General features: G+C 68.5%; 203 protein-coding genes and 1 pseudogene (2 of these 204 cut by a window edge). 99 read left to right on the top strand and 105 right to left on the bottom strand.

Going from position 1 to position 226,936, the window contains the following annotated elements; genetic code table 11:
- The 6 genes from WHX56_RS18425 to WHX56_RS18450 form a co-directional block, all read left to right on the top strand.
- On the top strand, positions 1-80 hold the 3' portion of the coding sequence (locus WHX56_RS18425; protein ID WP_338878587.1) for an ABC transporter ATP-binding protein. The gene continues 922 nt to the left of window position 1, outside the view; only the last 80 of its 1,002 coding nucleotides appear in the window; its start codon lies beyond the left edge, outside the window; the stop codon is at positions 78-80.
- Positions 77-1,099: an ABC transporter ATP-binding protein gene (locus WHX56_RS18430; RefSeq protein WP_129238959.1), complete on the top strand. Its 1,023-nt coding sequence runs from the start codon at positions 77-79 to the stop codon at positions 1,097-1,099. The genes WHX56_RS18425 and WHX56_RS18430 overlap by 4 nt, the downstream gene beginning before the upstream one ends.
- Positions 1,100-1,125: 26 nt before the next feature.
- The gene (locus tag WHX56_RS18435) at positions 1,126-2,775 is read left to right on the top strand and encodes an amidohydrolase (RefSeq protein WP_338878588.1); all 1,650 of its coding nucleotides are present in this window, start codon (positions 1,126-1,128) and stop codon (positions 2,773-2,775) included.
- A gap of 1 nt (position 2,776) precedes the next feature.
- On the top strand, positions 2,777-3,754 hold the full coding sequence (locus tag WHX56_RS18440; protein WP_338878589.1) for a CobW family GTP-binding protein: 978 nt from the start codon (positions 2,777-2,779) through the stop codon (positions 3,752-3,754).
- A gap of 123 nt (positions 3,755-3,877) precedes the next feature.
- Complete coding sequence (locus tag WHX56_RS18445; RefSeq protein WP_129238956.1) at positions 3,878-4,270, top strand: nuclear transport factor 2 family protein; 393 nt, start codon at positions 3,878-3,880, stop codon at positions 4,268-4,270.
- A 48-nt stretch (positions 4,271-4,318) separates the two neighbouring features.
- Positions 4,319-5,722: an NAD(P)/FAD-dependent oxidoreductase gene (locus WHX56_RS18450; protein ID WP_422393602.1), complete on the top strand. Its 1,404-nt coding sequence runs from the start codon at positions 4,319-4,321 to the stop codon at positions 5,720-5,722.
- Here the strand turns inward: WHX56_RS18450 and WHX56_RS18455 are convergent.
- The 7 genes from WHX56_RS18455 to WHX56_RS18485 all read right to left on the bottom strand — a co-directional run bounded on the left by WHX56_RS18455 (position 5,702) and on the right by WHX56_RS18485 (position 13,453).
- Positions 5,702-7,279: a PLP-dependent aminotransferase family protein gene (locus WHX56_RS18455; RefSeq protein ID WP_338878590.1), complete on the bottom strand. Its 1,578-nt coding sequence runs from the start codon at positions 7,277-7,279 to the stop codon at positions 5,702-5,704. The two genes, WHX56_RS18450 and WHX56_RS18455, sit on opposite strands and share 21 nt — an antisense overlap.
- Positions 7,280-7,402: 123 nt before the next feature.
- Entirely contained in the window at positions 7,403-8,230 is an 828-nt protein-coding gene (locus WHX56_RS18460) for an ABC transporter permease subunit (protein WP_129238953.1), read from the bottom strand.
- Entirely contained in the window at positions 8,223-9,062 is an 840-nt protein-coding gene (locus tag WHX56_RS18465) for a taurine ABC transporter ATP-binding protein (RefSeq protein ID WP_129238952.1), read from the bottom strand. Before WHX56_RS18465 ends, WHX56_RS18460 begins: the two co-directional genes overlap by 8 nt.
- A gap of 67 nt (positions 9,063-9,129) precedes the next feature.
- Positions 9,130-10,158: a taurine ABC transporter substrate-binding protein gene (tauA, locus tag WHX56_RS18470; RefSeq protein ID WP_338878591.1), complete on the bottom strand. Its 1,029-nt coding sequence runs from the start codon at positions 10,156-10,158 to the stop codon at positions 9,130-9,132.
- A gap of 502 nt (positions 10,159-10,660) precedes the next feature.
- A complete protein-coding gene (gene folE, locus WHX56_RS18475; protein WP_042793382.1) occupies positions 10,661-11,206 on the bottom strand; it encodes a GTP cyclohydrolase I FolE in 546 nt (181 codons plus the stop codon).
- A gap of 178 nt (positions 11,207-11,384) precedes the next feature.
- The gene (locus WHX56_RS18480; RefSeq protein WP_129238950.1) at positions 11,385-12,041 is read right to left on the bottom strand and encodes a response regulator; all 657 of its coding nucleotides are present in this window, start codon (positions 12,039-12,041) and stop codon (positions 11,385-11,387) included.
- Positions 12,038-13,453 (bottom strand): cache domain-containing protein, encoded by a 1,416-nt coding sequence (locus tag WHX56_RS18485; protein ID WP_129238949.1) that lies wholly within the window; start codon positions 13,451-13,453, stop codon positions 12,038-12,040. The genes WHX56_RS18480 and WHX56_RS18485 overlap by 4 nt, the downstream gene beginning before the upstream one ends.
- 334 nt (positions 13,454-13,787) lie before the next feature.
- Between WHX56_RS18485 and WHX56_RS18490 the strand changes: the two genes are divergently transcribed.
- Positions 13,788-15,875 (top strand): carbon starvation CstA family protein, encoded by a 2,088-nt coding sequence (locus tag WHX56_RS18490; RefSeq protein ID WP_129238948.1) that lies wholly within the window; start codon positions 13,788-13,790, stop codon positions 15,873-15,875.
- A gap of 20 nt (positions 15,876-15,895) precedes the next feature.
- Complete coding sequence (locus WHX56_RS18495) at positions 15,896-16,108, top strand: YbdD/YjiX family protein (RefSeq protein WP_129238947.1); 213 nt, start codon at positions 15,896-15,898, stop codon at positions 16,106-16,108.
- A 123-nt stretch (positions 16,109-16,231) separates the two neighbouring features.
- Here the strand turns inward: WHX56_RS18495 and WHX56_RS18500 are convergent, their stop codons facing one another.
- Positions 16,232-17,425, bottom strand: coding sequence for an MFS transporter (locus WHX56_RS18500; RefSeq protein WP_338878592.1), 1,194 nt, complete (start codon positions 17,423-17,425; stop codon positions 16,232-16,234).
- Between the two features lie 203 nt (positions 17,426-17,628).
- Here WHX56_RS18500 and WHX56_RS18505 point away from each other — a divergent pair, with 203 nt between their 5' ends.
- Positions 17,629-18,180, top strand: a complete 552-nt coding sequence (locus WHX56_RS18505) for a Dps family protein (protein WP_129238945.1) — start codon at positions 17,629-17,631, stop codon at positions 18,178-18,180.
- A gap of 133 nt (positions 18,181-18,313) precedes the next feature.
- On the opposite strand, the gene msrA is transcribed toward WHX56_RS18505, so the two are convergent.
- The 5 genes from msrA to WHX56_RS18530 are packed head-to-tail and all read right to left on the bottom strand — an operon-like array spanning position 18,314 to position 21,328.
- Entirely contained in the window at positions 18,314-19,012 is a 699-nt protein-coding gene (gene msrA / locus WHX56_RS18510) for a peptide-methionine (S)-S-oxide reductase MsrA (protein WP_422393603.1), read from the bottom strand.
- Positions 19,013-19,045: 33 nt separating this feature from the next.
- Complete coding sequence (gene msrB / locus WHX56_RS18515) at positions 19,046-19,546, bottom strand: peptide-methionine (R)-S-oxide reductase MsrB (protein WP_129238943.1); 501 nt, start codon at positions 19,544-19,546, stop codon at positions 19,046-19,048.
- Positions 19,547-19,580: 34 nt separating this feature from the next.
- The gene (locus tag WHX56_RS18520; RefSeq protein ID WP_129238942.1) at positions 19,581-19,862 is read right to left on the bottom strand and encodes a pentapeptide MXKDX repeat protein; all 282 of its coding nucleotides are present in this window, start codon (positions 19,860-19,862) and stop codon (positions 19,581-19,583) included.
- A gap of 31 nt (positions 19,863-19,893) precedes the next feature.
- The gene (locus tag WHX56_RS18525; protein ID WP_338878593.1) at positions 19,894-20,685 is read right to left on the bottom strand and encodes a molybdopterin-dependent oxidoreductase; all 792 of its coding nucleotides are present in this window, start codon (positions 20,683-20,685) and stop codon (positions 19,894-19,896) included.
- A 10-nt stretch (positions 20,686-20,695) separates the two neighbouring features.
- Positions 20,696-21,328, bottom strand: coding sequence for a cytochrome b/b6 domain-containing protein (locus WHX56_RS18530; RefSeq protein ID WP_338878594.1), 633 nt, complete (start codon positions 21,326-21,328; stop codon positions 20,696-20,698).
- Between the two features lie 148 nt (positions 21,329-21,476).
- Between WHX56_RS18530 and WHX56_RS18535 the strand changes: the two genes are divergently transcribed.
- Together WHX56_RS18535 and WHX56_RS18540 are read left to right on the top strand one after the other, a co-directional pair.
- The gene (locus WHX56_RS18535; protein WP_129238939.1) at positions 21,477-22,205 is read left to right on the top strand and encodes a response regulator transcription factor; all 729 of its coding nucleotides are present in this window, start codon (positions 21,477-21,479) and stop codon (positions 22,203-22,205) included.
- Complete coding sequence (locus WHX56_RS18540) at positions 22,202-23,680, top strand: HAMP domain-containing sensor histidine kinase (RefSeq protein ID WP_338878595.1); 1,479 nt, start codon at positions 22,202-22,204, stop codon at positions 23,678-23,680. Before WHX56_RS18535 ends, WHX56_RS18540 begins: the two co-directional genes overlap by 4 nt.
- Before the next feature lie 14 nt (positions 23,681-23,694).
- Here WHX56_RS18540 and WHX56_RS18545 read toward each other — a convergent pair whose 3' ends face one another.
- The 13 genes from WHX56_RS18545 to WHX56_RS18605 all read right to left on the bottom strand — a co-directional run bounded on the left by WHX56_RS18545 (position 23,695) and on the right by WHX56_RS18605 (position 39,511).
- Positions 23,695-26,265, bottom strand: a complete 2,571-nt coding sequence (locus tag WHX56_RS18545) for a PEP/pyruvate-binding domain-containing protein (protein ID WP_338878596.1) — start codon at positions 26,263-26,265, stop codon at positions 23,695-23,697.
- Positions 26,262-26,885, bottom strand: coding sequence for a helix-turn-helix domain-containing protein (locus tag WHX56_RS18550; RefSeq protein WP_338878597.1), 624 nt, complete (start codon positions 26,883-26,885; stop codon positions 26,262-26,264). Before WHX56_RS18550 ends, WHX56_RS18545 begins: the two co-directional genes overlap by 4 nt.
- Positions 26,886-26,990: 105 nt before the next feature.
- Entirely contained in the window at positions 26,991-28,148 is a 1,158-nt protein-coding gene (locus WHX56_RS18555) for a nitronate monooxygenase family protein (RefSeq protein ID WP_338878598.1), read from the bottom strand.
- A 33-nt stretch (positions 28,149-28,181) separates the two neighbouring features.
- Positions 28,182-28,763 carry a DUF2478 domain-containing protein gene (locus WHX56_RS18560; protein WP_338878599.1) on the bottom strand — a complete coding sequence of 194 codons (582 nt, stop codon included), beginning with the start codon at positions 28,761-28,763 and terminating at the stop codon, positions 28,182-28,184.
- Positions 28,764-28,777: 14 nt separating this feature from the next.
- Positions 28,778-29,665, bottom strand: coding sequence for a DUF364 domain-containing protein (locus WHX56_RS18565; RefSeq protein ID WP_338878600.1), 888 nt, complete (start codon positions 29,663-29,665; stop codon positions 28,778-28,780).
- Positions 29,666-29,668: 3 nt separating this feature from the next.
- Positions 29,669-30,805: a class I SAM-dependent methyltransferase gene (locus tag WHX56_RS18570; protein WP_338878601.1), complete on the bottom strand. Its 1,137-nt coding sequence runs from the start codon at positions 30,803-30,805 to the stop codon at positions 29,669-29,671.
- On the bottom strand, positions 30,802-31,866 hold the full coding sequence (locus WHX56_RS18575) for an ABC transporter substrate-binding protein (RefSeq protein ID WP_338878602.1): 1,065 nt from the start codon (positions 31,864-31,866) through the stop codon (positions 30,802-30,804). Before WHX56_RS18575 ends, WHX56_RS18570 begins: the two co-directional genes overlap by 4 nt.
- Entirely contained in the window at positions 31,866-34,022 is a 2,157-nt protein-coding gene (locus tag WHX56_RS18580; RefSeq protein ID WP_287753055.1) for a TonB-dependent receptor, read from the bottom strand. Before WHX56_RS18580 ends, WHX56_RS18575 begins: the two co-directional genes overlap by 1 nt.
- Positions 34,023-34,058: 36 nt before the next feature.
- A complete protein-coding gene (locus tag WHX56_RS18585) occupies positions 34,059-34,862 on the bottom strand; it encodes an ABC transporter ATP-binding protein (protein ID WP_338878603.1) in 804 nt (267 codons plus the stop codon).
- Entirely contained in the window at positions 34,859-35,914 is a 1,056-nt protein-coding gene (locus WHX56_RS18590; RefSeq protein WP_338878604.1) for an iron ABC transporter permease, read from the bottom strand. The genes WHX56_RS18585 and WHX56_RS18590 overlap by 4 nt, the downstream gene beginning before the upstream one ends.
- Before the next feature lie 357 nt (positions 35,915-36,271).
- Positions 36,272-37,660, bottom strand: coding sequence for a tripartite tricarboxylate transporter permease (locus WHX56_RS18595; protein WP_129238928.1), 1,389 nt, complete (start codon positions 37,658-37,660; stop codon positions 36,272-36,274).
- Positions 37,657-38,142 (bottom strand): hypothetical protein, encoded by a 486-nt coding sequence (locus WHX56_RS18600; RefSeq protein ID WP_129238927.1) that lies wholly within the window; start codon positions 38,140-38,142, stop codon positions 37,657-37,659. Before WHX56_RS18600 ends, WHX56_RS18595 begins: the two co-directional genes overlap by 4 nt.
- Before the next feature lie 79 nt (positions 38,143-38,221).
- Entirely contained in the window at positions 38,222-39,511 is a 1,290-nt protein-coding gene (locus tag WHX56_RS18605; protein WP_338881799.1) for a hydroxymethylglutaryl-CoA reductase, degradative, read from the bottom strand.
- Positions 39,512-39,639: 128 nt separating this feature from the next.
- On the opposite strand from WHX56_RS18605, the gene WHX56_RS18610 reads away from it, so the two are divergent.
- Positions 39,640-41,058, top strand: a complete 1,419-nt coding sequence (locus tag WHX56_RS18610) for a PLP-dependent aminotransferase family protein (RefSeq protein WP_287754823.1) — start codon at positions 39,640-39,642, stop codon at positions 41,056-41,058.
- On the opposite strand, the gene WHX56_RS18615 is transcribed toward WHX56_RS18610, so the two are convergent.
- The 5 genes from WHX56_RS18615 to WHX56_RS18635 all read right to left on the bottom strand — a co-directional run bounded on the left by WHX56_RS18615 (position 41,049) and on the right by WHX56_RS18635 (position 46,163).
- Complete coding sequence (locus tag WHX56_RS18615; protein ID WP_129238925.1) at positions 41,049-41,861, bottom strand: anaerobic ribonucleoside-triphosphate reductase activating protein; 813 nt, start codon at positions 41,859-41,861, stop codon at positions 41,049-41,051. The genes WHX56_RS18610 and WHX56_RS18615 overlap by 10 nt on opposite strands.
- The gene (gene nrdD, locus WHX56_RS18620; RefSeq protein ID WP_129238924.1) at positions 41,827-42,009 is read right to left on the bottom strand and encodes an anaerobic ribonucleoside-triphosphate reductase; all 183 of its coding nucleotides are present in this window, start codon (positions 42,007-42,009) and stop codon (positions 41,827-41,829) included. The genes WHX56_RS18615 and nrdD overlap by 35 nt, the downstream gene beginning before the upstream one ends.
- Positions 42,010-42,082: 73 nt before the next feature.
- A complete protein-coding gene (locus WHX56_RS18625) occupies positions 42,083-44,077 on the bottom strand; it encodes a ribonucleoside triphosphate reductase (RefSeq protein ID WP_129238923.1) in 1,995 nt (664 codons plus the stop codon).
- Positions 44,078-44,208: 131 nt separating this feature from the next.
- Complete coding sequence (locus WHX56_RS18630; protein WP_129238922.1) at positions 44,209-44,559, bottom strand: DUF3325 domain-containing protein; 351 nt, start codon at positions 44,557-44,559, stop codon at positions 44,209-44,211.
- On the bottom strand, positions 44,556-46,163 hold the full coding sequence (locus WHX56_RS18635) for a PepSY-associated TM helix domain-containing protein (protein WP_338878605.1): 1,608 nt from the start codon (positions 46,161-46,163) through the stop codon (positions 44,556-44,558). The genes WHX56_RS18630 and WHX56_RS18635 overlap by 4 nt, the downstream gene beginning before the upstream one ends.
- A 227-nt stretch (positions 46,164-46,390) precedes the next feature.
- Between WHX56_RS18635 and WHX56_RS18640 the strand changes: the two genes are divergently transcribed.
- On the top strand, positions 46,391-47,002 hold the full coding sequence (locus WHX56_RS18640) for a hypothetical protein (RefSeq protein ID WP_129238920.1): 612 nt from the start codon (positions 46,391-46,393) through the stop codon (positions 47,000-47,002).
- 10 nt (positions 47,003-47,012) lie between these two features.
- Entirely contained in the window at positions 47,013-49,403 is a 2,391-nt protein-coding gene (locus WHX56_RS18645) for a catalase (protein WP_338878606.1), read from the top strand.
- A 34-nt stretch (positions 49,404-49,437) separates the two neighbouring features.
- On the opposite strand, the gene WHX56_RS18650 is transcribed toward WHX56_RS18645, so the two are convergent.
- The 6 genes from WHX56_RS18650 to ykgO form a co-directional block, all read right to left on the bottom strand.
- Entirely contained in the window at positions 49,438-52,512 is a 3,075-nt protein-coding gene (locus WHX56_RS18650; protein WP_338878607.1) for an efflux RND transporter permease subunit, read from the bottom strand.
- The gene (locus WHX56_RS18655) at positions 52,509-55,586 is read right to left on the bottom strand and encodes a multidrug efflux RND transporter permease subunit (protein WP_338878608.1); all 3,078 of its coding nucleotides are present in this window, start codon (positions 55,584-55,586) and stop codon (positions 52,509-52,511) included. The genes WHX56_RS18650 and WHX56_RS18655 overlap by 4 nt, the downstream gene beginning before the upstream one ends.
- Positions 55,583-56,752: an efflux RND transporter periplasmic adaptor subunit gene (locus WHX56_RS18660; RefSeq protein ID WP_338878609.1), complete on the bottom strand. Its 1,170-nt coding sequence runs from the start codon at positions 56,750-56,752 to the stop codon at positions 55,583-55,585. The genes WHX56_RS18655 and WHX56_RS18660 overlap by 4 nt, the downstream gene beginning before the upstream one ends.
- Before the next feature lie 71 nt (positions 56,753-56,823).
- Positions 56,824-57,855, bottom strand: coding sequence for an arsenic resistance protein (locus WHX56_RS18665; protein WP_338878610.1), 1,032 nt, complete (start codon positions 57,853-57,855; stop codon positions 56,824-56,826).
- A complete protein-coding gene (locus WHX56_RS18670; RefSeq protein WP_338878611.1) occupies positions 57,849-58,970 on the bottom strand; it encodes an NAD(P)/FAD-dependent oxidoreductase in 1,122 nt (373 codons plus the stop codon). Before WHX56_RS18670 ends, WHX56_RS18665 begins: the two co-directional genes overlap by 7 nt.
- Positions 58,970-59,116: a type B 50S ribosomal protein L36 gene (gene ykgO / locus WHX56_RS18675; protein WP_043548342.1), complete on the bottom strand. Its 147-nt coding sequence runs from the start codon at positions 59,114-59,116 to the stop codon at positions 58,970-58,972. The genes WHX56_RS18670 and ykgO overlap by 1 nt, the downstream gene beginning before the upstream one ends.
- Positions 59,117-59,305: 189 nt before the next feature.
- Between ykgO and WHX56_RS18680 the strand changes: the two genes are divergently transcribed.
- Positions 59,306-60,142: a hypothetical protein gene (locus WHX56_RS18680; RefSeq protein WP_338878612.1), complete on the top strand. Its 837-nt coding sequence runs from the start codon at positions 59,306-59,308 to the stop codon at positions 60,140-60,142.
- 19 nt (positions 60,143-60,161) lie between these two features.
- Here WHX56_RS18680 and WHX56_RS18685 read toward each other — a convergent pair whose 3' ends face one another.
- Entirely contained in the window at positions 60,162-61,412 is a 1,251-nt protein-coding gene (locus tag WHX56_RS18685; protein WP_338878613.1) for an NnrS family protein, read from the bottom strand.
- Between the two features lie 220 nt (positions 61,413-61,632).
- Between WHX56_RS18685 and WHX56_RS18690 the strand changes: the two genes are divergently transcribed.
- From WHX56_RS18690 to ubiT, 15 genes are all read left to right on the top strand, one after another.
- Entirely contained in the window at positions 61,633-62,892 is a 1,260-nt protein-coding gene (locus tag WHX56_RS18690; protein ID WP_338878614.1) for a nitrate/nitrite transporter, read from the top strand.
- A gap of 27 nt (positions 62,893-62,919) precedes the next feature.
- Positions 62,920-64,305 carry a NarK family nitrate/nitrite MFS transporter gene (locus tag WHX56_RS18695; protein WP_338878615.1) on the top strand — a complete coding sequence of 462 codons (1,386 nt, stop codon included), beginning with the start codon at positions 62,920-62,922 and terminating at the stop codon, positions 64,303-64,305.
- Positions 64,306-64,730: 425 nt separating this feature from the next.
- Positions 64,731-68,474 carry a nitrate reductase subunit alpha gene (locus WHX56_RS18700; RefSeq protein ID WP_338878616.1) on the top strand — a complete coding sequence of 1,248 codons (3,744 nt, stop codon included), beginning with the start codon at positions 64,731-64,733 and terminating at the stop codon, positions 68,472-68,474.
- Positions 68,471-70,036: a nitrate reductase subunit beta gene (narH, locus tag WHX56_RS18705; protein ID WP_129238909.1), complete on the top strand. Its 1,566-nt coding sequence runs from the start codon at positions 68,471-68,473 to the stop codon at positions 70,034-70,036. Before WHX56_RS18700 ends, narH begins: the two co-directional genes overlap by 4 nt.
- Positions 70,037-70,050: 14 nt before the next feature.
- Complete coding sequence (narJ, locus tag WHX56_RS18710) at positions 70,051-70,692, top strand: nitrate reductase molybdenum cofactor assembly chaperone (protein ID WP_287754620.1); 642 nt, start codon at positions 70,051-70,053, stop codon at positions 70,690-70,692.
- Between the two features lie 18 nt (positions 70,693-70,710).
- Positions 70,711-71,394, top strand: coding sequence for a respiratory nitrate reductase subunit gamma (gene narI / locus WHX56_RS18715; RefSeq protein ID WP_129238907.1), 684 nt, complete (start codon positions 70,711-70,713; stop codon positions 71,392-71,394).
- Positions 71,395-71,416: 22 nt separating this feature from the next.
- Complete coding sequence (locus WHX56_RS18720; protein ID WP_338878617.1) at positions 71,417-72,178, top strand: peptidylprolyl isomerase; 762 nt, start codon at positions 71,417-71,419, stop codon at positions 72,176-72,178.
- Positions 72,175-73,173 (top strand): GTP 3',8-cyclase MoaA, encoded by a 999-nt coding sequence (gene moaA, locus WHX56_RS18725; RefSeq protein WP_338878618.1) that lies wholly within the window; start codon positions 72,175-72,177, stop codon positions 73,171-73,173. Before WHX56_RS18720 ends, moaA begins: the two co-directional genes overlap by 4 nt.
- A 1-nt stretch (position 73,174) precedes the next feature.
- Entirely contained in the window at positions 73,175-73,843 is a 669-nt protein-coding gene (locus WHX56_RS18730; protein WP_129238904.1) for a carbonic anhydrase, read from the top strand.
- The gene (mobB, locus tag WHX56_RS18735) at positions 73,840-74,337 is read left to right on the top strand and encodes a molybdopterin-guanine dinucleotide biosynthesis protein B (RefSeq protein WP_338878619.1); all 498 of its coding nucleotides are present in this window, start codon (positions 73,840-73,842) and stop codon (positions 74,335-74,337) included. Before WHX56_RS18730 ends, mobB begins: the two co-directional genes overlap by 4 nt.
- 92 nt (positions 74,338-74,429) lie before the next feature.
- Positions 74,430-76,367 (top strand): type IV pili methyl-accepting chemotaxis transducer N-terminal domain-containing protein, encoded by a 1,938-nt coding sequence (locus WHX56_RS18740; protein ID WP_129238902.1) that lies wholly within the window; start codon positions 74,430-74,432, stop codon positions 76,365-76,367.
- A gap of 13 nt (positions 76,368-76,380) precedes the next feature.
- Positions 76,381-77,043 carry a response regulator gene (locus WHX56_RS18745; protein ID WP_129238901.1) on the top strand — a complete coding sequence of 221 codons (663 nt, stop codon included), beginning with the start codon at positions 76,381-76,383 and terminating at the stop codon, positions 77,041-77,043.
- Positions 77,044-77,345: 302 nt separating this feature from the next.
- Positions 77,346-78,362: a ubiquinone anaerobic biosynthesis protein UbiU gene (gene ubiU, locus WHX56_RS18750; protein ID WP_129238900.1), complete on the top strand. Its 1,017-nt coding sequence runs from the start codon at positions 77,346-77,348 to the stop codon at positions 78,360-78,362.
- Complete coding sequence (locus WHX56_RS18755; RefSeq protein WP_129239044.1) at positions 78,359-79,252, top strand: U32 family peptidase; 894 nt, start codon at positions 78,359-78,361, stop codon at positions 79,250-79,252. The genes ubiU and WHX56_RS18755 overlap by 4 nt, the downstream gene beginning before the upstream one ends.
- A 2-nt stretch (positions 79,253-79,254) precedes the next feature.
- Complete coding sequence (ubiT, locus tag WHX56_RS18760; protein WP_422393664.1) at positions 79,255-79,680, top strand: ubiquinone anaerobic biosynthesis accessory factor UbiT; 426 nt, start codon at positions 79,255-79,257, stop codon at positions 79,678-79,680.
- 12 nt (positions 79,681-79,692) lie between these two features.
- On the opposite strand, the gene WHX56_RS18765 is transcribed toward ubiT, so the two are convergent.
- Together WHX56_RS18765 and WHX56_RS18770 are read right to left on the bottom strand one after the other, a co-directional pair.
- Complete coding sequence (locus WHX56_RS18765) at positions 79,693-81,849, bottom strand: ABC transporter permease subunit (RefSeq protein ID WP_338878621.1); 2,157 nt, start codon at positions 81,847-81,849, stop codon at positions 79,693-79,695.
- Between the two features lies 1 nt (position 81,850).
- A complete protein-coding gene (locus WHX56_RS18770) occupies positions 81,851-82,873 on the bottom strand; it encodes an amino acid ABC transporter substrate-binding protein (RefSeq protein WP_129238897.1) in 1,023 nt (340 codons plus the stop codon).
- Between the two features lie 176 nt (positions 82,874-83,049).
- Between WHX56_RS18770 and WHX56_RS18775 the strand changes: the two genes are divergently transcribed.
- On the top strand, positions 83,050-84,189 hold the full coding sequence (locus WHX56_RS18775) for an aminotransferase class V-fold PLP-dependent enzyme (RefSeq protein ID WP_338878622.1): 1,140 nt from the start codon (positions 83,050-83,052) through the stop codon (positions 84,187-84,189).
- A gap of 36 nt (positions 84,190-84,225) precedes the next feature.
- Positions 84,226-85,518: an O-acetylhomoserine aminocarboxypropyltransferase/cysteine synthase family protein gene (locus tag WHX56_RS18780; RefSeq protein ID WP_129238895.1), complete on the top strand. Its 1,293-nt coding sequence runs from the start codon at positions 84,226-84,228 to the stop codon at positions 85,516-85,518.
- An 8-nt stretch (positions 85,519-85,526) separates the two neighbouring features.
- Here the strand turns inward: WHX56_RS18780 and WHX56_RS18785 are convergent, their stop codons facing one another.
- Positions 85,527-86,498 carry an AraC family transcriptional regulator gene (locus WHX56_RS18785; RefSeq protein ID WP_338878623.1) on the bottom strand — a complete coding sequence of 324 codons (972 nt, stop codon included), beginning with the start codon at positions 86,496-86,498 and terminating at the stop codon, positions 85,527-85,529.
- Positions 86,499-86,623: 125 nt separating this feature from the next.
- On the opposite strand from WHX56_RS18785, the gene WHX56_RS18790 reads away from it, so the two are divergent.
- From WHX56_RS18790 to WHX56_RS18810, 5 genes are read left to right on the top strand one after another with little or no spacing between them, the layout of a single operon-like run.
- Positions 86,624-87,181 (top strand): carboxymuconolactone decarboxylase family protein, encoded by a 558-nt coding sequence (locus WHX56_RS18790; protein ID WP_129238894.1) that lies wholly within the window; start codon positions 86,624-86,626, stop codon positions 87,179-87,181.
- Positions 87,178-88,308 carry an acyl-CoA dehydrogenase family protein gene (locus WHX56_RS18795; protein WP_338878624.1) on the top strand — a complete coding sequence of 377 codons (1,131 nt, stop codon included), beginning with the start codon at positions 87,178-87,180 and terminating at the stop codon, positions 88,306-88,308. Before WHX56_RS18790 ends, WHX56_RS18795 begins: the two co-directional genes overlap by 4 nt.
- Positions 88,305-89,102, top strand: coding sequence for an ABC transporter ATP-binding protein (locus WHX56_RS18800; protein ID WP_287751419.1), 798 nt, complete (start codon positions 88,305-88,307; stop codon positions 89,100-89,102). Before WHX56_RS18795 ends, WHX56_RS18800 begins: the two co-directional genes overlap by 4 nt.
- A 44-nt stretch (positions 89,103-89,146) precedes the next feature.
- Positions 89,147-90,337, top strand: a complete 1,191-nt coding sequence (locus WHX56_RS18805) for an ABC transporter substrate-binding protein (RefSeq protein ID WP_338878625.1) — start codon at positions 89,147-89,149, stop codon at positions 90,335-90,337.
- Positions 90,334-91,167, top strand: coding sequence for an ABC transporter permease (locus WHX56_RS18810; protein WP_422393604.1), 834 nt, complete (start codon positions 90,334-90,336; stop codon positions 91,165-91,167). The genes WHX56_RS18805 and WHX56_RS18810 overlap by 4 nt, the downstream gene beginning before the upstream one ends.
- Positions 91,168-91,174: 7 nt before the next feature.
- On the opposite strand, the gene WHX56_RS18815 is transcribed toward WHX56_RS18810, so the two are convergent.
- Both WHX56_RS18815 and WHX56_RS18820 read right to left on the bottom strand, forming a co-directional pair.
- Positions 91,175-91,741, bottom strand: coding sequence for a surface-adhesin E family protein (locus WHX56_RS18815; RefSeq protein ID WP_338878626.1), 567 nt, complete (start codon positions 91,739-91,741; stop codon positions 91,175-91,177).
- 112 nt (positions 91,742-91,853) lie between these two features.
- A complete protein-coding gene (locus WHX56_RS18820) occupies positions 91,854-92,543 on the bottom strand; it encodes a GntR family transcriptional regulator (RefSeq protein WP_287751423.1) in 690 nt (229 codons plus the stop codon).
- Between the two features lie 128 nt (positions 92,544-92,671).
- Between WHX56_RS18820 and araD the strand changes: the two genes are divergently transcribed.
- From araD to WHX56_RS18850, 7 genes are all read left to right on the top strand, one after another.
- Entirely contained in the window at positions 92,672-94,402 is a 1,731-nt protein-coding gene (araD, locus tag WHX56_RS18825; RefSeq protein WP_338878627.1) for an L-arabinonate dehydratase, read from the top strand.
- A gap of 31 nt (positions 94,403-94,433) precedes the next feature.
- Positions 94,434-95,144 (top strand): ribonuclease activity regulator RraA, encoded by a 711-nt coding sequence (locus WHX56_RS18830; RefSeq protein WP_338881800.1) that lies wholly within the window; start codon positions 94,434-94,436, stop codon positions 95,142-95,144.
- Between the two features lie 57 nt (positions 95,145-95,201).
- Complete coding sequence (locus WHX56_RS18835) at positions 95,202-96,191, top strand: tripartite tricarboxylate transporter substrate binding protein (protein ID WP_338878628.1); 990 nt, start codon at positions 95,202-95,204, stop codon at positions 96,189-96,191.
- Between the two features lie 157 nt (positions 96,192-96,348).
- A complete protein-coding gene (locus WHX56_RS18840) occupies positions 96,349-97,224 on the top strand; it encodes an RNA polymerase sigma-70 factor (RefSeq protein ID WP_129238887.1) in 876 nt (291 codons plus the stop codon).
- 36 nt (positions 97,225-97,260) lie between these two features.
- A complete protein-coding gene (locus tag WHX56_RS30490) occupies positions 97,261-97,569 on the top strand; it encodes a hypothetical protein (protein ID WP_422393605.1) in 309 nt (102 codons plus the stop codon).
- Positions 97,475-97,780 (top strand): cupin domain-containing protein, encoded by a 306-nt coding sequence (locus WHX56_RS18845; protein WP_422393665.1) that lies wholly within the window; start codon positions 97,475-97,477, stop codon positions 97,778-97,780. The genes WHX56_RS30490 and WHX56_RS18845 overlap by 95 nt, the downstream gene beginning before the upstream one ends.
- A gap of 602 nt (positions 97,781-98,382) precedes the next feature.
- A complete protein-coding gene (locus WHX56_RS18850) occupies positions 98,383-99,402 on the top strand; it encodes a LysR family transcriptional regulator (protein ID WP_338878629.1) in 1,020 nt (339 codons plus the stop codon).
- On the opposite strand, the gene WHX56_RS18855 is transcribed toward WHX56_RS18850, so the two are convergent.
- The 7 genes from WHX56_RS18855 to WHX56_RS18885 form a co-directional block, all read right to left on the bottom strand.
- Positions 99,399-99,893, bottom strand: coding sequence for an Ohr family peroxiredoxin (locus WHX56_RS18855; protein WP_129238884.1), 495 nt, complete (start codon positions 99,891-99,893; stop codon positions 99,399-99,401). The genes WHX56_RS18850 and WHX56_RS18855 overlap by 4 nt on opposite strands.
- Positions 99,894-99,969: 76 nt before the next feature.
- Positions 99,970-100,725 carry an SDR family oxidoreductase gene (locus WHX56_RS18860; RefSeq protein ID WP_338878630.1) on the bottom strand — a complete coding sequence of 252 codons (756 nt, stop codon included), beginning with the start codon at positions 100,723-100,725 and terminating at the stop codon, positions 99,970-99,972.
- 10 nt (positions 100,726-100,735) lie between these two features.
- Positions 100,736-101,215, bottom strand: coding sequence for a carboxymuconolactone decarboxylase family protein (locus WHX56_RS18865; protein ID WP_129238882.1), 480 nt, complete (start codon positions 101,213-101,215; stop codon positions 100,736-100,738).
- A 184-nt stretch (positions 101,216-101,399) separates the two neighbouring features.
- Entirely contained in the window at positions 101,400-102,536 is a 1,137-nt protein-coding gene (locus tag WHX56_RS18870) for a PepSY-associated TM helix domain-containing protein (protein ID WP_338878631.1), read from the bottom strand.
- Between the two features lie 23 nt (positions 102,537-102,559).
- Complete coding sequence (locus WHX56_RS18875) at positions 102,560-105,028, bottom strand: TonB-dependent siderophore receptor (protein WP_338878632.1); 2,469 nt, start codon at positions 105,026-105,028, stop codon at positions 102,560-102,562.
- 144 nt (positions 105,029-105,172) lie between these two features.
- The gene (locus WHX56_RS18880) at positions 105,173-106,087 is read right to left on the bottom strand and encodes a FecR family protein (RefSeq protein WP_338878633.1); all 915 of its coding nucleotides are present in this window, start codon (positions 106,085-106,087) and stop codon (positions 105,173-105,175) included.
- Positions 106,088-106,091: 4 nt separating this feature from the next.
- On the bottom strand, positions 106,092-106,604 hold the full coding sequence (locus tag WHX56_RS18885; protein ID WP_338878634.1) for an RNA polymerase sigma factor: 513 nt from the start codon (positions 106,602-106,604) through the stop codon (positions 106,092-106,094).
- Positions 106,605-106,809: 205 nt separating this feature from the next.
- On the opposite strand from WHX56_RS18885, the gene WHX56_RS18890 reads away from it, so the two are divergent.
- From WHX56_RS18890 to WHX56_RS18945, 12 genes are all read left to right on the top strand, one after another.
- Complete coding sequence (locus WHX56_RS18890; protein WP_129238877.1) at positions 106,810-107,739, top strand: TauD/TfdA dioxygenase family protein; 930 nt, start codon at positions 106,810-106,812, stop codon at positions 107,737-107,739.
- A complete protein-coding gene (locus WHX56_RS18895) occupies positions 107,736-108,758 on the top strand; it encodes a Bug family tripartite tricarboxylate transporter substrate binding protein (protein WP_287753472.1) in 1,023 nt (340 codons plus the stop codon). Before WHX56_RS18890 ends, WHX56_RS18895 begins: the two co-directional genes overlap by 4 nt.
- A 100-nt stretch (positions 108,759-108,858) precedes the next feature.
- Positions 108,859-109,695, top strand: coding sequence for a transporter substrate-binding domain-containing protein (locus WHX56_RS18900; protein ID WP_129238875.1), 837 nt, complete (start codon positions 108,859-108,861; stop codon positions 109,693-109,695).
- 17 nt (positions 109,696-109,712) lie between these two features.
- Positions 109,713-110,450 carry an amino acid ABC transporter permease gene (locus WHX56_RS18905; RefSeq protein ID WP_338878635.1) on the top strand — a complete coding sequence of 246 codons (738 nt, stop codon included), beginning with the start codon at positions 109,713-109,715 and terminating at the stop codon, positions 110,448-110,450.
- Positions 110,440-111,258 (top strand): amino acid ABC transporter permease, encoded by an 819-nt coding sequence (locus tag WHX56_RS18910; protein ID WP_338878636.1) that lies wholly within the window; start codon positions 110,440-110,442, stop codon positions 111,256-111,258. Before WHX56_RS18905 ends, WHX56_RS18910 begins: the two co-directional genes overlap by 11 nt.
- Positions 111,245-112,087 (top strand): amino acid ABC transporter ATP-binding protein, encoded by an 843-nt coding sequence (locus WHX56_RS18915; protein WP_338878637.1) that lies wholly within the window; start codon positions 111,245-111,247, stop codon positions 112,085-112,087. Before WHX56_RS18910 ends, WHX56_RS18915 begins: the two co-directional genes overlap by 14 nt.
- A gap of 18 nt (positions 112,088-112,105) precedes the next feature.
- Positions 112,106-112,735, top strand: a complete 630-nt coding sequence (locus WHX56_RS18920; protein WP_129238871.1) for a cysteine dioxygenase family protein — start codon at positions 112,106-112,108, stop codon at positions 112,733-112,735.
- Positions 112,732-113,949, top strand: coding sequence for a cystathionine beta-lyase (gene metC / locus WHX56_RS18925; protein WP_129238870.1), 1,218 nt, complete (start codon positions 112,732-112,734; stop codon positions 113,947-113,949). Before WHX56_RS18920 ends, metC begins: the two co-directional genes overlap by 4 nt.
- A 121-nt stretch (positions 113,950-114,070) precedes the next feature.
- Positions 114,071-114,418, top strand: coding sequence for a VOC family protein (locus WHX56_RS18930; protein ID WP_129238869.1), 348 nt, complete (start codon positions 114,071-114,073; stop codon positions 114,416-114,418).
- 8 nt (positions 114,419-114,426) lie between these two features.
- Positions 114,427-115,356, top strand: coding sequence for a CysB family HTH-type transcriptional regulator (locus WHX56_RS18935; RefSeq protein ID WP_129238868.1), 930 nt, complete (start codon positions 114,427-114,429; stop codon positions 115,354-115,356).
- A gap of 103 nt (positions 115,357-115,459) precedes the next feature.
- Positions 115,460-117,667 carry a rhodanese-like domain-containing protein gene (locus WHX56_RS18940; protein WP_338878638.1) on the top strand — a complete coding sequence of 736 codons (2,208 nt, stop codon included), beginning with the start codon at positions 115,460-115,462 and terminating at the stop codon, positions 117,665-117,667.
- A gap of 112 nt (positions 117,668-117,779) precedes the next feature.
- Positions 117,780-118,655, top strand: coding sequence for an aldo/keto reductase family oxidoreductase (locus tag WHX56_RS18945; protein ID WP_338878639.1), 876 nt, complete (start codon positions 117,780-117,782; stop codon positions 118,653-118,655).
- A 32-nt stretch (positions 118,656-118,687) separates the two neighbouring features.
- Here the strand turns inward: WHX56_RS18945 and WHX56_RS18950 are convergent, their stop codons facing one another.
- Positions 118,688-120,076 (bottom strand): 3-deoxy-D-arabino-heptulosonate 7-phosphate synthase, encoded by a 1,389-nt coding sequence (locus WHX56_RS18950; protein ID WP_338878640.1) that lies wholly within the window; start codon positions 120,074-120,076, stop codon positions 118,688-118,690.
- 200 nt (positions 120,077-120,276) lie between these two features.
- Here WHX56_RS18950 and WHX56_RS18955 point away from each other — a divergent pair, with 200 nt between their 5' ends.
- The gene (locus tag WHX56_RS18955) at positions 120,277-121,203 is read left to right on the top strand and encodes a sulfurtransferase (protein ID WP_338878641.1); all 927 of its coding nucleotides are present in this window, start codon (positions 120,277-120,279) and stop codon (positions 121,201-121,203) included.
- Entirely contained in the window at positions 121,204-122,385 is a 1,182-nt protein-coding gene (locus WHX56_RS18960) for a YeeE/YedE family protein (RefSeq protein WP_338878642.1), read from the top strand.
- Here the strand turns inward: WHX56_RS18960 and WHX56_RS18965 are convergent.
- Positions 122,378-122,863: a heme-binding protein gene (locus tag WHX56_RS18965; protein WP_338878643.1), complete on the bottom strand. Its 486-nt coding sequence runs from the start codon at positions 122,861-122,863 to the stop codon at positions 122,378-122,380. The genes WHX56_RS18960 and WHX56_RS18965 overlap by 8 nt on opposite strands.
- A gap of 115 nt (positions 122,864-122,978) precedes the next feature.
- Entirely contained in the window at positions 122,979-123,872 is an 894-nt protein-coding gene (locus tag WHX56_RS18970; protein ID WP_129238861.1) for a LysR family transcriptional regulator, read from the bottom strand.
- A 102-nt stretch (positions 123,873-123,974) separates the two neighbouring features.
- Between WHX56_RS18970 and WHX56_RS18975 the strand changes: the two genes are divergently transcribed.
- Genes WHX56_RS18975 through WHX56_RS18990 form a run of 4 tightly spaced genes read left to right on the top strand, consistent with a single transcriptional unit; the run spans position 123,975 to position 130,349 of the window.
- Complete coding sequence (locus WHX56_RS18975) at positions 123,975-126,155, top strand: acetate--CoA ligase family protein (protein ID WP_338878644.1); 2,181 nt, start codon at positions 123,975-123,977, stop codon at positions 126,153-126,155.
- On the top strand, positions 126,152-127,117 hold the full coding sequence (locus WHX56_RS18980) for a Bug family tripartite tricarboxylate transporter substrate binding protein (RefSeq protein ID WP_129238859.1): 966 nt from the start codon (positions 126,152-126,154) through the stop codon (positions 127,115-127,117). Before WHX56_RS18975 ends, WHX56_RS18980 begins: the two co-directional genes overlap by 4 nt.
- A gap of 39 nt (positions 127,118-127,156) precedes the next feature.
- Positions 127,157-128,053, top strand: a complete 897-nt coding sequence (locus WHX56_RS18985; RefSeq protein ID WP_129238858.1) for a crotonase/enoyl-CoA hydratase family protein — start codon at positions 127,157-127,159, stop codon at positions 128,051-128,053.
- A gap of 7 nt (positions 128,054-128,060) precedes the next feature.
- The gene (locus tag WHX56_RS18990) at positions 128,061-130,349 is read left to right on the top strand and encodes an acyl-CoA dehydrogenase family protein (protein WP_338878645.1); all 2,289 of its coding nucleotides are present in this window, start codon (positions 128,061-128,063) and stop codon (positions 130,347-130,349) included.
- A gap of 11 nt (positions 130,350-130,360) precedes the next feature.
- Here WHX56_RS18990 and WHX56_RS18995 read toward each other — a convergent pair whose 3' ends face one another.
- The 4 genes from WHX56_RS18995 to WHX56_RS19010 form a co-directional block, all read right to left on the bottom strand.
- Positions 130,361-130,969 (bottom strand): response regulator transcription factor, encoded by a 609-nt coding sequence (locus WHX56_RS18995; RefSeq protein ID WP_287752756.1) that lies wholly within the window; start codon positions 130,967-130,969, stop codon positions 130,361-130,363.
- The gene (locus WHX56_RS19000; RefSeq protein WP_338878646.1) at positions 130,962-132,425 is read right to left on the bottom strand and encodes a sensor histidine kinase; all 1,464 of its coding nucleotides are present in this window, start codon (positions 132,423-132,425) and stop codon (positions 130,962-130,964) included. Before WHX56_RS19000 ends, WHX56_RS18995 begins: the two co-directional genes overlap by 8 nt.
- Before the next feature lie 63 nt (positions 132,426-132,488).
- On the bottom strand, positions 132,489-133,649 hold the full coding sequence (locus tag WHX56_RS19005) for an HPP family protein (protein ID WP_244234937.1): 1,161 nt from the start codon (positions 133,647-133,649) through the stop codon (positions 132,489-132,491).
- Between the two features lie 95 nt (positions 133,650-133,744).
- Entirely contained in the window at positions 133,745-134,209 is a 465-nt protein-coding gene (locus WHX56_RS19010; RefSeq protein ID WP_129238853.1) for a MarR family winged helix-turn-helix transcriptional regulator, read from the bottom strand.
- Between the two features lie 81 nt (positions 134,210-134,290).
- On the opposite strand from WHX56_RS19010, the gene WHX56_RS19015 reads away from it, so the two are divergent.
- Positions 134,291-136,078 carry a chloride channel protein gene (locus tag WHX56_RS19015; protein WP_338878647.1) on the top strand — a complete coding sequence of 596 codons (1,788 nt, stop codon included), beginning with the start codon at positions 134,291-134,293 and terminating at the stop codon, positions 136,076-136,078.
- On the opposite strand, the gene WHX56_RS19020 is transcribed toward WHX56_RS19015, so the two are convergent.
- The gene (locus WHX56_RS19020; RefSeq protein WP_338878648.1) at positions 136,045-136,983 is read right to left on the bottom strand and encodes a LysR family transcriptional regulator; all 939 of its coding nucleotides are present in this window, start codon (positions 136,981-136,983) and stop codon (positions 136,045-136,047) included. The two genes, WHX56_RS19015 and WHX56_RS19020, sit on opposite strands and share 34 nt — an antisense overlap.
- A gap of 128 nt (positions 136,984-137,111) precedes the next feature.
- Here WHX56_RS19020 and argC point away from each other — a divergent pair, with 128 nt between their 5' ends.
- The 6 genes from argC (at position 137,112) to WHX56_RS19050 (ending at position 141,998) form a co-directional block, all read left to right on the top strand.
- Positions 137,112-138,044 carry an N-acetyl-gamma-glutamyl-phosphate reductase gene (gene argC, locus WHX56_RS19025; protein WP_338878649.1) on the top strand — a complete coding sequence of 311 codons (933 nt, stop codon included), beginning with the start codon at positions 137,112-137,114 and terminating at the stop codon, positions 138,042-138,044.
- Between the two features lie 170 nt (positions 138,045-138,214).
- A complete protein-coding gene (locus tag WHX56_RS19030) occupies positions 138,215-139,006 on the top strand; it encodes an amino acid ABC transporter substrate-binding protein (RefSeq protein ID WP_287755273.1) in 792 nt (263 codons plus the stop codon).
- A 131-nt stretch (positions 139,007-139,137) separates the two neighbouring features.
- Positions 139,138-139,791, top strand: coding sequence for an amino acid ABC transporter permease (locus tag WHX56_RS19035; RefSeq protein ID WP_129238848.1), 654 nt, complete (start codon positions 139,138-139,140; stop codon positions 139,789-139,791).
- A gap of 25 nt (positions 139,792-139,816) precedes the next feature.
- Positions 139,817-140,569, top strand: a complete 753-nt coding sequence (locus WHX56_RS19040) for an amino acid ABC transporter ATP-binding protein (protein ID WP_129239039.1) — start codon at positions 139,817-139,819, stop codon at positions 140,567-140,569.
- A gap of 17 nt (positions 140,570-140,586) precedes the next feature.
- Complete coding sequence (locus WHX56_RS19045) at positions 140,587-141,213, top strand: ABC transporter ATP-binding protein (RefSeq protein ID WP_338878650.1); 627 nt, start codon at positions 140,587-140,589, stop codon at positions 141,211-141,213.
- Positions 141,204-141,998 carry an ABC transporter permease gene (locus WHX56_RS19050; protein ID WP_338878651.1) on the top strand — a complete coding sequence of 265 codons (795 nt, stop codon included), beginning with the start codon at positions 141,204-141,206 and terminating at the stop codon, positions 141,996-141,998. Before WHX56_RS19045 ends, WHX56_RS19050 begins: the two co-directional genes overlap by 10 nt.
- 259 nt (positions 141,999-142,257) lie before the next feature.
- On the opposite strand, the gene WHX56_RS19055 is transcribed toward WHX56_RS19050, so the two are convergent.
- On the bottom strand, positions 142,258-144,486 hold the full coding sequence (locus WHX56_RS19055) for an NADP-dependent isocitrate dehydrogenase (RefSeq protein ID WP_338878652.1): 2,229 nt from the start codon (positions 144,484-144,486) through the stop codon (positions 142,258-142,260).
- A gap of 527 nt (positions 144,487-145,013) precedes the next feature.
- On the opposite strand from WHX56_RS19055, the gene ilvA reads away from it, so the two are divergent.
- Positions 145,014-146,609: a threonine ammonia-lyase, biosynthetic gene (gene ilvA, locus WHX56_RS19060; protein ID WP_338878653.1), complete on the top strand. Its 1,596-nt coding sequence runs from the start codon at positions 145,014-145,016 to the stop codon at positions 146,607-146,609.
- 4 nt (positions 146,610-146,613) lie between these two features.
- On the opposite strand, the gene WHX56_RS19065 is transcribed toward ilvA, so the two are convergent.
- The 5 genes from WHX56_RS19065 to WHX56_RS19085 are packed head-to-tail and all read right to left on the bottom strand — an operon-like array spanning position 146,614 to position 150,409.
- Positions 146,614-146,883, bottom strand: a complete 270-nt coding sequence (locus WHX56_RS19065) for a hypothetical protein (RefSeq protein WP_338878654.1) — start codon at positions 146,881-146,883, stop codon at positions 146,614-146,616.
- A 45-nt stretch (positions 146,884-146,928) separates the two neighbouring features.
- Positions 146,929-147,711: an ABC transporter ATP-binding protein gene (locus WHX56_RS19070; RefSeq protein ID WP_338878655.1), complete on the bottom strand. Its 783-nt coding sequence runs from the start codon at positions 147,709-147,711 to the stop codon at positions 146,929-146,931.
- A 2-nt stretch (positions 147,712-147,713) separates the two neighbouring features.
- Entirely contained in the window at positions 147,714-148,163 is a 450-nt protein-coding gene (gene azu, locus WHX56_RS19075; protein ID WP_129238841.1) for an azurin, read from the bottom strand.
- 32 nt (positions 148,164-148,195) lie between these two features.
- Entirely contained in the window at positions 148,196-149,278 is a 1,083-nt protein-coding gene (locus WHX56_RS19080; protein WP_338878656.1) for an iron ABC transporter permease, read from the bottom strand.
- Positions 149,279-149,284: 6 nt separating this feature from the next.
- Positions 149,285-150,409, bottom strand: coding sequence for an ABC transporter substrate-binding protein (locus tag WHX56_RS19085; RefSeq protein ID WP_338878657.1), 1,125 nt, complete (start codon positions 150,407-150,409; stop codon positions 149,285-149,287).
- A gap of 196 nt (positions 150,410-150,605) precedes the next feature.
- Here WHX56_RS19085 and WHX56_RS19090 point away from each other — a divergent pair, with 196 nt between their 5' ends.
- Together WHX56_RS19090 and WHX56_RS19095 are read left to right on the top strand one after the other, a co-directional pair.
- Entirely contained in the window at positions 150,606-151,289 is a 684-nt protein-coding gene (locus WHX56_RS19090) for a response regulator transcription factor (RefSeq protein WP_338878658.1), read from the top strand.
- Positions 151,282-152,577 carry a HAMP domain-containing sensor histidine kinase gene (locus WHX56_RS19095; protein ID WP_338878659.1) on the top strand — a complete coding sequence of 432 codons (1,296 nt, stop codon included), beginning with the start codon at positions 151,282-151,284 and terminating at the stop codon, positions 152,575-152,577. The genes WHX56_RS19090 and WHX56_RS19095 overlap by 8 nt, the downstream gene beginning before the upstream one ends.
- Here the strand turns inward: WHX56_RS19095 and WHX56_RS19100 are convergent.
- The 6 genes from WHX56_RS19100 to kdgD all read right to left on the bottom strand — a co-directional run bounded on the left by WHX56_RS19100 (position 152,574) and on the right by kdgD (position 159,310).
- Positions 152,574-154,901, bottom strand: coding sequence for a TonB-dependent siderophore receptor (locus tag WHX56_RS19100; protein ID WP_338878660.1), 2,328 nt, complete (start codon positions 154,899-154,901; stop codon positions 152,574-152,576). The two genes, WHX56_RS19095 and WHX56_RS19100, sit on opposite strands and share 4 nt — an antisense overlap.
- Before the next feature lie 98 nt (positions 154,902-154,999).
- On the bottom strand, positions 155,000-155,968 hold the full coding sequence (locus tag WHX56_RS19105; protein ID WP_338878661.1) for an ABC transporter substrate-binding protein: 969 nt from the start codon (positions 155,966-155,968) through the stop codon (positions 155,000-155,002).
- Positions 155,969-155,994: 26 nt separating this feature from the next.
- Positions 155,995-156,843 (bottom strand): ABC transporter permease, encoded by an 849-nt coding sequence (locus tag WHX56_RS19110; RefSeq protein WP_129238834.1) that lies wholly within the window; start codon positions 156,841-156,843, stop codon positions 155,995-155,997.
- Positions 156,840-157,637, bottom strand: a complete 798-nt coding sequence (locus tag WHX56_RS19115) for an ABC transporter ATP-binding protein (RefSeq protein WP_129238833.1) — start codon at positions 157,635-157,637, stop codon at positions 156,840-156,842. The genes WHX56_RS19110 and WHX56_RS19115 overlap by 4 nt, the downstream gene beginning before the upstream one ends.
- Positions 157,638-157,656: 19 nt before the next feature.
- Complete coding sequence (locus tag WHX56_RS19120; RefSeq protein WP_338878662.1) at positions 157,657-158,214, bottom strand: carboxymuconolactone decarboxylase family protein; 558 nt, start codon at positions 158,212-158,214, stop codon at positions 157,657-157,659.
- A gap of 181 nt (positions 158,215-158,395) precedes the next feature.
- Positions 158,396-159,310 carry a 5-dehydro-4-deoxyglucarate dehydratase gene (kdgD, locus tag WHX56_RS19125; protein ID WP_338878663.1) on the bottom strand — a complete coding sequence of 305 codons (915 nt, stop codon included), beginning with the start codon at positions 159,308-159,310 and terminating at the stop codon, positions 158,396-158,398.
- Positions 159,311-159,532: 222 nt separating this feature from the next.
- Here kdgD and WHX56_RS19130 point away from each other — a divergent pair, with 222 nt between their 5' ends.
- The 3 genes from WHX56_RS19130 (at position 159,533) to WHX56_RS19140 (ending at position 162,286) form a co-directional block, all read left to right on the top strand.
- Complete coding sequence (locus tag WHX56_RS19130) at positions 159,533-160,510, top strand: Bug family tripartite tricarboxylate transporter substrate binding protein (RefSeq protein ID WP_129238830.1); 978 nt, start codon at positions 159,533-159,535, stop codon at positions 160,508-160,510.
- Positions 160,511-160,629: 119 nt separating this feature from the next.
- The gene (locus tag WHX56_RS19135) at positions 160,630-160,986 is read left to right on the top strand and encodes a hypothetical protein (protein WP_338878664.1); all 357 of its coding nucleotides are present in this window, start codon (positions 160,630-160,632) and stop codon (positions 160,984-160,986) included.
- A gap of 142 nt (positions 160,987-161,128) precedes the next feature.
- Complete coding sequence (locus WHX56_RS19140) at positions 161,129-162,286, top strand: Fic family protein (RefSeq protein WP_129238828.1); 1,158 nt, start codon at positions 161,129-161,131, stop codon at positions 162,284-162,286.
- Between the two features lie 19 nt (positions 162,287-162,305).
- On the opposite strand, the gene WHX56_RS19145 is transcribed toward WHX56_RS19140, so the two are convergent.
- A complete protein-coding gene (locus tag WHX56_RS19145) occupies positions 162,306-163,265 on the bottom strand; it encodes a LysR family transcriptional regulator (RefSeq protein WP_338878665.1) in 960 nt (319 codons plus the stop codon).
- A 167-nt stretch (positions 163,266-163,432) separates the two neighbouring features.
- Between WHX56_RS19145 and WHX56_RS19150 the strand changes: the two genes are divergently transcribed.
- Entirely contained in the window at positions 163,433-165,145 is a 1,713-nt protein-coding gene (locus WHX56_RS19150) for a thiamine pyrophosphate-dependent enzyme (RefSeq protein WP_338878666.1), read from the top strand.
- Here the strand turns inward: WHX56_RS19150 and WHX56_RS19155 are convergent.
- The 23 genes from WHX56_RS19155 to WHX56_RS19265 all read right to left on the bottom strand — a co-directional run bounded on the left by WHX56_RS19155 (position 165,133) and on the right by WHX56_RS19265 (position 193,088).
- Entirely contained in the window at positions 165,133-165,885 is a 753-nt protein-coding gene (locus tag WHX56_RS19155; protein ID WP_338878667.1) for a class II aldolase/adducin family protein, read from the bottom strand. The two genes, WHX56_RS19150 and WHX56_RS19155, sit on opposite strands and share 13 nt — an antisense overlap.
- A 16-nt stretch (positions 165,886-165,901) precedes the next feature.
- A complete protein-coding gene (locus WHX56_RS19160; RefSeq protein WP_338878668.1) occupies positions 165,902-166,945 on the bottom strand; it encodes a tripartite tricarboxylate transporter substrate binding protein in 1,044 nt (347 codons plus the stop codon).
- Positions 166,946-167,132: 187 nt separating this feature from the next.
- Positions 167,133-168,629: an aldehyde dehydrogenase gene (locus WHX56_RS19165; RefSeq protein ID WP_422393606.1), complete on the bottom strand. Its 1,497-nt coding sequence runs from the start codon at positions 168,627-168,629 to the stop codon at positions 167,133-167,135.
- Positions 168,630-168,631: 2 nt separating this feature from the next.
- Positions 168,632-169,876, bottom strand: a complete 1,245-nt coding sequence (locus WHX56_RS19170) for a Zn-dependent hydrolase (RefSeq protein ID WP_338878670.1) — start codon at positions 169,874-169,876, stop codon at positions 168,632-168,634.
- A gap of 18 nt (positions 169,877-169,894) precedes the next feature.
- The gene (locus tag WHX56_RS19175; RefSeq protein WP_338878671.1) at positions 169,895-171,598 is read right to left on the bottom strand and encodes a thiamine pyrophosphate-binding protein; all 1,704 of its coding nucleotides are present in this window, start codon (positions 171,596-171,598) and stop codon (positions 169,895-169,897) included.
- A complete protein-coding gene (locus tag WHX56_RS19180) occupies positions 171,595-172,524 on the bottom strand; it encodes an HpcH/HpaI aldolase/citrate lyase family protein (RefSeq protein ID WP_338878672.1) in 930 nt (309 codons plus the stop codon). Before WHX56_RS19180 ends, WHX56_RS19175 begins: the two co-directional genes overlap by 4 nt.
- On the bottom strand, positions 172,521-173,804 hold the full coding sequence (locus WHX56_RS19185; protein WP_338878673.1) for a TRAP transporter large permease: 1,284 nt from the start codon (positions 173,802-173,804) through the stop codon (positions 172,521-172,523). Before WHX56_RS19185 ends, WHX56_RS19180 begins: the two co-directional genes overlap by 4 nt.
- 4 nt (positions 173,805-173,808) lie before the next feature.
- On the bottom strand, positions 173,809-174,291 hold the full coding sequence (locus WHX56_RS19190) for a TRAP transporter small permease (RefSeq protein ID WP_338878674.1): 483 nt from the start codon (positions 174,289-174,291) through the stop codon (positions 173,809-173,811).
- Complete coding sequence (locus WHX56_RS19195) at positions 174,291-175,286, bottom strand: DctP family TRAP transporter solute-binding subunit (RefSeq protein WP_338878675.1); 996 nt, start codon at positions 175,284-175,286, stop codon at positions 174,291-174,293. Before WHX56_RS19195 ends, WHX56_RS19190 begins: the two co-directional genes overlap by 1 nt.
- A 53-nt stretch (positions 175,287-175,339) precedes the next feature.
- A complete protein-coding gene (locus WHX56_RS19200; protein WP_338878676.1) occupies positions 175,340-176,476 on the bottom strand; it encodes a YncE family protein in 1,137 nt (378 codons plus the stop codon).
- Positions 176,473-177,288 (bottom strand): ATP-binding cassette domain-containing protein, encoded by an 816-nt coding sequence (locus WHX56_RS19205; RefSeq protein ID WP_287755338.1) that lies wholly within the window; start codon positions 177,286-177,288, stop codon positions 176,473-176,475. Before WHX56_RS19205 ends, WHX56_RS19200 begins: the two co-directional genes overlap by 4 nt.
- On the bottom strand, positions 177,285-178,274 hold the full coding sequence (locus WHX56_RS19210) for an ABC transporter ATP-binding protein (protein WP_129238814.1): 990 nt from the start codon (positions 178,272-178,274) through the stop codon (positions 177,285-177,287). Before WHX56_RS19210 ends, WHX56_RS19205 begins: the two co-directional genes overlap by 4 nt.
- A gap of 4 nt (positions 178,275-178,278) precedes the next feature.
- Positions 178,279-179,145: an ABC transporter permease gene (locus WHX56_RS19215; RefSeq protein ID WP_129238813.1), complete on the bottom strand. Its 867-nt coding sequence runs from the start codon at positions 179,143-179,145 to the stop codon at positions 178,279-178,281.
- A complete protein-coding gene (locus WHX56_RS19220) occupies positions 179,142-180,059 on the bottom strand; it encodes an ABC transporter permease (RefSeq protein WP_338878677.1) in 918 nt (305 codons plus the stop codon). Before WHX56_RS19220 ends, WHX56_RS19215 begins: the two co-directional genes overlap by 4 nt.
- A gap of 92 nt (positions 180,060-180,151) precedes the next feature.
- Positions 180,152-181,657, bottom strand: coding sequence for an ABC transporter substrate-binding protein (locus WHX56_RS19225; protein WP_338878678.1), 1,506 nt, complete (start codon positions 181,655-181,657; stop codon positions 180,152-180,154).
- Between the two features lie 182 nt (positions 181,658-181,839).
- Positions 181,840-182,574 carry a FadR/GntR family transcriptional regulator gene (locus WHX56_RS19230; protein WP_129238810.1) on the bottom strand — a complete coding sequence of 245 codons (735 nt, stop codon included), beginning with the start codon at positions 182,572-182,574 and terminating at the stop codon, positions 181,840-181,842.
- Between the two features lie 271 nt (positions 182,575-182,845).
- Positions 182,846-183,865: a histone deacetylase family protein gene (locus WHX56_RS19235; RefSeq protein ID WP_338878679.1), complete on the bottom strand. Its 1,020-nt coding sequence runs from the start codon at positions 183,863-183,865 to the stop codon at positions 182,846-182,848.
- 174 nt (positions 183,866-184,039) lie between these two features.
- The gene (locus WHX56_RS19240; RefSeq protein ID WP_287753129.1) at positions 184,040-184,924 is read right to left on the bottom strand and encodes an ABC transporter permease; all 885 of its coding nucleotides are present in this window, start codon (positions 184,922-184,924) and stop codon (positions 184,040-184,042) included.
- Positions 184,925-184,948: 24 nt separating this feature from the next.
- A complete protein-coding gene (locus tag WHX56_RS19245; RefSeq protein WP_129238807.1) occupies positions 184,949-185,932 on the bottom strand; it encodes an ABC transporter permease in 984 nt (327 codons plus the stop codon).
- Between the two features lie 21 nt (positions 185,933-185,953).
- Positions 185,954-187,537 carry an ABC transporter substrate-binding protein gene (locus WHX56_RS19250; protein WP_129238806.1) on the bottom strand — a complete coding sequence of 528 codons (1,584 nt, stop codon included), beginning with the start codon at positions 187,535-187,537 and terminating at the stop codon, positions 185,954-185,956.
- A 72-nt stretch (positions 187,538-187,609) separates the two neighbouring features.
- Positions 187,610-189,316, bottom strand: a complete 1,707-nt coding sequence (locus WHX56_RS19255) for a hydantoinase B/oxoprolinase family protein (protein WP_287753133.1) — start codon at positions 189,314-189,316, stop codon at positions 187,610-187,612.
- A complete protein-coding gene (locus WHX56_RS19260; protein ID WP_338878680.1) occupies positions 189,313-191,460 on the bottom strand; it encodes a hydantoinase/oxoprolinase family protein in 2,148 nt (715 codons plus the stop codon). The genes WHX56_RS19255 and WHX56_RS19260 overlap by 4 nt, the downstream gene beginning before the upstream one ends.
- Before the next feature lie 146 nt (positions 191,461-191,606).
- Positions 191,607-193,088 carry a hypothetical protein gene (locus tag WHX56_RS19265; RefSeq protein WP_338878681.1) on the bottom strand — a complete coding sequence of 494 codons (1,482 nt, stop codon included), beginning with the start codon at positions 193,086-193,088 and terminating at the stop codon, positions 191,607-191,609.
- Between the two features lie 93 nt (positions 193,089-193,181).
- Between WHX56_RS19265 and WHX56_RS30495 the strand changes: the two are divergent.
- Positions 193,182-193,262 (top strand): annotated as a pseudogene (locus tag WHX56_RS30495) (CoA transferase); the annotation flags it as partial.
- An 8-nt stretch (positions 193,263-193,270) separates the two neighbouring features.
- Here the strand turns inward: WHX56_RS30495 and WHX56_RS19270 are convergent.
- Genes WHX56_RS19270 through leuC form a run of 3 tightly spaced genes read right to left on the bottom strand, consistent with a single transcriptional unit; the run spans position 193,271 to position 196,342 of the window.
- Positions 193,271-194,311 (bottom strand): LacI family DNA-binding transcriptional regulator, encoded by a 1,041-nt coding sequence (locus tag WHX56_RS19270; RefSeq protein WP_129238802.1) that lies wholly within the window; start codon positions 194,309-194,311, stop codon positions 193,271-193,273.
- A complete protein-coding gene (gene leuD, locus WHX56_RS19275) occupies positions 194,299-194,907 on the bottom strand; it encodes a 3-isopropylmalate dehydratase small subunit (RefSeq protein WP_338878682.1) in 609 nt (202 codons plus the stop codon). Before leuD ends, WHX56_RS19270 begins: the two co-directional genes overlap by 13 nt.
- A 1-nt stretch (position 194,908) precedes the next feature.
- A complete protein-coding gene (leuC, locus tag WHX56_RS19280; protein WP_338878683.1) occupies positions 194,909-196,342 on the bottom strand; it encodes a 3-isopropylmalate dehydratase large subunit in 1,434 nt (477 codons plus the stop codon).
- A 170-nt stretch (positions 196,343-196,512) separates the two neighbouring features.
- Here leuC and WHX56_RS19285 point away from each other — a divergent pair, with 170 nt between their 5' ends.
- The 5 genes from WHX56_RS19285 to WHX56_RS19305 all read left to right on the top strand — a co-directional run bounded on the left by WHX56_RS19285 (position 196,513) and on the right by WHX56_RS19305 (position 201,207).
- Positions 196,513-197,505, top strand: coding sequence for a tripartite tricarboxylate transporter substrate binding protein (locus WHX56_RS19285; RefSeq protein ID WP_338878684.1), 993 nt, complete (start codon positions 196,513-196,515; stop codon positions 197,503-197,505).
- 21 nt (positions 197,506-197,526) lie between these two features.
- A complete protein-coding gene (locus WHX56_RS19290) occupies positions 197,527-198,705 on the top strand; it encodes a mandelate racemase/muconate lactonizing enzyme family protein (protein WP_338878685.1) in 1,179 nt (392 codons plus the stop codon).
- 13 nt (positions 198,706-198,718) lie between these two features.
- Positions 198,719-199,648, top strand: coding sequence for a 2-dehydropantoate 2-reductase (locus WHX56_RS19295; protein ID WP_338878686.1), 930 nt, complete (start codon positions 198,719-198,721; stop codon positions 199,646-199,648).
- A 223-nt stretch (positions 199,649-199,871) separates the two neighbouring features.
- Positions 199,872-200,549 carry an isochorismatase family protein gene (locus WHX56_RS19300; protein WP_129238796.1) on the top strand — a complete coding sequence of 226 codons (678 nt, stop codon included), beginning with the start codon at positions 199,872-199,874 and terminating at the stop codon, positions 200,547-200,549.
- 67 nt (positions 200,550-200,616) lie between these two features.
- Positions 200,617-201,207 carry a YceI family protein gene (locus tag WHX56_RS19305; RefSeq protein WP_338878687.1) on the top strand — a complete coding sequence of 197 codons (591 nt, stop codon included), beginning with the start codon at positions 200,617-200,619 and terminating at the stop codon, positions 201,205-201,207.
- 35 nt (positions 201,208-201,242) lie between these two features.
- Here WHX56_RS19305 and WHX56_RS19310 read toward each other — a convergent pair whose 3' ends face one another.
- The 4 genes from WHX56_RS19310 to WHX56_RS19325 all read right to left on the bottom strand — a co-directional run bounded on the left by WHX56_RS19310 (position 201,243) and on the right by WHX56_RS19325 (position 203,569).
- Entirely contained in the window at positions 201,243-202,388 is a 1,146-nt protein-coding gene (locus WHX56_RS19310) for a nucleotidyl transferase AbiEii/AbiGii toxin family protein (protein ID WP_338878688.1), read from the bottom strand.
- A complete protein-coding gene (locus tag WHX56_RS19315; protein ID WP_338878689.1) occupies positions 202,351-202,779 on the bottom strand; it encodes a DUF6088 family protein in 429 nt (142 codons plus the stop codon). Before WHX56_RS19315 ends, WHX56_RS19310 begins: the two co-directional genes overlap by 38 nt.
- 178 nt (positions 202,780-202,957) lie before the next feature.
- Complete coding sequence (locus WHX56_RS19320) at positions 202,958-203,176, bottom strand: hypothetical protein (protein ID WP_129238794.1); 219 nt, start codon at positions 203,174-203,176, stop codon at positions 202,958-202,960.
- 9 nt (positions 203,177-203,185) lie between these two features.
- Positions 203,186-203,569, bottom strand: a complete 384-nt coding sequence (locus tag WHX56_RS19325) for a hypothetical protein (RefSeq protein WP_129238793.1) — start codon at positions 203,567-203,569, stop codon at positions 203,186-203,188.
- Positions 203,570-203,804: 235 nt separating this feature from the next.
- Between WHX56_RS19325 and WHX56_RS19330 the strand changes: the two genes are divergently transcribed.
- A complete protein-coding gene (locus WHX56_RS19330; RefSeq protein ID WP_338878690.1) occupies positions 203,805-205,184 on the top strand; it encodes an MmgE/PrpD family protein in 1,380 nt (459 codons plus the stop codon).
- 19 nt (positions 205,185-205,203) lie between these two features.
- On the opposite strand, the gene WHX56_RS19335 is transcribed toward WHX56_RS19330, so the two are convergent.
- Positions 205,204-205,932 carry an IclR family transcriptional regulator gene (locus tag WHX56_RS19335; RefSeq protein ID WP_244234936.1) on the bottom strand — a complete coding sequence of 243 codons (729 nt, stop codon included), beginning with the start codon at positions 205,930-205,932 and terminating at the stop codon, positions 205,204-205,206.
- A gap of 156 nt (positions 205,933-206,088) precedes the next feature.
- On the opposite strand from WHX56_RS19335, the gene WHX56_RS19340 reads away from it, so the two are divergent.
- The 16 genes from WHX56_RS19340 (at position 206,089) to WHX56_RS19415 (ending at position 223,949) form a co-directional block, all read left to right on the top strand.
- Positions 206,089-207,534 (top strand): FAD-binding oxidoreductase, encoded by a 1,446-nt coding sequence (locus WHX56_RS19340; protein ID WP_338878691.1) that lies wholly within the window; start codon positions 206,089-206,091, stop codon positions 207,532-207,534.
- A 19-nt stretch (positions 207,535-207,553) separates the two neighbouring features.
- The gene (purB, locus tag WHX56_RS19345) at positions 207,554-208,918 is read left to right on the top strand and encodes an adenylosuccinate lyase (RefSeq protein ID WP_287753513.1); all 1,365 of its coding nucleotides are present in this window, start codon (positions 207,554-207,556) and stop codon (positions 208,916-208,918) included.
- A gap of 43 nt (positions 208,919-208,961) precedes the next feature.
- Complete coding sequence (locus WHX56_RS19350) at positions 208,962-209,966, top strand: tripartite tricarboxylate transporter substrate binding protein (protein ID WP_338878692.1); 1,005 nt, start codon at positions 208,962-208,964, stop codon at positions 209,964-209,966.
- Between the two features lie 39 nt (positions 209,967-210,005).
- Positions 210,006-210,347, top strand: a complete 342-nt coding sequence (locus WHX56_RS19355) for a carboxymuconolactone decarboxylase family protein (RefSeq protein WP_062681878.1) — start codon at positions 210,006-210,008, stop codon at positions 210,345-210,347.
- 13 nt (positions 210,348-210,360) lie between these two features.
- Entirely contained in the window at positions 210,361-211,224 is an 864-nt protein-coding gene (locus WHX56_RS19360; protein WP_338878693.1) for a sulfurtransferase, read from the top strand.
- Between the two features lie 4 nt (positions 211,225-211,228).
- Complete coding sequence (locus WHX56_RS19365; RefSeq protein ID WP_338878694.1) at positions 211,229-213,559, top strand: molybdopterin guanine dinucleotide-containing S/N-oxide reductase; 2,331 nt, start codon at positions 211,229-211,231, stop codon at positions 213,557-213,559.
- Positions 213,560-213,818: 259 nt separating this feature from the next.
- The gene (locus WHX56_RS19370) at positions 213,819-216,233 is read left to right on the top strand and encodes a penicillin acylase family protein (protein WP_338881801.1); all 2,415 of its coding nucleotides are present in this window, start codon (positions 213,819-213,821) and stop codon (positions 216,231-216,233) included.
- A 310-nt stretch (positions 216,234-216,543) separates the two neighbouring features.
- Positions 216,544-217,116, top strand: coding sequence for a class I SAM-dependent methyltransferase (locus tag WHX56_RS19375; protein ID WP_338878695.1), 573 nt, complete (start codon positions 216,544-216,546; stop codon positions 217,114-217,116).
- A gap of 208 nt (positions 217,117-217,324) precedes the next feature.
- Positions 217,325-217,651, top strand: coding sequence for an ArsR/SmtB family transcription factor (locus WHX56_RS19380; RefSeq protein WP_129238784.1), 327 nt, complete (start codon positions 217,325-217,327; stop codon positions 217,649-217,651).
- Between the two features lie 13 nt (positions 217,652-217,664).
- Positions 217,665-218,156 carry an ArsI/CadI family heavy metal resistance metalloenzyme gene (locus WHX56_RS19385; protein ID WP_338878696.1) on the top strand — a complete coding sequence of 164 codons (492 nt, stop codon included), beginning with the start codon at positions 217,665-217,667 and terminating at the stop codon, positions 218,154-218,156.
- An 8-nt stretch (positions 218,157-218,164) separates the two neighbouring features.
- Complete coding sequence (locus WHX56_RS19390; protein WP_338878697.1) at positions 218,165-218,665, top strand: arsenate reductase ArsC; 501 nt, start codon at positions 218,165-218,167, stop codon at positions 218,663-218,665.
- A gap of 4 nt (positions 218,666-218,669) precedes the next feature.
- A complete protein-coding gene (arsB, locus tag WHX56_RS19395; RefSeq protein ID WP_338878698.1) occupies positions 218,670-219,752 on the top strand; it encodes an ACR3 family arsenite efflux transporter in 1,083 nt (360 codons plus the stop codon).
- Between the two features lie 3 nt (positions 219,753-219,755).
- A complete protein-coding gene (locus WHX56_RS19400) occupies positions 219,756-220,952 on the top strand; it encodes an MFS transporter (protein WP_338878699.1) in 1,197 nt (398 codons plus the stop codon).
- 282 nt (positions 220,953-221,234) lie between these two features.
- On the top strand, positions 221,235-221,513 hold the full coding sequence (locus WHX56_RS19405; RefSeq protein ID WP_338878700.1) for a metal-sensing transcriptional repressor: 279 nt from the start codon (positions 221,235-221,237) through the stop codon (positions 221,511-221,513).
- Positions 221,514-221,527: 14 nt separating this feature from the next.
- The gene (locus WHX56_RS19410) at positions 221,528-222,667 is read left to right on the top strand and encodes a nickel/cobalt efflux transporter (protein WP_338878701.1); all 1,140 of its coding nucleotides are present in this window, start codon (positions 221,528-221,530) and stop codon (positions 222,665-222,667) included.
- 301 nt (positions 222,668-222,968) lie between these two features.
- Entirely contained in the window at positions 222,969-223,949 is a 981-nt protein-coding gene (locus tag WHX56_RS19415) for a helix-turn-helix transcriptional regulator (protein ID WP_338878702.1), read from the top strand.
- Positions 223,950-223,951: 2 nt separating this feature from the next.
- Here the strand turns inward: WHX56_RS19415 and WHX56_RS19420 are convergent, their stop codons facing one another.
- From WHX56_RS19420 to WHX56_RS19430, 3 genes are all read right to left on the bottom strand, one after another.
- Entirely contained in the window at positions 223,952-224,878 is a 927-nt protein-coding gene (locus WHX56_RS19420; protein ID WP_338881802.1) for a hypothetical protein, read from the bottom strand.
- A gap of 66 nt (positions 224,879-224,944) precedes the next feature.
- Positions 224,945-225,727, bottom strand: a complete 783-nt coding sequence (locus WHX56_RS19425; RefSeq protein WP_338878703.1) for a hypothetical protein — start codon at positions 225,725-225,727, stop codon at positions 224,945-224,947.
- Positions 225,728-225,818: 91 nt separating this feature from the next.
- On the bottom strand, positions 225,819-226,936 hold the 3' portion of the coding sequence (locus WHX56_RS19430; protein WP_422393607.1) for a BamA/TamA family outer membrane protein. Its footprint extends 4 nt past the window's final position; only the last 1,118 of its 1,122 coding nucleotides appear in the window; its start codon lies off the right edge, out of view; the stop codon is at positions 225,819-225,821.

The raw sequence follows: 226,936 nt of genomic DNA on the forward strand, positions 1-226,936 counted from the left end.
GCGACGCCTTCCCGCCGCTGACCCGCGTGGGCGGCGCGCAGGAAGTGGCCTGTTGGCTCTACCCGGAGACGGCGCCATGACGCAGCCGCATGCCCCCGCCTTGCTGTCGGTGCGGGACCTGGCCGTGCATTTCCCCATCGGCGGCCGCGGACGCGACGGCAAGCCGGTCGTCGTCAAGGCCGTGGACGGCGTGTCGTTCGACCTGGAGCGCGGACGCACCCTGGCGATCGTGGGCGAGTCCGGTTCGGGCAAGACCACCACGGCGCTTTCCGTGCTGCGCCTGGCCGACCCGACCGCGGGCTCCATCCACTTCGACGGAACCGACCTGACCGCACTGCGCGGCGCGGACCTGCGCCGCATGCGGCGGCGCCTGCAACTGGTGTTCCAGGATCCGTATTCGTCCTTGAATCCGCGCCAGCGCGCCGGCGACATCGTGCGTTCGCCGCTGGACCTGATGGGCATCGATCCGCCTGGCGGGCGCGAGGCGCGCGTGGCCCGGATGTTCGAACTGGTCGGGCTGCGTCCAGAGCAGCGCCAACTGTTTCCGCACCAGTTTTCCGGAGGGCAGCGGCAGCGCCTGAACGTGGCCCGGGCGCTGGCCAGCGCGCCCGACCTGATCGTCTGCGATGAACCGGTATCGGCGCTGGACATCGCCATCCGGGCGCAGATCCTGAACCTGCTGCGCCGGATCCAGCGCGAGCAGGGGCAGTCCTTTCTGTTCATCTCCCACGACATGGCGGTGGTCGAGCACATCTGCGACGACATCGCCGTGATGTACCTGGGCAAGATCATCGAGCAGACCTCGCGGGAGGCTTTCTTCTCGCGTCCGCTGCACCCCTATAGCGTCGCGCTGATGTCGGCGGTGCCGACGGTCAAGGGCGGGCGCGAACTCGCGGCCAGGCGGGTGCGGTTGTCGGGCGACCCGCCCAGCCCGGTGGATCCGCCGCCGGGCTGTCGCTTCGCCGGCCGCTGTCCGGCCGCGCAGGAACTGTGCGCGGCGCGCGAGCCGGCGTTGCGCGAAGTCGTGCCGGGCCACCGCGTGGCCTGCCATTTCGTCGAATTCCGCGCAGGCGTCCTGGAGTCGCCGCTGCGGGGTTGAACCCAAGAGACTCCGAGGAGAGCCAGATGACCCAGCCTGCCACGACCATCTATGCCGCGCGCAGCATCCTGACCATGAATCCGGCCCAGCCGCGGGCCACGCACGTCGCCGTGCGCGACGGCTGCATCCTGGGAGTGGGCAGCAAGGAATCGCTGGCCGGCTGGGGCCCAGCCGAAATCGACGACCGCTATGCGGACAAGGTGCTGATGCCGGGCCTGGTGGAAGGGCATTGCCATCTGCCCGAAGGCGGCATGTGGAAGTTCGTCTATGTCGGCTTCTACGACCGGCGCGGGCCCGACGGCCGGCTCTGGGAGGGGCTGAAAAGTCTCGAGGCTGTCGCCGCCCGGCTGCGCGAGGCCGAAAGCGCCCTGGCGCCGGACGCGACGCTGATCGGCTGGGGCTTCGATCCGATCTTCTTCGAGGGGCGGCGGATGGACGTCCGGGACCTGGACGCGGTGTCCCCGCGGCGGCCGGTCGTGGTCATGCACGCCAGCATGCACCTGATGAACGTCAATACGCCGATGCTGGCGCGGGCGGGCATCGACCGCGATACCGATATCGAAGGCGTGACCCGGATGGAGAACGGCGAGCCCAGCGGCGAACTCTGCGAATTCGCGGCCATGTTCCCGGTCATGCGCCTGATCGGCAGCCCGTTCCGCACGGTCGGCGTGTCGGAAGACGGGCTGCGCATGTTCGGCAAGGTCGCGCAATGGGCGGGCGTCACCACTGCCACGGACCTGGTCAACGAACTGGGCGACGAGGGGCTGGCGACGCTGGCCCGCGTCACCGCCGAACCGGACTACCCCGTGCGCATCGTGCCGGCCGCGTCGGCCCTGACGTATGCCGGAGATCCGGCGCGCTGCCTGGCGAAGCTGGAGGAGGCGCGGCGGCTGAACCACGGCAAGCTGCATTTCGGGATGGTCAAGCTGGTGGTGGACGGGTCGATCCAGGGTTTTACGGCCAGGGTGCGCTGGCCGGGCTACTACAACGGCGCGCCCAACGGCATCTGGGTCATCGCGCCGTCGGAACTGGACACGCTGGTCCAGGCGTACCACGACGCGGGCGTGCAACTGCACATCCACACCAACGGCGACGAGGCCACGCAGTTGGCGATCGAGGCCGTGGACCGGGCCCTGCGCCGCAGCCCGCGGCGCGACCACCGCCACACATTGCAGCATTGCCAGATGGCCGACGCGGCCCAGTTCCGGCGCATGGCCAGCCTGGGCATGTGCGCCAATCTCTTCGCCAACCACATCTTCTACTGGGGCGATGCGCACTATGCGCTGACCATGGGGCCGGACCGCGCCAACCGCATGGACGCCTGCGCCACGGCCGCGCGCGCGGGGGTGCCGTTCTCGATCCACTCGGACGCGCCGATCACGCCGCTGGGGCCGCTGTTCACCGCGTGGTGCGCGGCGAACCGCCGGACCTCCTCGGGGCGGGTGCTGGGAGAATCGGAGCGGATCGGCGTGGACGCCGCGCTGCACGCCGTCACGCTGGGCGCGGCCTACACCCTGCATCTGGACCACCTGGTGGGTTCGATCGAAGTGGGCAAGTACGCGGACTTCTGCGTGCTGGAGGACGATCCCCTGGCCGTCCCGGCGGAAGGATTGAAGGACGTGCCGGTGGCGGGCACTGTCATCGGCGGAAGGCCCCTGGCCTTGCGGGAGGGCTGACATGGCGGCGCAAGGCGCGGCGCCCGCGCGCATCGCGCTGACGGTGGTGGGCGGTTTCCTGGGCGCCGGCAAGACGACCCTGCTCAACCACGTGCTGGCCGCCAGCCGCCGCCGCGCGGCGGTGCTGGTGAACGACTTCGGGCCGGTCGATATCGACGCGGGCCTGATCGCGCAGCGCGCCGACGAAGTGATCCGGCTGGCCAACGGCTGCGTCTGCTGCTCGATGGCGGGGGGACTGGACGACGCGCTGGCGCGCGTGCTGGCGCTGGACCCCCTGCCCGAATGGATCGTGATCGAGGCCAGCGGCGTTTCCGATCCGGCCCGCATCGCGCAGGTCGGCATGTCCGATCCGATGCTGCAACTGGAGGGCGTGGTGGTCGTGGCCGATGCCGCGAACGTGCGCGCGCTGGCCGCGGATCCGCTGCTGGCCGACACCATAGGGCGCCAACTGAAGGCCGCCGACTTGCTGGTGCTGAACAAGACCGACCTGGCGCCGCCGCGGGAGCGCGCGCCGTTGCGGGCCTGGCTGGACGAAGCGACGGGCGGCGCGCCCGTCATCGAGGCGAGGGAAGGGCGCGTGGACCTGCGCTATCTGCTCGGAGAACCCGCGGGGCATCCCGCGCATCACGATTGCGGCATGGAGGATTGCGGCCATCCCGCGCACGGGGCCGGCCCGCCGGCCGAGGACCCGGGCCATCCGTTCGAGAGCTGGCTGTGGCGGGCGCCGGCCATGCTCGACGCCGACAGGCTGGCCGAGCGGCTGAGGCAGTTGCCGCGGCCGCTGCTGCGCGCCAAGGGCTGGGTGCGCACGGACCGGCACGGTCTGGTGCTGGTGCAACTGGCGGGACGGCGGGTGCGCTACGACACTCGGGCCACGCCGCCGGCCGGCCTGGCGGAGCCGGCGCTGGTACTGATCGGCCTGCGCGGGGCCGTCGATCCGGACGCGGTGGCGGCATGGCTCGCGCCCGCGGCGGCCTGACGCCGGCGTCCGTTCTGGTGCAAGCGATTTCCCTTTTCTGGTTCTAGACCCTGCCTTGCGGCTCACTTACCTTGGATCGTGAACGCTGGCGCAATCCGCGCCGGTTTCTACCGGAGGTACGCAATGCACAAGACCGTCACCGCGGACATGCTGGCCGAATTCGCGGCGGCCTGGAACCGCCACGATATCGACGCGCTGATGTCCTTCATGAGCGACGATTGCGTATTCGAAACCGTGGGCGGACCCGAACAATGGGGCACGCGGCACGCGGGGCGCGACGCGGTGCGCGTGGCCTTCGCCGCGGCATGGGCCGCCTTTCCCGACGCGCAATGGCGCAACGGGCGGCACTGGGTCGCCGGAGACCGGGGCGTGTCCGAATCCACCTTCACCGGCACCGCGGCGGACGGGTCCAGGGTCGAAGCCGACATGGTCGACGTCTTCACGTTCCAGGACGGCAAGATCCGCGTCAAGAACGCATTCCGCAAGCAGCGGCCAGCCTTGCCGGCGCGGTCCTGAGGCCGGCGTTTCGCATTCAGCAACCGGAACCGCAGCATGGATACCCAAATGTCCTTCCAACCTGAAGGCCCGGCCCGTTCGGGCGGGGCAGCAATCAGCGCGTACAACCCGGCCTACGATCCGCTGGTGTCGCCGCCCGGCCGCGGGCAGGATTACGCGCCCACCTACTGGGTCGCGACCGCCGGCGCGCCGCCCGAGGACGACGGCCCGGTCGATGGCGACATCGACGCCGACGTGGTGATCGTCGGCTCCGGCTTCACCGGCCTGTCCGCGGCCCTGACCCTGGCGCGGGACTTCGGCGTGAAGGCGGTGGTGCTGGAGGCCAATCGAGTGGTCTGGGGCTGCACCAGCCGCAACGGCGGGCAGGGGCAGAACGCGTCGGGGCGGCTGTACCGTTCGCAGTGGATCGCGCGCTGGGGGCTGGACACCGCCAAGCGCCTGGACGCGGAGATCCGCGAAGGCTTCGAATACTGGAAGAGCCTGGTCGCGCAGGTGGATTGCGACGCGCAGCCGGGCGGGCACCTGTATACGGCGCATCGCCGGAAGAAGATGGCGTTCCTGGAGAACGAGGCGCGCGTCATGCGCGAGGTCTTCGGCTACGACACGAAGATGCTCAGCCGGGAAGCGCTGCGCGAGCGCTACGTGGACGACCGCGAGGCCGTGGGCGCGATGCACGAGCCCGACGGCGTGGGCGTGCATCCGCTGAAGCTGGCCTATGGCTATCTGAGGCAGGCGCGCGAGCTGGGGGTGCGCGTGCATCCCGGCAGCCCGGTGCTGCGCTGGCGCATGGAAAACGGCAAGGTGCTGCTCGAAACGCCGGGGGGCGTGGTGCGCGCGCGCCGCGTCGCGTTCGCCACCGGTGGCTATACCGCGCAGGGCGTCAACCGCCTGCTGGACAACCGCATCATGCCGGTGCTGTCGAATTCGCTGGTGACGCGCGTGCTGTCTCCGGCGGAGCGCGAGGCGGCCGGCTTGAAGAGCACGGTGTTCATCACCGATACGCGGACCCTGCGCTTCTATTACCGGCTGCTGCCCGACGGCAGCATGCAGATCGGCAGCCGCAGCGCCCTGCGGGGCGCCGACGCGGAGCATCCCCGCCATCTGGCGCTGCTGCGCGACGGGCTGGCGCGCAAATTCCCCGCCCTGAAGGGCGTGGAAGTGGCGTATTCCTGGTGGGGCTGGGTGGACGTCAGCCACGACATGATGCCGCGCGTGACCCAGCCCGATCCGGCGCAGCCGGTGTTTTACGCGTTCGGCTACGGCGGCAACGGCGTGGCGTTCTCGGCCCACGCGGGCAGGCGGCTGGCGCAGCGGATGATGGGCAAGGATGGCGTGGCCTGGAACCTGCCCATCTACGATTCGCCCTTGCCCGGGCATCCGTTCGCGCCGTTCCGCCGGCTGGGCCAGGGGCTGCTGTACCGCTGGTACTACCTACGAGACGAATTGCTCTAGGGCGTTGAGGTCCGGGCCCTCCGCGGCCCGCTTCCCTTCGGCGCGGGCGCGGTAGCGGGCGACGACCTTGGCCAGCCTGGCGATGCCCGGCTCGATGTGTTCCGGGCGGATCGAAGTAAAGCCCACCCGCAGGAAATTGCGGGGCGCGTGGGCGCCGTTCATGAAGAACACGTCGCCGGGTTCGACGACCACGCCTTCGGCCAGGGCCGCCTCGGACAGTTCGGCCGCGTCGAGCCAGGGCGGGCCTTGCAGCCAGCACGAGGACGACCCCGTGATGGGGATGGCCTTGAAGTCGGGCAGGTGCTGCGCCAGCGCGCGGGACAGTTCGTTGCCGCGCTTCTGGTAGGCCTGCGACTGCCTGCGCAGCAGCGCGTGGTGGTGGCCCAGCGAAATGAAGAGCGAGAACGCGCGCTGGATATAGGCGGACGGATGGCGCAGCATCAGGCGGCGCAGCGCGCGCAGTTCGCCGGTCAGTTCGCGCGGCGCCACGATGTAGCCGATGCGCAGCCCCGGCGCGAACGACTTGGCCAGGCTGCCCACGTAGATCACGCGGCCGTCGCGGTCCAGGCTCTTGAGCGCGGGGATGGCGCCTTCGCCCCAGCGGCTTTCGCTTTCGAAATCGTCCTCGATGATCATGCTGTCGGCCTGGCGGGCCAGCGCCAGCAGGCCCTGGCGGCGTTCCATCGAGAGGGTGACGGTGGTGGGGCACTGGTGCCCGGGGGTGACGAAAAGATAGTCGCAGCCCAGCAGGTGCGTGCCGGTGCACAGGCCCTGTTCGTCGACCGGCATCGGCAGCAGGTTGCGGGTGTGGCTGGCGAAGATGTTGCGGGCGTCCGGGTAGCCCGGGTCTTCCATGCCGACCACCGTGTCGTCGTTGACCAGCAGGTCGGCCAGCAGGTAGAGCGCGTGCTGCGCGCCCACGGTGATGACGATTTCCTCGGCGTCGGCCCACACGCCGCGGCGCGGCAGCACCTGGGTGCGGATCTGTTCGATCAGCGCGGGATCGTCGTGGGTGATGAGGTCGGGCGCCCAACTGCGGATGTCCAGCACGGACAGCGCCTTGATGCAGCATTCGCGCCATTCGGCGGTGGGGAACAGGTCCTGGTCGAACTGCGCGTAGACGAAGGGATAGGGCTGTTTCTGCCAGTCGCGCGGCTTGGTGATGTTGCGTTGCCGGGACGGCCGGAAGCGCAGCCGCTCTTCCCAGCGCACGGCGGGCGCGCCGCCGTCGGCCGGATGGGCGCCGTCGGCCGCCGGGCCGGAATGCCCCTGCATGACCGTGTCGCTGACGAAATGGCCGCTGCGTTCCCGCGACACCAGGTAGCCCTCGCTGACCAGTTGCTGGTACGCGAAGACGACCGTGTTGCGGGCGATGCGAAGCTGGTCGGCAAGATGGCGGCTGGACGGCACCGGCGTGCCGGGCGGCAGGTGGCCGCTCAGGATGGCGGACACCAGCATCTGGCGCACGCAGCCCTGCAGGCTGAGATTGGGCGCGCTTTCCCGTTCGAACAGGCGCTCCCACAACACAGGCTTGAGCATCGAGGCCTGGCTGGACATGAAGGCTCCCCTTGTGAAGGCCGCGCGGGCGGAAACGGCGCGCGGCGCGCCGCCTCCGTCCGGGGGCCGCCACTCAGGATAGAGGAGCCGGATGGGGGAAGGAATGAGGGATTGCCCGGGCGGTCAGACCCGTCCCTTCCAGGGAATCGCGAACTTTTCCACGTAGCGGACCAGCAGGTCGAACGCGAAGGCGAATACGCCGATCACGATGATGCCCATGATCACGGTGTCACTGGCCAGGAACTGGGCGGCATTGAGCACCATGAAGCCCAGGCCCCGGTCGGCGGCCACCATTTCCGCCGCGACCAGCGTGGTCCATCCCACGCCGATGCCGATGCGCATGCCGGTGAAGATCTCCGGCATGGCGGCCTTCAGGATGACGTGCCAGACGATCTGCCTGCGCGAACCGCCCATGGCGTAGGCCGCGTGGATCTGCTCGATGGACACCGAGCGCACGCCGGCGCGCGCGGCGATCGCCATGGGCGCGAAGATCGCCAGGTAGATCAGCAGGATCTTGGGGAATTCGCCGATGCCGAACCAGATGATGATCAGCGGCAGGTAGGCCAGCGGCGGCAGCGGGCGGTAGAACTCGATGGGCGGATCGAAGATGCCCCGCGCGTAGCGGTTCACGCCCATCAGGATGCCCACCGGTATGGCGGTCAGGCAGGCCAGGAAGAAGGCCCCGAAGACGCGGGACAGGCTGGCCAGCGCGTGCTCGGTCAGGGTGGAGTTGGCCACGCCCTCCGTCATCGCGAAGACGAACTTGTCGTAGACGGCGAAGGGGGACGGCAGGAACAGCGGCCGCACCCAGCCGGCGCCGGTCACGAGGAACCACAGCGCGATCAGCGCCAGGCTGGTGAGGAGGCTGATGTGCCCGCTGTAGCCCGCGCCCGGCGCGCCGTACACCGTGCCCGGCACCGCGGGCTTGTGCCCGGATCGGTTCCTAGACATGGACGCCCTGGGGGGAGGCGGAGGCGCGTTCGTCGCCATAGATGATGCCGAGGACTTGTTCGCGCATGTCGATGAAGTCGGGACTGGATTTGATGCTGCGGCCATCGCGGGTCTCCAGGTAGCGCCGGTTGAAGTCTGGCGTGAAGGTGTGCGTGATCCGGCCCGGGCGGGGCGACATGACGATCAGCCGCGATCCCAGGAACAGCGCTTCTTCCACGCTGTGCGTGATGAAGAAGAACATCTTGTCGGTCTGCCGCCAGATGTCCAGCAGCAACTCCTGGATGGTCTCGCGGGTCAGCGCGTCCAGCGCCGCCATGGGCTCGTCCATCAGCAGCATGGCGGGGTCGCAGGTCAGGGCGCGCGCGATGCCCACGCGCTGCTGCATGCCGCCCGACAACTGGTAGATCATGTGGCGGTGGAAGTCCTGCAGGCCCACCAGTTCCAGGTTGCGGCGCGCGCGGGCGCGGCGGGTCTCTTTGTCCACGCCTTGCAGCATCAGGCCGAATTCGGTGTTCTCCAGCACGTTCAGCCAGGGCAGCAGGGCATGCTTCTGGAACACCACGCCGCGGTCGGCGCCCGGGCCGACGATGGGCTTGCCGCCGAGCGTGATCTCGCCTTCGGTGGGGGACAGGAATCCGGCCAGCAGGCTGAGCAGGGTAGTCTTGCCGCAGCCGGAGGCGCCCAGCGCGACGACGAATTCGCCCGGCTGGATGGTCAGGTTGACGTTCTGCAAGGCGATCACCGGGCCGCTGTCGTGCATGCCGGGATAGGTGACGCTGACTTTCTCCGCGCACAGGCGCTGCGCGGTGCTTGTGGAATGCTGCATGGTCATGCCGGCTCCCCTGGATGGGGCGGCGCCGGCCCGGCGGCGCGGGACGGCCGCCGGGCCGGGGCGCCGCTTACTTCGCCGCCGCCTTGGCGTACTTGTCCGTGACGTGCGGGCTGTAGTCGCCCAGCGCGCGGTCGATCTGCTTCTGGTCCTTGAGGAAGTTGGCGCTGGCCGTGAACGCCCGCGCCGCGCCCGATTCCTTGCCGCCGCCCAGCCATTCATTGGACGCCTGTTCCTGGGCGGTCGGGAAGACCAGGAGCTTCAGCGCCTCGACCATGTCTTCGGGCTTGCCACCGATCAGCTTGACCATGCCCTTGACCTGCGGAGAATCGGCCGTCCACTTGGCGCCGTTGGCCCGGTAGTCGGCGTAGGACTTGGCCAGCACCCCGGTGAACGCGGCCATGAACTTCGGATTCTTGGTGGCCCAGGCGCGGTCGGCCACGATGCCGTCGAAGGTGGGCACGCTGGCCGCGCCGATCTGTTCGGAGTCGGCGATGATCTTGCCCGTCTTGGCGATTTCGGTCAGCGCGGGCGGCCAGACGTAGGCGGCGTCGATGTCGCCGCGCTGCCAGGCGGCGACGATCTGCGGCGGCTGCATGTTCAGGATGCGCACGTCGCGCGGGTTGATCTTCCAAACCTGCTCCAGCCCCACCAGCAGGTGGAAGTGGGACGTGGACACGAACGGGGTGGCGACGCGCTTGCCCTTCAAGTCCGCCGTTCCGTTGATGCCGGAGCCGTTGCGCGCCACCAGCGCTTCCGACTTGCCGATGTTGTCCAGGATCCAGAACAGCTCCATGTCCACGCCGCGCGTGGCCGCGGCCGTGATGCCGGTGGAACCCAGCACGCCGACCGGCACGTTGCCCGAGGCCAGCGCGGTGGAAATGTCGCCACCCGAGGTGAACTGGCGCCAGTCCACCTGGTAGCCGGCTTCCTTCAGGGCGGCGTCGAAACTGCCGTCCGCGATCGCGGACAGGAACGGCCCCACGATGAGCTGGTAGCCGACCACCAGCTTGGTCTGGGCGTAGGCGGGAGCGGCCAGCAGCGCGGCGGCCAGGCCGGCCAGGGTGCAGCGGCGGATGAGGCGGTATATCGCGTTCATGGTGATCTCCGGGAGGGAACGGCCGCGCTCCGGCGCGACCGGCATGCTGGTGATCAGTTTGCCCGTATGCGCCGAGAACGCTAGGTCCAGATGCCCGGATCAGTAGGAGCCAAGTGTGGACCCCCACGCTGCGCACGCGTTGCGTGCTTGCTGCCCCCCGAGGGGGCTGCCCCGCCTTGGAGCGGTCCGGCGGCGGGGCGGCCATTCTTGCGCAGGGTGTGCGCTGCGCGCCATCTCGGCCAGGTGTCAGACACCCTGGTGAGACGGAGGCCAGTATGCGAGGGTGCCGCAAGGGTGTCTGACACCCATCATGCAACGCCAGTGCCTTTCAACGACACGCCGCGCGGCCTAGATCGAAAGATCGGGCAGGTGTCAGACACCCTGGTGAGACGGAGGTTGGTATGCGCGGATGCCGCAAGGGTGTCTGACACCCATCATGCAACGCCAGCGCCTTTCAGCGACACGCCATGCGGCCTAGATCGAAAGATGAACCCGGATCCCGCTAGCGGATGAGGCTCAGGAATTCAGCCCGGGTCGAGGGGTTGTCGTGGAATTCGCCCAGCATGACCGAGGTGACCATGGACGAATTCTGCTTTTCGACGCCGCGCATCATCATGCACATGTGCTGCGCCTCGATGACGACGGCCACGCCGGCGGCGCCGGTGACGGACTGGACGGCCTCGGCCACCTGGCGGCTGAGGTTCTCCTGGATCTGCAGGCGGCGCGCGTACATTTCGACGATGCGGGCCACCTTGGACAGGCCCAGCACCTTGCCGTTGGGCAGGTAGGCCACGTGCGCCTTGCCGATGAACGGCAGCATGTGGTGCTCGCACAGCGAGTACAGCTCGATGTTCTTAACTAGGACGATTTCACGGGTGTCCGAGGTGAAGAGCGCCCCGTTGACGATTTCGTCCAGGTTCTGCCCATAACCGCGGCACAGGTGCCGCATGGCCTTGGCGGCGCGGGCCGGCGTGTCGGCCAGCCCTTCGCGGGACGGATCCTCCCCCAATTGTTCGAGAATGGCGGTGTAGTGCTTTTCCAATGACATCGGGGACTCCTGGGGGCTGCGCGCTCGGGGCGGTGATTTGCTGTCGCGTTGTGACCCAAGTCTACCGCAGGCGGCAAGGCGGGCGGCGTGGACGGCGTCCCACCGCCGGGCCGCCCCAAGGTGGGACAGCCCCTCGGGGGGCAGCAAGCGCGCGAAGCGTGCGCGGCGTGGGGGCCTTTCAGACCCCGCGGTTCTCCACCGCGTATTTAATCAGTTCCGCCTGCCCATCTATCCCCAGCTTGCGCTTGATATTGAGGCGGTGGGTCTCGACCGTGCGCACCGACAGGCCCAGCGTGTGCGCGATCTGCTTGTTGGCGTGGCCGCTGGCGATATGGCGCAGCACGTCGCGCTCGCGCTGCGTCAGCAGCGTGGCCGGGGCGCTGGCCTGCGACAGCCGCAAGGCCGCGGCCGCGCTGAAATAGCTGCGGCCGGCCATGACGGCGTCGATGGCAGTGACGATTTCCTGCGCCGGCTCGTCCTTCAGCAGGTAGCCGCGGGCGCCCGCCTTGACGGCCTGGACCATGTATTCCGGGTTGTCGTGCATGGACAGCACCAGCACGGCGATCTGCGGATAGCGTTCGTGCAGCAGGGCGGTCAGTTCCAGCCCGCCCACGCCGGGCATGTTCAGGTCCATCAGCGCCAGGTGGGGCAGGGTGCCGCCCGCCGGGTCCTCGGCCAGGCAGCCGGCCAGGAAGGCCTGGGCGCCGGCGGCGTTGCCGGCTTCGCCCACCACCCGCAACTGGGGCACGGTTTCCAGGCGCAGGCGCAAGCCGTCCCGCACCAGCGGGTGGTCGTCGATCAGCAGGAGTCGGATGGCGTCGGGCTTGTCGGTCATGCTTGGCTCGCGGGCGGCGCGGCTGCGGGCAGGGGCAGCCAGGCCTGCAGGATCGTGCCTTGGGCGGTGGAGTGGAAGGTCAGGTTACCCGATAGCGCGTTCATGCGTTCGCGCATGTTGCGCAGGCCGATGCCGCGCCGGGGATCCTGCTGCACCTCGTCGTAGTCGAAGCCGCGGCCGTCGTCGGCGATGGTCAGGCGGAGGTCGCGCGCGGAGTAGGCCAGGGTCATGTCGGCGCGGGTGGCGCCGGCATGGCGGATGACGTTGGTCAGGGCCTCCTGCGTGACGCGGAACAGCGCGGTGGCGTAGGCCTCGGGCAGCTTCACCGGCTGCCCGGTGGTGTGCAGGCGCACGGCCAGCGGCGGGGCGCCGTCCGCGCTGGGTATGGCGAACTCCCGGCCCAGGTGCTCCAGCGCCGCGGGCAGGCCCAGGTCGTCCAGCAGGGTGGGGCGCAGGTTGTGAGAAATGCGCCGGACCTCGCCCACGGCGGTGTTGAGCCGGTCCAGCGCGCCGCCCAGCGGGGTGTCGATATGGGCCAGCGCCCGCGGGTCGGCGGGCAGGGACTGCCGCAGCCGTTCGCGGGCGGCTTCCAGGGACAGTTTGCTGGAAACCAGCACCTGGCTGATGCCGTCGTGCAATTCGCGCGACAGGCGGGCGCGTTCGTCCTCCTGCGATCGCACCAGTTGCCGCGCCATCAGGCGCAGCTTGGCGTCGGACTGGCGGTGGTCGCTGATGTTCAGGGCCAGGCCGCAGGCGGCCACGCCCAGGATGGACACGACGGCGATGCCGGCGACCCAGGCGAACATGTTGCGGATATTGGACTGCGCGGCGGCGTCGATGCGTTCCAGCGCCTGCTCCACGTCGTCCAGGTAGATGCCGGTGCCCAGCATCCAGCCCCAGCGTTCCAGCACCACCACGTAGCCCAGCTTTTCCTCGGTCTGGTGGGTGGACGGCTTTTCCCACAGGTAGTGCACCGCCTCGCCTTGCTGGCCGCCGCGCCGGGCGGCCGTCAGCAGGTTCTGGATGACGGGCTGGCCCTCGGTGTCGCGCAGCTCCCAGAGCTGCTGGCCCACCAGCTCCGGCTGGCGGGGATGCATCAGATTCCTGCCTTGCAGGTCATAGACGAAAAAGTAGCCGTCGTGCCCGAATTCCATCTGCGCCAGCAGGTCCAGCGCGCGCTGGCGCGTGGCGTCGTCGTCGGCCGAGGCCTGCAGCGGCGCGATGGCGCTGTAGGCGAGGCTGACGTAATGGCGCAGTTCGCCTTCCTTGCTGGCCAGCCAGGCGTTTTCCACGACCTGCTTTTCGCGCTGGGCCAGTTGCAGGCCCTGCATGTAGACGGCCACGGTGATGGCGGCCAGCGCCACCAGCAGGGGCACCGCCGCCAGCAACAGGATTTTCAGGCGCAGCTTCATAGGGGATTTGTATCGGCGCGGGCGCGCTTGTTGCGATGCATCATTTCGCGGATCCCCGAGGAGACCGGTGCGGGAATGTACCGCGGATTTTACGGTTTCCGGAAATTTATGTTGCGGCGCATTGCGTAGTAACACGTAGCCCGCTTGCGTAGTTTCGCGCTTGTTGCCACCGGGGCAAAACGAAATACTAGCGTCCGCGTCGACAGGACGCAGCGTGGGCGCGCGCGCCCACCACCCCACAACAATGAGTCTGCCTTCCGCGGGACGATAAAAGCGTTTCACGTCAGCAAGATGGCGCACGCCAAAAGCATGGCGGGAGGCAAGAGGAGCACTTATGCAAACCAGCAGTAAGGGACTGGGTCAGCACCTGGTCTGGCTGGCGGTTGCGGTACTGGGCGCGTTCGCGCTGGGCACCGTGGCGCTGGCCAGAGGGGAGACCATCAACGCGCTATGGGTGGTGATCGCCGCCGTATGCGTTTACTTGATCGCCTATCGGTACTACAGCCGCTTCATCGCCAACAAGGTCTTCCAGTTGGACCCCACGCGCATGACGCCGGCCTGGAAGTACAACGACGGCCTGGACTACGTGCCCACCAACAAGCACGTGCTGTTCGGCCACCACTTCGCCGCCATCGCCGGCGCCGGCCCCCTGGTGGGCCCGGTGCTGGCCGCGCAGATGGGCTATCTGCCCGGCATGCTGTGGATCCTGGCCGGCGTGGTGTTCGCCGGCGCAGTGCAGGACTTCACGATCCTCTTCATCTCGACCCGCCGCGACGGCCGTTCGCTGGGCGACCTGGTCAAGTCCGAACTGGGCAAGATCCCGGGCGTGATCGCGCTGTTCGGCGCGTTCATGATCATGGTGATCATCCTGGCCGTGCTGGCGCTGATCGTGGTCAAGGCATTGACGCATTCGCCCTGGGGCACTTTCACGGTGGCCGCCACCATCCCCATCGCGCTGTTCATGGGCGTGTACCTGCGCTACATCCGCCCCGGCAAGATCGGCGAAGTGTCCATCATCGGCTTCGTGGGCCTGATGGCCGCCATCACCTTCGGCCAGGACGTGGCCGCGCATCCGGTGATCGGCCCCATGTTCGACTTCGACGGCAAGGGCCTGACCTGGATCCTGATCATCTACGGCTTCATCGCCTCGGTGCTGCCGGTGTGGCTGCTGCTGGCGCCGCGCGACTACCTGTCGACCTTCCTGAAGATCGGCACGATCGTGGGCCTGGCCATCGGCATCGTGGTGGTGGCGCCTGAACTGAAGATGCCCGCGCTGACGCAGTTCGTCGACGGCACCGGCCCGGTGTGGTCCGGCAACCTGTTCCCGTTCCTGTTCATCACCATCGCCTGCGGCGCGGTGTCGGGCTTCCACGCCCTGATCTCGTCGGGCACCACGCCCAAGCTGATCGAGAACGAAACCCAGGCCCGCTACATCGGCTACGGCGGCATGCTGATGGAATCGTTCGTGGCCATCATGGCCCTGGTGGCGGCTTGCGTGATCGAGCCGGGCATCTACTACGCCATGAACAGCCCGGCCGCCGTGATCGGCACGACGCCCGACCAGGTGGCCCAGGTGGTGTCGAGCTGGGGTTTCGTGGTGACGCCGGCCGACCTGGTCCAGACCGCCAAGGACGTGGGCGAAAGCACCATCATCTCCCGCGCGGGCGGCGCGCCCACGCTGGCCGTCGGCATGGCGCACATCCTGCACCAGGCCATCGGCGGCCCGGGCATGATGGCCTTCTGGTATCACTTCGCCATCCTGTTCGAAGCCCTGTTCATCCTGACGGCGGTGGACGCGGGCACGCGCGCCGGCCGCTTCATGCTGCAGGACCTGCTGGGCACGTTCGCCCCGTCGCTCAAGCGCACGGACTCGCTGCCCGCCAACCTGATCGCCACCGCGCTGTGCGTGGCGGCCTGGGGCTACTTCCTGTACCAGGGCGTGGTGGATCCGCTGGGCGGTATCAACACCTTGTGGCCGCTGTTCGGCATCGCCAACCAGATGCTGGCCGCGATTGCGCTGACGCTCGGCACCGTCGTGCTGTTCAAGATGAAGCGCGACCGCTACGCCTGGGTGACGGTGCTGCCGACGCTGTGGCTGCTGGCGTGCACGCTGACGGCCGGCTGGCAGAAGCTGTTCCATGCCGATCCCCGCGTGAGCTTCCTGGCGCACGCCGACAAGTACAACGCGGCGATCGCCGACGGCAAGGTCCTGGCTCCGGCCAAGTCGCTGGCCGAAATGTCGCGCGTGGTGTTGAACGACTACATCAACGCCGGCCTGTGCGGGATCTTCATCTTCGTCGTGGTGAGCATCGTGGTGTTCGGGTTGCGTTCGGTGCAGCGCGCGCGCAACGAGCACAAGCCCACGGCCCGCGAAACGCCGTACGAAACGCTGCCGGCGGCGGCCGCGGCCGGCGCGGACTGACCGTCCACAGGAGGCCTCGCATGTTGTTCAGTAATATGAGTTCCGCGGCCGGCGCGGCCGGCCGCTACCTGGGGCAGACGCTCCGGTTGATGGTGGGCGTGCCGGACTACGAGACGTATGTCGAGCATGTGCGGCGCACCCATCCCGACCAGGAGCCGATGAGCTACGAGGAATTCTTCCGCGAGCGCCAGGACGCGCGCTACGGCGGAAGGAAACGCATCGGCTGCTGCTGACGCAAGGGCCTCGCGCAAGCGAGGCCTTCTGCTTTTTGGGGCGAGCCGGACGACTTGCCCTTTTTCTGGTGTCTGACACCCGGGGGAGACGGGCTTCAGGCTTGCGCGGGCGTCCCGGGGGTGTCAGACACCGCCGCCGGATACCGTCCCGGTCGTGCGCCGCAGCTTGTCCGAATACACGATCAGCGGGATCGCGCAAAGCGCGCACAGCATCATGACCAGGAAGCCGCCGGGCGCATAGCTGCGGTACAGCGCGCCGCCCAACTGGATGCTGCCGAACATGAATACGCCGCCCGACAGCAGGGCGTAAAGCGCGATGGCCGAGGTTTTGCAGGCGGCGGGCACGTGGCGGGCGATGTACCACATGATGGCGGCGTTGTTGCCGGCCAGGGTGAAGCATTGCAGCAGTTGCAGCGCGCCCATGAGCGTGGGGTCGGTGGTGGCGGCCAGGCCGGCCCAGCGCAGGGCGGTCATGGCGGCGGATGCCAGGATGAGCCACTGGGCGCCGGTGCGCGCCAGGACCTTGGGCGCCAGGAAGAAGAACAGCACTTCGCTGGCCACGCCGACCGCCCAGAGCAGGGAAATCAGGGCCGTGGACAGGCCGGCGCCGGTCCAGTAGAGCGTGGAGTAGGAGTAGAGGAAGCCGTTGCTGGCCTGGACCAGCGATGCCCCGGCGATGCACAGCAGCAGGGGGCGGTCGCGCAGCACTTCGCGCATGGGCAGGCGCACGCGTTCCGCGGGCGCTTCCCCCGCCGCGGGGCGGGCGGCCCGGGGCAGCAGCCGGACGCAGGCCAGGCAGGCGACGATCAGCAGGACGGACAGCCAGATCACCCAATCGGCGTCGAAGGTCTTGATCAGGTAGCCGCCCGCCACGGTGACCGCCGCGAAGCCCAGCGACCCGCAGGCGCGCATGATGGTGTAGGAACTGCGCCCGCGGCCGCTGGCGATGGCCATGCGGTCCATCAGGGGCAGGACCGCCGGGAACACGGCGTTCAGCAGCAGGGTGACCGCGAGCAGCCAGGCGGGCGCCGCGCTGAACGGATAGCAGAGGAACAGCGCCAGCGAGGCGGCCAGGGCCGAGGCGATCAGGGCGTGCGCGCGGCCGGTCTGGTCGGCCACGTGCGCCACGACCGGCGTGGACAGGATCTTGGGCAGGAAGGACGTGGCGACGATCAGCCCGATGAGGGCGGGGTCCAGGCCGCGGCTGGCGAACCACAAGGGCAGGAAGGGGATGCTGACGCCTTGCAGGCCGTAATACAGGAAGTAAAACCCGTGCAACGCGATGGCGCCTTGTCTGGCGTCGGGATTGCCGCGCATAGCGATGATGGAATCTGGCTGATTGGACGCGGCGTAGCATACTCCTAGCCGAACCGGATTTCAGCTTGCGGATGTCTTGATTCGGACCATTGGCAAAGCGGGCAAGCGGATTTACCCTTGGGGATCGCAACGCGAAGCACCTCGCATCGCGAGTGCGTTTTCCGAGCGTGCGTTTTCCGGATCATTCCTAGGAGTTGCTAGTCATGGCCAAGAAACTGGATGAGAAGACCACCAAGACATTGAAAGAGCGGCGCAAGCGTCCGCTGGCGACGCCGACCGACCTGGCGGCGACGGCCACCCGCGACATTTCCGCCGCGCTGAACCAGATACTGGCCGACGTGTTCGCGCTGTATCTGAAGACCAAGAACTTCCATTGGCACGTCAGCGGGCCGCACTTCCGCGACTATCACCTGCTGCTGGACGAGCAGGGCGACCAGTTGTTCGCCATGACGGACCCCATCGCGGAGCGCATCCGCAAGATCGGCGGCATGACGCTGCGCTCGATCGGGCACATCGCGCGTTCGCAGCGCATATCGGACAACGACGCCGATTACGTGCAGCCGCTGGACATGCTGGCCGAGCTGCGCGAAGACAACAAGGTCCTGGCGGCGGCGCTGCGCGAGGCGCACAACATCACCGACGAGCATCGCGACATCGCGAGTTCCAGTTTGATCGAGAACTGGATCGACGAAACCGAACGCCGCACGTGGTTCCTGTTCGAGGCCAGCCGCCAGGGGGATTCGACGGGACACTGAATGGTGGGCCCCCCGGACGGGGCCCCCAACGCTGCACGTGCTTGCTGCCCCCCGAGGGAGGCTGTCCCGCCTTGAGGCGATTCGAGGGCGGGGCGGCCGGGCTGGTTCGCGCGCGCCGCTGACGGGCCGCGGTCTACGGTTTCACCAGCGCCGGCTTGTCCCGGTAGCGGCCGGGAAAGGTCTTGGCCAGGTTTTCGACCTTGGGCACGTCGTTCACCATGATGTACATGCTGTAGGGATGGCGCACCAGGTAGTCCTGGTGGTAGTCCTCGGCGGGGTAGAAGGCCGGCAGCGGTTCCACGGTGGTGGCCAGCGCCTTGGGGTAGGCGCCGCTCTTGTTCAACTGCGCGATGTAGGCCTCGGCCACTTTGCGCTGGCTGTCGTCGGCGGGAAAGACCGCGGACCGGTACTGCGGGCCCGTGTCCGGCCCCTGGCGGTCGAGCTGGGTGGGGTCGTGCGCCACCGAGAAATAGATCTGCAGCAGTTGGCCGTAACTGACCTGGCTGGGGTCGTAGGTGATCTCGACCGCTTCGGCGTGGCCGCTGCGGCCGCTGCTGACGGCGTCGTAGTTGGCGGTGCCGGCTTCGCCGCCGGCATAGCCGGAGACGGCGCCGGCCACGCCTTTGACGTGCTGGAACACGGCCTGCACGCCCCAGAAGCAGCCGCCGGCCAGGACCGCCTTCTGGGGCGTGGCGCCGCCGGCCGGCTGATCCAGGGCGGGAGGGGGAATGATGAAGGCGGATTCGGCGGCGGAGGCCGCGGCGGCGCCCAGCAGGGAGCAGGCGGCGGCGAGCATGGCGCAAAGCCGGCGGGGCAGGAGGGTCGGGGACATGGCGTCGGTTCCTGTGAGGGTTTGGGGCCGGCGTCAGCCCTGGGGAGTGAACGTCATCGCCACGCCGTTCATGCAATAGCGTAGCCCGGTCGGCCGCGGGCCGTCATCGAAGACGTGGCCCAGGTGGCCGCCGCAGTTGGCGCAGTGCACGGCGACGCGGGTCATGCCGAAGCTGCGGTCGCTGGTTTCGCCCACGGCGCCGGCCAGGGGCTGCCAGAAGCTGGGCCAGCCGGTGCCGCTGTCGAACTTGGCTGACGACGAGAACAACTGGCGGGCGCAGCCGGCGCAGGCATAGGTGCCGTTGCGGTGTTCGTCGTTGAGCGGGCTGGAATAGGGGCGTTCGGTCCCTTCGCGGCGCAGCACCCCGTATTGTTCGGGGCTCAGCCGTTCGCGCCACTGCGCGTCGCTCAGCGTGTAGGGGAAGGACGGGGCGGCGGCCGCCGGGCCGCCGCGCGCGGCCAGGACCGGGGCCAGGCCGGCGGCGATGGCCGCCGCGCCGCCCAGGCCCAGGAAATGCCTGCGGTCGAGTGTCATGGAATGCTCCGGAACAGGAAGGGGCGTGGGAGGGTCATTGCTTCGCGCCGTCCTTGGACATCGGGGCTTTGCCCATGGCGTCCCTGGACATGCCGTCCTTGGGCGTGGGAGCCTTGCCCATCGCGTCCTTGGACATGCTGTTCTTCGGCATGGCGTCCTTGGACATCCCGCCTTTCGACATGCCGTCCTTCGCCATTCCCTCCTTGGACATGGAGCTTTTGCCCATGGCGTCCTTGCCCATGGTGTCGGCGGCGTGGACGGCCGCGGCGCCGAAAGCCAGGCACAGGGACAGGGTAGCGGCAGTGAGTGTTTTCATGATGTGTTCCTTTCAGGAAGAGTGATTGCACCTAGCTTCCGCCGAACCAGTTGTAGCCCTGGTCCTCCCAGTAACCGCCCGGGTAGGTGTTGGTGACGAAAATCGCCTGTATGTGCTTGGGGTTCTTGTAGCCAAGCTTGGTAGGCATGCGCAGCTTCATGGGGAAGCCGTACTCCGGAGGCAGCGCCTGGCCGTCCCAGGTCAGCGCCAGGATGGTCTGGGGGTGCAGCGCCGTGGGCATGTCGATGCTGGTGTAGTAGTCGTCGGCGCACTTGAAGCCCACGTACTTGGCGCCCAGGTCCGCGCCCACGCGCTTGAGGAAGCTCGAAAACGGCACGCCGCCCCATTTGCCGATGGCGCTCCAGCCTTCCACGCAGATATGGCGCGTCACCTGCTCGATCTGCGCCATGGCGCGCAGTTCGTCGAGCCGCCAGCGGCGCTTGTCGGCGACCAGCCCGGTCACTTCCAGCCGGAACGATTCCTCGTCCACGCGGCGCACTTCGTCGATGCCGTAGTAGGCGTTGAACGGGAACGGCCGCGCGATCATGGATTCGGGATAGGTCGGCGCCAGTTTGGCGGGGTCGAAGATCCAGCCCTGCACCCGGTCGTTGAGGCGCGAGACGGCGGCCAGCGCCTGTTCCACGCTTTCATCGTCCGATAACGAGCAGCCCGACAGCATGGCCAGCCCGCCGAGGGTCAGGCTGCTGCGCAGGAACGCGCGGCGCGAGGGCTGTTCGACCCGTTTTTCCAGGATCTTTCCGGCTTCCTTGAGGATGGCCGGGCCGTCCAGGCCGGGAAGAGGGGGGCGCTTGTACTTGCTCACGAGTGGCTCCTTATTTGCCGCGGATCATGGCGATCAGGCTGCGGGGCACCAGGGCCACCATCACCAGATGGACCGCCACGAATGCCGTCAGCAAGGCCATGGCGATGAAATGCACCCGGCGCGCGGCCTCGTATCCGCCCATCAGTTCGCGCAGCAAATCGAACTGCACCGACTTCCACAGCACCAATCCGGACAGCACCAGCACGGCGATATCGACCATGACGAACAGGTAGGCCGCGCGCTGCGCCTGGTTGTAGCGGCGCGGATCGACGTGCGACAGCCTGCCGCGCAGCGCCGCGCCCAGGTCGGCGGCCAGGCCGCGGGCGCTCAGGGGGAAGAACTTGCGCCACAGGCGGCCGGTGGCGAGGTTCATCGCCAAATACAGGATGCCGTTGAAAAACAGCAGCCACATGCCGGCGAAGTGCCATTGCAAGGCCCCGCCCAGCCAGCCGCCCAGCGTGATCTCATTGGGAAAGACGAAGTCGAACAAGGGCGAGGCGTTATAGATGCGCCAGCCGCTCATGGCCATGACGACCACGGCCAGGGCATTGAGCCAGTGCAGGGCGCGCAGCCAGCCCGGGTGGATGGGGGCGTCCGCCGGCGGGACGGGCGGCGCGTCGCGGCTTGCGGGGGTGGCCAACATGGCGGGACTCCGGTGCTCGTTGTCGTTGGCGCCATTCTTCTCCCGCGCCGATACCGAAGTCCTCACGCAAACTTAAATTAAATGTGATAACTCGGCCGCCCGGATTGGCGACAATAGGCGTATCGGCCCTCTTTAGAGTTTCCTGCCCATGGACACGCCCCGGCGCGTATTGATAGTCGAAGACGACGCCCACATCGCGGAATTGCTGCGCCTGCATCTGCGGGACGAGGGCTATGCGGTCGAGCACGCCGCCGACGGCAACGTGGGCATGCGCCTGCTGGAGGAAGGCAATTGGGACGCCCTGGTGCTGGACCTGATGCTGCCGGGCATCGACGGCCTGGAGATCTGCAAGCGGGCCCGCGCCATGGCGCGCTACACCCCCATCATCATCACCAGCGCGCGTTCCAGCGAAGTGCATCGCATCCTGGGCCTGGAACTGGGCGCGGACGATTACCTGGCCAAGCCGTTCTCGATGCTGGAACTGGTGGCGAGGGTGCGGGCGCTGCTGCGCCGCAGCGAAGCCCTGGAGCGCAACGCGCGCCTGGACGCCGGCAGCCTGGTCCTGCATGGCCTGTCCATCGATCCGGTCGCGCGGACGGCCGAGGTCGACGGCCGCCGGCTGGAACTGACGCCCCGCGAGTTCGACCTGCTGCACTTCTTCGCGCGCCACCCGGACAAGGTGTTCTCCCGGCTGGACCTGCTGAACCAGGTGTGGGGCTACCGGCACGAAGGCTACGAACACACGGTCAATACCCATATCAACCGGCTGCGCGCCAAGATCGAGGCGGACTCGTCCAATCCGCGGCGCATCCTGACCGTCTGGGGCAGGGGCTACAAATTCGCCGCGGCGCCGGCTGCCGCGGGAGGCGCGCCATGAAACGGTTTACCCTGACCCAACGCCTTTCGGCCGTGTTCGCGCTGCTTCTGCTGGCATGCTGCGGGGCGTCGGCCTGGCTGCAGATCGCCGCCAATTCCCGCTACGAGCAGGAGGTGGTGCAGCGCCTGTCCAGCGGCCTGGCGCAGCACATCGCCGGCGCCAATGAACTGATGGACGCCGATGGCTGGCGGCCGCAGGCGGTACGCTCGCTGTTCGACATGCTGATGGCGGTGAATCCGGCCGTGGAGGTGTACCTGTTGTCCAACGACGGCCGCATCGTGGGCGACGCCGCGCCCGACGGCCAGATCAAGCGCGACCGTGTGGACCTGGCCCCGGTGAAGCGCCTGCTGGCCGGCGGGATGCTGCCCATCGCCGGCGACGATCCGCGCAGCAGGGATGGGCAGAAGGTGTTCAGCGCCGCGCCGGTGCGCGTGGGCGGACAAGAAAAGGGCTATGTCTACGTGGTGCTGCAGGGCCAGGCGCACGATGCGCTGGCGATGGCGGTGTCGCGCAGTTCGGTGCTGCGCACGACCTTGTGGTCGATCGCGCTGGTGGCGCTGCTGGGGCTGGCGGCGGGCCTGGCGGCATTCGCGCTGATCACGCGCCCCTTGCGCGGCCTGACCCGCGCGGTGCGCGCCTTCGGCGGCGACGATGGCATCGCCCTGGCCGCGCTGGAGCGTCCGGGCGATGCGCTGGACGACCGCGGCGACGAGATCGCGGTGCTGCGGCGCAGCTTCGTGCAGATGGGGGGGCGGATCTCCGACCAGTGGCGCGAACTGACGCGGCAGGACCAGCAGCGGCGCGACCTGGTCGCCAATATTTCGCACGATCTGCGCACGCCGCTGACTTCGCTGCACGGCTATCTGGAAACCCTGCGGCTGAAGGACGCGACGCTGGACCCGGCCGAGCGCCGCCGCTACCTGGATATCGCGCTGGCGCAAAGCCGCAAGGTGGGCCGCCTGGCGCAGGAACTGTTCGAGCTGGCGCGCCTGGAATCCGGGCTGGTGCGGCTGGAGCCCGAGACCTTTTCGCTGCCCGAACTGGTGCAGGACGTGATCCAGAAGTTCGAGCTGGCGGCCGAGGCGCGCCAGCAGCGGCTGACGACCGACATTCCGCGGGAACTGCCGCCGGTGCGCGCGGACCTGGGGCTGATCGAGCGTGTGCTGACGAACCTGCTGGACAACGCCATCCGCCACAGCCCGCCAGGCGGAAGCATCGAGCTGCGGCTGGGCATCGCGCAGGATCGGGTGCAGGTGCAGGTCAGCGATTCGGGCACCGGCATTCCCGAGGCGCTGCGCGCCGGCCTGTTCACCCGGGCCAGCGCGCTGAACCGGGGGCCGGGCGAGAGCGGCGGGCTGGGGCTGGTGATCGTGCAGCGCATTTTGCAACTGCATCACAGCGAGATCCGGCTGGTGGAGCGGGCCGGATCGGGCGCGGTGTTCCAGTTCGGCCTGGCGGCCGCCCGCCAGGCCTAGGGGCGCCCGCCCGCCTATCCGGCGGGCGGCTGGCGGCGGACCGTGCCGCGGGAGGCGTCCACGTCCAGCATGTCGCCGGTGGCGACGTGTTCCAGGATGCCCTGCACATTGACGACGGCGGGAATGCCGAACTCCCGCGCCACGATGGCGCCGTGGGACAGGTAGCCGCCGGCCTCCATCACCAGGGCGCCGGCGCGCAGGAACAGGGGCGTCCAGGCCGGGTCCGTGGAAGGCGCCACGAGAATGCCGCCGGCCGGCATGGCGAGGCCTTCGTCCGGCGTGCGGGCGACGAAGGCGGCGCCTTGCGCCCGGCCGCCCGCCGCGGGCGTGCCGCGCCAGGTGCCGGGCGCGTCTTCCCCGGCCATGCGCGCCGCGCGCGCGGCCGCCGGCGCGGGCCCGCCGTCCCGGGCATGTTCGACGATCACGTCCCGGTCCGGCGTCGCCGCCCATGCATCTAACTGCGCGCGGCGCAGGGCCGCGCGGCGGGCGGCGGCCGCGGGAGCGAGCCGGCCTTCGGCCAGGGCGAAGAGTTCCGCGGCGGTCAGGTGGAAGACGTCGTCGGCAGCGCCCAATCCTTCCGGGCCGGCGTAGCGTTCGCCCAGGGCCAGCGCGCTGCGGCGCGCCGCGGCCAGGTAGGCCACCAGCACGCTGCGGGCGGCTTCGCGCTGCCTGCCTTCGAGGCGGGACGCGGCCAGCAGCCTGGCGGCCAGCGGGCGTAGCCAGAACGGCAGCGCGGCGCGCACGCGCCGCCAGGCCCCGCGCGCGGCGGATTCCTGCCTGGCGCGCAGCGCGGCGGAGTCGGCGCCGATCAGGTTCAGCACGCTGTCCAGCAGGTAGGCGGGCGCCTCGCGCCAGCGCGGGTTGCGCAGATAGGTTTCGTAGACGGCGCGGTGGCCGTAGCGGGCCAGGAAGTCCGCGAACGCCCGCTTGAACGGGCTGCCGTCGGGCAGGGCGGCGTTCCAGGCGGCGCTGTCGCGCCGCGGGCCGCGCAGCCAGGTTTGCGCTTCGGCGTCGGTGGCGGCGAGCCCGGCCAGGGCCATCAGCGCATAGCCTTGTTCGGCGGTCACGCTGGGTTCGCCGCCCGCCATCAGCGCGGCCGTCAGCGCGTGGCCTTCGCCCGGGCAGGCCTTTTCGACCAGCTCCAGCAGCTTGGACAGCGCGCCGCCGCCCGAGCCCTGCAGGAAGAACAGGTCGTCCGCGGCCAGGACGGTCAGGAACTGTTCGCGCAAGCGGGCGCCCAGCCCCGCGCCCGAATCGGGCAGGGGCTCTTCCAGCCAGGCTTGCGCGCGTGCCAGCAGCCGCGGCAGGTCGGCGGCGGCCCGCCGGCGCAAGGGGGCGGCGCGGCGGAGGTAGCGCAGGATGCGCAGGCCGTGCCGCAAGCGCTGCGCGGGCGTGGCCGGCGGCACCGCGATGGCGGGCTGGGGGCCGCCCAATAGCGCGTTCATGGCCTGTGGCGGCACGCCCAGCGCGTCGTAGCCGACCCACTGGATGACCGAGGCGTCCAGGTACACGCGGCCCTGGAACAGCGCCGCCAGCCGCGCGCCCGGCAGCGTCGCATAGCCGCTGAGTTCGAAGCCGCGGGTCAGCATGCGCTGGGCCATGACCCGCCCGGTGTCCCATTCCAGCGCCGACATGGCCTGCGGCAGGACCTCGCGCGTGTTGCCGCGCGACCAGTACGAGGGCTGCGACCGCAGCGCGGGATAGGTATGGCGCGCCGTCGCGGTGACGGGCCGCGCCTGCAGGATCCAGAATTGCCGCCCGTCCCAGGCCCATTCGAGATCGTGGCCGCCTCCCGCGTAATCCAGCGCGCGGGCCGCGTCGCGCGCGATGTCACCCAGCTTTTCGGCCTGCGCGTCCGTCAGCACGGCCTGCGCGGCGCGTTCGGGGGGCGTACCGGTGAGGCAAGTGCCCTGGCCCGCGGCGGCGGGCAGGCTGGCCTGGCGCTTGGCGCCCACGCGCCGCTGCGCCAGCGGCCAGGCCTGGCGCAGGTAGTCTTCGCGCAGCCGGTATTCGTCGCCGTCCACTTGGCCGCCGACCAGCGATTCGCCCAGGCCCCAATTGGCATGGATCAGCATGTCGTCGTGGCGGCCGGAGACGGGATCGACGGTGAAGGCGATGCCGGACGAGACGGCGTCGATCAGCGGCATCACGACCACCGCCATGCCGGCGCCGGCGGCGTCCAGGCCCAGCCGCTGCCGGTAGGCCCGGGCCTGCGGCGTCCATTGCGAATCCCAGATCCGCCTGACCGCCTCCACCGCGGCTTGCGCGCCCAGCACGTTCAGGCAGGAAAGGTGGATGCCCGCGAACGACGCCGCCGCGGAATCCTCCTGCGGCGCGGAGGAGCGCAGGGCCAGCGGGCGCGCCAGCCAGCCGCGCTCGCGCAGCGCCTCCAGCAGGGCTTGCGCCACCGCTTGCGGCACTTCCTGGCCGGGCTGCCGGCCCAGGCTGGCCCGCGCCGACAGCACGACGCCGTCCGGCACCGGCACGCCCAGCCCCGCCATGCGGGCCAACTGCCAGCCCTTGCCGCCCGCGGCTTCGGGGCCGGCCAGCGCTGCGGCCGCCCAGTCCAGCACCAGGGCCGTCATGCCGCGTCTGCGGCGGCGGCGCCGCGCAGGAACAGGCTGATCGCGGCGTCGAATTCGGTCCTGAGCGCGGCGCCGGACCGATCCAGCCAGCGCAGCATCGCGCCCAGGTACAGGAACTGCAATTGGTGGGCCAGCAGCGCCGGGGGCAGGTCCGCGCGCAACTGGCCCGTTGCTTGCGCATCGGCGACCAGCGACGTGAACAGGTCCAGCAGGCCGCTGCGCGGATAGCGGCCGCCGTCGTCTTCGCCGGGCTGCAGCGTGGCCAGGCGGTAGCGCAGATAGGGGCCCAGATAGGCGCGATGGGATTCCGACCAGTGGGCCGAGGCGTGCAGGATGCGCGTCAGGCGCTGCGCGAACGACGGCAGTTTCCGCAGCGCGGGTCCGAGCGCCGCCAGGGTGGCGGCGAGTTCGCCATGGAAACGATGCGCCAGCAACGCTTCCTTGACCGGAAAGTGGTTATAGAGCGTGCCCTTGGAGACGTCCGCCTGGGCGGCGATCTGCTCCATCGTGACGGCGTCGTAGCCCAGCGTTTCGAAGAGGCGATAGGCAGTCTGGGCAAGATGGTCCAGCGTCTGCTGGCGCTTGCGTTCGCGGCGTCCGGCATCGGGGGCCGCGGGCATCGGAAGATCGGGGCGGGGCATGGTGGCCAAAAATTAGACGATGAACAAAATTGTACGTCGTCTAATAATTTCGGTCCAGCCCCGTTTCCGGCGCTTGGTGCCGGGTCAGGCCGTGGCGGGCATTTCCCCGTGGAGCAGGTAATCCAGCAGTTCGCGCACCGAGCGCATGGCGTTGCCGAACGGCAGCTTGGACGCGCCGCGGAAGAACAGGCCGCGGCTGACTTCGCCGCGCATGGCGGCCGCGAGCTTCAGGTCGATGCAGAATTGGCCGAAACGCGAAATGCCGTCGCGCAGCCCGCATTGCGTCAGGCAGTCCATGCGCTGGCTGCAGCGCCGCGCATCGCAGCGCGCATTGCCCTGTAGCGTCTTTTCCTGGCGCAGGTAGCGCGTCAGCCAGGGTGTCGGCACGGCGCGAGCGGGCAGGCCGGCCACGCTGGTGAATTCGGCCAGTTGGTCGGGGTCGGCGTCGATCAGGACGCGCTTGAAGTTTTCGTGCGCATCGCCTTCGATGGTGACGGCGAAGGCGGTGCCCACCTGCACGCCGTCGGCGCCGTGGCCCAGCCAGTGGCGCACTTGTTCGTGGCTGCCCACGCCGCCGGCCACGATGAGCCGGGGGCTGTCCTTGCCCAGTTGCAGTTCCGCGAACAGCTTGTGGCAATCGGCCAGCACGCGCTTGAAGTCGAAGCGTTCGTCGTGGAGGTCGTCCAGGCGCGCGGCGCCCAGGTGGCCGCCGGCATGGCCGGGGTGCTCGATCACGACGGCGTCGGCCAGCCGGCCCTTCTTCATCCATTTTTTAAGCACCGCGGCCACGCCGCGCGCTTCGGACAGGATGGGAACCAGCGCCACTTTGGGAAAGTCGGCGGTCATTTCGGGCAGGTCCAGCGGCAGGCCGGCGCCCATCACGATGGCCTGGGCGCCGCTTTCGCACGCCTGGCGCACTAGGGCGGGATGGTCGCGCACGGCTTTCATGACGTTCACGGCGACCAGGCCGCGGCCCTGGGCCGTCTCCAGGGCCGCGCGCACTTCGCGGTGCAGCGCTTCCAGGTTGGCGCTGTCTATCAGGTCGCGGTCATGGCACCGCTCGGTCTTTTCTAGCAGGTCGGGATGGTGATGGCGCAAATCGACGCTGGCAATGGTGCCCACGGCGTTCTGGCTGGCGACGGCGCCGGCCAGACGGTGGGCGGATACGCCGACGCCCATGCCGCCCTGGATAATGGGCAGCAATTCGCGTCCGGCGAGGGTGAGTGATTTGAACCACGTCATGTCAAGTCTTTCCTCTGGTCAAGTGGACAGAGGCTAGAGCAAGGGGGGTAGCGTCGCCTTGCGCAGGATCAAACCTGGCCTCAATGGCATATGGTTCCTGACCGTTTCGTCGAACCAGTTCGCCATGGCATCTATATCTGGGGACAGCTCTGTCGCCAGGCCGCCGGTGAATTTGCGCCAGGCGTCCAGGTGCGCAGGCGCGACTACAGTCAGCAGCGGATAGCCTTTGGCCATGAGTTCAAGCATTTCAGCGCTGAATCCGCCTCCCTCGGCCTCAAGCACGCCGAAACGGTTGACGATGACCAGATCGGCCCCGCTTTCCATTACACGCCGCAAAACGACGCCGGCAACGAGCAGGGCGCCCGGATCCAGGCAGCAGGCGTTTGGGTCTTTGCCCGGATCATGGTCGATCGGATAGAGGGTGCCTTGTTCCAGGTCGAGCAGGGTACGGGCGCCTCTGTCGTCGAGAGTGCCTGGCGGGCCGGGAACCAGCCCGCGCACGGTCAGGCCTTGCGATTGCAGGCGTTGCACGAATGCCAGCAGGGGGGCATCGGCGGCGGCTTTGTGGTTGTGGACGATGGCTGCGATCGTGACGGCGTTTTCGGTGCAATCCATGAGGATCTTCCTTCTTATCGGGGCAGGCAGAGAGTGACCCGCTGCACCGTTTTTCCAAAGATGTGATAACCCGACCCGCCTTCCGCCAGCATGTCCAGCAAGGCGTCCGGTTCTCGCACGCGGGTGCCGCCGACCACGGTTACCCCGCGTTCTGCGTAAGGCCCGGGAAGCAGTGTGGCCGTCGGCCCGATTACCGCCGCTTGCGCGCCGGGCGCGAGCAATGACAGGAGCCCATCGAGCGTGCCGTTGACCAGTGTCGTGCCGGTGGTGATGAAAACGTCGGCCTTGGGCACGATTTGCGGCGCATGATCGGCCTGAATATAGAACGGCAGTTCATCCGGCTTGAGGGTGCTTGGATCAAGTTCGAGAACATTGAACCGTTGATTGCGGCGGCGGAGTTCGCGCATGTACGGCGGGAATGCGCCGACCAGCGCCACGTAGTGTTCAGGTTGAATATTCAGCGCATCAAAAGCATCGCCCTCGCGAATTTCAGCGCCGGATGGCGCGCCGTCGCGCTGCCAAAGGGTTTCGGCAAGTGCATTCAACGTGGCGATGGCGAGCGACCGGCGTAGATCCTGCGGCCGATAGAGATCGTCGAGGATCTGGATTGCCTGCCTGCCGGCGATCTTGCCCGGTATCGGCATTGCTCGCGCCGAGCTGGGGCAGCACACCGCCTCGGGCACGCTCTTGATCGGCGTGGCGCACAGGCCGCCGGCACGGTTGCTCAGCTTGACGCCTGTGAAGAAAATGCCAAGCACAGCGCGTTCGACGACCAATGATTCCGCGTCGGCGCCGAGCTTGCGTATCACTTCGGCATGCAGTTCGGCCAGCAGGGTGGCCTGAGATGGATCGCCGGCGGGCGTTCCGAATTTCGGCGGCGGGACTTCAAGATGCGTTTCCATTTCTCAACTCTCCGTCGTATTGTCCGGGCGGACGGCGAAATGCAGCTTGGTAATGCCGTACTCGCCAACCAGATCATCGCGCTGCGCATCGATCAGGCCAATTTTTTCGAATCGCAGGCAGAACGTCTCGACGTGGCACATGGGATGACTGTCGGTCAGCACCGCCTTGTCGAGATCGCGCAGGCCGCCCGGTGCGGTTTCGCAAGATTCGAGGCAGAACCAATGCGCGCAGTGCAATTCGCCGCCTGGCGCAAGCCGGGCGGAGACGGCGGCCAGTGCGTCGTTGGTTGCCTGGCGCACAGGGTAGAGGGCATGAAACAGCACGGCCAGGTCGAATTGTTCCTGCGTCGGAGGATTCAGCGGCGTGCCTGATAGCAGTTGGCAGCGCTTCGGGAGCCCGCCTTGCGCAAGGATTTCTTGCGCCCGCGGCAGTGCCTCGGGCCGCACGATCGCGGTGATCCGCGCTTCGGGAAAGTAGCGGCCTGCGGTCGCGGCAAACAAGCCGTTTCCCCCATCGAAGCACAGTATGTTGCGAATCGGGCGATCTTTGAACCGATCAGCGAGATAAGCAGCTAGCCGGTTGGCTTCTCCAGAGAATGGATGCTGTGCTGGCGGAATCGGAGGTGGCGGTGCCGCGATCCAGTCGGTGGACAAAAAGCGATCCAGTGCCGACCATCCGTTGGCAGGTTCCAGGAGGCTATCGACCGCCTCCGCCTGGCACCACGGGCTGGACTTGCACAGCACGGCATCCAGCCCGGGGGCAATGCGGTATGCCGCCTCTTGCCGGGTGAGCAGGCCCAGGTCTTCGAGCGCCTGCAGGAAACCACCCAGGTGAGCGCCGCGCAGGTTCAGCGCCGCGGCGATTTCCGGCCGCGCAGCCGGGCCGTTGCTTTCCAACCAATCGAACAGGCCGCTGCGCAACCCTGCGCGTAGCGCCTGGAAGGCTTTGAATCCGTCGCACAATTGGCGTACCGCGGCAATTGCCGCGGGCATTTCGGGGAGGACGGGACGACCCCCGTGCTGTTCCATATCCATCTTTATTCTCCTGGTGTTTGAAGAAACCGAAGGCGTGCGGCGCGGCCTGCCTTCCAAAGCCGTGCATGCGCGACCGCTGCCAAGCGCCGCCGCGCGCGCCGTCATGGGAGCGCCTCCAGCATCATCCCGACTTCGTCGTTGGACAGTTCGTAGTTGAAAAAAAGACGATAGAAGTGCTGGATTTCTTCCTTGATGTCTATTTCGGCGAAATGCGCCGGGTGGAAAGTCTTGGCGGCCCACAGCACCGTGAGCGGCTGCTCGACCGTTCGTTGTCCCCACGAATGCACTCCCATCGGGGTTGCATAGACTCGCCTGTTCTTGACGGCGTTGACCTTCGAGAACCGTTCGTCCTGGTAGACCGCTTCCACCAGCCTGGGCGTATTGACGATGAGGATGTCGGGGTTCCATACCAGCACCCGCTCGTGTGAATAGTGGGTGTTGCCGCCGTCCCCGATATCGGCGGTCACGCTGTAGCCGCCCGCCTGCGTGATCCACCAGTTGGCGATCTGCAACGGTGTGCTCATGCTGTTTGGATTGAAATACAGAACCTTGGGCCGCGCGTCCGGAGAGAGGCCTTCCAATTTCCGCTGCACGCGCTCCATCGTGTTCTCGAAGTAGCGCAGATAGGCCTCGCCCTGCGACATGCGGCCTGTTAGACAAGCCAGGATTCGCATACTGGCGTGAATGTGGGGCGTGTTTTCCCATTGCAGGAATATCACTGGCGCTCGCGCTTTTTCCAAGGCCCGCACCTGTAGCGGGTTCATCGTGATGACGACGTCCGGAGCCAGCCGGGCGAGGTGCTCGATGCTGACCTCGCTGGTGCTCTGCCCCTGCAGCACCGGCCGTTCATCCAGATAGGGCGCGACGGCGCTGTGCAGCCGCCACGCACCGGTGGCGGTAAACCGTTGGGGCAATCCGTTGGCGATCCGATCTCCCGCGCCCAGCGCAAAGAGATACCCGTTGAGCACCGGCACGGCGCCGACGGTCGCGATACGGCGAGCTTCATGCGGCAATGTCACGATGCGCCCGGCCATGTCGATCACGCTTCGCGCCGGCGGATCACTCACCCCGCACGGCACGGATTCGCCAGCCAGCGCGACCGCCAGGCAGGCATGCCACAGGCATGCCGCCATTGCGAATTTTCGGAAATGGGCTTCGCCTTTCATCAGAACTGATAGATCAATGTGGCGAAGAGGTTCCGGCCCGGGTAGGCATAGGCGTCGTCAGGAACCCGTCCGAGGAAGGAGTACTGCTTGTCGAACAGATTGTTGACGTCGACCTTCAGGTCCAGGCTGCCGGCGCTTCCGGCGTCCCACAGCCGCTTTGTCATGCTGAGGTTGGCCACGGTGAATTTTCCAAATCCGACCAGCGGGCCATCGCCCACGTTGGACCGTCCACCGTACTGCTCTCCGTAGTAATTGAAGTTCAGGGTGCTGGAGAACCTCCAACCGGGGTGGTGGAAACGCACGCCGATGCTCGCGACGGTGTCTGGCACGCGGGCAATCGGCCACCATTTTCCCTGCAAGCCGGGGCCGCCCTGGGATACGACCTCTTCTTTTCGGAACATGTGTGTGAGGTTGATATACGGGCGCAGTTCGAAGCTGCTGTAGCCGAGCGCGGGCGCCACGTTCGCGTTGGCCTGCAGTTCAATGCCTTCCTGGATGCGCTTGTCGACATTCATTACCACGCGGCCCTGCGTTCCCGATCCATCCGGGCGGACTCCGGGATAGATGTAGACGTTGTCCTTCACTCTGTAATAGAAATAGGTGGCGGACAGCCGCCAGTCCTTGCGCGCCATATCGAAACCGATCTCGAAGGCATCGGTGAACTCGGGCTTGAGTCTGGGATCTCCCGGCGCGCCGTAATCTTCATAAAAACTGCTTGCGAATAGCTGACGTCCCGACGGCGCGCGCCAGCCCTGCGTATAGTTGGTTCGCAGCTTGAGCCAGTGGGCCGGCAGCCAGCTCACGCCGAAGGTCGGTGAAATGTGGTTGAAGCTGCGGCGGGTGGGCAACTGGTCGCGGGAAGTGATGCCGCGGCCCGAGAAGTAGGGCACCCGGTTGTAGTATTCGTCGCCGATCGACAGGTCCTTGGCCTTCACGTATTCGTAGCGAAGGCCGCCCGACAGGTTCAGCGAGCCATCCATGAGCTTGAGCGTACCCACCGTGTAGGCTCCCAGGATGGAGGTCTCGCTGGTTGGGTGCATGGGGTAGCCCAGCCCTGCCCACTTCGAATCGATCCCGCCTGCCTGCAGAAACGCGCCGCGCGCGGACGAGGAGTTCTCGACTTTGTACTTGATGTAGTCGAGGCCGCCGGTAAGGTCAAAGCGCTCGGAGGTGTAGGTCAGGCTGCCCTGTGCGCGATCGGTCCTGGCTTCTTGTCCCTTTGGATACCTGGACTCGGCGGAATAGGTTTCGTAGGTGTCTTTTCCCTGCCCGACATTGGCGTTCCATGAAAGGCGGCGGTCGGCGGTGGCGCCCTCGTAGTTGATGTACAGCAGTTGGGTTTCGCGATCGGTATAGCTGTTGTTGCGGATTTCGCCTTCTTCGTCCATATACGAAGGCCGGTGTGCTTTGTCGACGGTGTAGTGATAGCCGTCGACACCGATCCGGTGCCCGTTGTCGAAGGTGTAGCCCAGATTGAAGTTGAAGCGTTCGGTGCCGTCCGTCTTGGTGTTGTTTACTTTGTCGCCGTTGCCGTCCTTGTAGTCGCTGCGCACCGCGTTGTGTTCATAGCCGAACATGTAGTCGAAATTGTCAGCCGCGCCGTAGAGATCCGCGCCGATTCGCGAGGCGTTGTAGCTGCCATAGCCCATGCGCACTTGCCCGCCAAAGCGTTCCGGGCCGCCGCGCCGGGTGATGATATTGATGACGCCGCCCGGTGAACCCATCGAGTGTTTGAACATATCCGGTCCACGCAAGACTTCGACGCGCTCGACATTGCCCAGCATGATCTGGCGAACGTTGGCGACGCCGGATCGGCGGCCGTCGATGAGGACCAGCACCTTGCCGTTGGCTTCCGTCATCAGGTGTTCGGTGTGAAAGCCGCGGATCAGCAAGGTGTTTTCGCCATGATCCGTCGGCGTGGCTTCCACCGCGAAGCCTTGCTCGATAAGCAGTTCGCTCAAATTGTGAGCGGGGGAGTCCTCGATGGTCTGCCGATCGATAACAAAGGTGCTGGTCGCTGTTTTTCGCTCTTCTTCGGTGAAGGCTTCCGATGAGACCTCCACCCTGGGGAGGAGCGGCACTTCATTCACATTCGCAGCAGAAACAGCAGGCAGTACGAATAAGGATACTGGGAGCAGCTTTAAGCAGGCGTGCATTGACGTATTTCCTTTCTATCGCGATGAGGTCGTTCTTTAGAGTCGGTTTGAAAAATCCGGGCCCAATTCCGGGGTGAAGGGACGGAAGGCGATGCCGTGGCCATTTGCTGCACGCAGCAATTCGACGTGCACGCCGTACAACTGAAACATTGCTGCCGGCGTCAGTACCTTGTCGGGAGCGCCGTCGGCGGCAATGCGGCCGTTCATCAGCAGCGCGACTCGCTGGCATCCAGATAGCGGTTGGTTGGGATCGTGGGTCGTCATCAGCACGCCGTAGCCGTCTGCCGTAAGCCGTTCCAGGCGGGCCAGCAGACGTACTTGGTTGCCGTAGTCGAGACCGGCCAGCGGTTCGTCCATGATCAAGAGCCGCGCTTCCTGGGCGAGGGCGCGCGCAATAAGCGTCAATTGCCGTTCGCCGCCCGAAATCCGGGTGTAGACGCGGTCGGCGAGATGCAAGATGCCCAATTGCTCGAGGGCCATGTGCACACGCTCCAGATCGGCGGCGCCGGGCGCCGTGAACAGACCCGCCGCAGGGATGCGTCCCAGCAGCGTCACCTGACGGACCGTGTAGGGAAATGGCGCGGCATGGACCTGAGGCACGTAGGCGATCATCCGAGCCAAATGGCGCCGGCTCAAGGCCGCTAGCGGCTCTCCGTCGAACGTGACGCTGCCGCGATCGGGGCGCTGCAGTCCCAGCAGCATTTTCAACAGCGTGCTTTTTCCGGCTCCGTTGACGCCCAGCAGGCAGACCAGTTCGCCGGCTTCGAGCGCCAGGCTGGCGCCGGAAATTACTGGGTGGCGGCGATAGCCGAAATGAAGATCCTTTGCGGCGAGCCTCATGTCCAACTCCGCCGCACGCGATGGAGCACAAGCAGGAAGACGGGTATGCCCAGTAACTCGGTGACGATGCCGATGGGCAGTTCGCTTGCGAAAAGATTGCGCGCAAGACCGTCGGCAACGAGCAGAAAGGCCGCGCCCAGGCAGGCGGCGGTCGGCAGCAACCGGGCGTTGCCCGGACCCGTCAGCAGGCGTGCAATATGTGGCACGATCAGTCCGATCCAGCCGATCATGCCGGCAATCGAAACCGTCAATGCCGAGATCAGCGTGGCAGCAATGATTGTTGTCAGCCGCACGGCGGTTACCGGCACGCCAAGGGCGCGCGCTTCATCGTCTCCCATCGCCAATGCATCCAACGCGCGCCCCATCAGGCAAAGCAGAAGAATGCCCAGCAGGATCGGAATCGCCGCCCATGCGATGTCGCCGGCGTTGGCGTGTCCCAGGCTGCCCATCAGCCAATACACGATCGTGGGCAACTGGCTATAAGGGTCGGCCAAGTATTTCACTATGGTCAGCACAGAGCTGAATAGCGCGCCGCTGAGGATGCCGCCCAGAATCAGCATGATGATTGAACCGCCGCCGAACAGATGCGCGATGCCGACCCCGACCGAGACGGCGGCAAGCCCCATGACGAATGCGCCGGTTTGCACGAGCAGCCAGTTGCCTTCCAGCAGGATGCCGATTGCCGCGCCCGCCGACGCTCCCGCCAGCACGCCGAGCAGTCCGGGCGATACGAGCGGGTTGCGAAAGAGCGCTTGGTAGGCCGCACCCGACACCGAGAGCGAGGCGCCGACCAGGACCGCTGCCAGCACGCGCGGCAGCCGGATTTCAATGATCAGGTTGTATAGCTGGGCGTAGCGCGGCGGCTCCATGGAATCGAGTCCCGCAAGGGTGAAAAGGAAGCGGAGCATTTCCCACACGGAGACCGAGTACGGTCCGAAAGACAGGGCGGCCAGGATTGCCGCCATGGCCAGCAACGGAGCGATGAGCCGAAACCGATACCCCTGCGTTGCTGGCGCGACAGCGGCAAGGGAGGTGGGAGCGATTTCAGCCATGGATGCGCGCAGCCGCGAAAATCGTCGGCAAGTTCTTCCAGTTGAGACAAGGTCCGATAAATCGTATTCGAGTATCTCTTTCGTTATGTACCTACATACATAACGAAAAACGGATAGATTTGAGCCATGTCAACGGGAGGGACATTCCTCCGGGCTCAGCGGTAGCCGAATCTTTCGAACTATTGCCTCGTCGGGGCCTTCGCCCGCACGCTTAGGTTGCGCGCGGGCGACGCGTCGGGCGCGCCTTGCGCGGGACGGACATTTCGCAGTGGCGATTCGCCCCGGCGGCGGCTCCGTCGTGATGACGGAATCCGCGACCGGGGCGATCCTCGAAGCGCCGCTGCCGGCCTGAGCCGCTTACCCCAGCAGCTTGACGATCGCCGGCACGGAGAGCACGGCGGTGTAGTAGCCCATGAACTGGACGCCGGTATTGAAGCCGAACAGGCGCGACAGCAGCCCGCCGAACAGGCCCATGGTCAGGATCACGAGCAGGCCCAGGAACTGGCCTTCCCAGACGCTGATCACGATGATCAGGCCGACGAAGGTGGCGATGATGGCTTCATGGCTGACCTTGCGCGACACGAACAGCGCGGCGCGGCGCGCGAAGTTCATGGCGAACGGGTAGGACACCACCGCGGCCAGCAGCACGGCCAGCATGCCGTAGCCCAGGAACTCCCAGTGGCTGAGCAGGTTGTGCAGATTGTGCGTCTGGCCGCTGGCGGCGTCCACGGTGAACCGCGGCGGCGCATTGAACAGCGGCGCGGCGGGGCCGGCGGCCACGGGGCTCAGCGGCAGGCCGAAGGCGATCAGGGGAATCAGCGCCTCGGCGATGTAGGTGGCCTCGGTGACGCCGTTGCGCGCGCTCAGCACGGTCGTCAGGCGGTGGTAGGCATGCTTGATGCGCGAACCGACCAGCTCGCCCAGCACCACGGTCATGGCCACCGGGCTGAACACGAAGGTGGCGCTGGAGATCGCCGCGGTGGCCAGCGTCCAGCGCGTCTGCGTGCGGTCCATGACCTTCAGGGGATTGGGAAAATACCCGGACCAGCCCTTGACGTCGGGCGCCAGCGAGAACGTGCGCACCTTGTCGCGCATCATCCGCGAGCGCCCCTGAGGCGAAACCACCGTGAACAGGTCCGCGATCAGCGGTCCGATGGCGATGCCCAGGAAGTAGCTGATGCTCAGTTTCACTCCGTACTTGGCGGTCAGGCTTTGCAGCGCGACGATGACCACGACGAACGGCACCAGCAGCGCCACCGCGGCCCAGCGTCCGGCCGAGAAGTAGGCGATCAGCACCGCCGCGGCCAGGAAGATCCAGGGCGCGGACTTCGTGATGGCCGCGCCGAACGGCGCCAGCAGCACGGCGAACAGCACCGCCAGCGGCACCGCCACGAAGGCGGCGACGATGGCGCCCGACACCATCTTGCGCAGCGCGATGTGCGGCACGCCCAGCTTGCGCAGCATGTTCGCGTCCTGCAGGAGCGGCGTGGCCAGGGTGTCGCCGGGGATGCCCAGCAAGGCCGTGGGCACGGCGTGCGTCATGTGCTTGGCGACCGCGCCGGCCAGGAAAAAGGTGAAGACGCCCGCGGGCGGCACGCCCAGCAGGACCACCAGCAGGGTCAGCGGCGCGAGCGTGGTGGTTTCGTCGGTGCCGGACACCAGGCCGATGGCCGCGAACACCACCGCGCCCAGCAGGCCCATCGCGGCCGCCACCATGATCTGTTCGAGAAGGATGGGATCGCTCATGCCAGCGCCTCCTTGCCTGAACCCTGGGGCGCCGGGGCGCGGGCGGACGGCGGGGACGGCTGGGCGGCGGGCTCGGCGAACAGGTCGTACAGGTCCAGTTCCTTCAGTTCGCGCACCACCGGTTCCGGCAGATCGGCAAGCGTGCCCAGGCCGCCGGGCTGCTCGGCCAGTTCGGCCAGCACTTCGGCGCGCCAGGCGGGATCCTGCGTGGAGCCGTGCTCGATGACTTCGCGCTTGGGCGGGAACAGGCGGGCGCAGACGACGCCCGCCAGCACGCAGCCCGCCAGGCCGGCCAGCATGGCGTAGGCATGGGCCAGCTCGGCGGACGCCACGATGCCGCGCAGCCAGCGGCTGGCGGCGAAAAAGCCCGCCACGCTGATGGCGATGCCGATGCCGATGGCCCAGGCGAGGTGGCGCAGGTCCACCGTATCGCTCCAGACTTCCGCCAGGCGCGTGGAAGGCGCCGGGGTATTCGGATTCATGTCTCTCTCCTCTGTGGTCGGGCGGCGCCAGGGGAATCCGGGCGCCGCCTCTGTTCTTGTGGGGCCGGGGCGGCCAGGTCTATCGGGGGTTGCGCAGCTCCTCCAGCAAGGCCAGCGCGCGGTCGGTGCGGACGTCCCGCTCCGCCGCCATGCGCCGGGCGATCGTGTCGATTTCCGCGCCCGCCGCGCCCGCCACCAGCGCGATGTTGCGGGCGTGCAGCGCCATGTGGCCGCGCTGGATGCCTTCGGTGGCCAGCGCGCGCAGCGCGCCCAGGTTCTGGGCCAGGCCCACGGCCACGGCCACTTCGCCCAGTTCCTGCGCGGAACGCACGTCCATGATCTTCAGCGCCAGGCGGGCCAGCGGATGGGTCTTGGTGGCGCCGCCCACCAGGCCCACGGGCATGGGCATTTCGATGGAGCCCACCAGCGCGCCCGAGTTGTCTTTTTCCCAATGGGTGAGCGAGGTGTAGCGGCCCCCGCGGCAGGCATAGGCGTGGGCGCCGGCTTCCACCGCGCGCCAGTCGTTGCCGGTGGCGACGATGACGGGGTCGATGCCGTTCATGATGCCCTTGTTGTGGGTCGCGGCGCGGTAGGGGTCGATGGCGGCGAAGGCATAGGCGTCCAGCACGCCTTCGATGATGTCGGCGCCGCTGCGCTCCTTGGTGTCCAGCGCCTGCGGCGTCAGGCGCACCCGGGCGCGCGCCAGACGCAGGTCGGCCAGGTTGGACAGGATGCGCAGGCGCACCGATCCGCCCGCGATCTCCTCGACCAGCGGCGCCACGGCCTCGGCCATGGTGTTGACGGTGTTGGCGCCCATCGCGTCGCGCACGTCCACGATCAGGTGCAGCACGATCATGGGGCCGCGCGGCGTGTCGGGGAAGACGTGGACTTCGATGTCGCGGCAGCCGCCGCCCAGTTCGATCAGCACCTTGTCGCGGCTGTTGGCCAGCGCAAGAATGCGCTCGCGCTCGCGCAGCAGGGCCAGCCGCGCGCCGTGCGGATCGGCCAGCCCCAGCACCTGCACCTGCGCGCGCATCAGCGGCGCGGTGCTGGACGTTTCGAAGCCGCCGCATTCGCGCGCGAGCTTGGCCATATAGGACGCCGCGGCGACCACGGACGGTTCCTCGACCGCCATCGGCACCAGCACGTCGCGGCCGTTCACCTGGAAGTTGCCGGCGACGCCCAGCGGCAATTCGAACGACCCGATGACGTTCTCGATCATGCCGTCGGCGCGGGCCAGGCCGAGCGCGCCGGGCTGGGCCAGCGACTGGCGCTCCTCGGGCGTGAGCCCGGCGGCGTCCGCGATGGCGGACAGGCGTTCGGCGGGGGTCAGGGCGCGGAAATTGGGCAGGCGTGAATCGGCCACGATGGCGTGTCTCCATATCAGAATCAAGTGGCCTGATTCTAGGTAAACTGTACCGGCATTGAGAGGTACAGTTTGGGCAAACAGTACCATTGCACTGCACCAATTTCGACGATACCCAGCGGGAATCCAGCATGGACGAAGCAAGCCTTCCGGGCAGGCCGCAACGCGCCGCCCCGATAGCCGAAAGCCTGGCCAGGCTGATCGGCCAGCAGATCGCCGACGGTGTCTACCGCGCGGGCGACAAGCTGCCGTCCCTGCGCGAACTGGCGCAACTGCATCGCTACGCGAAGAACACGGTGGTGGTGGCGTTCGAAATGCTGGTCGCGCGGGGCCTGGTGGAACCGCGCCGGGGATCCGGCTTCTTCGTGCTGGAGACGGGCCGGGCGCGCAAGGCCGCCGACGAGGAGCCCGGCCAGTTGAGCCGCGCCATGGATATCGTGTGGCTGATGCGCGAGCAGCTCAAGACCCAGCCCGACGCGGTCGCCGTGGGCGACGGCTTTCCGCCCGTGGAGTGGCTGGCCGACATGCGGATGGACCGCTATCACCAGAAGGTGGTGCGCACCGGCCTGGGGGCCCTGTTCCGCTATGGCAGCCGCTTCGGCTATGCGCCGCTGCGCGAAAGCCTGGTGCGCAAGCTGGGCGACGTCGGGATCAATGCGGCGCCGCCGCAACTGGTGCTGACGCACGGCGCCAACGAGGCCATGGACCTGGCGATCCGCTATTTCGTGCCGCCGGGCGCGGCCGTGCTGGTCGACAACCCGGGCTATTACCCCTTGTTCGGCAAGCTGAAGCTGGCCGGGGCGCGCATGCTGGGCGTGCCGCGCCTGTCCGACGGCCCCGACACCGCTGTGCTGGAGGCGCTGCTGCAACGCGAAAAGCCGCGCCTGTTCTTCACGCAGTCGCTGGCGCACAATCCCACCGGCTCCGACATCTCGCCGGCCAAGGCCTACAAGGTCCTGCAACTGGCGGAGCGTTACAACCTGACGGTGGTCGAGAACGACCCGCTGGCCGACTTCAAGCCCACCTCGGCGGTGCGCCTGTCGTCGCTGGACCAGCTCGAACGCACGATCTATATCGGCAGCTTCTCCAAGTCATTTTCGGCGGCGCTGCGCGTGGGGTTCATCGCGTGCAACGCGGCGCTGGCCAGCGACCTGGCCGATCTCAAGGCGCTGGTGCACGTCAGCAGTTCGGAGTACTGCGAGCGCATGGTCGACGTGATGCTGCGGGAAGGCCATTACGAGCGCCATCTGGTCAGGCTGCGCCAGCGGCTGGAAGCCGCCACCGGCAACGCCTTGCAGGTGCTCGATTCGCTGGGCGCCGAAGTATTCGCCCGCCCGACCAGTTCCCTTTATCTGTGGTCGGCGTTTCCGGGCGTGGACGATTCCCTTGCCCTGGCCGCCGAACTGATGCCGGAGAAGGTCATCATGGCGCCGGGGCGCGTGTTCAACGTGGACCCGACGGCGGTGTCGCCCTGGTCCCGGTGCAATGTCGGCGCCATCGGATCGCCCCGGTTCCATGCGACGCTGAAGCAGCGCCTGGCTCAGCGGTAGTCGAATCCCTCGAACCATTGCTTCATCAGGGCCTCCGCCTGCAAGCTCAGGTTGCGCAAGGGCGGCGCGTCGGGCGAACGGCGCGCGCCCTGCACGGCGAAGCGGCGCACGCCGCGGCGGGCGAGTTCCCGGGCCAGGGCCAGCAGCCGGGTTTCGTTGAGCCAGTCGGGATGCCAAGTGATGCGGCATTCGAAGTCCCGGCCGGCCGACAGCAACTGGCTCAGGCAGGCCAGGGCGGGGCGCTCGGAATCGCGGCGGCCGGTGATGTCGTCGTAGCCCTGGGAATCGGCCTTGATGTCCAGGCCGACCCAGTCCAGATGGCGCAGCACGTCGGCCAGCCTCAGCGGATAGATGCCGGCGGTGTGCAGGCCGACCCGATAGCCCATGCGCCGGACGTCGCGGATCATCTGCGGCAGGCGCGGCTCGCTCAAAGGCTCGCCGCCCGAGAACACGACGGCGTCCAGGAGGCCCTTGCGGGTTTCCAGGAAGGCGCGCATTTCACGCCAGTCATAGCGCGCGGCGCGGGTCTGCAATTCGGTGTTGTGGCAGTAGTGGCAGCGCCAGGGGCAGCCCGAGATGAAGACGACGGCGGCCAGTTGGCCCGGCCAGTCCACGGTGGAAAAGGGCACCAGTCCGCCCACCGCCTGGGCGTGCCGCGGCAGGGGCTGGATGACGGGCTGCGGCGGGGCCGGGTAGGCCGGCCTGGCGGCCAGCCGGCGCGTGGCCGGACTGGCGCCCGGCCCGCAGGCCGGGCCGGATCGCGCCCCCTCAGGCGCGGCGTTCGACGAAGAAGCGGCGTTCATTGAATTCGCCTTGCTTGCCGGTGTTGAAGGACGCGACCGGACGGTGGTAGCCCATTACGCGGGTCCAGATCTCGCAGCGCACGCGCTGGCTGTCGTCCAGCTTCGGGGTGGAAGCGGCGGTGACTACAGGGGCGGTCAAGGTTTGCATAGAGGTTCCTTTTGAGAGGGTGCCGGGCGGATGCCCGGCGGATCGGTCCGGAGCCTGCCGGGAGCGGCGGGCCCTAGGCCGGGGCGCAGCATGCCGATTGTTTGGCGAGCAGCTCGGCATCGCATTTGGGGCAGAACTCGTGGTGCCCTGTCAGATAGCCGTGGTTGGGGCAGATGGAGAACGTGGGCGTGATCGTGATGTAGGGCAGCCGGAAGTTCGACAGCGCGCGGCGCACCAGTTGCTTGCACGCGCCGGCGGACGAGACCGCTTCGTTCATGTACAGGTGCAGCACGGTGCCGCCGGTGTACTTGCTTTGCAGCGCTTCCTGCAGTTCCAGCGCATGGAACGGATCGTCGGTGTGGCCCACCGGCAACTGGCTGGAATTGGTGTAGTAAGGCTGCGATTCGCTGCCGGCCTGCAGGATGCCGGGATAGCGCTTCCTGTCTTCGCGGGCGAAGCGGTAGGTGGTGCCTTCGGCGGGGGTGGCTTCGAGGTTGTACAGGTGGCCCGTCTGTTCCTGGAACTCGGTCATGCGCTCGCGCACGCGGTCCAGCAGCCGCAGCGCCATCGCGTGGCCGGCCGCGGTGGTGAGGTCTTCGGCGTCGTCCGTGAAGTTGCGGATCATTTCGTTGATGCCGTTCACGCCCAGGGTGCTGAAGTGATTGCGCAGCGTGCCCAGGTAGCGGCGGGTGTAGGGATAGAGTCCCTGGTCGATGTAGCGCTGCACCACCTTGCGCTTGGTCTCCAGCACGTCGCGGCCCAGTTCCAGCAGGTGGTCCAGGCGCGCCATCAGCCGGGCTTCGTCGCCCCGGCAGGTGTAGCCCAGGCGCGCGCAGTTCACGGTCACCACGCCCACCGACCCGGTCTGCTCGGCCGATCCGAACAGGCCGTTGCCGCGCTTGAGCAATTCGCGCAGGTCCAGTTGCAGGCGGCAGCACATGGAACGCACCATGTGCGGCTCCAGGTCCGAATTCAGGAAGTTCTGGAAGTATGGCAGTCCGTAGCGCGCCGTCATCTCGAACAGGCGTTCGGTATTGGGATGGTCCCAGTCGAAGTCGGGCGTGATGTTGTAGGTGGGAATGGGGAAGGTGAACACGCGGCCCTTCGCGTCGCCGGCCATCATGACTTCGATGTAGGCGCGGTTGATCATGTCCATTTCGGCTTGCAGGTCGCCGTAGGCGAACGGCATTTCCTCGCCGCCCACGTAGGGGATCTGTTCGCGCAGGTCGGCCGGGCAGGTCCAGTCGAAGGTCAGGTTGGTGAAAGGCGTCTGCGTGCCCCAGCGGCTGGGCACGTTCAGGTTGTAGATGAGTTCCTGCATCGCCTGCTTCACGTCGCCGTACGTCATGGCGTCGCGGCGGATGAAGGGCGCCATGTAGGTATCGAAGGAACTGAAGGCCTGCGCGCCGGCCCATTCGTTCTGCAGCGTGCCCAGGAAGTTGACGATCTGGCCGATGGCGGCCGACATGTGCCGCGGCGGCGTGGCCTCGACCTTGCCGGGGATGCCGTTGAACCCCTCGGTCAGCAATTGGCGCAGCGACCAGCCCGCGCAATAGCCGCTGAGCATGTCCAGGTCGTGGATGTGGATGTCGCCTTCGCGGTGGGCCTGCCCGGCCTCGGGCGCGAAGACGTTGGACAGCCAGTAGTTGGCGGTGACCTTGCCGGCCACGTTCAGGATCAGGCCGCCCAGGCTGTAGCCCTGGTTGGCGTTGGCGTTGACGCGCCAGTCGCGCTGCTCCAGGTATTCCTCCATGGCGCTTTCCACGTCCACCAGCGTGTGGCGCAGCGAGCGCAGGCGGGCGTGCTGTTCGCGGTAGACGATGTAGGCGCGCGCGGTGCGCCAGTGGCCCGCCTGGACCAGGGCTTCCTCGACGCGGTTCTGGATGGTTTCCACGCCGGGGCACGGGTTGTCGGCCAGGGCGGCGATGACGGCGTCGGTCAGCGCCTGCGCGCCAGCCAGGTCCAGTTCCCCGGTGCTCTGGCCCGCCGCCGCGATGGCCTGGACGATCTTGTCGCGGTCGAATGCCACGACCCGCCCGTCGCGCTTGAGAATGTGCTGGATATGCATGACTGACACCATATGTAGTAGGGTATGAAAACTCTACCACCACATATGGTGAGCGCGGCGCATCGCGAGCGCGGGATATCGGCCTGGCTTGATGCGCGTCAAACGCGCAATCGGGCCCTTGTTAACACGACCTAGAACCCGATGCCGACCCCGGCCAGCGATATCGCCACGGCCAGCGCCGCGGTGCGCGCCGCCGGGCGGGGCGCCCAGGACAGCATCCCGACCCACAGCAGGGCGCCCGCCGACAGCCAGCCCAGCCAGGCCACCATGCCCACCGTATTGCCCCACAGGCCGACGCAGGGCAGCAGGGCCAGCGCCAGCAGGAGCACGCCGGCTCCGCGCAACGCCCGGGTGTGGCCGGCGGACGGGTCGCGTCCCCAGACCTGGTCGTAGTGGCGCGGCATGGCCAGGCTCAGGCAGGCCATGCCGGAATAAGTCAGCAGCAAGGCCATGGAAACGGCGTACAGATCGTTGGTGTTCATGCCGCAGCCTCTTCGTTCGCGCGGGATTTGCGCCGCGAGGGCGCCGATGCGGGCCGCTTCCACACATGGAGGGCCGCCCAGCCCGATAGTACGCCGAAAGCCAGGGCGCCCAGTTCGACGCCGGCGCTTTCCCAGTCGCCGCGCGCGATCTGCGCGTAGGGATGGTCGCCCAGGGTGGCGAAGGACAGCAGCGGCAGCAGCAGGCACAGCGCCGACAACAGGCCCAGTTGCGCGATCCAGGCGCGGCGGGGACTGCACAGCCAGGCATGGACCAGGGTCAGCGCCCAGATCAGGAAGAAGCCGCGCAGTTCCCACGCCGCGCGGTTTTCCAGGGCGGCGGGCAGCAGGCGGTTGGCCCAGAAATAGCCGATGCAGGCGATGGCCAGCCCGGCCAGCGCGGCCACGTTCAGCCCTTCGATCAGGCGGTAGACCCGCGCCGTGGCGCCGCCGAATTCGTCGCCGTGCCTGGCGCGGCGCTTGACCATGAACAGCACCGCCCCGGTGCCCATCATGGCGGCGCCGGCCAGGCCGCAGACGAAATACAGCCACTTGATGGCCAGGCCGCCGAATTTCGCCATGTGCAGGTCGCTCATCACCTGGCGCGCCAGCGAGGGCGCGCCGCCCAGCACGCCGCCCGGCGGCCGCAGGCGCAGCAGTTCGCCGCTTGCGGAAAACTCCGCCATGCCGGTGGTGGCGCTGATGCTGCGGAAGGTGTCCGCGTCTTCGTTCCAGCCATATACGCCGATGCGCATGGAGCTGTCTTCCGGGTTGCGGATCACGATGGCGCGCGCCGTCTGCCCGATCAATCGTTCGCCATGCGCCACGATGGGTTCCAGGGCCGGCACCGCCTGCGCGATGCCGCTGCGCACGAGGGTTTCCTCGCCCTCCATTTCGGCCAGGTACCGCCGGGCGGCGTCCGGCCCCGCGCCGTAGTTCGCGGCGATGGGGGCGGGCATGAGCGCGGCGCTGGAGATCACGATGCCGGTGTAGGCGATCATGAACTGGAACGGCAGGGTCAGCACCGCCACCGCATTGTGCGCGTCCAGCCACGAACGCTGCCCCTTCCGGGCGCGGAAGGTGAAAAAGTCCTTGAAGATGCGCTTGTGCGTCACCACGCCGGAAATCAGCGCGACCAGCATCGCCATGCTGGCGAAGGCGACGATCCACAGGCCCAGGTTCGCGTCGTGCAGGGTGTAGTGGAAGTCGACGAAATGCGAGCCGCCCAGGGTGGCGCGGCCCGCGGCCTCATGGTGGTCGTCCAGTTCGGCGCCGGTGTCGGGATCCAGGTCGGCGTCGGCATACATGCCGTTCTTGTCGAACCAGTAGGCCGTCAGCCCGTTGTCGTGGAAGCGGTCGACGGGCCAGATTTCCCACATGCCGGCGCCGCCGTGGTTGCGCGTCATGTAGTCCACGGCCAGTTCGAAGCGCCGCGCCCGGTCCACCGGGACGCTTTCCTTCTGCGCCGCCAGGGCTTCCGCTTCCTGGTGCTCGGGCGTCATCCAGTGGGTGATGGGTTCGGAGAAAACGGCCAGCGAGCCCGTCAGGAAGACAGCGAACAGCAGCCAGGAGAACCATAGGCCGGCCCACGTGTGGAGCCAGGCCATGGACAGGCGGAAACCGGGTTTCAGGACGAGCCTCTTTATTGTGATGCCGCCGCGAGCCGGACGGTCTGATTTTATTGAGAATGGTTCCAATTCTAAGCGAAATGGGGCCAGGGTCGCCAGGGCGAGGGGGGCCGGCGGGCACGGGGTTTGCTGGGCACGCGTCTCAACCGCAAGGCCGCCGACGCGCCGCCGCGGCATCGAGATACGACCCGACACAGGAGCGCCCAATGAAACGCAAAGCCGGAAATGCCTCGCAGATAGAGGAATTGCTGTACCAGGCCCTGGAGACCGAGATAGGAGGATTGAATATTTACGAGACCGCCGTGTCCTGCGCGGTCAACGAAGACCTGAAGAAGGAATGGCTGGAGTACCTGGAAGAAACCCGCACGCACCGCCGCGTGCTGCTGACCGTGTTCGAGCAACTGGGGCTGGACCCCGAGCGCCAGCCGCCGGGCCGGGAGGTGGTGCGCCATATCGGCGAGGCGCTGGTCAAGGCCATGAAGATGGCGATCAGCGCGGGAGACGCGAACGCCGCCCAGTTGGTCGCGACGGAATGCGTGGTGCTGGCCGAGACCAAGGACCACGCGAACTGGGCGCTGATCGGCGCGGTCGCCGACCAGCAGGGCGGCACCGAGGCCAAGGTGCTCAAGCAGGCCTACGACGCGGTCGTCACCGACGAGGAACACCACCTTTATCACACCATGGGCTGGTCGCGCGAGTTGTGGATCGAGGCCCTGGGATTTCCCGCCGTGCTGCCGCCTCCCGAAGAGGTCAAGCAGGTCGAGTCCGCGATCGGCGCATCCCGCGCCGAGCAGGCGCGCGGCAAGATGCTGAATTAGGAGACCCGCCATGCCTAGCAAGAAACCAGCAGGAAAGGCGGGCGCGGGCCCCGCGGTGGAGACCGCCTACCTGAATACCGACAGCGGCCCCGCCTCCGCGCCGGCGCGCGCCGCGCGCCATCCCGCCTCGAAGCGCGCCGCGGCGGTGGACGCCGCCGCGGCGGCCATGCCCCACAACGCCGGCAAGGCGGCCGAGTATGGCGAGGAGGCCGCGCGCTGTCCCTATACCGGCGCCACGGTGCCGGCGGCGGACCCGTCCGCCGGGGCGAGTTCGCTGTCCGAAAGCGCGGCCTCGGAGAAGACGAACGGCCCGGCCGAGCCGGGCGTGAATGCCGCCGGCGGCCGGCTCGAGCGCGTGCGCGCGGACGCCAGCGGCCAGGCGCTGACCACCAACCAGGGCGTGCGCGTCAGCGACAACCAGCACTCGCTCAAGGCGGGCTTGCGCGGCCCCGCGCTGCTGAAGGATTTCGTCCTGCGCGAGAAGGTCACCCATTTTGACCACGAGCGCATTCCGGAGCGCATCGTGCACGCGCGCGGCTCCGCGGCCCACGGCTATTTCGAATGTCAGCGGGCGTTGACCGACCTGACCGCCGCGGCGCCGTTCGCCGAGAAAGGCAAGCGCACGCCGGTCTTCGTGCGGTTCTCGACCGTGGCGGGAGAGCGCGGTTCGAAGGACACCGCGCGCGACGTACGCGGCTTCGCCGTGAAGTTCTATACCGACGAGGGCAACTGGGACCTGGTCGGCAACAACATGCCGGTGTTCTTCATCCAGGACGCGATGAAGTTCCCGGACCTGGTGCACGCGGTCAAGCCCGAGCCGCATCATGGCATGCCGCAGGCCGCGTCCGCGCACGACACGTTCTGGGACTTCGTGTCGCTGATGCCGGAATCCACGCACATGCTGATGTGGCTCATGTCCGACCGGGCCATTCCGCGCAGCTACCGCATGATGCAGGGCTTCGGCGTGCACACCTTCCGCTTCGTCAACGCCAAGGGCGAATCCCGGCTGGTGAAGTTCCACTGGAACCCGGTGCTGGGAACGCATTCCCAGGTGTGGGACGAGGCGGTCAAGGTTTCCGGGGCCGATCCGGACTTCCATCGCCGCGACCTCTGGGAGGCCATCGACGCGGGCAACGGCCCGCAGTGGGAGCTGGGCGTCCAGGTGTTCACCGAGGAAGAGGCGGACCAGTTCAGCTTCGACGTGCTGGACGCCACCAAGATCGTGCCGGAGGAACTGGTGCCCGTGGTGCCGGTGGGACGCCTGGTGCTGGACCGCAACCCCGACAACTTCTTCGCCGAGACGGAGCAGGTGGCCTTCTGCGCGGCGCACGTGGTGCCGGGCCTGGACTTCACCAACGATCCGCTGTTGGCCGGGCGCATCCATTCCTACGTGGATACGCAGATATCGCGGCTGGGCGGCCCCAATTTCCACGAAATCCCGATCAACGCGCCGCTGGCGCCCGTGCAGAACAACCAGCGCGACGGCATGCACCGCCAGGCGATCCACCGCGGCCGGGTGGCCTACGAGCCCAACTCGCTGGCGGGCGGCTGTCCGTTCCAGGCGGGCATGGAGGGCTTCGTGTCCTTTCCCGAGCCGGCCGCGGGCGATGAGCTGCGCGGGCATCCGGAGAAGTTCGCCGAACACTACAACCAGGCCGCCCTGTTCTACGCCAGCCAGGCCGGCTGGGAGCGCGGCCACATCGCCAGCGCCTTCGCGTTCGAACTGAGCAAGGTGACGGTGCCCGCCATCCGCCGGCGCATGGTCGCGTCCCTGCGCAACGTGTCCGACGAACTGGCGCAGGCCGTGGCGCAGGGGCTCGGCATGGAATTGCCGGACCCCTTGCCGCGCGCCATCGAGGATCCGCCCCGGCCGGAGGTCGAGGTGTCTCCCTCGCTGTCGCTGACCGCAAGGCCGGGGGATGGCGGCATCGCCACGCGCAAGGTCGCCATCCTGGTGGCCGAGGGAGTGGATGCGAAGGCCGTGTCCGCCGTGGCCGACGCCCTGATCGGCGCCGGCGCCACGGTGCGGCTGGTGGGCCAGCGCATCGGCCCGCTGGCGGCCGAGGGCGGCCAGGCGCTGGATGCCGATGGGTCCCTGGACAATCAGCCGTCGGCGTTGTTCGACGGGGCGGTGGTGCCGGGCGGCGAGGCGGCCGTCGAGCGCTTGCGGGCCGATGGGCGCGCGCTGGAATTCCTGCGCGACGCCTTCCGCCACGGCAAGACGCTGATGGGCATGGGCGAGGGCAAGCAGTTGTTCGCCGCGGCCGGCATTGAGCCGGACGAGGCCGACGGCGGCCTGCTGCTGGTGGACGGGGCGCCGGCCAAGAGCGCGCCCATGTTCATCGAGGCCCTGGCCAGGCATCGCCATCCCGAACGGGAGACCAGCCCGCCGGCGGTATAGGCGGCGGCTTTGACAAGGCGCGGGCGCCGCCTCTTTATCTGACCGCGGCGGCCCGCCACCTCAGGCGCAGCCGTTCCAGCGCCAGGTACACGATCGGCGTGGTGTACAGCGTCAGGAACTGGCTGATCATCAGTCCGCCGACGATGGCGATGCCCAGCGGCCGCCGCAGTTCCGAGCCTTCGCCCATGCCCAGCACCAGGGGCAGGGCGCCCAGCAGGCCCGCCAGGTTGGTCATCATGATGGGCCGCAGGCGCAGCATGGCGGCGCGGTGGATGGCCTGTTCCGGCGTGAGCCCTTCGCGCCGTTCCAGGCCGAGCGCGAAGTCGATCATGAGGATGGCGTTCTTCATGACGATGCCCACGAGCAGGAAGATCCCGAGCAGCGCGATCAGGGTGAATTCCATGCCGGCCAGCCGCAGCGCCAGCAGCGCGCCCACGCCGGCCGAGGGCAGGGTGGACAGGATCGTGAGCGGATGCAGGGGGCTTTCGTACAGCACGCCCAGCACCAGGTAGATGGCGACCAGCACGGCCAGGATCAGCCAGGGCTGGTCCTGCAGGCTCTGCTGGAAGTTGCGGGCGTCGCCGCCCAGGCGGGTCTGGATGTAGGACGGCACCATCAGCTTGGCCATGGCGGCGTCGATGGCGGCCAGGCCCTGTTCCAGCGATACGCCGTCCGCGAGCGAAAAACCGACCCACACGGCGGCGAACAGGCCGTCATGGTAGACGCGGTCGTTGACCAGCCCGTACTCGTAGGTGGCGAATGCCGTCAGCGGCACGCGCTCGCCGTTCGCGGCCACGACCTGCACCTGTTCCAGCACGTCCGGATCCTCGGTGTAGCGCGGGTCCAGTTCCAGCACCACGCGGTACTGGTTCATGGCGTCGTACAGGGTGGCGACCTGCCGCTGGCTGAAGGAGTTGCTGAGCATGCTGCTGACGGTGCCCATGTCCACGCCCAGCCGCTGGGCGGCGCTGCGGTCGATGTCGATCACCACTTGCTGCGTGGCGCCGTCGCCCTGGGCGTCCACGTCGCGCAGTTCGGGGATCTCCTGCATGGCCTTGGATATCTTGCGCGACCACTCGCGCAGGGCGGGGACGTCGCTGGCCATGATGGCGAGTTCATGGTCGCCCGAGTTGCCGAAGCCGCCGGGCATGCGCAGGTCCTGGTCCACGTTCAGGAAGAACATGCCGCCGGGCACCGGCGGGGCGTTCGCGCGCAGCCAGTTGATGACCTCCGTCGACGATTCCTTGCGTTCGAACGCGGGTTTCAGGCGGATCAGGAAGAGCGAATTGCTGATGCCCAGGCCGCCGCCGTTGTAGCCGATGACGTCCTGCACGGCGGGGTGCTTGAGCACCAGTTGGCGGTAGACGTCGATCTTGGGCTGCATGACCTGGAACGAGAAGCCGTCGTCGCCGCGCACGAAGCCCATGAGCTGGCCGGTGTCCTGCACGGGCAGGAACCCCTTGGGCGCCTGCACATATAGATAGACGTTCAGTCCCACCACGCCGGCCAGCAGCAGCAGGGTCAGCCGGGCATGGCCCAGCACGCGCGCCAGGCTGCGGCCGTACCAGGCGTGGATGCGCGCATAGGCCGCCTGTGTCCGCGACGCGGGCGCGCCGGCGTCGGGCGACGGCCGGGCGGCGGGCCTGAGCCAGCGGGCGCACAGGCTGGGAATGATGGCCACCGATACGACCAGCGAGATGACCGTCGCCGCCACCAGGGTGATGGAGAATTCGCGGAACAGCCGCTCGACCAGGCCGCCCATGAACAGGATGGATACGAAGACCACGCTCAGCGCCACGGTCATGGCGACCAGGGTGAAGCCCACTTCGCGCACGCCGCGCAGCGCCGCCGCGCGCGGCGACAGGCCGCGTTCGAGGTGGCGCGAGATGTTCTCCAGCACGACGATGGCGTCGTCCACGACCAGGCCGGCCGCGACGATCAGCGCCATCAGCGACAGGTTGTTCAGCGAAAAGCCCCACAGGTACATGACGGCGAAGGTGGCGATCAGGCACACCGGGATCGCCACGCTGGGGATGGCCGCGGCGCGGGCGTTGCCCAGGAAGGCCCAGACCACCAGGATCACCAGCGCGGTGGCCAGCCCCAGCGTGATGTGGGCCTCGCGCAAGGTCGCGTCGATGCCGGGCGAACGGTCCAGCGCCACGGTCAGGTCCACGTCGGCCGGCATCAGCGCGCGCAGGCCGGGCAGGGCCCGGTTGATGGCCCGGATGGTCTCGATGATGTTCGAGCCGGGCTGGCGGCTGATGGTCAGGACGACCGCCGGGTTGCGGTTGTGGAAACCGCTGCTGTAGCGGTTTTCCACCGAATCGCTCACCCGCGCCACTTGCGACAGGCGGATGACGGCGCCGTCCTGGTAGCGCACGATCAGGCTGTCGTATTCGCGCGCGCTGCGCGGCTGCTCGGGCGTGCCGACTTCCCAGCGCCGGGCGGCGGAATCCAACTGGCCTTGCGGCCCCATGGGCGCCGCGTTGGAGATCGCCTTGCGGACGTCGTCCAGCGCCACGCCGTAATGGGACAGCGCATTGGGGTTGACCTGCACGCGCACGGCGGGCAGCGAACTGCCGCCCATCGTCACTTCGCCCACGCCGCTGATCTGCGAAATCTTCTGCGCCAGCACGGTCGAGCCCAGGTCGTAGAGCTGGCCGGCGGGGCGGGTCGGGGAACTGAGCGCCAGCGCCATGATGGGCGCCTGCGAGGGATTGATCTTGCGGTAGCTGGGATTGTCGGGCATGCCGGAGGGCAGGTCCGCGCGGGCCGCGTTGAGGGCGGCCTGCACGTCGCGGGCGGCCTCGTTGATGTCGCGGTCCAGGTCGAACTGCAACTGGACGCGGGTGGCGCCCTGGTTGCTGGAGGAGGTCATCGCGCTGACGCCCGCGATGCTGCCCAGCGCGCGCTCCAGCGGCGCGGCCACGGTGCTGGCCATGCTTTCGGGGCTGGCGCCCGGCAGTTCGGCCCGCACTTCGATGGTGGGGAAATCGACCTGCGGCAGGGGCGCCACCGGCAGCAGCCGCCAGGCCACCGCGCCCAGCAGGGTCAGCGCCAGCGCCAGGAAGATGCAGGCGACCGGACGATGCAGCAGGGCCCGGATCATGGCGCCGGGCCTTCAGCCCCCGGCCTGGCCGCGGAGACGCCGCGCCGGCCCAGTCGGTGGAAGAACAGGTAGACCGCGGGCGTGGTGAACAGCGTCAGGACCTGGCTGACCAGCAGCCCGCCCACCATGACCCAGCCCAGCGGCTGGCGCAGCTCGGCGCCCGAGCCGGTGGCCAGCATCAGCGGCAGCGCGCCGAACAGCGCCGCCAGCGTGGTCATCAGGATGGGGCGCAGGCGCAGCAGCGCGGCTTCGCGGATGGCGGCGTGGGGCGCCAGGCCGCGCGTGCGCTCGGCCTCCAGCGCGAAGTCCACCATCATGATGCCGTTCTTCTTCACCAGCCCGATCAGCAGGATGATGCCGATGACGGCGATCAGGTCCAGCGGACGCCCGGTGAGCAGCAGCGCGAGCAGCGCGCCGACGGCGGCCGAGGGCAGCGTGGACAGGATGGTGACGGGATGGATGGCGCTTTCGTACAGCATGCCCAGCACCAGGTACATGGTGACGACCGCCGCCAGCATCAGCCACAGCGTGTTCGACAGCGAGGCCTGGAACGCCGACGCCGCGCCCTGCAGCCGCAGCTCCACGCTTTCGGGCATGCCGATTTCCTGCCGCGCCGATTCGATGGCGGCGATGGCCTCGCCCAGCGAACCGCCGCGCGGCAGGTTGAACGACAGGTTCACGGCGGGGAACTGCGACAGATGGTTGACGGCCAGGGGCACGGCGCGCTCGCTGACGGTGGCCAGCGCCGACAGCGGAATGGCGTGCCCGTCCGCGCTCCGCAGGTGGACGCGCTCCAGCGCGTCCGGGCTCAGCGCCAGCTTGCGGTCCACTTCCAGCACCACGCGGTACTGGTTGGACTGCGTGAACAGCGTGGCGACCTGGCGCTGGCCGAAGGCGTTGTAGAGGGTCTGGGCCACGTCGTCCATGGTCACGCCCAGCCGGGCGGCGGCGTCGCGCGAGACCTCCAGGTAGGCCTGGCGGCCGTCGCCCTGCAGGTCGGACGAGATATCGGCCAGTTCGGGCGCCTGCGCCAGCCGCTGCGTCAGCAGGCCGCTCCAGCGCGCCAGCAGCGCGGCGTCCGGCGAGGTCAGGCTGAACTGGTATTGGCCCCGGCTGACCCGGTCTTCGATGTTCAGTTCCTGCACGGGCTGCAGGAACAGGGAAATGCCCTGGACCTCGCGGGCGCGCGCGTCCAGCCGGGCCATGATGTCCGCCAGCGGCGCGCTGCGCTCGGCCCAGGGTTTCAGGTTGACCAGCAGCCGGCCGGTGTTCAGCGTGGTGTTCATGCCGTCGATGCCGATGAAGGACGACAGGCTGGCGACGTCGGGGTCGGCCAGCAGGCTGTCGGCCACCGCCTGCTGGCGGCGCGCCATGGCCTCGAACGACGTGCTCTGGGACGACTGGGTCACGCCTTGCAGGGTGCCGCCGTCCTGCACCGGGAAGAAGCCCTTGGGCACGGCCAGGTACAGCAGCCCGGTGAGCGCCACGGTGGCCAGCATGGCCGCCAGGGTCAGCCGCTGGTGGCGCAGGGTGGCGTCCAGCCAGCCGGCGTAGCGCGCCTGGATCCGGTCCAGCAGCCCCGGGCGGGTTTCGGCGTGGGCCGGCAGCAGCCGCGCGCACATCATGGGGGTGAGGGTGAGCGACACCGCCAGCGAAATGAGGATGGCGACCGCCAGCGTGACGGCGAATTCGCGGAACAGCCGGCCCACCACGTCTTCCATGAAGAGCAGCGGGATCAGCACGGCGATCAGCGACAGGGTCAGCGAGACCAGCGTGAAGCCGATCTGGCCGGCGCCCTTGAGCGCGGCGGACATCGGGCTGTGCCCCTGTTCGCGGTAGCGCGCGATGTTCTCCAGCATGACGATCGCGTCGTCCACCACGAAGCCCGCGCCGATGGTCAGCGCCATCAGCGTGAGGTTATTGGTGGAGAAGCCCGCCAGGTGCATGAAGCCGAAGGTGCCGATCAGGGACAGCGGCACGGCCAGGCTGGGGATCAGCGTGGCGGGCAGGTTGCGCAGGAACAGGAAGGTCACCAGCACGACCAGCCCCACGGCGAACGCCAGTTCCCACTGCACGCCCCGCACGGACGCGCGGATGCTCTCGGTGCGGTCGGTCAGCACGCGGACCTGCACGGCGGCGGGCAGGCTGGCCGTCAGTTGCGGCAGCAGCGCCTTGACCTGGTCGGCCACGGCGATGACGTTGGCGCCCGGCTGGCGCTGGATGTTCACCAGCACGGCGGGCTGCCGGTCGACCCAGGCCGCCAGGTAGCGGTCCTCGGCGCCGTCTTCCACGCTGGCGACCTGTCCCAGCCGCACCGGCGCGCCGTTGCGCCAGGCCACGATCAGCTCGCGGTATTCCTCGGCGCTTTGCAACTGGTCGTTGGCGTCCATGATGACCGAGCGCACCGGGCCGTCGAAGCTGCCCTTGGGCTGGTTCGAATTCGCCTTGCCGATGGCTTCCTGCACGTCCGCCAGCCGCAGCCCGCGCGCGGCCAGCGCCATCGGGTTGACCTGCACGCGCACGGCGGGCCGCTGGCCGCCGGCCAAGCTCACCATGCCCACGCCGGACAGTTGCGACAGGCGCTGCGTCATGCGCGTGTCGACCAGGTCGTAGACCTTGGGCAGGGGCAGGGATTCCGAGGTGACGGCCAGGGTCAGGATGGGCACGTCGGCGGGGTTGACCTTGCGGTACACGGGCGGGGTGGGCAGGTCGCCGGGCAGCAGCGAGCCGCTGGCGCTGATGGCGGCCTGGACCTCCTGTTCGGCCACGCCCAGCGACACGTCCAGCGAGAACTGAAGCGTGATCACGGAAATGCCGCTGCCGCTGGTGGAAGACATCTGCTTCAGGCCCGGGATCTGCCCGAAGCGCCGCTCCAGCGGGGCGGTGACGGCGCGGGCCGTCACGTTCGGGCTGGCGCCGGGATACTGCGTGATCACCTGGATGATGGGGTAGTCCACCTGCGGCAGGGCCGCCACCGGCAGCATGCGCCAGGCCAGGATGCCCGACAGCAGCAGGGCGATCATCAGGAAGGACGTGGCGACGGGGCGCAGGATGAAGGGGCGTGACAGGCTCATGGATTCTGCTGGTCGACGATGTGCACGTCCCGGCCGTCGTGCAGGCGGTCCACGCCTTCCACCACGACGCGCTCGGCCGGGGCCAGGCCCGATTCCACGACGATGCGCCCGGCGTTGGAAGGCCCGAGGCGCAGCACGCGGCGGCTGGCGCGCCGGTCTTCTCCGATCACGAAGACGAAAGCGCCTTCGGACCCGTACTGCACCGCGGCCGTCGGAATGGTGACGACGTCGTCCTGCTGCACCACCGCCAGCCGGACGTTCACGAACTGGTTGGGGAACAGCGATTCGTCGGCGTTGTCGAAGCGGGCGCGCAGCCGGACGGTGCCGCTGGCGGCCTGGATGCGGTTGTCCAGCGCTTCCAGCGTGCCTTCGGCGAGGAGGCGGCGCTCGTCCGCGTCCCAGGCCTGCACGCGCGGCGCGGCCGCGCGAGCCTGCGCCTGCCGCAGGATGTCCAGGCGAGTTTCCGAGATGCTGAACAGCACCGAGATGGGCCGGGTCTGCACCAGCGTGGTCAGTCCGTCGGCGTCGTCCGCCCGGACGTGGTTGCCGGCGTCGACGCGGCGCAGCCCGATGCGGCCGTCCTGCGGCGCGACGATGCGGGTATGGCCGAGCAGCCGCCGCGCGTCGGCGACCTGCGCCTCGTTCTTCATGCGCTGGGCCGAATAGGCGCGGACTTGCGCTTCGGCGGTGTCCAGTTGCTGGCCGGCCACGGCTTCCTGGCGGGCCAGCTTGCGGTAGCGCAGCAGGTCCGCCTTGGCGTTGTCCAGCAGCGCCTGCGTGCGCGCGAGTTCGCCCTCGGCGGAGGCCAGCGCCGCGGCATACGGGCGCGCGTCGATCTCGGCCAGCAACTGGCCCCGCGCCACGGCCTGGCCCTCGGTGAAATGCAGTTTCAGCAGTTCGCCGTCGACCTGGCTGCGCAGGGTGACCTGCGCCAGCGGGGTGACGGTGCCCAGCGCGTGCAGGTCGCGCTGCAGCGGGCCGATCGCCGCGGCGGCCACGCTGACGGCCACGGGGATCTGCCCGTATTCGGGCGGGCGGACGCCGGGGGAACCCTTGGGCCCGGCCAGCCAGAACGCCAGGGCGGCGAGGGCGGCCAGCGCCAATGCGGCGGCCAGGACCAGGCGTTTACGGGGGGAACCAGGGCCCGCGGGGAGGGGCAGGGACATCGGGACTGCCAAGCTTGGGGATTGGGGACAGTTCGGATTCTATCTGAATAATAATGATTACCGTTTTCCGCTCAGAAAACTGTAAGGTTATTTCCAGGACGGTGTCCCGCTTCCTGGGCTGCCCGCCGATTCGCGCGTTGCCGCTGCCCGGCCAGCACCCGCCGCAGCACGGCCAGATGGGGGAACTCCACCAGCATGCCGATGACCAGCGCCGCGTAGATCAGCGGTTCGCCAGGCAGCGCCGCCATGGTCACCGCCAGCATCAAGGGCGCGTTGCGGGCGGCAATGCTCATCGTGAAGAGGGTGTGTTCCGGATAGGCGAACCGGCCCAGGCGGCTGATGCCTTCGCCAAGCAGGAAGGTGCACGCGAAGAAAATGAAGACCGCCGGCAGGATCCAGGCGAAGGCGGCGCGGTATTCGAGGATGACGGCGATGTTGGCGGCGAAGATCTCCATGACCAGCAGCGCGATCGCCCAGGGAACGGCCCGGTCCGCGCGGCGCAGCAGCCGGCCGAACCGTTCGGCGCCCATCAGCCGGCGCAGGCCGTAATGGGCCAGGACGGCCACGGCCATCGGCGCGAGAAACCAGTGCAGCAGCGTATCGCCGACGATCCCCGCCTGGACTTCGACGGGTCCGTGCGCGAAGAGGCGCAGATAGACCGGATAGAGCAGGAGCTGCCCGGCCATGTTGATCGGGATGAGGGCCGCGCCCAGTGCGACGTTGCCGTGCGCCAGCCGGGTGAACCCCAGGAACCAGTCCGTGCAGGGCGCCATGAAATAGATCGTCAGCCCCACCATGAGCAGGGGGTGCGCGGCCAGCATGGCCGAGGCGATGGCGTAGCCGATGGCCGGAACGAAAACGTAGGTGGCCAGCGCCGTCAGGGCCAGAAAGCGCAGATTGCCCCAGGCGCGCACGACGGCGTCGAAGCGCACGCCGAAGAAAAGCAGGGTGACCAGCGCCAGCAGGGTGGCGTCTACCTGGCTGCCCAGCAGTTCGCCCGCGGCGGGCCGCAGGTGGCCGATGGCCGCGCCCGCGGCGATGCTGGCGGTCAGCAGCACGGAAACCCCGGATGCGCGGACGGCGTTCCCCAGCGCGGTCAGCATTCGCAGCCCTCGCAGCATTCGCTGTTGCCGAACGGCCCCCAGGCGCCCGCGCCGGTTTCCAGCGCGGTCGTGTCCCGGTCCAGGCACAGGCCGATGCGGCGGGCGATCAGGGCGTAGCGCTGGCGGAACTTGTAGATGAAGCAGTAGATGCGCCGTTCCTGGCGCACCTGCGGACCGGCCAGGAACAGTCCCGGCGTAATCGTCGACTCGTCGGCGTCGGACAGCACCACGCGGCCGTCCTCGTCCCAATCCCAGAGTTCGGCGATCTGGCGCGCGCCGCCGCCCTTGAGAAATCCGGTTCCCAGAATCGGGGCGGCTTTCTCGTCCCAGTAGCGGCCGTCGCCCGCGTGGATGCGGAAGCCGCCCGCCGCGTCGCGGGTCAGGCCGATCACGTCCACGCCGAACACGATCTCCAGCCGGCCCGTGTCGATGGCCTGGTACAGCCGCTGGCGGCTGTAGGGCGAGAGCGACAGGCTCGGGTCGTGCGACCCTTGCGGGTCCCAGGTCGACTTGCGGGCGAGCAGCCGCACTTCGCGCCCGAGCCCGGCCAGGTTGACCGCCGCGTCCACGCCGCTCTCGTAGCCGCCGATCACGGTGTAGCGGCTGGCCTGAAAACGCGTCCAGTCGGCCACCTGCGCGTAGTGCGGGCACCATTGCGCGCCGGGGAAGGGCGCCAGGTCGGGGAACTGGAACTCGCCCGTGGCCCAGATCAGGAACCCGGCTTGCAGCCTGCCCCTGGGCGTGTCCAGGATGAAGCCGCCTCCCGGCACCGCCCCGACCGCCGCGACCTTGCAATCGGTGGCCACGGGCAGCTCATGCCCCCGGGCGATGAAGCTCAGGTATTCGGCGTATTGGGGGCCGCTGGGGTGTTCGGCGCCGGTGTGGATCGCGGGCGAACTGGGTTCGTTTACGGCATTCAGGTCGGCCAGGCCGAAGGGATTGCTGTGAAAGGACGGCGTGATGAAGCGCGCCTGCGCCGGCCAGCGCCGGAAAGACTCGCCCACGCGCCCGGCCTCCAGCACGCCGAACTTCAGTCCCGGCACCTTCTGCAACGCCAGCGCCATGCCGATGCCGGCGGCGCCGGCGCCCACGACGGCGGCGTCCAGGCGCTGCATTACGCGTTCCTGTTCTTTGCGCCGCCCTGGCGGGCCTTGAAACGCGGGTTGGACTTGCAGATGACGTAGATGCGGCCGCGGCGCCGCACGACCTGGCAATCGCGGTGGCGGGTCTTGGCGTCTTTAAGCGAAGAGAGGACTTTCATGGGGAGGCTCCTTTTCGAGCGAAGTGGAAAATCGACAGGTGAGGGGCATCGCGTTTCGATCTCGGGCTTCGATAAAACAAAGGATGTTATAACATAACAATAATAGGCTCAAGCGGGCGCGCGCACCGCGTAAAATGCGCTTCCCATCATTCGGTGGCGCAGGCCGCGCCGCCACACAAGGCTTCTTCCATGCAAGAGAAAACGTCCGCCACGCCGCCGGCGGCCGGCGCTTCGGCGCAGCGCGGCAGGTTCGAAACGCTGGCGCGGGCGCTGGACGGCGAACTCGCCAGGCTGGCTCTCTGGGGAAAGGTCGAGCAGGACTACCAGAAGCAATACGCGGACGTGCTGGCGCCGCTGGAGACCGTCGAAGTCGAATTGAAGGCCAGGCTGGTCTTCTGCTTCGACCATGCCTGCAAGCAGAAGGAATTGACCAAGGCCGAGCGCCAGCTCGCCTCCGAGATCGCGGCGCAGCTTGCGGAGGAAACGCTGTGCTCCCTGGAACTGGACGGCACGCCGGCGGAATGCGACACGGACCGCCTGAAGGCGCTTTACCGCAAGCATGGCGGCGGCGACTTCGACGCCGACTTCGCCGAGGAGCGGGAGGCGGCCGGGGCGCCGGCGGAAGAGCCGCCGGCCCCGCAAGCGGAGACGGACGATACCGCGCCGGCCCTGCTGGCTGAAGTCCGGGCCCTGGCGGCCATGGAGGCGGACAAGCGGGACGCGGCCGGCGAAGACCGCTACGCGGAATACAACCGCGTCCTGGAGGCGCGGCTGGCGGGCGTGGCCCGGGAAATCGCCGCCGCCGAACGCGGCTTCAAGGCGCGCTACCGGTTCGACCCCGAGCAGTCCATCGATCCCGCCGACCTGATGGAAGACCTGGACGCCGAGATCGCCGACGTGCGCGAGTACATCGGCGAACTGGAGTTCGAACTGGAGCAGTTCGTGGACATGCAGCAGGTCAAGGCCTGGCTCAAGGCCATGAAACGGCAGTTGGCGGCGACGCGCCGGCGCGAAGCGCGTAACTGAGCGCGCCGGGCGCCCGCGCTCAGGCGGCCGGGCGTCGGGCCGCCGGCATCACGCGCATCACCGGCGCGGCGGTCTTGGCGGCATCGGCCCGCGGCCGGATCATCATGGGGAAGAAGCGCCACAGGTACAGGGCGAAGGCCAGCGCCCAGGCGGTGGCCGAGGCATGCAGCAGGCCCAGCATGGCGGTGGTGGGCAGCAGGGCGGCCAGGCGCAGCAGAGCCGCCAGGATCACCAGCGCGTAGCTGGCGACCATGCTGCGGTCGGTCTGCAGCGGCCGTCCCAGGTGGCCCAGCGCCGTGCGCGTCACCATGCCGATGATCAGCACCGAGAATCCGGCCACGCCGATCACGTGCGCGGGCCAGGCGGTCCGCAGCACATAGCCGGCCAGTTGCGCGGCGCCCACCAGCAGGCCGATGCCCAGGCCGGCGTAGCCCGCGTACAGGATCCACAACAGCGGCACGCGGCGCGCGGCCCAGGGCTTCCAGGAAATCCACTGCGCCAGCGCGATCAGGCCGGTCGCGGCCAACGCCGCGGCGGCCACCTGGGGCCGGTCGGCCAGCAGGCAGGCGATGGCGACGACTCCGGTGCCCAATTGCCAATGGCCGCTGCGCGTGTGCGGCGGAATGTCCAGCCCGGCCACGGCGCGCTTGGCGAAGAATGGGAGGATGCGGCGGGCGATCAGCAGCGTCAGCACGGCCATGCTCAGCAGGCCGGCGTTGAAGTAGCGCATCAGCGCGAAGTAGTCGCCCTGCACCGTGGCCCAGAGATAGAGCGCATTGGTGGCGCCCAGCGCCAGCAGCAGCAGGGGAACGCCATAGTTGCGCCGGTTGCGCGTGACGGCGACGGCGCGGCCCAGCGCGGCGGCGGCCCACAGGAAGAACAGCAGGTCGGCCGCGGCGGCGACGACGAAAGCGGGCCGCCCCGGGACCAGATAGCCCGCGCGCGCCACGATCCACACCCCGCACAGCGCGGCCAGGGCATTGCCGCGCAAGGGGTTCTTGCCGGTCCAGTTGGCGCCCGCCGTCAGCAGGAACCCCACCGCGATGGTGGCGACGAACCCCCACAGCATTTCATGCGCATGCCAGGGCATGCCGCCCAGCACGCCCGTCAGCAGGGACGGGGCGTGCACCCATAGCAGCACGGACGCCAGCGCCCAGAAACAGCCGGCCAGGTACAGCGGGCGGAAACCCATTTCGGTGAAGGCGTTCCATTGGGGGCGCGCGCGGCGCGGGGGCTGGGCGGGTTCTTCGATAGACAGCAGCGTGCTCATGGGGGCCTGCGGATTTAAAGGTGTATTTGAAATACATATTAATACGCCGGACGGCTACCCGCCAGCGCCGCGATTTGATCCAGCGCAAGCCAGCCCGCAACACCGGGGTGACTAGTCATAACGGCGCGGGCTTCTGCCCGGCCGGCGAATGGTTCTCGCGGCGTCCTGTCCCTACGCTAGCCGCAAGTGAGATGTCTTCGTCAGCAAAGCGAGAGTAACCATGGCAGCAAGTCATTCCTCGGCCGGCGCGCCGATGCGGGTCCTGATATCCAGCACATTCGCCTTCACCATCTGTTTCGCGGTGTGGATGATCTTCGCCGTGCTGGGCATACCCATCAAGACGCAGTTGGGCCTGTCTGAAACCCAGTTCGGCCTGTTGGCCGCCATGCCCGTGCTGAGCGGTTCGCTGGTGCGGGTGCCGCTGGGCATCTGGACGGACCGCTACGGCGGCCGTCCCGTGTTCTTCGTCCTGATGCTGCTGGCGGTCGTGCCGATCTGGCTGCTGTCGTACGCCACGCAGTACTGGCAGTTCCTGGTGCTGGCGCTGTTCGTGGGGCTGACCGGCGGCTCGTTCTCGGTCGGCACGCCCTACGTGGCGCGCTGGTTCCCGCGCAAGAAGCAGGGCCTGGCCATGGGCGTGTTCGGCGCCGGCAACTCGGGCTCGGCCATCACCAAGTTCGTCGCGCCGGCGCTGATCGCGGCCGCGGGCGGGGCCTGGGTCATCGTGCCGCAGGTCTATGCGGTGGCGCTGCTGGTCACGGCCGTCCTGTTCTGGCTGTTCTCGGCGTCCGATCCCGCGCACCGCGTGACGACTGGCGCCGGCCTGTCGGCGCAGATGGCCATGCTGAAGGATCCGCGGGTCTGGCGCTACTGCCAGTACTACTCGGTGGTGTTCGGCGGCTATGTGGCGCTGGCGCTGTGGATGACCAAGTACTACATCGGCGAATACGGCTTCGACATGAAGCTGGCGGCGCTGCTGGCGGCGTGCTTCTCGCTGCCCGGCGGGGTGCTGCGCGCCATGGGCGGATGGATTTCGGACCGCTACGGCGCCTACAAGACGACCTGGTGGGTGATGTGGGTGTGCTGGGTGGCGTTCTTCATTCTCAGCTATCCGCAGACGCACTTCACCGTGCTGACGGCCGGCGGCCCGCGCAGCTTCGACATCGCCCTGGGTCCGGTCAGCTTCACCATTCTGCTGTTCATCGTGGGCATCGCGATGGCCATCGGCAAGGCCTCGGTCTTCAAGTTCATCTCGGACGAGTTCGGCGAAAACATCGGCGCGGTGTCCGGCATCGTCGGCCTGGCCGGCGGCCTGGGCGGTTTCGTGCTGCCGATCCTGTTCGGCGTGCTGCTGGACCTCACGGGCATCCGCTCCAGCGCCTTCATGCTGCTGTACGGCACCGTCTGCGTCTCCCTCATTTTCATGCACTTCAGTTTCCGGCCGGAAAGCGCGGCCATCGCCCGGCAGCAAGCCGCCTGATCCCCTCCAACATCCTGAGAGAATCCTATGTCCACTCAAGTCCTTGCGCGATGGGAGCCGGATAATCCCGGCTTCTGGAAACAGACCGGCGCGCGCGTCGCCAACCGCAATCTCTGGATCTCCATCCCGGCGCTGATGCTGGCGTTCAGCATCTGGATGCTGTGGAGCGTGGTGGTGGTCAACCTGGACCGCGCCGGCTTCATGCTGTCCAAGAACCAGATGTTCTGGCTGACGGCGCTGCCCGCGCTGTCGGGCGCCACCTTGCGCATCTTCTATTCCTTCCTGGTGCCGGTCTTCGGCGGACGCAAGTGGACGGCCATCTCCACCGCCTCGCTGCTGATCCCGGCGGTGGGCATGGGCTTCGCCCTGCGCGATCCGACCACGACGTTTCCCACCCTGCTGATCCTGGCGCTGCTTTGCGGCCTGGGCGGCGGCAACTTCAGTTCCAGCATGGCCAACATCAGCTTCTTCTTCCCGAAGGAGAAGAAGGGCCTGGCGACCGGGCTGAACGCCGGCATCGGCAACCTGGGGGTGTCGCTGGTGCAGTTCGTTGTGCCCGTCGTGATTTCGATCGGGGTCTTCGGCGCCGTCGGCGGCGCTCCGCAGGCGGTGACCGTGAACGGCGCGCAGCAGAACCTGTGGCTGCAGAACGCCGGCTTCATCTGGGTGATCCCGATAGCGCTGGCCTCCATCGCCGCCTGGTTCGGCATGAACGACATCGCCGACGCCCGCGCTTCCTTCGCCGACCAGGCGGTCATTTTCAAGCGCAAGCACAACTGGCTGATGTGCTGGCTGTACGTGGGCACGTTCGGCTCCTTCATCGGCTTTTCGGCGGGCTTCGCCATGCTGACCAAGACGCTGTTTCCGCAGGTCGATCCCATGGCCTACGCGTTCCTGGGGCCGCTGGTCGGTTCGCTGACGCGTCCCGTGGGCGGCTGGGTGTCGGACAAGCTGGGCGGCGCGCGGGTCACGCTGTTCACGTTCGCCGGCATGATCGCGGCCGTGCTGGGCGTGATGGCCTTCCTGCCCGCCGGCGGACGCGCGGGCGACTTCAACGGCTTCCTGATCATGTTCATCGTGCTGTTCGCGCTGACCGGCCTGGGCAACGGCTCCACGTTCCGGATGATCCCGGTGATCTTCCTGCGCGAACGCACGCAGGCCGCGCAGGGCAAGGACGCCGCCGCGCAGAAGCAGGCCCTGGCGGACGCCGCCAAGGAATCGGCGGCCGTGCTGGGGTTCTCCGGCGCCATCGGCGCCTACGGCGGCTTCTTCATCCCGCGCAGCTTCGGCACCTCGCTGGAGATGACTGGCAGCGTGCAGGCCGCGCTGTATTGCTTCATCGGCTTCTACGCCACCTGCCTGGTGATCACCTGGTGGTACTACGGGCGCCGCAACGCGCCGGTGCCGTGCTGAGACGGCCAGGTCTAGGTACGGGCCAGGTGTCTGACACCCCTGAAACGCCCGCTCAGGCTGAAGGCGGTCTCCCGCGGGTGTCAGACACCGGGGATATGGGCGGGCCAGGCGGGCCAGGTGTCTGACACCCCTGAAACGCCCGCTCAGACTGAAGACGATCTCCCACGGGTGTCAGACACCGAGGGTATCGGCGGGCTAGGCGGGCCAGGTGTCTGACACCCCTGAAACGCCCGCTCAGGCTGAAGACGATCTCCCACGGGTGTCAGACACCAGGGATATCGGGATGTCGCGGGTGACTAGTCATTCTGCCGCGCCCGGCCTATGCCACCGGGGAATAGTCCTAGAAGCGCGCCGCGCCTAAAGTGGTTTCAACAGCAACGATCGCAGTACGCGCCGGCGGGGCCGGCGCTCTTGGAGAATAGAGAATGAGTCATTTCCTGGACCGCTTGAAGTTCATGTCGAGGGTGAAGTCCACCTTCGCGGACGGCCACGGCGAGACGGTCAACGAGGACCGCAAGTGGGAAAACGCCTACCGCGCCCGCTGGCAGCACGACAAGATCGTACGTTCGACCCATGGCGTGAACTGCACGGGCTCGTGTTCCTGGAAGGTGTACGTCAAGAACGGCCTGATCACGTGGGAAACGCAGCAGACGGACTATCCGCGCACGCGGCCCGACCTGCCCAACCACGAACCGCGGGGCTGTCCGCGGGGCGCCTCCTATAGCTGGTACGTGTATTCGGCGCAGCGCGTGAAGTACCCGATGATCCGCGGACGCCTGATCGAAATGTGGCGCGAGGCCCGCAAGACGATGGACCCCATCGCCGCCTGGGAATGGATCAGCCAGGATCCGGCGCGCGCCAAGCGCTACAAGGCCGTGCGCGGCCTGGGCGGCTTCGTGCGCGCCGACTGGGATACGGCGACCGAAATCATCGCCGCCGCCAACGCGTTCACGATCAAGAAGTTCGGGCCCGACCGCCTGATCGGCTTTTCCCCGATTCCGGCCATGTCCATGGTCAGCTACGCCGCCGGGGCCCGCTACCTGAGCCTGCTGGGCGGCGCCTGCCTGAGCTTCTACGACTGGTACTGCGACCTGCCGCCGGCCAGCCCGCAGGTCTGGGGCGAACAGACCGACGTGCCGGAATCGGCCGACTGGTACAACTCGACCTACCTCATGGTGTGGGGCTCCAACGTGCCCCAGACCCGCACGCCCGACGCGCACTTCTATACCGAAGTCCGCTACAAGGGCACCAAGACCGTGGCCGTGTCCAGCGACTTCGGCGAAATGGTCAAGTTCGGCGACATCTGGCTGGCGCCCAAGCAGGGCACCGACGCCGCGCTGGCCATGGCCATGGGCCACGTGATCCTGAAGGAATTCCACCTGTCGGGCGCGTCGACCTATTTCCGCCAGTACGTGCGCCACTACACCGACATGCCCATGCTGGTGCTGCTGAAAGAGCGCGACGGCTTCTACGCGCCCGACCATTTCCTGCGCGCTTCGCACCTGGATGGCGCCCTGGGCGAACAGAACAACCCCGACTGGAAGACGCTGGTGCTGGACGCGGGGAGCGGCGACCTGGTGGCGCCCAACGGCAGCATCGGCTTCCGCTGGGGCGAAGGCGCGGTCAACGGCGGCGAGAAGGTGGGCCGCTGGAACCTGGAATCCCGCGACGGCGGCAGCGGCCGCGAGATCGAGCCCATGCTGACGCTGCTGGGCAAGTCCGACGCCGTGGTCGGCGTGGGCTTCCCGTACTTCGGCAGCGAACACGGCGAACTCCAGGTGCGCAACGTGCCGGCCCGCCGCTTGCGCCTGGCCGACGGCAGCGAGGCCCTGGTGGCCACGGTGTACGACCTGCAAATGGCCAACTACGGCCTGGACCGCGGCCTGGGCGGAGGCAATGTCGCCAGCTCCTATGACGAGGACGTGCCCTATACGCCCGCCTGGCAGGAAAAGCACACCGGCGTGCCGCGCGCGCAGGTGATCCAGGTGGCGCGCGAGTTCGCGCAGAACGCCCACGATACCGAAGGCAAGTCCATGGTCATCGTCGGCGCCGGCCTGAACCACTGGTACCACATGGACATGATCTACCGCGGCATCATCAATATGCTGATGATGTGCGGCTGCGTGGGCAAGAGCGGCGGCGGCTGGGCCCACTACGTGGGCCAGGAAAAGCTGCGCCCGCAGTTCGGCTGGGCCCCGCTGGCCTTCGCCGCCGACTGGGCGCGCCCGCCGCGGCAGATGAACGGCACCTCGTTCTTCTACGCCCACACCAGCCAGTGGCGCCATGAAAAGCTGAACGTGCAGGAAGTGCTGGGCCCCACCGCCGACCGCGGCAAGTACGGCGACCTCAGCATGATCGACCTGAACGCCCGCGCCGAGCGCATGGGCTGGCTGCCGTCGGCGCCGCAACTGCGCACCAATCCGCTGGACCTGGTCGCCGAGGCCGACGCCGCGGGCAAGGATCCGGTCGCCCACGCCGTCGACAAGCTGAAGTCGGGTGAATTGCAGATGGCTTGCGAGAACCCGGACGATCCGGCCAACTTCCCGCGCAACATGTTCGTGTGGCGCTCCAATATCCTGGGTTCCAGCGGCAAGGGCCACGAATACTTCCTGAAGTACCTGCTGGGCACGCAGAACGCCGTGTTCGGCGACGAGGCGGCCGCGATCAAGCCGACGGAAGTCACGTTCGAGGAAGACGCCGCCGAAGGCAAGCTCGACCTGCTGACGGTGCTGGACTTCCGCATGAGCACGACCTGCCTGTACGGCGACATCGTGCTGCCCACGGCCACCTGGTACGAGAAGGACGATCTCAACACCTCGGACATGCACCCGTTCATCCACCCGCTGAGCGAGGCGGTGCAGCCGCTGTGGGAAAGCAAGACCGACTGGGAGATCTACAAGCTGCTGGCCAAGCGCTTCAGCGAGATCGGCGGCCCCTACCTGGGCAAGCGCCGCGACCTGGTGCTGGCGCCGCTGATGCACGACACCCCGGGAGAACTGGGCCAGGCGTTCGAGCCGCGCGACTGGAAGCTGGGCGAATGCGACCTGGTGCCGGGCAAGACCGCGCCGAACATGATCGTGGTCGAACGCGACTACAACGACATCTACCGCAAGTTCACCTCGGTCGGTCCCTTGCTGGACAAGCTGGGCAACGGCGGCAAGGGCATCAACTGGAACACCGAGCACGAGGTGCGCGAGCTGGCCGGCATCAACGAGAGCGTGGCCGAGCCGGGCGTGAGCCAGGGCCGTCCGCGCCTGGACACCGCGATCGACGCGGCCGAGATGATCCTGACCTTCGCGCCCGAGACCAACGGCCACGTGTCCGTCAAGGCCTGGGAGGCGCTGGGCAAGATCACCGGCCGCGACCATACCCACCTCGCCGTGGGCCGCGAACACGACAAGATCCGCTTCCGCGACATCCAGGCGCAGCCGCGCAAGATCATTTCCGCGCCGACCTGGTCGGGCCTGGAAAGCGAGGAAGTCAGCTACAACGCCGGCTACACCAACGTGCACGAGCTGATCCCATGGCGCACGCTGACCGGCCGCCAGCAGTTCTACCAGGACCATCGCTGGATGCTGGATTTCGGCGAAGGCTTCTGCGTGTACAAGCCGGCCATCGACACCAAGACGGTGGCGCCCATGCTGGGCCGCTACCCGAACGGCGAGAAAGAGCTGGTCCTGAACTGGATCACGCCGCACCAGAAGTGGGGCATCCACAGCACGTATTCGGACAACCTGCGCATGCTGACCCTGAGCCGCGGCGGCCCCCACGTCTGGGTGTCGGAGGCCGAAGCCAAGCAGGCCGGGCTGGTCGACAACGACTGGGTCGAAGTGTTCAACGTGAACGGCACGCTCACCGCCCGGGTGGTGGTCAGCCAGCGCGTGCCGGTGGGCATGTGCCTGATGTACCACGCGCAGGAAAAGATCGTGAACGTGCCCGGCGCGGAAACCAGCGGCAAGCGCGGCGGCATCCACAACTCGGTGACTCGCACTGTGCTCAAGCCCACGCACATGATCGGCGGCTATGCGCAGCAGGCCTACGGTTTCAACTACTACGGCACGGTGGGCTCCAACCGCGACGAGTTCGTGGTGCTGCGCAAGATGAAGAAGGTGGACTGGCTGGAAGGCCCGCTCGTCGAAGAACCGCAACAAGAAGAGAAGCAATCATGAGGATACGCGCCCAAATCGGCATGGTGCTGAACCTGGACAAGTGCATCGGCTGCCACACTTGCTCGGTCACCTGCAAGAACGTCTGGACCAGCCGCGACGGCGTCGAATACGCCTGGTTCAACAACGTGGAGACCAAGCCCGGCATCGGCTATCCGAAGGAATGGGAAAACCAGGAAAAGTGGAAGGGCGGCTGGAAGCGCACCGCCGCCGGCAAGCTGGAACCGGCCCAGGGCGGCAAGCTGCGCATCCTGGCCAACCTGTTCGCCAACCCGAACCTGCCGCAGATCGACGACTACTACGAGCCGTTCACCTTCGACTACGAGCATCTCAAGAACGCGCCGCTGTCGCAGACCCCGCCGACGGCGCGGCCGGTGTCGGTGCTGACGGGCAAGAAAATGGACAAGATCCATTGGGGCCCGAACTGGGAAGACGACCTGGGCGGCGAATTCGGCTCGCGCAGCCGCGACGCGCTGTTCGAGGGCGTGCAGAAGGAGATGTACTCGACCTTCGAGAACACCTTCATGATGTACCTGCCGCGCCTGTGCGAACACTGCCTGAACCCGGCCTGTGTCGCCAGTTGCCCGTCGGGCTCGATCTACAAGCGCGAGGACGACGGCATCGTGCTGGTCGACCAGGACAAGTGCCGCGGCTGGCGCATGTGCATCTCGGGCTGCCCGTACAAGAAGATCTACTACAACTGGAACAGCGGCAAGGCCGAGAAGTGCACCTTCTGCTATCCGCGCATCGAGGCCGGCCAGCCGACCGTCTGCTCGGAAACCTGCGTGGGCCGCATCCGCTACCTGGGCGTGATGCTGTACGACGCCGACCAGATCGAGCACGCGGCGTCCACCGCCAATGAACAGGACCTGTACCAGTCGCAGCTCGACCTGTTCCTGGATCCGAATTCGCCCGAGGTGATCGCCGCCGCGCGCGAACAGGGCATCCCCGAATCCTGGCTGGAAGCCGCCCGTAAATCGCCGGTCTACAAGATGGCGGTGCAATGGCGCGTCGCCTTCCCGCTGCACCCGGAATACCGCACCTTGCCCATGGTCTGGTACATCCCGCCGCTGTCGCCCATCCAGTCGGCCGCCGAATCGGGCCAGATGCCGCAGCGCACCGTGGGCAAGAGCGCCATGATCCCGGACGTGTCCAGCCTGCGCATTCCCGTGCGCTACCTGGCCAACCTGCTGACCGCGGGCAAGGAAGCCCCGGTGGTGCAGGCGCTGGAGCGGATGCTGGCCATGCGCGCCTACAAGCGCTCCGAATCGGTGCACGGCGAACGCGACACGGCGCTGCTGGACAAGGTCGGGCTGTCCGAGGCGACGGTGCAGGACATGTACAAGATCATGGCCATCGCCGACTACGAGGACCGCTTCGTCGTGCCCAGCAGCCACAAGGAAGTGGTCGAGGACAGCTTCAACGAGAAGGGAAGCTGCGGCTTCACCTTCGGCAACGGCTGCTCCGGCGGGGTGTCGGAAGGCACGCTGTTCGGACGCAAGCCCCAGGGCAGCGAGATCTTCATCGAGATGCCGAAATCCCGCAAGAAGGCCGCTTCGGTCTAGGAAAGGAGAAAACCATGAGTCCGTACCGCCTGCTTTCCGCCTTGCTGTGCTATCCCGAAGCCGAACTGCTGGACGCGCTGGGCGAGGTGGAAGCCGCGCTGGCCGCCTACCCGGATGCCGAGGAAGCGCTACAGCCCCTGATGGAGTACCTGGCCACCCACGACCTGATCCCGCTGCAGGAGAACTACGTGGCCACGTTCGACCGGAACCGCTCGCACTCGCTGCACCTGTTCGAGCACGTGCATGGCGAAAGCCGCGACCGCGGCCAGGCCATGGTGGACCTGCTGGACACCTACCGCGAGCACGGGTTCGAGCCAGTCGTGTCCGAACTGCCCGACCACGTGCCGCTGTTCCTGGAGTTCCTGGGCGTCATCGAACCCGGCAAGGCCCAGGAACTGCTGGACGAAGCCATCCACGTGCTGGCGGCCATCGGTTCGCGCCTGGCCAGGAGCGAGAGCCCCTACGCCTGCATCTTCGGGGTGCTGCGCGCGCAGTCGAGGGTGGTTCCGCGCGAACAGACCGAGGCGCCCGTGCGCGACATGGACGAAGCGATGGAGCGGTACGGCTCCGGTCCCGACGGGGTGGAACCGCTCTTGCGGCCGTTCTCGGGCGACGGCGCGCAAACCGTGCGCTTCTATCCCCGCGCGGCCCATTAATCTTCAGGACGACGCAACATGAACTCCCTGAATCAGTTTTTCTTCGGCATCTATCCCTACATCGCGCTGACGGTCTTCCTGCTGGGCAGCCTGGTCCGTTTCGAGCGCGAGCAATACACCTGGAAGTCGGACAGCTCGCAGTTGCTGCACCGCGGCCAGTTGCGGCTGGGCAACATCCTGTTCCACGTCGGCATCCTGGGCCTGTTCTTCGGCCACCTGGCCGGCCTGCTGACGCCGGTGGTGGTCTGGGACACGCTGGGCGTATCGCATACGCTGAAGCAGACCGTGGCCATGGCCGCCGGCGGCGTCATGGGCGGCATGTGCCTGATCGGCCTGCTGATCCTGATCCACCGCCGCCTGAGCGACCCGCGCATCCGCGCCACCACGCGGCCCGGCGACAAGCTGCTGCTGCTGTGGATCCTGGTCACGCTGCTGCTGGGCCTGTCCACCATCGTGCTGTCGGCCGGCCACATGGACGGTGAAATGATGGTGCGCCTGATGACCTGGGCGCAGCACATCGTCACGTTCCAGGGCGACGCCGCCAGCCATATCGACGGCGTGCCGCTCCTGTTCAAGGCGCACCTGTTCATGGGCCTGACGCTGTTCGTGATCTTCCCGTTCACCCGCCTGGTCCACGTCTGGAGCGGCTTTGCCTCGGTGGGCTACCTGGGCCGCGCCTGGCAACTGGTCCGCCCGCGCTGAAACCCGCCACGAGGAGCCGAACATGCCTGTCATCGTCAATGGCGTCGAACTGAGCGACGCGGACCTGGAACGCGAGCTGCCGCTGCATGCGCAGGCCGGCAATCCCATGCGCGAGGCGGTCACGGCGCTGGTGCTGCGCCGCGTGCTGCTGGACGAAGCCGCCCGGCAGGGGCTGGACGCCGCGGACGAGGAGGGCGCCATCGGCGGCCTGCTGGCCCGCGAGGCCACCGCGCCCGAAGCCGACGAGGCCGCCTGCCGCCGCTTCTACCAGATGCACCCCGAGCGCTTCATGGTGGGCGAACTGGTCGAGGCCGACCACATCCTGTTCCAGGTCACGCCCAGCGTGAACCTGGACATGCTGCGGGCGCACGCCAATGCGGTGCTGGCCGAACTGCTGGAAGACCCGTCGCGCTTCGCGGCCGTGGCGCGCGAGCAGTCCAACTGCCCGTCCGCCGCCGTGGACGGCAGCCTGGGCCAACTGGGCCGCGGCGACACGGTGCCGGAATTCGAGCGCGCGGTGTTCGCGCTGCCCGCCGGCGGCCTGCTGCCGCAACTGCTGCAGACCCGCCATGGCCTGCACATCGTGCGCGTGACGCGCCGCATCGAAGGGCGGCTGCTGCCATACGAGCACGTGGCCGGGCAGATCGCCTCGGCGCTGTCGGCCATGAGCCGCGACATCGCCTGGCGGCAGTACGTCAAGCTGTTGATCGGCCGCGCCGACATCCAGGGCATCGACCTGGAGGAGGGCGAGCCGGAACGTGTCTTCAGCGGAAGCGCCGCATGATGGAAACGCCGCCTGCCGGACCCCTCAAGGATGGCCACGGACGCCGCATCGACTATCTGCGCGTCTCGGTCACCGACCGCTGCGATCTGCGTTGCAGCTATTGCCTGCCCAAGGATTTCAAGGGCTTCGAAACGCCGTCGAACTGGCTGGACCACGAGGAAATGCTGAGGCTCGTCGGCCTGTTCGTGGCGCTGGGCGTCAGCAAGGTCCGCCTGACCGGCGGCGAGCCGCTATTGCGCCGCGGCATCGCCGGGCTGGCGGGCGCGATCGCCGCCATGCCCGGGCTGGCGGACCTGTCGGTCTCCACCAACGGCACCCAGCTCGCCCGCCACGCGCAGTCCCTGCGCGCGGCCGGCGTTGACCGCCTGAACGTCAGCCTGGACACGCTGGACGCGGCCGCTTTCAGCCGGATCACCGGCCGGGACTGCCTGGAGTCGGTGCTGGCCGGACTGGCCGCCGCGCGGCGCGCGGGCTTCGCGCCCATCAAGCTCAACAGTGTGGTGCACGCGGCCACGCCCGAGGCGGAGGTGCGGCGGCTGCTGGACTACGCGGTGGCGCAGGGCTTCGTGCTGCGCCTGATCGAGCCCATGCCCATGGGCGAGTGCGGCCGGGGCTTTTCCCATACCGACCTGAACGCGATGGGCGCGCGCCTGGCCACCGAGGCGGGGCTCATGCCCGCGCTGGCGGGTGCCGGGGCCGGCCCCGCGCGCTACTGGACGACCGGCCGCGGCGCGCCGGTGCTTGGGGTGATCACGCCCATGTCGCGGCATTTCTGCGCCAGTTGCAACCGGGTCCGGCTGGGCGTGGACGGCACGCTGTACCTGTGCCTGGGGCAGGAAGACCAGGTGCCGCTGGGCCGGCTGCTGCGCGGCGGCGCCAGCGACGCCGAACTGACCCGGGCCATCCTGGCGGGCATCGCCGCCAAGCCGGAGCGCCACGAATTCACCAGCCGCCCGGAACGCATCGTGCGCTTCATGGCGCAGACGGGAGGCTGAGATGCGCGACATCGAACGCCTGGTCGACGGTTTCCAGCGCTTCCAGCAGCAATACTACGAAAATGCGCCTTCCCTCTACCGCAACCTGCGCGAGGGCCAGCATCCCAGCACCTTGTTGATCGGATGCTGCGATTCCCGGGTGGACCCGGCCATGCTGCTGGGCTGCGACCCGGGCGACATCTTCACCGTGCGCAACGTCGCCAACCTGGTGCCGCCGGCCAACACGGACCGGGGCCTGCAGGGCGTGCTGGCCGCGATCCAGTTCGCGGTGGAACAATTGCAGGTCAGCCGCGTCATCGTGCTGGGCCATGCGCACTGCGGCGGCATCCGGACGCTGATGGACCGGGGCCTGGGCTGCGCCGAGGACAACGGCGAGACCGACTACCTGAAACGCTGGATGGACATCGCCGAGCCGGCGCGCAGGCGGGTGCTGCAACAGATGCCCGCGGCCTCGGCCGCGGAGCGCCGGCGCGCCTGCGAACAGGCGTCCATCCTGATCTCGCTGCGCAACCTGGAAGACCTGCCTTTCGTCAGGCGCGCGGTCCAGACGGGAGCGCTGACGCTGCACGGCTGGTATTTCGACCTGGTGGCGGGCGCTTTGCTGGCATACTCGGCGCGTGCGGACGCGTTCCTGCCGATCGTATGCCCCTCGTTCTCGGAGCTTGCATGACCCCAGTTTTCGGTATCGCCGGCCGTTCCGGCAGCGGCAAGACCACCCTCATCGAAGCGATGCTGCCCTTGCTGGCCGCGCGCGGCCTGCGGGTCAACGTCATCAAGCACAGCCACCACGATTTCCAGATGGAGCCGCCCGGCAAGGACAGCGCGCGCTTCCGCCTGGCCGGCGCGCAGGAGGTGATGGTGGCGTCGCCGTTCCGCTACGCCATCGTCCATGAACTGCGGGACGCGCCCGAACCCACGCTGGCCGAGCAACTGGCCCGCCTGGCGCCGGCCGACCTGGTGCTGGTGGAAGGATTCAAGCAGGCGGCCATCCCCCGCATCGAGGTGTACCGGCCCGCCGCGGGCAAGCCGCCGCTGCACGCGGAGGACGCCGGTTTCCTGGCGGTGGCGACCGACGCGCCGCTGGAGGCCGGCGTGCCTTGCCTGCCGCTGAACGACCCCGGCCGCGTCGCGGCGTTCATTTGCCGCGCCCTGGGCCTGGATTGAGCGCCGGCGCCGCAGGGAAGTGGAGGCGGGCGGCGAGAGGAGACTACACTGGTAGCCGATCCGCCCCGCGCGCGCAGACAGCAGCCACCTTCATGAAGTCCACCCATTCCTTCGCCGAGTCCGAGGGCCTGCCTTCTCCCCGGCACCGCCTGTCCACGCGCATCATCGCCAGCTCGCTGGTCGCGCTGATCGTGGTGCTGGCCATGGTCAGTTGGACCCTGTGGCTGTCCTGGCAACTGGAAGGCGCGGGCGCCGCGATCAACGATACCGGCAGCCTGCGCATGCGCGCCAACCGGGTCGCGGTCGAGCTCATGCGGCCGCAGGCCGGCCGCGAGTTCCGCACCCAGGAGCAGATCCAGGCCATGGAGGACACGATCGCGCGCCTGGCGCGCGGCAATCCGGCGCGCCCGCTCTTCATTCCCAACGACGAGGCCATCCGGGTCCAGTGGCACGACGTGGCGGCATACTGGAACGACATCATGAAGCCGGCCGCCATCCGCGCCCTCGGGCAGCCGGACGCCGCGACCTACCTGGAGACGCTGCCGGAGTTCGTTTCCCGGGCGGACACCCTGGTCCGCATGATCGAGCAGGACAACGCGGGCAAGACCACGTCGCTGCGCCTGTCCCAGGGCGTGCTGGCCGCCATCGCCAGCGCCGGGACGCTGGCGATGATCTACCTGCTGTACCTATGGATCATTTATCCGGTGCTGCGGCTGCGCGACGGCCTGCAGCGCATGGCCGCCAGGGAATTCAGCACGCGCCTGCCGGTCGAGAGCCAGGACGAATTCGGCGTGCTGGCCCGCGGCTACAACCGCATGGCGGATGAACTGCAGGACCTGTACACCGGGCTGGAGCGGCGGGTGGAGGAAAAGACCGCCCAGCTCGCCGCGCAGAACCGGGACATCGGCGCGCTGTACGACATGGCGGCCTTCCTGAACCAGCCCAACGAGATCGAGGCCTTGTGCGACGGTTTCCTGCGCCGCGTGATGCTGCAATTCGACGCCGAGGGCGGCAGCATCCGCGCGCTGGACCCGACCAACGAAAAGCTGAACCTGATGGTGTCGGTGGGCCTGTCCGACGAACTGGTGGAATCCGAGCACTGCATGAAGGTGGAGGACTGCTATTGCGGCGTCGCCACGCGGCAGGACGGCGTCATCGTCATCCAGGACTTCCGCCGGTCGCCGCCCGCCATGGACCTGAACTGCCAGCGCGAAGGCTTCGCCAGCGTGGCCGTGTTCCGCATCGTCACGCGCGACGAGGTGCTGGGTTCTTATTCCCTGCATTTCCGCCAGCAGCGCCGCCTGACGGCCGCCGAGTCCCAGTTGCTGGAAACGCTGGGGCGGCACCTGGGCGTGGCGCTGGACAACCGGCGCCTGGGCGCCCAGGCGCGCCAACTGGCCGTGGTGCAGGAGCGCGGGCTGGTGGCCCAGGGGCTGCACGACAGCCTGGCGCAGGGCCTGAATTTCCTGAACCTGCAATTGCAGATGCTGGACGCGGCGGTCAAGCGGGGCGACGCCGAGGAAATCGAAGAGATCCTGCCGCTGCTGCGGGCGGGCGTGGACGAAAGCTACCAGGACGTGCGGGAACTGCTGACCAATTTCCGCAGCAAGCTGGCGCAGGGGGACCTGCAGGCCGCGATCGAAGACACCGTGGACCGTTTCCGCCGCCAGACGGGCATCGAGACCGAATTGCGGTTCAACCAGGGGCAGGGGGCGCCGCTGCCGCCGGAACAGCAGTTGCAGGTACTGTTCATCCTGCAGGAAGCCTTGTCGAACGTGCGCAAGCACTCCGAGGCGAGCCACGTCGAGGTGGCGGTCGACAACGGCCGCGATTTCAGCCTGCTGGTGGCCGACAACGGCCAGGGCTACGACCCCGGCGAGGTGGCGGAGCGCGGCGAATCCCATGTGGGGCTGCACATCATGCGCGAGCGGGCCGCCCGGATGCGCGCCATGATAAAACTCGAATCGCAGCCCGGCGCCGGCACGCGCGTTTCGCTGACCTTGCCCGGCAGCGAGCGCCAGGCCGCCTGACACAGCCCATACCATGCCCATCCGTATTCTCCTCGTCGACGACCACACCCTGTTCCGCTCCGGCGTGCGCCTGCTGCTGCAGCGCCAGCCCGACTTCGAGGTCGTGGCCGAGGCGGGCGACGGGGTCGAGGGGCTGAAACGCGCCAAGGAACTCAAGCCCGACGTGGTCTTGCTGGACCTCAACCTGCCCGGGCTCTCCGGCCTGGAAACGCTGCAACTGCTGACGCAGGACCTGCCGTCCTGCGCCGTCATCATCCTGACGGTCTCCGAAGAGGCGGACGAGCTCGGCCAGGCGCTGCGCGACGGAGCCCGCGGCTACCTGGTGAAGAACATCGACGCCGACGCGCTGACCGCCGCCATCCGCCGCGCGGCCGGCGGCGAACCGGTGATCGCGGACAGCATGACGGCCAAGCTCGTGGAGCAGTTCCGCGGCCAGGCCGGCCAGGTCGCGCAGGCGTCGGGCAACTCCGACCGCAACCGCCTGACCGCGCGCGAGCGGCAGATCGTGCAATGGCTGGCGCGCGGCGCCAGCAACAAGGTCATCGCGCGTGAACTCGACGTCAGCGAAAGCACGGTCAAGATCCACGTGCAGAACGTGCTGAAAAAACTGAACCTGACCAGCCGCGTGCAGGTCGCGGTGTATGCGGTGGAGCACGGGCTGTACACGGAGGAGTGACGGAACGGTCCGGTGTCAGGCATCCGCACGGGCCAGGTGCCTAGGCCAGGTGTCTGACACCCGTACGAGAAGATGTTGAAATCGCGACGGTGCCTCCGGGTGTCAGACACCAACCAGCTCATTGGGGTCTGACACCCGGGGAGGCATGCTTCCACACGAGAGCGCATCTCGTACGGGTGTCAGACACCTGGCCCAGAGACCCCCCCCCCCCCCCCCCCCCGCATCGACTACGACCTCCGACACCCGGGCGATCTTGATCTGCGACAAGGTGGCCGTGACGGCCACCCCCTAGACTGGCCGTCATGGAAAATCGAACCTCTCCCATGGAGCTCGTGGCCCCCGCCGGCAGCTTGGCTGCGCTGAAGGCGGCGGTCGAGGCGGGCGCCGACACGGTCTATCTCGGCCTCAAGAACGCCACCAACGCCCGCAATTTCGCCGGGCTCAATTTCACCGAAGCCGACATCCGCGCGGGCGTCGAACTGGCGCACAGCCGCAAGCGCCAGGTGCTGTTCGCCATCAACACTTTCGTGCAGGCGGGCCGGGCCCAGGAGTGGCGCGCCGCCGTGGATGCCGCCTACGGCCTGGGCGCCGACGCGGTCATCATGGCGGACGCGGGCCTGCTGGCCTACGCCAGCGACCGTTATCCCGATCTGCGACTGCACCTGTCGGTGCAGGGCTCCGCCACCCATACCGACGCCATCGAACTGATGAAGGAGCAGTTCGGCATCCGCCGCGTGGTCCTGCCGCGCGTCCTGACGCTGGCCGAGATCGCGCGCATCTGCGCCAACGTCAGCGTCGAGGTCGAAGTGTTCGGCTTCGGCAGCCTGTGCGTCATGGCCGAGGGGCGCTGCCTGCTGTCGTCCTACGCCACCGGCGATTCCCCCAACAACAAAGGCGTCTGTTCGCCCGCGCACGCGGTGCGCTGGGAAGAGACCGACGGCCGCATGGATGCGCGCCTGAACGGTATCCTCATCGACCGCTACGAGCCCGGTGAGCCCGCCGCGTATCCAACCCTGTGCAAGGGCCGCTTCGACGTGGACGGGCAGGCCGACCACGCGCTGGAGGAACCCACCAGCCTGAACGCCGTCGGCCTGCTGCCGCGCCTGGCGGAAATGGGCGTGTCCGCCATCAAGATCGAAGGGCGGCAGCGCAGCCCGGCCTACGTGACGCAGGTGGTGTCCACGCTGCGCGCTGCGCTCGACAGCGTGCACGCCGACGCGGCCCGCTTTTCCCCGCGCCCCGAATGGAACGCCATGCTGGCGCGCCATGCCGAGGGTTCCCAAGTCACCCAGGGGGCATTCGAACGTCCATGGAAATGAAGCCCAACGCATTCCGGATTTCTGTCGGACCCCTGCTGTACTACTGGCCGCGCCGCGACACGCTGGATTTCTACGCGGGACTGGCCGACAGCCCCGCCGACATCCTCTACGTGGGCGAGACCGTGTGCAGCCGTCGCCACGAACTGCGCGCCGACGACTGGATGGCGCTGGCGCGCGACCTGCGCGCCGCCGGCAAGACGGTGGTGCTGTCCGGCCGCACGCTGATCGAGACCGGCGCGGAGGCCAGCGCCCTGAAAAAGCTGTGCGAGCAGGACGACTTCCTGGTCGAGGCCGGCGAAGTGGGCGCGATGCGCCATCTGGCCGGCCGTCCCTTCGTGGCCGGCCCGCACATGAACGCCTACCACGGCGGCACCCTGGAATGGCTGGCCCAACGCGGCGCCACGCGCTTCGTCGCGCCGCTGGAAATGGACGGCAAGACGCTGGCGCGCCTGCTGGAGGAGCGGCCGGCGGGCCTGGAGGCCGAAGTCATGGTCTGGGGCCGCATGGCGCTGGCGTTCTCGGCGCGCTGCTTCACGGCGCGGCACTTCCGCCTGAAGAAGGACGAGTGCGGATTCCGCTGCATCGAACATCCCGACGGCCTGGACATGCGCACCCGCGAATCGCGCGACTTCCTGGCGATCAACGGCATCCAGGTGCAGTCGGCCGCCTGTCTGGACTTGCTGGCGCGGGCGCCCGAGCTGGCGTCGCTGGGCGTGGAGGTGCTGCGCGTCAGTCCGCAATCGGCCGGCACGCTGGAAGCGATCGCCGCGCTGGACACGGCGCGCCGCGGCGGCAAGCCGGCCGCCGTGGAGCCGCCCGCGGGCATAGACCGCTGCAACGGCTACTTCCATGGACGGCCCGGCATCGATCTGCTGGAGGAAGCCGTATGAGCATGTCCATCGAAATGCCCGCCGTTTTTGCCCGGATCGGCCGGCGCCTGCCGACGCCGCTGGTGTCGCTGCACTTCGTCGCCGGGCTGGAGCTGGCGCGCCGGCTGAAGTGGCTGTCGCCGCCGGCCGAACTGGAAGGCCGCAGCTTCGCCATCACCGTCGAGGACCTGGGCCTGCGCAACTGCTTCACGGTGAAGCAGGGCGCGTTCCGCACGGTCTGGGACGGCGCGCCGGCGGAACTGGAGCTGGGCGCGAAGCTGGCCGATTTCCTGGCGCTGATGCGCGCGGAAACCGATGCCGATACCTTGTTCTTCCAGCGCCGCCTGCGCATCGCGGGCGACACGGAGCTGGGGCTGATCGTCAAGAACTGGCTGGACGCGTCGCCCCGGCCGGCCTGGCTGCAAAGACTGAGCGGGGCAGGGCGCTAGCGGACCCGGCGGCTACGCGCCCACCCGTTCCATCCTGCGCGCGGCCAGCGACAGGACGAGGCTGGCCGCGAAGTACAGCAGGGCCACCGCCAGGTAGACCTCCACGTGGTAGGGCCGCCAGGCGGTGCCGGCGACGACCGCCTTGGCCGCGCCCAGCACGTCGAACACGCCGATGATGCTGACCAGGGAAGTATCCTTGACCGCGCCCACGAACACGCCCAGCGCCGCCGGCGCGGCGATGCGGCGGGCCTGCGGCCAGATGACGTAGGCATGGGCCGCGGCCGGCCCCATGCCCAGGGCGCGCGCCGCCATCATCTGCCCGGGCGGGATGGCTTGCAGCGCGCCGCGCAGCACTTCCGCGAGCAGGCAGGCGGTGTGCAGCGTCAGCGCGGCCAGCGCCATGCTGAATTTCGACACGCCGCCGCCCAGCAGCATGGGCAGCACGAAGGACGCGAACAGCAACTGGGTCACCAGCGGCACGCCGCGCGCGGCTTCGATCAGTCCGGCCGCGGCCAGCGATCCGGCGCGGCTGCCGGAGCGCCGCAGCAAGGCCAGCGCGAAGGCGAGCGGCACCGCGGCGCCCAGCGCGGCGATGGCCAGTATCAGCGTGACCAGCAGCCCGCCCCAGCGTTGCGGGCCGATCGCCGCGCCGCCCCAGGGCCAGCCCGACAGCGCGCAGGCCACGGCGGCGAGCAGGGCGGCCAGCAGCGCCGCGCGGGCGCGGGCGGGCAGGCGGCCGGCGCCCAGCGTCAAGGCGACGCCCGCCAGCAACGCCGCGCAGGCGGCCAGCGCCGGCGCGCGGTCCGCCTCGGCCATGGTGCCGAACAGCAGCAGCGGCAGATTCTCTCCCACGGCGGCCCAGCAGGCGCCCGCGGCATCCGCGCAGGCGGCCGGATCGCCCAGCCAGACCGCGCGCAGCACGGCCCAGTCCAGCAAGGCCCATCCCGCCGCGGCCAGCGCGATGGCGAACATGGCCGAGACCAGTCTCCGGCGCCATGGCCGCGCGTCCGGGGCGGCCGCGGACAAGGGGCGGTCGCCCAGGCGCGCGCCGTGGGTGTCGCCGGGGCCGTGGCGGGTGTGGCGGGCGTTCCAGGCGGACAGGCCGCCGCCCAGGCCCAGCGCCAATGCCAGGTAGACCGCCACCGCCAGCGCGATGCCCTCCAGCGCCAGCCCGGTTTGCGTGATGACGGTGTTGATGACGGCCATCAGTTCCTGGTAGCCGATGGCGATCGCCAACGTGCTGTTCTTCACCAGGGCCAGGCACTGGTTGGCGTAGGGCGGCAGCGCGACCCGGGCGGCGTAGGGCGCGATCACCAGCCGCAGCACGCGGCGGGGCGTCAGCCCCAGGGCCTGGCCGGCCTCGACCAGGCCGACCGGCACGGCGCGCACGGAGGCGCGCACGATGTCGGCGATGTAGGCCGCGTGAAAGACCACGAGGCCTATCGTCAAGGCCGCGAATTCGATGCTGGGCTGCCAGCCGCCCTGGAGTCCCAGGCCGCGCCGGACGGGCAGGTCCACCTGCATGGCGGGCAGCAGGGCCCAGGCCGCGAGGGCCGCGGCCAGCGCGCCGTACCACGCGGCGTTGCCCCAGCGGCGCCGGGCGCGCCAGCCCAGCGCCAGCGCCGCCAGGGCCGCGGCCGCGTAAGGCAGCCAGCCGTGCACGGCCGGCAGGGCCAGCCCGCGGTTCGAGAGCAGTACGGAAGGCAGCGGCGACCAGGCCTGCCGCAAGTCCGGCAGGCGCAGCAGCAGGCCGTACCAGACGAATAGCTGCAACAGCACAGGCGTGTTGCGCAGCGGCGCTATGACGAGGGCCGCGCAGCGCGCGGCCAGCGGATGGGACGACAGGCCCAGCAGACCCAGGCCCAGTCCCAGCGCGGTCGCCAGCGGAATCGCCACGAGCGCCACCGTCAGGGTGTTGACGAGGCCGGCGGCGATCGACATCCAATAGGGATCGTCGGGCGTGACGCCGAGCAGGCTTTCCGAAATGCGAAAGCCCGCCGGCTGGAACAGGAAACCGAATCCGCCCTGGATGCCGCGCGCCGTCTGCACGGACTCGATGTGCAGCAGCAGGACGGCGGCCATGCCGCCCAGCGCCAGGCACCAGGCCGCCGTGGACAGCCAGCGCCGCCAGGGGCCGGGCGCCGGGAAGGGGACTGCCGCCGCCGTCATGTCACTGGAACGGCGGCGAATACAGCAGGCCGCCCTGGTTCCATTGTGCGTTCAGGCCGCGCTCCAGTTTCAACGGCGTGGCGGCGCCCAGATTGCGCTCCCAGATTTCGCCGTAGTTGCCCACCGCCTTGATGGCGTTGCGGGCCCAGCCTTCGTCCAGGCCGAAGCTCTTGCCGATGCCGGGATCCACGCCCAGCAGGCGGCGCACCTGGGCGTCGGTGCTCTGCGCCTGGCTGTCGGCGTTCGCGGCGGTGACGCCCAGTTCTTCAGCGGCGACCAGCGCGTTCACCGTCCAGCGCACGATGGCGGTCCAGTTGGGATCGTCCTGCCGCACGAAGGGGCCCAGCGGCGACTTGTTGATCCGTTCGGGTAGGATGACGAAGTCGTCGGGCTGGCTCGCGCGCGCGGCGCGGCTGGCGGCCAGGGTGGACGCGTCGGACAGGTAGACGTCGCAGCGACCGGCGTAGAAGGCCTGCTCCAGTTCCACCAGGTTCTCGATGACGACCGGGCGGTAGTTGAGCTTGTGCTTCTTGAAGTAATCGACCAGGTTCTGTTCGTTGACCGTGCCGGGCTGCACGCAGACCTGCGCGCCGTCCAGCTCGGTGGCGCTCTTCACGCCCAGCTTGCGCGGCACCAGGAAGCCCTGGCCGTCGTAGAACACGATGCCCGCGGACACGATGCCCAGGCCCGCGTCGCGGCCGGACGTGATCGTGGTGTTGCGGTTGAGCACGTCGACCTCGCCGGATTGCAGCGCGGGGAAGCGCTGCTGCGAACTGAGCGGAACGAAGCGCGTCTTGGCCGGGTCGCCCAGCACGGCGGCGGCCAGCGCGCGGCACAGGTCCGCGTCCAGGCCGGTCCAGCGGCCCTGTTTGTCGGCGATGGACAGGCCCGCCGATCCCTGGCTGACGCCGCAGACCAGCTCGCCCCGCTTCTTGATCGTGTCCACCGTGCCCGCATGGGAGACGCTGGCGGCGGCCAGCGCAGCGGCCGCGCCCGCGGCCTTGAGTAGATGAGTCAAACGCATGCCGTTCCCGTATTTGTCGTATGCAAGAAAGGCATGAATTCTAGGGGCCGGGCCCGCTTTTCCGAGCGACTATATTGTCATATCAATATAAGAACTAAGCCTTATCCAGATTTCCGTCATATACCTAGAATGCCGTCATCCCCATACAGTCCGATGAACGAGGTCGAAGGTTGCGCATGAGCTGGCAGGATGAATTCAGGCAGTGGTTTCCCATCACGCGCGACAAGGCCTACGCCAACATCGCCTACACCAGCCCGCTGTCGCCCAGGGTGGCCGGGGCGGTGGCGGATTTCTTCGACGGCATTACCTACGCCCGCAGCGACAAGCCGCAATGGCTGCGCGACGCCGACGCGCTGCGCCTGCGGCTGGCCCGGCTGATCGGCGGAGACGCGCGCCGGCTCGCCTTCACCAAGAACACCACCGAAGGACTCAACACGGTTGCCCAGGGCCTGGCCTGGCGGGAAGGCGACAACCTGATCGTGGACGACCAGGAACATCCGACCAATGCCTTGCCCTGGCTGAACCTGCGCCGCCGCGGCGTGGAGGTTCGCGTGGCGCGCGCCGACGCGCACCGCTATGAAGTGGACGATCTCTGGCGCCTCGTGGACGCCCGCACGCGCCTGATCGCGGTGTCCTGGGTGCAGTACGGCACGGGTTTCCGCACCGACATCGCGGAACTCGGGCGCCGCTGCGCGGAGCGCGGCATCTGGCTGGTCGTCGACGGCATCCAGGGCGCGGGCCTGTTGCGCGCCCGGGTCGACGAATGGCGCGTGGACGCCTTCGCCTGCGGCGCGCACAAAGGCATGCTGGGGCCGCTGGGCGTGGGCCTGCTGCACGTATCGCCCGGGCTGCTGGACGCGCTGGACCCGCTGTACGTGGGGCCGTCGGGCGTGACCACCCTGGACAAGTCCGGGCCGCAATGGCAGGTGGGCGTGTCGGACGCGGGCGACGCGCGCCGGCTGGAGACGGGCAACCTGAATTATCCCGGCATCGCCGGCTGGGCGGGCGCGCTGGACCTGATCGAAGAGGCCGGCCCGGAACGCATCGAACCCTGGGTGCTGGAGCTGTCGCAGGCGCTGGGCGAGGGATTGCGCGCGCTCGGCGCGCAGGTGGTGTCGCCGCCCGGCGCGGCGTCGCGCAGCACGACGACGGCGCTGAAGGTGGCGGACCCCGCGCTCGCGCTTGCCCACCTGGCCCGGGAGGGCGTGGTGGCCAGCATTGTGGAGTATGGTTACGTGCGCCTGTCCGTCGGCGCCTATAACAACCATGCCGATATCGACCGCATCCTGCGCGCGGCGCGCGCGTTCGCGGCCTGACCGGAATTTCTGATAACGCATCTCCTGGAGAGACACATGACCGACCCGAAGCAGCCCTGGCGGCTTGAAACCATTGCCGTGCATGGCGGCTACCGTCCCGATCCCACCACGCGCGCCGTGGCCGTGCCGATCTACCAGACCGTCGCCTATGCGTTCGACGACACGCAGCACGGCGCGGACCTGTTCGACCTGAAGGTGCCGGGCAACATCTATACCCGCATCATGAACCCCACCACCGACGTGCTGGAGCAGCGCGTCGCGGCCCTGGAAGGCGGCATCGCCGCGCTGGCGCTGGCCTCGGGCCAGGCCGCGGTGACCTACGCCATCCTGACCATCGCCGAGGCCGGCGACAACATCGTGTCCTCCAGCACGCTGTACGGCGGCACCTACAACCTGTTCGCGCACACGCTGCCGCAGTACGGCATCGCCACGCGCTTCGCCCAGCCCTCCGACCTGGCCGCCTTCGAAGCGCAGATCGACGAGCGCACCAAGGCCATCTTCGCCGAATCCGTCGGCAACCCGCTGGGCAACATCACCGATATCGCCGCCCTGGCCGAACTGGCGCACCGCCACGGCCTGCCGCTGATCGTCGACAACACTGTGCCGTCGCCGTACCTGCTGCGCCCCATCGAACACGGCGCCGACATCGTGGTGCAATCGCTGACCAAGTACCTGGGCGGCCACGGCACCAGCCTGGGCGGCGCCATCATCGACTCGGGCAAGTTCCCCTGGGCCGAGCACAAGGCCCGCTTCAAGCGCCTGAACGAACCGGACGTCAGCTACCACGGCGTGGTCTACACCGAAGCCTTCGGCCCGGCCGCCTACATCGGCCGCGCCCGCGTGGTGCCGCTGCGCAATACCGGCGCCGCCATCTCGCCGTTCAACTCGTTCCAGATCCTGCAAGGCATCGAAACCCTGGCGCTGCGCGTGGACCGCATCGTCGAGAACGCGGTGAAGGTCGCCAACTACCTGCGCGAACACCCGAAGGTGGAGTGGGTCAACTACGCAGGCCTGCCGGACCATCCGGACCACGCGCTGGCGCAGAAGTACCTGGGCGGCAAGGCGCCGGGCCTGTTCACGTTCGGCGTGAAGGGCGGCCGCGAGGCCGGCGCGCGCTTCCAGGACGCGCTGCAGCTCTTCACCCGCCTGGTCAACATCGGCGACGCCAAGTCGCTGGCCACGCACCCCGCGTCCACCACCCACCGCCAGCTCAATCCCGAAGAGCTGCAAAAGGCGGGCGTGCGCGAGGAAACGGTGCGCCTGTCCATCGGCATCGAGCACATCGACGACCTGCTGGCCGACCTGGACCAGGCGCTGGCCCAGGTCTAGCCCGAGGACTACTCGCCGCCCGCGAGGGCGGGGCGGTGCCTGCGCAGCGCGGAAGGCGCCACCCCTTCCGTGCGCTGGAACACGCGGCTGAACGCCGCCTGCGATCGGTAGCCGACGCGCTCGGCGGCGTCCTGGATGCCCATGCCCTGGCTCAGGTGGCGCCGCGCCACGCGCATGCGCAGCAATTGCAGCAATTGCGCGGGCGTGGTCCCGCCATGCAGCGTAAAGCGCCGGTGAAAGGTGGCCTTCGACATGTGCACCCGGTCGGCCATGTCCTGCATGCTCCAGGGCCTGGCGGGTTCGGCCAGGATGGCCTGCAGCAGGCCGGCCATGGCCGGATCGCGGGCCAGCACGAACAGGCCGTAGGCCTGGCGGTCGTGGATGGCCAGATGGCGCAGCATGAAAAAGATAAGCAGGTCGGTCAGCCGTTCCAGCACGACGGAGGACGCGCCCGGATCGCGGGCGGTCTCGCCCAGGATCAGTTCGAACACGCCGCGCGCCGTGCGGAAGCGTTCGTCGCTGGCGCGCAGCACCAGGTAATCGGGCAGCGTGTCGGCCAGCAGGTCGGCGAGCCCGGGCCGGAACTGGAAGAAGCCGCAGGCCAGGCCGGTGCTGTCGGCCTGGCGCGGCAGGAGAGGCTGCATCGGCGCGCCTTGCGCGCCTTCGGCGGCGGGCGGGTCCAGCGGCGTCAGCGCATGGGGAATGTCGCGCAGGAAGAAGATGCCGTCGCCCGCGGCCAGCGTCAGGGTTTCGCGCCCTTCGCCCACGTCGACCAGGCAGCCGCCGTGCAGGATCAGATGGAAGCTGGACCGCGCGCGCCCGCTGGTGCTGGCCGACCAATTGCCGCAATACTGCCCAAGGTGATACAAGCTGGATTGCACCTCCAGGCTGGACAGCAGCAGGGCGTCGACCGCGGCCTGGTCGGCGGCTGATACGGTCCATGGACCGGAGCAGTTCAAGGGTAGGGTTTCGGAACGCATCTGGTTATAAGCGCATAGCTGAAAGTCGATAAGATCTAGCATCAAGTTGCGATCTTCATGCATTGTCGCTTGCGGCCCGGCGCAAGCACAATGAGGCTTTCAACGATAGCCGTCAGGAGACTCACATGGCCCGTTTGCCCGTCCATACCGCGCAAAGCGCTCCCGAACCCACGCGCGCGGCGCTGGCCGCCGCCGAGCAGGGCGCGGGGTACCTGTCCAACCTGCTGGGGGTGCTGGCCAACGCGCCGGTGGCGCTGGAGGCCTACCAGACCCTGTCGCAGATCAACGCGCGCGCCGGGCTGACCCTGCAAGAGCGCGAGGTGGTGCAACTGGTGGCCGGCACGCGCCACGGCTGCACCTTCTGCGTGGCGGGCCACACGGCGCTGGCGCGCAACAAGGCCAGGCTGTCGCCCGAAGTGGTGGACGCGCTGCGCGCCCAAGGCGCGCTGCCGGACGAACGCCTGCAGGCCCTGGCCGCCTTCACCGAAGCCGTGATCCAGACGCGCGGCCGTGTCAGCGACGAGGCCCTCCAGGCCCTGCGCGGCGCGGGCTACACCGACGGCAACGCGCTCGAAGTCATCGTGGGCGTGGGGCTGGCCACCATCTGCAATTTCGGCAACAACCTGGCGCAGACGCCGCTGAACGAGCAATTGAGCGACTACGCCTGGAGCGGCGCGCAATGACGCCGCAATCCGCAAGCGTCGAAGCCGGGCGCGGCCTGCTGCCGCAAGACCTGCGCGCGTGGCTGGAGCAGCACGCCGACGCGCTGGACGACGGCAGCCTGGACGCCGCCACGGTATTGCCCCGGCTGGCCGCGGCGGGCGTGTTCCGCCAGGGCGTGCCCGAAGCGCGGGGCGGCCTGCCCGGCACCGACATCGGCGACGCCATCGAAGCGGTGTCGCAGGTGGCGGAACTGTCGGTCGCCAGCGCGTTCGTGGCCTGGGGCCAGCGCGTCTTCATCGAATACCTGCTGCGCAGCCCGAATACCGCGCTGGCCGATGCCTGGCTGGCGCCCTTGCTGGGTGGCGAACAGGCGGGCGCGACCGCGCTGTCGAACGCCATGAAGTTCCTGAGCGGGATCGAGTCCCTGCAGATCGGCGCGCGGGAAGCGGAGGACGGCCAGTGGGTGCTGGACGGCCGCATGCCCTGGGTGACGAACCTGCGGGTGCAGGGCTTCCTGGTCGCCGCCGCGGTCACGGCGCCCGACGGCACGCCGGCCGTGGTCGCGCTGCCGCACGACATCGCCGGGCTGGTGCGCAGCCCGGACCTGTCCTTGCTGGCGCTGCAGTCGAGCAACACCGCGGCCCTGGACGTGCGCGGCGTGCGCATCGGCCCCGAATGGCTGATCCATCCCGATGCCCGCGAGTACCTGCCGCAAGCAAGGCCGGCCTTCGCGGGCCTGCAATGCGGCCTGTCCATCGGCCTGGCGCGCCGCGCCTTGCTGGCCGCGGCGCAGGCGGGGCAGGGCCAGGCGTCGCGCGGGATCCTGGGCGCGCCGCTGGAAGCCTTGCGGGCGCAGGTCGGCGCGCTGTCCGACAGCCTGATCGAGGGGGTGCGCAACGGACGCTTCGTGGCCGAACCCTGGGCCCTGTTCGAGATCCGCATCGCCCTGGCCGACGCCGCCAACCAGGCGGTGCAACTGGAATTGCAGGCCAGCGGCGGCGCGGCCTACCTGCGGCCGGCCGGCGCGGGCTTCGCCCGGCGCTGGCGCGAGGCGGCCTTCCTGCCCATCGTCACGCCCAGCCTGGTGCAATTGAAGACCGAGCTGGCCAAAAGGCAGGCCAGGCTCGCGGCCGGAGCCGCCGCATGACGACGGCCCCGCAACCGGTGCTGCGGGCCCGGGGCCTGGCGCTCAGCTACCCGGGGGCGGCCGGCGCGGTGTTCCAGGGCGTGGACCTGGATCTGGCGCGCGGCGAGGTGGTGGCCGTGCTGGGCGCAAGCGGCGCCGGCAAGTCCAGCCTGCTGCGCGTGCTGGCCGGCTTGCAGTCCGCCAGCGCCGGCACGCTGCTGATGGAAGGCGCGCCGCTGACGGGCGTGCATCCCCGCGTGGCCGTGGCCTTCCAGGATCCGAGCCTGCTGCCCTGGCTGTCGCTGGAACGCAATGTGGCTTTCGGCCTGGATTTCAAGCACCAGCCGGCGCTGACGGATGCGCAGCGCCGCGCGCGGGTGGACCAGGCCATCGACGAGGTGGGCCTGTCGCACGCCCGGCAACTGCGTCCCGCGCAATTGTCGGGCGGCATGGCGCAGCGCGCGGCCCTGGCCCGCTGCCTGGCGCGCCAGCCTTCCGTGCTGCTGCTGGACGAACCTTTCGGCGCGCTGGACGAGGTGACGCGCGGCGAGATGCAGGCGCTGCTGCGCAAGGTGGTGGCCGATTTCGATACCGCCGCCGTATTGATCACGCACGATATCGACGAAGCGCTGGTGCTGGCCGACCGCATCGTGCTGCTGGGCGGCGCGCCCGGCCGCATCCTGGGCGTGTGGCGGGTGGACCTGCCGCAGCCCCGCGCCGACCTGTTGCCGGAAATGGGCGCGCTGCGCCTGGAAATCCTTACCCGCCTGCGCACCGCGCTGCGGGCCGTCCGCGGCGAAGCCGCGCTTGCCTGACCCGGGGGCCCGCGCCGCGGGCAGTCCCTACAAGGAGTTCTTCGATGTGCCTTGAACACATGTCGCGTCGCGACTGGTTGAAACTCTCGGCCCTGCTGACGGCCGGCGGCGCCGCCTCCCTGCTGTCGGCGTTCAACGCCCGCGCGCAGAGCGAACCCGACGCGCCGGTGCGCATCGGCTACCTGCCCATCACCGATGCCGCGCCGCTGCTGGTGGCGCACAACAACGGCCTGTTCGAGAAGGCCGGGGTCAAGGCGGAAAAACCCACGCTGCTGCGCAGTTGGGCGCAGGTGATAGAAGCCTTCATCTCCGGGCAGGTGAACGTGGTGCACCTGCTGTCGCCCATGACGGTATGGGCGCGGTTCGGCAGTCAGGTGCCCGCCAAAGTGGTGGCCTGGAACCACGTGGGCGGCTCGGGCCTGACCGTGGCGCCGGCCATCAATAGCGTCAAGGACCTGGGCGGCAAAACGGTCGCGATTCCGTTCTGGTATTCCATCCACAACGTCGTACTGCAATACCTGCTGCGCGAAAACGGCCTGGCGCCCGTGTCCCGCAAGGACGGCACGGTGGGCGCGGGCGAGGTGAACCTGGTCGTCATGGCGCCGGCCGACATGCCGCCCGCGCTGGCGCAGAACCGCATCGCCGGCTACATCGTGGCCGAGCCGTTCAACGCGGTGGCCGAGACCCAGGGCGTGGGCAAGGTGCTGCGCTTCACGGGCGATGTCTGGCGCAACCACGCCTGCTGCGTGGTGTTCATGCACGAGCGCGACCTGGAACAGCGTCCGCAGTGGTCGCAGAAGGTGGTGGACGCCATCGTGCAGGCCCAGTTGTGGATACGCGAGAACCGGGCCGAGACGGCGCGGCTGCTGTCCAAGGAAGGCATCAACCGCTACACGCCGCACGCCTTGCCCGCGCTGTCCAAGGTGCTGGCGCCGCCGCCCGCGGATCGCGAGCAATATCTGGCCAGCGGCGCCATCCGGCATGCGGACTGGGACGAACGCCGCATCGACTTCCAGCCGTATCCCTTCCCGAGCTACACCGAGGAACTGGTGCGCCGCCTGCGCGATACGCTGATCGAGGCGGACCGCGGCTTTCTGGCGGGCCTGGATCCGGCCCGCGCCGCCTCTGAACTGGTCGACGACCGCTACGTCAGGCGCGCCATCGAATCGGCGGGCGGCCTGAGCCGTTTCGGCTTTCCCGACCAGTACACCCGGACCGAGCTGGTGCAGGCGTGACGGCCCGGGAGTCCGCCGCCGGTACGCCGGCCGGATTGGCCGCCGCGCAGGACCCGGCGGAGGGCCGCAAGCGCGGCGGCCAGGGCCTGGCCGCGCGCTGCGCGCTGGGCGCCGGCGGCTTGGCCGCGCTGCTGGCGCTGTGGTGGCTGGGCACGGACGTCCTGTCGCCCGCGGGCGGCATGGCGCGGCGGTTTTCCCCGGGCGCCACCTTCGTCAGCCTGGGCGAACTGCTGACGGGGTCCGACCTGCCCGCGCACATCCTGGTCAGCCTGCGACGCGTCGCCGTGGGCCTGGGCTTCGCGCTGGCCATCGGCGTGCCGCTGGGGCTGGCCATCGGCAGCTACCGGCGGCTCGAGGCCGCGGTCTCGCCGGCCATGCAGTTCCTGCGGATGATTTCGCCTTTGTCGTGGATGCCGATAGCCGTGATGGTCTTTGGCGTGGGCGACGACCCGGTCTACTTCCTGCTGGCCTTCGCGGCCGTCTGGCCCATCGTGCTGAACACGGCGGCGGGCGTGCAGCAACTGGACCCGCGCTGGCTGCTGTTGGCCCAAAGCGTGGCCGCGACCCGCTGGGAGACGCTGCGCAGCGTCATCCTGCCGGGGGTGCTGGGCCATATCCTGACGGGCGTGCGCCTGGCGATCGGGATCCTGTGGATCGTGCTGGTGCCCTGCGAGATGCTGGGGGTGTCGGCGGGAATGGGCTACTTCATCCTGGATACCCGCGACCGCCTGGCGTATTCGGAGCTGATGGCGATGGTGCTGATGATCGGCGTGCTGGGCTTTCTGCTGGACGCCGCGGCGCGGGCGCTGTACCGCTATTGGCGGGGGTAGGCCGGCCTTACTTGCGCGTGCTTTTGCCGCCCGCGGGGCAGACCAGGCCGCGCAGTTTGCGCTGCACGGGATCGTGCGCGATCGGCGCGTCGTGGATGCCGGCCGTGGGCGGGGATTCCACGATCGAGCCGGTGGCGTTTTCCCCGGCGTAGTGCAGGGTGCGGTAAACGGTATAGGTGTTCGCCGAGCAGTTCATCGTGACCGGCTGGGTCACGGAACGGTAGGACTGTCCGTTGGCCTCGGAGATCCGGGGCTGGGCATAGAACCAGGCCACGGTCACGGCCATCACGGCGGGGCGTTCGGACAGGGGCTTGATCGAAGCGCTGTCATAGAACACGCCCGGCATGGCCTGCGGATCCAGCGGCACCCATTCCGGGCCGCCGAACAGCATGCCCGCCGGCCCCGGGTCCCGCGGCACCACGTTCACCGCGCAGGCGTTGGCCGGCACCGGATCGCCTTCGCGCACCGTGATGGTCTCGCACGCGCCGGGCTGGGCGGCCGGGGCGGCGGAGCCCCATGCGGCCGCGACCAGCGCGGCGAGGGCGAGTCGGGAGCTTGCGTGCCTTGCGATCATGGGGAACGTTCCGTTCGGTAAGCGGCGGGCCACGGCCCGGCGGGCCCTCCCGCCGCCACGGGGTGTCCTCGATCATACCGGCGGGCGGCGCGTTTGAGCGCCTCTTTTTGGCCTACGCGGCCTGTACGTACTCAGGATACCGCTTGCAGATCTCGGCCACCTGGCTGAGCGTGCCCGAAAGATGTTCGCGCAGCACTTGCTGTGCCCGCGCGGCATCCTGGGCGACGATGGCGTCCAGCAGGCGCTGGTGATCGTCCAGGATGCGCTCGGCCTTGCCGGCTTCCGGCAGGTGCAGCCGGCGCAGGCGGTCCAGGTGGCCGCTGTAGCGCTGTTCCAGTTCCCACAGGCGGGTCACGCCGGCGGCGTCGTGCATGTCGCGGTGGAACGCCTGGTCGGCATCGATGAACTGCTGGTACTGGCCGCCGGCGTGGCTGGCGCGTTGCAGGTCGATGCTGGCCTGCAGCCGCTGGAACAGCGCCGGGTCGGGCCGCTGCGCCAGCATCCGGACGATTTCCAGTTCGAGCGAGCGGCGCAGGAAATGCGCCTCGCGGGCCGCCGCGATGTCGATGCGGCTGACCACCGTCGTGTGCTGGGGATAGATCTCGACCAGGGCTTCTTCCGCCAACCGCATCAGGGCATCCCGGATGGGGGTCTGGCTCAGGCCGTAGGCGTCGGCCAGCGTCACGCGCGACAGCGGCGCGCCGGGGGCGAGTTCCAGGGAGACGATCTGTTCGCGCAGGTGTTCGAACACCTGCGGCGCCGCGTGGCGCGAGCGGTCCAATCGGAGCTTTGGGCTGGGCATCGGGGGGCGCGAAGGGCAGGGTCACGGAAACGGGGAAGCCCAAGTGTAGCGGGTTTTCACCTAGCTGACGCACTAATATATTAGTGTTTAAATGGCTTCGTCGCCATTCCGTTTTCCGCCTTGCCCCTATGAAACGTTCCTACGAAAGCCTGCGCAGCGCCGCCTGGATGGCCAAGGACGACCTGCGCTCCTTCGGCCACCGTTCCCGCATGATGCAAATGGGCTACGGCCCCGACGATTGGGCGGGCCGCCCCATCATCGCCATCGTCAACACCTGGTCCGACCTGAATCCCTGCCACAGCCATTTCAAGCAGCGAGTGGAGGACGTCAAGCGCGGCGTGTTCCAGGCGGGCGGCTTCCCGGTGGAACTGCCCGCCATTTCGGTGTCGGAATCCTTCGTCAAGCCGACCACCATGCTGTACCGCAATTTCCTCGCCATGGAGACCGAGGAGCTGCTGCGCAGCCACCCGGTGGACGGCGCGGTCCTGATGGGCGGCTGCGACAAGACCACGCCCGGACTCATCATGGGCGCGATCAGCGCCGGGCTGCCCTGTATCTACGTGCCCGCCGGCCCCATGCTGCGCGGCAACTGGAAAGGCCGGATCCTGGGTTCCGGCTCGGACGCCTGGAAGCTCTGGGACGAGCGGCGCGCCGGCAAGATCACGCAGGAACAATGGACCGAAGTGGAGGGCGGCATCGCGCGCAGCTACGGCACCTGCATGACCATGGGCACGGCCAGCACCATGACCGCCATCGCCGAGACCATCGGCATGACCCTGCCGGGCGCGTCCTCGATCCCCGCGGCGGACGTCAACCACATGCGCATGTCGGCCGAATGCGGGCGGCGCGCGGTGGAGATGGTCTGGGAAGACCTGACGCCGCGGCGCATCCTGAGCCTCGCGTCCTTCAAGAACGCCATCAACGTCGCCATGGCCATGGGGTGCTCCACCAACGCCATCGTGCACCTGGTCGCCATGTCGCGGCGCGCGGGCTGCGCCGTCGGCCTGGACGACTTCGACGCCGCCAGCCGCAAGGTGCCCGTGATCGCCAACATCCGGCCCAGCGGCGATACCTACCTGATGGAGGACTTCTACTATGCGGGCGGCCTGCCGGCGCTGATGTCGCGCCTGCGCGGCCACCTGGATCCGTCCGCCATGACGGTCACCGGCAGGACGCTGGGCGAGAACATCGCCGGCGCCGAGGTCTACAACGACGACGTGATCCGCACGCTGGAAACCGCCATCTATGATGAGGGCGCGCTGGCCGTGCTGCGCGGCAATATCGCGCCGGACGGCTGCGTCATCAAGCCCAGCGCCTGCGCGCCGCAATACCTGCGGCACACCGGGCCCGCGCTGGTGTTCGACGACTATCCCAGCATGAAGGCGGCGGTCGACGACGAGAACCTGGACGTCACCGCCGACCACATCATGATCCTGCGCAACGCCGGTCCGCAGGGCGGCCCGGGCATGCCCGAATGGGGCATGCTGCCCATTCCCACCAAATTGGTGAAGCAGGGCGTGCGCGACATGCTGCGCCTGTCGGACGCCCGCATGAGCGGCACCAGCTACGGCGCCTGCATCCTGCACGCCGCGCCCGAGGCCTATATCGGCGGCCCGCTGGCGCTGGTCAAGACGGGCGACCTGATCACCGTGGACGTGCCGGCCCGCAGCATCCACCTGAATGTCAGCGACGAAGAACTGGCGGCCCGGCGCGCCGCCTGGACGCCGCCGCCCAGGCGCTACGAGCGCGGCTACGGCTGGATGTATTCCCGGCACATCCTCCAGGCCAACGACGGCTGCGATTTCGACTTCCTGGAAACCGGATTCGGCGCGCCCGTGCCCGAACCTGAGATTTTCTGAACCCCCACACTCCGGAGCCATCGTGTCCCCAATGCATCCCGAAACCCGCGCCAGGCTGGCCGGCGTCAGCACCGCCACCCTGTGCACCGCCTTGTTCAAGCGCGGCCTGCGCAACCAGTTCATCCAGGACGTGCGTCCGCTGAACGCCTCGCTGCCCAATATGGTGGGCCCGGCCTTCACCCTGCGGTACATCCCCGCGCGCGAGGACCTGAACACCATCAAGGTATTCGAAGACCGCTCGCATCCGCAGCGCGTCGCGGTCGAGACCTGCCCGGAAGGCGCGGTGCTGGTCATGGACAGCCGCAAGGACGCGCGGGCGGCGTCGGCCGGCTCCATCCTGGTGACGCGCCTCATGAAGCGCGGCGCGGCCGGCGTGGTGACGGACGGGGGCTTTCGCGATTCGCCCGAGATCGCCGAGCTGGGCTTCGCCGCCTACCACCAGCGCCCGTCGGCGCCGACCAACCTGACCCTGCACCAGGCGCTGGACATCAATGCGCCCATCGGCTGCGGCGACGTGGCCGTGTTCCCCGGGGACATCGTGGTGGGCGACCGCGAGGGCGTCGGGGTGATCCCGGCGCACCTGGCCGACGAGATCGCGGCCGAGGCCGTCGAAATGACCGCCTTCGAGGATTTCGTGACCGACCAGGTGCGGCAGGGCGCGTCCATCCTCGGCCTGTACCCGCCCACCGATCCGGGCACCAAGGACAAATTCGCCGCATGGCGCAAAGAACAGGGCCGCTGAGCCTTGCCGCCGGCGCCGCCGGCATCCCAGACCGATAACCAGAGGCAGGAGACAATCATGAATACGCAACGACGCGGCGCGCTGGCCGCGCTGCTGGCCGGCGCCATGCTGGGCACGCTGGCATTGCCCGCCCGCGCGGCCGACTGGCCCGCGCAGAAACCGATTTCCTATGTGGTGCCGTTCACCGTCGGCGGTTCGACCGACGTGGTGGGCCGGGTGCTGGCCCAGAAGCTGGGCGACCGCCTGCACCAGAACGTGGTCGTGGAGAACAAGCCCGGCGCGGCCGGCGGCATCGGCGCCACCTATGTCGCCAAGGCGCCGCCCGACGGCTATACGCTGTTCGGCGGCACCATCAGCACGCACGCCATCAACGCCAGCCTGTACAAGAACCTGAAGTACGACCCGGTCAAGGACTTCGAGCCGGTATCGCTGATCGCCTACCTGCCCAACGTGCTGCTGGTGGATCCGAACCTGGGCGTGAATTCGGTGGCAGACCTCATCGCGCTGCTCAAGCGCGACCCGAGCAAGCGCACCTTCGCGTCCTCGGGCGCCGGCACCTCGACGCACCTGGCCGGCGAACTCTTTTCGGGCATGATCGGCGTGCCGCTCACGCACGTGCCGTACAAGGGCACGCCGCCCGCGATGGTGGACGTGTCCTCGGGCGCGGTGACCTTCATGTTCGACCAGATGACGGCGGCGCTGCCGCTGCTGCAGACGGGCAAGCTCAAGCTGCTGGCCGTCACCACCAAGGACCGCATCGCGCTGGCGCCCGAGGTGCCGACCATGCAGGAGGCCGGCGTGCCGGGTTTCCAGATGGCCTCCTGGCAGGCGGTGTACGCGCCCAAGGGCACGCCCAAGCCCATCCTGGACAGGCTGGCCCAGGAGATCGCGCTGATCCTGAAAGAGCCGGACGTGCAGGAGAAGCTGGGCAAGGCCATGGGGATGGAACTGGTCGGCAGCACGCCGGATCAACTGCGCGACCTGATGGCGACTGAAATCCCGCGTTGGGCGGAAGTCGTGAAGCGGTCGGGCGCGACGGTGGAATGACCGGCGGGAGGGGGCGGCCACCGGCCTGGCGCTCGTCCCCGTGTCCGTGTGCGGCGCGATCGCCGCGGGCGGGCCGGGGCGCTTGCCGTTTTCGGGGGGAGGCCGCAAAATAACGCGCGTCTCCGATCATTTCATGCCCTGGCGCGGGCGTTCGCCCATGACCGACTCCACCAGCCTGTTCAACCGCCATCGCGCGCGCCTGCACGCGATCGCCTACCGGATGCTGGGCGCCGTCGCGGAGGCCGAGGACGTGGTGCAGGACACGTGGCTGCGCTGGCACGAAGCGGACCCCGCGGCGCTGGACAATCCCGAAGCCTGGCTGGTGACGGTGGCCACGCGCCTGTCCATCGACCGCCTGCGCGCGGCCAAGGCGCAGCGGGAGAGCTACGTGGGCATCTGGCTGCCCGAACCCGTGCTGATGCCGGCGCCGGCCACGCCCGAGGAAATCCGCGAATTCGCCGATGACGTTTCGGTGGCCTTCCTGTTCATGCTGGAGCGGCTGTCGCCCGAGGCCCGCGCCGCGTTCCTGATGCGCGAGGTGTTCGACGAGGATTACGAGGACGTCGCGCGCACCCTGGGCAAGACCGAGGCCGCCTGTCGCCAGTTGGTGCGGCGCGCCAAGCAGCAGTTGCGGCAGGAGACTCCCCGCCATGCCGTGCCCCGCGAAACGCACCATCGCCTGATGGAGGGCTTCGCCGACGCGATGCGGCGGGGCGACTTCCATGGCCTGCATGCCTTGCTCAACGACAACGCCGAATTGATCGGCGATGGCGGCGGCAAGGTGCCCAGCTTCGCCAGCCTGGTGGGCGGCAAGCGGCTGGCGCAACTGTTCTATGCGGGCAAGAGGCGGTATGGGGACGATCTGCGGGTGGAGGTGGCGCTGGTGAACGGGCAGTGGACGCTGCTGCGCTTCATCGAGGGCAAGCTGGAATCGGTGCAATCCTACGAAACCGACGGCGAACGCATCGTCCGCGTGCTGGTGCAGCGCAACCCGGACAAGCTGGCGCGCGTGGCGGCCAGGTTCGAAGGCTGAGCCGCGGCCGCGCATTGGTGCCGCGCGGACAACATCGTGATCCCGCGCGGGCATCTACCGGGGCGCCGCCGGGTTTCCTACCATGGGCCTGTTTCCACTCACCATCGAGGAAAAGGCCATGTTCAAGATCATAGGAAAGGGGCTGCCCTTCGCCGCCGCCGGCGCGCTGGCGGGCCCGCTGGCGTTTGCCGCGCCGCCGCACGCGGCGGCGCATGCCGGCAAGCCGGCCGACCCCATCGTGACCGAACTGATGACCCGGGACCTGCCCGACATCGCCGGGAAGGACGTGCTCATGATCACGGTGGACTACCCGCCGGGCGCGGCCGATCCGGTCCACCGGCATGATGCGGACAGTTTCATCTACGTCCTGCAAGGCAGTATCGTGATGCAATTGCGGGGCGGCAAGGAAGTGACGCTCAACCCCGGCCAGACTTTCTACGAAGGCCCGAACGACGTCCATACCGTCGGACGCAACGCCAGCCAGACCGAACCGGCCAGGTTCCTGGTCCTGCTGATCAAGAAGCAGGGCGCTCCGGCGGTGCTACCAGCGCTGTAGGATGGGTGGAGCGCGAGAATTCTTAAGAAAGAACTCAAGTATCCAGCGCGCGAAACCCATGCGGCCGTGGGCAGACAATGCCCGGCACCGGCCGGAAAACAACGCAGGTGTCTGACACCCCTGAAACGCCGGTGCAAGCTGAAGCTTGTCTCCTCGGGTGTCAGACACCCGGGGAGGATTTGGGTGACGGTGCAGGTGTCTGACACCCCTGAAACGCCGGTGCAAGCTGAAGCTTGTCTCCTCGGGTGTCAGACACCCGGGGAGGATTTGGGTGACGGTGCAGGTGTCTGACACCCCTGAAACGCCGGTGCAAGCCGAAGCGTTGTCTCCTCGGGTGTCAGACACCCGGGGAGGATTTGGGTGACGGTGCAGGTGTCTGACACCCCTGAAACGTCGGTGCAAGCCGAAGCCTTGTCTCCTCGGGTGTCAGACACCCGGGCAAGCACGCCGGGTGGGATATCTACCGACGTCAGTCCAATCGATTGCGGCAGCATGGGTTGCGCGCGCTGGATACTTGAGTTCTTTCTTAAGAACTCTCGCGCTCCACCCATCCTACTTCCCGCTCGGCGTCACAAAACGGACGGCTGGCGCGTCTTAGGGATATGGACACCAAAAAATCCCCCGCCGACGCTGCCGCCGACCCCCTTGCCGCCCCGGGAACGGGCGCCGATTCGCTGGCGGACAGCTTCGCCACGAGCTATGCCGGCGTCGTGGCCTTTATCGCCGTCGCGTCCGAAGGCAATTTCGCCAAGGCCGGCGATCGCCTGGGCATCGGCCGTTCCGCCGTCAGCCGCAGCGTGCAGAAACTGGAAGACCAACTGGGCATCCGGCTCTTCGTGCGCACCACCCGCAGCACGTCGCTGACCCGCGAGGGCGAACGCTTCTATGAGAATTGCTTCCCGGGCGTCGAACGCATCGTGCAGGCGCTGGACGATATGCGCGAATTGCGCCAGGGGCCGCCTTCCGGCCAACTGCGGGTGTGCTCGACGGTGGGCTTCGGGCGCAAGATCGTCGCGCCGCTGCTGAAGGGATTCCGGGACGCCTATCCGGACATATCGGTGGAACTCATGCTGGACGACGCGTCCACCGACTTCACCAAGGACCGGATCGACGTGTCGTTCCGCAACGGCCGGATGGAGGACAGCCAGGTGATCGCCAAGCAGCTCATTCCCATGCAGATGCTGCTGTGCGCATCGCCCGCCTACGCCGCCGCCCACCCGCTGCCGCGGGAAATCGAGGACCTGGCCGGGCACCGCTGCGTGAATTTCCGGCTGGCGTCGGGGCGCGTGTACGAATGGGAGTTCAAGGTGGGCGGGCACATGCGCAAGTTCGCGCCGCCGGCCATGCTGGCCTTCAACGATGCCGACCTGGTCCTGCAGGCGGTGCTCGACGGCGAGGGCATCGCGCAGATGGCCGGCTACCAGATCAGCGAGCACCTGCGCGCCGGCACGCTGGTGGCCTGCCTGCCGCAATATTCGCCCGACGACCGCGGCCACTACCTTTGCTATCTGAGCCGCCAGCACCTGCCGGGGCGCATCCGCGTGTTCATCGACTACATGACCGCGCGCATCCGCGCGCTGGACCTGCAGAGCCTGGACAGCCAGTTGCTGAAGAACCGCTAGACCGTCAGCACGACCACGCTGTGTATGCCTTGCCGCGCCATCTTGGAATAGGGGCACAGCCGCTCGGTGTTGCGCACCAGTTCCTCGGCCACCGGCCGGTCCAGCCCGGGCAGGCGGATCGTGATGTGCGCGGCCAGGGCGTACAGGCCGTCCACGGGGTCGCGCCCGAACGTGACGGCCGCCTTCACCGTGGCGTCGGGAATCGCCAGGCCGGCCTTGGCCGCAAGAAGGCAAAGCGCGCCGTGGAAGCAGGCGGCGTAGCCGGCCGCGAAGAGCTGTTCGGGGTTGCTGCCGCCGCCGGGGCCGCCGAGTTCGGGCGGCAGCCGCAGGTCGACCTGCAGCGCGCCGTCGTCGGAGCGCGCGATGCCCGAGGCCCGGCCATGCGCGGCTTCGCCTCCCTGCACGGTCACGGTGGCGGTATACAAGGGCTGGAATTCTTCCCCGCGGTACTTGTCCAGCAGGGTCAGGGGAGGAGGTTGCAGTTTGCTCATGAGTGTCCCGTCGGGCCGGCTCCGGGGAAAGTGGCGGCGGCGATCGCCGAAGCCGCCATTTTCGTCCCGTTCGTCTTTACGTTCTTGCGTTCGAACGGCTGAACCATGTTTCGAAGCCGATCTCGCCGAGGCGCGGGCCAGGCCCGGGCACCAGGGTGTCGTCCTCCAGCAGGGCGCCGAAATAGCGCGCCTGCCCGTCCGCCATGACCTTGCGCCCGTCGCCGGACTTGAGCAGATAGCGCTGCACGAGGGCCGCCAGCCGCACCCGCTCGGGGCCGGCGATTTCGATGGTGCCGTTTACCGGCGGAGCCAGCGTGGCGTCGGCCATGGCCAGGGCCACGTCGTCGGAAGCGATGGGCTGCACGTAGGCGGGCGACAGGCGCACCTCTTGGCCCACCGCGCCGGATTGCACGATGCCGCCCAGGAACTCGAAGAACTGGGTGCTGTGGACGATGGTGTACGGGATGCCGGCGGCCTCGATCAGCTTCTCCTGCGCGATCTTGCCGCGGAAGTAGCCGCTTTCGGCCAGGCGGTGCGTGCCCACCACCGACAGCGCTACGTGATGGCGCACGCCGGCCGCGGCTTCGGCCGCCAGCAGGTTGCGGCCCGAGGTCTCGAAGAACTCGAGCACGGCGCGGTCCTCGAAAGAGGGCGAATTGGCGACGTCCACCACGACGTCCACGCCGTCCAGGGCTTCGGCCAGGCCTTCGCCCGTGATGGTGTTCACGCCCGTGGCCGGCGATGCGGCAATGGCGTCGTGGCCGCGCCGGGCCAGGATCTTGACGAGTTTGGAACCGATCAGGCCGGTTCCGCCGATGACGAGGATTTTCATGGCGGTCTCCTTAGTCCAGCTTGGCCTTGTCCAGGCCGTAGGCCTTGTCGGCCGAGCCCGGGACGGTGCGAAAGCCCACGTTCAGGCGGTTCCAGCCATTGATGGCCATGACCGCGAAGCTGAGGTCCGAGATTTCCTGTTCCGAGAACTGCGTGCGCACGCGTTCGTAGATCTCGTCGGGCACGCCCTGCGCGGGCAACTGGGTCAGGACTTCGGTCCAGGCCAGGGCGGCGCGCTCGCGCGGCGAAAACAGCGTGGATTCGCGCCAGATGGCGATGTGGTGCAGGCGCAGTTCGCGTTCGCCGTGGATCTTGGCCTGCTTGACGTGCATGTCCAGGCAGAAGCCGCAGCCGTTCATCTGGGATGCACGGATCTCGACGAGATGCAGGATCGGCGATTCGATGGAGCCCGACTGCAGAAGCATGCCGAATTCGACGAACTTCTTGAACAGTTCAGGGGATTGCGTGAAGGCGTTGACGCGTTGGCTCATGATGATTCCCTCGGTGGGTGGACGCTGCCCGCGGGGGCGGGCCGAAGAGTACGTTGCGGGGGTTCGGGCAACGGACAAATCGTAGGCGTCGAGGGAATCCCGCGGTAGACGCGGCGAGGGGATCACCATGTTGCCTGCGCGGCACCAATCGTCCGCGCACGGAGGGGGCCGGGCGGCCCCGGTCTCAAGGCGCCGGGCGCGGGCTGCCCGCCGGGCCTGGCCGGCGCCGCCGCTTCGGCAGATACAGGTACAGTCCGGTAACCAGCACGGCGATCATCGCCAGGTCCAGCAGGGCCCAGATCACCTTCAGCGGCAGCCCGGCATAGTCGCCGAAATGCAGGGGCCGCGAACCTTCCAGCGCCCACATGTACCAGGGCGGAGGGGCGGCGCTGATGAGGGCGCCGTCATGGATGCGAACGACGACGGGATGCAGCAGATGCCGGGTCAGCGCCGTGCGGCCCTGCATGAACACGGTGTAGGCGCCCTCGGACGAGAACAGCGAGCCGGGCATCGCAAGAAAGCTGACGTCGTGGTCGGGCAGCGTGCGCCGCGCCAGATCGACCGCGGCCTGCAGCGGCCGCGCGGCGGGCGGGCCCGGGGGCGGCGCGGCCGATTGCCGGGCGGCCGCGTGTTCGCGCCAGGCGGCGAAGACAAAGGAATCCAGCGTGTTGATGGCGCCGGTCAGGCCGACCACGGCGGCCCAGGCCAGCAGCACGATGCCCGCCAGATTGTGCAGGTCCAGCATGCGCAGCGGCCGCGAGCGCTGCCTGCGCACGGTGCCGAAGGGAATCTTGCGCATGTAGCGGCCGTACAGCGCCACCCCCGACACGAGCGACGCCAGGAAGAGCGCGCCCATGCCGGCGAGGATCAGGCTGCCGGGCAGCCCCATCAGCATGTCCGTGTGCAGGCGCAGCAGCACGGCCATGGGCCCGCCGTGGCGCCAGTCCTTTTCGCTCCAGGCTTCGCCTGCGATCTCGGGGCCGCGCGCGTCCACCAGCGCGAACGGCTTCTGTCCGGGGGCGCCGGGCGAAAGGCCGAAGCGGTACTGGTCGGGCTCGTCCAGCCAGACGATGAATCGGACCGCGCGCCCGGGATACCGGCCGCGCACGAGTTCGGCCATGGCGTCCACGTCCTGCGCGGGGGCCTCCCGGCGGGAAACCGCCGCGCCGGCGGGCGCATCGAACCAGGCGTCGATCTCGTCGTGGAAGATCAGCGGCAGCCCCGTGATGCACAGCATCAACAGGAAGAGGGTGCACGCCAGGCTGGACCAGGTGTGGATCCATCGCCAGGCGCGCAGTCGCGCGGTGGAATCGTCGTTCATGCGGGGACGGTGGACGGGTTGCGCTACCAGCGGTAGGTCAGGGTGCCGATAACGGTGCGGCCCGCGCCGTAGAAGCACTTGGTCGCCGTGGCGCAGGCGGACACGTATTCCCGGTCGAACAGGTTGCTGGCGTTGATGGCGGCGGTCAGCCCCTTGAGCGACGGGATGCTCTGGCCCAGGTCATAGCGCAGCGCGGCGTCGACGATGGTGAACGACGACACCTTCATCGTGTTGTCCGCGTTGGCGTAGCTGCCGCCCACGTAGCGCACGCCGCCGCCCAGGCTGAGCCCGGCCAGCGCGCCGGCGCGGAACGTGTAGTTGGCCCAGGCGTTGGCGGTGTGGCGCGGCACGTACGTCGGATGCTTGTCCTGCGCGGTGGTGCTGCGGGTGTTGACGTTGTCCATGTAGGTATAGGACGCCAGCAGGTCGAGGTTGCGCGTGAGCGTGGCCTTGCCTTCGAGCTCCAGGCCGCGCGAACGGACTTCGCCCGTCTGGATGCTGTAGTTGGTGTTGGCCGGATCCGTGGTCAGCACGTTGGTCTGCGTCAACTGGTAGACCGCCGCCGTGATGAACGCGTCCTGGCCGGGCGGCTGGTATTTCACGCCGGCTTCGTACTGTTCGCCTTTGGTCGGCTTGAACGGATTGCCGTCGGCGTCGGCGTCGGCGACCGGCTGGAACGAACGCGAATAGCTCAGGTAGGGCGCCACGCCGTTCTCGAATTCATAGACCGTGCCCAGACGCCACGTGAAGGCGCGGTCGGACTGGTCGGTGGACGTGCCGCCGATGCGCTCGCGCCGGTCGTTGCCGGCCCAGTCCTGGCGGATGCCGCCCAGCACCGTCCATTGGCCGATCTTCAATTGGTCCTGCGCATACAGGCCGATCTGGTCCAGGGTCTGCTTGCTGCGCGACGTGATGGCGGGCGTGTCGATCGGCGCGGAGTAGTCGGGCTGGTTGATCGACAGCGACGGCGCGGCGCCCATGCCCTGTTCTTCGCGATAGCTCAGGCGCTGGTAGTCGATGCCGAAGAGCGCCGTGTGCGCGACCGCGCCCGTGTTGAACTTGGCCTGGGCATGGTTGTCCGCCGTGATGGCGTCCATGTTCGCGTAGTTGACGATGGCGCGGCGCATCAGCAGCGGATTGGCCGGGTCGGCGGCGTTCAGGCCGGTGGTGTAGACGCTTTTGTAGTCCACGTCCGTCTGCATATAGCGGAAGTTGGACTGCACCGACCAGACGTCGTCGATCCGGTGGTCCAGCAGGTAGCCGACGGCGGTCTGGGTGCGCTTGAATTCGTCGAACCGGGGCGAGCCGTCGAAGAAGCTGCGGCCGATGCGGCCGCCGCCAGGCAGGTCCTCGACCGTGCCGACGGCGGGCAGGAAGCCGTAGTAGCCGCCATAGGGATCGTGCTGGTACTGCGCCAGTATCGTCAGCGAGGTATCGGCATTGGGCCGGAACGTGACGGCGGGCGCGATCGCCACGCGCTCGTCCTTCTGGTAGTCGATCTGCGTCTTGCCCGTGTGGGCCACGCCGGTCAGGCGGTAGAGCACCTTGCCGGCCTCGTCCACGGGGCCGCCGAAGTCGAAGCCGACCTGGCCGAAGCTGTGGCTGCCCGCCTGCAGCTCGATCTCGTGCAGGGGCGTCGCCGTCGGCTTCTTGCTGACCAGGTTGACCAGGCCGCCGGGCGTGCCCTGGCCGTACAGCACCGAAGAGGGGCCGCGCAGCACTTCGATGCGTTCCAGGTTGTAGGTGTCGATCTGCGGGATGGCGTAGTTGGCGCCCAGCAGGCGCATGCCGTCCTGGTACGAATAGTCGTAGTTGATGCCGCCGCCGAAGCCGCGATAGATCACGGTGTCGTAGCGCGAACCGCCCGCGCCGCGATACTCCGCCGTGAGCCCGGGGGTATAGCGCAAGGCCTGCCGCACGTTCTGCGCGGCCTGGTCGTCCATCTGCCGGCGCGTGACCACCGAAATGGATTGCGGCGTTTCCAGCAGGAGGGCGTCGGTCTTGGTGCCGGCGGCGGAAGCGTCGGCCACGTAGCCGGCGGTTTCGAACGCGCCCTGGACCTTGATGGGGTCCAGCGTGGCGGCCCCGGAGGCCTCCGCGGGCAGCGGCGACACGATCAGCGTGTTGCCGCTGCGGCGGTAGCCCAGTCCGGAGCCCGCCAGCAGGCGCGCCACGGCTTCGTCGCGGGTGTAGCTGCCGCGCAGGGCGGGCGCGGTCTTGCCGCGCGCGATGTCGCCGCTCATCACAAGCTGCACGCCGGTCGCCTCGGTGTAGGAAAGCAGGGCGCTGGCCAGCGGCTGGCTCGGAATATCGAAACTCTGCCGCGCCGCGGCCGCGCTGGCGGCGGCGGCCTGGGCGTGCGCGGCGGACGGGGCGCCGCCCCATGCGGTAACGGCGAGGAGCGCCGCGGCCAGCAGGCTGGGACGGTGGCGGCCGAAGCGCGCGCGCGCGCCGGAATGGCGAAGAGGATAGGGTTGGTGTGCGGCCGGCATGTGCGGTTGCCCTTGTTCGTGGTTCGGTGTCGCGAGGGCGCCTGGCGCGTCCTCTCTCTGTCAAACACCCGGCGGCGCGGAACCAATGATCGAACGGGGCGGAAAGATGGTAACTAAAAGTAACCTTCCGACTGGCGGGCGTAGCTAACGGGCGTAGACCAGCGTGGCGTATCCGGCCACGACGCGCAGGCGGATGGGGAAGGTCTCCGCCAGGCCGCGCAAGGCTTCCTGCGGATCCGAGACATGGAACGCCGCCGTGACGGGCAGGGCGCCCACGCCCGCGTCCATCAGGAAGATCGGGCCGCGCTGATAGCGTTGCAGTTCGGCCAGGACGGTCGCCAGCGGAACGTCGTTGAACACCAGCCGGTCCTGCCGCCAGGCCAGCGTGGCGGCCTGGTCGAACCGGACGGGCGCCGCGCCGCCGGATTCGCCGTATTGCATCTGCCAGCCGGCGGCGACGGTGACGGCCGCGGCGCCGGGGCGCGGCCGCACGGCCACGGCATGTTCGGTCACGGAGACGGTGACGATGCCGTCCAGCAGCTTGACGTCGAACTGGGTGCCCAGCGCCGTGGTGACGCCGTCGCCCGCCTGCACGGAAAACCGGCGGGCGGCGTCGGCCGCCACCTGGAAATAGGCCTGGCCGCGATGCAGGGTCACGTGGCGGCGTCCGGCGTCGAAACTGACCGACAGCGCCGAGTCGCTGCCCAGCTCGACGGCGCTGCCGTCGGCAAGCACGATGCGGCGGCGTTCGCCCACGCCGCTGCGATAGTCCGCCAGGAAGTGCTGGCGCGACAGGACGTAGAGGGCGGGCACGGCCGCCAGCGCGGCCAGCGCGCCCAGCACCGCGCGGCGGCGCTGCATGCGCCGGGCGGCGGGGCGCACCAATTCGAAGCGGTTCCACAGCGCCTGCGCGCGCGCATAGGCGGCGGGATGGGCCGGGTCTTCGTCCAGCCAGCGCGCGAACGCGCGGCGGTCCTGCTCGGCGGCATCTTCGTCGTTCAGGCGCGCCAGCCATTCCAGCGCGACGAGATAGACCGGGTCTTGGGCGGGATGGGTCATGGGCTCAGGCGGCGGGCGGCGAATCCAGCAAGGCGTCCAACTGTGCCATGGCGGCCACGACTTGCGAGATCACGGTGTTGCGGCTGGTGCCCATGCGTTCGGCGATTTCGTCATAGGACAAGCCTTCGATGCGCTTAAGCACGAAGGCCTGGCGGCGGCGTTCGGGCAAGGCCGCGATCGCTTCGAGCAACCGTTGCAGTTCGCGCCGGTACATCACGATCGTCTCGGGCGTGGGCCGGGAGTCGGCGATGTGTTCGACCTCCAGCCCCGCCAGTTCGACGTCCGCGCGGCGCCGGGCGTCGCGCAGATGGTTCAGCGCCAGGTTGTGCGCGGCCTGCTTGATGTAGCCCGCGTTCACCTGGGCGCCGTCGCCGCCCCTGCGCAACAGGTTCACGAAGGCTTGCTGCACCACGTCCTCGGCCGCGCCGTGATTGCCGACGATGCGGCGCACGAACGCGCGCAGGCGCCTGACTTCGGCTTGGTAGAGGGTGGCGATATCGCCGGCAGGCACATTCATGAAAGACGCGGCGGGGCGGGCCCGCGGTGAGGGTGTACCAAATACGATTGACAATGGTTCTCAATTATAGCGAGGTTCTTTGCTCATGCCCGGTTTGCGGCCCGATCGCGCGCATCGCCGGGCATTTTCACATTGCGTATTGGTATTTGTTGGGCATGTTGCGCGCCCCTATCCTGTTTTCACCGATATCCATAGGGGCAGGCACATGACCACACTCGAACGCACGCGGCTGGATATCCGGCCGCTTTCCGTCTTCACCGGCGCCGAGATCCACGGCGTGGACCTCAGGCAGCCATTGGCGCAGGACGAGATCGACCAGATCAAGGCGGCGCTGCGGCGCTGGAAGGTCGTGTTCTTCCGCGACCAGCACATCGACCATGCGCAGCACCTGGCGTTCGCGCAGCATTTCGGGCGGCCGACGTCGGCGCATCCCTACGACGCCAACCCGCCCGAAGGCTATCCGCAGATCCGCACGATTTCCTCCAAGTCCACCGTCGGCCGGCGCGGCGAGCGCTGGCACACCGACGTGACGGGCGTGGTCAATCCGCCCGCGGCTTCCATCCTGCGCGCGGGCAGGCAAGTGCCCGAATATGGCGGCGATACCGTGTTCACCAATCTCGAGGTGGCGTACCGGCACCTGTCGCCCGCGGTGCGCGCGCTGGCAGACGGGCTGTGGGCGCGGCATCAGTTCGGCGGCTACAACGGCGACCTGGACAACCAGAGCCTGTACGCGCAACGGGTGCAGGCCAGCCCGCTGGTGTCCGAGCACCCCGTGGTGCGGGTGCTGCCCGACACGGGCGAACGCGTGCTGTTCGTCAACCCGGGCTTCACGCGGCGCATCAAGGACGTGAGCGAAGAGGAAAGCCGCCACTTGCTGAACCTGTTCTTCGACGAAATCACGCGGCCGGAGTACACGGTGCGTTTCCGCTGGCAGCCCGGCAGCATCGCCTTCTGGGACAACCGCGCCACGGCGCACCAGGGGCCGGGGGATTTCGCCTACCTGGACGTGGAGCGGGTGCTGTACCGCATCACGCTGGAGGGCGACGTGCCGGCGGGCATCGACGGCCGCCATTCCAATGCGGTGCTGGGCAAGCCGTTCAGCGCCTTCGGCATCGACACCGGAGCGGCCGCATGAGCATCGAGCGCAAAGCCATTGTCCGCGGAGGGCTGGGGCTGCTGGCCGCCGTGGTGCTGGGCGTGGGCCTGCTCGGCAATTTCGCCGGTTCGGCGCCCGTGCCCGGCGAAGACGCCAACCGCTACCCGAACCGGCCGGTCAAGATCATCGTGCCGGTGTCGGCCGGCGGCAGCGCCGACAAGCTGGCGCGCACCGTCGCGCAGAAGCTGGGCGAGAAGTGGAACCAGAGCGTGGTGGTCGAGAACCAGCCCGGCGGCAGCAGCGCCATCGGCAACGCCGCCGTGGCCCATGCGCGCGGCGACGGCTATACCTTGCTGCTGGCCGGCGACGCGCTGTCGCTCAACGCCTTGCAGCCGGGCAAGCTTTCCTACGATCCCCTGCGGGATCTGCGGGGCGTGACCAAGGCCGTCGTCAATCCGCAGTTGCTGGTGGTGCGTCCCGGCCTCGGCGTGCGGACCTTCCAGGAGTTCGTGGAACTGGTGCGGCGCCGGCCGGGCGAGATTTCGTTGGCCTTGCCGGGCGGCGCCGGCAGTCTGCAGCACCTGGCGGTGGAACTGCTGAACGAGCGCATCGGCGCCAAGACCAACCAGATCCCTTACCCCGGCGGCGGGCCAGCCACGCTGGACGTGCTGGGCGGCCACGTGGACGCCATGCTGATCACCCTGGCCGCGGCCACCGAGAACGTGCGCAGCGGCAAGCTGGTGGCGCTGGCCGTCACCACGCCGTACCGCTCCAAGGCGCTGCCGGACGTGCCCACCGTCCAGGAAGCCGGGCTGGCGGACTATACGGTCGAAAGCTGGCAGGGCTTTTCCGTGCCGGCTTCCACGCCGCGCGCCATCGTGGACCGCATCCACCGCGACGTGGTGGCGGTGCTGCGCGAGCCGGACACGTCCGCGCTGCTGGAGAACCTGGGCTTCACCATCGCCGCCAGCACGCCCGAGGCCGTGGACCAGACGGTGCGCGACGACATCGCCACCTACCGGCGCGTGATCGTCTCGGCGGACGTGCAACTGAAATAGCCGCGCCGCCGGACTCATATTGATATCTGAAACGCTTCTTTGCCTTGGCGTCCGGCTGCACGCAGCATGGAGGTCCGTTCACTGCACACGACACAACGATATGGCTATCCGCAAGACACCGGGCGCGGCCCGGACCGCATTGTTCCTGGCGCTGGCCCTCGCGGCCGGCGCGGCGCACGCCGACGCGACCCTGGACAAGGTCAAGGAACGCGGCACGATCACCATCGGCGTGCTGGCCAACGGCGGCGTATTCGGTTCGCTCGATCCCGCCACGCAGCAACTGGTGGGCTGGAACCCGGAACTGGCGCGCGAACTCGCCAAGGGCCTGGGCGTGAAGGCCGAACTGGTGCAGGTGCAGACCGCGACGCGCACGCAGTTCCTGATATCGGGCAAGGTGGATCTGCTGATCGCCTCCATGGAACTGAATCCGGAGCGCGCCGAGATCCTGGGGTATGCGCCCACGCCATTCTTCCGGGTCGGCGGGGCCGCCGCCACGCTGAAGACCAGCGGCATCGCCAAGTGGGAAGACCTGCGCGGCAAGCCGGTGTGCGTGTCGCAGGGCAGCAGCTTCGCGCGTCCGCTGTCGGCCGACTACGGCGCGCAGGTCAAGGGCTACAAGAGTTCGTCGGATTCGCTGCTGGCGCTGCGCGGCGGGCAATGCGTGGCGGCGGTGCACGACTCCACCCTGATCCATCCCTTGCTGCGCAGCAACCCCGAATGGGCGGACTACCACGCGCCCATCGCCACCGAAGTGCTGCCCGCCAATTCCGTCGTCTGGACCCGCAAGGGCGAGGCCGACACGATCGCCGCCGTGGACAAGGTGGTGCAGGACTGGCATCGCAGCGGCTGGCTGATCGCCACCGAGAAGCGCCTGGGCATCGAACCGCCGCAGCCGCTGCTGGAAGAGCTGCACGCGAAATACAAGCAGGGCAGTTGAGCGCGGGAGGCGGCGGCATGATCGAGTCCGCGTTGCGGGCCTGGGTGGCTTTCTTCAAGCCCCTGGGCCTGAACTACAGTTTCGTGCTGGATCCCGGCGAGCTGGCCGCGTTCGGCCATGGCCTGCTGGTGACCTTGCAGTTGTGCGCCTGGACCATTCCGGCGAGCCTGCTGTTCGGCTTCCTGATCGCTGCCGGCCTGACCAGCGGCCGGGCCTGGCTGGCGCGGCCGCTGCAGGCCTTCGTGGAAGTCACCCGCAATACGCCCACGCTGGTGCAGTTGTACTGCGCCTTCCTGGTCCTGAACATGCTGATCACGCAGAAGCTGGGCGGCGGCAACCCCGTCACGCCGTTCGCCTGGGTAGTGATCGTGGTGGCGCTGCACAAGGGCGTGTTCCATGCCGAGGCCCTGCGCGCCGGCATCCAGGCCGTGCCGGGGGTGACGATGGAGGCGGCGCGGTCGCTGGCGTTTTCGCGCGGCCAGATCCTGGTCCAGGTGCAACTGCCGCTGGCGCTGCGCTTCGCGCTGCCGGCGCTGGTCAACAACCTGGTGGACCTGGTGAAGATGACCGCGATCGCCTCGGCGATCGCCGTGGGCGACGTGACCTACGAATCCATCATGATCTGGTCGTACCGGGACAATGTGCTGGAGCTGCTGCTGCTGATCCTGCTGTACTTCGGCCTGCTGACGTGGCTGGTCGGCGCGGGCGGGCGCTGGCTGGAGGAACGATTGAGGATGCCCGGCTATGGCCAATGATCTGGCCTGGAACAGGGACGGCGGCGCGGCGCCGCGGTCGCGGCCCCTGGCGCTGCTGCGCGATCCGTGGGTGATCCTCCTGCTGGCGCTGGCGGCGCTGGGCCTCGCCTGGGCGGCCACCGGCACCGCGCCGGCCGCCGTGCGGGCGCTGTGGCAGTGGTCGCCCGCGCTGCTGCGCGGGCTGGGGGTCAACATCCAGATCAGCGTGCTGGCCATGGCGCTGGGGACGATCGCCGGGCTGGCGGTGGGCGCGTTGTCGCTGTCGCCGTCATGGCTGCTGCGGCGCCTGACGCGGGCCTACGTGCTGCTGTTCCGCAATGCGCCGATCCTGGTGCTGGTGTATTTCACGACCTACGTGTTCCCATTCGAACTGGGCGTCGGGCGCTGGAGCGTGCCGTTTCCGGACTGGATCAAGGTCGTGATCGGCCTGGGCCTGCCGGCCAGCGCCAACGTGGCGGAGATCTTCCGCGGGGCGATCCAGTCGATCCCCAGCGCGCAATGGGAAGCCGCCCAGTCGCTGGCGTTCCGCCGCGCCCAGATCTTCCGCATGATCGTGCTGCCGCAATGCGTGCGCCGGATGCTGCCCTCGTGGATGAACCTGTACGCCAGCATCACGATGAGCACGTCGCTGGCCTCGCTGGTGGGGGTGCACGACCTGGTCGACACGGCCACCGTGGCCAGTAACACCGTGGCCCGCACCGACTTCACCATCCTGGTCTATTTCACGCTATTGGCGCTTTTCTTCGCCTATTGCTATCCCATCGCGCGTTGGACGCGGTATCTGGAACGACGCCATGAGCATCATTGATTTCGAGGCGGAGCCCGCGCCGCTGGTCAGCCTGAGCGACGTGCACCTGGCCTTCGGCGAGACCGAAGTGCTCAAGGGCATCGACGTCGAGGTCAAGCAGGGCCAGGCGGTGTCGATCATCGGCCCCTCCGGGTCGGGCAAGTCGACCATCCTGCGCTGCATCACCGGCCTGCTGCGTCCGCAGCGCGGCGCGATCGAGGTCGGCGGCGTGCGCGTCGACCGCCTGAAGACGGAAGCCGAACTGATCGGCCTGCGCCGGCGGGTGGGCTTCGTCTTCCAGCAATACAACCTGTTCCCGCACCTGAGCGTGCTGCAGAACCTGGTGATCTCGCCGGTCAAGGTGGGCGGCGAGCCGCGCGCGCAGGCCGAGGCCCGGGCGCGCGAACTGCTGGCCAAGGTGCGCATGGAACACAAGGAAAACGCCTACCCGGGCGAGCTGTCGGGAGGGCAGCAGCAGCGCGTGGCGATCGCGCGCGCGCTGGCGCTGCGGCCCGAACTGATCCTGTTCGACGAAGTGACCTCCGCGCTGGACCCCGAGATGGTCGGGGAAGTCCTGACCGTGATCCGCGACCTGGTGCAGGACGGCCTGACCTGCATGCTGGTCACGCACGAAATGCGCTTCGCCGAAGAAGTGAGCGACACCGTGTACTTCACGGAGGCGGGGCGCATCGTCGAGTCCGGCCCGCCCGCGCGCCTGTTCGGAGCGCCCGCGAGCGAGCGCACGCGCGCCTTCTTGCAGCGTTCGTCCGGCGCTTCGGCGGCGCGCAAGGCCGCGCCCGATCCCATCGAAACCTATTTGACCTTCGACCCGCTGCGTCTCGCAGTGTGACCGCTACTGGAGCCGTCCATGACCCTAGAATCCCCGATCGCCGCCGAACGTCGCCTGCAGGTGCAGGCGGCCCTGTCCGATATCCAGGCCCTGCTGCCGGCCGCCGGCGCCGTGACGCGCGAGCACCTGGCCGCCGTCACGACCCGGCTGGAGCGGCTGGCGCAGCGGCGCGAGCTGTTTCCCGTGTCGGACTTTCCGCCGCCGGCCGCGGGGCAGGGCGTGGGCGCGTCCACGCGCTACCGGCTGAATCCGGACGACGCCGCGGACGCGCCCGCGCTGTACCTGAACTCCATCAATCCCGGCAAGACCACCTTGCCGCACAACCACACGACCTGGGCCTGCATCGTGGCGCTGTCGGGGCAGGAACTGAACCGCGTGTACCGCCGCAGCGACGACGGGTCCCGGGCCGGCCGCGCCACGCTGGAACAACTGCGCGAGGTCGTGGTGCAGCCGGGGCAGTCGGTTTCTTTCCTGTCGGATGACATCCACAGCATCCACGTCACGGGCGACACGCCGACGCTGCATTTCCATCTTTACGGCCAGCCGCTGGAAACGTTGTCCGGCCGGATCGGCATCGACCTCGCCACGGGCGAGATCGTGAACTACAACGCCACGCAGATGAAGCCGGGCCAGGAGGTGCGCGCATGAGCCTCACTCAAGCCCGCGTCCAGACCCGGCTGGTGCACGCCGGATCGCCCGAACTGAAGCAGGGGGCCGGTCCGGTGAACGTGCCGGTCGTGCGCACCAGCACCGTGCGCTTTGCCGATACCGCCACGCAAGCCGCCCTGGGCCGGCAGCGCGCGGCCGGCGAGCGCGTGGCCACCTATGGCCGCCACGGCCTGGATACGCACCAGGCGCTGGAAGAGGCGGTGGCGTCGCTGGAAGGCGGTTACCGCAGCGTGCTGGCGCCCTCCGGGCTGTCGGCCATCGTGCTGGTGCTGCTGGCGACGCTGGCGCCGGGCGACCATGCGCTGGTGTCGGACGGCGTCTATTCGCCCGTGCGCAAGGTCGACCGCGCGCTGCTGCAGCGTTATGGGATAGAGGTGGAGTACTTCTCCGCCGCGCGCGACGAGCTGGAGCCCCTGATCCGCCCGAACACGCGGCTGCTGTACCTGGAGTCGCCCGGTTCGCTGCTGTACGAAGTGCTGGACCTGCCGGCGCTGGCCGCCGTGGCGCGGCGCCATGGCGTGCTGGTGGCGGCCGACAACACCTGGAGCGGCGGCCTCTACTATCAGCCGCTGGCGCTGGGCGCGCACATTTCCATCCAGGCCGCGACCAAGTACCTGGCGGGCCATTCGGACGTGATGATGGGCGTCGTGACGGTGGACGGCCCGGATCTCGCCAGGCAGATCGGCGCGACGTTCGACGCGCTGGGCCTGGCGGTCGGGGCGGACGATGCCTACCTGACCTTGCGCGGATTGCGCACGCTGGACGTGCGGCTGGCGCGCCACCACGAGAACGCGCTGGCCGTGGCCCGCTACCTGGCGGGGCAGGCGGACGTGGCGCGCGTGTATTACCCGGCGCTGGAACAGGACCCCGGCCACGCGCTGTGGCGGCGGGACTTCAGCGGCGCGAGCGGCCTGGTGTCGTTCGCGTTCAGGGACACCGACCCGGCCGCCGCGGCCCGCTTCATCGACGCGCTGCGCTACTTCGCCATCGGCGCGTCCTGGGGCGGCTACGAAAGCCTGGCGCTGGAGGCGGCGCCCGAGCGGCTGGCCGAGCACGGCAACTGGCGGGAAAGCGGCCTGGAGCGGCAATCGGTGGCGCGCCTGCACATCGGCCTGGAAAGCCCGCTGGACCTGATCGAGGACCTTGAGCGCGCTTTCGGCGCAACCCGCGACGCCTTGCGCCGCAGCGCCTGAGGCATATGCAAATAAGCGCGTTTCTTTAGGGCTTCCGGCTATGTAGAAGCAACTTCATCCTCTTTGTCCGGCGGTGCCTTCGGGCACTAGAATTTGCCTTGTTCCATGTTGGCGGCAGGGCATGTCTTCTCTTTCGATTGAATCGGTACAGCTTCCCTTCCTTGCGCAGCGGCTGGACGCCGTGCGCGAGTTCTATCACCGCGTCATCGGCCTGGATGAGGTCGCCTGCGGCGACGGCCAGCGCCTGCGCTTCGCGCTGGGCGAGGCGACGCTGTCGCTCTCGCCCGTGGACGAGGTCAGCCGGGCCGTCAGGCCCGACTACCTGGCGATCAAGACTCGCGCCTACGACGATATCCTGGCGCGCCTGACGCGGGCCGGGCACCATCCCGTCTGTTCGCTGCCCGAGGCCTCGCCCCGGGTGATGTACGTGAAAGACCCGTCCGGCAACCAGTTGGCCTTCCTGGGCTGAGGCGCGCGATGAATTTCCAGCAACTGCGGTCCGTCCGCGAGGCCGTGCGCCAGGATTTCAACCTGACCGACGTCTCCGAAAGCCTGCACACGTCGCAGCCCGGCGTCAGCCGCCAGATCCGCGAACTCGAGGAAGAGGTCGGCGTGGATATTTTCGTGCGTTCGGGCAAGCGGCTGATCGGCCTGACTCCGCCCGGCGAACTGATCCTGCCGCTGGTCGAGCAGATTCTGCAATGCGCCGACAATATCCGTCACGCGGGCGCGGAGTACGCGGACAGCCGCACAGGCGTGCTGTCGATCGCGGCCACGCACTCGCAGGCGCGCTACGCCTTGCCGCCCGTCATCAAGGAGTTCCGCCAGCGCTATCCCGACGTCGTGCTGCACCTGCACCAGGGGTCGCCCAAGCAGGTGTCGGAGATGCTGCTTGAAGGAGAGGCCGACATCGGCGTGGCGACGGAAGCCGTGGCCGACTATCCCGGGCTCGTCAACCTGCCGTGCTATCGCTGGAGCCACAGCATCATCGTGCCCCGCGGCCATGCGCTGGAGCGGCAGCAGGACGGCGTCACCCTGTCGCAGTTGTCGCGCTATCCCATCATTACCTACGGCCGCGGCTACACCGGAAGGGCGCACATCGACGAGGCCTTCGCGCGCGCAGGCATCACGCCCGACATCGTCATGACCGCGATGGACGCGGACGTGATCAAGACCTATGTGGAACTGGAGCTGGGCGTGGGCATCGTGGCCGCGGTGGCCTGGGATGCCGAGCGCGACACGCGGCTGCGCGCCATCGACGCCCGCCACCTGTTCGAGATCAACCTGACGCGGCTGGCGATACGCCGCGGCGCGTGGCTGCGCGGCTATGCGTTCCATTTCATCGAGCTGTTCGTGCCGACGCTGACGCGCGAACTCGTCGAACGCGAGCTAAAGGGCGAGGCCTGAACGCAGCGCCCGGCGCATATCCATAGACGCATTTCTACGTTGTCCGGCCCTGGCCGGGCAGGTAGCCTGGGCTGCTTGTCCATCCGGAAGTCCAGACCCCCTTATGAGCACCTCTGCCCAAGCGGCCGCGCCGGCCATCAGCAAGCACACCGAACGCGCGCAAGCCGTGCGCGCCTTTATCGCCCAGGTCCGTCAACTGGCGCCCGACGCGGCGCGCGCGACGCCCGAGCAACTGTCCAAGGTGGCGGCGCTGCTCGAAGACCTGGGGCGGCGGCGCGAGCTGTTTCCGCCGGAGGCATTCACCGTCGTTCCCGGCCGTCCGGCCTCGATCTACCGGCTGGCCGAGGATATCGACGGCGGCTATGCGTTGTACCTGTCGCTGGGCGAACCCGGCAAGGCTCAGCCGCCGCACGACCACACGACCTGGGCCATCATCGCGGGGGTGCGCGGCAACGAGCGCAACGAGGTCTATGCGCGCGCCAAGAGCGCCGATCCGCTGCGCGACACGCTGACCCACGTGCGGCGCGTGGATGTCGGTCCCGGCGATTCCATCGTGCTGGGGCCGGGCGACGTGCACACCATCGAACTGGTCGGCGACGAGCCGGGCGCGCACCTGCATTTCTACGGACTGGCGCTGGACCGCCTGCACGGCCGCGTAGTGTTCGAAAGCGCGCAGGGCGGTTCCTACCGGACCTTTTCGCCGCCCGCCGCGATCTACCATGCGCGCGTGTCGGCGCGGGAATTGCAGGACGAATTGCGCGGCGACGCGGAGATCGCGGTGCTGGACGTGCGCGAAGCGGGCCGCTATGCGCGCCGCCATCTGCTGCATGCCGCGTCCGCGCCGCTGTGGCGGCTGGAGCTGCTGGCGGACCATCTGGTGCCGCGGCGCGGCACGCGCATCGTGCTGGTCGATGACGATGAAAGCCAGGCCCACCACGCCGCCGCCAAGCTGACCCGGCTGGGCTGGTCGGACGTGTCGGTGCTGGCCGGCGGCAACGACGGCTGGGAACGCGAGGGCCTGGAGCTGTTCTCGGGCACCAACGTGCCCAGCAAGGCCTTCGGCGAAATCATCGAACACGAGAAGCACACCCCCTGGATCGACGTGGACGAGCTGCACGAGCGCGTGGCGCGCGGCGACGATATCGTCGTGGTCGACAGCCGCACGCCCGAGGAATTCCACAATTTCACACTGCCTTTTTCGCATAGCCTGCCGGGGGCCGAGCTGGTCTACCGCATCCGCGAACTGGCGCCGGACCCCGAGACTTTCGTGGTCGTCAATTGCGCGGGCCGCACGCGCAGCATCGTCGGCGCGCAGACGCTGATCGACGCCGGGATACCGAACCGCGTGGCGTCGCTGCGCAACGGCACGATGGAGTGGCTGCTGTCGGGCCGCGAACTCGCATACAGCCGCCATGCCGCGTTGCCGGAGCCCGGCGAAGCCGCCCAGGCCGCCGCCCGAGAACAGGCCGGCAACGTGGCGCGCCGCGCCGGCATCGGCCACATCGATACCGCGACGCTGCGGGCGTTCGAGGCCGAGCAGGACGCGCGCACGCTCTACAAGTTCGACGTGCGCACCCGCGAGGAATACGAGACCGGCCACCTGGAAGGCTGGCGCTGGGCGCCCGGCGGCCAACTGGTGCAGGCCACCGACGAATACCTGGCGACGCGCCGCGCGCGCGTGGTGCTGGCCGACTGGGACGGCGTGCGCGCGCTGACGACCGGCGCCTGGCTGGCGCAATTGGGCGCGGTCGAGGTCTACCTGTACCGGCCGCCGGCGCTGGCGCCGGTGCAGCGCGGTCCGGAGCCGCGCCGCGTGCTGCGTCACCGGCCGGACGCGCCGGCCGTGCGCGCGCAAGCGCTGCGCGCCGCGCTCGAGGCGGACGAGGCGGTCGTGTTCGATGTGGAATCGCGCGTGGAATACGAGCGCGGCCACGTGGCCGGCGCGCGCTTCGCGGCCCCGGACCGGCTGGAAGAATTCCTGCCGCAGGACGACCGGCGCGGCATCGTGCTCACTTCCTCCGATGGTGTGCTGGCCAGCATTGTGGCGGCCGAACTGGCGTGGCGCGCCAAGCGGCCGGTGCGATACCTGCTGGGCGGCACGCGCGCCTGGAAGGCGCAGGGCCTGGCCACCGGCACCGGCGCGGCCGGCGTGCTGACCGGCGACGACGACCAGAGCATCAGTCCGTACCTGTTCGACGACCTGTCGGCGCGCGACCGGGGATTCCGCGACTATCTGGATTGGGAGCTGGGCCTGGTCGAGCAAATGGAACGCGACGGCAGCGCGGACATCCGGCTGATCGCGGCGGGATAGCGCGCGCACCCGCGGCGTTCGCGCCGCGAGCCTTCTCCTGGACCGGGGCCTGGCCGGCTTATCCAAATCCGCCGAACGCGATAAGCTGTCTTTCTCATCCAGGAGATTGAACATGCCGCCGATCCAGAACGAAGACACCTGCGCGCTTGGCGCCAAGCGCGTGAAACGCCTGGGCTATGGCGCGATGCAGCTTGCCGGTCCGGGCGTGTTCGGACCGCCGCGAGACCGCGATGGGGCGCTGGCCGTCCTGCGCGAGGCGGTGGCCAGCGGCGTCGACCATATCGACACCAGCGACTTCTACGGCCCGCACATCACCAACCAGCTCATCCGGGAGGCGCTTTCGCCGTATCCCGATGACCTCACGCTGGTGACCAAGGTCGGCGCGCGGCGGGGCGAAGACGCCTCGTGGATCCGGGCGGACAGCGATGCCGAACTGGAGAGCGCCGTCCTGGACAATCTGCGCAATCTGGGCCTGGACGCGCTGGACGTCGTGAATCTGCGCGTCATGTTCGGCGTGCACGGGCCGCAGGAGGGATCCATCGCCCAACCGCTGTCCGCGCTCGTCAAGCTGCAGCGGCGCGGCCTGGTGCGCCATATCGGCCTGAGCAACGTCACCCCGGCGCAGGTCGAGGAAGGCCGGCGCCTGTGCGATATCGTGTGCGTGCAGAACCAGTACAACCTGGCGCACCGCCACGACGACGCGCTGATCGACGCGCTGGCGCGCGACGGAATTGCCTACGTGCCGTACTTTCCGCTGGGCGGTTTCAGCCCGCTGCAATCGGCCACGCTGACCGAGGTCGCGCAGCGTGTCGGCGCCACGCCCATGCAGGTCGCGATCGCCTGGCTGCTTCAGCGCTCGCCCAACATCCTGGTCATACCCGGCACGTCCTCGGTGGCGCATCTGCGCGAGAACCTGGCCGCCGGCGGGCTGCGCCTGCCCGAAGACGAGCTGCGGGCGCTGGATGGGATTGCCGGCAATGCCGCCTGAGGCGGTCCGCGGGCGTGCGCCCGCGGCGGATATCAAGCGGGACGCCGCGGCGCCGCGGTCTGCACCGCATGCCGCAGGTCGTCCGTGTGCGCCATCAGCCCGCGCACCTGGCGCAGGGTCGAATACTGGTTGAGCACCGGCGCCCACTCCGGCGCGCTCACTACCTGCCGCCAGACCGGTTCCAGGCTCCCGGTATCGGTCGGCTGTCCCTCGGCCCGCCGCCAGGCGTATTCCAGGCTGGCCGGGGCGGACAGCAACTGCATTCTTCCGGCGGCGTTGAGCAGGCGCGGGGCGGGTTCGGCGGGCGCATCGCAGCAGTAAAGCACCGCGTCGGCCACGGCGGGGCCGTCCGCGGGCAGCGCGCGCAGCGAATCGCCGCGCACCGGCAGCATGCCCTGATCGGTCTTGAAGGCGTACACGGCGCCCGGCTCGGCGTGCGCCAGCAGGCGCAGGCCGCGCAGCAGGCGCGGAAGGTCGGTGGTGGCGGCGTCGACGGACGCCTTGGCCTCGACCAGCAGGCAGACGTCCCAGGCGGCCGCGCCGTCGGCGGACCTGGCCTCGCGCACCAGCACGACGTCCCATTCGCTCTTGGCCCGGTCCGCGCTGGCGGGAATCGAGGACGGCACGCGCATCGACGTCGCGACGCGGTAGGATCCGCCCGCCGGCGCGGCCTGGTTGAGCCGCTCGGCAAACGTCCGCAGCGCTTGCGCGGCCAGCGCTTCCACCTCCGCGCCGCGCCGCTGCGCGGCCAGGCCCTGCGCCACGGCGGCGGCGCTGCCCGGACGAGGGCCTTGCCGGTCGCACAGCGACTGGTATTGCCGCACCAGCGGATCCATCTCCAGCGCTTGCAGCCGTTGCAACTGTTCCAGGGCGGGGCCGTCGAGCAGCCGCGCCAGGGCCGAGGCGATGGAGGGCTCGCCGGCGGCTTCCGCCGCCGCGCGGCGTTGCCGCGCAAGGCCGGCCAGCGCGGACCAGGAAGCGGCGGCCGCCAGGGCGTGCAGTTGCGCCAAATCGTCGCGCCATGCACCCGGCGGCATGCGCTGCCGCTTGGCCGGATGCGCGACCGCGTTGACCGCCGCGAGGACCTGGCGGACGTGCTGGTCGGCGGCGGCCGACAGCGAGGCGTACTCGCGCACCTGGGCGGCGCCGTGGCGCAGCACCAGCGCCTGTAGCGCCGGGTCGCCGTAGTCCGCGCGCATCGCCTCCTGGATCATCTGCGCCAGCGCTTCGATGAAGGCCTGTTTTGTCGCGGCGGGCGGCGGTTCGCCGGCGGCCAGCGCCACGCGCGCCTGTTCCAGGGCGGCGGCGACCGACGAGGCCGGATGGCCGGCCCGGGCACACGGCGCCGCCGGCACGCCGTAGCGGCGGACGACGGCGCGCAGCAAACCGTGCAGCAGCGGAGAGGGCGGCGACAGGAACATGGCTAGGGGCGGATAGAGGGGTAGGGCATGGCGCCGTAAGCCTAGCCCGATGCGGCGGGCAGGGCAACGGCGGCCGCCAAGACCTGACAACTTTCTGAATAAGTAATCAGGATATGAAAACAATGTCGTTCGCGCCCGGCGGGCTTGCCGATATCTTGCTGTTTCAACGGCGCGACAGTCGCCGCCTCCAGGAGAATCCGATGTCCCCAAGCAAGCTGATCGCCGGCGTTTTCGCCGCGCTGGCCGCCTTCGCCGCCGTGCCGGCGGCGGCGCAACACGCCAAGTACCTGGTCACCACCGAATGGCTGGAAAAGAACCTGAACGATCCCGGGTTGAGAGTGGTCGAGGTCAGCGTGAACCCCGGCCTGTTCGAGCGCGGCCATATCCCCGGCGCGTCCAACGTAAGCTGGCACACCGACCTGGTCGACACCGTGAACCGCGACATCGCGCCGCCCGCGCAATTCCAGGCGGTGCTGGCGCGCGCGGGCATCAACGCCGGCACCACCACCATTCTGTACGGCGACAACAACAACTGGTTTGCCGCCTGGGGCGCGTGGATCTTCGATATCTACGGCATCGAGAACGTGAAGATCCTGGACGGCGGGCGCAAGAAGTGGGAGGCGGAAGGACGGCCGCTGTCCAACAGCGCGAGGATCCAGCCGGCCGGCAACGCGCAGGTCAAGCCGGCCAATGCCGCCCTGCGCGCGCACTTGCAGGACGTGCTGGCCGTGGCCCGCAAGGACAGGCAGGGCGTGCTGGTGGATATCCGCTCGGCCGATGAATACAACGGCAAGATCTTCGCGCCCAACGGCGTGCCGGAACTGGCCGTGCGCGCGGGCCATGTGCCGGGCGCCGTCAACGTGACGTGGAGCAAGCTGGTGGCGGAAGACGGCACGTTCAAGTCGGCCGACGAGCTAAAGGCCATCTACCAGGCGGCCGGGGTGGACGGCAGCAAGCCCATCATCACCTACTGCCGCATCGGCGAGCGTTCCAGCCATTCGTGGTTTGCGCTGCGCAAGCTGCTGGGCTACGACGTGCGCAACTATGACGGGTCGTGGACCGAATACGGCAACAGCGTCGGGTCGCCGATCAGCAACCCTTCCGGCACCGTGTGGGGCAAGACCTGAGTGGGCGCCCCGCGCTATGTCCCGGCCGCCGCGGTGCTGGCGGCCGTTTTCATTGCGGCGTGGCTGCTGGCGCCGCTGCCCGAGGGCGGACGCGAGCTGTCGCTGTCCGTATTGCTGGGCGCGGCGTTCGGCATCGTGCTGCAGCGTTCGCGCTTCTGTTTCTACTGCATCGCGCGCGACTTCATCGACCGCAGGGAGACGGCCGGCATGCTGGCCGTGCTGCTGGCGCTGGGCGTGGGCACGCTGGGCTACCTCGCCGTGTTCGGCGCGTTCCTGCCGGTGCCGACGCCGCAGCGCCTGCCGCCCGGCGCGCATATCGGGCCCGTGAGCCTGGCGCTGGTCGCGGGCGCGTTCGTCTTCGGCGTGGGGATGCGGATATCGGGCTCCTGCATCAGCGCGCACTTCTACCGGCTGGGCGAGGGCGCGCTGGCGTCTCCGTTCGCGCTGTTGGGCGCGGGCGCGGGCTTCGTGCTGGGGTTCGCCACGTGGAATACGCTCTATCTGGCTTCGATCCAGGAGGCGCCGGTGGTGTGGCTGCCGCAAACGCTGGGCTACGGCATGACGGCGCTGCTGCAATGCGCGGCGCTGCTCGCGCTGGCTTGGGCGGTGGTCCGGCGCGGCGGCGCGCAGCCCGCCAGCGGCAACGCCGCCGCCTCGCCGTGGCAGGCGGTGCTGCGCGACCGGTGGCCGCCGGCTGTCGGGGCGATCCTGGTGGGCGGCATCGGCGTCATCGCCTATCTGCGCATCGCGCCGCTGGGCGTGACCGCCGAACTGGGCAGCCTGGCGCGCACCGCGGCTTCCGCCGCCGGCTGGCTGCCGGGCCGGCTCGAAGGACTGGACACCTATGCCGGATGCGCCACCGCGGTCAAGCGCGTGCTGCTGTCGAACAACGGCGCGTTTGTGCTGGCGCTGGTGGCGGGCGCATGGGCGGCGGCCCTGGCCGCGGGCGCGTTCCGGCCCAGGCTGCCTTCGCGCAAGGACATCGCCCGCAATTTCGCAGGTGGGGTGCTGATGGGCTGGGGCGGCATGACGGCGCTGGGCTGCACCGTGGGCACGCTGCTGTCGGGGGTGATGGCGGGCGCGTTGTCGGGCTGGGTGTTCGGCGCGGCCTGCCTCGCGGGAATCTGGACAGGCCTGCGCGTGGTGCGCGCGCCGGCCGCCGCCGCGCCGCGCCTTACTTGAACAGCGCGGCGTTCTCTTCCAGCACGGCGTCGGCGCACTGGGCGTCCAGGTTGCCGCCCGGCGCGCCGGCCACGCCGATGGCGCCGATCACGCCGGCGCCCGCCTTGATCGGCACGCCGCCGCCCAGCAGCAGGAAGCCGGGGATGTCGGTGAGGTTGGCCGCGCCCAGGTTCTTCTGGGCGTTTTCCATCATGGCCAGCGTGGGCGTCTTGGCCGACACGGCGGTGAATGCCTTGGCGCGGCTGGCTTCGATGGTGTGCGGCCCGGCGTTGTCGGCGCGGGCGAAGGCCTTGAGCAGGCCGGCGCGGTCCACGACCGCGGCGCTGACGTTGTAGCCCTTGGCCTGGCAGGCGGCGACCGTGGCCGCGGCCAGCTTCTGCGCATCGGCCATGGACAGATTGCTTTCGGTCAGCACGGCCGCGTTGGCGGCGCCGGCGCAGGCGAAGAGGACGGCGGAAACGAGGAATCTGGTCGGCATGTCTGTGTCCTTGATGGGATCGGTAACGGGAACGGACAGCTTAAGGACGGCGGCCGGCGGGCGGTATTCGGTCGGCTACGCTGCGGGCTCCGTAGGGCTACGGAGGCGGGGCCGCTCAGGCCTCTGTATCCAGATCCAGCAGGTGCAGGAAATTGGACACGATGCTGTTGCCCGCGTCCGGCTGGATCATGACGGCCAGCCCGATCTTCAGGCTTTCCTGGTGGTTCGAGATGGGCCGCAGGGCGATCACGTGCGCGTAGGTGGCGGCGCACACGCGCGGCACCAGAGAGATCCCGGCGCCGCTGCGCACCAGGCTGATGATGGTCTCGACGCGCTGCGCGTGGTGCATGACCCGGGGTGAGAAACCGGCGCGCTGGCAGGCCAGGGCGACGACGGCCTGCAGCGTGGGGGTGCGGGTCTGGGTGAACGCGATGAAGGCATGGTCCTTCAGGTCTTCCAGTTTGAGTGTCCTTTTCCTGGCCAGGACGTGGCCGGGCGGGAGCACCGCGACCAGGTCGTCGTCTTCCGAGGGGATGCGGACGTAGGGACGTTCGCTGGACAGGGGGTGGTAGACGATGCCGACGTCGACGGTCCGGCTGTCGAGCAGGCTGATGGATTCGGCCGACGTGGCTTCCTGCAGCCGGACTTCGACGCGCGGATAGCGTTCGCAGAAACGCGGCAGCACGCGCGGCAGCAGGCGATGCGCCGCGCCGTTGGGAAAACTGACGGTCAGCGTGCCGGTTTCGCCCATGGCGACCGCCTGCGAGATATGGGTGACTTCCTCCAGCGCCTGGACGGCGCGCCTGGCCGGGCCCAGCAGCGCTTTCCCCAGCTCGGTCAGCTCGATCTTGCGGGTGTGGCGGGCGAACAGCGGCGCGCCCAGTTCGTCCTCGAGGTTGCGGATGGAGATGGACAGCGGCGGCTGCGTGATGTGCAGCAATTCCGCGGCCCGCCCGAAATGCAGGGTCTCGGCCAGGGCGAGGAAGTGGCGCAGGTGTCGGATGTCCATGATTCATTTCATAAATAAATGAAGATAAATTTTATATTAGAAATATTTAGGTGCGCTTCCTAGAATCTGGGCTCCCCAATGAAGAGCGCGCAGCACCCGGCAATGACTCAGCCCAGACTCGATCAGATCAAGGCCGCCAACCTCGGCCGCGTGTTCAACCCCAAACGCATTGCGCTGCTGGGCGCGACCCCCCGCGCGGGATCGTTCGCCGCCAGGACCGTCGACAATCTTCAGGGGTACGCCGGCGAGCTGTACCTGGTCAACGCCAAGTATCCGGAGATCGGCGGCCGTCCGTGCCATCCCTCGCTGTCCGCGCTGCCCGGCGTGCCGGACGCGGTCATCGTCGCCTTGCCGAACCACTTGGTCGAGGCGGCGGTGGCCGAGTGCGCGGCGCTGGGCGTGGGCGGCGTGGTGATCTACGCGTCGGGCTACGCCGAAACTGGCCGCCAGGCCGACATCGAAAGCCAGGCGCGGCTGGCGGCGATCGCGCGCGCCACGGGCCTGCGGATCCTCGGCCCCAACTGCATGGGGCTGGTGAACTACGGCAGCGGGGCGGTGCAGTCCTTCCAGCAATTCCCGCTCGCGTGCGAGGCCAACGGCCATTCCATCGGGCTGATCAGCCAGTCGGGCGCCCTGGCGCTGTCGCTGTCCCAGGCGGTGGAGCGCGGCGTCTCGTTCAGCCACATCCTGACCTTCGGCAATGGCGCGGACGTCGATGTGGCGGACATGATCGAGTACCTTTCCGGCGATGAAAAATGCCGCGCGATCGCCTGCGTGTTCGAAGGCATGGCGCATCCGGGCCGCCTGGCCAGGGCCGCGGAGCTGGCTTTCCGCCGCAACAAACCCCTGATTCTGTGCAAGCTGGCCACCGGCGAGCAGGGCGCGCGCGCGGCGCTGTCGCATACCGGGGCGCTGGCGGGCTCGGACGCGCTGTACCGCGCCGCGCTGGGCCGCCACGGCGTGGTGTTCGTGGATCATTTCGAGTCGCTGCTGGAAGTGGCCGCCTTCTTTGCCAAGGCGCCCGAGCCGCTGGCGTCCGGCGCGGCCATCGTGGCCGCCTCGGGCGGGGCCGGCATCATGGCGGTCGACAAGGCGGAAAGCCATGGCGTGCCGTTGCCCGCGCCCGCGCCCGGCACGCGGGCGGTCCTGAAGGCCAACATTCCCGATTTCGGCTCGGCCAGCAACCCCTGCGACGTGACTGCCGAGGTCGTGAACAATCCGCAGTCCCTGGAAGCCTGCCTGCAGGCCATGGCCAGGGACCCGGCCTACGGCGCGCTGGTCGTGGCCCAGACGGTCGCGGGCGAGGCGTTCACGCCCCGCCTGAAGCTCTACAGCGACATCCAGGCGAGCCACGGCAAGCCCGTGTGCGCGGTGTGGCTGAGCGCGTGGCAGAACGGGCCGGGCTCGCGCGAGTTCGAGCGCGATCCGCACGTCGCCGTGTTCCATTCGATGGACCGCTGCTTCTACGCGCTGGCCCAATGGCAGCGGCGCGCGCAGTTGCGCCGCGCCCCCGGAGCGGCGGAGGCCGGGGCGGATCCGGCCGCCGTTGCGCAGGTAAGGCAGGCATTGCGGAACGGCGAAGGCCTGCCGGTGCTGACCGAGAGGGAAGCCAAGGCGCTGCTGGCGCAGTACGGCGTGCCGGTCAACCGGGAAGCGCGGGTGGACGGCTGGACGGCCGCCCAGGACAGCGCGCGCGCCATCGGATTTCCGCTGGCGCTCAAGCTGGAATCGCCGGACGTGCTGCACAAGACCGAGGCTGGCGTCGTGCGCCTGGACATCCAGGACGAGGCCGCCCTGCGGCAGGCCTACGACGACATCCTGGCCAACGCCGCCAGCATCTCGCCGCCGCCGCGAATCAACGGCCTGCTGGTGCAGGAAATGGTCGGCGCCGGCGTGGAACTGATCGTCGGCGCGCGCATAGACCCCGAGTTCGGGCCCTTCATCGTCGTCGGCCACGGCGGCGTGCTGGTCGAGATCATCAAGGATTCGGCCATCGCGCCGGCGCCGGTCTCGCGCGAGCAGGCCGGGAACATGGTCCGGTCGCTCAAGGGCGCCGCCCTGTTCGACGGCTACCGGGGCGGCGCGGCCGTCGACCTCGACGCCCTGGCCGACCTTATCAGCCGCATTTCACAGTTCATCGCCGACCACCAGGCCGATCTGGCCGAGTTGGACATCAACCCCGTAATCTGCGGGGCCGGGCGCGTCGTGGCCGTCGATGCGCTGATCGTCAAAAAACAAGACGCGGGATCCACCCGCGATTCCCTACAGGAGACAAACTCATGACCTTGCGCAAAATCATCCTGGCGGCCTTGCTGCCGCTGGGGCCGCTGGCCGCCCCAGCGAACGCCGCCTATCCGGAGCAGCCCATACAACTGATCGTGCCGTATGCCGGCGGCGGCGCCGCCGACCAGATGGCGCGCCGTTTCGCCAAATCCATCTCGGAGACGCTGAGCACGCCCGTGGTGGTGGTCAACAAGCCGGGTGGCAACACGGTCATCGGCACCGACCTGGTGGTCAAGGACAAGGCCGACGGCTACAAGCTGCTGATGGTGACCAACACCAACGTGGTGCTCAACCCGCTGATCTACCAGAAGCTGCCCTATGACGCCGAGCGGGACCTGAAGACCATCAGCATCAACGTGGAAGCGCCGCTGGTGGTGCTGGCCAACAACAACATGCCGTTCAAGACGCTGCGCGAACTGCAGCAGTACGGCCAGCAGCATCCTGGCAAGCTGAACTATTCCTCGGCCAGCGCGACCGGACCGCTGTCGCTCACCGTCGAAAAGCTGAAGAAGGCGCTGGATTTCGGCATGGAGCCGATCGCGTACTCGGGCGGCGCGCCGGCGCTGATGGCGGTGATGGGCGGCGAGGTCCAGGTGGGCATCGACGCCTTCAGCGGATCGCTGCCGTCCCTGCGCGCGGGCAAGGTCAGGGCGCTGGCCGTGACGTCTTCGCAGCGGCTGGAGGTCATGCCGGATATCCCGACGGCGGCGGAGACCTCGCCGGGGTTCAGGGGGTCGGTCTGGTACGGCTTCGCCGTCAGGGCGGGCACGCCGGCGGACGTGCAGGAGGCCCTGAAGGGGGCCATCGACAAGGCCGCGCTGGACCCCGATCTGACCCGGACGCTGACCGACCAGGGCCTGGTCGTGTTCAAGAACAAGACGCAGGCGGAGATCGACCAGTTCATCGCGGAGGACCGCGCCGGATTCGAGAAGATCATCCGCGAGCAGGACATCAAGCTTTGAGCGCGAGCCCAGGGCCTGTTCAGATCAAAAGGAGCCGCCATGTACCGCTGGATTGAAACCACCCGCTTCCTGGACTACCGGATCGCCGACCGGGTCGCGACCATTACCTTGAACCGTCCGGAGAAGCGCAACGCGCTGTCGAAGGAATTGCTGGCCGAGCTGCGCCAGGCCCTGCTGGAGTCGGACGACAGGACCGACGTGTCCGTCATCGTGATCGAAGGCGCGGGCAAGGATTTCTGCAGCGGCTACGACGTGGCGACCACCTACGCCAACACCGCGAAGACGGCGGTGGACGGGCAATCGGTCTATCGCGACGGCCTGCGCGGCGACATCGACAGCGACGCATGGCGCCTGGAGCGCGGCCAGGAACTGCTGCGCACCATCGTCGACATCCACAAACCCGTGATCGCCAAGGTCCATGGGAATTGCCTGGCGGGCGGATCCGACCTGGCCCTGTACTGCGACATCGTGCTGGCGGCCGAAGACGCCAGGATCGGGTTTCCCGCCATCCGTTCCCTGGGCACCCCGCCCAACATGATGTGGTCCTACCTGGCCGGACCGCAATGGGCCAAGCGCCTGCTGCTGACGGGCGATTGCATCACGGGCGCGGACGCGGCGAAGGTGGGCCTGGTGCTGGACGCGTATCCGGCCGGCGAGCTCGACGCGCAAGTGGCCGAGCTGGCCCGCCGCATCAGCCTGAACGACCTGGGCGTGCTCTCGGCGATCAAGCGCGGCGTGAACCTGTCGCTGGAGCTGGGCGGGGCGGCGACCCTGGCGCGCCTGGCGGCGGAGATCGACTCCCGCGCCCATTCGTCGCACGGTCCCAGGCAGCTTGCCTTCATGTCGGACATCGCCGAATCGGGCCTGAAGACGGCCCTGGCGAACCGGGATGCGCCTTTCGGCGACAGCATCGTGAAGCTCAACCAACTCGCATAGCCGTTCCATGAATCACCTGACTCCCCACATCGACGCTTTCAGCGAAGAAGCCCTGCTGGTGGGCGAGAGCGCGCGAGCGTTCTTCGCTTCGTCCGACATCAAGAGCATCCGGGCGCGCCTGGGGCGGCTCCCGTCCCATCGTCCTCCCGTTTGGCGGCAGATGATCGAGATGGGCTGGACCGGCTGGCGCGCCGACGCCGCCGCGCAGGGCTGCGCCCTGAGCTTCGAGGCCGGGGTGCTGCTGCACGAAGAGATCGGCGCAGCCGCCGCGCCGGAACCGTTGCTGCAGACGGCGGTGCTGGCGGCGGGATTGCTGGGGCGCAGCCCCAGTCCGGCGCACGCGGTCGAAGAACTGCGCCGGCTGGTCCTGGGCGAACGTTGCTGCGCCGTGGCCTGGCAGCCGCCGGCGCGCGGCGCGGGCGTCGCGGAACCGCGGGGCGTGACGGCGCGGCGGCAGGGCGACGGCGTCGTGCTGCGCGGGGCGCTGCATTTCGTGCCGATGGCGGACGCCGAACTGTTCCTCGTCGCCGCGCGATGCGAGCGCGGGCTGGGCATTTACCGGATCCGGCGGGACGCGCCGGGCCTGACGATCGCCGAGGTGGAGCGGATCGACGGAATCGTGTGCGCGGAACTGGCCTTCGAGGACGTGCGGGCGGAGGCCGCCGATACCGTGATCCCGCCCGAACAGGGCGCGGCGGCGCTGGAGGAGGTGCTGGACGAAGGGCGCCTTGCGCTGAGCGCGGAGTTGCTGGGCGCCATGGCCGAGGTGCTGCACCTGACGCTGGACTATATGCGGACGCGCAAGCAGTTCGGCCGCGCCATCTCGGGCTTCCAGGCGCTGCAGCATCGGGCGGCGGACCTGGCCGGGCAGGTGGAGGCGACGCGATCGGCCGTGCAGGCGGCGGCGCGCGTGTTCGACCAGACCGCCGACCCTGTACGCCGGCGCATCGCCGCCAGCCGCGCGAAGGCCAGCGCATCGGCCGGCGCGATCGAGGTGATCACCGCCTGCGTGCAGTTGCACGGCGGCATCGCCTATACGGAAGAATGCGACGTCGGCGTCTACCTGAAGCGCGCCATGGCCTTGGCGGCCTGGCTGGGCGACGCGCGCTTCAACCGCGACCGCGCGGCGGCGCTGGCGGCGCGCGGCGGCGACGAAGGCGCGCACACCGCGCTGCCCGGCTGGCTGGAGGAAATCCGGGCCTGGGTCGATGAGAACCTGCCGCGGGAATACCGCTACCCGGCCAGGCGCATGTCCTGGCGCGAAACGCACGCGTGGCACCAGAAGCTGAACGCCAAGGGCTGGGTGGCGCCCGCCTGGCCCCGCGAGTTCGGCGGCATGGGCCTTACGCCCTACGAAGAAGTGCAACTGCACGACGTCTACGAGACCTTCGGCATCAACACGTTCCAGAACATGGGACTGACCATGCTGGGGCCGCTGTTGCAGCGTTATGGCACGCCTGAGCAGCAGCGGAAATACCTGCCGCGCATCCTCTCGGGCGAGACTTACTGGTGCCAGGGATACTCGGAGCCCGAAGCCGGTTCCGACCTGGCGTCCCTGCGCACTTCCGCCGTGCTGGAGGGCGACGAATTCGTCGTCAACGGCCAGAAGATCTGGACGTCGCTGGCGCACGAGGCGGACATGATGTTCCTGCTGGCCAGGACGGACCCGGCGGCGAAGAAGCAGCAGGGCATCAGTTTCCTGCTGGTGGACATGAAGACGCCGGGCATCGCCGTCAACCCGATCGTCAACCTGACGGGAGCGAAGGATTTCTGCAGCGTCTTCCTCGACAACGTCCGCGTGCCCAGGGAAAACCTCGTGGGCGAGCTGAACCAGGGCTGGACCATGGCCAAATCGGTGCTGGGATCGGAGCGCATCATGATCGGCCACCCGCGCTTCGCGAAGTCGGCCCTGCACATGCTGCGCCAGGTGGGAGCCAGCCGCGGACTGGCCGAGGAACCGGTGTTCCTGCACATCTACCGCGGGCTGGCCGCTGAGGTCGCGGACCTGGAGGCGCTGTACGTGCGCTACCTGGATGCCCTGCGCAACGGCAGGCAACTGGGGGCGGAGGTGTCGCTATTGAAGATCCGCAGTTCCGAAACCTGGCAGCGCATCGTCGACGCGCTCCGCGAAACGGCGGGCGAGCAGGGGGCGCTGAACGCGCGGGAAGCGGTCGGCGACGGCCTGGGCCTGCATTCGGCGGTGCAATTCCTGCACGCGCGCCCCGCGACCATCTACGGCGGCAGCAACGAAATCCAGCGCAACATCCTGGCCGCGCACCTGCTGAAACTGTCCTGAAGGAAAGGGCGCTAGCCCAGCAGCCCGGCGTACTCCCGGATCAGGCCGGCCAGCGTTTCCGCTTCGAGCTTGGCGAAGACGTTGGCCCGGTAGGTCTCGACCGTGCGGGGCGACAGGTCGAATTCGCGCGCGATCTCCTTGTTGCTCAGCCCCTGCACGATCCGCTCCAGCACCTCGCGCTCGCGCCCGGACAGCTTGTCCAGCCGCGCCGAAGCCGCTTGCGTCACCGCGAGCTTTTCGCGGCTGGCGATGTGGGTGCGCACGGCGGCCTGCACCGCGTCCAGGAACACGTCGTCGTCCACCGGCTTTTGCAGGAACTCCATGGCGCCGCCCTTGAAGGCGCGGCGGCACAGATCCACGTTGGCGTGGCCGGTCAGCATGACCACCGGCAGGTCGGACTGCTCCGCCAGCCGGCCCAGCACGTCCAGCCCGCTGATGCCGGGCATGCGGATGTCCAGCACCACGCAGCCGATGGCCCGCGGCGTCAATTGCGCCAGGAACGCCAGCGGATCGCCGAAGCCCGCGCTGCGCAGGCCCACGCTGCGCAACAGCAGCGCGAGGCCGTCGCGCACGGCGTCGTCGTCGTCGACCAGGTAGACCAGCGGAGAGTGTTCAAGCATGGGAGATTTCCGCGGCGGCCTGCGGGCCGCCCGACAGGGGCAGGCTGACCGTGAAGCAGGCGCCCGAGGGGCTGAGGTTGCGCGCCGACATGCGGCCGTCCATGGAGCCGGCCAGCGTGTCGCACAGCGCCAGCCCCAGGCCCATGCCTTGGGGCCGGGTGGTGTAGAACGGCGCGAACAGGCGCGGGAGCGCTTCCGCCGGGATGCCCGGGCCGGTGTCGCTGACGCTGAACAGGTAGTCCGCGCCGTCGGCCCGGCCCTCGATCGAAATCTGGCGGGGCGCCGCGGCGCCGGCCAGCGCGTCGGCGGCGTTCTGCACCAGGTTGTGCAGGATCTGTTCCAGCGCCACCCGGTCGCCCCGCGGGCGGGCGCCCGGGCTGGCGTTGTGCCAGCCCAGCCGGATGCCCTGCCTGGCGAGTTCGGGTTCGCGCAGGAAGCGCAGGGACGCCACCAGCGCGTCCGGGTCCAGGGCTTCACGCCGCGCGGGCGGACTGGGCTGCGCCAGCGCCCGCATGCGGTTAATGATGTCGGCGGCGCGCTTGGCCTGTTCGGCGCTGGCCAGGAGCGCGTGGCGCACGGCCGGGCGTTCGTCGTCGTCGTCCAGCAGCCGCTCGGCGGCGCGGGTCTGGGCCAGGATCGCCGTCAGGGGCTGGTTGAGTTCATGGGCGATGCCGGCCGCCATTTCGCCCAGGGTGCCCAGCCGCGCCATGGCGCCCAGCCGCAGTTGTTCCTGCTGCCGGCGGGCTTGCGCAAGCGAACGCTGCCAGGCCGCCGCGCCGGCCACCAGCAAGGCGCTGGCCAGCGCCCAGGCCAGCCACGCCGCCCAGGGCCAGGCGCCGGGCGTCAGCCTGAGTTCGCTGCGCATCGGGAACGGCTGGCTGGCCGCGCCCAGCGGCTTCTGCAAGGCCAGGCTCCAGCCCGGCGCGGCGGTGCCGGGCTGTTTGTCCAGCAGGCGCAAGGGGGTGGTCCCGACGGACAGCGTCAGGTTGGCGAGCCCCGGGGGGAAATCGGCCGCGGGGACCAGTTGCCGGGCGTCCAGCAGCAGGCTCCAGCCCGAGGGCGCCACCAGCCAGTAGCGCGCGTCGTCGACGGGCAGGACCACGGGGCGGTCCAGTTGGCGGGCGCGTTCGATGGCGGCCGGCAGGCCCGGCGGCTCCGCCACGCTGCCGCTCCAGGCGCCGCCCGGCAGGTGGCCCAGGCCCAGTAGCTGCGGCATGGCCGGCCGCAGGCTGGGGAACAGGCGTTCGGGCGAGGGGGGATGGGACAAGGCCGCCAGCGTGGCCAGCACGGCTTCGTGCTGCACCGTCTTCTGGCTGAGCATGCGCTGCGCCACGCTGGTGTTCTGCAGGAAGCGTTCGTGCTGGTCCAGGTATTCCTGCCGGCCGATCCAGACGGCGCCAAGACAGAACAGGACCAGCCAGCAAAGAAGGGCGCCTGGGCGCGATAGGGGATTCACGCCTGAAATTATGCCTTGCGGCCGGCGCCGGCAGGAATCCGTAAGGCTACGGAGGGCAGGGGGTCAGGCGGCCAGCTTCCGGGGTTCCGGGCCGTCCGCCTGCGAACTGGCCGACACCGCCATCTGGTACAGCGCGGCCACCAGGTCCGATTGCGTCACCAGCCCCACCAGGTCGCGCGATTCGTCCAGCACCGGCACGCAATGCAGGCTGTCGGACATGGGGCGCGCCAGTTCGATGACGGGCAGCCCGGGCGTGGCGAAGGGCACCTCGCTGCGCATGCAGTCGGCCACCAGCAGGTCCGGCACGCCCGTGGCGTCCGTGGCCACCGTGGCCAGGCGGTTGCGGCGCGCCAGCACGTCGCCCTGGGCGATCATGCCGGCGTAGCGTCCCGCCGAATCCATCACCGGCAGGGCCTGCAGGCGGTGCTTGTCGAACAGGCGCACCGCGTAGTCCAGGGGATCCTGGGCGCGGACGGAGACCACGTCGCGCGACATGACGTCCGCGCAGCGCACGTCGCCGAAGCGGCGCACGCTGGCGCGCAGTTCGGCCGCCAGCACGATCTCCTCCAGGTCTTCCTTGCTGATGTCCAGCAGTTCGCCGCGCTGGTTCAGGGCCTCGTCCAGGTCGCCCAGGCTGAAGCCCAGCCGGGCGCTGGGGGCCGGGTCGCGGGTGCTGTGGCCGGCGGCGGTGTCGGCGTGGCGGCGCGGGTAGTTGCGCTTGAGCGCGCCGTTGAAGACCACGGCGATGCACAGCAGGATCAGGGAATTCAGGGCCACCGGCCACAGGGCGAAGCCGTAGCCCAGGCTGGCGACGGGCGGTCCGCCCAGCACGGCGGTCAGCGCCACCGCGCCGCTGGGCGGGTGCAGGCAGCGCAGCGAGAACATGGCGCCGATGGCGAGCGCGACCGCGGCGGCCGCGGCCACGCCGGGCAGCGGGATGAACTGGGCGCAGAAGACGCCGATCAGGGCGGAGACGATGTTGCCGGCCATGAGCGACCAGGGCTGGGCCAGGGGGCTGGCGGGGGCGGCGAACAGCAGCACGGCCGAGGCGCCCATCGGGGCGATGAACCAGGGGCTCGCATCGCCCAGCGCGTGCCGGCCCACCCATTCGGTACAGAACAGCCCAAGCAGCGCGCCCAGCGCGCCATACAGCTTTTCGCGCCCGTTGACGCCCACCGGCGCTGGCGCGAACGAACCCAGCCAGCGCTTGATTGCTACATCCAAAACGATCTCCTCGCGACCTGAAATTATGTCGCGGGGCGATAATTTATCATGTGAACCGTTGCGGTGCAGCATAAGCTTATGCCGCAAAACCACGGTCAGGATCCGCCGGGCTCCTCGCCGATCCGCGCCAGGAGGCGCGTCAGCAGCGGGCGCATGGCGCGCAATTCTTCCAGGTGCGAGGCCGAGAGGTCTTCCAGCATGCGTTCGGCCTTCGCGGTCAGCACCACCTCCACGCGCCGCCCGTCCGCGGGATCGGCTTCGCGGCTGACCAGGTCCAGGCGCGCCAGCCTGCCCACCAGTTCGGCGGCGGTGTGGGGGCGGATCAGGAGGCGTTCGGCGATTTCACCCACGTACAGGCCGCGGCGCCCGGGTGCGCCCTGGCGGCAGCCCTTGATGGCCAGCAGGGCCTGGTGCTGTTGCGGCATCAGGTCCAGGCTGGCCGCGGCGCCTTCGCTGAAGACCGCGAAGCGGCGTAGCGCGTAGCGGAAATCGGCCAGCAGTTCGTAGTCCGCGGCGGAGAGGCGGGCAGGGGACGGAGGCTTCTGTGGAGGCTGTTTCACGCGTTCGATTCTAATATATGTCGTTATACGATATATTGACGTTCCGCAAATTCCCGCGGATTCCTCACTTTTTTTCCGAACATGCCTCCCACTTCCTCTTCCGCCCGGGCCGCGCTGCGCCTGGGCGATTTCACCACCGACAAGCGCGTGGTCCTGCTCATGGGCCTGGCCGTGCCCGTGGGCCTCGCCAGCGTCGTGGCCGCCTGGGTCCTGCTGCGCCTGATCGCGCTATGCACGAACCTGGCCTATCACGGCCAGTTCTCCTTCGCCGACCAGCCCATCGCGACCGGGCACCTGGGGCTGGCGTCCGTCGCCATTCCCGTCGCCGGCTGCCTCATCATCGGCCTGATGGCCCGCTACGGGTCGGAGAAGATCCGCGGGCACGGCATTCCGGAGGCCATGGAAGCCATCCTGATCGGCAAGAGCCGCATCCAGCCCAAGGTCGCGATCCTGAAACCGGTGTCTTCCGCCATATCCATCGGCACGGGCGGCCCGTTCGGCGCGGAAGGCCCCATCATCATGACGGGCGGCGCGATCGGCTCGCTGCTGGCCCAGACCATCCACCTGGACGACGGCGAGCGCAAGACGCTGCTGGTGGCCGGCGCCGCCGCGGGCATGACCGCGATTTTCTCCACGCCCCTGGCGGCGGTGCTGCTGGCGGTGGAGCTGCTGCTGTTCGAATGGAAGCCGCGCAGCTTCCTGCCGGTGGCGATGGCCGCGCTGGTCGCGGCGGCGGCGCGCGCCTACGTCCTGGATGCGGGGCCGATCTTCGCGTATTCGGGCGCGCTGCCGTTCACGCCGGCGCACCTGCTGGCCTGCGCCGCGGTCGGCGTGCTGGCGGGACTGGGATCGGGCGTGCTGACGTCCATGGTCTACGCGGCCGAGGACCTGTTCGAAAAACTGCCCCTGCACTGGATGTGGTGGCCCGCCTTCGGCGGCCTGGCGATCGGCATCGGCGGCCTGATCGATCCCGCCGCGCTGGGCGTGGGCTACGACAATATCCGCCACCTGCTGGCGGGCGACCTGGCGTTCCAGGCCGTGTTGCTGCTGCTGGTCGTCAAGGTTCTCATCTGGTCGATCGCGCTGGGATCGGGCACCTCGGGCGGCGTGCTTGCGCCGCTGCTGATATTCGGCGGCGCGCTGGGAGCCCTGGCGACCCCGTTGCTGCCGCAGGCCGACGCCGGCTTCTGGGCGCTGCTGGGCATGGCCGCGATGATGGGCGGCACCATGCGCGCGCCGCTTACGGCGACCCTGTTCGCGGTGGAGCTGACGGGCGACGTCGGCGCGCTGCTGCCGGTGCTGGCGGCCTGCGTGTTCGCGTATGGCGTCACGGTCCTGCTGCTCAAGCGTTCCATCCTGACGGAGAAGATCGCCCGGCGCGGCCACCATATCAGCCGCGAGTACCGCGTGGACCCGTTCGACCTGTTGCGGGTCCGCGACGTGATGACCGTGCCGGTGCAGACCTTGCCGCAGGCCTGGACCGTGGGACAGGCCATCGAACATTTCACGACCGCGCACCCAGTCCACACCAGCTATCCGGTGCTGGACGGCGAGGGACAGGTGGTGGGCGAGGTCACCCGCGCCGATACCCTGGCCTGGGCGCTGGACGGCAGCCAGCACGGACAGACCCTGGGCGAGGCCCTGCACGGGCGCGAACTGGTCTACGGCTATCCGGAGGAACTGGCCAGCCAGATCGCGGACCGCATGGCGCTGTCGGGCGCGGGCCGGGTGCCCATCCTCGACCGGGCGAGCGGCCGCCTGGTGGGCATCGTGGGCCGCAAGGACCTGTTCCGGTCGCGCGCCCGCCGGCTGCGCGAAGAAAGCCAGCGCACCGCCTATTTCCGGCGGGCGCCGTCCTCCAAGGGCTGATGGCCGCCCGGCGCCGGCTGCCGGTCGGCGCGCAGTTCCCACAGCACGTCCAGCACGTGCCGGGTGGCCCGCTCCACCTGGCCGGCCCGGTGCGCGATGCCCAGCGGACGCCATAGCGCGGGCCGCAGCGGACGCATGGCGATCCGCGGATCGGGCTGCGGCGCCGTGGCTTCGTGCGGCAGCAGCGTGGCGCCATAGCCCGCGGCCACCAGGCTCTTGATCGCGTCGTTGTAGTTCAACTGGATGCGCGGGCGCGGGTTCAGGCCGGCGGCGGCGAACCATTCCGCCGTCTGGCGCGACAGCCGGGTGCTGGCATCGTTCAGGATCAGCGGCCGTTCGGCCAGCCAGGCGGGGGCGACGCGCGCGGGCGCGCGCCAGCCGGCGGGCAGGAAGGCCATGACCGGGTCGCGCCGCCAAGGCCGCAGAACCAGGCCTTCCAGCGGCGGCTGGGGCAGGGCCACCAGCCCCACGTCCAGCGATCCGTCGGCCAGGCGCAACAGGGTTTCCTGCGAGGTCAGCACGGCGACCTGCACGTCGATCCCCGGATGATTGCGCCCCAGCGTTTCCAGGGCCTGCGGCAGCAGGTGGGCGATGGCGCCGGTGGAGGCGCCCAGCCGCACGCGCCCAGCCAGGCCCTGCACCTGCCGCTGCACGTCGTCGAGCGCCTGGTCGGCTTCGGCCAGCAGGCGGCGCGCGCGTTCCAGCAGCGTCTCGCCGATGGCCGTCGGCCGGACCTGGCCGCGCTTGCGGGTAAGCAGCGGCGCGCCGATGCGTTCCTCCAGGTCCGCCACGTGCAGGCTGACCGTGGGCGGCGCCAGGTGCAGGACGCGGGCGGCCTCGGCGAACGAGCCCAGGTCGGCGATGGCGACCAGGGTGCGGAGCCGGTCCAGGCTGATTTCGCGCATGGGTTCCCTCTGGATCGTTCAGGAAAGCTGAATTGAACGATCATGATATTCGACTTTTACTATGTGGCGGCGCGGCCGAAGATAGAGGCTGCTTTCATCGCACCCCTCTGATCCAGGAAGACCGCGCCATGACCCACCCCCTTGTTTTCATCGACGGCGACCAAGGCACCACCGGCCTGCAAATCCATGAACGCCTGCACGGCCGCGCCGACTTGCGGCTGCTGACGCTGCCCGAGGCGGAACGCAAGAACCCGCAACGCCGCGCCGAGGCGATCAACGCCTGCGACATCGCGATCCTGTGCCTGCCCGACGAGCCCGCGCGCCAGGCGGCGGCCTCCATCGTCAACCCGGCGGTCCGCGTCATCGACGCCAGTTCGGCGCATCGCACGGACGCGGGCTGGGTCTACGGCTTTCCCGAAATGAACGCGCAGCAGGGCCGGCTGATCGCGCAGGCCCGGCGCGTGAGCAACCCGGGCTGCTACCCCACCGGCGCCATCGCCCTCCTGGGGCCGCTGGTCCAGGCAGGCCTGGTGCCGGCCGATTACCCGGTGACGGTGCACGCCGTGTCCGGCTACTCGGGCGGCGGCCGCGCCAGCGTGGACGCGTACGAAGGGCCGGACGGGCCGCAAGGGCCGGCGTTCCAGCTCTATGGACTGGGCCTGGCGCACAAGCACACGCCGGAAATCGAAAAGCACGCCGGCCTGACGCAGCGGCCGGTCTTCGTGCCCGCCTACGGCGCATTCCGCCAGGGCATCGTGCTGACGGTGCCGCTGCAACTGCGCCTGCTGCCCGCGGGCGTGGACGCCCAGCGGCTGCACGATTGCCTGCACCGCCACTATGCCGGCGCGGCGCACGTGCAGGTGGCCGCGCCCGAGGACGCGGCCGGGCACACGCATCTGGATCCGCAGGCCTTGAACGGCACCAACGACCTGCGCCTGGCGGTCTATGGCAACGCGCAGCACGGCCAGGTGCTGCTGACGGCCGTGTTCGACAACCTGGGCAAGGGCGCGTCCGGCGCGGCGGTGCAGAATCTGGACCTGATGCTGGAGGCGATGGGCTGATTGCCGCCGCTTGGGGAAAGAATGCGGACGCCGGGTTGCTAGAGGAGGGGGCGGCCCGCCACGGCGCCCGGGCGGCGGCGCCCCTTTCCAAGGAGGCTAAAATACCGGCTCGCGGCTTTTACCGGCCTCCCGGCTTTCTTCATTCCGCGCCTTGAGCGCCCCCCATAACGATGAAAAAACTGACTGCACTTCTTCTCGTGTCCGCAACCGCGATGCTCACGGCTTGCGGCCCCGGCGACAACGCGCCCACCGCCGGCGCGCAGGCGCCCGCCGCCGCCAAGAAGGTCGTCGTCGGCCTGGACGACAACTTTCCGCCCATGGGCTTCCGGGATGCAAGCAACCAGATCGTCGGTTTCGACATCGACATGGCCAAGGAAGCCAGCAAGCGTCTGGGCCTGGAAGTCGAATTCAAGCCGATCGACTGGAGCGCCAAGGAAGCCGAGCTGAACGGCAAACGCGTGGACGTGCTGTGGAACGGCCTGACCATCACCGAAGAGCGCAAGAAGAACATCAGCTTCACGGCCCCGTACATGGCCAACCACCAGATCATCATCGTGGGCAACGCCTCGCCGGTGAAGCTCAAGGCCGACCTGGCCGGCAAGGTGGTCGGCGCCCAGGACGGCAGCAGCGCCACGGACGCCATCGCCAAGGATCCGGTGGCCGCGCAGATCAAGGAAGTCAAGAAGTTCGGCGATAACGTCACGGCCCTGATGGACCTGGCCGCCGGCCGGCTGGACGCCATCGTCGTGGACGAAGTGGTGGGCCGCTACCTGATCAGCAAGCGCGCCGGCGAATACCGCGTGCTGGACGAGAACTTCGGCACGGAAGACTACGGCGTCGGCGTGCGCAAGGACGACACCGAACTGCTGGGCAAGCTGGACAAGACGCTGGACTCGATGAAGCAGGACGGCACGGCCGGCCGCATCGCCACCCAGTGGTTCGGCGCCAACATCATCAAGTAAGCGGCAGGAGACGCCCGCGGCCGGCAGGCCGGGGCGCCTGGCCCTGTTTTTCGCGGCCCGCCGCGGCGCCACCGCGCGCCAGGCGGGCCTGCTCATGATTCCCTGTTGCCCTGGCGGCGCGAACCCACTGCATGGACTACGTACTCTCCCTCCTGGGGCCATTGGCGCAAGGCGCGAAAGTCACCTTGACGTTGTTTTTCATCACGCTGGCGCTGGCGGTCCCGCTGGGGCTGGTGCTGGCGCTGGTGCGGATATCCAAATGGAAGCTGCTCAGCCGCCTGGTCAACGGCTACATCTGGCTCATGCGCGGCACGCCGCTGATGCTGCAGATGCTGTTCATCTATTTCGCGCTGCCGTTCGTGCCCGTGGTGGGCGTGCGCCTGCCGGACTTTCCGGCCGCCGTGGTGGCCTTCGCGCTGAACTACGCCGCCTATTTCGCGGAGATCTTCCGCGCCGGCATCCTGTCGGTGGACCGCGGCCAGTACGAGGGCAGCAAGGTGCTGGGCATGACCTACCTGCAGACCCTGCGCCGCATCGTGCTGCCGCAGATGGTGCAGCGCGTGCTGCCGCCCATGAGCAACGAGACCATCACGCTGGTCAAGGACACTTCGCTCATCTACGTGCTGGCGCTCAACGACATCCTGCGCACGGCGCGCGGCATCGTCCAGCGCGATTTCACGACCACGCCGTTCCTGGTCGCCGCCGCCTTCTATCTCCTCATGACGCTGGTCCTGACTTGGTTCTTCCAGCACATGGAAAAGCGCTATGCCAAATATGACCAGTAATCCGCCGCCGTCCGGGCGTCCCGTCATGATCGCGGCGCGCGACATCGTCAAATCCTTCGGTCCGCACCGAGTGCTGGACCGCGTGTCGCTGACCCTGGGGCAGGGCGAGGTGGTGGCGGTGATCGGCCCGTCCGGGTCGGGCAAGAGCACCTTTCTGCGGTGCCTGAACCACCTGGAAACCATCGACGAGGGCAGCATCGAAGTCGAGGGCGAGGCCATGGTCCGCGCGGTTCCCGGCGGCCGCAGCCAGTACGCCGGCGACGCCGACGTGCGCCGCCTCTGCCGCAAGATGGGCATGGTGTTCCAGTCGTTCAACCTGTTCCCGCACATGACCGTGCTGCAGAACGTCATCGAAGCGCCCATCACCGTCAAGGGCATGGCCCGCGCCGAGATTGTTCCCAAGGCGGAAGAGCTGCTGCGCAAGGTCGGGCTGCTGAACAAGCGCGACAACTATCCGGGGCGCCTGTCCGGCGGCCAGAAGCAGCGCGTGGCGATCGCCCGCGCGCTGGCGATGGAGCCCGACATCATGCTGTTCGACGAACCCACGTCCGCGCTGGACCCGGAACTGACCGGCGAAGTCCTGCGCACCATGAAGCAACTGGCCGACGAGAGCATGACCATGCTGGTGGTCACCCACGAAATGGGATTCGCGCGCGAAGTCGCGCATCGCGTGATCTTCATGGACGAGGGCAGGGTCATCGAGGAAGCGCCTTCGGCCGACTTCTTCCGCGAGCCGCGGCAGGCGCGCAGCCGGGAATTCCTGGCGCACATGCTCTGAGCCGGGCCGCCCCGCCAATGCCGGTCTCCCCGTCCGAACAGCCGCCGCTGCTCCGCCTGCGCGGGCTGTACAGCGCGCGCCTGTCTCCCGTCAGCCTGGATCTCGCCGCCGGCGAATGCGCGGCCGTCATGGGGCCGTCGGGCGCCGGCAAGTCCCTGTTGCTGCGCCAGGTCGCCGACCTGGACCCGGGCCACGGCGAGGCCGAACTGGCCGGCCGGCGCCGTTCCAGCATGCGCGGTTTCGAATGGCGCCGCCAGGTCATGTACTGCCAGGCCGAGGCCGGCTGGTGGGAAGACCACGTGGCGCCGCATTTCGCGGACCGCGCCAAGGCGGCCGCCATCATGGGCCGGCTGGGGCTGGCCGAAGACAAGCTGGACGCGCTGGTGAACGAACTGTCCACCGGGGAGCGCCAGCGCCTGGGGCTGGTGCGCGCGCTGGCGCTCGATCCGCGCGTGCTGCTGCTGGACGAGCCGACGGCCGCGCTGGACCAGGCCGCGACCGGGCGGGTCGAAGCGGAACTGCGGCGCTACCTGGAAGGCGGCGCCGCGATCCTGATGGTCACGCACAGCGCCGAACAGGCCGGGCGGATGGCGCGCCGGTCCTGGCGCATGGAACAAGGCAGGCTGGAGCCGCTATGGACGTGATCGAGCTGCAGCCGCTGGACCTGGCCGTCGCGTCGCTGCTGGTTGTGCTGAGCGCGGGAATTTCCTTCGCGCTGCGCCTGAACATGCAGCGGCAGGTGCTGTGGGCGGCGGTCCGCACGGTGGTGCAGCTATTGCTGGTGGGGCATATCCTGCGCATCGTGTTCGCGCACGCGGCGCCCTGGCTGACCGCGCTGGTCGTCGCGGTGATGATGGCGCTGGCCGCCAGGGAAGTGGCCTCGCGCCCCAAGGCCAGGCTGGCCGCCCGCGGCAACGGCTGGGTCGGGGCGACGGCGGTGGCGGCGACCACGGTGATCACCGTGCTGTTCATCCTGAATACGGCGCTGCGCCCGGATCCCTGGTACGACCCGCGCTATACGATTGCGCTGATCGGCATCGTGCTGGGCAGCGTGCTCAACGCGGCCAGCCTGGCGCTGGACGGCATGCTGTCCGGGGTGCGGCGGGAGAGGCTGGCGATCGAGGCCCGGCTGGCGCTGGGCGCCCCCGCGCGCCAGGCGTTCTCGTCGCTGCTGCGCGAATCCGTGCGGCGCGGCATCGTGCCCAGCATCAACCAGATGTCGGCCGCCGGCATCATCACCTTGCCCGGCATCATGACCGGCCAGATCATCGCCGGCATGGACCCGATAGAGGCCGCGAAGTACCAGATACTGCTGATGTTCCTGCTGTGCGGCGCGAGCGGCATGGCGGCCATCGGCGCGGCCTACGGCGCCATGCGCCGCCTCACCGACGACCGCGGCCGCCTGCGCCTGGACAAGTTGATGCCGTAGGATGGGTGAAGCGCGAGAGTTCTTAAGGAAGAACTCAGGTATCCAGCGCGCGCAACCCATGCGGCCGTGGGCAGACAGTGCTCGATATCGGCCGGAAAACAGTCTATCGCGGCCGCATGGGTTGCGCGCACTGGGCAATTGCGTTCTTGCGTCGACGATCTCGCACTTTACCCATCCTACAAAATGCCCCCCCAAACCGCGCAAGCAAAAAAAACCGGCAGCCCGAAAGGCTGCCGGTTTTTCATCGCAACGCCTCCGCTTACGCGATGGCGGCGAGGGCCTGGTTCAGCGTGGCGCTGGGGCGCATGGCCTGGCTGGCGCGGGCTTCGTCCGGCTGGTAGTAGCCGCCGATGTCCACGGGCTTGCCTTGCGCGGCCTTCAGTTCGGCCAGGATGGCGTCTTCGCCGTCGGCCAGGGCGCGGGCGGCGGCGGCGAACTGGGCAGCCAGTTCGCGGTCGTCGGTCTGCGCGGCCAGGGCCTGGGCCCAGTACAGGGCCAGGTAGTAGTGGCTGCCGCGGTTGTCCAGGCCGCCGACCTTGCGGTCGGGCGACTTGTTTTCGTCCAGGAACTTGGCGGTGGCCAGGTCCAGCGTCTTGGCCAGGACCTGCGCGCGGGCGTTGTCATAAGCCTTGCCGAGGTGGTCCAGCGAGGCGGCCAGCGCCATGAACTCGCCCAGCGAATCCCAGCGCAGGAAGCCTTCTTCCAGGAACTGCTGCACGTGCTTGGGGGCCGAGCCACCCGCGCCGGTTTCGAACAGGCCGCCGCCGGCCACCAGCGGCACGATCGACAGCATCTTGGCGCTGGTGCCCAGTTCCATGATGGGGAACAGGTCGGTCAGGTAGTCGCGCAGCACGTTGCCGGTCACCGAGATGGTGTCCTGGCCGGCGCGGATGCGCCTGAGCGAGAACTTGGTGGCTTCGACCGGGCTGAGGATGCGCAGGTCCAGGCCGCTGGTGTCGTGGTCGTTCAGGTACTGCTTGACCTTGGCGATGACCTGGGCGTCGTGGGCGCGGTTTTCGTCCAGCCAGAAGACGGCGGGCGTCTTGGAGGCGCGGGCGCGGGCGACGGCCAGCTTGACCCAGTCCTGGACGGCGGCGTCCTTGGTCTGGCACATGCGCCACAGGTCGCCGGCCTCGACGGCCTGCTCCAGCAGCACCTTGCCCGAGGCGTCGGTCACGCGCACGGTGCCGGCGGCCGGGATGACGAAGGTCTTGTTGTGCGAGCCGTATTCCTCGGCGGCCTGGGCCATCAGGCCCACGTTGGGCACGCTGCCCATGGTGACCGGATTGAAGGCGCCGTTGGCCTTGCAGTCCTCGATCACGGCCTGGTAGACGCCGGCGTAGCTGCGGTCGGGGATGACGGCCTTGGCGTCCTGCAGCTTACCGGCGGCGTCCCACATCTTGCCCGAGTCGCGGATCATGGCGGGCATGGAGGCGTCGACGATCACGTCGCTGGGCACGTGCAGGTTGGTGATGCCGCGGTCGGAGTTGACCATGGCCAGCGCGGGCAGCGTCTTGTAGGCGGCGTCGATGTCGGCGGTGATGGCGGCCTGCTGTTCGGCGGGCAGGCTCTGGATCTTGGCGTACAGGTCGCCGATGCCGTTGTTGGGGTCGAAACCGGCCTGCTTCAGGGCGTCGGCGTGCTTGGCCAGCACGTCCTTGTAGAACACGGACACCACGTGGCCGAAGATGACGGGGTCGGAGACCTTCATCATGGTGGCCTTCAGGTGCACCGAGAACAGCACGCCCTGGGCGCGGGCGTCGTCCACCTGGGCTTGCAGGAAGGACTTCAGCTTGGCGGCGGACATGACGGCGGCGTCGATGATCTCGCCGGCCTTGACCGGGGTCTTGTCCTTGAGGACGGTGGCGGCGCCGTCGGCGGCGACCAGTTCGATCTTCACGTCGCCGGCTTCAGCGATCAGCGCCGACTTCTCGGTGCCGTAGAAGTCGCCTTCGTTCATGTGCGCCACGTGCGACTTGGAGTCGGCGGACCAGGCGCCCATCTTGTGCGGGTGCTTGCGGGCGTAGTTCTTGACGGACAGCGGGGCGCGGCGGTCGGAGTTGCCTTCGCGCAGGACCGGGTTCACGGCGCTGCCCTTGACCTTGTCGTAGCGGGCCTTGACGTCGCGCTCGGTGTCGTTGGCGGGGGCGTCCGGGTAGTCGGGCAGCTTGTAGCCCTGCTGCTGCAGTTCCTTGATGGCGGCCTTCAACTGGGGCATCGAGGCGCTGATGTTGGGCAGCTTGATGATGTTGGCTTCCGGCTGGACGGCCAGGGCGCCGAGTTCGGTCAGGGCATCGCCCAGCTTCTGGCTGTCTTCCAGGTAATCCGGGAATAGGGCGATGATGCGGCCCGCCAGCGAGATGTCGCGGGTCTCGACCGTGATGCCCGCGGGCTTGGCGAAGGCCTGGACGATGGGCAGCAGCGAACGGGTTGCGAGCGCCGGCGCTTCGTCGGTGAGGGTATAGATAATCTTCGGAGTAAGAGACATGATCCTTGAATCTGTTCGGCAGGCGCTAGGCGCAAACCCGAACATGCTATGCGGCGCGAAGCCGGTAGATGTTGTCGAGAGTGGGTTCGTCCGGGCAGGCGCGCTGGCTGCGCCCGTCTGCCCAGCATGGCCGGCGCCCGCCCTTTTTTGTCTGGCCGGCCGGATGCTGGCCTGCCCGTAGGGAAGTGCGACTGCCACGAACCTTCCATTGTAATACCGTGCTACGCGTGGCGCGCGGCAAAACCCGCCGATTTGGCCGCGGCATAAGCATATGCCGAGGCAAAATAAATGGGGACGTATTATTTTGGACAGTTCCGGCCGGGCAAGGCGGGCCGTTTGACAAAGCGCGGCGCTTGGAGGAAGCTACGCCCCATGCATTTCCGCGCCGTCCGCATTTCGCTGATTATTACCATCATTCCTGGAATGGTGGGTTAGCGCGCGACCGCAATTGTCACAGCCACCCGCCCCAAGAGGCGGGTTTTTTGTGGCCGCCTCTGCCGGGCAAGCACACCGAAGCAGAGAGCCAGATGCACCACACCCCGCAAGCCCCGCACTCCACGCAAGCCCAACCGCAGGCCGCCGCATTCCAGGACGGCAAGGCCTCGCCGATGGAATACCTGAGGCAGATCCTGACCGCCCGGATCTACGACATCGCCCGCGAAACCGAGCTGGATCCCGCCCGCGGCCTGTCGGCCAGGCTGGGCAACCCGGTGTTCTTCAAGCGCGAAGACAACCAGCCGGTGTTTTCATTCAAGGTGCGGGGCGCCTACAACAAGATGCGCAATACGCCGCGGGCGGCGCTGGACCGGGGCGTGATCACCGCGTCGGCCGGCAACCACGCGCAGGGCGTGGCCATCTCGGCCGCCAGGATGGGCGTGCGCGCCATCATCGTGGTGCCGCAGACCACGCCGCAGGTCAAGGTGGATGCCGTGAAGGCGCATGGCGGCCCCACCGTCACGGTGGTGCAGGCGGGCGATTCGTATAGCGACGCTTACGCCCACGCCCAGAATCTGGCGCGCGCGCAGGACCTGACCTTCATCCCCGCCTTCGACGATCCCTATGTGATCGCCGGGCAGGGCACGGTGGGCATGGAGATCCTGCGCCAGCACGCCGGCCCCCTGCATGCCGTGTTCGTGCCGATCGGCGGCGGCGGGCTGGCGGCGGGGGTCGCCACCTACATCAAGGCGGTGGACCCGGGCGTCAAGGTCATCGGCGTGCAGACGGAGGATTCCAGCGCCATGTCCCTGTCCATGCAGGTGGGAGAGCGCGTCAATCTGCCCGAAGTGGGCCTGTTCTCGGACGGCACGGCCGTCAAGCTGGTGGGCGAGGAAACCTTTCGCCTGTGCCGGGAGTATCTGGACGAGATCATCCTGGTCGATACGGACGCGGTCTGCGCGGCGATCAAGGACGTATTCCTGGATACCCGCAGCGTGCTGGAACCGGCGGGCGCGCTGGCGGTGGCCGGACTGAAGAAGTACGTCCAGCGCGACGGCGTGCAAGGGGTGCCCATGGTGGCGGTGACCTCGGGCGCGAACATGAACTTCGACCGCCTGCGCTTCGTGGCGGACCGCGCCGAGGTCGGCGAGGCCCGCGAGGCGGTCTTCGCGGTGACGGTGCCCGAAGAGCGCGGCAGCTTCCGCCGCTTCTGTGGCGTGATCGGCCAGCGCAGCGTGACGGAATTCAACTACCGCATCGCCGACGCGCGCACCGCCCACATCTTCGTCAGCGTGCAGATCGCCCGGCGCGGCGACGCCGCGGAGATCATGGCGGCCTTGCAGGAACAGGGGTTCTCGGTCGGGGACCTGACCAACAACGAGCTGTCCAAGCAGCATATCCGCTACATGGTCGGCGGCCGTTCTCCGCTGGCGGGCGGCGAGCGCCTGTTCCGCTTCGAGTTTCCCGAACGGCCGGGCGCGCTGATGAAATTCCTGACCGCAATGGCGCCCAACTGGAATATCAGCCTGTTCCACTACCGCAACCAGGGCGCGGACTTCAGTTCGGCGCTGGTCGGCATCCAGGCGCCGTTGGCCGACAGCGGAGCGCTGGACACGTTCCTGCGCGAGTTGGGCTACGCCCATTTCGAGGAAACCGCGAACGAGGCGTACCGCCAGTTCCTGGCCTGAGCGCTCAGCCGGGCGCGCAGCCCGGCTTGCGGGGCAAGGCCGTCCCGGGCTGCAGGCGCAGGACGGCGCGGCCGGAGTCCTGCGTCAGCAGCAGGGTGGCGCCGCGGTAGGTGATCGTGGTGCCGCGGGTGGCCTGCCGCTGGCCGGTGTTCCAGTCGTTGCGGCTGCCGGCGGCAACCTCGGCCACCAGGCCCTGGCTGTCGTAGATGACGGACGCGCACGCGGGCGCGGCAAGCAGGCTGAGAAAGAACGCCAGGTTGCGGCTTCTCGTCATCGGCTGACTTCCAGTGGTGGCTCGAGCGGTGAATATATACCGTCTTCAGGCGCCCGCCAGTCCGTCCACGTGCACCTGCGCCTGTCCCTGGGGGCAGCGCTCGACCCGCGCCCGCACGCCGTAGACGCGGCGCAGGGTGTCGGGCGTCACCACGCGGGCGGGCAGGCCCTCGGTCTCGATGGCGCCGCCGTGCAGTAGCAGCGCATGGTCGGCGTGGCGCAGCGCGATATTCAGGTCGTGCAGCACCACCAGCGTGATCAGCCGATGCCGGCGCGTCTGCCGGCGCAGCACGTCCATGACGTGGAACTGGTAATTCAGGTCCAGCGCCGACAGCGGTTCGTCCAGCAGCAGCAGGCGCGGGCGGCGCACCAGCGCCTGGGCCAGCGAGGCCAGTTGCTTCTGGCCGCCCGACAGTTCGTCCAGATAACGGCTGGCCAGCGCGGCGATGCCCAGGTCGGCGATGGCGGACAGCGCTGCCTGCTGCATGTCGTTCCCCGCCGCGCCGCGGCTCCCCGAACGCGCCGCCACCAGCACGGATTCGAAGACCGTCATGTGCACGCCCCTGGGCAGGGCCTGCGGCATGTACATGGCGCGTTCGGCCCGGCGCGCGGGCGTGGCGCGCGCCAGGTCCTCGCCGTCGAGCAGCAGTTCGCCGCGCGTCGGCGGGTTCAGGCCCGCCAGGGTTTTGAGCAGGGTGGATTTACCGCTGCCGTTGGGGCCGAGCATGGCGGTGACCGCGCCTTCGGCCAGCGGCCCGGCGCTGAGGTTCCGCAGCACCGGCGTGGCGCCGTAGCCGGCGGCAAGCCCGCGTATGTCCAGTTGGGCCATCGTCAGGGTTGCAGCGCCAGCGTGCCGCGCATGTGCTGCGCGTGGGCCGGGAACGAGCAGTAATAGGTATAGGACTGGCCGGCGCGCAGGCGCGCGACCGGGAAGGTCACGCTGGCGGTTTCGCCGCCGCCCAGCATGGGCGTCCTGGCCAGGATGCGGGCGTCGCCGGGGGCCAGGAACTCGTGCTCCGCGCCGGCCTTGATGCCGTCGACCATTACCTGGTCGATGTCCTCGGTCCGGGTCAGCACCCAGTTGTGCCCGGCCTTTTCCTTGCTGTTCCTGCCCGTGTGGATCAGGCGCACGGTGAAGTCCTTGCAGGTGGACGGCACGACGATGCGGTCGGGGCCGAACTGCTTGCCGGGACGGCCTTCGACGTCGATCGAGCAGGGGGCGGCATGGGCGGCGCCGGCCATCAACAGGGCGGCCAGCGTCAGGGGCAGGCGGGATTGCATCGGGGAATCTCCTTTAGGGGAATGCGCGGGCGTCATGCGCGTTTGAGGGCGCGCACGACGATGGTGAGGAAGAAGGGAATGCCGACCAGCGAGGTCACGATGCCGACGGGGATCAGCGCCCCGGGCAGCACGGTCTTGGACGCGACGGAGGCCAGCGACAGAATCAGGGCGCCGGCCAGGGCGCTGCCCGGCAGGTAGTAGCGGTGGTCTTCGCCCAGCAACAGGCGGGCGATGTGGGGGGCGACGAGCCCGACGAAACCGATGGTGCCGACGAACGACACGGCCAGCGCCGCCAGCGCGCTGACGCGCAGCAGGCTGACCAGGCGCAACCGCTTGACGTCGATGCCGAAGCTGGCGGCGCGCTCTTCGCCCAGGCGCACGGCGGTCAGCTTCCAGGCGTCGCGCAAGGAAAACGGAAGCGCCAGCGCGACGGCCGCGGCCATGACGGACACGGTGGTCCAGTTGGCGCGGGCCAGGCTGCCCATCGTCCAGAACACGATGCCCTGCAAGGCCTCCTCGCTGGCCATGAACTGCAGCAGCATCACCAGCGCCTGGAAGGAATACACCAGCGCGATGCCGAACAGCACCACGCCCAGCGTCGAGCCGCCGCGCCAGCGCGCCACGCGCTCCAGGACCAGCACGGATACCAGCGTGCAGGCGAAGGCGGACAGCGATACCGCCATGCCCGGCGGCAGCGCGGGCAAGTGCCAGTCCAGCGTGATCGCCAGCGACGCGCCGAAGGCGGCCGCGGCCGACACGCCCAGCGTATAGGGGCTGGCCAGCGGGTTGTCCAGCATGGTCTGCATCTCGGCGCCGCCCAGGCCCAGCGCCACGCCCACCAGCAGCGCCATCAGCGCGTAGGGCAGGCGGAACTGCCAGACGATGACGCGCGCGCCGGGGCTGGCCGCGTCGGGATGCAGCAGCGTGCCCAGCAGTTCGCCGGGCGTCAGCGAGGCCGGGCCGCTGCCGATGTCGGCCAGGAGGCTGGCGGCGATGGCCAGGGCCAGCGCGGCGCCCAGCAACAGGCGCTTGCGGACCGCGCGCCGGTAGGCGGCGATGGGATCGTCGGGGTGGGAGGGCGCGCGGGGGGCGGCGGACGTGGCGATGGCTGGCATGGCGGCCTACTTCCCGCCGGCCGGCGCGGTCCAGTACGCGCCCGCGCTGTCCACGTCCAGGAACTGGCGGTACAAGGCGTCCAGCGTGGCCTGCGGATCGAGCTCCGCGGCGCGTTCCGGATAGAACCATTGCGCCATCGCCTCGATCGCGGCCACGTTGTAGGGCGAGTTGTAGAAGGCGTGCCAGATGCCGTAGGCGCGATGCCGCCTGACGGCGTCCAGGTCGCGGATACCGTCGCGCGCGAGCAGGGTGGACAGGCTGTCGGCCGACACCTGGGGCGCGGCGCCGGGGCCGGCGAGCAAGCCGGGCCGGCCGGGTTCGGAGCGGCTGCCGGTGGCGATGTAGACATCGGGCCTGGCGTCCAGCAGGAACTCCAGGCTGACGTCGCCGATGGCGCCGGGCAGCACGGGCGCGGCCGCGTTGATGCCGCCGGCCGCTTCCAGCAGATCGCCGAAGCTGCCGTTGCCGGTGGTGTGGCAGCAGGCCGGCCATACGCCCGCCAGCATCTCCACGAAAACGCGCGGGCGCTGCGATTGCGGCACCGGTTCCACGATGCTGCGCACGCGGGCCAGGTGTTCTTCGTAGAACGAGATATAGGCCTCGGCCTGCGCCTGCCGGTCCAGGGCCTGCCCCAGGATGCGCATGCTGGGAACGGTGTTCTGTACGGGGTGCTGGCGGAAATCGACGAACACGATGGGGATGCCGGCTTCCTGCAAAGCCGGGATCATGGGGTTGCCGCGTCCCGGGCCATGGCCGCCCAGGCCGAACACCGCGACGTCGGGCTGGAGCGACACGATCTTCTCGGGGCTGACGCTGGCCTCCGAAGCCTTGCCGATCAGCGGCACGTCGGCCGCCTTGGGATAGCGCCGGATCAACTGGGACCAGGAATAGGGGTCCTGCTGCTTCAGTTCGCCCTGCCAGCCGACCACGCGGCCCACGGGATCCTGGCGGTCCAGCAGCGCCATCGCGAAGACGTAGCGGCCTTCGCCCAGCAGCACGCGCCGCGGGTGGTCGGGCACCGTGACGACCCGGCCGGCCAGGTCGGTGACCTGGCGCGCCTGGACGCCCGGCAAGGCGCAAAGCAGGGCGGCGGCGGCGAGCGCCGCGCGGAGGAGATTGATCGTACTCATCGGAAATCCTGGATTTCGCCGTTGCCCGCGGGCTTGCAGGTAACGCGAACCATTCCTATCGACACGCAGTGTCTGCCAAGCCGTCTCAAGAAAGCGTTAAGACGTTCGGGGGTGTGGCGTCCGGGCCGCAATCGGGAGCGGAAGCCTGGCGCCACATCTACAATATGAGACTGATTTCCATTCTCTGTCTTGCCCCATGCGCGTTCTTGTCATCGAAGACGATCCCGGCATCCTGGCCAACATCACGCACCACCTGGAGCGGCGCGGCTACATCGTCGATTGCGCCGAGGATGGGCAGCGCGGCTACGCCATGGCGGCCGAAGGCCAGTTCGACCTGATCGTGCTGGACCTGATGCTGCCGCGCCTGGACGGCTACGAGCTGTGCCGCCGGCTGCGCGCGGAAGCCGCCTGCGACACGCCGGTGATCATGGTGACCGCGCGCGATACGCTGGACAACCGGCTGGCCGGCTTTGACGCGGGCGCCGACGATTACCTGGTCAAGCCCTTCGCGCTGGCCGAATTGGCCGCGCGGGCCAAGGCGCTGCTGCACCGCGCCAGCGGCGCGGGAGTGGCGCGCCTGCTGCGCGTGGGCGACCTGACCCTGGACACGGGCACGCTGGAATTGGCGCGGGCCGGCCAGGCCCTGCGCTTGCCGCCGTCGCCGCTGCAATTGCTGACCCTATTGATGCGCGCCAGCCCCGCCGTGGTCCACCGCCAGCGGCTGGAAGAGGCGTTGTGGCGCGATTCGCCGCCCGACAGCGACAGCCTGCGCACGCACATCCACCAGATCCGGCAGGTGGTGGACAAGCCCTATGGCAAGCCGCTGCTGCACACGGTGCATGGCATCGGCTACCAGTTGCGGGCCGAGGACGATGCCTAGGGCCCGGCGGGCGGCGCGGCCCGGGCTGGCGCGCCATCTGGTGCTGACCTACGTGGCGCTGGCGCTGCTGGTGGCCGGGCTGCTGTCCTGGCTGTCGGTCTGGAGCGTGGGCAAGCTGGAGGCGCATCTGCAGCGCATCGACATGGGCATGGCGGTGGAGCGGGTGCGCGGCGATTTCCTGGCGGGCATGGACCCCGGGCGGCCCAACCGCTTTTTCCACGGCGATCCGGGCAGCGATGCGTTTCCGGCGTGGTTGCGGCGGCTGTCGCCGGGCTTTCACAAGATCGAGCGCGAGGGGCGGGTCTGGCACGTGATGGTCGACGACCTGGACGGCCAGCGCTACATGCTGCTGCGCGACTACACCGATTACGAGCAGAGCCAGGAGGCGTCGCACTGGGCCGCGGTCAGCGGGCTGGCGGGCAGCCTGGCGCTGGCGTTCGTCCTGGGCAGCCTGGCCACGCGCAGGCTGCTGCGGCCGCTGGCGCGGCTGGCGGCGCAGGTCAATGCGCGCGGCGCGCAGCCGCCGCAGACGCGACTGGCCGAAGACTATCCGCCCGATGAGATCGGCCAGTTGGCGGCGGCGTTCGACGCCACCTACAACCAACTGGAACAGGCTTTGCGGCGCGAGCGGCTCTTTACCGCGGACGTGGGTCACGAGCTGCGCACTCCCTTGATGGTGATCTCCAGTTCATGCGAACTGCTGCGCGAGGAGCAGGCGCTGGACGCCGACGGCCGGGCCAGGCTGGCTCGCGTCGAGGCCGCGGCGGCCGAGATGGGCGAACGCCTGGACACCTATCTGATGCTGGCCCGCGGGGGCGATCCGGCCGAGCGCTTCGCGCGCGAAAGCCCCCTGGACACGGCGCGTGGACAACTGGCGGCCTGGGCGGCCGTGGCGCAGCGCCGCGGCATGGATCTGAGCCTGGAAGAGGCGCGGGCCGCGGCGCCGGCCCTGCAGTTTCCCGCGCCGCTGCTGCGCGCCGTGCTGTCCAACCTGATCCGCAACTCGCTCCAGTATGCCGGCCCGCAAGCGCGGGTCGTCATCACGGCGGGGCCGGATTTCATGCAGGTGGCGGACAACGGGCCGGGCATCGCCGCCGAGCGGCACGAGGCCATTTTCAGCCCCTTCGTGCGGGGCGAGCAGCCCGATGCCGGCAACCTGGGGCTGGGCCTGTCGCTGGTCCAGCGCATTTGCGAACACCAGGGTTGGCGCGTGTCCTTGCAGTCGCAGCCGGGCCAGGGCAGCGTCTTCCGGGTGGAGCTGGCCGCGCCCGCGGGCGCGGCGGCCTAGAACGACAGGTCGGCCGTGAAGGTGAACGTGCGGCCGGCGCCCGGCACGCCGTATAGCTGGAAACCGTCCAGCGACGCGCCCACGCGGCTGTAGTAGAACTTGTTGAACAGGTTGTCGACGTTCACGCCCAGGGTCGCGTTCTTGTCGACCCGGTAGCGCGCGGCCGCCGAATGCAGCCAGTAGGACGGCGCCTTCTCGTTGTCGCGCACCCAGACCGGATGCGTGCCGGACGGACCCGACACCGTGGCGCTGTTGTTGTTCTTGCCGCCCACGTACTTGTTGTCGGTGTAGCGGCGCTTGCCCACATACTGCGCGCCGTAGCTCAGCGACAGGTCTTCGGTGGCGGCATAGGTGGTCCACAGGTTGAACGTCAGGTCGGGCACATTCCTGGCTTCTTCACCCTGGTTGGCGCCCTTCGTGATGCGGCTTTTCAGGGCGCTGACGCCGGCAAAGGCCGACCAGCGCGGCGCGATGCTGCCCGACAGACCCAGTTCGATGCCGTCCACGCGCTTGGCGGGCAGGGCGCGCACCACGTCGGTGGCGTCGTCGCCATACTCCCAGGAATCGCTCAGTTCGGTGCGGAAGACGGCGCCAGTGAGCGACAGGTCGCCGTCCGCCAGGTCCCACTTCGTGCCCAGTTCCCAGGTCCTGGATACGGCCGGCTCGTAGGTTTCCGGCCCGGTGGCGCCGTAGATGTTGTTGTTGGTCGATGCGCCCAGGGCCGAGGGCTGCGCGGCCTGGCTGTAGGAGACGTAGATGCTGCCGCTGTCCACGGGTTTGTAGGTTACGCCGAGGCGGCCGCTCCAGGCGCCGTCCGTCACCCGCCGGGTGGCCGCGCCCGTGGTCTGGGTGACGCGGTAGCGGTCGTAGCGCAGGGCGCCTTGCAGCATCCATTGCGGGCTCAAGGTCAGCGTGTCGCTTGCGTACAGGCCGGCGTTGAAGACCTCGGCCTGGTTGCCGGAGTCGCCCTTCAGGGTGTCGACGCCGCCCATGTCGACACCGCCGGTATCGCGCAGGTCGATCACCGGATTGAGCGACGGCGCGCGTATGGTGCGCGCGTGGTCGCCATAGGTTTCTTTGTAGAACTCCACCCCCGTCGCCACGGAGTGCTTGATGCCGCCCGTGTGGAAGTCCAGGTTCAGGTTGGTCTGGTTGGCCAGGATGGTGTAGCGCTTGGACGTGCCGAAATCATTGCCGCGCAATTGGGCGTAGGGCGAGGGGTCGCCGATCGGCGCGTAGCCGCTGTAGGAGGGGATGCCGTCGGCGCTGTCGACCAGCGGCCCCGTGCCGGCGTAGCCGTAGGACGTGCGCGCGGTGGAGTTGAAGCGCGCGGGGGCGAGCACGCCGATGCGGTCGGTCTGCTGCCAGCGGCTGATATTGGACAGGCGCGCGGCCTGCGTGAAGTCGTGCTCGGCCTTCAGCGTGGCCTGGTCCGTGCGGGTCTGCTCGGTGTAGAGCCCGGGATCGCCGTACCAGGCGTTGCGCGACACGTGGGGCATGCGCCGGCCGCCGGTGCCGCGCAGGATGGGCACGCCGCCGTCGGGAATATTGTCGTCCTCCTGGTGCAGGTAGTTCAGGGTGACGCGGGTGGGCGTGCCCAGGCCCATGGCCAGCGACGCCGCCATGCCGGACCGGTCGAACTCGGTCACGTCGCGCTCGGCCACGGCGTTGTGGTGCCGCATCAGGTTGATGCGCAGCGCCGAGCTGTCGGTCAGTTCCTGGTTGAGATCGGCGGTGATGCGCCGGTAGCGGTCCGTGCCCAGGCCGCCGGACAGTTTGTAGAAGGAACCCAGGCGCGCTTCCTTGCTGGCGAGGTTGACGCTGCCGCCCACGGCCGACACGCCGGATTCGATGGAGCCGGTGCCCTTGAATACCTCGGCCTGTTCCAGGTTGAAGATATCCGTGCGGCTCGACAGGCCCGCATCGCGGATGCCGTCCACGGTGATGCTCTGCTCGGCCGAGAAGCCGCGGATGGTGAACATGTCGCCCCAGCCCAGGTTGCCCTCGCCCGAACTGAAGGTGATGCCGGGCACGTTGCGCAGCACGTCCTGCAGGCTCTGGGCCTGTTGTTCCTCCAGCACGGCGCGTGGCACGACGGTGATGCTCTGCGGCGTGTCCAGCAAGGGTTCGGTGAACTTGCCGGACTGCACGCGCTCCGCCTTGTAGGGCGGGGCGTCGGCCTGCACGGTGACGGGCGCCAGCAAGGGCGTGGCGTCGGCGGGCCGGACCTGGGCGTGGGCCGGGCCGGTGGCCGCGGCGCCCAGCGCCATGCTCAGGGTCTTCAGGGCGAAACGGCCCTGGACGTGTGTTTTTTGCAGCGCCATGATGGGATCTTGAGTGCCTCAATGAGAATCGTTGCGGATTCTATTGAGGGCGATCTCAAGATCCCGTTAAGGCGCGGCGCGAAGTCCCCGGAAAGGCCTTAGTACGCCTTGCCCGAAATCTGCTGGGCGTATCCCAGGTCCAGCCACTTCGGGTCCTGCGGGATGCGGTCCAGGTTGCCCAGGTCGATCTGCGTTTGCAGCGCGTCTTTCAGCGCCTGGTCCGGCACGGCGACCGAATCCGCGAATACGCCGTCGTCGATCAGGCGACGGACCGAGGCGCGCACCACGGCGGGGTCCAGGTTCGGGAACAGCTTGAGCCCGCTGGCCACGGCCGCTTCCGGATCCTTGTGGATGGCCTTCAGCGCGCGGTCGATGCCGGACACGAATTTCTGCGATACCGGCGCCGGAATGTCCTGGCGCGTGGAAATGGCCGAGAACGTATAGGGGCCGATCTCGCGCGAGAACGCGGACACCACCTTGTAGCCCTGGGCCTGCGCCTGCGAGGCGCCCGGTTCGTAGAGCACCGCGCAATCGGCCTGGCCGGAGCTCAGGGGGCCGATCTCATTGCCCAGCGGCACTTCCAGCAGGTTCAGGTCGCGCTTGGGATCCAGCCCGGCGTTCTTCGCCAGTTTCAGGAAGGCGGACGAGCTGGTCGTGGGCATGGCGCCGGTGGCGATGGTGGCGCCCTTCAGGCTCTTGAAGCCGTCGAAGGCGAAGTCCTGCTTGCAGGTCAGCCACACGCCCAGGCGGTTCAAGGTGCCGCCGACCACTTTCACGGGCGCGCCGCGGCCGAACGAGATCGCCGTCCATTCGGGGCCGTGCAGGGAGAAGTCGGCGCTTTTGGAGATGACGGCGGCCAGTGCATTGGTCGACGACGAGGCGACGTCGATGCGCACGTCCAGCCCCGCCTCCTTGAAGTAGCCGTGTTCCTCGGCGAAATACACGGGCAGGTAGAACACCGATTTGAAGGCGGCCGAGACGACGGCCTTATCGTTCGCCATGGCGGTCGCGGACAGCAAAGAGGCGATGGCGGCGGTAGCGAGGCGCAGGGGTAGCTTGGCTTTCATGGCAGTAGGGGGCCGCGCGGCGCGGCTTACAGTTTGAATTGGGTGGCGTAGGTCTGGTCTTTCCAGCGCAGCAGGCGCTTCTCGGCGATGTCCACGCCCGCGTACAGGACGAAGCCCAGCAGCATCAGCGAGAAGATCCCGACCCAGACGGTGTTCAGGTCGTACAGCGACGAGGCCACGAAAATGACATGCCCGAGGCCGTACTTGGAGGAAATGAATTCGCCCACCACCGTGCCCACCAGCGCGAAGCCTATATTGATGCGGAAGGTGCTGATGATGGCGGGCAGGGCGGAGGGCACCACGACCTTGGTGAAGATCTGCCGCTTGCTCGCGCCCAGCGACACCAGCATCTTCTGGATGTCGGGATCCGTGTCCTTGGCGGCCTGGAAGGCGGCCAGCAGCGCCACGATGGAAGTCAGCGAGATGGACAGCGCCACTTTCGAGATCACGCCGGTGCCGAACCACAGGATCACCAGCGGCGCGAACGCGATCTTGGGCACGCTGTTGATCGCCACCAGGAAGGGCTCGACCACCTTGGCGCCATAGGGCGAATACCAGAGCGCCAGCCCGGGCGCGGTGCCCAGCAGGGTGCCGACCACGAAGCCGGCGGCGGACGCCCACAAGGTGTAGTTGGCGTGTTCCCACAGTTCGCCGGACTGGATCAGCTTCCAGGCGGCCTGCAGCACGCCCGCGGGCGAGCCGAACAGAAAGCCCGAGACGGCGCCGGCGCGCACGCCGGCCTCCCAGGCGCCGAACAGCACGGCAAGAATCAGCAATTGGGTGGCCAGCACGGGGATGCGCCAGCCCGCCGGGCGAGCGGCGGCCTGGCCGCTGGCGGGCGCGCCGGGGGCGGCGGATACGGAGGTCTGGCTCATGCGTGGGTGCCGTCCTTGCGGGCGGTCTGGATGTCGAGTTCCTGGCAGAGCAGGTCGAAGTAGGCGGGGAAGCGGCTGTCGTGGCGCGCCTGGAGGGGCGAGCGCGTGCCCAGCTCGATCCTGTGTTCGCTTTTCAGGCGGCCGGGGCGCGCGCTCAGCACGAAAATGCGTTCGGACAGGGCGATGGCTTCGTCGATGTCATGGGTCACCAGCACGACCGTCTTGCCCTGTTTGCCGACGGTGTCGGCCAGCATGGATTCGAGGAACAGGCGGGTCTGGTAGTCCAGCGCCGAGAACGGTTCGTCCAGCAGCAGCACGTCCGGGTCCGGCAGCAGGGTGCGGGCCAGCGCGACGCGCTGGCGCATGCCGCCGGACAGCGCCTTGGGATAGCTGTCCTGGAACGGCAGCAGGCCGAAAGTATGCAGATAGTCGCGGGCCAGTTCCACGGATTCGGCCCGCGGCGTGCCGCGGATTTCGAGGCCGACGAGCACGTTGTCCAGCACGCTGCGCCAGGGCATCAGCAGATCGCGTTGCAGCATGTAGCCGACGCGGCCGCGCAGGTTGGGCAGGGGCCGGCCGTCCAGGGAGATCGTGCCGGAATCGTGTTCCAGCAGGCCGGTCAGGATATTGAACAGGGTGGACTTGCCGCAGCCGGACGGTCCGATGATGCTGACGAATTCGCCGCTGGCGGCGTTCAGGCTGATGTCGTCGAGCACCTGGACCGGGCCGGCGTCGGTCTGGAACCGCTTGTTCAGGTTGCGGATTTCCAGCTTGGGGGGAAGGGCGGAGATCATGGCGGGGCTGCCTCGCGCCTCAGGCGGCGCCGTGCCCCAGCTCCAGGGCCACCACATCTTCGTGCGGGACTTCCAGCGCTTCGTTGAACCGCTTGAAGAAGCTGCACAGCGCGATGCGGATGGTCAGCTCGACGATCTGTTCTTCATTGAAGAAGGACTGCAGCTTGTGGTAGAACGCGTCGCTGACCTGGGCGGGGGTCAGGGTGACCAGCACGGCGTAGTCGCGCACGGCCAGATCCTTTTCGTCCAGCCCGGGCACCTCCGGCTCCAGCAGGCGGTCGATGGCCTCCTGCGAAATGCCCTGCGCGGCCAGCTTGGGCGTGTGCAGCGTGACGCAGTAGTGGCACGCATGCGCCTTGGATGCCGTCAGCAGCGCGATCTCCAGATGGCGCGGCGAGATCAGGCCGTCTTCGCGCGACTGCACCAGATAGGAAAAGAAATGCTTCAACGCCGGCGGCCGGGGCGCGAAGGCGCTCAGCATGTTGGCGTAGGGGCCGTAGTCTTGCAGCAGTTGGTTGAAGAGGGAGGCGGTGGCGGGATCCAGTTTGGCGGGATCCAGGGGAGTCAGGCGAGGCAAGGCGATTCCAGCAGAAGAAGGACGGACAACGCTGGCATCCTAAAAGACGCGCGCCCGACTGGAAAATACCGATGTCGAATATGTATATGGCCATACCCGCGCGATGGGGGGCATCGCGCGGGCTCGCCGTGCCTCGGGCAGTCGCGCCCGCAGGGGGGCGGGCGATCGGGGCCAGGCGGCTTTACTGTGGCCCGAGTTTCTTGATGAGGGCGTCCAGCATGTCCAGCTCTGCGCCGTCCAGGTCCGTCAGCGGCGCGCGCACCGGGCCGGCGTCGCGGCCGACCAGCTTGGCGCCGGCCTTGACGATGCTGACCGCGTAGCCCGGAACGCGGTTGCGGATTTCCAGATAGGGGAGGAAGAAATCGTCCAGCAGCCGGTTGGTGGTGTCGTGGTCGCCCGCCGCGACGGCCCGGTAGAACGCCATGGCGGTGCGCGGCACGAAGTTGAAGACGGCGGACGAATAGACCGGCACGCCCAGCGCCCGGTAGGCGGCGGCGTAGACCTCGGCCGTGGGCAGGCCGCCCAGGTAGGAAAAACGGTCGCCCAGCTTGCGGCGGATCCGCACCATGGCCTCGATGTCCCCCACGCCGTCCTTGAAACCGACCAGGTTGGGGCAGCGCTCGGCCAACTGGGCCAGGCTGTCGGCCGACAGGCGGGACTGCGCGCGGTTGTAGACGATGACGCCGATCCCGACCGACTTGCACACTTGTTCGACGTGGGCGGCGATGCCTTGCTGCGACGCCTCGGTCAAGTAGTGGGGCAGCAGCAGGATGCCCTTGGCGCCCAGGCGCTCGGCCTCCTGCGCGTAGGCGATCGCGCTGCGGGTGGGGCCGCCTGCGCCGGCCAGGATGGGCACCTTGCCGGCGCAGGTCTGCACCGCGGTGCGGATCACGTCGGCGTATTCCTGCGGCGCCAGCGAGAAGAATTCGCCTGTGCCGCCGGCGGCGAAGAGGGCGGTGGCGCCGTAGGGCGCCAGCCATTCCAGGCGCTGCGCATAGGCCCGGGCATTGAAGTCGCCGTTCCGGTCGAAGTCCGTCACGGGAAAGGACAGCAGGCCTTCCGAAACGATGTCCTTGAGTTCCTGCGGGGTCGTCATGTTGCGCTCATCCTTGGGCATTTGTGTCTTGAAGAGATGCGTCATCGTACAACACGGAATTCAGTGCTTCAAGCTGAATTCTCCTATGAACTAGTTGATGATCGAGGGGAAACCCGGAATTTATCGAGAGATATGTTCAGCATTATTTTATTGGTTGTACGATAACTGGCCTGGTGGTGGAAACAGGCTTCGCGACCCTCGAAAAAATCGGAAGGAGACACCATGAACCCGAGCAAGAGACAGTTCCTGGGCGGCGCCGCGGCGCTTTGCCTGTCGCCGTGGGTGCCGGCACGGGCGCAGTCGTCCGGCTGGCCCACGCGGCCGGTCCGCATCATCGTGCCTTATCCGCCCGGCGGCTCGTCGGACATCATCGCCCGCCTCCTCGCGCCCCGGCTGAGCGACGCCCTGAACCAGACGGTGGTGGTCGAGAACAAGCCGGGGGCCAACGGCAACCTGGGCGCCGGCCTAGTGGTGCAGGCGGCGCAGGAAGGCCATACGGTGCTGCTGTGCGACGTCGGCGCGCTGGCGATCAGCCCGTCCGTCTATACCAAGCTTTCCTTCGACCCGTCCAAGGACCTTCGCGCGGTCGGCATGCTGGCGTACTCGCCGCACGTGCTGGCCGTGCACCCGGACGTGCCCGCGCGGACCGTACCCGAATTGGTCGCGCTGTCGAAAAAGCAGCGCCTGAATTTCGCGGTTACCGCCATCGGCAGCGCGCCGCACCTGGCGGCCGTAGCGGTGCAGCAGGCCACGGGCGCCCAATGGGAGTACGTGCCGTACAAGGGCGGCTCGCAGGCGGTGACGGACACCATCGGCGGGCAGACCCAGGTCATCATGAACGGGCTGCTGGCCACGCTGCCCCACATCAAGGCCGGCAAGCTGCGGCCGGTCGCGATCTCCAAGCGGGAACGCATGCAGCTCGTGCCCGACATCCCGACGATTTCCGAGCAAGGCGTGGCCGGATTCGAATCGGGCACCTGGCAAGGCGTCATGGCACCGGCCAACACGACCGATCCGGTCGCCAACCGCCTGTCGGAACTGATGGCGCGGATCGTCAACCAGCCCGACGTGAAGGCGCAGTTGAACGAGCAGGGCGCGGAAATCGTCACTCGCAATCCGGCGGAACTGGCGCAGTTCTTCAATAGCGAACGCGCGCGCTGGGCCTCGGTGGTGCAAAGCACCGACATCCGGCTGGATTGACGGCGGGCCGCCCCGCCTGCCTGGACAGGCCGGGAAGGACGGGCGCACACTGGATGCATCCCGCGCCCGGACCCCGGCCAGGCGTGGAATCCCGGCAATCCCGAGCGGAGCATGCAATCATGAAAAGCACATGGGCGGCGGCATTGCTGGCGGCGGCCTGCGCGCAGGCGGCCGCCCAAGGCGGCGAGCCCGCCGTGCCGCGGCCCCCGCCTTCGGCCCGGGTCATTCCCGATAGCTGCGTCGGCGCGTCATGCTCGCGGCTGGTCAATCCCGGCGCATCGGCGGAACCCTGCCTGGGCACGGGCTGCGCCACCGCGGGCAGGCCGCCGGGACCGCCCGCGCCGCCTTCCAGCGGCCCCAGCCGCCAGCCGGGATGGGTCAGCCCGGCCCCGTCCCGCCTGCCGCCGATGCCGGCGCCGCGGGGGCAGCCCACCGGGCCGCTGACGCCGCCGCCGCCGCTGCCGGTGCCCCGGTGAGCTGCCGTGAGCGTCGGGGGTTTCCCAATAAAGCGGCAAAAAAAGCGGAAAAAATTATCTATATAATTGAATTTATTTTCTAATTAATGTTTAAATAACAACAAGATAGATGAAAGTATAAACGGCATAAATATCGGAAAACATGTACGACTCGCCACAGCAATTCCTGCCTCTATTGCCGGCCGAGCATACGCTTGGGCCCTATCTGGAGCGCGCATCCGCAGTCGTCGATCAGGCAGCCGAACTCGGGGGGCTGGCGCATTCAAGCACGCGTGCCGCGCTGCACGAACTGCTTCGAAGCATGAATTCCTACTACAGCAATAGGATCGAAGGGCAAAGTACAACTCCCAGGAACATCGAAGCTGCCCTGCATGACAAATATTCGGACAGGCCTGAGATCGCGCAATTGCAACGCATCGCCGTTGCCCACATCGAGGCGGAAAAAGAGGTCGAAGCCCAGGCCGCGAACGTCCCCCCGCTGAATGCGGAGTTCATCAAGATCGCTCATCGCGCCCTCTACGGTCGCCTCGCGCCCGCCGATCGGACGACCAAGGACGGATTGGTGGTGGAGCCAGAAAAGCTGCGGGAAATCGATGTTACCGTTGGCCGCCATCATCCGCCTGCCTGGCAGTCTCTGCCGCGCTTCATGGAGACGTTCACTGCGCATTACGACCGGCAGCGGACGAGCGATTCCCGGCTTATTGCCATCGCTTGTGCGCATCACCGCATGGCGTGGATGCACCCATTCGCCGACGGCAATGGCCGCGCCACGCGTTTGCAGACCCACGCCGCCATGTTGCCGATTACGAGAGGCCTATGGTCGGTCAACCGAGGTCTGGCCAGAGGCGTGCGGGATTACTACGGGTACCTTGCCGCGGCGGACTCGCCGCGCCAAGGCGATCTGGACGGACGGGGCAATCTTACGCAGAAGGGCTTGCTCCAATGGGTGGATTACTTTCTACATGTATGCGAAGACCAGGTAGCTTATATGCGAGGCATGTTGGCCCTGGACTCCATGAAGGAAAAAATCAATGCACTTGTTCTGATAGAAACGGCGAAGGGACGGCTGCGGGTCGAGGCAGCATTGCCCATTTACCATCTTTTCGCGGCGGGTCCGGCCACCCGCGGTGAGTTCATTCAGATGACCGGCCTGGGCGAGCGTACCGGGCGGTCCGCGTTGTCGGCGGCATTGAAGTGCGGTCTGGTCGCTTCCGACACGTCCCATGCGCCGGTCAGGTTTGCGTTTCCGCTTGAATCCCTGCCGATCCTGCTACCCGCGCTTTACGGTACGGAGGAATAGCGCGCATCGGCGCATCCGGTCAGCCCTCGTCCGCCCGCATACCCGCCATCCGCATATACGGCCGGTAGGGCTCCGACGAAGCCATGGCCGCCAGCAATTCGCGCAGGATGCCCTGCACGATCTTCACAGCCTGGGTCAGCGGCCGGCTGGAGGCGGTGGCCAGCATCAGGCGGGTGGACAGGCCCGGGTTGACGATCCGGCGGGCGACGAGCTGGCCCGAGGCCAGTTCGCGCACCACCGCCGGCAGGGCCAGCACCGTGTGCGCCATGCCTTCGAGCACGATTTCCTTCATCAGCTCCAGCGCGTCCATTTCGAACGCCACGTTCAGCGGCAGGCCCGCCTGCGCCGCGGCGTGTTCCAGGGTGCGGCGCAGCCCGTGGTTGCGGGTCGGCAGCGCCAGGGGCAGGCCGCGCAATTGCTCGAAGTCGATGCAGGCCAAGGCCCGCGCCGCGGGCGACAGGTTCTGCGCGGGCGACACCAGGGCCAGGTCCAGCTCCGCCAGGGGATCGACCGCGATGTGCTGGGAACGCCGGGCGTCGTGCAGCACCGCGATGTCCACGCGGGCGTTGGCCAGCCATTCGTGCACGTAGCCGCTGTAGCCGGTGATGACGTTCAACTGGATGCGCGGGTGGCGCTTCCAGACTTCCGCCACCAGCGGCATGCCGACCATATGGCACAGCGTCGGGGTCAGCCCCAGCGTGACCTGGCCCGAGGGCGATTTCTGGTCGTCGTGGAATTCAGTGACGACGCGGGTCATCTGCGCCAGCAGGGGGCGCAGGCGGTCAAGCAGCTTTTCGCCTTCCGGCGTCAGCGATACGCCGCGCCCATTGCGGTAGAGCAGGGCGCAGCCGCATTCCTCCTCCAGCTTCCTGACCTGCCGGCCCAATGCGGATTGGGCGATGCCCAGCACCGACGCGGCCTTGGAGAAGCTGCCGGAATCGGCGACGTGGATCAGGTTTTCTATCTTGCGCAGGTCCATCGCGGGGTGTGGCGGCCTGCGCGCGCGGGCGCGGGGCCGATGCTCCTTGTGTGCGTTTTCCGTATATCTGATAGGCACAGTATGCCTACATGGCTTGCCGCCAGCCACCCTAGAATTTCGACGAATCCCACCCCGGCGCCCGCGCGCCTTTCCTTGTCCAGCCGCTCATGACGCTTACTTCCGATACGAACACGTCCGCCCACGCCTTGCTCGGGATCTTCGCCGGCAACGGCATCGACCGCGTTTTTCTCGTGCCCGGCGAAAGCTATCTGGGCGTGCTCGACGCCTTGCGGGATTTCCCGGATATCGATGTGCTGACCTGCCGGCACGAAGGCGGCGCGAGCTTCATGGCCTGCGCCGACGGCCGGTTGACGGGGCGGCCGGGCGTGGTCATGGTGTCGCGCGGGCCGGGCGCGGCCAACGCGGCCATCGGCGTGCATGCCGCGCAGCAGGACGGCGTGCCGATGATCCTGCTGATCGGGCAGGTGCCCCGCAAGGACCTGCGCAAAGAGGCCTTCCAGGAGATCGACTACCAGAAGATGTTCGGGTCCATCGCCAAGTGGGTCCACGAGGTGGCCGCGCCCGAGGACCTGGCCTGGGCGGCCCTGAAGGCCCTGCGGGTGGCGACGTCCGGCACGCCCGGGCCGGTGGTGCTGGTGGTGCCGGAGGACGTGCAGCAGTCGCCCGCGCCGCGGCCGGACTGGGTCGCGGAGCCGGCCAGCCCCACCCAGCCGGCGCCGGCCGCGCTGGAGCGGATGCGCGCCTTGCTGGCGGCCGCCAGCAGGCCCCTGATCATTGCCGGCGGCGCCTTCAACGCGCCCGGCGGGCGCGAGGCGCTGCGCCGCCTGGCGGAACGGTATGGAATACCGGTGGCGGTATCGTTCCGCCAGCATGACATTTTCCCGAACACGCACGCGCTGTACGCGGGGGACCTGGACCTGGCGACGCAAGCCGCGCAGGTGGAGGCCTTCGATTCCAGCGACCTGATCCTGGCCCTGGGCACGCGCCTGGGCGACATCACGACGCAAGGCTACACTTTCCCCGCCTATCCCAGGCCGTCGCAGACGCTGGTGCACTGCCATGCCGACGCGGGCGTCGTGAACCAGCACTTCACGGCCGACGTGGGCATCGTCGCGGACCCGGTGGCCACGGCGCAGGCGCTGGGCGAGCTGCCGGCCGCGGGGAACGGCGCGGCCCGCGGCGACTGGGCGGCGTCGCTGCGGGCCATCCGCGAACGCGCCGCCGCCTGGCCCAGTCCGTCGGCGGACGACGGCGTGCCGTTCGTGTCGGTGGTGCGGTCCCTGGCCGAGCAGGCGCCCGCGGACGTGATGGTCTGCCTGGACGCGGGCACGTTCGCCGCGCCGGTGTACCGCCACTTCCCCTTTGTCTACCCGCAGCGGCTGATGGCGTCGCAATCCGGCGCGATGGGCTACGGCACGCCGGCGGCGATCGCATCGCAATTGCGCCGCCCGCGGAGCAAGGTCGTGTGCCTGGCGGGCGACGGCGGCTTCATGATGACCGGCAACGAGATGATGGCCGCGGCCGAGCGCGGCCTGCCCATTCTGTTCATCGTCTCCAACAACAATTGCTACGGGTCCATCCGGCTGCACCAGGTGCGCACCTATCCCGGGCGCTACGTGGGCACCGATCTCGCCAGCCCGGATTTCACGATGATCGCGCGCGCCTTCGGCATGCAGGCCGAGCACGTCACCCGTCCCGACCAGGTGACCGCCGCGGTCGCCAGGGGGCTGGCCTCGACCGTTCCGTACTTCCTGGAGGTCAAGACCAGCCTGGCCGCGATCCTGCCCGCGGGCGTGGACGCGCGGGCGGGCATCGACCTGCTGGGGCGCGGCGGGCCGGCGCCGGTTCATTCCCGGTAGCCGGGGTCTTTCCTGTCCATCAGGCGCAGCATGGCGGGCCATTCCAGTTCGCCGAACGGCCGGCGCGTCCCCGGCTGGTACAGGTGCCAGGTCTTCTCGATCACTTCCGGCGGCGGCAGGCAGAGTTCGCGGTTGGCGGCCAGGGCGTCCACTTGCGCCTTGCACGCCATTTCCAGCCAGTACAGCGTGTTGAAGGCCTGCGCGATGCTCGGCCCCACGGCCAGCAGGCCGTGGTTGCGCAGGATCATCGCTTCGGACCGGCCCAGGTCCGCCACCAGGCGTCCGCGCTCGTCCAGGTCGATGGCGACGCTTTCGTAGTCGTGGTACGGAATCTTCGCGAAGCGCATCGCGGTCTGGGTCAGCGGCAGCAGGCCGCATTTCAGCGCCGACACCGCCATGCCGGCCCGCGTGTGCGTGTGGATGACGCACTGCACGTCGTGGCGCGCCCCGTGCACGGCGCTGTGGATGACGTAGCCGGCGGCGTTGATGCCGTATTCGCCTTGGGGGTTGCTCAGCACCTGCCCGTCCAGGTCGATCCTGACCAGGCTGGACGCGGTGATTTCGTCGTACATCATGCCGTAGGGGTTGATCAGCAGATGGCCGTCCGGTCCGGGGATGCGGGCCGTGATGTGGTTGTAGATCAGGTCGCTCATGCCGAAGTGCGAGATCAGCCGGTAGCAGGCGGCCAGTTGGACGCGGGTTTCCCATTCCTCGGGGCTCATGCCGGAAGCGGTGCGCATGCTTGTCTTCTCCTGTTCAGTCGGTGGCCTTGACCTTGAAGTCGCGGACCACCTTGCCCCACGACTCGTATTCCGTTTTCATCAGCGCGCCGAATTCGGCGGGCGAGGCGGTGGTGCGGACCTGCGCGCCCAGGTCCGCCAGTTTGTCGCGCACGGCCGGGTCCGCCAGGACCGCGTTGACTTCCGCGGCCAGCTTTTCCTGGATCGGGGGCGCGATCCCGGCGGGCGCGATCAGGCCCAGCCACGCGCCCATGTCGAATCCGGGGAACCCCTGTTCGGCGACGGTGGGCACGTCCGGCAGGCTCGCCACGCGCTCCGGCGTGCTGACGGCCAGCGCCTTCAGCCGGCCGGCCTTCACCAGCGCCAGCGACGACACCATGGTGTCGAACGTGGCGTAGGTCCGTCCGCCCACGATGTCGGTCTGCGCCTGGCTGCTGCCCTTGTAGGGCACGTGGATCATGCGGGCGCCGGCCTTGGACAGCAGCACGGAAGTCACCAGGTGGCTGGTCGTGCCCACGCCGGTCGTGGCGTAGGTGTATTGGTCCGGCTTCGCCTTCACGGCCGCGAGGAACTCGTTCAGATTGTGGGCGGGGTTGTCCGGGCCGACGACGAACAGGTAGGGCAGCCAGGTCAGCAGGCCGATGGGCGCGAAGTCCTTGCGCGCGTCGTAGTTGAGGTTGGGATAGACGTGCGGGTTGATGGCCTGCGGCGCGGAGGCGCCGATCATCAGCGTATAGCCGTCGGGCTTGGCGCGCGCGCCCAGGCCCGCGGCGATGGAGCCGCCCGCGCCGGGCTTGTTCTCGACGATGAACTGCTGGCCCAGGCGCTGGGCCAGGCGGTCGCCCAGCATCCGGGCGACGGTGTCGGTCGCGGTGCCGGGAGGAAATCCGACCAGGATGGTGACCGGCCTGGCGGGATAGGGGTCCTGCGCGCGGGCCGGTCCCGCCGCCGTCCAGGCCGCCGCGGCAAGCAGGGCCGCCAGCGCGGCGCGCCGCCATGATGATGGCCCGGCCGTCCCGGGGGCGGACGGCGTTCCGCCTCGCGTTATCGCATTGCGCATCGTTGTCTCCAGTCATTGTTCTGATGGCGGGAGAGCGCCTGCGCCTGCCCGCAACGGGATCCTGTCGGACAGCCCGTCGCAGACCACGGTCGCACAAGGGCCGGCCGCCTTCAATGGCGCGGGCGGCCAAGCAGATAGCGCGAAATGGCATAGAGGGCGGACGCCTCGCGGGCGTCCGCCGGAGGGATCAGGCCGTCAGGCTGATCCAGGTCGTCTTCAGGTCGCTGTACTTGTCCAGCGCATGCAGCGATTTGTCGCGGCCGAAACCGGACTGCTTGACCCCGCCGAAGGGCACGGTGATGTCGCCGTCGGCGTAGCAGTTGACCCACACCAGGCCGGCGCGCAGGCGGCGCGAGAGGCGGTGGGCGCGCGAGAGGTTCGCGGTCCAGAGGCCCGCGCCCAGGCCGTAGACCGAATCGTTGGCCAGCCGGACGGCGTCGTCCTCGGTGGCGAAGCGCTGGGCCGCCAGCACGGGGCCGAAGATCTCTTCCCGCACCAGGCTGTTGCCCTGGTCCGCGCAATCGAAGATGGTCGGCTCGATGTAGTAGCCGCCGGTGGCGCCGAGGGCCTGGCGGCCGCCCAGGCGCAGGCGCGCGCCTTCCGCGGCGCCGGCCTCGATGCGGGCGAGCACGCCCCGCATCTGCCGTTCGTCGACCATGGCGCCCATGGCGGTGGCGGGGTCCAGCGGATCGCCCGGCTGCAGCGCGGCCGCGTGGGTAGCGACTTTCTCCATGAAAGCGTCGTAGATGCCGTCCTGCACGTAAAGGCGCGACCCCGCGATGCAGACCTCGCCCTGGTTGGAGAAAATGCCCAGCGCCGCGGCCAGGGCCGCGCGGTCCAGGTCGGGGCAGTCCTCGAACACGATGTGGGGCGACTTGCCGCCGCATTCCAGCCAGACGCGCTTGAGGTTCGACTGGCCCGAGTACTCCATGAAGCGCTTGCCGGTGGCGGTGGAGCCGGTGAAGGCGATGCAGTCCACGTCCGGATGCAGGCCCAGCGCCTGGCCGGCCTGCGCGCCCAGGCCGGGCACCACGCTGAAGACGCCCGCGGGGATGCCGGCTTCCCCGGCCAGCGCCGCGAGCCGGATGGCCGACAGCGAGGCCTGCTCCGCCGGCTTGAGGATGACACTGTTGCCGGCCGCCAGCGCGGGCGCGACCTTCCAGGCGGCCATCATCAGCGGATAGTTCCACGGCACCACGGCCGCGACCACGCCCAGGGGTTCGCGGGTGATGGTGGCCAGCGCGCCGGGGCCGGTCGGCGCGATCTCGTCGTAGATCTTGTCGATGGCCTCGGCGTACCACGCATAGCAGCGGGCGGTCTCCGGCACGTCGAAGGCGAGGGCATCGCGTATCGGCTTGCCCATGTCCAGGGTTTCGAGCAGGGCGAGTTCCTCGCGGTGCTGGTCGATCAGCGCCGCCAGGCGCAGCAGGCGTTCCTTGCGCTGGCGCGGGGCCAGGCCGCTCCAGACACCGGCCTCGAAGGCGCGGCGCGCGGCCCGGACCGCGCGGTCCACGTCGGCCGCGCCGCAGGCGGCCACGTCCGCCAGCTTGCGGCCGTCGATGGGGCTGGTGGCGGCGAAGGTGGCGCCGTCCGCGGCGCCGCAATACGCGCCGTCGATATAGGCGCGGCCGTCGAACGACAGGGAGGCGGCCTTGGCGCGCCAGTATGCGGTGTCCTGGGTCATGGTCATACCTGCTTGTCGTTGGCGCGCGCCACCATGGCGTCGAGCAGCACGTTGCAACCGGCTTCCAGATCGGCGGGCTTGGCGTCCTCGATCTCGTTGTGGCTGATGCCGTCCTTGCACGGGACGAAGATCATGGCGGTGGGCGTGACGCCGGCCATGTAGACGGCGTCGTGCCCGGCGCCGGTGACGATGTCCATGGCGGCCAGGCCCCGGCGGGCGGCGCCGTCGCGCACCTTGCCCACGAGGTCCGGATCGAAGGGCGTGGGCGCGAAGTACTGCACCTGCTTGATGTCGACCTCCACGTTGTGGCGTTGCGCGATGTCGGCGCAGGCGGCCAGCAGGCGCTCGTCCATGCGCGCGAGCGTGGCCGCGTCCTCGTGGCGCAGGTCCACGGTCAGGCGCACCTGCCCGGGAATGACGTTGCGCGATCCGGGGTGCGCGTGGATTTCTCCGACGGTGCCGCGGCCATGGGGCTGATGATCGTTGGCGATGTCCACCACGGCCTGCAGCAGGAAGCTGGCGGCATAAAGGGCGTCGCGGCGGATCGGCATCGGCGTCGGGCCGGCGTGCATTTCCATGCCGGTGACGACCGCGTCGTACCAGCGCACGCCCAGCGATCCCGTCACCACGCCGACCGTCTTCTCCTCGTGCTCCAGAATGGGGCCCTGTTCGATGTGCGCCTCGAAATACGCGCCCACCGGACGGCCGCCCACCGGGTCCGCCCCGGCGTAGCCGATGGCGGCCAATTCGTCGGCCACCGACTTGCCGTCGTGGTCGGTCGCGGCCAGCGCCACTTCCAGCGGGAACTTGCCGGCGAACACGCCCGAGCCCATCATCACGGGCAGGAAGCGCGAGCCTTCCTCGTTGGTCCAGATCGCCACTTCCAGCGGGGCTTCGGTCACGATGCCATGGTCGTTCAGCGTGCGCATGACCTCCAGGCCCGCCAGCACGCCGTAGCAGCCGTCGAACTTGCCGCCGGTGGGCTGGGTGTCGATATGGCTGCCGGTCATGACGGGCGGCAGATCGTTATCGCGGCCGGCGCGGCGCGCGAAGATGTTGCCCACCTGGTCCACGCGCAGCGTCATGCCGGCCTCGCGCATCCAGCCGGTGACGAGATCGCGGCCCTGGCCGTCCAGCGCGGTCAGCGCCAGCCGGCAGTTGCCGCCCTTGGGCGTGGCGCCGATGCGGGCCAGGTCCATCAGCGACCGCCACAGCCGCTGTCCGTCGATAGAAATAGTCGTCGTCATGTCGAAAGTCCTTGCAGGTCAGTGCGCGGCGCGGGCCAGCGCCGCCTCGCGGATGCCCGTCAGCGTTTCGCCGGGCGAGATGCCGTCGGCGTCATAGCGGATCTCCAGCAGCGCCGGAAGGTTTTCGCGCTCGGCGAAGGCCAGCGCCCGTTCGAAGGCCGGGCCGAAGTCGGCGGTGCGCTCCACGGCCTCGCCATGGCCGCCGTAGCCGCGGATGATCTGGGTGAAATCCGGGTTCTCGAAGGACAGGGCGATGGCGCGCGCGGGGAACTCGCGTTCCTGGTGGGCGCGGATCGTGCCCCAGATTCCGTTGTTGAACACCAGCACGACCACGCCCAGGCGGTATTGCAGCGCCACGCCCAGTTCCTGCATGTTCATCTGGAAGCAGCCGTCGCCGGCATAGCACACCACGGTGCGCTTGCGGTCTTCGAGCTTGGCGGAGATGGCCGCCGGCAGCCCGTAGCCCATCGACCCCACCGTCGGCGTCAGGCTGGTGCCCGGCCCGGTGTAGCGGCGGTAGCGGTGGGGATACAGCGCGTAGTTGCCGGCGCCCACCGTGATGCAGGCGTCGGCCGGGACATGGGCGTCGACATAGGCGGCCGCCTCGTCCAGGCTCATGGGGCCGGGCGAGGACAGCGGCGCAAGGCTGTCGACGAGTTCCTGGTGGGCGTCGCGCACGGCCTGCCCGCGCGGCGCGGCGTGGCCGGGCGTCAGCGTGGCGGCGGCCGCGGCGAAGCTCGCCGCGTCGGCCACGATGGCCTGGGTCGGCGAAAACACGCGGCCCAGTTCGGCGGCGTCGGGGTAGACGTGGATCAGCTTCTGGCGCGGCAGCGGGCTTTCGATGACGGTGTAGCCTTCGGTGGTGGCCTCGCCCAGGCGGGTGCCGACCGCCAGCACCAGGTCGGCGTCCAGCAGCCGCTGGCGCAGCGCGGGCGTCATGGACCAGCCCACGTGGCCCGCGGCGTTGGGATGGCGCTGGTCGAAGCACTCCAGGCGGCGCCAGGCGGTGCCCACCGGCAGCTCGAAGCGCTCGGCGAAGCCGGCGATCTGGTCGATCGCGGCCTGGTGCCAGCCGTTGCCGCCCAGCAGCAGGAACGGGCGCTCGGCCGCGTCCAGCAATTGGGTCATGCGGGCCAGGTCGGCGGTGCCCGGATGGCTGTGCACCCGGGTGTAGCGCGGCAGGTCGGCCACGCTGGCGCGGCCCCACAGCGTGTCTTCCGGCAGCGCCAGCACCACGGGACCGGGCCGGCCGCTGGTGGCGACCGCGAACGCGCGCGAAATGTACTCGGGGATGCGGTCGGCCCGGTCGATCTGCGCCACCCACTTGGCCATCTGGCCGAACATGCGGCGGTAGTCGATTTCCTGGAAGGCTTCGCGCTCCATGAAGTCGTTGCCCACCTGGCCGACGAACAGGATCATCGGCGTGGAGTCCTGGAAGGCCGTGTGCACGCCGATGCTGGCGTTGGTGGCGCCCGGGCCGCGCGTCACGAAGCAGATGCCGGGCTCGCCGGTCAGCTTGCCGTAGGCCTCGGCCATGTAGGCCGCGCCGCTTTCCTGGCGGCAGACGATGGGCTCGATGGCGCCGGTGTGCTCATTGAGCGCGTCGATGCAGGGCAGGTAGCTTTCGCCGGGGATCATGAACACGCGGCGCGCGCCATGGATGCGCAGTTGCTGCATCAGGATCTGGCCGCCGTTGCGTTCGGGGATTGCGGCTGGCGTCATTCGGAGTCTCCTTGTTGCGGGACGGCCTGCGCGCGGCGCTCGGCGGCCCAACGTTCGAATTGGTGGTGGCGCGCCAAGAGGCGGCGCGCGGTGTTGTAGGTGGGCGGGTCGATGCGTTCGGCGTCGCGGCGGCCGGCGCGCTGCGCCTCGTAGCGGGAGACGCAGTCATGGGCCGCGGCGACTTCATCGGGCGCGGGCGTGAACACCGCGTGGATCATCGGCACCTGTTCGGCGACGGTGGCGCACTTGGATTTCAGGCCCAGCCGGCGCGCCCAGCGCAGGTCGGCTTCCAGCGCCGGCATGTCGCGGTAGTTGAACGGGCAGTCGATGGGCAGCACCCCGGCGGCCGTGCAGTCCACCAGGAAGCGGGCGCGCAGGTGATGCAGTTCGATGCCGTCCTTGCCGCGCTCCGCGCCCAGGCTGGCGGTCAGGTCCTCGGCCGCCAGCAGGCAGGCCGACACGCGCGGGCTGGCGGCCAGGATGTCGTAGGCGCGGTGCACGCCCAGCGCCGACTCCAGCGTGGGCACGATCTCGGTGCGGCCGGCGGGCAGCCCCAGCTCGGTTTCCAGCGCGGCGATGGCCCGGTCCAGCGCCACGATCTGCGCGGCGCTTTCGGCATGCGGCAGGAACACGGCGTCCGGCGCCCCGGCCATGACGCCGCGCAGGTCGGCCAGGCCGTCCTCTTCCAGCTTGTTGATGCGCACGGCGGCCACCGCGCCTTGCGCGCGGCAGCGCGCGAACAGCGCCGCGATCAGGCCGCGGGCGGCCGGCCGGTCGGCCGGCGCGGTGAACTCTTCCAGGTCGGCGACCAGGGCGTCGGCGCCGCTGGCCAGGGCGGCCGCTTGCGCGGCGGCGTCCATGCCGGGCACGAACATCCAGCTACGGCGCAGGGCCGCGGGGCGCAGGGGGGATTCAGCGGGGTTCATTGCACGTGCCTCGGCAGGAACAGCACCAGTTCGGGAACGAAAGTCAGCAGCAGCATGACGGCGGTCATGGCCAGCATCATCCAGGATAGCGGGCGCAGCGTCTGCATCATGTTGATGCCGCCGATCTTGCAGGCGGCCATCAGGTCGACCCCGACCGGCGGCGTGTTGGCGCCGATGGCCATGTTGATCGACAGCAGGATGCCGAAGTGCACCGGATCGATGTTGTAGTGCGCCAGCACCGGCATGACCACGGGGGCGACGATGATGATGACCGGGATCGCCTCCATGAACGTGCCCAGCAGCAACAGCACCACCGTGAGCACGAGCAGCACCGCGATCCGGCTGTCGGTCCATTCGACCAGCAGCGCGGACAGGGCCTGCGGCACCTGTTCGGCCACCAGCACCCAGGCGAACAGGCCCGACGCGCCGATGATGAGCAGGATGGACGCGCTGGTTTCGCCGGTGGACTTGAGGTTGTCCCACAGCGACTTCAGGCTCAGCGTGCGGTACCAGAAGAAGCCGATCAGCAAGGCGTAGACGATGGCGCTGGAGGCGGCCTCGGTGGCCGTGAAGATGCCGAAGCGGATGCCGCCGATGATCAGCACCGGCACCATCAGCGCGGGCAGCGCGTCGACGGCGGCGGCGCGCAGCTCGGCCCAACTGAAGGGCTGCCCGCCGGCCCAGCCGTGCTTGCGCGACTGCCAGACGGCCACGCCGATCAGCGACAGCCCCAGCAGGATCCCGGGGATGATGCCGGCCATGAACAGCTTGCCCACCGACGTATCGGTGATGGTGCCGTACACGATCAGCACGATGCTGGGCGGGATGATGGTGGAGGTGGCGCCGGCGCTGCCGACCAGCGCGCAGGAGAATCCCTTGTCGTAGCCGCTGCGCGCCATGGCGGGCAGCAGCAGGCTGCCGATGGCGACCACGTCGGCCACGCCCGAGCCGGACAGCGCGCCGAACATCAGGCAGGCCAGCACGGCGACGACGGCCAGGCCGCCCTTGATGTCGCCGACGATGGCCGCGCACAGCCGCACGATGCGCTGGGTCAGGCCGGCGCCGTTCATCAGTTGGGCGGCCAGGATGAAGAGCGGAATGGCCAGCAGCGTGAAGCTGTCCAGCCCCACTACGTACTGCTGCGCCGCGACCATCATGGGCGCGGAATCGTAGACGGCCAGGTAGGCCAGGCAGGACAGCACCAGGCCGAAAGCGATGGGCATGTCGATCAGCACCGTGACCGTGAACACGCCCATCAGGAAGAGAGCACCCGTAGACATTTTGTCAATCCTTTGCTGCTGCGGCGGGGGCCGGGGAGAACAGTTGCGCCAGGTGCACCACCACGGTGATGGCGCAGGCGAAGGGCAGCGCCAGGTAGACCGTGCCAGCCGAGACGTCGAGCGCCGGCAGCGTCTGGTCCATGGTCAGGTCGGCCAGTTGCCAGCCGGCGTAGCCCAGCGCCGCCAGGCCGACGATGATGAGGGCCTGGTTGAGGCGTTCGAACGCGGCCAGCACGCGCGGGCTGCGCACCATGAAGGGCAGCAGGCCCGCCATCAGGTGCGAGCGTTCGAAGCTGCAGGTGACGCCGCCGATGAAGGCCGACCACACCAGCACCAGGCGGGGCAGTTCCTCGGCCCAGTGCGGCGTGGTGTGGGTGACGAAACGGGCGAACACCACGTAGGAGATCAGGATCGCCAGCAAGGCCACCGCCAGGGCGGCGAAGGCCTTGCTGATGCCCGACAGGATCGCGGACAGTCGGTTGAGCATTACTTGGCCTCGCGGTACTTCTGGACCAGCGCCATCAGTTCGGGGCCGTAGGCGGCCGAATAGGTCTTCCAGACGGGCTCGACGGCGGCGGCGAAGGCGGCCTTGTCGACTTCGTTGACCTGCATGCCCTTGTCCTTGAGCTGGGCGATGAACTGCTGGTCGCCGTCGCTGATCATCTTGCGCTGGGCGTCGCGCCACTTGTCGGCGGCCGCCTGCACCACCTGCTTGTCCTCGGCCGAGAGGCGGTTCCAGATCGGCTTGGAGACGATCAGGTTGGCCGGGCCCCAGACATGGCCGGTCAGGGACAGGTACTTCTGCACTTCGAAGAAGGACGAGGTGTAGATGATGGACAGCGGGTTTTCCTGGGCGTCGAACACCTTCTGCTGCAGGGCGGAATACAGCTCGCCGAAGGCCAGCGGCGCGGGGTTGGCGCCCAGGGCGGTGAAGGTGTCCAGGCGCATCTTGTCGGGCGTGACGCGGGTCTTCAGGCCGGCCAGGTCGGCGGGCTTGGCGACCGGGCCGCGGTTGTTCGTGACGTGGCGGAATCCGTTCTCCCACCACGAGACGATGACCAGGTTCTTCTGGTCGGCCAGTTTGGCCAGCGCCGCGCCGAGTTCGCCGTCATAGGCCTTGTACGCCTGTTCGGCGCTGGACCAGGTATAGGGCAGCTCCACCACGCCGAACTTCGGTTCGATCGGCTGCAGCGAACCCGAGCCGATGATCGCCGCGCCCTGGCTGCCGATCTGCAGGCCTTCGAGCATGGTCTTTTCGTTGCCGAGCTGGCCGCTGGGGAACAGCACGAAGTTGACGCGGCCGGCGGTCTTTTCCTTCACTTCGGCGGCGAAGCCTTCGGCCGCCTTGTTCCAGCTATGGCTGGGGGCCAGCACGTGCCCCAGCTTGATGTCGAGGGCGTGGGCCGACAGGGGCGCGAAGCCCGCGAGGGCGAGCAGGGCGGCGGCAAGCAGGGTCTGTTTCTTTTGGGGAGAGAGGGTCATGGTGGAACTCCAGCGGCAGGGTGGGAAGGGTTGATTAGGGTGGGGCGGCAAGGTCAGTAGGACTGGGCGCGCATCGAGGCGGGCCCTCCGGGCAGGGCGATGCGGGTGCCGGTGTCGGCCAGGCCCTCGTCGCCCACGGCGAGGACTTGCATCTCGGCATCCAGGAAATTGCCGACATACAGGTAGCGGCTGTCGGGACTGAAGGCCACGCCCTCGGGCAGCGCGCCGACTTCGATGGCGCCGGCGCGGGTCACGGACAGGCCGGCTATGCGCAGCAGCACGATCTGTCCGCGCGGGTGGTGGAACCACTCGCTGGACGGGTTGTTCGAGCCCTGCACGATGGCGACGGCGGCGTAACGGCCGTCCGGGCTGATGGCGATGCCCTCGGGGCCGTCCTCCACCATGATGCGGTCGATCACGCGGGGCGGCGTTGCGTTCAGGTCCACCACGCTGACGGAATCGGCGTGGCCGTCCGAGGCGGTCGGGCTGCCCATGTCCACCACCAGCGCCAGCGCGCCGTCGGGCGAGACGACGAGGTTGAAGGGGACGAGGCCGGTGGTCAGGTCCTCGGCGGGATCGTGCGTCACACGGGGAAGGCCGCCGCTCTCGTCGATGCGCAGCACGCCCAGGCGGTGGGCGTCCGTCTTGACCACGAACGCTCGGCGGCCGTCGGCGGCGAACGAAACCGCCACGACGGGCGTGCCGACGTCCACTTCCGCGCAGACCTCGGCGCGGCCGCCGGCGATGCGCACCACCGTCACGGAGTGGCCCGCCTTGTTGGCTACCAGCGCCAGCGTGCCGGCGCGGTTGATCGACAGCCCCGAGGGCTGCAGGCCGGCCCGCAGCCGCTGCGAGACGGCGGGCGGCCGGGCCGCCAGGTCGATCACGTACAGGTCGCGTCCGGGTTCGGGCTGCCAGCCGGCGCCGTCGGCGCGTTCGGGCCAGGCCATGGAATCGGCAATGAGGCCCAGGCGCTGGTCCGGCGTGACCGCCAGGTTGACGGGCGGGCCGAACAGCGAATTGGGCAGGGGCAGGGTGGCGACCAGTTCGGGCGCGGCCGGGTTGGGGCCGGCGTCGAAGACGCACAGGCTGTCGCTGCCGGGCGCGAGGAAGCGGATCCGGCCGTCGTCCCAGGTGACCTTCCGGTCGTTCCCGACGAGCAGCAGTTGCGGGCCGTCGGTCCGGTTCATGCGGCGATCTCCTGGGGTTCGGGCACCGCCAGCGTGGCGCCGATGAGCTGTTGCGTGTAGGGATGGGCCGGGGCGAAATAGACCTGGTCGGCCGGCCCGCGCTCGACCACGCGGCCGCCTTGCAGCACCACGATCTCGTCGGCGATGTGCTGCACCACGGCCAGGTTGTGGCTGATGAAGAGATAGCCCAGGCCGCGTTCGCGCTGCAGTTCCATCAGCAGGTTGAGGATCTGCGCCTGCACGGAGACGTCCAGCGCCGAGGTGGGCTCGTCGCAGATCAGCAGTCGGGGTTCCAGCATCAGCGCGCGGGCGATGGCCACCCGCTGGCGCTGGCCGCCGGACAGTTCGCGCGGATAGCGCGCGGCGAAGGCGGGCACCAGGCCCACGGCGTCCATCATCCGGCGCACGGACGCCGCGCGCGACGCGGCGTCGCCGACGCCATGGACCCGCAGCGGCGCGGTCAGGATTTCGCTGATGGTGCGGCGCGGATTGAGCGAGGAATAGGGATCCTGGAACACCATCTGGATGCGCCTGGCCCGGGCGCGGGCGGGCATGGCCGCCAGCGGCTGGCCGTCCAGCAGGGCGCGGCCCTGGGTGGGGGCCAGCAGGCCCAGCATCAGCTTGGCGATGGTGGATTTGCCGCTGCCGGATTCGCCCACCAGGCCGACGGTGCGGCCGGCCGGCACCAGCAGGTCGATGTCGTGCAGGATGCGGGGCGCGGGCCGGCGCGGGAACAGGCCGGCGCGCCCGTACTGGAACGACAGGCCGTCCAGGCTGACGCTGGCGCCGCGCGAAGAAGAAGGTAGCGTCATGCCGGTACTCCATGGCGCAGCGCGCCGGGTTTGACGCAGTAGCAGCGGTGGCCGCCCTGCACCCGGGCCGTGAAAGGCTGGGCGCAGCGCGGTTCGGCCGCGGGGCAGCGTTCGCGGAACGCGCAGCCGACGATGGCGGCGTCCAGCGAGGGCACGGCCCCGGCGATGGTGGGCAGCTCGGCCCGCGGCGCGGTGCGCCCCGGCTGCGGGATGCAATTGAGCAGCATCGAGGTGTAGGGGTGGCTGGGGCGTTCCAGCACGGTCTGCACGCTGCCCGCCTCGACGATGTCGCCCGCGTACATGACGATGACGTGGTCGGCGATGCGCGCCACCAGGCCCATGTCGTGCGAGATGAACACCATCCCCAGGCCGAATTCGGCCTGGATGTCGCGCAGCAGGTCCAGCAGTTCGGCCTGGACGGTCACGTCCAGGGCGGTGGTGGGCTCGTCGGCGATCAGCAGTTCCGGCCCGCACATCAGCGCCATGGCGATCATCACGCGCTGGCGCAGGCCGCCCGACAGCTCGAAGGGGTATTGCCGCATGCGTTCCCGCGGGTTGGCGATGCCGACGCGGCGCAGCAGGTATTCGGCGCGCTCGGCGGCCTCGCGGCGGCTGACGCGCTTGTGGCGGCGCAATACGTCGGTCAACTGCGTGCCGATCGGGAACACCGGGTTCAGCGACGTCATGGGATCCTGGAAGATCATGGCGATGCGCGCGCCGCGCAATTGCGCCAGCGCGGCGGGCGTCAGCGACGCCAGGTCCTGGCCGGCGAATTCCAGCGCGGCCACGCGGCGGCGCGCGGCGGCCGGCAGCAGGTCCAGCAGCGCCAGGGCGGTCAGCGACTTGCCGCAGCCCGATTCGCCCACGATGCACAGCGTCTTGCCGCGTTCCAGGCTGAAGTCCACCGCGCGCACCACGTGCTTGACGTGCGTGGCCGTGTGGATGTCGATGTGCAGGTCCTGGACCCGCAGGAGGGGAGCGTTCATCGGATCACCCTTTTTTCATTTGCACGGCGCGCAGCGACTCGCCCGCCCGGTTCACGCACAGCACCAGGACGAACAGCACGACGCTGGGGATCACCACCAGCGAGGGCTGGAACAGCATGTTCTCCTTGCCCTCGGCGATCATCAGGCCCAGCGACGGCATCGGCGCCGGGACGCCCAGGCCCAGGAACGACAGCGAGGCCTCCAGCGTGATGGCCATGGCGGCGTCCACGGTGCCGATGATGAGCAGGTTGCCCACCAGGTTGGGCAGGATGTCGCTCCAGATGATCTGTAGATGAGTGCAGCCCTGCAGGCGGGACGCGGTGACGAATTCGGCGTTGCGCAGGCCGGCCGCCATGGTCCGGGCCACCAGCGCGTACCGTTCCCACAGCAGCAGGCCCAGCACCAGCACCACCACGGTGAGCGAGGCGCCCACCACTGACACCACGGCCAGCGCCACCAGGATGATGGGCAGCGCCAGGCGGGCGGTGATGAGGAAGGACACGGCGCGGTCCACGGGGCCGCCGAAATAGCCGGCGACCACGCCCAGCGTGGTGCCGATCAGCCCGCCCATCAGCGCCACGGACAGTCCGATCAGCGCCGACACGCGCACGCCGTACAGCGCGCGCGCCAGCACGTCGCGGCCGAGCTGGTCGGTGCCCAGGATGTGGTTCCAGTTGCCGTCCTCGCCCCACACGGGCTCCTGGAGCCGGGCCAGCAGATCCTGCGTATACGGATCGTGGGGAATCAGGTAGGGGCCGATCAGGCCGGCCAGCACCAGCAGCACGAGCATGGCCAATCCGAAGCGGCGGCCCAGGCGGGCGGCGCGTTCGCCGCGGCCGGGAGCGGGAAGGGTAGAGGCGATACTGGTCATGGCGACACTCGCACGCGGGGGTCGAGCCAACCGTTGATCAGGTCGGCGACCAGGGTCAGGACGATATAGATGAGGGCGAAGATCAGGATCAGCGCCTGCATGGTGGGGAAGTCGCCGCGCAGGATCGAGGTCCAGGCGAGCAGCCCCGCGCCGTTGATGGCGAACACGGTTTCGATGACGACCGAGCCGGCCAGCAGCGTGCCCATCTGCGCCGCCGCCAGCGACACCAGCGGCCGCAAGGCGTTGCGCAGCGCGTACTTGAGCACCACGCTGGGGCCGCCCAGGCCCATGGCGCGGGCGGTGCGGATGTAGTCGGTGGCCAGCACCGTTTCCATTTCCGATTTCATCAGGCGCAGCATCGCGGGCATGGCGAACAGGCCCAGCGCGGTCACCGGCATGATGTAGTGCTTCCAGGTGTCGAAGCCCGACGCCGGCAGCCATTGGTTGCGGACGCTGAAGACGATGATCAGCAGGAACGCCAGGCAGAACGGCGGCATGGCCTGGGCGCAGGCCGACAGCAGCATGGTGGCGCGGTCCGCCAGCGAGCCTTTGCGCAGGCCGGCCAGCACGCCCAGCGGAATGGCCAGCAGCAGGGCGAACAGCATGGCGGCCAGGCCCAGCTTGGCGGTGGCGGGGAAATGCTGGCCCAGCAACTCGGCCACGGGGCGGCTGAAGTACAGGCTGTCGCCGAAATCGCCCCGCGCGACGCCGGCCAGCCAGCGGCCGTACTGCAGCAGGATCGGGTCGTCGAAGCCGTGCAATTGCGACAGGCGGGCGGCGTCGGCGGCGCTGCCTTCGCCCGCCAGGCGCGCGGCCGGATTGCCCGAGGCGAACACCAGCGAAAAGCTGATCAGCGACACGAACACCACCAGCAGCGCGGACACCAGCAAGCGGCGGAACAGGAATGCAATCATGGGTCAACCTTTGTCGGTGAGCGCCGGCGGGCGCCTCCCGGGCGCGCGGGCGCCAGGGAGGAAGACCGCGCCGGCGCGGCCGGCAATCCGGATCAGTTCCAGGTGGCCTTGTAGAAACGCGGGAACTCGTCGCCGTCGACCGAGAAGTTCAGGTCCTTGGCCTGCACGGCGTTCAGCGAGTGATTCCACAGGGGCACCCAGTAGGCCTGTTCCGCCACGATCTTCTGCGCCGCGCCGTAGTTCCTGGCGCGCAGCTCGCGGTCCACCGTGGTGTCGGCGGTCTCCAGGTACTTGATGACTTCGGGGTTGCGGGCCTGGTCGTCCGGGCCGCCGCGGAAGAAGTTGCTGGTGGACAGGGCCGCGTCGGCGATGCCGTAGGAACCCCAGTTCGACGACAGCATGGCGATCTTGCCTTCGCGCCAGTTGGTCATGGCGGTGCCGTACTGCTGTTCGACCAGGTTCAGCTTGATGCCGGCCTGCGCCATCTGCGCGGCGGCCGCGTCCAGGATGGCGCGCGGCGGCGCGGAGATCACCAGGTCCAGCGTGACGCCGTTGGGGTAGCCGGCCTGGGCCAGCAACTGCTTGGCGCGAGCGGGGTCGAACTTGTAGGACTGCACGTCGGCCGCGCAACCGAACTGCGCCGGATTGCAAGCCGCGTCGATCACCTTGGACGCGCCGCCCACCAATGCCTTGCGGATGGCCTCGCGGTCGATGGCGTGGTTGATGGCCTGGCGCACTTCCTGCTTGGCCAGCGGCGACTTACCGTCGTCGAAGCGCGGATTCAGCGAGATATAGCTGATGCGCATGATGCTGCTGCTCTTGACCGTGACGGACGGCTGCTTCTCCATGCGCTTGGCCACGTCGGGCGGCACGCGCCAGATCCAGTCCAGGCCGCCGGACAGCAGTTCGGCGTACTGGGTGTTGGCGTCGGGCAGCACCCGCACCACCAGCTTCTGCACGGCCGGCTTGGCGCCGAAGTAGTCTTCGTAGCGTTCGTACACGTAGCGGCTGCCGGGCTGGCTTTCCACCAGGCGGTAGGGGCCGGTGCCGATGGGCTTGGCGCCCATGTCGGACTGATTGGCCTCGTAGTACTTGCGCGGATAGATGGGCAGGTTCTCCGACAGCATTTCCAGCGCCAGCGGGTACGGCGTCTTCATCTTGATGCGGACCGTGTCGTCCGACGCCTTTTCGGCGCGGGCGATCCACGCGACCTGGTTCTGGAAGCGCGCCTTGTAGCCCTCGGAGGACACGAGGTTCAGCGTGTACAGCACGTCGTCGATGGTCAGCAGCGAGCCGTCGTGGAACTTCACGTCCTTGCGGATGGGCAGCTCGATGGTGGTGTCGTCCACGAATTTGTAGCCCGTGGCGATGGCGGGGCCGAACTCCCCGGTGTCCTGGTTTTTCTGCAGCAGGCCCGAAAAGACCATGCGCGCCAGCGCCAGGCCCGGGCGGTCGGACTCTTTGTAGGCGTCCAGCGTGGCCGGAGCCGCGTCGAAGGCGATGTTGAGGGAGTTGTCGGCCTTGTTGGCCTGGACGGCATGGGCGCTCAGCGCAAGTAGCGCCGCGCTCACTAGCTTCACGGTACGGGTCGGCTGCATGTTTTCACCTTGATATGTTTTAGGTATATGACTTACGGGTACTGCGGGTGCTGCGGAACTGCGTATCGGCGGGCAAGCCGCTCCCCTTGCCGCAGGCGGCGCCAGGGCGCCGGCGGTGCATGCACGGTCGGTAGGAGGAGGCGGGCGCCAGGGCGCCCGGCGGGGGTTAGCGGGTCATCGAGTCATCGGATCCCAACGTTGCCGAAGTCTTCCCGCAGGCGCGCCAGGATGCCGACCAGGTGGTCGTGCATGGCGTGGCGCGCGCGGATCGGATCGCGGTCGACGATGGCCGCGAGGATGCGTTCGTGTTCCTGCTGGGCTTCGCTCCACACCTTGGTGGTCACGAAATGCTCTTCCAGCCGGTGGAAGACGGGGCTGAGCGTGCTCAGGTGCCAGATGTGGGAAATCGCGGCGGCCAGGGCCGCGTTGCCGCAGGCCGCGCCGATCGCGCTGTGGAAGGCGCGGTCATGCACGCTGGGCGATTCGGTCAGGGACATGCCTTCGTGCGCCGCGCGGATCGCGGCGATCTGCGCCGGCGATGCCTTCTGCGCCGCCAGCGCCGCGCATTCCGGTTCGATCAGCAGGCGGGTCTCCAGCAGGTCGAAGGGGCCGATGTCGGTGGCCTCGGCGTCATCGGCGGGCGCGGGCGCCTGCGGCGGCGCCTGGTACTGGCCGTCTTCGCGCAGGGCGTTGACGAACACCCCGGTGCCGACCCGCACTTCCACGTAGCCTTCGATCTCCAGCGCGATCAGCGCCTCGCGCACCGACGCGCGGCTGACCTGTAGCTGTTCGGCCAGTTCGCGTTCGGCGGGCAGTCTGCCCCCCGCGGGGAAATCGCCCGCCTTGATGCGCGTGGCGATCTGGTCGGCAATCATGCGATAGAGGCGGGTGGAGGCTACGGCCTGGAGAGCGGTCATCGTGGTGTTGGGGTGGTTGATCGGGATGTAGAGGGTAATGGGTCTGCGGGGTCTTGTCCTGCCCGAGAGTGTCTGGGTATCTGGTGGCCCAGTGGTCAGGCCACTGGACGAAATGTACCGGAGGCATCCTGGCTTGTGAACCGGCCAGGACCGCAATTTTTCGATTTCTAGGGAAAACCACTACCGCCTGAGCGGGGCGGCTGTCAGGGGCGCGGGTCCTGGCGGGCCGGCGCCCCGCCATGAAGCGCCGGCTGGCGGGCGCAGGCGCGGTTCAGGCGGCGGCCAGCCCGGCGAAGAAGCGGGAGGCGTTCGATTCCAGCCCTTCGATGTAGTAGCCGCCTTCCTGCACGATCAGGCTGGGCAGCTTCAGGGCGCCGACTTCCCGGCCCAGCCGTTCGAAGCCCGTCTCGCTGACCGCGACCTTGGCCTGCGGGTCCTTTTCGAAGATGTCGAAACCCAGGGCCAGGACCAGCGCGTCCGGCTGGAAGAGTTCGATGGCGCGCCGCGCCTGCGCGAGCTTTTCGAAGAACACGGACTCGGGCGAACCATGCGGCATGGGCAGGTTGATGTTGTAGCCGTAGCCTTCGCCCGCGCCGCGCTCGTCCTCGTAGCCGGCGACGACGGGATAGAAGTTCCGCGGGTCGCCGTGGATCGACACGTACAGCACGTCGCTGCGTTCGTAGAAGATCTCCTGGATGCCCTGGCCGTGGTGCATGTCCGTATCCAGGATCGCGATTCGCGGAAACCTCGCGGTCAGCCGCTGGGCGGCGATCGCGGCGTTGTTCAGGTAGCAGAAGCCGCCCGCGGCGTCGCGGCGGGCGTGGTGGCCGGGTGGGCGGCAGATGGCGTAGGCATGGCGGTCGCCCGCCAGCAGCGCGTCCGCGCCCGCGATGGCGCATTGCGCCGACCAATAGGCCGACTGCCAGGTGCGGGCCCCGACCGGGCAACTGCCGTCGGCGAGGTAGCGGGCGGCCTGGGCGAGCACGCCGCGCAGGGCGTTCGGTTCGCGCACGAACACGTTGGACACGACCTCGTCGCCCCAATCCTCGGGCAGTTGCTTCCAGTCGGCGTGCGCGCCTTGCAGGAAGCGCAGGTAGTCCAGCGAGTGGACTGCCGAAATCGCGCCCGCGCCCTGGTCGGGCGGCGCCTTAACGTCGAAGCCCAGGCGGCGGGCGGCCTGCGCCAGCGCGTCCAGGCGGGAAGGCACTTCCTGCGGGGTGCGCATCTTGCCCCGGGAGAAATAGGTCTGCGGGTGATGCAGTTTCTGATCGTCGTGGAAGTACGCCTTCATGCTTGTGGGCCCTCGATCTGTAGGTGGAAGCCGCCGGAGCCGCGAACGTCCCGCCGGCAACGGGACTTGCGCGGAAGTGATGACGTTATACGTCCGTATCGTCCACAAGCAAAACGGATTCCGGCGGGCGCGCGCGGGATCAGGGTAATCCCGCGGCGGCGGGATCCAGGGCGCCTAACCGGCGAGGCGGGGATTGAAGGCGTCGTTCAACGCATCGCCCAGCAGGTTGAGCGACAGCACGGTCAGCACGATGGACAGGCCGGGCAGCGCGGCCAGGTACCAGGCGGTGCGCAGCATCTCGCGCGCATCGCCGATCATGCTGCCCCAGGACACCGCATTGGGGTCGCCCATGTTCATGAAGGACAGCGCCGATTCGATGAGGATGGCGTTGGCGACCAGCACCGAGGTCGTGACGATCACGGGCGGCAGCGCGTTGGGCAGGATTTCCAGGAAGGCGATGCGGAAATGGCTGAACCCGTTGCTGCGCGCCGCCTGCACGAATTCCGCTTCGCGCAGGGTGCGGAATTCGGCGCGCACCAGCCGCGCGACCACGGGCCACGAGGCCACGCCGATGGACAGCGCGATCACCGTCACCGAAGGCCGGCCGATGGCGACGATGACGACCACCAGCAGGAACGAGGGAATGGTCTGCAGCAGTTCGGTCACGCGCATCAGCGCCACGTCCGTCCAGCCGCCCGCGTAGCCGGCCGCCGCGCCCACCGCGATGCCGATGGCCAGGCTCAGCAGCGCGGCGGTCACGCCGACGGTCAGCGACACCTGGGCGCCATGCGCCAGGCCGGCGGCGATGTCGCGTCCCATGGTGTCGGTGCCCAGCGGGAACTCCGGATCCTGGCCCGGCCACAGGATGGGCGGACCGACCATGTCCAGCGGATCGTGGGGAAAGACCCACGGGGCCGTGGCCGCGGCCAGCAGGATCAGCAGCAGCAGGACGGCGCCCGCCACGGCGCCGGGGTTGGCCAGCAGGCGCCGCAGCGCGCCTGGGCGCGGCCGGGCCAGGCCGGCGGCGGGAGCGGGCAGGGAAGAGGAGTTCGCGGGCATGGAGTGTCGGGAAGGAGGGGCGCGTCAATGGACGCGGATGCGGGGGTCCAGCAGGGCGTGCAGCAGGTCCACGAGCAGGTTGGCGAGGATGACGAGCAGCGAGGACAGGACCAGGATGCCCAGCAGCACCACGTAGTCGCGCGCCATCACGGACTCGTAGGCCAGGCGGCCCAGCCCGGGCCAACTGAAGACGGTCTCGACCACCACGGCGCCGCCCAGCAGCGTGCCGAAGTTCAGGCCGGCCACCGTCGTGACCGGGATCAGCGCGTTGCGCAGAATGTGGCGGCGCGCCACCGCCCACGGGGCCAGGCCCTTGGCCCGGGCCGTGCGCACGAAGTCCTGGCGGCTGACTTCGAGCATGGAGGCCCGCGTCAGGCGCGCGAAGATGGCGACGTAGAAACCCGCCAGCGCCAGGGTGGGTAGCGCCAGGTGGCGCGCCACGTCCAGCGCGTGCGCCAGGCCGGTGGCGGCGGAGCCGATGGTGGACACGCCGCCCGGCGGCAGCCAGCCCAGTTGCACCGACAGCAGGATGATGGCCATCAGGCCCAGCCAGAAGCCGGGCGTGGAATACAGCAGCAGCGCTGCCAGGGACAGCACGCGGTCGGGCCAGCGGCCCACGAAGCTGGCCATGACCGCGCCCAGCGCGATGCCGGCCGCCAGCGCGCAGCCCAGGGCGCTGAGCATCAGCAGGACCGTGTTGCCCAGCCGGCTGAAGATCAGGTCCGACACCGGCAGGTTGTAGCGCGGCGAAACGCCCAGGTTCAGCCGGGCCAGGTTGCCCACGTAGGCCTGTAGCTGCCGCAGCACGGGCTGGTCCAGGCCGAAGTGGCTGCGCGTGGCGGCCATGCTGGCCTCGGTGGCGGAGCCCGACTCGGCGGCGATCACGTCGGCGGCGTCGCCCGGCACGGCCTGCAGCAGGAAAAAGCTGAGCAGGATGACGCCGATGACGGTGGGGACCGCCTGCAGCAGGGAGCGCGCGAGCGTCTGGGCGGCGCGTAGCGATGTCATGGTGGCGGTTCCGTTGGCGGCTTATTGCAGGTAGACGTCCGCCAGGTTGGACTCCACCCCGTCGGCCGTCAGCGAGTGGTCGTGGACCCGCTGGTTCGCGATGGTGATGAATTCCGGCTGGTACAGATTGAGGTCGGGCACTTCCCGCGCCACGATCCGCTGGAACTCCTTGAACAGCTCGACGCGGCGCGCCGGGTCGTTCTCCACCGCGGCGCCTTCCAGCAGTTCGTCCACCTTGGGATTGCTGTAATGCGTGCCGTTGGAGAAGGGCACGCCCTTGATGAAGTTCTTCGACCAGTACAGCCGCTGGACGCCCACGGTGGGATCGAACAGGTTGCTGGCGCCGTTGGTGGTGAAGGCGAAATCGCGGTCGGTGTAGACGCGCTTGATGAAGGCGGACGCGTCCTGCGACCGGACGGCCACCGCGATGCCGACGCGGGCCAGCGTGGTGCGCAGGTAGTCGGCCAGGCGCGCGCCGTCGGCGCCGATCGGGTTGTAGTCCAGCGGCACGCGGAAACGCACGCCGTCGGCTCCCTTCGGATAGCCGGCTTCGTCCAGCAGCGCGTTGGCGCGCTTCAGGTCGTAGGCATAGGGCGAGGGCGCCGGGTCGTTGTAGGTCTTCAGGCCCGGGGCGATGGGTGAATAGGCCACCTGGCCCACGCCGTAGTTCACGACCTTCAGGATGACGTTGCGGTCCACGGCATGCGCGACCGCCTGCCGGACCTTCTCGTTCTTGAAGTGCGGTTCGTCCAGGTTGAACTCCAGCCGCGTGACGTTGTAGGAATAGCTGTTGCCCTTGGTCTCGAAGCGCAGCGACGGCACGGTCTTCAGCCGCGCCAGGTCGGCCAGCGGCACGGGCGTGCGGTAGCCGAGATCGGCGGTGCCGGTTTCGAAGGCGATGGCGGCGGCGGCCGGATCGGCCACGATGCGCACGATCAGGCGGTCGATGTAGGGCTTGGGCTTGTCCCAGTAGTCCGGATTGCGCTCATAGACGATATGGCTGCCGCGCACCCATTCCTTGAACTTGTAGGGGCCCGTGCCGATGGGCGCGGAGGTGGCGGGGTTGGTCAGCGGGTCGGTGCCCTCGTAGACGTGCTTGGGCACGATGGGCGTTTCGGTGGCGACGAACGCGCGGATCAGGTAGGGCGCCGGCTTGGACAGGCGCAGGACGACGGTGTGGTCGTCCGGGGTCTCGATGGCGGTCACGTTCGCGAAGGTATTGCGGCCGCGGGGGTGGATGCGCTTGAGCAGGTCGATCGAATACGCCACGTCGGCGGCGGTGAAGGGCTTGCCGTCGTGCCATTTCACGCCCTGGCGCAGCGTGAAGGTGTACACGGTGCCGTCCGGGCTGATCTGCCAGGCGGTGGCCAACTGGGGCTCGGGCTTCAGATCGTAGTCGTACTTGAGCAGGCCTTCCGTCACCTTGGCGCTGACGCTCAGGATCGGGGTGGCCACGTTGCCCACGGTCACCAGCGCGGTGGGCTCGGACGGCAGCAGCAGCGTCAGGGTGCCGCCGCGGACGGGTTCGGCATGGGCGGCGGGCGCAAGCGCCAGCAGCGCGCCAGCCAGGGTCAGGTGAAGAAAGGAACGGCGGGGAAATGTCATGATGGGCAGCGGATGTCGATGAAAGAGGAATGCCCGGGCGCGGCCCGGGGGCTGGTCGGGCAGGTGCGGGGTTCAGGGCCGGACGTCCGCCTGTCGGTAGGCTTCTCGCGCCTGGCCGGCGCTGACCAGCCCGTCGCGCACGTCGCGCTCCAGGCGGGCCGCGTCGCGCGCTGCCGGGTCGCCCAGTCCGCCGCCGCCCGGCGTGTGCACGACCAGCCGCTCGCCGGCGGGCACCAGTTGGCGGCCCTTGGATTGCAGCGTCCGGCCGCCGGACAGCGCCAGTCGCCCGCCCGCGCCGGCCTGGCCGCCCAGGGCGCCGCGCGCCGGATGCTGCACGCGGTCGAAGGCGGCAGCGATGATCATGGCCGCGTGCGGGTCCGCGTGGCGCACCTCGATGGTCTGTCCCAGGCCGCCGCGCACCGTGCCGGCGCCGCCCGAGTCCTGGCGGTACTCCTTGCGCTCGAAGACCAGCGGATTGGCGCTTTCCAGTATTTCGAGCGAAACGTTGCGCACGCCGCTGGGATAGGACGTGGCCGACAGCCCGTCCTTGCCGGGACGCGCCCCGGTGCCGCCGGTGGAGAAGCTGGTCGCGTTGAAGCGCGGACCGGCCAGCAGTTCGGCCTGTTCCGCCGGCGTCGCGCCGGCCAGCGGTTCGCCGCCCACCAGATGCAGGTTCCACAGCGACGAGGCGCCTTCCGCCGGCACCTGGTCCGGCCGAGCCTGACGCAGGGCGCCGAACACCGCATCGGGCAGCAGTTGCCCGATGATGTGCCGGGCGGTCACCGCGGCGGGAAAGCGCGCGTTGAGGATGGAGCCTTCCGGCGCGGAGACTTCGACCAGCGACAGCGAGCCGGCGTTGTTCGGCACGTCGGCGCCGATCAGGCAGCGGATGCCGAAGGACGTATAGGCGTCGGTGTAGGCTTTCACCACATTGATGCCGCGCGCCACGCTGGGCGAGCTGCCGTCGAAGTCGACACGGATCCGGTCGGCCTCGACCGTCACGCTGGCCTGCAGCGTGATGGGAGCGTCGTACCCGTCGATGACCAGCGTGTTGCGCCAGGTGCCCTGGGGCCATTCGGCGATGGCCTGGCGCATGGCGCGGGCCGATTGCTCGATGATGTAGCCGCCCAGCGCTTCCAGGTCGGCCAGTTGGAACTCGGCCAGCAGCGACTTCAGGCGGCGGCCGCCGATATCGTTGCAGGCGACCAGCGCGTACAGGTCGCCTTCCACCTGTTCCGGTTCGCGCACGTTGGCGCGGATGATGGCAAGCACGCCCGGATCCACCTCGTGCTGGTGGAAGAAGCGCAGGATGGGCAGGAACAGCCCCTCGTGGTAGATCTCCAGGCCGTCGGCGCTGCTGCCGATGCCGCCGATGTCGATCACGTGCAGGGTCGAGGCGAAGAGCGCGACCAGCGCGCCGTCGTGGAACACCGGCGACACCATGGTCATGTCGAAGAGGTGGCCGGTGCCTTTCCAGGGGTCGTTGGTGAGCAGCACGTCGCCATCGCGCAGCGACTCCGGCGGAAAGACCTTCAGGAAGTGCTTGACCGATTCGGCCATCGCGTTCACGTGGCCCGGCGTGCCGGTGACGGCCTGCGCGATCATCCGGCCGTCGGGCAGGAACACGCCGGCCGACAGGTCGCCGGCTTCGCGCGTGGCGGTGCCGAACGCCGAGCGGATCAGCACCTGGGCCTGTTCCTCCACGACGGACAGCAGTCGGTTCCAGGCCAGTTGGTAGCGGATGCGCTCCTGGGCGGCGGGTTGGGAGGGCGTGCTCATGATGCGATTTCCTTATCGGTGGAGAGGGCCTGGCGCGCGGCGGCCGCGCCGACGTCGTCCAGCACCAGCGAACCGAGGCGGCTGCGGCGGGCCTCGAAGCCGGCGGGCACGAAAGTGGTGGTCTCGTCTTCCACCACCAGGGCCGGGCCGGTCAGCTTCTGTTCGGCGTCCAGCGCGGCGCGCTCGTAGCAGGGCACTTCGGTCCAGTTGTCGCGCTCGAAGTCGTAGAGCTTGCGCGTGCCCGCCTGGCGAGCCGCGATGGCGGGGCCGCTGGCGATGCGGTCGGCCTCGGGCACGCGGCGCTCGCCGGCCTGGGCGGCGACGGACCAGCTCACGGCCTCGGTGGCCACGTGGGGCAGATTGCGTCCATAGAGCTGGGCGTAGCGCTGCGCGAACGCCTCGCCCAGCCGGGCGCTGGCGGACGCGTCGAAGGGCCCGTCGGGCAGGTCCACGGCGATTTCATGGCCTTGCCCGCTATAGCGCATGAAGACCACGCGCTTGTGGCTGAGGGCCGCGTCGGGCGCGGCGCGGCGCACCACGGCGTCCACGCCCGCGGTCAAGTCGTCCAGCAGGGCCTGCACCGCGGCATGGTCGATGCCGGCCAGGCGCTGGTGGAAGCTGCGGACCGCCTGGTAGGCGATCGGCGCCCAGAGAAAGCCGACGGCCGAGCCCACGCCGGCCGATTCCGGGATGATGACCCGGGCGATGCCCAGCTTGCGCGCCAGCCCGGCGGCATGCAGGGGCGCGGCCCCGCCGAAGGCGATCAGCACGTGTTCGTCGGCCGATTTGCCCAGTTCCGAGGCGTGCACGCGCGCCGCGTTCGCCATGTTCTCGCTGACCACCTCGACGATGGCCTGGGCGGCCTGCGGCGCCTCCAGCCCGGCGGGCGCGGCCAGGTGCGTCTGGATCGCGTTCCAGGCCAGTTCCGGGCGCAGGCCGACCTTGCCCACCGCGAACCGTTCGGGCGTGACGGTGCCCAGCAGGGCGTGCGCGTCCGTCACGGTGGGCAGTTCGCCGCCATTGCCGTAGGCGGCGGGGCCGGGCGAGGAGCCCGCGCTGTCGGGGCCCACCTGGATGGATCCGAGTTGATTGATGCGCGCGATCGAACCGCCGCCCGCGCCGATCTCCACCATCTCGATCACCGGAATGCGGATGGGCAGGCCCGAACCCTTCAGATGGCGGTGCACGCGTCCGAATTCGAAGCTGCGGCTGACCTGGGGCTCGTAATCGTCGATGTAGCAGATCTTGGCGGTCGTGCCGCCCATGTCGAAGGACAGCGCGCGCGCCGCGCCCGTCTGCTGCGCGATGTGCTGCGCCAGGATGGCGCCGCCGGCGGGGCCGGACTCCACCAGGCGCACCGGCTCTTCGACGCCGGTCTGCAAGGTGGCGATGGCGCCGCCCGAGGTCATCAGGAACGGCTCCTCGCGCAAGCCGCGTTCGCGCGCGGCGTCGTTGAAGCGGCGCAGGTAGCCCGATACCTGCGGCTGCACGTAGGCGTTGGCGCTGACCGTGGACAGGCGGGGGTATTCGCGGATTTCCGCGCAGACGTCGGACGACAGCGAAATCCATAGTTGCGGCGCATGCTCGCGCAGCAGTTCGCGGATGCGCCGCTCGTGGTCCGGGTGGGCATAGCTGTGCAGCAGGCAGACCGCCACGCTCTCGATGCCCGCCTCGGTCAATTCGCGCGCCAGCGCGATGACCTGCGCTTCGTCCAGGGGCGTCAGCACGCGGCCCTGGGCGTCGACGCGCTCGGTGATGCCATGGCGCCAAGGCCGCGGCACCAGCGGTTCCGGCTTGTCCAGGAAAATGTCGTACTGCGCGAACCGGTCTTCCAGGCCGATCTCCACCAGATCGCGGAAACCCGCCGTCGTCAGCAGGGCGGTGCGGGCGCCCTTGCGCTCGATGAGCGCGTTGGTGGCCAGCGTGGTGCCCAGGATCAGCAGGCCGATCTGCGGCCAGCCCAGGCCGGCCTGGTCCAGCAGTTCCTGGATGCCTTGCAGCACGGCGGTTTCGGGCGTGTCCGGCGTGGTGAGCAGCTTGGCCGACCAGCGGCGCCGTTCGCGTTCGAGCACGATGTCGGTGAAGGTTCCGCCGACGTCGACGGCGACGCGCACGGCCGCGTCCGCGGTAGAAGAGATAGTCATAAGGGACAACTGGAATCAGGTCGTGGAGGCCCGCGAGGCGAAGACGGGCCAAGACCGTTGATGCTAAGCAGTCCCGGCTTCGGCTTGAACGACGGATTTCGAGTTTGCATATGCGGAAAGCGCGCGGCGCCTTCCGCGGGGCGGCGTCAGCCCGGGTGGCCCGAGAGCGCCAGGAGCAGCGCCAGGCACAGCAGCACGCCGAACGCGGCCAGCGCGAAAGGCAGCAGCAGGACGTAGACGCCGCGCTCCTGGCCCCGGCCGTGGGCCAGCCCGGCGGCGATCGACATGCGGACCGGCGAGAAGATCCCCAGCGAGGTGCCGGAGACGTGCAGCAGGGCCGCGGCGGCCGGCACGCTCAGGCCGGCCTGCACGGCCAGCGAAAGCTGGGACGGCATGAACAGGCTGTTCGGCGCGTTGCCGCTGTTGGCCAGGATGCCGAACGCGCCGGCCAGCACCGGCGTGATCAGGACGGTCCAGTCCCTCAGGCTGGCGAACAGGCCGTCGGCGAACGCTTGCGAAATGCCCGCGCCCGCGAGCACTTCGGCCATCATGGCGAACAGGAACACCGAATACACCGCGTGGCGGCCGGTGGTCCAGGCGGCGCGCGCCTGCGCGGCCAGGACCCGGGGCTGGCCGCGCAGGACCGCCATCGCCACCGCGCCCGCGATGAGCCAACTGCCGGCATGCAGGAACGGCTTCCAGACGGGCAGGTCCGCGAACGGACTGAACGCGGCCAGCGCCGAGAGCCCGCGGTTCAGGCCCGGGACCAGCCGCGTCGCGACCAGCGAGGCGATCATCAGAATGTAGGGCAGCGCGCCGCGCGCCGCGGCCAGCAGTTGCGGGCGGTCCGGGCGGCGGTCGAGCACGAAGCGCAGGACGATCAGCGGGCCATAGGCCGACAGCAGCGCGGTTTCCGGGCCCAGCAGGGCGGTGGCGGCGGCCAGCGCCGCCAGGCTGGCGGCCATCCAGCCCGCCTCGCGCCAGTGCTCCGAGGCCGCGGCGCGCAGCCCCGCGCGCGCGGCGGTGCGCCAGTACAGCGCCATCCATATCGCCATCAGCAAGACCACCGGCACCATGCCGTAGAGCGCGAGTTCCGGCGCCGGCACGCGCGCGTAGGCCGAGGCCAGCAGCGTGCCGCTGCCCATGGCGCCCCAGGGAATCAGCGTCTGGCTCAGGAGCGCGAACACCATGGTCTCGCGCGGTTGCAGGTTGAGCGGCCGGATCAGCAGCACCGTGCCCAGCATGCCGACGCCGAAGCCGGTGGCCGATTCGGCGAACGGTCCGACCAGGAAACAGGCGAAGAACAGCCGCCTGCGCCGCGCGAGCGCATCGGCCAGTTCGGCCACGCTGGGGCCGGTCGCCTTGCCGGCCGGCGAGCGGTTCTGCGCGGCCATGTGCCAGAACAGCAGTCCGCCCAGGATGTAGGGCGTGATGGTCCCGCCGATCCAGAGTCCGCGCGCCAGCGCCAGGCCGAGCTGGCTGCCGCCGAACGGCGCGGGCGCCGCGCCGAGGGCGACGGGCACCGCGGCCGCCAGCCCCAGGACGGCGGCGGCCGTGGTGTTCAGCCGCCCGCTGGCGATGGCGCCGATGACGGTCAGGGCGGGCAGGGACCAGAGGAGATACGTCATTGGGGGGGATGTCCGCAAGGCGTGGGCCGGGTTGGGCAGTGTATGCCGATCGGCCGCCCGGCCGCGCGCTTGCGGCGGACCGGCATCGCGCGTGTCGCCGCGCCGTTTTGCGGCACGATCCCGGCCGACTTCGGCGCCGAGGTCATCAAGCCGGAACAGCCGGGAGCGGGCAACCTGGAGATTCAGCCGGAGAGCGGCCGGGTCGAACCGCGGATGGTCAGGGTGGCGGGAAAGCGCGAGGGGGGAGGATGCGCCGCGCCGCCGGGAGGCGGCTCGTTCTCGCCGTGGATGCGCGCCAGCAGCAGATTGATGGCGTAGGCGCCCATGGGATAGACCGGCGGGGATACCGTCGTCAGGCCGTCTCCGACGAGTTCGAACCAATCGGGATCGCCATAGCCCACGACCGAAACGTCCGCGGGGCAGGCCAGGCCCAGGCCGCGCAGCGCCTTGAGCGCGCCGACCGTCAGGCGCGAGCTGCCCACGATCAGCGCGGTGGGCGGCTCGGCGCCGCTCATCATGCCATGCACCGCGCGATGGGCGAACTCGACCCGGGGCGGACCCACCGCGGTCATGCCCGCGTCCAGGCCGGCGCGCTGCATCGCCCCGTAGAACCCCGCCAGGCGGTCCTCGCCGCAGCTCAGGTCGGTGGTGGTGCCGACATAGGCGATGCGCCGGTGGCCGTAGTGGATGAGGTGTTCGGCCGCGGCGCGCGTGGCGGCCTGCTCGTCGATCACCACCGCTTCAGCCGCCATGGCGGCGTGCTGGCGGACTAGCTGGATGGCGTGCACGCCCTTGAGCAGGGCCACGGTCTCGGGCTTGGGCGCCACGGTAGGGGTAATGATGACGCCCGCCGCCCGCGACACGACGAACGCGCGCAGGTCGTTGAGTTCGCGCTCGGGGTTGTCCTCGGTGATGCTCAAGGCGAGCTGGAAGCCGCGGGCCACGGCGGCATCGGCCACGATCTTGGCGATCGACGCGTAGAAATCGTTCTGGATGTCCGGGACGATCAGGCCGATGACCGGGCTGTGCGCGGTGCGCATGTTCTGGGCGGTGCCATTGGGCACGTACCCCATCGCGTTGGCGGCTTCGCGCACGCTGGCCTTGGTCGCGGCGCTGATCTTGGGGTGGTCGGCGAGCGCGCGCGAGACCGTCGCGTGCGACAGGTCCAGCGCGGTCGCGATGTCCTTGATCGTGACGTTGGGGCGCGCCGCTATGCCAGCCATGGCGTGGTCCGTTGCTGGCGCTGCTGGAAGGCGTCGATGTCGGCGGCGCGTTCCAGCGCCAGGTCGATATCGTCGGTGCCGTCGAGCAGCAATCGACGCCGCCCCGCGTCGATCTCGAATCCATAGGCCCGGCCGTCCGGCCCGGTGACGCGCTGCTCCGCGAGGTCGACGGTGGCGCGGCAGCCCGGCAGAGCCAGGGCCTGGTCCATCAGCGTATCGATGGCCGTCGCGGGCAGGGTCACCGGCAGCAGTCCGTTCTTGAGGCAGTTTTCGTGGAAGATCGGGCCGTAGCTGGCCGCGACGATGGCGCGGATGCCGTATTCCTGGTGGGCCCAGACCGCATGTTCGCGCGAGGATCCGCAGCCGTAGTTTTCACGCGCCAGCACGATCGCCGCGCCGCGGTACGCCGGCTGGTTCAGGAGGCTGTCCGGACGCGGCCGGCCGTGTTCGTCGTAACGCCACGCCCCCATGAAACCCTCCGCCAGGCCGCTGCGTTCGACGGTCACCAGCCAGCGCTGGGGCACGATCGCGTCGGTGTCCACGTGGTCTTGATTCATGGGCAGGATGATGCCGTGGGCTTGGATGAAGGGCTTCATATTAGACCAGATCCCTATGATCGACGATGGCGCCGGCGACGGCCGCGGCGGCTGCGCTGGCGGGGCTGGCGAGATGGGTGCGCGCGCCCGGACCCTGGCGTCCTTCGAAGTTGCGGTTCGAGGTGGACACGCAGCGCTCGCCGGGCGGCACTTTGTCCGCGTTCATGCCGACGCACATCGAACAGCCGGGTTCGCGCCATTCGAATCCGGCGTCGCGGAAGACGCGGTCCAGGCCCAGCCGTTCGGCGGCGCGCTTGACCCGCTGCGATCCGGGCACCACCAGCGCGCGCACGCCGGGCGCGACGCGGCGGCCCTGCGCGATGGCGGCGGCCGCCTGCAGATCCGAGAGGCGCCCGTTGGTGCAGGACCCGATGAAAACCCATTGCACCGGCACGTCCGCGAGCGGAGCGCCCGGCGTCAGCCCCATGTAGCGGTAGGCCTGCTGCATCGATGCGCGTTCGCCCGCGCTGGCCGCGTCCTCGGGGTCGGGCAGGCGTTCGCGCACGCCGGCCACCTGCGCGGGACTGGTGCCCCACGTCAGTTGCGGCGAGTCCAGCGCCAAAGTCACCTCCAGTTCGGCGTCGTAGCGCGCCAGGGGATCGCTGCGCAGGGCGCGGAACGCCTGCTGCGCGGCGGCGTCGCAGGCGGCGGGCGCGTGCCGGCGCAGGTAAGCCAGCGTGACGTCGTCGGGCGCGATCACGGCGGCGCGCGCGCCGGCCTCGATCGCCATATTGCAAAGCGTCAGGCGTTCCTCCATCGACAGGGCCGCCACCGGCGCGCCGGCCAGTTCGAGGAATCCGGCGGAGGCGCCGCGCACGCCGATGCGGCGCAGTACGTGCAAGGTCAGGTCCTTGGCGCTCAGGCCCGGGGGCAGGGCGCCGGCCAGGGTGAGCCGCAGGGCGCGCGGCCTGAGCATGGCGAGCGTCTGGGTGGCCAGCACATGCTCGGCCTCCGACGTGCCGATGCCCCAGGCCCAGGCGCCCAGCGCGCCCAGCGTGGAGGTATGGCTGTCGCCGCAGGCGACCGTCATGCCCGGCAGCACCAGGCCCAGCTCAGGCGCGATGACGTGCACGATGCCCTGGTCGGGATCGTCGACACCGTAGTGGCGGATGCCGAACCGGGCGGCGTTGCTCTCCAGCGCGGCGATCATGGCCTCGCCGCCCGGCACCTGTTCCGCCTGCCGTCCGGGCGCGGTCGACACGATGTGGTCGGCGATCGCGACATTGCGGCGCGGGTCGCGCACGGCCCGGCCCTGGGCGCGCAGCGACGCGAAAGCCTGCGGACTGGACAGGTCGTGCAGCAGGTGCCGGTCGATGTGGATCAGACTGCGGCCGTCGGCCAGGTCGGCGACGCGATGCGCATCCCACAGTTTGTCGAACAGGGTTTGCGGGGCGCCTGCGGCCGGCGCCGGTTCGGTTGCGGCAGATAGCGGCATTTCTCCTCCGTGGTGCACACGTATGACAATTTCAGGATTGCCAATAAACGCGGGTAAACCAGTACCTTAAGACGTATTGACGCAGGTTTTACGGATAATTATAGTTCGCTTAGTGCAAACGTGTGCATTGTCAGAAGGTCGATTCCCAAAAAAAGAATGAGGAGACTTCCATGAAGTGCGTCAAGCAGGTTCGCAGTAGAGCGGCCGCCATCCTGGCGGCGCTGGGCGTGTTCGCGGCCGCGGCGCAGGCGGCCGCGGCGCCGGCCTACCCGGAGAAGGCCATCAGGCTGATCGTGCCGTTCGGCGCGGGCGGCACCACCGACATCCTGGGCCGCGTGCTGGGGCAGAAGCTCGGCGATGCGCTTGGGCAGACGGTGATCGTGGAGAACCGGCCGGGGGCCAACGGCAACATCGGCAGCGACGCGGTGGCCAAGGCCGCGCCCGACGGCTACACGCTATTGTTCGCGGCCGACGCCACGCTGGTCATCAATCCCACCTTGTACCGGCAGTTGCCGTTCCAGCCCGAACGCGATTTCGCGCCGATTTCCCGCATCGCGGTGGTGCCGCTGGTGCTGGTCGCCAATCCCGGCGTCAAGGCGGATACCTTGCCCGAACTGGTCGAACTGGGACGCGGCAACGATGCGCGGCTGGATTACGGCAGCGCCGGCGCGGGCAGCATGGGGCATCTGGTCGGCGAACGGCTGAACCGCGCGACCAGGATGAAGATGACGCATATCCCCTACAAGAGCGGCGCGCAGGCGATCGCCGACGTGGTGTCGGGGCAGATCCCGCTGCTGATCACCGGCCTGGCGGTGGCCGATCCGTTCCTCAAGAACGGCAAGCTCAAGGCGATCGCGGTGACCTCGGGCCAGCGGTTCCCCGGCGCGCCGGCGGTTCCCACGATCGCCGAAGGCGGCGTGAAGGATTTCGATTCCCCGAGCTGGTACGGCCTGCTGGCGCCGGCGGGCACGCCCGTTCCCGTACTGGAAAAGATCCACGACGCGCTGGCGGCCGCCTTGCAGACGGAAGACATGAAGGCGCGCATGGTCGAACTGGGCGCCTGGCCGGTGGTGGACAGCCGGGCCGCGTTCACGGAACTCATCAAGCAAGACACGGCGCGCTGGTCCCAGATCATCAAGGCGGCCGGCATCACTGTCCAATAACCCCAATCCGACGGTCTATCCATGCGCATCACCGCCATACGAGAAACAGCCATTCCCTTGCAGGGCAACCTATCGAATTCGCTGGTCAACTTCGCCGAACACACGGTGTCGCTGGTCGCGCTGGTGAGCGACACCGTGCGCAATGGCCGGCCGGTCATCGGCTATGCCTTCGATTCCATCGGCCGCTACGCGCAGCCGGGCCTGCTGCGCGAACGTTTCATTCCCCGCCTGCTGGCGGCGCCGCCGCACGCGCTGCTGAATGAAGCCGGCACGGCGTTCGACCCCGGGCGCGCCAGCGCCGTGATGATGCGCAATGAAAAGCCCGGCGGCCATGGCGACCGAGCCGCGGCTGTCGGGGCGCTGGAACTGGCATTCTGGGACCTGAACGCCAAACTCCGGGACGAACCCGCCTACCGCGGCATCGCGCGCCACGTCGGGCGCGCCGCCGGCGACGGCGCGGCGCAGGTCTATGCGGCCGGCGGCTATTACTACGACAGCGGCGACGCCGTGCGCCGCCTGAAGGACGAGTTCCGGGCGTATCGCGACCAGGGATTCGTCAAGTTCAAGATGAAGATCGGCGGCGCGACCCTGTCCGAGGACCTGGCGCGCATCGACGCCGCGCTGGCCGTGGCGGGCGAGGGCGCCAACCTGGCCGTCGACGCCAACGGGCGCTTCGACCTGGAGACCGCGCTTGTCTATGCGCGCGCCCTTGAACCTTACGGACTGCGCTGGTATGAAGAGATCGGGGATCCCCTCGATTACGCCCTGAACAGCCGGATAGCCCAGTCGTATGCCGGTCCGATCGCGACGGGCGAGAACCTGTTCTCGCTGCAGGACGTGAACAACCTGCTGCGGTTCGGTGGCTTGCGGCCCGCCACCGACGTCCTGCAGATGGACGCCGGGCTGGCCTACGGGCTGACGGAATACCTGCGTATGCTGGCCGCCGTGGAGGCGGCGGGATTTTCACGCGGCAGTCTGCATCCGCACGGCGGCCACCTGATCAATCTGCATATCGCGGCCGGGCTGGGCCTGGGCGGGTGCGAAGCCTATCCGGGCGTATTCCAGCCGTTCGGCGGCTATCCCCCGCAGTGCGCGCTGGGAGCGGGACAGGTGCGTCCGACGGACGCCCCGGGATTCGGACTGGAACAGAAACAGGAACTGGCGCCATACATCGCGGCGCTGGCAACGGGCGGAGCTTGAGGAAGCGGACATCATGAAGATTGCGATTATGGGTTGCGGAGCCATGGGCTCCGTATACGCCGGACTGCTGGCGGCCGGCGGGCACGACGTGCTGGCCATCGACCACTGGGCGGAACACGTCGAGGCGATGGCTGCCCGGGGCTTGCGCGTCGAAGGCGCCAGCGGAGACCGCGTCGCGCGGGTGCGCGCCTATCGGGAGGCGCCCGCCGAGCCGGTCGACCTCATCATCATCGCGGTCAAGGCGGCGCAGGCGGGCAGCGCGGCCGCCCAGGCGCGGGCCATGCTGGGGCCGGACACGTCGGTGCTGACCATACAGAACGGCCTGGGCAGCGCCGACAGCGTGGCGCAAGCCATCGGCGCGGACCGGCTGGCGGTCGGCATCGCCGCCGCTTTCGGCGCATCGCTGTCCGGGCCGGGCCACGTCCACCACAACGGCATGTCGGCGGTGCGCATGGGCGCGTATGCCGGCATGCCGGCGGAACGGCTGGCGGACATCGCCGCGGTGTGGAGCGATGCCGGTTTCAACGCGCAGGCGGTCGACAACCTGCCCGCGATGCAATGGGAAAAGCTGATCTGCAACGTCGCCTACAGCGCGCCGTGCGCGCTCACCGGCATGACGGTCGGCGCGGCGATGGACGATCCGGACGTCGGCGCCGTCAGCCAGGCGGCCGCGGCCGAAGCCTGGGCCGTCGCGCGCGCCCTGGGGATACCGATACAGGTGGACGATCCCGTCGCGCACGTGCGCGCGTTTGGCGAGCGCATCCGCGACGCCAAGCCTTCGGTGCTGCTGGATCACGAGCACGGACGCGTCAGCGAGATCGACTACATCAATGGCGCCATCCCAGTCCAGGCGCGCAAGGCGGGCTTGCCGGCGCCGGTGAACGAAACGCTGACGCGGCTGGTCAAGCAGCGGGAGAGCGGATTCAGCAGCGGCCGGACCTAGCCTTCGTTCTATTCAATGCCGCCACCGCCCGGTTCCGGGTGGCCAGCCGGTCTTCCAAGATCAAGACCGGCTGGCAATCCGCTACGCGTGCTTTTAGTGCCAAAAATAGAACGCTGATAACGAAAAATCGGTCTACCGCCAAGTTTGTTCCATTTTTATTATTCGTGCAGCCATCCGGCTTTCCTGTTCGGCACACCGCCGTCGATTCTCAAAGGAGAACTCCATGTCTGCACCCGCCAACTTCAACGGCCAGCGTCCCGTCATCGACCCCGACGACGCCGTCATGCTGCTGATCGACCACCAGAGCGGCCTGTTCCAGACCGTGGGCGACATGCCCATGCCCGAGCTTCGCGCCCGGGCCGCCGCGCTGGCCTCCATGGCCACCCTGGCCAAGCTGCCGGTCATCACCACGGCCTCCGTGCCGCAAGGCCCCAACGGCCCGCTGATCCCGGAAATCCACGCCAATGCGCCGCACGCGCGGTACGTCGCTCGCAAGGGCGAGATCAACGCCTGGGACAATCCCGAGTTCGTCGAGGCCGTCAAGGCCACGGGCCGCAAGACGCTCATCATCGCCGGCACGATCACCAGCGTGTGCATGGCGTTTCCCGCCATCAGCGCCGTCGCCGCGGGCTACAAGGTGTTCGCGGTGGTCGACGCATCCGGCACCTACAGCAAGATGGCGCAGGAAATCACGCTGGCGCGCGTGGTGCAGGCGGGCGTGGTGCCGATGGACACCGCCGCCGTGGCGTCCGAATTGCAGAAGACCTGGAACCGCGAGGACGCGCTGCAATGGGCCGAGGTCTACACCAAGGTGTTCCCGTCGTACCAATTGTTGATCGAAAGCTATGGCAAAGCCCAGGAAGTGGTGAAGAATAACGAAGTGCTGGATTCGCAGCGCTGATCCGCGTCCCGCGGTTCACCGTCCGGGAGCCTGGCCCCGGGCGGCTTTCCAACCACTCAGGATCCCCATGAAAACCTGCATCAACCGATTGCTGCTGGCGGCCGCGCTGGCCGGCGGCGCCGCACAGGCCTTCGCCGCGGGCGTGGACTATCGCATCGACCCGGAACACACGGAAGTGGTGGTGACGTGGAGCCACCTGGGCTTCTCCACGCCGTCGGCGCATGCCGGAGGCATACAGGGCGTGGTCCGCTACGACGCCGCCAACCTTTCCGCCTCGTCCGTCAAGCTGGACGTGCCGCTGACGAATTTCACGTCGCACATTCCCAAACTGGACGAAATGCTGCGGGGGCCGGAGTTCTTCGAGGCCGGCAAGTATCCCGCCATCGGCTTCAAAAGCACTTCCGTCGAGGACAAGGGCAACGGGCTGCTGCTGATCCACGGCAAACTGCGCATCAAGGACCGGGAGAAGCCCGTCGTGCTGGAGGCCAGGCAGAACAAGGCTGGCGTGCACCCGAGGGCCCAGCGGCCGGCGATCGGCTTCGACGCGTCCATGGTGGTCAAGCGCAGCGATTTCGGCGTGGACGCATACGCGCCCGGCGTCAGCGACGACGTCGCGCTGCGTATTACCGTCGAGGCCTTGGCCGACGCGGCGCGCTGAGCGCGCGAGGGCAAGAAGAAGAGGGCGCCCAGCCGTCAACGACTGGGCAGTCCTCGGCTGGAGGCTGCGGGTGACGGGTGCTCCGGGCTTTCGCATGTGGCGATCAGGTCTACGGCGACCTTTTCAAATGCCGCGAACGAGTCGCTGAAGCTCGGCGGGTTGTTGTCATAGACGAGCGGCATAAGGACTTTCTCGTACTGCTGCCGCAGCCAAGTGTTCGCCCTGGCTGCTCCGAGTGTGCGCTTGAGCACGCCGGCCGGGTCTTCGTCGAACTCCGGATTCTGGCCTTCGAATTCTTCGCGGTCCCTTTCCACCAGCGGCGCAAAGATAGCGCGGGCCGAGGCAATCGACTCCGGCGCAGTCTCGGCGATGCGGGCAACGTCGTAAATGTGGCGGACCAATGTAGGATCGATGCTGCTATTGCGCCCTTGTTCGCCCTCATTGGTGTTCTGTTCGTTCTTGCCCTTGCCGCGCCTGGCCTGATGGCCATCCCAATTGTCGGCGCAACGCCTGAGCAGCGAAAGCACCTTTTCCGCCAGGGTTTCAGCAATGGAAATGCAATTGAATTCGACAGGGGTGGATAACGGCCGATCCGCAAGGGCTTCGTAGAGATAGCCAAACTGCCGGCGCTCAAACGGCAATAGCGGCTGGCGTTGAATCAGTTCCAGCTTGAGCACGGGCCGCAAACTCGACATCACATCAAATGCTGTCCTGTAGCCCGCGTCCACCAAGTAGTACCGATGAGAATTCCGTATATGCGGGTTCTCCGCTTGTTCGACGAGAGGAAAGCCGAGTTCTTCCAAGAGCCTCGCGACCGCCGCGTGCAAGGCCTTCAGGCGAGCCCGGTCGCTGCCGCCTTTCTTCAATGCAGCAGCCGGAGGATGCATCACAACCTTGATGTCGATGTCCTCCGACATCCGGTTGATGAGGCCATAGGCTTTCGAGAGGCACGTTCCGCCTACGAACACCAGATGAATGTCCGTGTCGCGCTTCAGCCGCGGTTCGTCCCGGCGGGAAGTCGGGCGGAAGTGTTCGTGATGGACTTCAAGCGTGCTCAGACCGCGAAGCAGCTCGGTAATGTGTATGTCTTTTTCGGCAGTCTGGATTGGAAGGCCCCGCAGCAAGCCTTCCGCAGACAGATCTTCAAGAGCTTGCTTCTGTTCGTCCGTAATTGTTCTCATACTTCAATGCGCGTCCACCCACCTCGATCTTCCGACTGATTCGGCGGCTTCCTGTGTTGGCGACAAAGGCACCAGGCAATTGGGTGGTCTGTCGGTCGTTGTAAGCGGAGGCTGCTTTTCCTGCCCGGACAACGACGTTCAGTTTTTTCAGCGCTTCCGTGGCCAGGGTCTCCAGGCTGCCGGCAGGAATGATGCTGCCCGTGACGGAGCTTCGGCGCGTCTTGGCGTAGACCCCGGTTCCGATGCGCACGAGCACGCCTTCGCCCTGAAGCTTTTTCAATGCTTCGGAGACCTGGGTGGAACTCCCCAGCGGCGCCAATTCGGAACGCAGGACGACGTTGCCGGACCTGCGCTGAATTGAACGGAGCATGCGCTGCTTCAGGGGCATCATGGATAGATCCTCAAATACTTGCCGAGAGTATAGTTCTCCTGCCTGAATGTTTCAAATAGCTATTTGATGACAATGACTTAGAGCGCCAGACATTACCGGGGTTCCGGCAATGTCTGCGCCTGGATCCACGGCCCGCCACCCGCCGCGGCCGATTCGGGACCGGCCGCGGCGGGGAGGGTCAATGCCCGCCGTAGATGTTGCCCGCGATGCCGCCCGCGACGCCGCCGATGGCGGCGCCCGTCCATCCGCTGCCGCCCGCGATCGCGGCGATGCCCGCGCCGGCGGCGGCGCCGATGGCCGCGCCCGACAGGGTGCCCTGCTGCTTGGAGCTCATGTTCGTGCAGCCGGCAAACGAAACCATCGCAATGCCGATGACTATCGATCTGATCATTTTCATGGCGGACTCCTAGGGCGCGCGTTTCGTGCCGGGCACGACGATTTCGAACCAGAGGGTTTCAACCACCGGGCGGTCCAGCTTCGCGGGATTCGCCGCATACCAGTTGTCCAGGCTTTCGCGCACGGAGTCCAGAGTCTGCTCCTGGAGTCCCCGGGCAAAGCGCGGGATCAGCGTCTGGGCGTCGGTGGGGGCGTGGCGCCGTTGGTAGGCCTGCTCCACTTGAAGAAGATTCGCCATGCCCAGGAGGTAGGCCTTCTTCAGATTCGCGTCGGACTCCGTCCACTGCTTGCCGGTGATGATGGGGGCTCCCTCGGGCGTTGCCGCCGTGCCGGGAGTGGCGACCAGCAGCGAGAGGACCAGGGCTGCCGGACCGAACAGGTGTTTCACTTTCATCGCATCGCTCCTCAAGGGAACAGAGATAGAAAAACAACCTTCTGACGCCATGCACGCGGTTCGCTCATGAGGGCGAGCGATAAGCGGTATCGGTAAATTTAGGCTTGAAAACAGGCTCGCGCAAGGGGAGGAATGCGTGCGCCGCAGCGATATGCGGGCGCGATTTACCCAACGGGAATGATTGGTGTAGAGTTTCATTAAATAAAATTTAGTTTATTAAATGAAACAACTAACCATGAACGATTCCCCTGAAGCCAGACTCGTCGCCCACCTTTCCCGCCTGCGCCGGCAGGCCATCGTCCCGAGCACGCGCGAGCGGCTGGCCCAGGCCTTGCTGGACTGGTTCACGGCGGGCTGGTCCGCCGGCCACGCCGCCGCGGCGGACCGGTACCGTCGCGTGGCCGAAGACTGCCACCCCGGCCACGGGGCGGCGCCGGTGTTCGGCCATGCGGCAATGAACGCGAACGGCGCGGCGTTCGCCAATGCAGCCATCGCGCATATCCGCGAGATCGACGATGCGCATCGCGCCGCCATGCTGCATCCGGGCGTGGTGTCGATCACGCCGGTGCTGGCCCTGGCGGCTGGCGGCGCGTTGACCCGGCGCCAGGTCGCGGATGGGATCATCGCGGGCTATGAAGTGTGCTTGCGGGTGGGCGAGGCCTTGGGCGCCGGACATGCGGCCGGCTTCCATGCCACGGCGACGGCGGGCGCCACCGGCGCGGCGGCGGCCGCGGGCGTGGCGCTGGGCCTGCCGTCCGCGCAACTGCACCACGCGCTGGGCATCGGCGCCACGCAGGCCGCGGGCCTGTGGCAACTGGTGGACGACGGCGCGCATGAGTCCAAGTCGCTGCACCCGGCCTTTGCCGTGCGCAACGGGATGGCGGCGGCCTATGTGGCGCGCGCGGGCCTGCCCGGGGCGCGCCGCTACGTCACGGGCGCGCGCGGGCTGTACCGGCTGCTGGGAGGAGACGGTCCGCTGGACGCGCTGGACGGCGGCCTGGACGCGCCGGAGCGGCTGAATACCGCCACCATCAAGGCCTGGCCTTGCTGCGCCCAGCTATTCACGCCGCTGGACGCGATCCGCGACCTGCTGGACGCCCACGGCACGGTGCCGGATGAAATCGAGTCGGTGGACGTGGAGATCTTCACGCACGCGCTCAAGATCGCGGGCGTGGACTGGCCCGCCAAGCCCGCCGAGACCTGCTTCAGCCTGCGCTACGTGGCTGCGCGCCTGCTGCTGTCGGGCAAGCTGGGCATCGAGGACATGGAGGCGCCCGATCTGCAGGCGGACGAGCTGCTGGCCATGGCGCGGCGTATCACGGTGCGGACCAGCGAGGAGTTCCAACGGGAATTTCCGCGGCTGCGCCCCAGCCGCGTCACGCTGACGCTGAAGAGCGGCCGCAAGCTCGAGGCGCTGAGAAAGCTGCGCCGGGGCGATCCGGAAGACCCCTACACCTGGACCGCGCTGCAGGCGCGCATGCGCGCCTTCGCGCCCATGATGGACGACGCTTCGGCCGCGGCCATCGTGGCCTGGTGCGAACGCTTCATCGACACCGGGCAGGACGGCGAGGCCTGCGCGCCGCCGCCGGCGCTGTTCGGCCCTGCAAGGCCGTAGCAGAAGGCGGGCCGCGGCCTCAGGGACAGGCCTTCGGCGTCCAGGCCGCGGGCGGGGTGGTGCGGAATCCCTGCTGCGCGAGTTCGTGGCGGGCGATCTCCACGGCCTTGCGCTGCGCGGCCTCGTTGTGGCGCGAGGCCAGGCCCAGCACCACCAGCGCGCCGACGAAGGTATCGTCGCCGTCGAAGACCGGGACGGCCACCGACGCCATCTCCGCCACCCGTTCCGAGCGGGTCATGGCATAGCCTTTTTCATGGATGTCGCGTTCCAGCGGCGTCGAACCGCCGGTGTAGGCGCGCAGCACGTGCGCCGACGAACCGCCGTCCTTCAGGCTGATCCGCTTGCCCACTTCGACATGGTGGCGCACTTCCTTGGAGGTGTTCTCGCGGTACAGGCAGATGCGGTCGTCGCCGCTGCGCACGTAGACCGCCACGGTTTCGCCGGTCTGCTCCATGACGTTGCGCAGCACCGGCTGCAGGCGCGAACCGAGGTCGAAGGTGTCGCGATACAGCATGCCCATGTGCAGGAGCGCCGGTCCCAGCGCGTAGGTGCTGCTGTCGTAGCGATGAATCATGCGCGCCTTGGTGAACACGCCCAGCAGGCGCAGCAGGGTGGCTTTGTCCAGCCCGGTGCGGTCGGCCAGGTCGCGCAGCGACAGGCGCGGGCTGTCCTCGCTGAAGCACTCCAGGATGGAGATGCCGCGTTCGAGCACGCCGGCGGGCGGCTTAGGGGATTTCTCGCTTGACACGGTTTCCTATGCTTCCTTATAGTTTCGATGAATAAAACATATTTTAATCAATGAAATGAAAAGCGGCTACCGGACCAGGGACTTCCGCCTTCATTCACCAGGAGGCCAGCATTGCGCAGGATGGGTTCAGGGCCCGGCCGCGCGATCCACAGCATTATGCCCAATCAGATCGATGCATTCCCGGCGGCGCTGGCCGCCATCGTCGGCCAGGACCATGTCTTGACCGGAGTAGCGGACACCGCCCGCTACACGGCGGACTGGCGCCGCAATTTCCCCGGCGCCGCGCTCGCCGTGGCGCGTCCTGCCTGCACGGAGCAGGTGTCGCGCGTGGTGGCGCTGTGCGCGCGCCATGGCGTGGCGGTGGTGCCGCAGGGCGGCAATACCGGGCTGGTCGGCGGATCCACGCCCGATGCCTCGGGCCGCGAATTGGTGCTCAGCCTGGACCGCATGGCGGCGGTGCGGCGCGTGGACGCGCTGGACAACAGCATTACGCTGGAGGCGGGCTGCACCGTCCTGGCGGCGCAGCAGGCGGCCGCCGGCGTGGGCAGGCTGTTCGCCTTGTCCCTGGCGTCCGAGGGCAGCGCCACGGTGGGCGGCGTGGTGTCCACGAACGCGGGCGGCGAACAGGTGCTGCGCTACGGCAATACGCGCGACCTGACGCTGGGCCTGGAGGTGGTGCTGGCCGACGGCAGCGTGCTGGACCAGTTGGGCACGCTGCGCAAGGACAATACCGGCTACGACCTCAAGCAGTTATTCATCGGCGCGGAAGGAACGCTGGGCGTCGTCACGGCGGCGTCGTTCAAACTGTACGCGCAGCCCGCCAAAGTGGTGACCGCCTGGGTCGCGGTGCCCACGCCGCAGGCGGCGGTGGACCTGCTGGCCCGCCTGACCGGCGCCGTGGGCGAGCGCGTCACCGCCTTCGAGCTCATCGGCCGCCAGACGCTGGTCCAGGTGCTGGCGCATCCACTGGACGGCATGCGCAATCCGCTGGCCATGGATACGCCCTGGTCGGTGCTGTTCGACGTCTCGGAAACCTCGGCGCGGATGGATCCCGAACCCGCGGTGCATGCCGTGCTGGAAGCCGCCATGGAGGCCGGCGCGGTCACGGATGCGGTGATCGCGGCGTCCGGCCGCCAGGCGCACGAACTGTGGGCGCTGCGCGAGCACGTGCCGGAGGCCCAGCGGCTGGACGGCCCGTCCATCAAGCACGACATTTCCGTCGCGGTGTCGCGCGTTCCCGAATTCATCGCCGCGGCCGGCGCGGAGCTGGAGGCCTTGATGCCCGGCATTCGGATCGTGTGCTTCGGACACGTGGGCGACGGCAACCTTCATTACAACCAGAGTAAGCCGGCCGGCATGGACGACGCCGCGTTCCGGGCGCGCGAGGACGCGGTGCACGACGTGGTGCATGCCGTGGCCGCGCGCCTGGGAGGATCGATCTCCGCCGAGCACGGCATCGGCCGGCTCAAGCAGCAGGCCTTCCTGCAGTTCAAACCCGCCGTATCCGTGGAAGTCATGCAGCGCATCAAGCATGCGCTGGACCCCCGCGGCACGTTCAACCCGGGCCGCCTGTTGCCGCGTCCCGTCCACCAGCCTTCCTAACCATCCAGGATCCCGCCTCATGTCCGTTTCCGTTTTCGATATGCAATCGCTCCAGCACCTGTGGAGCACCGATGAGCTGCGCGCCATCTTCTCCGAGGAAAACCGCATCCAGAAGTGGCTGGATTTCGAGGCGGCGCTGGCCGAAGCGCAGGCCGAGCTGGGCATCATCCCCGCCGAGGCGGCCCGCGAGATCCGCGCCCAGGCGCAGGCCGGCAACATCGACATCGCCCAGATGTCGGCGGAGATCCGCCGCATCAAGCATTCGCTGGTGCCGGCGCTCAAGCAATTGCAGGCGCGCTGCGGCGAAGACCACGGCGAATGGCTGCACTACGGCGCCACGACCCAGGACGTGGTCGACACCGGCGTCGCACTGCAGCTCAAGGAGGTGCACGCAGTGATCCTGCGCGACATGGCGGCCGTGGGCCAGGAGCTGGCGCGGCTGGCCCAGGCGCATCGGGACACGCCCATGGCGGGGCGCACCCACGGGGTGCAGGCCTTGCCCATCACCTTCGGCCACAAGTGCGCCGTGTGGCTGGACGAACTGTCGCGCCATCACGAGCGGCTGAAGGAGTGCGAGCCGCGCGTGCTGGTGGGCATGGTGGTGGGCGCCGTCGGCAGCCAGGCGTCGCTGGGCGAGCAGGCCGAAGAGGTGGAGCGCCGCACGCTCGCCAAGCTCGGACTGGCCGCGCCGTCCATCAGTTGGGCGCCCGCGCGCGACCGCTTCACGGAATACGCGCTGCTGCTGGCGATGCTGGGCGCCACCCTGTCCAAGATCGGCAACGAACTCTTCAATATGCAGCGCAATGAATTCGCCGAAGTGGAAGAGGCGTTCTCGGCTGGCAAGCTGGGTTCCTCGACCATGCCGCACAAGCGCAACCCGACTTCGGCCGAGAACCTGGCGGGTCTGTGCCGGCCGTTGCGCGCCGGCGCCGCGCTGATGCTGGAAGGCATGGTGCAGGAAGGCGAGCGCGACGGCATCGCCTGGAAGATCGAATGGAAGGCGCTGCCCGAATGCTGCCTGATCGCCGGCGCCATGCTGTTCCAGGCGAAGAACCTGCTGGCCGGGCTGCGGGTGGACGGCGAGGCCATGGCGCTGAACCTGGACCGCATGCGCGGCTATCTGCTGTCCGAACACGTGATGCTGGAACTGTCGGAGCGCGTGGGCAAGCAGACCGCGCACGAATGGATCTACGAAGCGTCCATGCACGGCATCACCAACAAACTCGATTTCGCCCAGGCGCTGCGCCAGCACAAGGACCTGGCCAGCCTGCTGGGCGAAGACGAGATCCAGCGCCTGACCGATCCGGCGGGCTACCTGGGGCAGTGCGCCGCCTCGGTCGACCGGGTGGTGCAAACGCAGCGAGCCGCCTGGCTGGGCGCCTGAGGGCGACGGCCGGCATACGAAAAACGACAGGAGACAAAACACCATGCGCATTTCTTCCTCCAACCCTCGCGGCAGGCGCAGCGCCCTGCGCGCCGTCCTGGCCGCGGCGCTGTCCATGACGGCCCTGGCCGGCGGCGCCGCCAGCGCCGCGTATCCCGAGCGTCCCATCACGCTGGTGGTCGGTTTTCCGCCCGGGGGCGGGGGCGACCTGTACGGGCGGCTGATCGCGACGGCCATGGGCAAGACCATCGGCCAGACCGTCATCGTCGAGAACCGGCCGGGGGCCGGCGGCAACATCGCGGCCGGCCTGGTCGCCAAGGCCGCGCCCGACGGCTACACCGTGCTGCTGGCCATGAGCGGCAACCTGGCGGTGTCGCCCGCGCTCAAGCCCCAGACCCTGCCGTACAAGGTGCCGGACGACTTCGCGCCGGTGGGGCTCATCCTGGAAGCGCCGCATGGCCTGTTCGTGGCGAGCCAGTCGCGCTTCAAGACGGCGCAGGAAGTGATCGACGCGTCCCGCCAAAAGGAGATGACCTTCGCGTCGACCGGCACCGGGGCGGCGGCCCATATCGGCATGGAAACCATCAAAGAGCTGGGGCACCTGAAGCTGCTGCACGTGCCCTACAAAGGGTCCGGTCCCGCCATCACGGACATGATAGGCGGGCAGGTGGACATGTTCTTCGCTACCGCCTCGCCGTTGGTGCCGCAGGTGCAGCAAGGCCAGTTGCGCGTGCTGGCCCTGACCGGCAGCCAGCGCAGCCCCGTGCTGCCGGACGTGCCGACCTTCAAGGAGCTGGGCATCGATATGACGATGACCCAGTGGTACGGGCTGGCCGCGCCGGCCGGTACGCCGCCCGAAGCATTGAAGGTGCTGTCCGACAACCTGTCGCGCGCGCTGAAGGATCCGGCCGTGCGGAACACCATCCGCAAGGACGCCGCGATGGAGCGCGACCTGCCGCTGGACCAGTTCAGACAGTACATTGTGGAAGACATCGCCAACTACCGCAAAGCCGCCACGCCCGACCTGCTGAAGCAGATCGGCCAATAGCAAGTCGTTCTTTTTCCTGACTTTTCCGGAGATTTCCTCATGCTGCAGAACTGGACCGAGACGCTCGCCAACAACCGCAAGGCCGGCGAGCAACTGGGCAAGCACAACCCGCAACTGCTGACCGCGTTCCGCGCGCTGAACCAGGCGCAGGGCGCCACCGGCACGCTGGACGCCAAGACGCGCGAGCTGATTGCGCTGGCCGTGGCCGTCACCACGCGCTGCGACGGTTGCATCGCGGCGCATGCCGACGCCGCCCGCAAGGCCGGCGTGACCGAGGCCGAATTGAGCGAGGCGCTGGCGACCGCCATCGCGCTGAACGCGGGCGCGGCCTATGTCTATTCGCTGCGCGCGATGGACGCGCTGTCGGCCGGCCAGGCTTGAGGGGAGGGCGCTCATGTACACCACCTTGATCGATGCGGAGCACCTGGCCCGCGCGCTGGCGGGTCCGGGGCGCGACGGCGTCCTGGTCCTGGACTGCGGTTTCGACCTGGCCGATCCGGGCGCGGGACGGCGCCATTACCAGGCGGGCCACATTCCCGGCGCGGCCTACGTGCATCTGGACGAGACGCTCAGCGGCGCCAAGACCGGAATGAACGGACGCCATCCGCTGCCGGACCGCCAGGAATTCGCGGCGGCGCTGGCGGCGCTGGGCGCCAGCGCCAACACGCAGATCGTCGCCTACGACGACGCCGCGGGCATGTACGCCGCGCGCCTGTGGTGGCTGCTGCGCTGGATCGGCCACGATGCCGTGGCCGTGCTGGACGGCGGCATCGGCGCGTGGAAGGCCGCCGGCCAGCCGCTGTCCACGGAACCGCTGGCGCTGCGCGCGCCCGGCGATCTTGCGGCGCGCGACGGCCGCCAGCGCACGCTGACGCACGCGGAAATGCGCGAAGTCCTGGCGTCTGGCGGCCGCGTGGTGCTGGACGCCCGCGCGCCCGACCGCTACCGCGGCGAGAACGAAACGCTGGACAAGGTGGGCGGCCATATTCCGGGCGCGCGCAACCGGTTCTTCCGCGATAACCTGGGCGCCGACGGGCGTTTCCTGCCAGCGGAGCAACTGCGCCAGGCGTTCACCGAACGCATGGACGGCCGCGCGCCCGAAGCCGTGGTCAACCAGTGCGGCTCGGGCGTCACGGCCTGCCACAATCTGCTCGCCATGGAGATCGCCGGCCTGTCCGGCGCGGCCTTGTATCCCGGCTCGTGGAGCGAATGGAGCGCCCAGCCGGGCGCGCCGGTCGCCACGGGTCCCGACGCCTAGCAATATGAATCGCGACACCGCCTTTTCCCCGCGGCCGGACACCGGCCGCAAGCCCCACAGCGCCCATTGGGGCGTGTTTTCCGCCGCCTGGAAAAACGGCGTGCTGGACGTCCGGCCGCATCCCGGCGATCCGGATCCGAACCCGCTGATCGACAACTTCACCAATGCGCTGGACCATCCGGTCCGGGTCACCGCGCCCATGGTGCGGCGCGGCTGGCTCGAACGGGGGCCGGGCCCGGACGCGCGCCGGGGAAGCGACGGCTACGTGCGCATGGAATGGGACGAAGTGCTGGACCTGCTGGCGCGCGAGCTGGCGCGGGTCAAGACGCGGCACGGGCCCGAGGCGGTGTTCGGCGGGTCCTACGGCTGGTCCAGCGCGGGCCGCTTCCACCATGCGCAAAGCCAGGTGCACCGGTTCCTGAACACGGCCCTGGGCGGCTACGTGCGTTCGGTCAACAGCTACAGCGCCGGCGCCTCCGCCGTGATCCTGCCGCACATCCTGGGCAGCATGGACGACGTGGCGCGCCGCAACGTGACCTGGGAGCAGATCGTCGACCACACGGACGTCGTGCTGGCGTTCGGCGGCATGGCGCTGAAAAACTCGCGCGTGGCCAGCGGCGGGATCAGTCGGCATATCGAACGCGAGTCGATGCGCCAGGCGGCGGCGCGCGGCTGCCGCTTCATCAACATCAGCCCGCTGGCCTCGGACTTTCCGGACGACGCCCAGGCCGAATGGGTGCGGGCCGTGCCCGGGACCGACGTGGCGATGATGCTGGCGCTGGTCCACGAGCTGGTCGCCAACGGTCTGCACGACCGGGCCTTCCTGAACGAATTCTGCGATGGCTGGGACGCCTTCGAAGACTATCTGCTGGGCCGCCGGGACGGCCAGCCCAAGACGCCGGCGTGGGCGGCGCCGCTATGCGGCGTGCCCGCCGAATGGATCGCTCGCACGGCTCGCAGCCTGGCCGGCAAGCGGGTGCTGGTCACCGTGGCGCATTCGCTGCAGCGCGCCGAACATGGGGAGCAGCCGGTCTGGATGGGGGCGGTGCTGGCGGCCACGCTGGGGCAACTGGGCCTGCCGGGCGGCGGCTATGCCTACGCGCTGGGCACGTTGGCGCACTACGGCAAGCGCAGCAACGCCGTGCCGGTGGCCTCGCTGCCGCAGGGCGTGAACGGCGTGAAGGCGTTCATTCCGGTGGCCCGGATCTCGGACATGCTGCTGCACCCGGGCGTACCCTTCGACTACAACGGCAAGCGCATGCCGTATCCGCATATCCGCCTGGCCTATTGGGCGGGCGGCAATCCCTTTCACCACCATCAGGACCTGGCGCGCCTGAGGCGCGCCTTCGCCACCCTGGACACCTTCGTGGTGCACGAGATCGGCTGGACCGCCACGGCCCGCCACGCCGACATCGTGCTGCCTTGCACGATGACGCTGGAGCGCGAGGACATCGGCGGCGCGCCCACGGACCCGCTGATGGTGGCCATGCACCGCCTGGCCGAGCCCAATGGGCTGGCGCGCGACGACTACGACATCTTTGCCGACCTGTCGGCCCGGCTGGGCACGCGCGAGGCCTTCACCGAAGGCCGCAACAGCCGCGAATGGCTGCGCCACCTGTACGAGAAGACCCGCGTGGCGCTGCGGGAACGCGGCCTGGACGCGCCGGATTTCGACGAATTCTGGACGCGAGGCGAGCTGGTCCTGCCGCAGCAGGGCGACGACGGCGGCATTCTGCGCGCCTTCCGCGACGATCCGGCAGGCAAACCTCTGCCCACGCCCAGCGGCAAGGTGCAGATCAGTTCGCCAGCGGTGGCGGGCTTCGGCTATGCCGACTGCCCGGGCCATCCCGCCTGGCTGCCGCCGGCAGACGCGCCCACGCCGGAGCACCCCTTGTTCCTGGTCGCCAACCAGCCGGCCAGCCGCCTGCACAGCCAGTTCGATTTCGGCGCGCACAGCGTGTCGCAGAAGCAGGAGGGCAGGGAAGTGTGCTCCCTGCATCCGCAGGACGCCGCCGCCCGCGGCATCGCCGACGGCGACGTGGTGCGTCTCTTCAACGCGCGCGGCGCCTGCCTCGCGGCCGCGCGCCTGACCGACGGCATCCGGCCGGGCGTGGTGCAACTGCCTACGGGCGCCTGGTACGACCCGGACGACGCCGAGGCCGAGCATCCGCTTTGCGTGCACGGCAATCCCAACGTGCTGACGCGCGACGCGGGAACCTCGTCCCTGGCGCAAGGCTGCTCCGGTCAGTTGACCGCGGTGCAGGTGGAGCGCTACCCAGGCCGGGCGCCGCGCGTGCGCGCGCACGAGCCTCCGGCCTTCGTCCAGCGTCCGTAGCCGGCAATGCGGATCCGGGAGTTTTGTAACGCCGGGTGAGCCGCGCTCGCGGCTCTCGGGCGGCAGGTTACAGACACTCCCAACTTTCATCAAATAAAACAACATTCGCAGGGCAACTGATTTAGTTGTACACATTGCTTACGGCGGCGTCCGGCAGCATGGCGCCTCAAGGCCGGCAGCGATAGAAGACAAATAAATCGGAGGAGGAGTCATGCGTACGTTCAATCGCAGGGCCGCCGCATTGCTGGCGAGCGGATTGATGGCGTTGCTGGCGGGTTGCGCCGCGCCGGGAAGCAAGAAAGACACGATCGACATGGCGGGGCTGTCCCAGCCCGTGGAGATCGTGCGCGACCGCCACGGGGTGTCGCATATCTATGCGCAGAACCAGGACGACCTGTTCTTCGCGCAGGGTTTCAGCGCCGCGCGCGACCGGCTGTGGCAGTTGGACCTGTGGCGCCGCCAGGGCGAAGGCAAGATGGCCGAGCAGTTCGGCCCCCGTTTCGTCGAACAGGACCGCGCCGCGCGCCTGTTCCTCTACCGGGGCGACCTGCAGGCCGAGTTCGCCAGCTACCACCCGCAGGGCAAGGCGATCCTGACCTCGTTCGCCGCCGGCATCAACGCCTACGTCGATTGGGTCAAGGCGCATCCCGACCAGATGCCCCCGGAGTTCAAGCTGACGGGCACCGAACCCGGCTACTGGAGCCCGGAGACCTCGCTCGTCCGCATCTACGGCCTGACGCGCAACCTCACCGAGGAAGTCAGGATGGCGCAGCGGGTCGCCGCGCTGGGCTTGAACGCCGTCCAGGGGCTCAGCACCTTCGAACCGCCCTTGGCCCTGCAAGTGCCGGCGGGCCTGGACGTGAAGCTGTTCGACAATACCGTGCTCGCCAGCTACAACCTGGCGCGCAACGGCCAGAAGTTCGTCGCGGCCGATTTCCCGCGCAGCCCCCTGGCCGAGGACCAGCGCGCGACGCTCGCCCGCAGCCTGTCGGCGGGCATGCTGGCCTCCCTGGACCCGGCGTTCGATCCCATGGCGGCCCGCTACGAAAGCAACAACTGGACCATGAGCGGCCAGCATACGGCCACCGGCAAGCCCATCCTGGCGGGCGACCCCCACCGTTCCATCACCATGCCGTCGCTGCGCTACATGGTGCACCTGAACGCGCCGGGCTGGAACGTGATCGGCGCCGGAGAGCCGGCGCTGCCCGGCGTGTCCATGGGGCACAACGACCGCATCGCCTTCGGCCTGACGATCTTCGCGTTCGGCGACGAGGAGGACCTGTACGTCTACGACACCAATCCCGCCAATCCCAACGAATACCGCTACCGGGGCGGCTGGGAAAAGATGCGCCAGGTCGACGAGTCCATCCCGGTGCGCGGCCAGGCGGCGGCGGTGCGCCAACTGAAGTTCACCCGCCACGGTCCGGTCATCCATGAGGATCCGGTGCGGCACAAGGCCTATGCCCTGCGCGCGGCCTACCTGGAATTCCCCGGTACGGCCGCCTATCTGGCCAGCCTGCGCCTGAACCAGGCGCAAGACTGGAACGAGTTCGTCGCGGGCATGGAAAAGCACTACACGCCGAGCGAGAACATGGTCTACGCCGACGTGGACGGCAATATCGGCTGGTTCGGCGGCAGCATCGCGCCGATACGTCCGCGCGCGGACTGGTCCGGCATGCTGCCCGTGCCCGGCAACGGCGATTTCGAATGGCGCGGCTTCCTGACCGGCAGCGCGCTGCCGCGAGCCTACAACCCGCCCGAAGGCTACGTCGCCACCGCCAACGAATACAACCTGCCTGCCGACTTCCCCTACAAGGAAATGTCGGCGCGCACCTGGGCCGAGCCTTATCGCGTCCAGCGCATCCGGGAGGTCATCGCGGACGGCAAGGGCCTGACGGTGCAGAATTCGCAGGCGCTCCAGTTCGACAACCTGTCGATTCCCGCGCGCACCCTGGCGGGCTACGCCAAGTCGCTGAACTCGGCCGACCCGGGGCTGGGCCAGGCGCTGAGCCTGCTGAAGGACTGGGACTACCGGACGGAAACCGACAGCCGCGCCGCCACGGTCTATGAGTTCTGGCTGCCCGAGGTCGTCAAACGCGTGTCCGACCTGTACGTGCCCGCCGCCGGCCGCGGCGTCTTCGGCGAGCTGTCCACGCGCAAGACGCTGGAAAAGCTCGCGGCGCCGGATGCCGCCTTCGGCCCGAGGCCGGAGCAGGGCAGGGACGCGCTGCTGCTGGAGGCGCTGGGCGACGGCATGCAGAAGCTGCGCGCCAAGCTGGGCACGGATCCGGCGCAGTGGCAATGGGGCAAGCTGCACCACATCCAGTTCGAGCACAGCCTGGCCGGCCTGCTGCCCGCCGAGACCGCCAAGGCCTACGGCACGCCGCGCTATCCCGTCGGCGGCGACAACGACACGGTGCATCGCGGCACGTTCCGCAAGAGCGACTTCCGCCAGATCAGCGGCGCGTCGTACCGCCAGGTGATCGACGTGGCCGACTGGGACAACTCGCGCGTCCAGAACGTGCCGGGGCAGTCCGCCGATCCCCGCAGCCCGCACTACCAGGACCTGCTCAAGGGCTGGGCCACCGGGGAGTACTTCCCCATGGCGTTCAGCCGCGCCAAGGTGGATAGCGAGAAGGCCGACACGTTGACGCTGAAGCCTGCCGGGAAGTGATGCGCGGGCTTGCCTTGCGGCGTCGGCCGCAAGGCGCGCGAGCCCCTTGGACGGCCCCTTTCGGGGCCGTCGGTTCGAGGATCAGGCGAAGAAGCAGGGCAAGGAAGCAGGGTGGGGCGAACCGAAAGGGAGGGGGCCTGGCGAAAAAAGTGCTTACGCACGGTTGCCGAGATGAACAGCCCCCTCCAGCTAAGGTCTAGTTTCTGTCTGGATTCCGCGAGGAACCAGTCGACTGGAGGTACAGACACCGATGCGTTATTCGCCGTCATGCAACACTGAAACGCAGCATCAATCACCATCCGGCCGGCCGATGAGCTGGCTGCAGGAGCGCCGGCAGTTCGTCAAGGCGCTCCTGTCCAATCCCACGGCCATCGGCGCCGTGGCGCCATCCGGCCCGGCGCTGGCCGCGGCCATCACGGCATCGATTCCGCCCGATGCCGGAAAAGTCCTCGAACTGGGCTGCGGCACGGGCGTCTTCACGCGAGAAATGCTGCGCAAGGGCGTCGACCCGGCCCGTCTCGTCCTGGTGGAGCAGGACGAGGCGATGAGTTCCAGCCTGCGGACGCAGTTCCCCCAGGCTGCCGTGCTCCAGGTTTCGGCGCAGGAGCTGTCCCGGCACAGCCATCCGGAAATGGACGGAATCGGCGTGGCCATTTGCGGCTTGCCGTTACGGAACATGAGCGGGGCGCATCACCATCGGCTGCTGACCGCCGTGTTCGACGCCATGTCGGCGGGCGGCTCCATGCAACTGTTCACGTACGGCGTCCGTTGTCCGATCTCAGCGGGCGTGCTGGAGGCTTGCGGGCTGTCGGCCCGGCGAGTCGGATTCGTGCCGTTGAACCTGCCGCCCGCGTCGGTGTTCAGCGTGGCCAGGCTGGTATGACCGCCAGGGAGATCGCCCGAGGGAAACGCCATTCGGCTTCCTTTGGGCGTAATACGCATAATGTGTATTATGTAAAGTGACAAATAGGCGTGATTCAGGGGGCGGCATGCACCAAAGCCACGCTGCGACTCCAACGCTCCCCCACAACGCGACGATCAGCCGTTATTCTTGCTATTCAATAGTTCAATGATCGTTGTATGATTGAATCATGAATGAAGATCAAGCAGTTTTCGCCCTCGGTGCCCTGGCACACACCCAACGACTTCGCGTGTTTCGCGCACTCGTGGTCGCTGGCCCTGGCGGTCTCACGCCCAGCGTCTTGGCCGATCAGCTCGGCGTCGCACGCAATACCTTGTCCTTCCACCTGAAGGAGTTGTCGCACGCTGGCCTGGTCACCATTGAGCAACAAGGCCGAAATCTGATCTATCGCGCCGACTTCCCGCAGATGAATGGGCTGCTCGGCTACCTCACCGAACACTGCTGCCAAGGTTCCACCTGCGAGGCATCCGACTCCGGAGCCTGCACTACCTGCTGATCAGGAGCTGCCCATGAAACGCTTTCACGTTCATTTACACGTCGATGATTTGGCCAGGAACATCGGCTTCTATTCGCGGCTGTTTGCACAGGATCCAGCCCGCGTCGAGTCCGACTATGCGAAATGGATGCTGGATGATCCCCCTGTGAATTTCGCCATTTCCACCCGCGGCGCTGCCGCGGGAGTCGACCATTTTGGAATTCAAGCCGAGAACGCCGAAGCGTTGATTGCCCTGAAGTCCCGAGCGGAATCAGCCAGCCTGTCTCTGGAGGACCAGGGAGAGACGTCATGCTGCTACTCCCGCAGCGAGAAATACTGGATCACTGATCCGCAAGGCGTGGCGTGGGAGCACTTCCATACGTTGGGGACGATCCCTGTCTATGGAGAGTCGCACGACGCGCCTGCCATCGGCTCGGCCGGCGCCTGCTGTTCGCCTTCTGCGTCCTCCACGGTGCGGGACAACTGCTGTGTCCCGAATACCAAATCCTCCACTCGCTGCTGCTAGGACTTCCCATGTCGCACTCCCCTTTCAACGTGCTGTTTCTCTGTACGGGCAATTCGGCACGCTCCATTCTGGCTGAAGGTCTGCTCAGAGGACTGGGTGGCGAGCGCTTCCAGGCATTCTCCGCTGGCAGTACCCCCAACGGCGAGGTCCACCCGCTGGCGCTCGCCACGCTGAGCGCTTTTTCATTGCCGACCGATGGCTATCGGAGCAAGAGCTGGGACGAGTTCGCGGCACCGGCGGCTCCAAAAATGGACTTCATCATTACCGTCTGCGATAACGCCGCCGGCGAAGTTTGCCCTGTCTGGCCTGGGCAGCCAATGACGGCACACTGGGGCATTCCCGACCCCGCAGCCTGTGAAGGAACCGAGGAAGAGCGTCGCAAGGCGTTTCAGGACGCCGCGCGTGTACTCAAGCGCCGCCTCGAGCTTTTCCTGTCTTTGCCCATTGACCGCCTGGATGCCATGTCGCTCCAGACCGAGTTGCGCGGTATTGGCAAGACCCAGGAGTAAGTCGATGTCATCCAGTACACAGGCGGCGGCGCCCGTGCCGCAGGCGCGCGGTGGGATGAGCGTCTTCGAGCGTTACCTGACGCTCTGGGTGTTTCTCTGCATCGTCCTCGGCGTCGCCCTGGGCCAGCTCATGCCGGCCCTATTTCAAATCATCGGGCATCTCGAAGTCGCGCAAGTCAATCTGCCCGTCGGTCTTTTGATCTGGGTAATGATCATTCCGATGCTGCTCAAGGTCGATTTCGGCGCGCTCGGTCAGGTCAAGCAGCATTGGCGCGGCATAGGCGTGACGCTATTCATCAATTGGGCGGTCAAGCCGTTCTCCATGGCCTTCCTGGGGTGGCTATTCATCCGGCAGGTCTTTTCGCCCTGGCTGCCCACCGACCAGTTGGATAGTTACATCGCGGGCCTGATCCTGCTGGCCGCCGCTCCTTGTACCGCCATGGTTTTCGTCTGGAGCCGGTTGACCGGCGGTGATCCGGTGTTCACGCTGTCCCAGGTTGCGCTGAACGACACCATCATGGTGTTTGCCTTCGCGCCCATTGTCGGGTTGCTGCTGGGCCTGTCGGCCATCACCGTGCCGTGGGACACGTTGCTGGTGTCCGTCGGGCTCTACATCGTGATTCCGGTCATCCTCGCCCAGCTCTGGCGCCGCGCGCTGCTGCGCCGCGGGCAGGAAGCGTTCGAAGCGGCCCTGGCCCGGATCGGACCGTTTTCCATGGCCGCGCTGCTCTTGACGCTGGTGCTGCTGTTTGCGTTCCAGGGCGAAGCCATCATTGGCCAGCCGCTGGTGATCGCCATGCTGGCGGTGCCGATCCTGATCCAGGTGCTTTTTAACTCCGGGCTGGCGTACTGGCTCAATCGCCGGGTGGGTGAAAAGCACAATATCGCTTGCCCGTCAGCGTTGATCGGCGCGTCGAACTTCTTCGAGCTTTCCGTCGCGGCCGCGATCAGCCTGTTCGGTTTCCAGTCCGGGGCCGCTTTGGCGACGGTGGTGGGCGTGCTGATCGAGGTCCCGGTGATGTTGCTGGTGGTGCGCGTCGTGAACCAGTCCAAGGATTGGTACGACGCGGGCGCCAACCGGGGGTAACCGGTGACAGGAGCACCCGTCCGGGTCGTCGGTAGCCTGGGCACCGCCCAAACGCTGGCCTGGGCCTCGTCCTACTACCTGCCGGCCATGTTGGCGGCGCCGATGGCCAGTGACCTGGGCATTCCAACGCCAACGGTCTACGCGGCCTTTTCCGGCGCAATGGTGGTATCGGCCCTGGCCGGTCCGTGGGCCGGGCAAGCGATCGACCGTCGCGGCGGCCGTGTCGTCCTGGTCGGCACCAGCCTGATATTCGCGCTTGGATTGGCCATGCTTGGATTATCCGAGGGGCTGTGGACGATGGTCGCCGCCTGGCTCATCATCGGGGTGGCGATGGGGGCTGGCCTGTATGAAGCGGCCTTTTCCAGCTTGGTTCGCCTGTATGGACATCACGCCCGTGGCGCGATCACGGGCATTACCCTGATTGCCGGCTTTGCGAGCACCGTCGGCTGGCCATTGTCTGCCTGGATGGAAACACAGTTCGGATGGCGCAACGCGTGCTTCGGCTGGGCGGGCTTGCATCTGCTGATCGGCTTGCCGCTCAATGCCTGGCTTCCGAAATTGCCTCGCCAGGCAAAACATGAAAGATCGGCCGTCTCGGATCCAACGAGGGCCGTCTCCTCCCCTTCCCCTGCTCCCACGGCCGGGCGCCACGGGTACGCAACCGCCCTCCTCGCCTTCGTCTTCGCCGCGACCTGGTTCATCAGCACGTCCATGGCCACGCATTTGCCGCGGATGCTGGAGGCTACCGGCGCCACGCTCGCCGCCGCAGTCGCGGTAGGCGCCCTCATCGGTCCAGCGCAAGTGGCCGGCCGCGTGCTCGAGTTCGGGTTCCTGCGACGCGTTCACCCACTGCTGTCGGCACGCTTGGCCGCATTGGCGCACCCCGCCGGTGTGGCCGTGTTGCTGATGGCGGGGCCGGTCATGGCCCCCGCATTTGCGATCCTCCATGGGGCTGGCAACGGCATCCTCACCATCGCGAAGGGCACCTTGCCACTGGTGCTGTTTGGCGCCCAAGGGTATGGCGCGCGCCAGGGGTGGCTGATGATGCCTGCGCGGATCGCGCAGGCGGCGGCCCCATTTCTTTTCGGCCTGGCTCTGGACGCCTGGGGAGCCAACGCTTTGTGGCTGTCCGGCGCCATCGGTCTGGCCGCCGGTGGCGCGCTGATGCTGCTGCGCGCCCAGCCCCCCAAGTCTTGCTAGGAGAGGTATTGCATGAGTTCCATCGCCATCTATGACAGGCCTGCGGCACGTCGCGCAATGTGCTGGGCCTGATCCGCATTACTACCGCAGCGTCAATCGCGTCTATCGACTCTATGCTGATGTGCGGTCCGACACTACTGAAACATCTCTCGCGCCAATCTCGATGGCCTGAACTTCCGGTCTGGCGCAGGCCTCTTGCCCTCCTTCAGCAACTCAATAGATCCCAGGTCGCTCGCAGGGTATCTGCCGTACATATCCCCCCCAGGGGGATATGATGCACGCATGACGAAACCCGATCCCCACCACCATCACGATGCCGTCGCCAAGCGTCTCAAACGGGCGGAAGGCCACCTGCGCAGCATTCTGCAAATGATGGAAGAACACCGTTCCTGCCTTGAGCTTGCGCAGCAGTTGCACGCCGTCGAGAAGGCGATTTCACAGGCCAAGAAGGTCCTGATCCAGGACCACATCGATCATTGCCTGCAAGACGCCGTAGGCGATCTGGACGCGGATAAGCAGCGCGCCATCGACGAATTCAAAGAGATCACCAAGTACCTGTAAGGGCTATTTTCCCCATGCTGTCGTTTTCCGAGCTGATTGCTCAGGGCGCTTCGCACGCCTGGCTATTCGTTCCTAGCGCCATCCTGCTGGGCGCCCTGCACGGCCTCGAGCCAGGCCACTCTAAGACGATGATGGCTGCCTTCATCGTCGCGATCAGAGGGACGGTATTGCAGGCCGTGTTGTTGGGGGTCACCGCGACCATCTCGCACACGCTGATCGTGTGGGGCATCGGCCTGGGCGGCATGTACCTGTGGCGAGGCGTGGCGGCAGAGGAACTGGAGCCCTACTTCCAGTTGGCTTCCGGGGTGATCATCGTGCTGATCGCGGCCTGGATGTTCTGGAGAACCTGGCGGGAGCAGCATGCCAGGGCGCATGGCCACTCTCACGACGATCATGAGCACGGCGGGCACACCCATGGCCTGGAGCGGCACGAAATCGACACCGGGCATGGCCGCGTCGCCCTTGAAGTGTTCGAGGACGGCGTACCTCCCCGTTGGCGTTTGACCCGCCTTAGCGGCAGTAACTGGCAGGCGGAGGATGTCGCGGTGACCACCGAACGAACCGATGGCCGTCAGCAGACGTTCCGGTTCGTGCAGAAGGATGGCTACCTCGAGTCCTTGGAAGAGATACCTGAACCCCACGAGTTCATGGCGCGCCTGACATTGGCCCACGGCGGCCACGCCCACGGCTATGACATCGCCTTTCTGGAGCCGGATAGCCGCCAGCACGACCACATTCACGAAGCGTTGCATGGACTGGATGTCGCCGGTGAAGGTCATCAGGACGCTCACCAGTTGGCGCACGCCAATGACATCCGCCGGCGATTCGCGAACCGGAATGTGACCAACTGGCAGATCGCCCTGTTCGGTCTTACGGGCGGCCTTATCCCCTGCCCTGCGGCCATCACCGTGCTGCTCCTGTGCTTGCAGTTGAAGGAGTTCACGTTGGGAGCCGTGCTGGTGTTGTGCTTCTCGATCGGGCTGGCGATCACGTTGGTCACGGTCGGGGCAGTCGCGGCGCTCAGCGTGCGGCAGGTTACCCAGCGCGCTCCGTGGTTCAGCGCGATCGCCCAGCGGGCCCCCTACCTATCGAGTCTGCTGATCATTGCGGTCGGCATTTACGTGGGAGTCCATGGGTGGCTCGGGTTGCCCTAGGCCGGGGCTGCGGAAGGCGTTTGATCGGGCATCCCTTTCCCTCCCTATAAAAGCGTAAAGAGAAGTTTGGAAAGCGTGCTCTTCAATGGCCATTGCGTCGCGAGCCGAACGCCATGCCTTCGGTTCCGGGCCCCGCCCACCGCACCTCGTCCGGATTCGGTGAAACCAGGAACGCGGCCGTCCAGGCGACAGCCACCGTCCCGATGATCACCCAGGGAAATACACATTTCTTGAGGAAATGACTAGACTCAAGCCGATTCGGGCACTATCCAAAAAGCGAAATCCCTCGGGAGTTTTTGCCATGCCGATTCAACCGGCCTATATGCAACACGTCTATGCGGGTCTCGAGCCTCTGCAGGCGTTTGACGTGGTGTACGGCAGTACTTTCGAGCACCGCCTGGTTTCATCGGACTTGGCCAGGATGGAACATCAGCGGCTTGTTCTCGGCGAGGTCCGGCTGGAAATGGGTCGTTACGAATTTCCCGTAATCGCCCAAGGGAGCATGCCCAGGGATGGACTGTGTATTGCGTTCATGGCCGAAGGAAGCGACGTGACGCGGTACAACACCGCCGTCATCGGAGCGGAGGAAATACAGGTCTATCCTCCAGGCGTGGAGCTTCTGTATCACGCCACCGGACTCTCCCGCTGGGTGAATTTCACCGTGCCGGAAGAGCGTCTTCAGAATGTGGCCCTCACGCGGACGGGACGGCCCCTGCAAATAAGAAAGCGCGCGGCCTATTCCGTGCGCCTGCATTCCGGCGGCCGGCAGGCGCTGGGAACCTTGACGAACGACGCCATGGGAATCGCCCGGCGCCTTTCGGGCGACGGCGGCATGACGCCCGCGCTGGCTGAGAGCGTGTGCGACTCCTTGCTTGCGGGTTATGTCGATGCGCTGTTTTCGGCCTCTCCCCTCCTCCGGACCGACAATCTGCCCGTGGAGGAGCGCCACCGTCGCCTTATTGCCGCATGCGAACGCTTGGTTCTCTCCGGCGAGGCGGCGGATATTGCGCTGAGCGAAGTGGCAAGGCGCAGCGGCTATACCCTGCGTTCCCTGGAGATCATTTTCCGTCGCAGCGTGGGCATGACGCCGGGACGCTGGTTCATGAACGCAAGATTGAATGGCGCCCTACGGGATTTTTTGACTTGCAGTATCGACGCGACCATATCCGATATTGCGATGAAATGGGGCTTTCGTCATATGTCGCGATTCGCCGAATACTATCGGAGAACATTCGGCGAATTGCCGAGGGACACATTGGCTCGCTCGGGAGCGCGGCCCTGATGTCAGAAGCTCACCGCCAGCCCCACCGAAAAGCCCGATACATTGTTGCCGAACACATAGCGCCCCACCAGGCGGGTGCGGGTGATGAACACGTCGTAGGCGCTTGAATCCAGTTCCAGCCCCGCGCCCACCGAAGTCAGGCGGTCGAAGCCGAGGATTCCCTTCTGGTCGCCCAGGAATTCGGAGTGTGTCAGTTCCAGCACGTAGCGCAGCGGCCGCTGCAGCAGGACGATGCCTGTGGGTGCGCGATAGCGGGCCCACAGATTGGCGGATTGGGCGACGGCATTGCCGCTGACCGCGGCGGAGCTGTCGAAACTCTGCAGGCGGATGTCGGAATAGCGAAGTTCCACGTCCACTTCGTAGCCCGGACGGTAGTGCTCATAGTCCAGCATGATCGAACCGCCCAGCCCGTATGCATTGAGAGAGCCCCGGTCCAGGAAGTCGATGTCCTTTCCGGTGCGTTGCCCCACGTACCAGCTTGCCGCGCGCAGATCGCTCGTTACATTGCCCAGCGCGAAGTTGAAGATGGGACGTAGCTTGAGTTCGTCGGTCAGCTTGAAATCCCAGCCTATGCCTCCCGTGGCGGAAACGCTGTTCCATTTGGTCGGGATGCGGCGCGCTTCCGCGCCCTGCGTGGCGATGAAGGTCGGATCGTAGCGGCTGGCCGCCAGGACTCCCTCCAGGTAGATCGGGACGGAGTCGGAAATCGTGTCGCCGCCGCCCAACTGCGTCATGAAGAACTCGTTCGAACCCGAGGTCGAGCCGCCGCCGCTGCCTATGTTGAGCGAACTCGTCGTGATATCGGGAACAATGGAAAACGACATCACCGCCAGCACGCCGTTGGCGCGTTTCTGCAGGTCGTCCTTGTTCAGCCGCAGGCCCTGCTGGCCCCACGCCACCGCCGGCGCGCCGCAGGCCGCGGCCAGCATGCATGCGCCCAGGCGCGCGGCTGTCCTCTTCGCCGGTCGCACGATTCGCGTTTCCATGGAAACCCCTTAGTTGGCGCGGCCAACGGGATCGACCATGGATTGCCGCTGCGACACCAACAAGGCATCGCTCTGGTCGATGCGTATGGTCCCGATCCGCGGGAACTCGAAGTCGATGATGATGTAGAGGGCCGCCGTCATGACGACGGCGTATGTCACCTGGTGCAGCAGCGCCTTGCGCTTGGAGGACGCCAGGTTCAATCCGACCAGACCGGCCGCCACCAGCGTCAGGAAGCCCAGGAAGACGTAGGTTGCGATGGGCGGGTGCACCTTCTGCGCCACGGTCTGGGCGGTGGCGACGTCGAACATATCGTTCACCGCGCCGACATAGGACGCGGCGAAAGGCGGCACGCTGGCGCGCGCCACCTGCATCGACGTGGTCCAGATCTCCTTTTGCAGCGCCCCGACGCGTGCGGCGATCCTGTCGCGCTGTTCCAGGTCCGCCACGTTGCGGTAGTAGTCGATGCGCTCGTCCACATAGCGCCGGAACTGCTCGCGCAGCTTCGGCTGGCCGTCTGCGTCGACCATGTCTATGCGCAACCAGGCGGTGCCGATGGCATTGACCTCCTGCACCAGCAGATCGCGGCGTTCCGCCATGCGCTGGGCGGCTCCCGAGAACGTGAAGGCCACCAGCAGCCCCAGCAGCGCGAACACCGAGCCTTCGATGACGGCGGTTCCCGGAGCGCCTTTCTCGTCGGCGCCGCGCCCCAGCCATTTTCCGATCCGCATGGCAATCAGCAATAGCGCGAAGAACGCGACAGCCAATCCTGCAAGAAGAAGGGAGTAATTCATTTGGTCACCCCAGGCATCGTCATTGTCAATGGGAAACGCCGGCCGTGTGGAGTCTTCTGTCGAGTCCGGCATCGGCCGTGAAAAACCGTCTTCATCGCCAGGCGCTCCCGACTTGTATATAGAACGCGTTCTGGTCCTTGCTGTGGGCGACGTCTATACCCACTGCCAATCCCAGCTTGTGCGCAATCAGGTAGCGAAACCCCGCGCCCACGCTGGCGACGTTCGGCGCGGCGGAGAAGGATTTCCAGTTTCCATAGGCCTTGCCCACGCCGGTGAACCCCAACACGGACCAGCGCGGCTTGACCTGCCAGCGCAGCTCAGCCTCGAGAGCCAGCGCATCGCGATCCTGATACCGGCCCCGCGATACGCCGCGCAGGTCGACATAGGGCTGCGCGTAGAACGGCACCGTGCCCCGGGTGAACTGGCCATCGCCGCGCAGGCCGAGCGTCCACCGCGGGGCGAGCGGCACCCAGGTGTAGCCGCGCGCGCGGTAATTCTCGAAGGACTGGTCGCTGCCCAGCCAATTGCGCGAAAACTGGGCTTCCAGCTCGGCGTAGGTTCCGCGGTTGGGATAAAACATGTTGTCGCGGGTGTCGTAGTCCACTACCAGTCCCGCCTTGCCGATGCGCTCGGCCATCTCGCCTTGCGACAGTTCGCTTGCGGCTGCGCCGGTGAAACGGGTGTTCGAGCGGAAATAGGTATAGCGCGGCCCGACATACCAAGGGCTGTCGCCGATCCTGGCCAGGATCTGCTGGACCAGGAAGGTTCCTTTCACCTGGTAGCTGCGTCCATGATTGAAGGCGCCGTAGTACTCGAGATTCGCGCGTCCTTGCGCCAGGGCCCCGAGGTAGCGGTAGCGGTCGGCGTCCCAGCTATGAAAATGGAACAGACCGCCGCCGCGCGAGCCGTTCTCGGTTGCGAGGCCGCCGATGCCGGTGATGTTGGGTGGCGCCTTGCGCTCGTCCGCGGGCGGGCTCGTCCGGCTGGCGTCGACCGCGGGTTCGGAAAAGTACAGCAGCATCAGCCCGCCGCCATAGCCCACCGCAGGCTCCGTGATGATCACGGGCACCGGCAAGGCGCCTTGGTGCCTGAGCAGGAAGTCGCTGGTGTCGAAATCGCCGTCGCGGTCGTCGGTGAACGAGAGCGGCTCGCCGTGGGCAGCGCCATGCGCCAACAGGCCGCTCAGCAGCGTGACCATGGCCGTCCGCA

The organism is Achromobacter veterisilvae (assembly GCF_037619525.1).
Classification (GTDB): Bacteria; Pseudomonadota; Gammaproteobacteria; order Burkholderiales; family Burkholderiaceae_B; genus Achromobacter; species Achromobacter veterisilvae.

Excerpts from the sequence above, each read along its gene's own strand:
- WHX56_RS19375 (WP_338878695.1), top strand. The coding sequence starts at position 216,544 with ATGAGCTGGCTGCAGGAGCGCCGGCAGTTCGTCAAGGCGCTCCTGTCC.
- WHX56_RS18505 (WP_129238945.1), top strand. The coding sequence starts at position 17,629 with ATGGCCAAGAAACTGGATGAGAAGACCACCAAGACATTGAAAGAGCGG.
- narH (WP_129238909.1), top strand. The coding sequence starts at position 68,471 with ATGAGGATACGCGCCCAAATCGGCATGGTGCTGAACCTGGACAAGTGC.
- ubiT (WP_422393664.1), top strand. The coding sequence starts at position 79,255 with ATGTCCATCGAAATGCCCGCCGTTTTTGCCCGGATCGGCCGGCGCCTG.
- WHX56_RS18975 (WP_338878644.1), top strand. The coding sequence starts at position 123,975 with ATGACTCAGCCCAGACTCGATCAGATCAAGGCCGCCAACCTCGGCCGC.
- WHX56_RS18935 (WP_129238868.1), top strand. The coding sequence starts at position 114,427 with ATGAATTTCCAGCAACTGCGGTCCGTCCGCGAGGCCGTGCGCCAGGAT.
- WHX56_RS19410 (WP_338878701.1), top strand. The coding sequence starts at position 221,528 with ATGCTGTCGTTTTCCGAGCTGATTGCTCAGGGCGCTTCGCACGCCTGG.
- WHX56_RS18835 (WP_338878628.1), top strand. The coding sequence starts at position 95,202 with ATGAATACGCAACGACGCGGCGCGCTGGCCGCGCTGCTGGCCGGCGCC.
- WHX56_RS18795 (WP_338878624.1), top strand. The coding sequence starts at position 87,178 with ATGACGCCGCAATCCGCAAGCGTCGAAGCCGGGCGCGGCCTGCTGCCG.
- WHX56_RS18680 (WP_338878612.1), top strand. The coding sequence starts at position 59,306 with ATGCAAGAGAAAACGTCCGCCACGCCGCCGGCGGCCGGCGCTTCGGCG.
- WHX56_RS19425 (WP_338878703.1), bottom strand. The coding sequence starts at position 225,727 with ATGAATTACTCCCTTCTTCTTGCAGGATTGGCTGTCGCGTTCTTCGCG.
- WHX56_RS19200 (WP_338878676.1), bottom strand. The coding sequence starts at position 176,476 with ATGAACCGGACCGACGGCCCGCAACTGCTGCTCGTCGGGAACGACCGG.
- WHX56_RS18610 (WP_287754823.1), top strand. The coding sequence starts at position 39,640 with ATGGACGAAGCAAGCCTTCCGGGCAGGCCGCAACGCGCCGCCCCGATA.
- WHX56_RS19100 (WP_338878660.1), bottom strand. The coding sequence starts at position 154,901 with ATGGCGCTGCAAAAAACACACGTCCAGGGCCGTTTCGCCCTGAAGACC.
- WHX56_RS19355 (WP_062681878.1), top strand. The coding sequence starts at position 210,006 with ATGCTGCAGAACTGGACCGAGACGCTCGCCAACAACCGCAAGGCCGGC.
- WHX56_RS18555 (WP_338878598.1), bottom strand. The coding sequence starts at position 28,148 with ATGACGTGGTTCAAATCACTCACCCTCGCCGGACGCGAATTGCTGCCC.
- WHX56_RS18560 (WP_338878599.1), bottom strand. The coding sequence starts at position 28,763 with ATGGATTGCACCGAAAACGCCGTCACGATCGCAGCCATCGTCCACAAC.
- WHX56_RS19055 (WP_338878652.1), bottom strand. The coding sequence starts at position 144,486 with ATGTCTCTTACTCCGAAGATTATCTATACCCTCACCGACGAAGCGCCG.
- WHX56_RS19320 (WP_129238794.1), bottom strand. The coding sequence starts at position 203,176 with ATGAAAATGATCAGATCGATAGTCATCGGCATTGCGATGGTTTCGTTT.
- WHX56_RS18905 (WP_338878635.1), top strand. The coding sequence starts at position 109,713 with ATGATCGAGTCCGCGTTGCGGGCCTGGGTGGCTTTCTTCAAGCCCCTG.
- WHX56_RS18910 (WP_338878636.1), top strand. The coding sequence starts at position 110,440 with ATGGCCAATGATCTGGCCTGGAACAGGGACGGCGGCGCGGCGCCGCGG.
- ilvA (WP_338878653.1), top strand. The coding sequence starts at position 145,014 with ATGCACCACACCCCGCAAGCCCCGCACTCCACGCAAGCCCAACCGCAG.
- WHX56_RS18800 (WP_287751419.1), top strand. The coding sequence starts at position 88,305 with ATGACGACGGCCCCGCAACCGGTGCTGCGGGCCCGGGGCCTGGCGCTC.
- WHX56_RS19225 (WP_338878678.1), bottom strand. The coding sequence starts at position 181,657 with ATGCAGCCGACCCGTACCGTGAAGCTAGTGAGCGCGGCGCTACTTGCG.
- WHX56_RS18520 (WP_129238942.1), bottom strand. The coding sequence starts at position 19,862 with ATGAAAACACTCACTGCCGCTACCCTGTCCCTGTGCCTGGCTTTCGGC.
- WHX56_RS18995 (WP_287752756.1), bottom strand. The coding sequence starts at position 130,969 with ATGCTTGAACACTCTCCGCTGGTCTACCTGGTCGACGACGACGACGCC.
- WHX56_RS19295 (WP_338878686.1), top strand. The coding sequence starts at position 198,719 with ATGAAGATTGCGATTATGGGTTGCGGAGCCATGGGCTCCGTATACGCC.
- araD (WP_338878627.1), top strand. The coding sequence starts at position 92,672 with ATGAAACGTTCCTACGAAAGCCTGCGCAGCGCCGCCTGGATGGCCAAG.
- WHX56_RS19140 (WP_129238828.1), top strand. The coding sequence starts at position 161,129 with ATGTACGACTCGCCACAGCAATTCCTGCCTCTATTGCCGGCCGAGCAT.
- WHX56_RS18770 (WP_129238897.1), bottom strand. The coding sequence starts at position 82,873 with ATGCGTTTGACTCATCTACTCAAGGCCGCGGGCGCGGCCGCTGCGCTG.
- WHX56_RS18550 (WP_338878597.1), bottom strand. The coding sequence starts at position 26,885 with ATGCCCGCGGCCCCCGATGCCGGACGCCGCGAACGCAAGCGCCAGCAG.
- WHX56_RS18720 (WP_338878617.1), top strand. The coding sequence starts at position 71,417 with ATGCCTGTCATCGTCAATGGCGTCGAACTGAGCGACGCGGACCTGGAA.
- WHX56_RS19115 (WP_129238833.1), bottom strand. The coding sequence starts at position 157,637 with ATGATCTCCGCCCTTCCCCCCAAGCTGGAAATCCGCAACCTGAACAAG.
- WHX56_RS19285 (WP_338878684.1), top strand. The coding sequence starts at position 196,513 with ATGAAGTGCGTCAAGCAGGTTCGCAGTAGAGCGGCCGCCATCCTGGCG.
- WHX56_RS18580 (WP_287753055.1), bottom strand. The coding sequence starts at position 34,022 with ATGCACGCCTGCTTAAAGCTGCTCCCAGTATCCTTATTCGTACTGCCT.
- WHX56_RS19035 (WP_129238848.1), top strand. The coding sequence starts at position 139,138 with ATGGACTACGTACTCTCCCTCCTGGGGCCATTGGCGCAAGGCGCGAAA.
- folE (WP_042793382.1), bottom strand. The coding sequence starts at position 11,206 with ATGTCATTGGAAAAGCACTACACCGCCATTCTCGAACAATTGGGGGAG.
- WHX56_RS19405 (WP_338878700.1), top strand. The coding sequence starts at position 221,235 with ATGACGAAACCCGATCCCCACCACCATCACGATGCCGTCGCCAAGCGT.
- WHX56_RS18950 (WP_338878640.1), bottom strand. The coding sequence starts at position 120,076 with ATGTTCCTGTCGCCGCCCTCTCCGCTGCTGCACGGTTTGCTGCGCGCC.
- argC (WP_338878649.1), top strand. The coding sequence starts at position 137,112 with ATGACCCACCCCCTTGTTTTCATCGACGGCGACCAAGGCACCACCGGC.
- WHX56_RS18965 (WP_338878643.1), bottom strand. The coding sequence starts at position 122,863 with ATGCCGACCAGATTCCTCGTTTCCGCCGTCCTCTTCGCCTGCGCCGGC.
- WHX56_RS19290 (WP_338878685.1), top strand. The coding sequence starts at position 197,527 with ATGCGCATCACCGCCATACGAGAAACAGCCATTCCCTTGCAGGGCAAC.
- WHX56_RS18900 (WP_129238875.1), top strand. The coding sequence starts at position 108,859 with ATGGCTATCCGCAAGACACCGGGCGCGGCCCGGACCGCATTGTTCCTG.
- WHX56_RS18530 (WP_338878594.1), bottom strand. The coding sequence starts at position 21,328 with ATGTTGGCCACCCCCGCAAGCCGCGACGCGCCGCCCGTCCCGCCGGCG.
- WHX56_RS18775 (WP_338878622.1), top strand. The coding sequence starts at position 83,050 with ATGAGCTGGCAGGATGAATTCAGGCAGTGGTTTCCCATCACGCGCGAC.
- WHX56_RS18970 (WP_129238861.1), bottom strand. The coding sequence starts at position 123,872 with ATGGACATCCGACACCTGCGCCACTTCCTCGCCCTGGCCGAGACCCTG.
- WHX56_RS18730 (WP_129238904.1), top strand. The coding sequence starts at position 73,175 with ATGCGCGACATCGAACGCCTGGTCGACGGTTTCCAGCGCTTCCAGCAG.
- WHX56_RS18495 (WP_129238947.1), top strand. The coding sequence starts at position 15,896 with ATGTTGTTCAGTAATATGAGTTCCGCGGCCGGCGCGGCCGGCCGCTAC.
- WHX56_RS18455 (WP_338878590.1), bottom strand. The coding sequence starts at position 7,279 with ATGTCCAGCCAGGCCTCGATGCTCAAGCCTGTGTTGTGGGAGCGCCTG.
- WHX56_RS18765 (WP_338878621.1), bottom strand. The coding sequence starts at position 81,849 with ATGACGGCGGCGGCAGTCCCCTTCCCGGCGCCCGGCCCCTGGCGGCGC.
- mobB (WP_338878619.1), top strand. The coding sequence starts at position 73,840 with ATGACCCCAGTTTTCGGTATCGCCGGCCGTTCCGGCAGCGGCAAGACC.
- msrB (WP_129238943.1), bottom strand. The coding sequence starts at position 19,546 with ATGACACTCGACCGCAGGCATTTCCTGGGCCTGGGCGGCGCGGCGGCC.
- WHX56_RS18440 (WP_338878589.1), top strand. The coding sequence starts at position 2,777 with ATGGCGGCGCAAGGCGCGGCGCCCGCGCGCATCGCGCTGACGGTGGTG.
- WHX56_RS18885 (WP_338878634.1), bottom strand. The coding sequence starts at position 106,604 with ATGAATGTGCCTGCCGGCGATATCGCCACCCTCTACCAAGCCGAAGTC.
- WHX56_RS19310 (WP_338878688.1), bottom strand. The coding sequence starts at position 202,388 with ATGAGAACAATTACGGACGAACAGAAGCAAGCTCTTGAAGATCTGTCT.
- WHX56_RS18535 (WP_129238939.1), top strand. The coding sequence starts at position 21,477 with ATGGACACGCCCCGGCGCGTATTGATAGTCGAAGACGACGCCCACATC.
- WHX56_RS19020 (WP_338878648.1), bottom strand. The coding sequence starts at position 136,983 with ATGCGCGAAATCAGCCTGGACCGGCTCCGCACCCTGGTCGCCATCGCC.
- WHX56_RS19260 (WP_338878680.1), bottom strand. The coding sequence starts at position 191,460 with ATGACTATCTCTTCTACCGCGGACGCGGCCGTGCGCGTCGCCGTCGAC.
- msrA (WP_422393603.1), bottom strand. The coding sequence starts at position 19,012 with ATGTCCCCGACCCTCCTGCCCCGCCGGCTTTGCGCCATGCTCGCCGCC.
- WHX56_RS18465 (WP_129238952.1), bottom strand. The coding sequence starts at position 9,062 with ATGACCATGCAGCATTCCACAAGCACCGCGCAGCGCCTGTGCGCGGAG.
- nrdD (WP_129238924.1), bottom strand. The coding sequence starts at position 42,009 with ATGCAAACCTTGACCGCCCCTGTAGTCACCGCCGCTTCCACCCCGAAG.
- WHX56_RS18600 (WP_129238927.1), bottom strand. The coding sequence starts at position 38,142 with ATGAATCCGAATACCCCGGCGCCTTCCACGCGCCTGGCGGAAGTCTGG.
- WHX56_RS18985 (WP_129238858.1), top strand. The coding sequence starts at position 127,157 with ATGTACCGCTGGATTGAAACCACCCGCTTCCTGGACTACCGGATCGCC.
- WHX56_RS18565 (WP_338878600.1), bottom strand. The coding sequence starts at position 29,665 with ATGGAAACGCATCTTGAAGTCCCGCCGCCGAAATTCGGAACGCCCGCC.
- WHX56_RS18435 (WP_338878588.1), top strand. The coding sequence starts at position 1,126 with ATGACCCAGCCTGCCACGACCATCTATGCCGCGCGCAGCATCCTGACC.
- WHX56_RS19165 (WP_422393606.1), bottom strand. The coding sequence starts at position 168,629 with ATGACCCAGGACACCGCATACTGGCGCGCCAAGGCCGCCTCCCTGTCG.
- WHX56_RS18790 (WP_129238894.1), top strand. The coding sequence starts at position 86,624 with ATGGCCCGTTTGCCCGTCCATACCGCGCAAAGCGCTCCCGAACCCACG.
- tauA (WP_338878591.1), bottom strand. The coding sequence starts at position 10,158 with ATGAACGCGATATACCGCCTCATCCGCCGCTGCACCCTGGCCGGCCTG.
- WHX56_RS19180 (WP_338878672.1), bottom strand. The coding sequence starts at position 172,524 with ATGAACCCCGCTGAATCCCCCCTGCGCCCCGCGGCCCTGCGCCGTAGC.
- WHX56_RS18865 (WP_129238882.1), bottom strand. The coding sequence starts at position 101,215 with ATGAGCCAACGCGTCAACGCCTTCACGCAATCCCCTGAACTGTTCAAG.
- WHX56_RS19150 (WP_338878666.1), top strand. The coding sequence starts at position 163,433 with ATGACGCTTACTTCCGATACGAACACGTCCGCCCACGCCTTGCTCGGG.
- WHX56_RS18700 (WP_338878616.1), top strand. The coding sequence starts at position 64,731 with ATGAGTCATTTCCTGGACCGCTTGAAGTTCATGTCGAGGGTGAAGTCC.
- WHX56_RS18655 (WP_338878608.1), bottom strand. The coding sequence starts at position 55,586 with ATGAGCCTGTCACGCCCCTTCATCCTGCGCCCCGTCGCCACGTCCTTC.
- WHX56_RS18850 (WP_338878629.1), top strand. The coding sequence starts at position 98,383 with ATGGACACCAAAAAATCCCCCGCCGACGCTGCCGCCGACCCCCTTGCC.
- leuC (WP_338878683.1), bottom strand. The coding sequence starts at position 196,342 with ATGCCGCTATCTGCCGCAACCGAACCGGCGCCGGCCGCAGGCGCCCCG.
- WHX56_RS18460 (WP_129238953.1), bottom strand. The coding sequence starts at position 8,230 with ATGTCTAGGAACCGATCCGGGCACAAGCCCGCGGTGCCGGGCACGGTG.
- WHX56_RS18625 (WP_129238923.1), bottom strand. The coding sequence starts at position 44,077 with ATGCATATCCAGCACATTCTCAAGCGCGACGGGCGGGTCGTGGCATTC.
- WHX56_RS18595 (WP_129238928.1), bottom strand. The coding sequence starts at position 37,660 with ATGAGCGATCCCATCCTTCTCGAACAGATCATGGTGGCGGCCGCGATG.
- WHX56_RS19145 (WP_338878665.1), bottom strand. The coding sequence starts at position 163,265 with ATGGACCTGCGCAAGATAGAAAACCTGATCCACGTCGCCGATTCCGGC.
- WHX56_RS19135 (WP_338878664.1), top strand. The coding sequence starts at position 160,630 with ATGAAAAGCACATGGGCGGCGGCATTGCTGGCGGCGGCCTGCGCGCAG.
- WHX56_RS19190 (WP_338878674.1), bottom strand. The coding sequence starts at position 174,291 with ATGCTCAACCGACTGTCCGCGATCCTGTCGGGCATCAGCAAGGCCTTC.
- ykgO (WP_043548342.1), bottom strand. The coding sequence starts at position 59,116 with ATGAAAGTCCTCTCTTCGCTTAAAGACGCCAAGACCCGCCACCGCGAT.
- WHX56_RS19095 (WP_338878659.1), top strand. The coding sequence starts at position 151,282 with ATGCCTAGGGCCCGGCGGGCGGCGCGGCCCGGGCTGGCGCGCCATCTG.
- WHX56_RS18545 (WP_338878596.1), bottom strand. The coding sequence starts at position 26,265 with ATGACGGCCCTGGTGCTGGACTGGGCGGCCGCAGCGCTGGCCGGCCCC.
- WHX56_RS19195 (WP_338878675.1), bottom strand. The coding sequence starts at position 175,286 with ATGACCCTCTCTCCCCAAAAGAAACAGACCCTGCTTGCCGCCGCCCTG.
- WHX56_RS18880 (WP_338878633.1), bottom strand. The coding sequence starts at position 106,087 with ATGACCCATCCCGCCCAAGACCCGGTCTATCTCGTCGCGCTGGAATGG.
- WHX56_RS19090 (WP_338878658.1), top strand. The coding sequence starts at position 150,606 with ATGCGCGTTCTTGTCATCGAAGACGATCCCGGCATCCTGGCCAACATC.
- WHX56_RS19105 (WP_338878661.1), bottom strand. The coding sequence starts at position 155,968 with ATGAAAGCCAAGCTACCCCTGCGCCTCGCTACCGCCGCCATCGCCTCT.
- WHX56_RS19235 (WP_338878679.1), bottom strand. The coding sequence starts at position 183,865 with ATGAAGGCGTACTTCCACGACGATCAGAAACTGCATCACCCGCAGACC.
- WHX56_RS18820 (WP_287751423.1), bottom strand. The coding sequence starts at position 92,543 with ATGCCCAGCCCAAAGCTCCGATTGGACCGCTCGCGCCACGCGGCGCCG.
- WHX56_RS18500 (WP_338878592.1), bottom strand. The coding sequence starts at position 17,425 with ATGCGCGGCAATCCCGACGCCAGACAAGGCGCCATCGCGTTGCACGGG.
- moaA (WP_338878618.1), top strand. The coding sequence starts at position 72,175 with ATGATGGAAACGCCGCCTGCCGGACCCCTCAAGGATGGCCACGGACGC.
- WHX56_RS18640 (WP_129238920.1), top strand. The coding sequence starts at position 46,391 with ATGAAACGCAAAGCCGGAAATGCCTCGCAGATAGAGGAATTGCTGTAC.
- WHX56_RS18890 (WP_129238877.1), top strand. The coding sequence starts at position 106,810 with ATGACCACACTCGAACGCACGCGGCTGGATATCCGGCCGCTTTCCGTC.
- WHX56_RS18920 (WP_129238871.1), top strand. The coding sequence starts at position 112,106 with ATGACCCTAGAATCCCCGATCGCCGCCGAACGTCGCCTGCAGGTGCAG.
- WHX56_RS19365 (WP_338878694.1), top strand. The coding sequence starts at position 211,229 with ATGAATCGCGACACCGCCTTTTCCCCGCGGCCGGACACCGGCCGCAAG.
- WHX56_RS18660 (WP_338878609.1), bottom strand. The coding sequence starts at position 56,752 with ATGTCCCTGCCCCTCCCCGCGGGCCCTGGTTCCCCCCGTAAACGCCTG.
- WHX56_RS19370 (WP_338881801.1), top strand. The coding sequence starts at position 213,819 with ATGGCGTTGCTGGCGGGTTGCGCCGCGCCGGGAAGCAAGAAAGACACG.
- narJ (WP_287754620.1), top strand. The coding sequence starts at position 70,051 with ATGAGTCCGTACCGCCTGCTTTCCGCCTTGCTGTGCTATCCCGAAGCC.
- WHX56_RS19340 (WP_338878691.1), top strand. The coding sequence starts at position 206,089 with ATGCCCAATCAGATCGATGCATTCCCGGCGGCGCTGGCCGCCATCGTC.
- kdgD (WP_338878663.1), bottom strand. The coding sequence starts at position 159,310 with ATGACGACCCCGCAGGAACTCAAGGACATCGTTTCGGAAGGCCTGCTG.
- WHX56_RS19360 (WP_338878693.1), top strand. The coding sequence starts at position 210,361 with ATGTACACCACCTTGATCGATGCGGAGCACCTGGCCCGCGCGCTGGCG.
- WHX56_RS19350 (WP_338878692.1), top strand. The coding sequence starts at position 208,962 with ATGCGCATTTCTTCCTCCAACCCTCGCGGCAGGCGCAGCGCCCTGCGC.
- WHX56_RS19250 (WP_129238806.1), bottom strand. The coding sequence starts at position 187,537 with ATGACATTTCCCCGCCGTTCCTTTCTTCACCTGACCCTGGCTGGCGCG.
- WHX56_RS19230 (WP_129238810.1), bottom strand. The coding sequence starts at position 182,574 with ATGACCGCTCTCCAGGCCGTAGCCTCCACCCGCCTCTATCGCATGATT.
- WHX56_RS18480 (WP_129238950.1), bottom strand. The coding sequence starts at position 12,041 with ATGACCGACAAGCCCGACGCCATCCGACTCCTGCTGATCGACGACCAC.
- azu (WP_129238841.1), bottom strand. The coding sequence starts at position 148,163 with ATGCAATCCCGCCTGCCCCTGACGCTGGCCGCCCTGTTGATGGCCGGC.
- WHX56_RS18690 (WP_338878614.1), top strand. The coding sequence starts at position 61,633 with ATGGCAGCAAGTCATTCCTCGGCCGGCGCGCCGATGCGGGTCCTGATA.
- WHX56_RS18665 (WP_338878610.1), bottom strand. The coding sequence starts at position 57,855 with ATGCTGACCGCGCTGGGGAACGCCGTCCGCGCATCCGGGGTTTCCGTG.
- WHX56_RS18785 (WP_338878623.1), bottom strand. The coding sequence starts at position 86,498 with ATGCGTTCCGAAACCCTACCCTTGAACTGCTCCGGTCCATGGACCGTA.
- WHX56_RS19210 (WP_129238814.1), bottom strand. The coding sequence starts at position 178,274 with ATGAACGCTCCCCTCCTGCGGGTCCAGGACCTGCACATCGACATCCAC.
- WHX56_RS18745 (WP_129238901.1), top strand. The coding sequence starts at position 76,381 with ATGCCCATCCGTATTCTCCTCGTCGACGACCACACCCTGTTCCGCTCC.
- WHX56_RS19205 (WP_287755338.1), bottom strand. The coding sequence starts at position 177,288 with ATGACGCTACCTTCTTCTTCGCGCGGCGCCAGCGTCAGCCTGGACGGC.
- WHX56_RS18485 (WP_129238949.1), bottom strand. The coding sequence starts at position 13,453 with ATGAAGCTGCGCCTGAAAATCCTGTTGCTGGCGGCGGTGCCCCTGCTG.
- WHX56_RS18990 (WP_338878645.1), top strand. The coding sequence starts at position 128,061 with ATGAATCACCTGACTCCCCACATCGACGCTTTCAGCGAAGAAGCCCTG.
- WHX56_RS19160 (WP_338878668.1), bottom strand. The coding sequence starts at position 166,945 with ATGCGCAATGCGATAACGCGAGGCGGAACGCCGTCCGCCCCCGGGACG.
- WHX56_RS19315 (WP_338878689.1), bottom strand. The coding sequence starts at position 202,779 with ATGATGCCCCTGAAGCAGCGCATGCTCCGTTCAATTCAGCGCAGGTCC.
- WHX56_RS18630 (WP_129238922.1), bottom strand. The coding sequence starts at position 44,559 with ATGAACACCAACGATCTGTACGCCGTTTCCATGGCCTTGCTGCTGACT.
- WHX56_RS19070 (WP_338878655.1), bottom strand. The coding sequence starts at position 147,711 with ATGGCCCAACTGGACATACGCGGGCTTGCCGCCGGCTACGGCGCCACG.
- WHX56_RS19420 (WP_338881802.1), bottom strand. The coding sequence starts at position 224,878 with ATGCTGGCCGCGGCCTGCGGCGCGCCGGCGGTGGCGTGGGGCCAGCAG.
- WHX56_RS19155 (WP_338878667.1), bottom strand. The coding sequence starts at position 165,885 with ATGCGCACCGCTTCCGGCATGAGCCCCGAGGAATGGGAAACCCGCGTC.
- WHX56_RS18755 (WP_129239044.1), top strand. The coding sequence starts at position 78,359 with ATGAAGCCCAACGCATTCCGGATTTCTGTCGGACCCCTGCTGTACTAC.
- WHX56_RS19325 (WP_129238793.1), bottom strand. The coding sequence starts at position 203,569 with ATGAAAGTGAAACACCTGTTCGGTCCGGCAGCCCTGGTCCTCTCGCTG.
- WHX56_RS18870 (WP_338878631.1), bottom strand. The coding sequence starts at position 102,536 with ATGAACGACGATTCCACCGCGCGACTGCGCGCCTGGCGATGGATCCAC.
- WHX56_RS19415 (WP_338878702.1), top strand. The coding sequence starts at position 222,969 with ATGCCGATTCAACCGGCCTATATGCAACACGTCTATGCGGGTCTCGAG.
- WHX56_RS19300 (WP_129238796.1), top strand. The coding sequence starts at position 199,872 with ATGTCTGCACCCGCCAACTTCAACGGCCAGCGTCCCGTCATCGACCCC.
- WHX56_RS19185 (WP_338878673.1), bottom strand. The coding sequence starts at position 173,804 with ATGTCTACGGGTGCTCTCTTCCTGATGGGCGTGTTCACGGTCACGGTG.
- WHX56_RS18980 (WP_129238859.1), top strand. The coding sequence starts at position 126,152 with ATGACCTTGCGCAAAATCATCCTGGCGGCCTTGCTGCCGCTGGGGCCG.
- WHX56_RS19220 (WP_338878677.1), bottom strand. The coding sequence starts at position 180,059 with ATGATTGCATTCCTGTTCCGCCGCTTGCTGGTGTCCGCGCTGCTGGTG.
- WHX56_RS19270 (WP_129238802.1), bottom strand. The coding sequence starts at position 194,311 with ATGGCTGGCATAGCGGCGCGCCCCAACGTCACGATCAAGGACATCGCG.
- WHX56_RS19265 (WP_338878681.1), bottom strand. The coding sequence starts at position 193,088 with ATGACGTATCTCCTCTGGTCCCTGCCCGCCCTGACCGTCATCGGCGCC.
- WHX56_RS18585 (WP_338878603.1), bottom strand. The coding sequence starts at position 34,862 with ATGAGGCTCGCCGCAAAGGATCTTCATTTCGGCTATCGCCGCCACCCA.
- WHX56_RS18815 (WP_338878626.1), bottom strand. The coding sequence starts at position 91,741 with ATGATCGCAAGGCACGCAAGCTCCCGACTCGCCCTCGCCGCGCTGGTC.
- WHX56_RS18845 (WP_422393665.1), top strand. The coding sequence starts at position 97,475 with ATGACCCGGGACCTGCCCGACATCGCCGGGAAGGACGTGCTCATGATC.
- WHX56_RS19110 (WP_129238834.1), bottom strand. The coding sequence starts at position 156,843 with ATGAGCCAGACCTCCGTATCCGCCGCCCCCGGCGCGCCCGCCAGCGGC.
- arsB (WP_338878698.1), top strand. The coding sequence starts at position 218,670 with ATGTCATCCAGTACACAGGCGGCGGCGCCCGTGCCGCAGGCGCGCGGT.
- WHX56_RS18855 (WP_129238884.1), bottom strand. The coding sequence starts at position 99,893 with ATGAGCAAACTGCAACCTCCTCCCCTGACCCTGCTGGACAAGTACCGC.
- WHX56_RS18945 (WP_338878639.1), top strand. The coding sequence starts at position 117,780 with ATGCCGCCGATCCAGAACGAAGACACCTGCGCGCTTGGCGCCAAGCGC.
- WHX56_RS18445 (WP_129238956.1), top strand. The coding sequence starts at position 3,878 with ATGCACAAGACCGTCACCGCGGACATGCTGGCCGAATTCGCGGCGGCC.
- WHX56_RS18685 (WP_338878613.1), bottom strand. The coding sequence starts at position 61,412 with ATGAGCACGCTGCTGTCTATCGAAGAACCCGCCCAGCCCCCGCGCCGC.
- WHX56_RS18450 (WP_422393602.1), top strand. The coding sequence starts at position 4,319 with ATGTCCTTCCAACCTGAAGGCCCGGCCCGTTCGGGCGGGGCAGCAATC.
- WHX56_RS19255 (WP_287753133.1), bottom strand. The coding sequence starts at position 189,316 with ATGAGCACGCCCTCCCAACCCGCCGCCCAGGAGCGCATCCGCTACCAA.
- WHX56_RS19065 (WP_338878654.1), bottom strand. The coding sequence starts at position 146,883 with ATGACGAGAAGCCGCAACCTGGCGTTCTTTCTCAGCCTGCTTGCCGCG.
- WHX56_RS18430 (WP_129238959.1), top strand. The coding sequence starts at position 77 with ATGACGCAGCCGCATGCCCCCGCCTTGCTGTCGGTGCGGGACCTGGCC.
- WHX56_RS18940 (WP_338878638.1), top strand. The coding sequence starts at position 115,460 with ATGAGCACCTCTGCCCAAGCGGCCGCGCCGGCCATCAGCAAGCACACC.
- WHX56_RS18695 (WP_338878615.1), top strand. The coding sequence starts at position 62,920 with ATGTCCACTCAAGTCCTTGCGCGATGGGAGCCGGATAATCCCGGCTTC.
- WHX56_RS19080 (WP_338878656.1), bottom strand. The coding sequence starts at position 149,278 with ATGCCAGCCATCGCCACGTCCGCCGCCCCCCGCGCGCCCTCCCACCCC.
- WHX56_RS19175 (WP_338878671.1), bottom strand. The coding sequence starts at position 171,598 with ATGACGCCAGCCGCAATCCCCGAACGCAACGGCGGCCAGATCCTGATG.
- WHX56_RS19030 (WP_287755273.1), top strand. The coding sequence starts at position 138,215 with ATGAAAAAACTGACTGCACTTCTTCTCGTGTCCGCAACCGCGATGCTC.
- WHX56_RS19380 (WP_129238784.1), top strand. The coding sequence starts at position 217,325 with ATGAATGAAGATCAAGCAGTTTTCGCCCTCGGTGCCCTGGCACACACC.
- WHX56_RS18740 (WP_129238902.1), top strand. The coding sequence starts at position 74,430 with ATGAAGTCCACCCATTCCTTCGCCGAGTCCGAGGGCCTGCCTTCTCCC.
- WHX56_RS19240 (WP_287753129.1), bottom strand. The coding sequence starts at position 184,924 with ATGCCCGCGAACTCCTCTTCCCTGCCCGCTCCCGCCGCCGGCCTGGCC.
- WHX56_RS19390 (WP_338878697.1), top strand. The coding sequence starts at position 218,165 with ATGTCGCACTCCCCTTTCAACGTGCTGTTTCTCTGTACGGGCAATTCG.
- WHX56_RS19045 (WP_338878650.1), top strand. The coding sequence starts at position 140,587 with ATGCCGGTCTCCCCGTCCGAACAGCCGCCGCTGCTCCGCCTGCGCGGG.
- WHX56_RS18840 (WP_129238887.1), top strand. The coding sequence starts at position 96,349 with ATGACCGACTCCACCAGCCTGTTCAACCGCCATCGCGCGCGCCTGCAC.
- WHX56_RS19050 (WP_338878651.1), top strand. The coding sequence starts at position 141,204 with ATGGACGTGATCGAGCTGCAGCCGCTGGACCTGGCCGTCGCGTCGCTG.
- ubiU (WP_129238900.1), top strand. The coding sequence starts at position 77,346 with ATGGAAAATCGAACCTCTCCCATGGAGCTCGTGGCCCCCGCCGGCAGC.
- WHX56_RS18615 (WP_129238925.1), bottom strand. The coding sequence starts at position 41,861 with ATGAACGCCGCTTCTTCGTCGAACGCCGCGCCTGAGGGGGCGCGATCC.
- WHX56_RS19245 (WP_129238807.1), bottom strand. The coding sequence starts at position 185,932 with ATGACATCGCTACGCGCCGCCCAGACGCTCGCGCGCTCCCTGCTGCAG.
- WHX56_RS18570 (WP_338878601.1), bottom strand. The coding sequence starts at position 30,805 with ATGACGGCGCGCGCGGCGGCGCTTGGCAGCGGTCGCGCATGCACGGCT.
- WHX56_RS18860 (WP_338878630.1), bottom strand. The coding sequence starts at position 100,725 with ATGAAAATCCTCGTCATCGGCGGAACCGGCCTGATCGGTTCCAAACTC.
- WHX56_RS19015 (WP_338878647.1), top strand. The coding sequence starts at position 134,291 with ATGCCTCCCACTTCCTCTTCCGCCCGGGCCGCGCTGCGCCTGGGCGAT.
- WHX56_RS18915 (WP_338878637.1), top strand. The coding sequence starts at position 111,245 with ATGAGCATCATTGATTTCGAGGCGGAGCCCGCGCCGCTGGTCAGCCTG.
- leuD (WP_338878682.1), bottom strand. The coding sequence starts at position 194,907 with ATGAAGCCCTTCATCCAAGCCCACGGCATCATCCTGCCCATGAATCAA.
- WHX56_RS18540 (WP_338878595.1), top strand. The coding sequence starts at position 22,202 with ATGAAACGGTTTACCCTGACCCAACGCCTTTCGGCCGTGTTCGCGCTG.
- WHX56_RS19040 (WP_129239039.1), top strand. The coding sequence starts at position 139,817 with ATGATCGCGGCGCGCGACATCGTCAAATCCTTCGGTCCGCACCGAGTG.
- WHX56_RS18830 (WP_338881800.1), top strand. The coding sequence starts at position 94,434 with ATGCATCCCGAAACCCGCGCCAGGCTGGCCGGCGTCAGCACCGCCACC.
- WHX56_RS19130 (WP_129238830.1), top strand. The coding sequence starts at position 159,533 with ATGAACCCGAGCAAGAGACAGTTCCTGGGCGGCGCCGCGGCGCTTTGC.
- narI (WP_129238907.1), top strand. The coding sequence starts at position 70,711 with ATGAACTCCCTGAATCAGTTTTTCTTCGGCATCTATCCCTACATCGCG.
- WHX56_RS18930 (WP_129238869.1), top strand. The coding sequence starts at position 114,071 with ATGTCTTCTCTTTCGATTGAATCGGTACAGCTTCCCTTCCTTGCGCAG.
- WHX56_RS18805 (WP_338878625.1), top strand. The coding sequence starts at position 89,147 with ATGTGCCTTGAACACATGTCGCGTCGCGACTGGTTGAAACTCTCGGCC.
- WHX56_RS18780 (WP_129238895.1), top strand. The coding sequence starts at position 84,226 with ATGACCGACCCGAAGCAGCCCTGGCGGCTTGAAACCATTGCCGTGCAT.
- WHX56_RS19170 (WP_338878670.1), bottom strand. The coding sequence starts at position 169,876 with ATGACGACGACTATTTCTATCGACGGACAGCGGCTGTGGCGGTCGCTG.
- metC (WP_129238870.1), top strand. The coding sequence starts at position 112,732 with ATGAGCCTCACTCAAGCCCGCGTCCAGACCCGGCTGGTGCACGCCGGA.
- WHX56_RS18895 (WP_287753472.1), top strand. The coding sequence starts at position 107,736 with ATGAGCATCGAGCGCAAAGCCATTGTCCGCGGAGGGCTGGGGCTGCTG.
- WHX56_RS18590 (WP_338878604.1), bottom strand. The coding sequence starts at position 35,914 with ATGGCTGAAATCGCTCCCACCTCCCTTGCCGCTGTCGCGCCAGCAACG.
- WHX56_RS19085 (WP_338878657.1), bottom strand. The coding sequence starts at position 150,409 with ATGAGTACGATCAATCTCCTCCGCGCGGCGCTCGCCGCCGCCGCCCTG.
- WHX56_RS18650 (WP_338878607.1), bottom strand. The coding sequence starts at position 52,512 with ATGATCCGGGCCCTGCTGCATCGTCCGGTCGCCTGCATCTTCCTGGCG.
- WHX56_RS18490 (WP_129238948.1), top strand. The coding sequence starts at position 13,788 with ATGCAAACCAGCAGTAAGGGACTGGGTCAGCACCTGGTCTGGCTGGCG.
- WHX56_RS18575 (WP_338878602.1), bottom strand. The coding sequence starts at position 31,866 with ATGAAAGGCGAAGCCCATTTCCGAAAATTCGCAATGGCGGCATGCCTG.
- WHX56_RS18875 (WP_338878632.1), bottom strand. The coding sequence starts at position 105,028 with ATGCCGGCCGCACACCAACCCTATCCTCTTCGCCATTCCGGCGCGCGC.
- WHX56_RS18670 (WP_338878611.1), bottom strand. The coding sequence starts at position 58,970 with ATGCAGCGCCTGGACGCCGCCGTCGTGGGCGCCGGCGCCGCCGGCATC.
- WHX56_RS18955 (WP_338878641.1), top strand. The coding sequence starts at position 120,277 with ATGTCCCCAAGCAAGCTGATCGCCGGCGTTTTCGCCGCGCTGGCCGCC.
- WHX56_RS18635 (WP_338878605.1), bottom strand. The coding sequence starts at position 46,163 with ATGGCCTGGCTCCACACGTGGGCCGGCCTATGGTTCTCCTGGCTGCTG.
- purB (WP_287753513.1), top strand. The coding sequence starts at position 207,554 with ATGTCCGTTTCCGTTTTCGATATGCAATCGCTCCAGCACCTGTGGAGC.
- WHX56_RS18645 (WP_338878606.1), top strand. The coding sequence starts at position 47,013 with ATGCCTAGCAAGAAACCAGCAGGAAAGGCGGGCGCGGGCCCCGCGGTG.
- WHX56_RS19305 (WP_338878687.1), top strand. The coding sequence starts at position 200,617 with ATGAAAACCTGCATCAACCGATTGCTGCTGGCGGCCGCGCTGGCCGGC.
- WHX56_RS19385 (WP_338878696.1), top strand. The coding sequence starts at position 217,665 with ATGAAACGCTTTCACGTTCATTTACACGTCGATGATTTGGCCAGGAAC.
- WHX56_RS19330 (WP_338878690.1), top strand. The coding sequence starts at position 203,805 with ATGAACGATTCCCCTGAAGCCAGACTCGTCGCCCACCTTTCCCGCCTG.
- WHX56_RS19215 (WP_129238813.1), bottom strand. The coding sequence starts at position 179,145 with ATGACCAGTATCGCCTCTACCCTTCCCGCTCCCGGCCGCGGCGAACGC.